The sequence below is a fragment of the Acidocella aluminiidurans genome, assembly GCF_055383125.1.
On record NZ_AP031589.1, the window covers coordinates 2,127,714 to 2,348,425 of the forward strand.

Genomic DNA, 220,712 nt, shown 5'->3' on the forward strand with positions numbered 1-220,712 from the left:
CCACCGACCATCAACTGGTGATACTGTGTACTGATTTCTGTAGCGGGCTTTATCAGCATCTCCGCAGGAGATTGTGGATTGACGAAGCGCTCCAGCCCACGTTCGCGCAGCGGGTTGAAGGTTATGATCTGTACGCCGCGCCGGCGCGCATCCTGGAGCTGATGCAGCATACGCGGGCTGTTCGAGCCTGTGTTCTGCCCGAAGAAAAAAATCAAGTCGGTATGATCATAATCTTCAAGCGTAACAGTACCGACGGGTACGCCAATAGACTTGGGCAGAGCCACAGATGTCGTTTCGTGACACATGTTCGAGCTGTCAGGCAAATTATTTGTGCCGTAAGCACGGGCAAACAGGCTGTATAGATATGAGGTCTCGAGTGAGGCGCGACCCGATGTGTAAAATACAACGGAATCCGCATTATAGCCTTTCAAAAGACGGCCGATTTCCGCGAACGCCGTCTCCCAGGAGACCGCTTCATAATGATTCTGCCCTTCCCGGATACGCATGGGATGGGTGAGACGGCCGTCTTGTTCCAACTCGAAATCGTTCCACTCCATCAATTCTGTTACTGAATATTTCTGGAAAAATTCGGGCTCAACACGGTTACGTGTGATCTCCCATGAAGTCGCCTTGGCTCCGTTCTCGCAGAACTCAAACAGATGAGGCTTCGCCGGCTTCGCCCAGGCGCAGCTAACGCAGGCAAAACCATCTGGCTTATTCTGGCGGCTGAGAACAGGCAGTGCTTTTAGGGGAACATGCTCGCGTAGCAAAATATTGCCAAGAGAATGAACCGAACCCCAGCCACCAGACGCATTCTTATAGGCTTTGATACGCGCGCGCCGTCTCATGGAAAACCTCCATTTGATGTCTGCTCAGTTTCGGTTTTTCCGCAGAAGTTCGAGATTTGAGCGTAGCGCTGGGAGCTCTGAATCAGCGAACCGCCTGAGCATATGGCTATGCCCTGCCGCAGCCTCTTTATAGAAAAGCGTGATGTCCTTCCGCTTTCCTTCCCGCGCTGCCGCGATGTAGGCGCGGTCAAACAGCGCTCCGCTCTTGCCTCGCAAGGCGTCCGTTGCTGGATGCTGGCCACTCAGCGGCACCGCGATGGCGCTTCCCACTTTCCTGCGCGCCAAGCCTCTTAAAGTGGTGTCGATTTTTCTATGCTCGGGTGCGATCTTGTCCGCCAGGAAACGGGATTTTTCACCTCCCGCTTTTTCCGCCCTATCAGCCAAAATGAATTTGATCGAGGCTGAGATTGTAAGCCGCCGTGATGAAATCCAAATCCTCCTGAGAAAAGGGAGGATTATCTTCGGATTCCCCCCAGGCGGGCAATGTGAACTTCGCCAACAAAGCCATCGACAGCAGCATTGGCAATCTGATCATGTTTTAGTCTGACCCTGGCGCTCATAATCCGTGCGGGGCGGCTTGTTTTTCATGGCATTGCGGTCCCCCGTCTCGGTATGCTGTTCTTCGGGGGCCCTGGCAGGCGATCTGACAGGTTTTGTCGGGTGCGTGCCACCAGGATCGATATCGCCTACCGGCTCATTGGCCGTCGTCCGGTTCTGGGCCATAACGCAGTTCCTTTCGACTACGGTAAGTGGCCGCCACCGGTGACACCATAAATTTCTCCCGTGACGAAGCTCGATTCCTGTGAAGCCAGCAATACGTAAATCGGCGCAAGTTCCGCCGGCTGACCCGGCCGCTTCATGGGCACTTCGGCGCCAAATGCCTCCACTTTTTCCTGTGGCTGGCCGCCGCTTGGCTGCAGCGGTGTCCAGATGGGGCCCGGCGCCACGGCATTTACCCGAATCCCTTTCTCCACCACCTGTTTGGCCAGACCGTGGGTAAACGCTGCAATCGCCGCTTTTGTCGAGGCATAGTCCAAAAGCCCCGGCGACGGCTTGTAGGCTTGGATCGAGGTTGTATTAATGATTGTGCTGCCAGGCGGCATGGCGGGAAGAGCGGCCTTGCAGAGCCAGAACATTGCATAGACATTGGTCCTGAAGGTCTTATCGAATTGCTCCGTGGTCAAATCCGAAATCTGCTCGACATAGACTTGCTTACCGGCAACATTGACCAGAATATCCAGCCCGCCCAATGCGTGGGTGGCATCTGCCACGAGGTTTACGCAAAAAGCCTCTTCCGATAAATCGCCTGGTAAAAGCGTGACATTCCGTCCCTCCTCGGTGAGGATACGGCTTACTTCCGCTGCGTCCTCATCCTCGGCAGAGAGGTAGTTGATCGCGATATCAGCGCCTTCGCGTGCAAAGGCAATTGCGATTGCCCGCCCGATGCCGCTATCGCCGCCGGTAATCAGCGCCCTTCGACCTCTCAGTCTCCCGAACCCCTTATAGCTGCGCTCGCCATGATCCGGCTTTGGCACCATATCGGCGGCGAGCCCAGGCGGAGATTGGGGCTGCCGCTCAAACTCGGGCTTCGGATATTGGGTGGTCGGGTCTTGCATGTCGTACTGATTCACGGCGCTTCCTTTCTCTTTTCAGAGTCCATGTAGGTTTACCCGCTTGCAGGACGGGACTCTCGGACCGAATCCACGGTTCTCACGCCGCCTTTTTGTTGACCTCGCGCTCGGCGACTTCGGTCAGCTTGTGATCGGCATGTTTTTCTTCCTGCAACGTGGCCTCCAGCAGGCCGACACATTCATCGCGGTTCAGGCGTTTCGCCATGGCGATCAATGTGCCATAGCGGCTAATCTCGTAATGCTCCACGGCCTGCGCCGCCGAGGCGATCGCCGCGTCGAGAACGTCGAGGTCGCCAACATCGCTCATAACCTGCTTGGCTTCGGCGATAATGCCTTCGATGGCTTCGCAGGTCACACCCTTCGCCTCGGTATTGAGATGCTGGAACACTGCCTCAAGCCGTTTGATCTGTTCCTGCGTTTCGGTGAAATGTGTCGATAGCGCAGTTTTCAACGCCTCGTTGCTGGATTTTTCGATCATCCTCGGCAATGCCTTGATGATTTGGAGCTCCGCATAATAGATATCGCGCAGTGTATGCAGATACAGATCATCGAGCGTTTTGATCGGGGTGGTGAAAAGGCCCATTGTCGTTCTCCTGGTGGCGATTAGGGATCGGGAGCGCGCGACACGCTCCCGATCGGTCCTGGGTCAGTGCGAGCCGCCCTTGCGGCCGGCTTCGGACGCACGCTCGCGGTCATTGGCGAAGTTGCCGCCGCTATGCTGACCACCTTTATGACCCGCCTCCGCGGCACGTTCCCGGTCATTGGCAAAATTGCCGCTACTATGCTGGCCGCCCTTGTGGCCGGCCTCCGCGGCGCGCTCAGGGTCGTTGGCGAAATTGCCGCTGCTGTGCTGGCCGCCTTTATGGCCTGCCTGCGCGGCTTTTTCACGGTCATTCGCGAAATTTCCAGGATTTGAATTATGTTTTTCAGCCATAGCGTTTCTCCGTGCTGTTGTCGTCAGAGGCAGCATGCCGCCTGACAAGCGGGAGGTTGGAGGTCTTCTAGGTGATTGCAACAGAGTTTTGAATTAACATACGGCTTTTAACCATTCCCAGAAAAACCTCCTCTATAAGCCTATGAAAAGTCCGGTCACGTTAGTCCAGCTCTCATGAAATCAATGATTCCGAGGCAGCTTTCAAGGCGGTGCTGGACGATGTGATGTTCATGTGATTCTGGACATTCCATTTTTACTCGTTAGGCGCGCAGTTTTTTCCTATGCTCGGCTTCGGCATCGCGAAGGAGGTTCGATCATGATAAAATCCATATTTGCTGCGTCTCTGGCGCTGCTAGCGGCGAGCTGCGGTCCGGCTATTGCGCAGCCCCTCACCTCGCCCAACCAGGACGCCACCAGCACCACAACGAAGGTGCCGCATCCTGGAACGACAAAAAAGCCGCATGAAATGCGGCAAGCTGGGAAGCCTCAGGATACAGCACCGCCCTCCGGCGGGGTGGATTCCGGCTCTTCAAATGGCATGACCGGAAATAATGGCGGCGACGGCACTGCCAGCAGCGGCCAAAAATAGCCTGCCTTAACCGTCGGGCGTGCCTCCATTGGTGGTGTAGGAGGTCGCTAACCTGAAGGTCATATGTTCAATTCGTACTCCCGAAACCAGAAACCCGTTCTTTAAATTAAAGATCTAGCGGGCTTCTTGAGTCCAAAAGGCACCCCCCAAACCATCTCCGGAATCATACAGGAATTACCTTTAAGAAAACCAAGGCCTGCTCAGGCATATCTGCAAACGCGGCGCATAGCCTGCGGCGGCTGGCCGAAATTTCGAACGAATGCCCGGCGCATTCGCTCGGGGTCGTGAAATCCCGTTGATACCGCGATCTGTTCGATCGGCTCGCGGGAGGACTCGACGCGCTCCCGGGCGACTTCAAGCCTTAACCGTTCCACGGCCCTGGCCGGGCTGATCCCCATCTCGCGCGTGAAGGCGCGGGCAAAGTTACGCGGGCTCATCGCCATATATGCCGCGAGCCGCTCCACGGTCAGGCGCTCGGAGAGATGGGCGCGCATGTAATCCAACAATGGCGCGAAGGGCGTGGCATCGCTGCCCAGTTCGGCCAGCGCGGAAAATTGTGATTGCCCGCCTGGCCTGCGGTAATAGACGACCATCTGTTGCGCTACACGTTTTGCGACCGCTTCCCCCAGATCCTCCGCGACCAGCGCGAGGGCCAGATCGATTCCAGCGCTGATGCCGGCGGACGTCCAGATCCTGCCGTCGCGGACATGGATGCGATCGGCTTCGACGCGTATTGAAGGAAACAAGCGCTGCAATTCTTCCGCCCGATGCCAGTGGGTCGTTGCCCGCTTGCCGTCAAGCAGCCCCGCCGCGGCCAGCAGAAAGGCACCTGAACAGACGCTGCAGAGACGCCGCGTATCCCGGGCGCGGCTGCGAAGATAGGCGGTGCTCTCATGATGGTGCATCGCCCGTCGGCTGCCATTGCCGCCGACCACGATCAGCGTGTCCATGGCCGGCACGCCATCAGCCCGGAGGCTGTCGAGGGCGAGGCCGGACGAACTGCGGATCGTGCCGCCCTGTATCGAAAGGACCTGGAGACGGTAGGAGCCGGGCGCGAGCCGCTCGGCGATCTCGAACACGGTGGTTGGGCCGGCGGCGTCGAGGATCTGGAAATCCTCGAAGAGGAAGAGCGCAACATTCTTCATCGCCGTCAGAAAATGAGGGATCATTGTCATTTGGTCAACCGGCCGGTTCGGGCATGGTTTTGTCAGCATCAGGAGCCTGTCATGAACAACGCGCCATTCCGCATCGTCTTCGCCATCTATCCCGGCATGACCCAGCTCGATTTCACTGGGCCGCATCAGTTTTTCGTGCGCTGGCCCGATAGCGAGGTGATCATCGCCAGCCCCGCCGGGGGCGACGTGCCGAGCGAGGGGCTGGTTTTTGCCGGAACCAGGCGGCTGGCGGAGATTGACGCCTGCGATCTGATTTGTGTGCCGGGCGGCCGCGCTACGACCGCCACGGCACTGGATATAGCCTTCATTGCCGAGATCCGGCGGTTGGGATTGGCGGCGCGCTATGTCACCTCGGTATGTACCGGCTCGCTGATCCTCGGCGCTGCCGGTCTGTTGGTTGGCCGGCGGGCCGCCTGTCACTGGGCCTGGCGGCATCTTCTGCCGCTGTTTGGCGCGATCGCCGATGACGGACGCGTCGTGCGCGATGGAAACATCATAACCGGTGGCGGGGTTACGGCGGGCATTGATTTCGCTCTGGCGGTGCTGGCCGAGATCGGGGGCGTGGAGCAGGCGCAGACCATTCAGCTCGGGCTTGAATATGCCCCCGCGCCGCCGTTCGACGCGGGGCGCCCGGAAGCCGCCCCGGCCGCGATCCTGGCGGCGTATCGGGAACAGATGGCGGATAGTCTGCCGCGCCGCGAGGCGGAAGCGCGTGAAGCCGCCAACCGCCTTGGTATCGGGCGGGCCTGAGAGAGCGTCGCTTACGCCGCACGCCTCAATAAACAGGAAAGCTTGCAAGTTTAACTGTTTTTATGTAAGAGTGAGGGCATGGATCGATCTTCCGGCATGCCCGCGCCTCTCGAAATGGCCGTTACCGAGCTTTCGCTGGCGATCGGCCAACTCTTGCGGCGCCTGCGTGCCGACACCAACCCGGACGGGCTGACATGGTCCCAGACCATGGTGCTGGCACGGCTCGATAAAGCCGGCCCGATGACGACAGCCGATCTCGCGCGGGCAGAGGGGGTTAAGCCGCAATCCATGGGTGCCACTCTCGCGGAATTGGAAGGTGAGGGGCTGGTCTCGCGCCAACCGCATCCAACCGATGGCCGGCAGATTCTGTTCGCTTTGACGGAGGCTGGCATTCAGGCGCGGCACCGGCGCAGTGCCGCGAAACAGAAATGGCTGCTCGAAGCCATGGCCAAACTCACCCCTTCAGAGCGAGAGACGCTCATGTCCGCGGTCGTGCTGATCAAACGTCTGGGTGAAGCGGAATAGGTCGCAGCACGGGCCCAGCCGCAGGTTGGCGCCCAGCCTTTATCTTCTGACAAGGAGCCCTTAATCATGAATTGGCTTCATGACGTGTCTTATCTGTTCGGCGGGGTTTTTCTCGCCAATGCCGTTCCGCATTTCGTCAGCGGCATGATGGGGCAGGCCTTTCAAAGCCCGTTCGCCAAGCCGCCGGGGCAGGGGCTTTCCTCTTCCACCGTCAATGTGCTTTGGGGATTTGCGAACCTTGTCTTGGCCTATCTGCTGCTTATTCGCGTCGGTAATTTCAATCTGCATGCCGCCGATCAGGTCATCGCCGCTGGCGCGGGCGTGCTGCTGATCGGCCTGTTTTCCGCCCGCACATTCGGGCGTTTCCACGGTGGCCATTCGCCGAAGCATTCATAACGCATGCCCCAAGGCCCGGCCCCGGAAGATGTCGCGAAGGATACGCAGCTCGATCCCGCGGTATGGAGAATTGCCGCCGTCGCCTTGTTTGGCGGTCTGCTGGCGCAACTCGATGCCACCATCGTCAATGTCTCCCTGTCGAGCCTGGCTGCGGATCTGCACGTAAGTTTCTCAATCATTCAGTGGGTCACCAGCGGCTATCTTCTGGCGTTGGCCCTGGCTCTGCCGTTGAACGGATGGCTGGTCGGCCGCATCGGCGCAAAATCGCTTTATCTTTGGTGTTTCGCGGGTTTCACCTTGTCCTCGGCGCTGTGCGGGCTGGCCTGGTCGGCGGATGGCTTGATCGCGTTCCGCGTTTTTCAGGGCATCAGCGGCGGGCTGCTCGCCCCCATGGCGCAGATGATGATCGCCAAGGCGGCCGGCAGGCACATGGCGCGCGTGGCTGGTTACATGGCGCTGCCGGTTCTGCTGGCGCCGGTCTTTGGTCCGATCATTGCCGGCGCCATCCTGCAATATGCGTCATGGCGCTGGCTTTTCCTGGTCAATTTGCCAGTCGGCGCGCTCGCCTTCCTGTTGGCCATTCGGTTCCTGCCGCGAGACCGGGAAGAGCTCACCCGCAAGAAGCTGGACTGGCTTGGCCTTGCATTGCTGTCGCCCGGATTGGCGTTGTGCCTCTACGGCGCGGACAAGATCGGGCGGATGACCGGTCGTGCGGCCCTCGCTGCCGGGATCATCATGATTGCCGGTTTTCTTTGGACGGCACGGCGCAAAGGCGATGCGGCGTTGGTTGATCTGCGGTTGTTCAAGATCCGGGTGTTTTCGGCTGCCGTTGTGACGCAGTCCCTCTCGAACGGCGTGCAGTTCGCGGGGCAGATGCTCATCCCCGCCTTTCTGATTCAGGCATGCGGCCGCGCGCCCGCCGAGATGGGCTGGATGCTGGCGCCACTCGGGCTGGGCATGATGGTGACCTATCCGCAGATGGGTGCGCTGACCGACAGGTTTGGCATCCGTGCCCTATCGGCGGGCGGTGCGCTGCTGGGTTGCATGGCCACGCTGGCGTTTCTTTATCTGGCGCTCCATGGGCTCAACCTGTTCTTCCTCATCCCCGCCCTGTTCCTGCGGGGCTTGGGCATGAGCGCCGTCGGCTTGCCATCCATGACCGCTGCATATGCCGCTATCCCCAAGCAAGATCTGCCCATGGCAACCACCTCGCTAAACATCGCTCAGCGTCTCGGCGGGCCGATCATGACAACGCTTTGCGCGACTTTCCTCGCCTGGCGGCTGGGGGCGCATGGTTCCGGCCCGGCGGTGGCGACCGCTTACGCCTGGGCCTTTCTGCTTCTTTGCATATTTCAGGTCGCGGTTTTCCTCGCCGCACGCCGGTTGCCGCGCCATTTGGACGATGTGAGGCGTGCTGAATGATCGAGCAGACGCTTACGAGCATTTCGCCTGCTACCACGGCTCAGCCTTAAATCTGCGAGACACCGCCATCCACGACCAGCTCCGCGCCGACGACGTAGCTGGACTCGTCGCGCGATCTTGACCTGACCCTGAACACATCGATGTGCCTCGCCCCCCACGGCCTGCTCCCGCAGTTGACGCGAGGATTTGATGCCAAACAGGCGGACTATCTGGTCGCGGATCGACAGCAGAGCCCGCAACCACGGGGCCGGGTGGCCGAGCGCGCCGCGGGCGAGAGCCTCGATGCCCCACACCTGACGCTGCCGCGTCAATCTAAACACCTATTGCGCTGGGGCTTTGCCGCAGCGGGGCAGGGTTTCGCATAAGCGGCATTGCCATGCGCGCCGCCCGGCTATAATCCCCACGCCGCAGCCATGGCCTACAGCGTTAAAGAGATCTTCTACACCTTGCAGGGCGAGGGCCGGAATGCCGGCCGCGCGGCGGTGTTCTGCCGTTTCGCCGGCTGCAATCTCTGGTCGGGCCGCGAGGAAGACCGCGCCACGGCGATCTGCCGCTTCTGCGACACCGACTTCATCGGCACGGACGGCACCGGCGGGGGCCGCTTCGCCGATGCCGCCGGTCTCAGCGCCGCCATCGCCGCCGCCTGGCCGCAGGGCCAGCCGGAGGACAGGCTGGTCGTGCTCACCGGCGGCGAGCCGCTGCTGCAGCTCGATAAATCTCTGGTCGATGCCCTGCATGCGGCGGGGTTCGAGATCGCGGTGGAAACCAACGGCACCATCGCCCCGCCGGCCGGGGTGGACTGGCTCTGCGTCAGCCCCAAAGCCGGCGCCGCGCTGGCGGTTACGGGCGGAGACGAGCTGAAGCTGGTTTTCCCGCAGCCGGACGCCCTCCCGGCGCGCTTCGAGGGGCTGGCCTTCCAGCATTTCCTGCTGCAACCGATGGACGGCCCCGACCAGGCCGCCAATACCGCCGCCGCCGTGGCGTATTGCATGGCGCATCCGCGCTGGCGCCTGTCCCTGCAGACGCATAAATTTTTGGGAATCCGCTGATGTACGAGCTCAGCAAGCAATTCATCTTCGATGCCGCGCACACGCTGGAGCGCAAGATCGAGACCGACCCGAGCCGGCGCATCCACGGCCATACCTATCTCGCCGAGGTCACTTTGCGCGGCAAGGCGGACCCGGCGAGCGGCATGGTGATGGATGTCGGCCTGCTGGCCCGGCTGCTGGAAGAGGTGCGCGACGGGCTGGACCATCGTTTCCTCGACGAGGTGCCCGATCTCGGCCCCGCCACCATGGAAAATCTCTGCGCCTGGATCTGGCGGCACCTCGCCGCCCCCTGCCCGGCCTTGTACCGTGTGACCATCTCGCGCGCCTCCAACCAGGATCGCTGCGCCTATTACGGCCCGGAGGCGGCATGATGGACCAGAACGCCGCCCTGGTGCTGTTCTCCGGCGGGCAGGATTCCGCCACCTGCCTGGCCTGGGCGCTGGCCCGCTATGGCCGGGTTGAGACGCTGGGCTTCGATTACGGCCAGCGCCACCGGGTGGAGCTGGATGTCCGTCTGCCGCTGCGCGAGGCGATGGCCAGGCTCGTCCCTGGCTGGGCGGCGCGGCTGGGCGAGGATCATCTGGTAGATTTCTCCGTGCTCGGCCAGATCAGCGACACCGCGCTGACCCAGGACTCGGCGATCACCATGCAGGAAAACGGCCTGCCCAGCACCTTCGTGCCGGGCCGCAACCTGATGTTCCTCACCTTCGCCGCCGCCATCGCTTATCGGCGCGGGATCAAGCATATCGTCACCGGCGTCTGCGAGACGGATTATTCCGGCTACCCGGATTGCCGGGACGATACGGTGAAGGCGCTGCAGGCCGCCATCAATCTCGGCATGGAAAGCCGCTTCGTGCTGCACACCCCGCTGATGTGGCTGGATAAGGCGCGGACCTGGCAGCTCACCCAGGAGCTGGGCGGGGACGGGCTGGTGGAGACCATCCGCACCGGCTCGCATAGCTGCTATAATGGCGACCGCTCGACTCTGCATCGCTGGGGCTATGGCTGCGGCAAATGCCCGGCCTGCGACCTGCGCGCCCAGGGCTGGGAAAAATTCTGGGCCGAGGCGGTCTAGAGCCTTCAGCTTTTAGCTGAATGCTCTAGCTTTCATTTTGACGAGCAATTTCATGTGTTTATTTTGACGCTGGCGCGTCAACCTAAACACATATTGCTCTAAGACTCCGCTCAGTCCTTCGCCGGGCGGGTGCGGCGTGGCTTGTGCGCCGGCGGCTCATCCGGCAGCGCCCGCGCCGCATCCAGCCGCAGCAACTGCAGCGCCCGAAACCGGTCCGCCAGCGCCCCCATGAAGCCGTAAACAACCAAAGCCCGCACCGGGACGATGATGGAAAATACCAGCGCCACCAGGCAGAGCGGCAGCATCAACGCAAACCAGCCCCAGCGATGCAGCCGGGCCGCGACATAAGGCGGAACCACGTAACATAGCCAGCGGCGCGGCGGCTCGCCTATCGCCAAGGTTCTGGCCCGCTGTTCGGCGGGCAGACGGCCGGACATATCCAGCCCGGCGGCGCGCAACGCCTCCTGCGGCGCGCCCAGCGAGGGGCCGATCTGCTCCGGGGTCGCCGCGGGATCAAACCAGGGCTCGCGCCGCAACGCCCGCGCCAGCAGCCAGAAGCAAATACCGAGCGGGAAGAAAAACCCCAGAAGCGCCCACAGGCACATCCGGTTGTCCGGCGCTTTCACCTGGAAATAAAGCACAAAGTCCCAGACCAGCGTGCAGATATAAGCCGCCATGGCCCCATAAGACATTACGCGCATAACCCGTATCGCCCAGACTTTGCCGTATCTGGCCGGGCCAAGCACCGCGCCGACAGCAAGCAGAATCCAGACGACAGCAGCCCCAAGTAGGCCATTTAGCCATGCCACAATGAAATGAGATGAGAATATGATCGCTGGGATCATCATCATGTACATGGCAGGCGCGAAAATCGCCAAAAAGCCAAACCCGACTAAGCCAGGCAACGCCGAAGGCGGTGCTCCAGCCGAACGTTTTATGGGAGCGTCCTGCATGTTTGCCTCCTAACGCGGCCGGATACGGGTGATGGCCAAGTGAATGGACAAATAAGATTGCATATCTGTCCAGGGATCGGCGCCCCGCGGTCTGAAGATCGTGCGCTGACCGACATGCTGTGCCACTATCTCATTCGCATCCGGCATCACCGGATAGGCCGGCGGCTGCGGAGTGAATCTGGCCCCAAGATCATGCCAACCCGCCTCAATCTCCCCCCAAGCCCAGCGCATCCCATGCACCGCCTGACGGGCATGGGTGACTACATCAAGGCCCGCGCCAATGACCGTGCCTGGCGCATTGATGATCCCAATCGCCTCGTCGATTTTTGATTTACGGAGCTTTGCCAGGGTATCATCAAGTTTCGACTTCAACTCCGTTTCGGCGCGCTTCGCGGCGTTGATCGCCCGCTGATAACGCTGTTCAGTAGCCTGCAATGCGGGTTTGGCACCGTCAGCGCCGCGCTTTTAGATATAGTTCGAAAGCCGCTGCTCCGCCTTATCCACAAGCTGCGCTCCTTTCTCTAGGTTCTCAACCGCTTCTTTTCCTTCACGTATACCCACCCCAACTTCTCTTATTGCTTTTGGCAGGTTAAAGGCCAAATCCGGTAGGCATAGCAACGGCGCGATCCACTCAATACCTTGATAAATATTCGATTTTTCCATGCCTTTTGCCATTCTTGCGCCAAATTCGGAATGGTCTTCTGCCGCCATCATCTCAAAGGCAAAATGTGCGCTATCGGCAGCTAGCAGGACAATAGCTGCTCCTGTCGCGATCATACCCAAGGTTCCAACTGCCGCTACACCTAAAAAGCCAATGGCAATCACACCACCGATTGCAGCCACAGCATCGAACCCAACGACAACGCCATCCGTCTTCAAAGGATGTCGCTCTATCCACTCATCCGCTGCCTTCACCTCTTCTTTTGTCTTACCCCAGGCCTCCGAGAGGAGCGACGCAGCCGCATCTTCAAAACGCAGCAATCCGCCCTTCGAGGCAGGTCTGGTGGCTCGGGGCTTTGCGGGGCCGTGGGCATGCGCGATCAGAACCGGCACATCCCCATCTCTATCCGCCACACCCGGGCGTAATATTTTGGCTCCCCCAAGAGAAACCCAGATGATCGCTGCATGGGGCTGGTCGATATGCTGCGCATACGCTGCCAAAGCCAACAGCGCCGGCCCTTCACCGCTGAAGGGCAACCAAGTACTCACCCGTCCTGTCTCGCGTTGCCCGGCTCCCATTGCGTCCCTTCCCTCGGCTCCTGCGGCCCGCTCCAGCCTACCCGGGTTGCCGCCAGGCGAATAGCCGCCTGCAAAACGAACCCACACCCGGCCACCCCCCGCGAATCTCCTCTTGCCCTTTCTCCCCCCGGGCGTACATAAGCGCCAACAAAACCCGCTGTTTCACAGGGTGGCCCTAACCGGCCGCCTTTTTTATTGGATTTTACGTGTCAGATAACCGCCCGACCCATACCGGCCTGGAAGGCCGCATTGCCGACATGATCGTCGAGCCGCTGGAAGCCCAGGGCTATGAGCTGGTGCGTGTGCAGGTGATGGGCACCGAGACCCCCACCGTGCAGATCATGGCCGACCGCGCCGACGGCACCGGCTTCACGGTCGAGGATTGCGAGAAAATCTCCCGCCTGCTCTCCGCCGTGCTGGACGTGGAAGACCCGATCGACAGCGCCTGGACGCTGGAGGTCTCCTCCGCCGGCATCGACCGGCCGCTGACCCGCACCAAGGATTTCAACGCCTATGCCGGGTTCGATGCGCGCATCGAGCTGAATTTCCCGGACGCGGCGAACCGCAAGCGCTATACCGGCAAGCTGGCCGGCGCGGATGCCGCCACCGCGAAACTCACCCTGGAAAATGGCGAGACCGTCGAGATCGCCCGTGATAATATCCGCAAGGCCAAGCTCGTCCTCACCGACGCGCTGATCGCCTTCACCACCCACCCCAAAGTGACAAACTAGAGGATCGCATGGACACCTCCGTCAACCGCCCGGAATTGCTGCTCGTCGCGGACGCCGTGGCACGGGAAAAGCAGATCGAACGCGAGGACGTTCTGGAAGCGATGGAGCAGGCCATCCAGAAGGCCGGCCGCGCCAAATACGGGCATGAGAAGGACATCCGCGCCGTCATCGACCGCAAGACCGGCGATGTCCGCCTCTCCCGCTGGACCGAGATCGTCGAGACGGTGGAGAATGAGGAAACCCAGATCCCCGTCGCCATCGCCAAGAAATTCGCGCCCGAGAAGGAAATCGGCGACTTTCTGATCGATCCGCTGCCGCCGATCGATTTCGGCCGCATCGCCGCCCAGACCGCCAAGCAGGTGATCGTGCAGCGTGTGCGCGAATATGAGCGCTCCAAGCAGTTCAACGAGTTCAAGGACCGTGTCGGCGAGATCATCAACGGCGTGGTCAAGCGCACCGAGTACGGCAATCTGATGGTCGATCTCGGCCGCGCCGAGGCGCTGCTGCGCCGCGACGAGTGCATCCCGCGCGAGAACCTGAAGAATGGCGACCGTGTGCGCGCTTATATCTATGACGTGCGCGAGGAGCCGCGCGGCCCGCAGATCTTCCTCTCGCGCACCCATCCCGGCTTCCTGGCGAAGCTGTTCGCGCAGGAAGTGCCGGAAATCTACGACGGCATCATCGAGATCAAGGCGGTCTCCCGCGACCCCGGTTCGCGCGCGAAAATGGCGGTGATCTCCCGCGACGCCTCGATCGACCCGGTCGGCGCCTGCGTGGGTATGCGCGGCTCGCGCGTGCAGGCGGTGGTGGCCGAACTGCAGGGCGAGAAGATCGACATCATCCCCTGGTCCCCCAACGTCGCCACCTTCGTGGTGAACGCGCTGGCCCCGGCCGAGGTCTCCAAGGTGGTGATGGATGAGGAAGCCGGCCGCGTGGAAGTGGTGGTGCCGGACAGCCAGCTCTCGCTGGCCATCGGCCGCCGCGGCCAGAATGTGCGCCTGGCCTCGCAGCTCACCCGCTGGGATATCGACATCCTGACGGAAGCCGAGGAATCCGAGCGCCGCCAGGAAGAGTTCCGCCGCAAGACCGGCCTGTTCGTGGCCGGGCTGGATGTGGATGACATGATCGCCGGCCTGCTGGTGCAGGAAGGTTTCGAGACGATCGAGGATCTGGTCACCACCCCGCTGGAGGAGGTCGCCACCATCGAGGGCTTTGACGAGAGCGTCGCCAGCGAGCTGGTGCGCCGCGCCACCACCCATCTGGAGCGCCAGGCCGCCGAGCTGGAAGAGAAGCGCGTTGAGCTCGGTGTCACCGACGACATCGCCGCCATCGAGATTTTCTCCGCCAAGGATCTGATCGCGCTGGGCGAGAAAGGCGTGAAGACGCTGGATGATCTGGCCGATCTGGCCGGCGACGAGCTGGTGGAGATCCTCGGCGAGGATGTCATGAGCGAGGAGCAGGCCAACGAGATCATCATGGCCGCCCGCGCCCATTGGTTCGAAGGGGAGGATGGCGACGCAGCCTGACCCCCAAACCGCGCCGGAAGAGATCTTGGCCGACGAGCCGGAGCGCGGGCCGCTCCGGCGTTGTCTGGTCACCCGCATCCAGGGGCCGCGCGAGGCGCTGCTGCGTTTCGTGGCAGCACCTGACGCAACCCTGGTGTTCGACCCCGGCGCAACCCTGCCCGGACGCGGACTCTGGTTGAGCGCGGACGCGGATGTGCTAGATCTGGCGGTCCGGCGTGGTGTATTCTCCCGCGCCGCACGCTGCGCGGTGAAAGCCCCGCCGGATTTGCGCGCCCAGGTGGAAGCCGCGCTGACACGGCGCCTCACCGATCTGCTGGGCCTGGCCCGGCGCAGCGGTGCCGCGATCTCCGGCTTTGAGAAGGCCCGCGAGTGGCTACAGACAGGCCGGGCCGGGATCATCGTCCAGGCCGCCGATGGCAGCGCCGAGGAGCGCGCCCGTTTCGCGGGCGGGCGCCCCATTCCCCAGCTGGCGGTTCTTTCCGCCGCCGCGCTGGGCCGGATCTTTGGCCGGGAGCACACGGTGCACGTCGTCGTCGCGCCGGGGCGCCTGGCGAAGATGATCGAAATCGAGGCGCAGCGCCTGCGAGGTGTTGCGAAGGAAAGCGTAAGCGGGCAGTAGAGCCCAACCAACAAGGCCGGGGTCAAATCCGGCCGCGATGTGAAGATTGGACCGGATTAGGCATGAGTGACGGCAACGACCAGAATGAAACCAAGGGCAGGCTCTCGCTGCGCCCCGCCGCGCGCGCGGATGCCGGGCATACGGTCGATGCCGGATCGGTGCGGCAGAGCTTTTCCCATGGCCGCACCAAGGTTGTGCAGGTAGAAGTTCGCAAGAAGCGCGGCGGCGCCCCGGCGCCCGCCGGTGCGCCGCCCGCCAGCACGGCACCGGCCGCGCCGCTCTCGCTGCGCCCGCAGAATAATGACCGCCCGGCCCCGTCCGGCAACGCGCCCTCGCGCCCCCGCCAAGGTGGCGGTGGCGGCACGCCTGGCCAGCGCGCGCTGACCGCGGCCGAGCTCGCCAACCGCCAGCGCGTTCTGGCCGCCGCCGCGAAGGCCGAGGCCGAGCGCCGCGAGCAGGAGAAGATCTCCATCCTCTCCGCCGCCGAGGAAGCTCGCCGCAAGGCCGAGGAAGACGCGAAGCGCGAGGCTGAGGAAGCCGCCGCCCGCGAGAAGGAAGCCGCCGAGGCCGCGATCCGCGCCAAGGAAGAGGCCGAGGCCGCCAAGGCCCAGGCCGCTGCCGCGCCCGCACCTGCCGCAGCCCCGGCGCAGCCGGCCGCGCGCCAGCCCGCCGCCACCCCGGCCCGCCCCGGCGCGCCGGCCCCGGCGCGTCCCGGCACCCCGGCCGCGCCGCGCACCACGCTGCAGCTCAAGCCCGGTGGCCGCGACGAGGAAGACGACGCCCCGCGTGGCCCGCGCCGCCCGGTCGTCACCGCGCCCAAGCGCGGCACTCCGGTCGCCCCAGCGAAGAAGATTGGCGACGGCAACCGCCGCTCTGGCCGTATCGATGTGCAGGCCGCAATCGCGGGCGAGGACGAGAAGACCCGTTCGCTCGCCTCCGTGCGCCGCCAGCGCGAGCGTGAGCGCCGCCAGGCGGAGCTTGAGAAGCTGCGCTCCGATGGCGTGAAGGTGGTGCGCGAGGTCGTGCTGCCCGAGACCATCACCGTGCAGGAGCTGGCCAACCGTATGGCCGCCCCCGGCCGCGACGTGGTCCGCGCCTTGATGAAGATGGGCGTGATGGCGACCATCACCCAGGTGATCGATGCCGACACCGCCGAGCTGGTGGTGCAGGAATTCGGCCATAAGGTCCGCCGTGTCTCCGATTCCGATGTCGAGCTGGGCCTGGCCGGCGAAGCCGATAGCGATGACGAGCTGCTGCCGCGTCCGCCGGTCGTCACCATCATGGGCCATGTCGATCACGGCAAGACCAGCCTCTTGGACGCGCTGCGCCATACCGATGTCGCGGCCCGCGAGGCCGGCGGCATCACCCAGCATATCGGCGCCTATCAGGTGACCCTGCCCTCCGGTCAGGCGATCACCTTCCTCGATACGCCGGGCCATGAAGCCTTCACCGCCATGCGCGCCCGTGGTGCCGCCTCCACCGACATCGTCGTGCTGGTCGTCGCCGCCGATGACGGCGTGATGCCGCAGACCATCGAGGCGATCAAACACGCCAAGGCGGCGAACGTGCCCATCATCGTGGCGATCAACAAGATCGACCGCCCGGGTGCCGATGCCAACCGCGTGCGCAACGAGCTGCTGCAATACGAGATCGTGACCGAAAGCATGGGTGGCGACACCATCGATGTTGAGGTCTCCGCGCTGAAAAAGACCAACCTGGACAAGCTGGAGGAAGCCATCCTCCTGCAGGCCGAGGTGCTGGAGCTGCGCGCCAACCCGCACCGCTCCGCCGAGGGGGCGATCATCGAGTCCCGCCTGGATAAGGGCCGGGGCCCGGTGGCCACCGTGCTGGTCCAGAAGGGCACGCTGCGCCAGGGCGAGATCGTCGTGGCCGGCGCCCAGTGGGGCCGCATCCGCGCGATGATCAACGACAAGGGCGCCCAGCTGAAGGAGGCTCTGCCCTCCCTGCCGGTCGAAATCCTCGGCCTCTCCGGCGCGCCCACCGCGGGCGAACCCTTCGTGGTCGTCGAGAACGAGCAGCGCGCCCGCGAGATCACCGAGTATCGCGCCGCCAAGCTGCGCGAACGCCAGGTGGCCGCCCAGACCGCGCTGCGCGGCACGATGGAAGAGATGCTCGCCCGCATTCAGGCCGGCGCGCAGAAGGAAGTCGCGGTCGTCATCAAGGCGGATGTGCAGGGTTCGGCGGAAGCCATCGGCGTGGTGCTGGGCAAGCTCGGCAACGAGGAGGTCCGCGTGCGCGTGATCTATTCGGGTGTCGGCCAGATCACCGAGAGCGATGTGCAGCTGGCGAAGGCCTCCGACGGCCTGATCATCGCCTTCAATGTCCGCGCCAATGTCCAGGCCCGCGAGCTCTCGCAGCGCGAAGCCGTGGATATCCGCTACTACTCGATCATCTACGAGGTGGCCGACGATGTGGAGAAGCTGGTCAAGGGCAAGCTCTCCCCGGTGCATCGCGAGAAGTTCCTGGGCTACGCGGAAATCCGCCAGGTGTTCAACATCACCAAGACCGGAAAGGTCGCGGGTTGTTACATCACCGAGGGCGTGGTCAAGCGCGGCTGCGGCGTGCGCCTGCTGCGCGACAACGTGGTCATCCATCAGGGCGAGCTCTCGCAGCTCAAACGCTTCAAGGACGATGTCAAGGAAGTGGCGCGCGGCTATGAGTGCGGCCTCTCCTTCGCCGGCTACCAGGATCTGCGTGAAGGCGACGTGGTGGAGTGCTATGAAACCGAAATCGTGGCGCCCTGATCGTCCCGGAGCGGTTTCATGAAGCGTAGCAACGACTCAAAAGCTGCCGCTGGCCCCAGCCAGCGTCAGCTGCGCGTGGGCGAGGAGATCCGGCATCTCCTCGCCGAAATTCTCATGCGCACGGAATTCCACGACCCGATCCTGGCGCGTGAGCATCTCACCGTCTCGGAAGTGCGGATGTCGCCGGACCTCAAGCATGCGCTGGTCTTCGCCACCGTGCTCGGCCAGAAGGATATCCGCCCGCTACTCCCGGCTTTGAAGCGTGTTGCCCCGTATCTGCGCGCCCAAATGGCCCCGCGCCTTGGCCTGCGCGTGGCGCCGGAGCTGAAATTCGTCGCCGATGAGGCGCTGGATGAGGCGACGCGGATCAACAAGCTCCTGCACAGCCCGGAAGTGACGCGCGATCTCGGGCCCGACAAAAAAGACTGACAAAAGTTTTTTGGCAAAAGTTTTTTGGTGCCGCTTTTTTTCAAAAAAGCGGCAAAGACGTCCGGGGTAGTGACGACGACGATACAACGCCCCAGACTTTCATGGGGACTTTTTGAAAAAAGTCCCCATACCCCGAAAAAACTTTTGATAATTTTCCGGCAGAGCCTTGGAACAGACCTCTCAGACAGACGACAAACCAACCAAAATTCTGCGCAGCCCCGCCTGCGCGGCAAAGCTGCTGCAAGCCGGCAAGCTGGTCGCCTTCGGTACCGAGACGGTCTATGGCCTCGGCGCGGACGCCACCAACGCCCAGGCCGTCGCCGGCATCTACAGCGCCAAGGGCCGCCCCAGCTTCAACCCGCTGATCTGCCATTACCCGGATGCCGAAGCCGCCTTCGCGCATGTCCAGCCCACCAGGCTTGCGGAGACAATCGCCGCCGCCTGCTGGCCCGGCCCGCTCACCATGGTGCTCAAGCGCCGGGCCGATTGCCCGGTTGCGCTGCTCGCCGGCGCCGGGCTGCCCACCCTGGCGGTGCGCATCCCCGCCCAGCCCCTGGCCCGCGAAATGCTGAAACAGGCCGGCCTGCCCATCGCCGGGCCGTCCGCCAACCGCTCCGGCCGCATCTCCCCCACCAGTGCCGCGCATGTTCTGGCGGACCTGAACGGGCGCATCGCCGGCATTCTGGATACCGGCCCCTGCCCGGTCGGGGTGGAATCCACCGTCATCGATCTCTCCGGCGATCGCCCGGTGCTGCTGCGCCCCGGCGGCGTCACCCGCGAAGCCCTGGAAGCCCTGGCCGGCCCGCTCGGCGCGGCGCCCACCCCCGGCGCGGCCCTGGCCTCGCCCGGCATGCTCGCCTCCCATTACGCCCCCGCTTTGCCCGTGCGCCTCAACGTCACCGCGCCGCTGGCCGATGAAGCCTATCTCGCCTTCGGCCCCGCCCCCGCTGACCGGCTCTGCTTCCAGCTCTCCGCCACGCGCGACCTCACCGAGGCCGCCGCCAATCTGTTCGAGGGGCTGCATTGGCTGGACGCCCACGCTGAAGGGTCGGCCGGCATCGCCGTCGCCCCGATTCCGGACACCGGGCTGGGGCTCGCGATCAATGACCGCCTCGCCCGCGCCGCCGCCCCGCGCGCTTAACCTCCCGCCCCTCTTGGCAAATTCGTTTCTTCGCAATATCGGATGAACGCGGCACCCTTCCGGCGCCGCGCCTCGCGCGACAACCACGGATAGGCGTTTCATTGCTTCCTCGTCTCAGGCCAGCCCGCCAGACGCCGCATTTGTGGCTATTTTGTCACAATCCGTCTGTTACCTTGTCCCGATTTCTGTCGCATTTAGAGCGCAAACCCTCGTCCGCTGCCCCGTCCGGGGCGTGGCATCTCATTAAAGACCGCAGTTCAGGAGGAATTTCCTTTGGTTAAACCGTTGCGCAAGGCCGTGCTCCCTGTCGCTGGCCTCGGCACACGCTTTCTGCCGGCCACCAAGGCCATGCCGAAGGAGATGCTCCCCGTCGTCGACAAACCGCTGATCCAGTACGCCGTCGATGAAGCCCGCGCCGCCGGCATCGACCAGTTCTGCATGGTCACCGGCCGCGGCAAAACCGCCCTCATCGACCATTTCGACATCGCCTTCGAGCTGGAAGCCACTTTGGCCGAGCGCGCCAAGCGCGAGGCGCTGGCGCTGCTGCGCGAGGAGGCGATGCCGCCCGGCGCCATCACCACCGTCCGCCAGCAAGTGCCGCTGGGCCTTGGCCACGCCATCTGGTGCGCGCGCACCTTCATCGGCGACGATCCGTTCGCCATCCTGCTGCCGGATGATCTGGTGCTGAGCCAGACTCCCTGCATCGGCCAGTTGGCGCAGGTCTATAACGAGACCGGCGGCAATGTCGTCGCCATCTCCGAAGTGCCCAAGGAGCACACCGCCCGCTACGGCATCCTGAAAACCGGCGCCATCGAGGGCGACCGCGTCGAGGTCACCGGCCTGGTCGAGAAACCCAAGCCGGAGAACGCCCCCTCCAACCTCTCCATCATCGGCCGCTACGTGCTGCTGCCGGAGGTGATCGGCTATCTCTCCCGCATGGAGGCCGGCGCCGGCAACGAGGTGCAGCTGACCGACGCGATGGCCAAGATGATCGGCGAAAAGCCCTTCCACGGGCTGAAATTCGAAGGCAAGCGCTTCGATTGCGGCGACAAGGTCGGCTTCCTGGAAGCCCAGATCGCCTTTTCCCTCGCCCGGCCGGACCTCGGGCCCGCCGTGCGCGAATTCCTGAAGACCTACGTCAACGCCTGAGACAAGAGGAAGCGATGAGCTTTTCCCATAAATTCCCCGCCAGCAGCCTGCGCGAGTACGATATTCGCGGCATCGTCGGCGAAACCCTCGGCGAGGCGGATGCCTTCGCCATCGGCCGTGTTTTCGGCTCCATCGTCGCCGAGGCCGGCGGCAAAAAGGTCGCGGTCGGGCGCGATGGCCGCCTCTCCTCGCCGAAACTCGCCGCCGCCCTCATCGAAGGGCTGGTCGCCTCCGGCATGGAGGTGATCGATATCGGCCAGGGCCCGACCCCGATGCTGTATTTCGCCTCCTTCACCCAGCCGGCGGACGGCGCGGTGATGGTCACCGGCAGCCACAACCCGCCGAACTATAACGGCTTCAAGATGATGCTGAAGAACAAGCCGTTCTTCGGCGCGCAGATCCAGGATCTCGGCGCCCGCGCCGCGGACGGCAAGGTCGTGGCAGAAGCCAAGGGCGGCGTTGTCGAGACGGACATTTCCGAGGCCTATATCGCCCGCCTGCTGCAGGATTGGGACGGCAAGAAGGCGCTCAAGATCGTCTGGGACAACGGCAATGGTGCTGCCGGCGACGTGCTGACCAAGCTGGTCGAGAAGCTTCCCGGCAAGCATATCGTGCTCAACGGCAAGGTGGACGGCAATTTCCCCGCCCATCACCCGGACCCGACCGTGCCGAAAAACCTGGAGCAGCTGATCGCCGCCGTGAAGAAGGAAGGTGCCGATGTCGGCGTCGCCTTCGACGGCGATGCGGACCGCATCGGCCTCGTCGACAATGAAGGCCACATCCTGTTCGGCGACCAGTTCCTGATCCTGATGGCCCGCGACGTGCTGAAAGCCCATCCTGGCGGCACCATCATCGCCGATGTGAAGGCGAGCCAGGTGCTGTTCGACGAGGTGGCGAAAGCCGGCGGCACCCCGCTGATGTGGAAAACCGGCCACTCGCTGATCAAGTCCAAAATGGCCGAGACCAAGGCGCCGCTCGCCGGCGAAATGTCCGGCCATATCTTCTATAATGACAAATGGTACGGGTTTGACGACGCGCTCTATGCCGGCGTGCGCGTGCTGGGCGTCATCGCCCGCATGGAGGAAACGCTGGGCGCCTTCCGCGCCTCGCTGCCGCAGGTGCTCAACACCCCCGAGCTGCGCTTCGACTGCCCGGAAGACCGCAAATTCCAGGTGGTGACGGAAGTCGCCGCGCGGCTGAAGGAAAACGGCGCGAAAGTGTCGGACACCGACGGCGTGCGCGTGAACACCGAGGATGGCTGGTGGCTGCTGCGCGCCTCCAACACCCAGGCGGTGCTGGTCGCCCGCGCGGAAGCCAGTTCCGAGGCCGGGCTGGTGCGGCTGAAATCCGCGCTGGCGGTGCAGCTTTCAGCGTCTGGGTTGACGCCGGATTTTGATGCGCCTTCGGCAGGGCACTAAGGAAGTCGTGGGGTGTTTTTGAAAAAACACCCCACACCCCCAAAAACTTTTGGGACTTTCGGTAAACGCCGCGTCTCCTTCGGAGCGCGGCGTTTCTGTTTCAGGCGTGTTGCGGGAAAGGCAAGCGTGGCAGCCGCGCTTTCAGCTTGCCAAAGCGCCCCACCCCCGCCAGGCGGCGATCCAGGAAGGCCAGCGTGTTTTCCGAGTCCATCGAACTGTCGCTGAGCCAGTACAGCAGCGTCGCCGAAAGCACCGCCGCCAGAATCGCCCGCTTGCTGTACCAGGACATGTCAGCGCTCTTATCCCCCGCCGCAAACCAGACCGCATCCGCCATCCGCGCGACGATCCTCGCCAGGCGCGGCGCATTCACCGGCAGCACCAGCCAGGCCATCGCCCGGCGCACCGCCTCCTTCTCGCCCGCCATCAGCTCCAGCCTGGCCGCCACCGCCGCCCGCACCCGGGCGGTCATCCCGCCTTCAGCCCCCTGGCCATGCCGGGCGCGGATCATCCGCTCATCGCCCAGCTCGAAATAGGCCGCGATCATCTCCGCGCGCCCGCCAGGGAAGGCCAGATCCGCCTCCGCCGCATCCCGCCCCAGCCCGCTCAGCGCCATGCGCAGGGATTTTCCCGTCCAGCCGTCAAACCCGGCATTCTGCGCCAGCGCGTCGATCAGCGCGGCCTTCTGTTCATCGATCTGCATCACAACAGCTCCTGAGGATATCGATCCAGCTCCTCATTATAGCCGAACCGGCTGAAATCCTCCATCCGCATCGGGTAGAGCACCCCGTCCAGATGGTCCGCCTCATGCTGCACCACCCGTGCGGCAAAGCCGGTCAGCGCCTCCTCGAAGACCTTGCCATCCTCATCCAGCCCACTCAGCCGGACCTCCCGCCAGCGCGGCACCGCCGCCCGCAGGCCGGGAATGGAAAGGCAGCCCTCCCAGCCCAGCTCCCGCCCCGCCGCCTCATTGGGCGTGATCACCGGGTTCACCACCGCCCGCAACGGAATCTCCAGCCCCTCTCCCCGGCTGGCTGGCACGCGGAACACGAACAGCCGCAGCCCCACATGCACCTGCGGTGCCGCCAGCCCGACTCCGCCGGCATCGAACATCGTCTCGGCCATGGCCGCGATCAGCGCCTGGATTTCCGGCGCCGAAACATCCTCAACCAAGCCCGCCTTGGCGAGCAAAACCGGGTGCCCCATGCGGGCGATCTTCAGAATCGACATATTTGCATGATTGCCCCAGCAGAAATGGTTTGGCGAGCGGATGTTTTGTGCTATAGGGCCGCCCAGCAGTTCTCGGACCGCGGCCCCCATTGGTCGCGCGCCGCGTTTGTCCGTTTAAATTTTTTGTTTGGAGCACACAGCCCAGTGCAAGTTCTCGTTCGTGACAACAATGTCGACCAAGCGCTGAAGGCGCTCAAGAAGAAGCTGCAGCGCGAGGGCGTGTTCCGCGAGATGAAGCTGCGCCGCCATTATGAGAAGCCCTCCGAGCGCCGCGCCCGCGAAGCCGCCGAGGCTGTTCGCCGCGCCCGCAAGATGGAGCGCAAGCGGATCGAGCGCGAAGGCTTCTAAAGCCTTCTCCCGCCTCCAGGCGGGTCGCTTAGCAGTGTCAGATCAGCCGCACGCGGTCACGCGTCGCGGCTTTTTTGATATTTACCCCTTCTGGATCACCAGCACATGGCTGCCATCCGCCTGTTCAAGCAGGTCCAGCGGCTCATGCCCCTGGTCGGCGGCGGCACGCGGCACGTTGCGCAGCGGGTCTTCGCCTTTCAACTTCACCAGCAATATCTGCCCGCTCTCCATGGCGTCCAGCGCCAGCCTGGTCCGCACGAAGGTCATCGGGCAGATTTCGGCGGTAATATCGATGGCTTTGTCGTGTTTCGGCAGGTCGGCAATCAGCATGGCGGTCTCCCTTAAGGCTGGACCGGATGACAAAGTTAGGCCACAAGGCTTACCGATGAATATAAGCATCGAGCGCCTGTGCATAGAGAACGGGCTGAAGATGACAGGTCCGCGCAGGGTGATTGCGCGGGTGTTGTCGGAGGCGACCGACCACCCGGATGTGGAAGAGCTGCATCGGCGGGCGAATCGTATCGATAATCATATTTCCCTGGCCACGGTCTACCGCACGGTGCGGCTGCTGGAGGCCAAGGGCATTCTCTCCCGCCGCGATCTGGGAAGCCGCCGCGCGCGTTACGAGGCCAGCGGCGATGGCAACCATTTCCATATGGTCGACAAGCTCAGCGGCAATGTCATCGAGTTCGAGGCGCCGGCGGTCGAGGCGGCGCTGCGCGAGATCGCCCTGAAACACGGGCTGGAGGTGGATTTGATCAAGATCGAGCTGTTCGGCAATCCGGTCGCGCCATGAACGAAACCAGCCTGCCGCATCTGCCGCGCTTTACCATCGGCAACGCCGCTCCCGGCTTCGCGGAGCTGCGCGCCGGCAATCTCGGCGTGCGCCTGGCCACCACCGCGGCCGAGCTGAGGGCCGCGCAATCGCTGCGTTACAAGATTTTTTACGAGCAGATGGGCGCCAGGGCGGATGCAGCCACCCTGGCCAGCCAGCTCGACCAGGACGAGTTCGACGCCATCGCCGACCATCTGCTGGTGGTGGATCACGATCTCGGCGAAGGCGCGGAAAGCGTGGTCGGCACCTATCGGCTGATCCGCCAGGAGGCGGCCGAGGCCTTCGGGCGCTATTACTCGGAAAGCGAATACGACATCTCTGCCCTGCGCGCCTTCCCTGGCCGCAAGCTGGAGCTGGGCCGCAGCTGCACCGCCGAGGCCTATCGCAGCCGCATGGTCATGCAGCTGCTCTGGCGCGGCATCGCGGCGTATGTCTTCCATTATGGCATCGATTTGATGTTCGGCTGCGCCTCGCTCTCCGGCACCGACCCGGATGCGTTGGCCGCCGAGCTGACCTATCTCAGCCTGCACCACCGCGCCCCGGAGGCGATCCGCCCGCGCGCCCTGCCGGACCTCTATGTCGAGATGGCAAGGCTGCCGGCCGAGGCGATCGACCCGAAAGGGGCATTGATGCGCCTGCCGCCGCTGATTAAAGGCTATCTGAGGCTCGGCGGCTTTGTCGGCGATGGCGCGGTGATCGACAGCCAGTTCAACACCACCGACATCGCCATCATCGTGCAGACCGATCTGGTGACTGAGAAATATTACCGCCATTATGAGCGGGATACGCGCTGATCCGGCCCCGGCCGCGATCCGCGCGCGAAGGGATTGACCTATGGCTGAAGACGATCTGAACACACCCGAATCCCTGCTGCCCTATGATGATTGGACGCAGGACGCGCTGCGCCAGGTGGTGGTCAGCGCGCTGCGCCATGCCGCCGCGCAAGGGCTGCCGGGAGAGCATCATTTCTACATCACTTTCAAAACCGGCTATCCCGGCGCGCTGGTGCCGGACCGGCTGAAGGCGCAATACCCGGATGAAATGACCATCGTGCTGCAGCACCAGTTTCACGGCCTCACCGTGGAGCCGGATGGCAGCGCTGTCTCCGTGGGCTTGAGCTTCTCCGGCATTCCCACCACCCTGGTCATCCCCATCGCCGCCATCACCAGCTTCGCCGACCCGGAAGTGCGCTTCGGCCTGCAATTCGAGGTCGAGCTGCCCGAAGCCGCACAGATCGCCGAACTGCCCGCCCCGCAGAGCGAGGAAACACCGGCCCCGCCCAACGACCAGCCCGCCGATGTGGTGAGCCTGGACGCATTCCGCCGCCGTCAGAAAGACTAAAAATCATGAACGCACCCCTGAAACGCAGCCCTGGTTTCGCCTTTTCGCCCATGTTCCCGCTCGGGCATGACGATACCCCCTATCGCAAGCTCGATATCGAGGGCGTCTCGACCATCGAGGTCGAGGGCAAGACCGTGCTGAAGATCAGCGAGGGGGCGCTCTCCGAACTGGCCTTCCAGGCTTATCACGATGTCTCGCACCTGCTGCGCCCGGCGCATCTGGCGCAGCTCGCCAACATCCTGAAAGACCCCGAGGCCAGCGAGAATGACCGCTACGTGGCCATGGAGTTCCTGAAAAACGCCGCCATCGCCGCCAAGGGCGTGCTGCCGATGTGCCAGGACACCGGCACGGCGCTGATCTTCGGCAAGAAGGGCCAGCGCGTCTGGGTCGAGGGCAATGAGGAGGAAGCGCTCTCCTGGGGTGTCGCCCGCACCTATACCGAGACCAATCTGCGCTATTCGCAGATGGCCCCGCTCTCGATGTTCGAGGAGAAGAACACCGGCACCAACCTGCCGGTGCAGTTCGATTTGATGGCCTCCCCCGGCGGCTATCACGACGATGAATTCAGCCTGCAATTCATCGCCAAGGGCGGCGGATCGGCGAACAAGACCTATCTGTACCAGGAGACCCGCGCGGTCCTGACCCCTGAGAAGATCTACGCCTTCATCGAGGCCAAGATCAAAACGCTGGGCACCTCCGCCTGCCCGCCTTACCATCTGGCCATCGTCATCGGCGGCACCTCGGCCGAGCTTTGCCTGAAAACCGTGAAGCTCGCCTCCACCAAATATTACGATAACCTCCCCACCACGGGCGATGCCACCGGCCATGCCTTCCGCGACCTGGAGATGGAGCAGAAGGTTCTGGAGATCAGCCGCAAGATCGGCATCGGCGCGCAGTTCGGTGGCAAATATTTCTGCCACGATGTCCGCGTCATCCGCCTGCCCCGCCACGGCGCCAGCTTGCCCATCGGCATCGGCGTCTCCTGCTCGGCGGATCGCCAGATCAAGGCCAAGATCACCAAGGAGGGCGTGTTCCTCGAACAGCTGGAGACCAACCCGGCCAAATATCTGCCGGAGATCGAGGGCGAGCATCTCGGCGGCGAGGTCGTAGCGATCGATCTGAACCGCCCGATGTCCGAAATCCTGGCCGAGCTCTCCAAGCACCCGGTGAAAACCCGCGTGGCGCTCACCGGCACCATCGTGGTAGCGCGCGACATCGCCCATGCCAAGCTGCAGGAGCGGCTGGACCGTGGCGAAGGCATGCCGGACTATATGAAGAACCACCCGGTCTATTATGCGGGCCCGGCGAAAACCCCGGACGGCATGCCCACCGGCAGCTTCGGCCCCACCACCGCCGGGCGTATGGATAGCTACGTGGATGCCTTCCAGGCCGCCGGCGGCTCCATGGTGATGCTCGCAAAGGGCAACCGCTCGAAGGCCGTCACCGAGGCCTGCGCCAAGCATGGCGGCTTCTATCTCGGCTCCATCGGCGGCCCGGCCGCGGTGCTAGCCCAGAACAACATCACCAAGGTGGAAGTTCTGGAATATCCCGAGCTCGGCATGGAAGCGGTGTGGAAGATCGAGGTGAAGGACTTCCCGGCCTTCATCGTGGTCGACGACAAGGGCAATGATTTCTTCGCGGACCTCGCGTAGACGGCCATGAAATTCACCGTTGACCGGGTCGATCACATCGTCATGGTCTGCCGTGATCTGAAGGTCACGGCGGGCTGGTATCAGCGCGTGCTCGGCATGGAGCGCGAGGAATATGGTGGTAAAAACCGCACGGCTTTGCGCTTTGGCGGCCAAAAAATCAATCTGCACGAGGTCGGGCATGAGGTGATCCCCCATGCCCTCACCGCGCAGCCCGGCACGCTGGACCTTTGCCTGGTCGTCGCGGTCGGGCCGGATGATGTGATGGCGCATCTGAAGGCCTGCGGGGTGGAGATCGAACGCGGCCCGGTGACGCGCATCGGCGCGCTGGGGGATATCATGTCCGTCTATTGCCGCGATCCGGATGGCAACCTCATCGAGCTCGCCTCCTATCTCGGCGCCTGATGCAGCTCTCTGATTTCGGCTATGATTTGCCCCCGGCGCGGATCGCCACCGCCCCGGCCCGGCCCCGCGATTCCGCCCGGCTGCTGCACGTCACGCAAGCTGCCCTGCACGACCACATCGTGCGCGACCTGCCCAGCCTGCTGCGTCCGGACGATCTGCTGGTGGTCAACGACACCAAGGTCATCCCCGCCCAGCTCTCCGCCAGACGCGGCGAGGCGAAAATCGGCATCACGCTGGACCGCAGGCTGGATGACGGCGCCTGGCGCGTGCTGCTGCGCAACGCCAAGCGGGTGAAGCAGGGCGACCTTTTGGAGATCGACCCGGACTTCTCCGCCCGGGTGGAGGCGATGCTGGAGGGCGGCGCCGCCCTGCTGCGCTTCACGGCGGATGATTTCTACGCCGCCCTGGCCCGCTCCGGCGCCCTGGCCTTGCCGCCTTACATCGCCAGGCCGGACGGCATCACCGAGCAGGACAAGGCGGATTACCAAACCCTGTTCGCCGCCCATGAAGGCGCCGTCGCCGCCCCCACCGCCGGGCTGCATTTCACCCCTGAGTTGCTCGCCGCCCTGGAAGCGCGCGGCATCGAAATGGCCAAGGTCACGCTGCATGTCGGCGCCGGCACCTTCCTGCCGGTGCGGGTCGAAGTGGTGGAAGAGCATAAAATGCACGCCGAGCGGGGTTTCATCACTGAAGCCACCGCCGCGCGCATCAACGAAGCCAAGGCGGCGGGACGGCGCATCATCCCCATCGGCACCACCGCCCTGCGCCTGCTGGAATCCGCCGCCACCGATGAGGGCGTGCTGACCCCCTTCGATTCCGAGACCGATATTTTCATCTATCCCGGCTATCGCTTCAAAATCGCGGATGCGCTGTTCACCAATTTCCACCTGCCGCATTCCACGCTGCTGATGCTGGTCTCCGCCTTCGCCGGGCTGGAGCGGATCAAGTCAGCCTATGACCACGCGATTGCCAACGAGTATCGTTTTTACTCCTACGGCGATGCCTGCCTGCTGGAGCGAGGCTGAGCTGCCGGCAAATTCCAGACATCCCTGATCGCCAGCACGCCGAGCGTGGTGGCGATCGTAATAAAGCAGGCAAACCATAGCGCCCCCTCACGGGTGAAGGCCGCTTGCATCGGCGCGGCGAGTACATAACCCACCGGCAGCAGGCAGACCGAGCCCACCGTATCGTAGGCCGTCACGCGCGAAAGCCGGTCTTCGGGGATCTGGGTCTGCATAATTGTCGACCACAATACCGAGAAGCCGGCAATGGAGATGCCGCTGAGCACAAACAGCGTGCCGGTAACCGGATAGGGCAAGCCCGCCGCGAGGCTGCCGGGCATCGCCGCAAAACCCAGCACCATCAGCATCGCGGCCCGTGCCGGGTAGCGCGGCCGCAGCCGCATCGTCAGAACCGCTCCAATGATCGTACCCAGGCTGAACAGGGATAATAGCCCGCCCCAGCCCAGCGCCCCGTTCGCCGCATGCGCAAAGCCGGCCGATCCCAATATGATCACCGGCGCGATCACCAGCAGATGCAACACCGAGAATTGCAACACGATGCTCCACAGCCAGGTCCGGCTGCGAAATTCCCGCCAGCCTTCATACAGCAGATGCAGCGGGTTGGCTCCGGCGGCTGGCTTGTCAGCCCCTCCAGAGAGGCTGAACAACAAAGCCGCGCAGATGCCATAGCTGAGACTATCCAGCGCAATCGCCAAACCACCCCCGGCAACGGCGACCAGCAGCCCGCCCAGAGCCGGCCCGGCAATACCACCTACAGACTGCGCCACGCCGACCAGCGCGTTGGCGGATTGCAACTGATCAGACGTGACCATTTCCGGAATCAACCCCTGCAACCCAGGCGAAAAAAAAGCGGTACCGGTGCCGATGCAGGCCATCAACCCCATCAGCCCCCATAACGGGTCGTGGTGCGTGATCAGCAGCAGCGCCAGCAAAGCCTGGCTGCACAAGCACAATAAATTCGCCGCCGCCATCACCCGGCGGCGCGGAAACCGGTCCGCGGCAACGCCGCCGAATAGCGTCAGCACAACCACGGGCACCATCTCCGCCGCCAAAATCTGCGAAACAGCGGACACACCGCGCCCTTGTTCGTATAAAGTGAAGCTCATCGCCACCGGGACCATGGCGCTACCAATGAGAGAGAGCGAGTAGCCCGCGATGAAACGCCGGAATTCGCTTTGATGCAGTGCAGCGGGAACAAATCGCTTCATAAAGGACAGGATTGGCGCTCTATTTTGGCGTGTCAATGCAAGGCTGCGGCCCTGCCCCTGGCGCGGGGCCGCCAATGAAGCTAATTCCCCCTCTCATGACGACCCCTGATTTCTCCTTCACCCTGGCGGCCCAGCATGGCCAGGCGCGTGCCGGCACGCTGACCACCGCCCATGGCGAGGTGCCCACCCCCACCTTCATGGCCGTCGGCACCGCCGGCACGGTGAAGGCGATGACGGCGGATGCGGTGCGCGCCACCGGCGCCAAAATCGTCCTTGGCAACACCTATCACCTGATGCTACGCCCCACCGCCGAGCGCGTGGCACGCCTCGGCGGCCTGCATAAAATGATGGACTGGCCCGGCCCCATCCTCACCGATAGTGGCGGCTTTCAGATCATGTCGCTCGCCAAGCTGCGCAAGCTGGAGGAAAAGGGCGTCACCTTCCGCTCGCATATCGACGGCACCGCCTATGAGCTCACCCCGGAGCGCTCCACCGAGATCCAGCATCTGCTGGATGCCACCATCACCATGCAGCTGGATGAATGCACCAAATTCCCCGCCACCCATAAGGAGGCGAAGGAGTCGATGGAGCTGTCCATCCGCTGGGCGAAACGCTCGCGCGAGGCCTTCATCAAGCGCACCGGCTATGGCCAGTTCGGCATCATGCAAGGCAATGTCTATGAGGATCTGCGCCGCATCTCTGCCGAAGCGCTGCAGGAAAATGATTTCGAAGGCTACGCCATTGGCGGCCTCGCTGTCGGCGAAGGCCAGGAGACGATGTTCTCCGTGCTGGATTACTGCACGGATTTCCTCCCCGCCACCAAGCCGCGCTATCTGATGGGTGTCGGCACGCCGGACGATCTGCTGGGGGCGGTCGCCCGCGGCGTGGATATGTTCGACTGCGTGATGCCCACCCGCGCCGGCCGCACCGCCCGCGCCTTCACTGGCTTCGGCATCTTCAACATGCGCAATGCCCGCTTCCAGGACGATACCCGCACGCTGGATGCAAACTGCGCCTGCCTCTGCTGCACCCGCCATACGCGGGCTTATCTGCACCATCTTTTCCGCTGCGAGGAAATGCTGGGGCCGATGCTGCTCACCATCCACAACCTCACCTATTATCAAACCGTGATGCAGGGGGCGCGCAAAGCCATTCTGGATCATGATTACGATTCCTACTGCGCGGATGTGCGCGGCCAATGGCAGAGAGGACCAGACGCATGAGTGATGATCGCTACGCCGGGCTGCAGCAGCTCGGCACCAAAACCGAACAGCCGCGCAGCCCCGAAGAGGCCGTGCTGGAGCGCGTGCCCGCCAAAACCGGCGGCAAACACGCCATGGTGCGCTTCGTCTGCCCGGAATTCACCTCGCTCTGCCCGATGACCGGCCAGCCGGATTTCGGCCATATCGTCATCGACTACATCCCCGATGAATGGCTGGTGGAAAGCAAGAGCCTAAAACTCTTCCTGCAATCCTTCCGCAACCATGGCGGCTTTCATGAAGCCTGCTCCTTGATGATCGCCGATCGGCTGGTGGAACTCCTATCCCCGAAATGGCTGCGCCTGGGCGCCTACTGGTATCCGCGCGGCGGCATCCCCATCGACGTGTTCTGGCAAACCGGCAAACCGCCCGAAGATGCCTGGATCCCCGACCAAGGCGTGCCCCCCTATCGTGGCCGCGGCTGAAAACGCCCCCTGGCGGCCGTCAGCCGGCGCATTTCTGCGCGCCGGTGCTCACGTACTGATGTACGCTGCGCGCCGGTGCTCGAAATCCACCGCCTGACGACAAACCATGGGACGTTTTCAAAACTCTGATTTAAAAACCCTCATCCGTGACAAGGCGGCCGCGTTGGGCTTCGCCGCCACCGGCTTCACCCGCGCATCCTTGCCGCCGGAGCGCTTGGCCTACCTGCAGGATTTCTTGGCCGCCGGCCGGCATGGCAGCATGGGCTGGATGGCCGCGCGCGTGGACCAGCGCGCCCAGCCGCAAACGCTCTGGCCAGAGGCGCTCAGCGTCATTTCTCTTGGCTTTTCCTACGCCCCGGAAGATGACGCCCTGGCCAACCTCGCCCGGCCGGAGATCGGCAATATCTCCGTCTATGCCCGCAACCGCGACTATCACGATGTCATCAAGGGCAAACTCAAACATCTCGCCCAGTTCATCGCCGCGCGCGGGGCGGAGGTGAAAGTGTTCGTGGACACCGCCCCGGTGATGGAAAAGCCGCTGGCCCAGCAAGCGGGTTTGGGCTGGCAGGGCAAACACACCAACCTGGTCTCGCGCGCCCATGGCTCCTGGCTGTTCCTGGGCGAAATCTATACAACGCTGGACATTGCACCGGATTCACCAGGGCGCGACCTCTGCGGCTCCTGCACCGCCTGCCAGGATGCCTGCCCCACCGCCGCCTTCCCCGCCCCCTACCAACTCGATGCCAGGCGCTGCATCTCCTACCTCACCATCGAACATGCCGGCCCGATCCCGGAAGAATTCCGCACCGCCATCGGCAACCGCATCTATGGCTGCGATGATTGCCTGGCCGTCTGCCCCTGGAACAAATTCGCGCAAGCCGGCCAGGAGCTGAAACTCGCCGCCCGTGAGGATTTAACCGCCCCGCATCTGGCGGCGCTCGCCCTGCTGGACGATGCCGGCTTCCGCGCCAAATTCACCGGCTCGCCGATCAAGCGCATCGGCCGCAACAGATTTCTGCGCAATGTCGCGATTGCGATCGGGAATAGTGGAGAGACCGGGCTGTTGCCCACGGCGAAACATCTGGCGGCGGATGACGACCCGGTGGTGGCTGAGGCCGGGGAGTGGGCGACGGGAAGGCTGCGCGGTTAGCCGCCGCCCTTGCAGAACCCCGCCCCAGGTTCAAAAAACGCTATACCGCCCTTATCATGCGTCGCGTATTTCTGTCGCAAAAGATCACATCAGGCGACAAAAAAGCACGACATGAGGGGCTGTGTTTTTTCTGAGCAAGGGCGGAGTCGCGTAAATTACAAGTTATGCGACAGCCGGTATCCGGGTTGGGGGGAAAGCTCACGGTCTGCTTTCGGACGAACCGGCCAGAAACCTGACATTTATCCCACTCTGATCGCGGCCAACGGCTTGGCCATCGACAGGCCGGCTAATCCACCGGTGATGCAATCCACCCGACTTCGTAAGAAACGCCATATCACCGGCTGCCATTTTGAAGCTCGGCCAGGACGGAATCATTTTCCGCGATAAGGTTGGGAAGGTTGGCCACATCGTTCGACGGCAGGAAGCCGCCCGAATCCTTTTGCACTTGCAGAATCAGGTCGGCGGCGTGAATCCCGGCCTTTGCCGCGAGCCAGAGATCGAGCTTCACCACTTCATCGTCTTCGAAATCGAAATATGATGTAATGATCTCAGCTCGTTTACCGGGAACAAAATCGAAGTTGTGCTGGCTGTTTACAACGTGAGCGTGCGCCGTTTGTTCGTTAATCATGGACTTCAGGTCCTTAATGAAGTCGGAATGTCCTTTGTAAGTTGTCTCCAACCATTTGTATGCTTTTCGGGACGCTTGCTGAGCATCACCAATGCGCTGGTTCTGATAATCAAAATAATTCTGAGTGTTGGTGTGGGCCAATGAAAAGGCTGCGTTTGCGGTGGACTCTAGGAAGTACCGGAGGTCCATCTTAGCTTGGACACGGTGCATCCTCACGGTCGAAATTACCGACAGTGAGTGATATTTCTTCATTTGTGAATAAAACCGGATGAACAGATCGCAGTCTATGACGGGCCACATCATCAGATTCGAGACAAGAATCGTCGTGTTGTAGGCGTTGATAAATGCGTTGCCATACTTCTGCTCCGCATCAAGTAGCTTCTGATGCTCTTCGGCGGAGAACTGCTCCAAACTCATTGCATACATATCCAGAGACTGGTTCGACAACCGACTTAAGGTGCGTGGAGCGTAACCTAAACCATAGCTTTGCGCCACGTTTTGGCCGGTCGCTGGATTCCGCAGGCGAATGGCGGCTCTCAGGATTGACCCCACGGCAGTCCAACGTCTGCAATGGGTCGTTTTTTGCCGGGACCAGGGTTGTCGCATAACTTAGGATTTACGCAACACGCTGAGCCCCTGGAATTAGCTCCGCTCCGCCTGCCCCCTTCCTCAGCGAACCGACGCCCCCAAAACCCAAAAACCTTCACCTTCAACCCCAAACACCCCGTTCTTCTCCAAATTCCCCACCCCGGTTCCACGTGGAACACAACAAGAACACGCACTCCACGCCCCACCCCCGCCCCCAAAAACTTCCCTTCCCCCCCCAAACCAGCTAAATCCCTGCCCCATGAGCTGGCTCACCGAATTCGTCCGCCCCAAAATCCGCACCCTGCTTGGCCGCAAGGAGGCGCCGGACAATCTCTGGCACCAATGCCCCTCCTGCCAGCAGATGATCTTCCATACCGAGCTGGAGGCCACCAAGAAGGTCTGCCCGCATTGCGGCTTCCATATGCGCGCCAGCGCGGCGGAGCGTCTGGCCTGGACCTTCGATGACGGCGCCTTCACCAAGATCGAGCTGCCGAAAGCCCTGCCGGACCCGCTGAAATTCCGCGACCAGAAGCGCTATACCGACCGTCTGAAGGATGCCCGCGACAAGACCAAGCAGGATGACGCCATCCTGGTCGCGCACGGCACCCTCGGCGGCAAGAACGCCGTCGTCGCGGCGATGTCGTTTGAATTCATGGGCGGCTCCATGGGGGCGGCCGTCGGCGAGGGGCTGGTCGCCGCCGCGCGCCTGGCGGTGCTGCAGAACGCCCCACTCATCGTCTACACCGCCTCCGGCGGGGCCCGCATGCAGGAGGGCGCCATCAGCCTGATGCAGCTGCCGCGCTCCATCATCGCCAGCCAGATGGTGAAGGAGGCCGGCCTGCCTTATATCGTGGTGCTGACTGACCCGACCACCGGCGGCGTCACCGCCGCCTTCGCCATGGTCGGCGACATCCATATCGCCGAGCCGGGGACGCTGATCGGCTTCGCCGGGGCGCGCGTGATCGAGCAGACCGTGCGCGAGAAACTGCCCGAGGGTTTCCAGCGCGCCGAATATCTGCATCAGCACGGCATTATCGACATGGTGGTGAAGCGCGAGGAGCTGACCGCGACCCTGGCCCGCATCATCTCCCTCGCCACGGCCAACAAAAAGGCCGCGTGAGCAACGAGCTGCAGAGCCCGGCCGGGGCCACCGGCGCCCGGCTCAAGGTCAGCGCGGCGCTGGAGCGGCTGCATAAGCTCTATCCGCGCATGATCGACCTCAAGATCGACCGGCTGCAAAGGCTGCTGGCCGATCTCGGCGATCCGCAAACCAAACTCCCGCCGGTGATTCACGTCGCCGGCACCAACGGCAAGGGCTCGGTCTGCGCCATCGCCCGCGCCGTGGCGGAAGCGGCGGGGCTGAAGGTGCATGTCTTCACCTCCCCGCATCTGGTGCGCTTCAATGAGCGCATCCGCCTGGCCGGAACGCTGGCCACCGATGAACAGCTGGCGGAGGCGCTGGATGCGATCGAGGCCGCCAACCAGGCCAAGCAGATCACCGTGTTCGAGGCGATCACCGCCGCCGCCTTCTGGCTCTTCGCCCGCACCAAGGCGGATCTCTGTATCGTCGAGGTGGGCTTGGGCGGGCGGATGGATGCCACCAACCTCGTCTCTCCCGCCGCCTGCGCCATCACCGCGATCTCGCTCGATCATCAGGATTTTCTGGGCAACACGCTGGAGCTGATCGCGGGTGAGAAGGCCGGCATCATCAAGCCGGGCGTACCGGTGGTCACTGGCTATCAGCCGGCCGAAGTGATGGCCCGCATCGCCGCCGAGGCCGCGCAGAAAGGTGCGAAGCAACTGCGCCGCGGGCTGGATTGGTCGGCCGAGCCCAGCGCCGCGGGCATGGTTTATGACGGTCTGGCCCTGCCCAAACCCGCCCTCGCCGGCCTGCACCAGATCGAAAATGCCGGCATCGCGCTCACCGCCTTGCGCGCCGCCGGGTTCAGGATGTCACCGGAGGCGATGGCCCAGGGCCTGCGCAACGCCAGCTGGCCGGCCCGCATGCAGCGCCTCACCGGCCGCCTGGCGCAGGCCCTGCCCGCCGGTTCCGCGCTCTGGCTGGACGGGGCGCATAACCCCGGCGGCGCCGAGATCATCGCCCAACAATTGCAGGACTGGAACGGCCCGACCACGCTGGTGCTCGGCATGAAGCAATCCAAGGATGTGGCGGAATTCATCCGCATCGTCGCCCCGCACGCGGCGCGGATTTTCGCCGTGGCGGAGGCCGGGCAGCATCTCGCCTTGCCGGTGGAGGCCATCATCGAAGCCTCGGGTGGCCAGGCGCTGCCCGGGCCGGACATCGCCGGCGCCTTCCGCCAGATCACCGCCCCCACGCGGGTGCTGATCTGCGGCAGCCTCTATCTCGCCGGCGAGGTGCTGAAGCAGGATGAAACGGTTCTGGCCTGACACGGAAATGTCGCATGCCGGTCACTGCGTGCTTTGCTAATAGACCGCCAAAGGAGCCGCCAATGACACTCACCCGCCGCCAATTCGCCACCACCAGCGCCATTCTGGGCGCCAGCGCCGCCTTGGCTCCCGCCGCCAACGCCGCCGAGGAAGCCCTGAACATCGTGCTGATCGGCGATTGGGGCCGCAAAGGCCATCACCACCAGCGCGCCGTCGCCGCGCAGATGGGCCGCACCGCGGAAGCCATCAATAGCCGCTTTGTCGTCTCGGTCGGCGATAATTTCTATGAAAACGGCGTCGACTCGCTGGAGGACCCGCAATGGCGGACATCCTATCTGGATGTCTACACCCAGCCGGCGCTGCAGACGCCCTGGAAAGTGCTCCTCGGCAATCATGATTATCGCGGCAATGTGCAGGCGCAGCTGGATTACGCCAAGCAGAATCCGCGCTGGCAGATGCCCGCGCGCTATTCGCTGGAAACCATCGCCCTGCCCGATGGCGCCCACGCCACCTTCTATTATCTGGACACCTCGCCCTTCATCAAAAAATATTACGGCACCAGGGTCGCGGTGGACGGGCAGGACCCGCAGGCCCAGCTCGCCTGGCTGGATGCCAAACTCGCCGCCTCGACCAGCGAATGGAACATCGTCATCGGCCATCACCCGATCTATGGCGCGCATGAATCGGACCCGGGCTATGAGGGGGCGGACATGCCGGACATGATCGCCGCCGTCGACCCGATCCTGCGCAAGCATCACGTGCCGATCTATATTTGCGGGCATGACCATATTTTGCAGGCGGTGAAGATGAATGGCATCTCCTATGTCTGCACCGGCGCCGGCTCCGAGACCTATAATCCCGGCCCGGCCATCCGCGGCGGTTTTGCCGCCGGCGCGCATGGCTTCATGGTGATGAAGCTGACCGGCAAGCAAATGGATTGGTCGTTCGTGGATGAGCACGGCAATGCGCTGTATGCGCAGAGCATTGTGCGGGTCTGAGTGCTGTTCGTGGGAACTTTTTAGAAAAACTTCCCACCCCTCCGGCGGCTTTCCACCGCCCAAAAACTTTTGCGCCTATAAATCAACGCCTGAATAAGAGGCGTTGACGGATTTATTGATCAGCGGGAAATCCGCCAGAATCGCCGTGGTCGCGGCATGTTCAAGCAGCGGCCAATGCGCGGCGCTGGCATCCGCCACGAAGGCCTCCTGGATCTGGCCATTATCCAGCTTCAGCCAATGCCAGACCGGGCCGCGAAAACTCTCCGCCACCCCCAGCCCCATGCCGCTCTCTGGCGGCGGCGCGAAGGCCAGCGGCCCCGCCGGCAGCGTCTCCAGCAGCACCCGCACCAGCCGCACGCTCTCCGGAATTTCCTGCAGCCGGATCTTGATCCGCGCCGCCACATCGCCTTCCTGGGCGCGCGGCACGCTCAGCCCCAGCTCCGCATAAGGCGGATAGCCCGGCTCCATCCGCGCATCCCGATGCTGGCCGGAGGCCCGGCCGACAAAGCCGCCGGCATTGTAAGCGGCGGCCAGCGCCGGCGGGATGATGCCCGTCCCCATCACCCGGTCCTGCAGGCTGGCATAATCCTCGAACACGCGGGTCAGGCTGGGCAGCTCATCCTCCAGCGCGTCCAGCATCTCCTCGATCATCCCGCCCGCCCCCTCGGCCAGATCCCCCGCAACGCCCCCCGGCACCACCACATCCATCATCAGCCGATGCCCGAAGGCGAGCTTGGCGACAGCGCAGAAGCGCTCCCGCGCCAGGGCGAAGCGGGACTCCAGAAAGGCGAAGCCGGCATCCGCCGCGATCGTGCCGATATCGCTGACATGATTGGCCAGCCGCTCGATCTCGGCCATCAGCGCGCGCAGATACACCGCCCGCTCCGGCGCCTGAATCCCCAACGCCGCCTCCGCCGCGCGGGCAAAGGCGATGGAATGCGCCACCGTGGCATCGCCCGAAATCCTTGCCGCATAACGCGCCGCCTGGCGGGGGGATTTGCCGCGCATCAGCCCCAGCGTGCCCTTATGCGCATAGCCAAAGCGGCCTTGCAGCCGCAGCACCTGCTCACCCAGCACCGAGAAGCGGAAATGCGCCGGCTCGATGATCCCGGCATGAATCGGCCCGACCGCGACCTGATGCACCCCCTCGATCTCCGGCATCGGAAACTCCGGCCAGGGGCCGCGCCCGTCCGGCTCGCGGAAATGCTCCACCGCCGTACGAGGATCGGTGAAACCGACGGCCTTATGCCCGTTCAGATCCCTGGCCAGACGCTGAAACCAGCCCGCTCCCGGATGCGGCAGCGCCGGATAGGCGCCCTCGACCAGCGCCACCGCCACCAGCTCGCCCGGCTCATACAATGCATAGGCATGGCCGGCATCGGTCCAGAGCGCGATGAAATGCCCTTGATGCGCCACCCAGGCTTCGGGCGAAAGCAGCCTCATTGCAGCGCCCCCGCCGCCTGCCCCAGCAGCCGCACCAAGGCCGGTGGGGTGAGAAAGGCCAGCCCGACCACCAGCAGCAGATGCAACGTCACCAGATGCGCCTCCCACCCGGCCTTGCGGTAAGTCTCACGCGGCGCCGGGGCGAACAGCAGCGGGCCGATCTGCCGCAATATCGCCACCGCGCAGAGCAGCATGCCCAGCCCCAAAGGCAGCGACATCCAGGGATTGATCTGGATGGTCTGGCTGACGATGATGAATTCGCTGGCGAACAGCCCGGAGGGCGGCAGCCCGGCCAGGGCGAAGATGCACAAAGCCAGCAGCCAGCCAGTATATTTATTCACATGCAACAGCCCGCGCAGATGCGAGAAGGCATAAAATCCCGGCGCCGCCGCCCCGCGCAGCTGGGCGGCGCGAATCAGCGCCAGAAACAGGCCGGGCTTCAACAGGCTGTGCAGCAACATATGCAGCAACCCGCCAAACAAGGCCGCCGGCCCGCCAATCCCGAAGGCAAACGCCACCAGCCCGGATTGCTCGATGGAGGAGAAGCCGAAAAACCGCCGCGCATCGCGCCGCCGCGAAAACGAGAACGCCGCCAGAAACAAGGAGGCCACACCCAGCGTCAACAGAAACGGCCCCGGATGCATGGCGCTGCCCCCGGCCGCCGCATTCGCCTGCATCAGATGCCGGAAGCGCAGGATCGCCAGCAGCGCGACATTGATCAGCAGGCCGGAAAGGGCGGTGGTCAGCGGCGCCGGGCCTTCCGCATAGGCATCCGGCAGCCAGCCATGCAGCGGCACCAGGGCCGCCTTGGTGCCATAGCCGAACAGGATGAACAGAAAGGCCAGGGTCAGCAGCGCCCCATCCATATGCGCCGCCTGCCCGGCGAGGGCGGCAAAGCTCATCGCCCGCAGCCCCGGCCCCAGAGCCGGCTGCGCCGCCAGATAGACCAGCATGGTGCCGAACAGAGCGAGCCCGATCCCCACCCCGCCCAGGATGAAATATTTCCAGGCCGCCTCCAGCCCGGTGGGGCTGCGATACAGGCTCACCCCCAGCGTCATCGCGATGGTGCCGCCCTCCATCGCCGCCCAGAGCAGGCCGATATTATCCGCATAGAGCCCGAGCAGGCTGGCGCCGAGCACGATCTGAAACAGCGCATGATAGAGCCGCCAGCGTCGCACCGGCATCCGCGCCGCATCGCCCATCACGTAGGAGATGTTCACCAGCGACGCGGTGAGGCCGACAAAGCCGCTGACCGTGCCGAACAGCCTGGCCAGCGCATCCGTCGCCACCAGCCCGTCCCCGCCATAAGCGAACAGCGCCAGCGACAAGGCGAACGATACCGCGCAGGCGACAGCATTGCCGATCGCCCCGGCGCGCGGCCCGCCCGCCAGCCCCAAAGCCAGCGCCGCCAGAAACGGCCAGGCGATGACGATCCAGGCGAAGCTCATCGGCCGCGCCTTTCAATATCCTCAAGCCCGGAGAGGTCCAGCGTGTCGAAATGCTCGCGGATGCGCAGCAGGAACACCCCCACCACCAGAAATGCCAGCAGCACCAGCAGCGCCACCGAGAACTCCGCGACGAACGGCATCCCCGGCATGCCGATCGCCGCCAGCACCAGCCCGTTTTCCATCGACAGGAACCCGATAATCTGCGCCAGCGCATTGCGCCGCACGATCATCAGCAGCAGCCCGAGCAGCACCACCGAAAGCGCGATCGCCAGATCCTCGCGGGTGAGGGAGAGCGAGGCCTCGGTGCTGGGCAGCACCACCAGCACCGCGATGCCGATCAAGGCCAGGCCGAGGATCATCGACACCGCCATCGGCAGCGCCGTCTCCACCGCGCGGATCATGCCGAAACGCTGCACGATCTCGCGCAGCCCCCAAGGCAGCAACACGCCCTTCAGCGCGAAGGTGATCAGCCCGGTGAGGTAGAGGGCCAGCTCATGCTGGGCGAAGCCCTGCCAGAGCGCGGCGGCGGACAGCACCAGCGCCTCGCTCTGATAGAGCGTGATCATCGCCGAAAGCCGGCGCTGGGAGAGCTGCAGGAAGCCGCAGAGCAGGATGATCCCGCCCATCAGATGCGCCAGTGAGAAGGTCAGGCTCATGCGCCGATCCTCGCCGCGACGAACAGGAACACGCTGGCCAGCATGCCGAGCAGCAGCGCCGCCCCCAGGAATTCCGGCACCCGGAACACCCGCATCTTCGCCCGCGAGACCTCGAACAGGCAGAGTGCCGCCCCCATCATCGCCAGCTTCACCGCCCACAGCGCCAACCCGCCGGGCCAGGAGAGAATATCCCCGGCGCGGGCCATGCCGAAGGGCAGGAAGATGGTGCCGATCAGGTTCATCCAGGCCAGCAGCCGCAGCGCCCCGGCATAATCCAGCAGCGCCAGCAGCCGGCCGGAATAATCCAGCGCCATCGCCTCATGCACCATCGCGAGTTCGAGATGGCCGGCGGGGTTATCGGTGGGGATGCGCCCGGCCTCGGTCAGCGCCACCGCCAACATCGCCGCCAGCGCGAAGCCGAGCGAGACCGAGATGCCCAGATGCGCGGCGCGGAAATCATTGGCGATGCCGTCGATATTGGTGGTTCCGGCCAGCAGCGCGAAGGCCAGCAGCAGCACCAGCAGCGCGCCCTCGGCGAAGATGCCGAACAGCGCCTCGCGCGCCGCCCCGGCCCCGCCGAATCCGGCCCCGGTCTCCAGCCCGCCCAGCATGGTCGCGGCCCGGGCCAGGGCGAACAGCCCGACAATGGTGATCGCATCCGCGGCCGGGCCGGTGAGCAGCCCGGTGGCGAAGCCAGGGATCAGCATGACGCTGACCGCCATGGCCAGCATCGCCCCCAGCGGCCAGAAGGTGAACAGATCGGTCGCGGTATCCGGCAGAACCGTGCTTTTGCGCAGCAGCTTGGCGAGGTGCCAATAGGGCAGCAGCAAAGGCGGCCCGCGCCGCCCGAGCAGCCAGGCGCGTAATTTGTTGGTATAGCCGATCAGCAAGGGTGCAACGGCAAAGCAGAGCGCCACATGCAGGCAGGTGGCGATGAGGGCGAGGGCGAAACCGAGCATCAGCCCCCCTGCCCCAGGCCCAGCGCCAGCAGGAACAGCACCAAAGCCGCGAACACAAAGGCCAGACGCTCCCGGATGGTGGCGCGGCGCACCCGCTCCGCCAGCCGCACCGCCCGGCGCTGGCCGCGCAGCACTGGGCCGAGCAGGAAGCGCTCCGCCGGATCCTGCCCCTGGTCCTGCCCCTGGGCGCCGAGCAGCCCGCGCCCGAGCACCCGCGCCACCGGCTCGGCAAAGCCGGCGCCGCTGGGCTGGGTGTGCGGGTCGCCAAAGGGCAGCCAGGCCGGCGGGCGGCCGAAGCCGCCATGCCAGGCCGGCACCTCACGCAGGCCGCGCACGCCAAAGCGCGTCTGGATGAAGCCGGCGGCCAGCGCCGCCAGCAGCGCCAGCAGCAACAGGCTCAGCGGCGCGTAGGTCAGCGGCGGCGCATCCGCCTCCGGGGCCAGCAGCCGGATCACCGGCGTCATCACCCCCAGCAGCAGCCCGGGCAGCAGCGCCACCGGCACGCACAACGCCCCCAGCAGCGCCATGGCGATGAAGGGGCCACGCCTTGCATCCTCCGCCGCCGCCGCATGCAGGCTGCGCGGCCGGCCGAGAAAGCCGATGCCGATGATCCGCACCGCAGCCGCCAGCGCCAGGGCCGCGCCCAGCCCCAGCACCGCGAGCAAGGCGGAAAACCCGATCCGCGCCAGAATCCCGCCGCCCGAGGCCGCCTGGATCACCGCATGCAGCAGCAGAAACTCCGGCGCGAAGCCCGGCCCCAGCGGCAGCGCCGCCATGCCCGCCGCCCCCAGCAGCATCAGCGCGCCCAGCCTTGGCATGCCGCGCATCAGCCCGCCCAGCCAGTTCAGCGACAGCGTGCCGGTGGCGTGCTTCACCTCCCCGGCGCCGATGAACAAAAGCGGCTTGAACAGCCCATGCGCCACCGCGCAGAGCAACGCCGCCTCCAGCCCCAGCCCGGTCAAGGCGCCATCGCCCAGCGCCTTCGCCCGCAGCGCGACGCCCAGCCCGACCGCGATCAGCCCGACATGCTCGACCGTCGAACAGGCCAGGGCGGTTTTCAGCTCCACCTCCAGCACCGCCCGCAGCGCGCCGATCAGCACCGAGGCCGCCCCCGCCACCATCAGCATTGTGCCCCACCAGGGCTCTTGCGCCGGCGCCAGCACCACGAAGCCGTAGCGGATCAGCACATAGAGCGCGATTTTCACCATGCCGCCGGACATCAGCGCCGAAACCCCGGCCGGCGGGGCGGGATGGGCGCGCGGCAGCCAGCTATGCAAGGGTGCGAGCCCGGCCTTCGCCCCGGCCCCCAGCGCCACCAGCACGAAAGCGAGCGAGGAGGCGGGCAAGAAGATCGCCGGGATCAGACAGGCGCCGGAAAAGATCGCCACCCCGGCATAAAATGTGGCCGGCTTCACATCGCCCTGCATCACCAGCAGCCAGGAGGCCGCACTCATCAGCTCGAAGCCGAAAATCAGGGTGAACCCGTCCCCCGCCGCCAGGGTCAGCGCCATGCCGAGCACGAATACCCAGAAGGCGACGGAGCCGCGCATCCCCGCCAGCGCCGCCGCCACCGTCTGGGGCAGCAGAATACAGGCGAACAGGATGGAGAGCGCATCGAGATGCAGCTGCATCCCATGCCCTGGCAGGCCGAACATCAGGCTGAAGGAGGATCCCACATCTCCCCCCTACCAAACCAAGCCCCGCGCCGCCAACGGGTCCGGCGCAAAGAAAAAGGCCCTCCCGTCGCCGGGAGAGCCCTTTTTCGAAATCAGACTTTCACGGCTTACTTCAGCAGGTCGGCCACCGCGGCCTGTTCTTCCAGCAGCTCATTCAGCGTGTGCTGGATGCGGCCCTTGGCGAACTCGTCCATGGCGATGCCCTTCACGCGGGTATATTTACCGCCCTCGCAGGTGCAGGGCACGCCGAACATCACATCCTCGGGCACGCCGTAATCACCGTCGGACGGGATGCCCATGGACACCCATTTGCCGTTGGTGCCCAGCACCCAGTCGCGCACATGGTCGATGGCGGCATTGGCGGCGGAGGCGGCGGAGGAGAGGCCACGCGCCTCGATGATCGCCGCACCGCGCTTGCCGACGGCGGAGAGATAGGTGTCCTTGTACCAGGCCTCGTCGTTCACGACCTCCGGCATCGGCTTACCGGCAGCGGTGGCGTTGCGGTAATCGGCGAACATGGTCGGCGAATGGTTGCCCCACACCGCCACCTTCTCAATGTCCTTCACCGGGGTGCCGGTCTTCTCGGCCAGCATGGAGACGGCGCGGTTATGGTCCAGGCGCAGCATCGCGGTGAAGTTTTCCTTCGGCAGATCCGGGGCGGACTTCATGGCGATGTAAGCATTGGTGTTGGCCGGGTTGCCGACCACCAGCACCTTCACGTCGCGCTTGGCGACATCGTTCAGCGCCTTGCCCTGCACCTTGAAGATCTCGGCATTGGCGGCCAGCAGGTCGCGGCGCTCCATGCCGGGGCCGCGCGGGCGCGAGCCGATCAGGATGGCGATGTCGGCGTCCTTGAAGGCCACGCGCGGGTCATCGGAAGGGGTGACGGAGTTGAGCAGCGGGAAGGCGCAGTCATTCAGCTCCATGATGACGCCGTTCAGCGCCTTCTGCGCCTGCGGCAGATCGAGAAGATTAAGGTCGACCGGCGTATCCTTGCCGAGCAGGTCGCCATTGGCGATACGGAACAGGATGGCATAACCGATCTGGCCAGCCGCGCCGGTGACGGCAACGCGCACGGGGGTCTTCATCTCTTGTGTCTCCTTGCTTAAGGCTGGTTTCCCATAGACCCTCGGCCCGCCCCGTCAAGCCCTTCCCGGCTCAACCCACAATCAGCGAAATCGGGGCTTGCGCGCTCACCACGCCGCGCGGGAGGGCGGGCAGCGTATCGCCATCCGCCTGGGTGGAAATGCGCCCATTTGGAGCAGAAAATTCCACATGGCTGCCGGCCAGCACGCGCACCCCCGGACAGCGCGGCAGCAGCCCCAGCGGCAGCGCCGCCCCGGAGAGCAAAGCCGGCAGCGTGCCCGGCTTCTCAAACAGCACCACCTGGAAGCCAGGCTGCCCCGGCTGCGCTTGCGGCGCCAGCAGGTACGGCCCGCCATAAAGCCGCCCCTTGCTGACCACGACGCTGGCGGCCTGGTGCGTCACCCCATCCACGCTGAGCTGCACCGGCGGAAAATCATAGGCCACGGATTCCCAGACCGACTGCCAGACATAGGCCCCCTTGCCGATGGCGCGCTTGAGCAGCGGCCGCACCCCCTTCACCACCGCGCCATCGAAGCCCAGCCCCAGCATCTGCACGAACACATGCCCCTGCCCCGGCAGCTGCGCCACACCCGGCCAGAGCGGTTTGCAGCGTTTATAGGCGAGCGTGTTGGCGATGCCGCGCGGATGGGTGGAGAGCCCGTATTCCTTGGCCAGCACATTGGCGGTGCCGAGCGGAATGATGCCCAGCGCCGTATCGGTGCCGATCAACCCGTTCGCCACCTCGGCGATGGTGCCATCCCCGCCGGCGGCGACGACCATGAACGCCCCCTCGCGCGCCGCCTGGCGGGCCAGATCCGTCGCATGGCCGGCATGCTGGGTCTCCGCGACCTCGATCTTCACCCCGTTCTCAACGAGCAGATCCAGCACCCGCCACAGCGCCGCGGCCCGCCTGCGGCCCGCTACCGGATTGAAAATAACCAACATCAGGCGCCGCTCCGGGATCGTTTCGCAAAATTCCGTGATAGCGGCGTTCGATGACGCCCCCATGTCAGGAGCATGACATGAAAATGACAGTGTGATTTCGAAAATCCTTTGATTCCGTCATGGAAACTTCACTGTCTCCGGCGCCGTGCAACAGACTATTGCAACCGCCATGAACGCATCCAGCCCGATCCGTCCGACGCAGACGGCCTATCGCAGCGTCTTCATCTCCGACGTGCATATGGGCACGCGCGGCTGCCGGGCGGAGTTCCTGGCGGATTTTCTCAAGCAGACGAGTTGCGAAAACCTGTTTCTGGTCGGTGACATCATCGATGGCTGGCGGCTCAAGCGCAGCTGGTTCTGGGACAAGCATCATGACGAGGTGCTGCGGCTGATCCTGAAAGCCGCGCGCTCGGGCACCAACGTGGTCTACGTGCCCGGCAATCACGATGAGATGCTGCGCAAATATATCAGCCTCAATATCGAGATCTGCGGCGTGAAGCTGCAGATGGAAGCCGAACACACCACCGCCGACGGCAAGAAGCTGCTGATCACCCATGGCGACAGTTTCGACAGCGTGGTCCGCCATGCCAAGCTGCTCGCCTTGCTGGGCGACTGGGCCTACACCACGGCGCTGGTGGTCAACCGCTATTTCAACATGGTCCGCACCCGCTTCGGCTATCCGTACTGGTCGCTCTCCGCTTGGCTGAAGCTGCAGGTGAAGGAAGCGGTGAAGGCGATCGACAGGTTCGAGACCGCGCTGGCGGACGACGCCAAATCCCGTGGCTTCGATGGCGTGGTGTGCGGCCATATCCACCATGCCGAGATGCGCCAGGTGAATGGCGTGATGTATCTGAACGATGGCGACTGGGTGGAAAGCTGCACCGCCCTGGTCGAGCATTTCGATGGACGGCTGGAGCTGGTGGACTGGGTGGCGCGCAACAAGCTCTCCATGCTCGCCCGCCCGGCCCCAAAACTCAGCGTTGCCCCGGCGGCGGCGCTGCAGGCGGTTGTCGCCGAATTCACCGCCCCGCAGAGCGAGACCCCGGCGACGCATGTTGTATCAGCCAGCACCTGAAGCCGGGCTCGCTTATCCGGGCCTGAACAAAATCATGATCATCTCCGACGCCTGGGAACCCCAGGTGAACGGGGTGGTCCGCACGCTGCGCACCATCACCGCCGAAATGCGGGCGATGGGAAAAACCGTGGACATCGTCGGGCCGGACCGTTTCCGCACCATGCCGATGCCCTCCTACCCCGAGATCAAGCTGGCCTTGTTCCCGGGCGGCAAGCTGGCGCGGATCATCGAGGCTTTTCAGCCGGATGCGCTGCATGTCGCCACCGAAGGCCCGCTGGGCATGGCGGCGCGGGCTTACGCGAAACGGCGCGGGCTGCATTTCACCACCGCCTTTCACACCCGCTTCGCCGAATATCTGGAAGCGCGCACCCGCATTCCCTCGGCGCTGACCTATCGCTGGCTGCGGCATTTCCACCAACCCGGCTCCGGCGTGATGATGGCGACACAGTCGCTGCGTGAGGAACTCGCTGGCCGCGGCTTCAAAAATCTCCGCCCCTGGTCGCGCGGCGTGGATCTGGAGGCGTTCCATCCGGCGCCGCGTGAGGCGTGGGATCTGCCGCGGCCGATCTTCGCCTATGTCGGCCGGGTGGCGGTGGAGAAAAACCTGAAAGCGTTTTTGTCGCTGGATCTGCCAGGCTCGAAGCTGATCGTGGGAGACGGCCCGCAGCGCAAGGCGCTGGAAGCGGAATTCCCCGATGTGCATTTCGCCGGGGCCCGCCACGGCGCGGCGTTGGCGCAGGCCTATGCCGGGGCGGATGTGTTCGTGTTTCCCTCCAAGACCGACACGTTCGGGCTGGTGGTGCTGGAAGCCCTGGCCTCCGGCCTTGCCGTTGCCGCCTATCCGGTGACAGGGCCAAAGGATATTCTCGGCGAGGCGCCCGTGCCCGTCGGCGCGCTTGATGAGGATTTGCGCAAGGCCTGCCTGAAGGCCTTGGAAATCGACCGAGCGAATTGCCGGCCTTATGCGGAGCGGTTTTCGTGGCGGGCTTGTGCTGAGCGATTCATGGATAATCTAGTGCCGATGCGCGAGACCGCGCGGTAAAGTCGTGGGGACTTTTTGAAAAAAGTCCCCACACCCCCAAAAACTTTTGCAAATAAAAAAGGCCCCTTGCGGGGCCTTTTCTTTTAGATCGCCAGCAGCAGGCGGCGGGGATCTTCGATGCTCTCCTTGACGCGCACCAGGAACGACACCGCCTCGCGGCCATCGACAATCCGGTGATCGTAGGACAGCGCCAGATACATCATCGGGCGGATCTCGATCTTGCCGTCGACCACAACCGGACGATCCTGGATCTTGTGCATGCCAAGAATGCCGGATTGCGGCGGGTTGATGATCGGGGTGCTCATCAGCGAGCCATACACGCCGCCATTGGTGATCGAGAAGGACCCGCCGGAAAGCTGGTCCAGCTTCAGCGTGCCTTCCTTCGCACTCTTGGCGAAACCGGCGATCTCCGCTTCGATCTCGGAGATGCTCTTGGTCTCCGCATCGCGGATCACCGGCACCACCAGCCCATTGGCGCCACCGACGGCGATGCCCATGTTGACGAAGTTCTTATAGACGATCTCGTCGCCGTCGATTTCGGCATTCACCGCCGGGAACTCGGCCAGCGCCGCGCACACCGCCTTCACGAAGAAGCCGTTAAAGCCCAGGCGGATGCCCTTATGCTTCTTCTCGAACACCTCACGGTAAGAGGAGCGCAGCGCCATCACCGCGCTCATATCCACCTCGTTGAAGGTGGTGAGCATGGCGGCGGTGTTCTGCGCTTCCTTCAGCCGGTTGGCGATGGTCTTGCGCAGGCGGGTCATCTTCACCCGCTCCTCGCGCACATCATTGGCGCGCGGCGCCTTCGGCGTGGCGGCCGCCGGCGCGGCGGCCGGCTTGTTCAGGAACTCCTGCACATCGCCCTTGGAAACGCGGCCGCCCTTGGCGGTGCCGGTCACGTCGGCGGTGTTCACGCCCTTCTCGGCGGCCAGCTTGGCGGCGGCGGGCAGCGCGCCCACGCCGGGGCGGGCCACCGGGCCAGGGGCTTCCTGCTGCGGGCTGACGCCGGTCTTGGGTGCGGCGGCCTCGGCCGGCTCCTTCTTCGGCGCCGGGGCGGCGGAGCCCTTGGCGTCGATCATGCCCAGCACGTCGCCCGGGGCAACCTCGGCCCCCTCCTCAGCGGCGATCTCGGCGATCACACCGGCTTCCGGGGCGTTCACCTCAACGGTAACCTTGTCCGTCTCCAGCTCAACAATGGGCTCGTCCGCGGCAACGGCCTCGCCAACCTTCTTGATCCAGCGGGCGATGGTGGCTGTGGCAACACTTTCGCCCAGCGTGGGAACCTTGATCTCGGCCGACATGGAAACTCCTGCTCTCTTTTGTCGTAAACGGGGATTGGATCATTCAGGCTGATCCAATTTTTATGGAACGAGCAAATTCATGCGCCTGCCCCGGCGGGTTACGCCAGGGCAGGCGCCTCTTGCTCTAAACGCTCAGCGCCTCATTGACCAGGGCGGCCTGCTCGGCGGCGAAGGCCTTGGCCAGACCAGCGGCCGGGGAGGCCATGGCGCGGCGGCCGACATAGCGCGGGCGCCGGGCGGCATTGCCCAGGCATTCCAGCACCGTCTCGATCCGGCGATCCACGAAGAACCAAGCGCCGTTATTCTCCGGCTCTTCCTGGCACCACACCACTTCGGCGTTCTTGTACCCCTCGATCGCCGCTTTCAGCGCCTTGGCCGGGAACGGATAGAACTGCTCCAGCCGGACGATGGCGACATCCTTGATCCCACGCTCGCGGCGCTCGGCCAGCAAATCGTAATAGACCTTGCCGGAGCACAGCACGACGCGCTTCACCTGCTCGGGCGCCACCAGCTCGTCGGTCTCCGGCAGCACGAACTTGAAGCCCGTGCCCTCGGCGAAATCCGCCAGCGGCGAGACGCAGAGCTTGTGGCGCAGCAGGGATTTCGGCGTCATCAGAATCAGCGGCTTGCGGTAGTTGCGCTTCATCTGGCGGCGCAGCGCATGGTAGTAGTTCGCCGGGGTCGAGATATTGCCGACGATGATGTTGTTCTCGGCGCAAAGCTGCAGATAGCGCTCCAGACGGGCGGAGGAATGCTCCGGCCCCTGGCCTTCCTGGCCGTGCGGGAGCAGCATCACCAGCCCGGACATGCGCAGCCACTTGGTCTCACCGGCGGCGATGAACTGGTCGATGATCACCTGCGCGCCATTGGCGAAATCGCCGAACTGCGCTTCCCAGAGCACCAGGGTCGAGGGGTCGGCGACGGTGTAGCCATATTCGAAGCCCAGCACGCCGACCTCGGAGAGCAGCGAGTTGAAGATCTCGATGCGCGCCTGGCCCTCGGCGATGTTGTTCAGCGGCACATATTCATTCTGGTTGACCTGATCGACCAGCACCGCATGGCGCTGGGAGAAGGTGCCGCGCTGCACATCCTCACCGGAGAGGCGCACACGGTGCCCATCCAGCTGCAGCGTGCCGAAGGCCAAAGCCTCGCCGGTCGCCCAGTCCAGCCCTTCGCCGCTCTCGAACATCTGCTTCTTGGCGTCGAGCTGACGCGCGATCTTCGGGTTCAGCTCGAAATTCTGCGGCGGGGTGTAGAGCGCCTTGCCCACCTGCTGCAGTTGCGCCAGCGGCGCGGCGGTCACGCCATCCTGCTGCTCGGCATCGTCACCGGCCTGTTTCAGCCCGGCCCAATGGCCCTCCAGCCAATCCGCCTTGTTGACCTTGTAATCCTTGGCCCCCTCGAAGGCGGCTTCCAGCTCCTGGCCATACTCATCCATGATCGCCTTGGCCTCGGCCTCGGAGACCGAGCCTTCCTTGGCCAGACGCTCGGCATACAGAGCGCGGGTGGTCTTCAGCGCCTTGATCGCCTTGTACATGATCGGCTGGGTGAAGGCCGGCTCGTCATTCTCGTTATGACCATGGCGGCGATAGCAGACCAGGTCGATCACCACGTCGGTGGCGAACTCGCAGCGGAACTCGGCGGCGATCTGCGCGGCATAGACCACGGCTTCCGGGTTGTCGCCATTCACATGCAGGATCGGCGCCTGCACGGATTTGGCGACGTCGGTGCAATACATGCCGGAGAAGGCATGCGCCGGGACGGTGGTGAAGCCGATCTGGTTATTGACCACCAGATGCACCGAGCCGCCGGTGCGGTAGCCGATCAGCTGGCTCATCGCCAGGGTCTCATACACCAGCCCCTGGCCGGCGAAGGCGGCATCGCCATGCATCTGGATCGCCATCGCGGATTTGCGGCTGGTGTCGCCCATCATGTCCATGCGCGCGCGGATCTTGCCGACCACCACCGGGTCCACCGCTTCCAGATGCGAGGGGTTCGGCTGCAGGGACAGATGCACCTGGTTGCCGTTGATCACCACGTCGGTCGAGGTGCCGAGATGGTATTTCACGTCGCCGGAGCCCTGCACATCGTCCGGCTTGAAGGAGTTGCCGCCGAACTCGGAGAACAACGCCACCAGCGGCTTCTTGACGATATTGACCAACGTGTTGAGGCGGCCGCGATGCGGCATGCCGATGGCGATCTCGCGCACCCCCTTGCCGGCGGCGGCCTCGATGATCGCGTGCAGCGCCGGGATGGTGCTCTCACCGCCCTCAAGCCCGAAGCGCTTGGTGCCGACGAAGCGCTTCTGGCAGAAGGTCTCGAAGGAATCGGCTTCCGTCAGCTGCTTCAGGATCTTCGCCTTGCCCTTCTTGTCATAGGCGGAGAGCCAGGGCGCGCCTTCGATCTTGCGCTGGATCCAGCTCTTCTGGGCCGGGTCCTGAATATGCATGAATTCCACGCCGATCTCGCCGCAATAGCTGGCGCGCAGCGCCGCCATCACCTCTTTCAGCGTCGCCGTCTCGAAGCCGAGCACGCCGTCGAGGAAGATCGGGCGCTCGAAATCGGCGGCTTCGGTGAAACCGTAAGAGGCGGGGTCGAGCTCGGAATGATAGGCTTTCGGCTTCAGCCCCAGCGGGTCGAGCTTGGATTCCAGATGCCCGCGCACGCGATAGGCGCGGATCAGCATCAGGGCGCGGATGGAATCCAGCGTCGCGGCGCGGGTCTCGGCCGGGTTGCCGGTGGGGGCCTTGTTGGTCTTCGGCGCGGCTTCCGCGCTCACCGTCTCGAACACGCAGGGGCGCGGCGCCCAGGAGGCGCCGGATGCGTCGGTGAGGATGGCTTTGGTGTCGTCGTCCAGCGCGGCGAACAAGGCCGCGAAATCGGGATCGACAGAATTGGGGGCTTCCACCCATTTCGCATAAAGCTGCGCGATGAACTGGGCATTGGCGCCATTCATCGCGGTCGCAATCACGTCCACACCGGCCATAAACCTATCCTCTCCTAATACGCATCCAGCCGCGGCCTGTTTCTCGCTTCACCGCCGGAGGCAATCTCTGCAGCACTATCCTCGCCGGGCGTATAAGGCACTGGCGTTATTGTGCCGTTACCCGGAACCATGGGGCTGGGTTGCCAAATCCGCATGGTTGCCGCGATGTTGCCCCCATCCCGGCACGGGGATGAAAAAAACCCCATGGCGTGACCGCCATGGGGCAATGAAATCAGGCCTTCAGGGCCTTCAGCATCGTGCTGCCCAGCGAGGCCGGGCTGTCCGCGACGAAGATACCCGCTTCCTTCATGGCAGCGATCTTCGCCTGGGCGGTGTCCTTGCCGCCGGAGATCACGGCACCGGCATGGCCCATGCGGCGGCCCGGAGGGGCGGTGGCGCCGGCGATGAAGCCGACAACCGGCTTCTTGATCTTGTGCTTGGCGAGGAATTCCGCGCCGTCGATCTCGGAGGGGCCGCCGATCTCGCCGATCATGATGATCGCCTGGGTCTCATCATCATGCAGGAACATGTCCAGCACCTCGATGAAATCGGTGCCCTTCACCGGGTCGCCGCCGATGCCGACACAGGTGGACTGGCCAAGCCCGGCCGCCGTGGTCTGCGCCACCGCCTCATAGGTCAGCGTGCCAGAGCGCGAGACGATGCCGATGGAGCCGCGCTTATGGATATGGCCGGGCATGATGCCGATCTTGCACTCATCCGGGGTGATCACGCCGGGGCAGTTCGGGCCGACCAGGCGGGACTTGGAACCGGACAGGGCGCGCTTGACCTTGACCATGTCCAGCACCGGGATGCCCTCGGTGATGCAGACGATCAGCTCAACCCCGGCATCGATCGCTTCCAGGATCGAGTCGGCCGCGAACGGCGGCGGCACATAGATGGCGGAGGCGTTGGCGCCGGTCTTGGCCACGGCCTCTTCCACGGTGTTGAACACCGGCAGGTCGAGATGGGTCTGGCCGCCCTTGCCGGGGGTCACGCCGCCGACAACCTTGGTGCCATAGGCCAAAGCCTGCTCGGAGTGGAAGGTGCCCTGGGCGCCGGTGAAGCCCTGGGTGATGACCTTGGTGTTTTTATTGACGAGAACGGCCATTACGCGGCTTCCTTCACGGCTTTGACGATTTTCTCGGCCGCATCGGCCAGATTGTCGGCGGGGATGATCGGCAGGCCGGACTTGGCCATGATGTCCTTGCCGAGCTGCACATTGGTGCCTTCCAGGCGCACCACCAGCGGCACGGAGAGCGAAACCTCGCGGGCGGCGGCAATCACGCCTTCGGCGATCACGTCGCAGCGCATGATGCCACCGAAGATGTTGACCAGGATGCCTTCCACGTTCGGGTCGGACAGGATGATCTTGAAGGCCGCGGTCACGCGCTCCTTGGTGGCACCACCGCCGACATCCAGGAAGTTCGCCGGCTCGGCGCCGTAGAGCTTGATGATGTCCATGGTCGCCATGGCCAGGCCCGCACCGTTCACCATGCAGCCGATGGAGCCATCGAGCGCCACATAAGAGAGCGAGTATTTGTTGGCTTCCAGCTCCTTCGGGTCTTCCTCACCCTCGTCGCGCAGCGCCTCGATCTCGGGATGGCGGTAGAGGGAGTTGTCGTCGAAGGTCACTTTCGCGTCGAGCGCGTAGATCTCGCCGGAACCGGTGACGACCAGCGGGTTGATCTCGATGATCGCGATGTCCAGCGCCACGAAGGCGTTGTACATGGCGGTGACGAATTTGGCGAAGGTGCCGACCTGCTTGCCCTCAAGGCCGAGGCCGAAAGCCAGCTTGCGGGCATGGAAGCCGGAAATGCCGGAGGCCGGGTCGATCGGCGCGCGCAGGATCTTCTCCGGGTGATGCTCGGCGACTTCCTCAATCTCCATGCCGCCCTCGGTGGAGGCCATGATCACCACTTCGGAGACCGAACGGTCGATCAGCAGGGAGAGATACAGCTCGCGCTTGATGTCGCAGCCGGATTCCACATAGACGCGGCGGACCAGACGGCCGGCCGGGCCGGTCTGCTTGGTGATCAGCGTGTTGCCGATCATCGCCGCGGCGGCCTCACGGACCTCATCCAGGCTCTTGGCCAGGCGGACACCGCCCTTGCCGTTCGGGTCGTCCTTGAACTTGCCGGCACCGCGGCCACCAGCATGGATCTGCGACTTCACGACGTAAATGGGGCCGGGGAGTTTCTTGGCGGCATCCACCGCTTCCTCGGGCGTCCAGGCCACATAGCCGTCCAGAACCGCGACGCCATAGGCCTTCAGCAGTTCCTTGCCCTGATATTCATGTATGTTCATGTGGAGTTCAGCCTACCTGTCTTAAAAGGTTACAAAGGGGGCGTCCGCGGGGGGGTGCTAGCCCACATCCCCCGCCCTGGCAAGCAGCATTGTGCATCGCGAAAGGCCTTCGGCAGAAATTTCATGCCGTTTTGATGCACATTCGTGCCGATGGCCTTGCGCAATGCCCAGCTCATGTCAGGTGCGGCAGAGCGAGATAGGTTTCGCTCTGCATCTCCTCGAGCCGCGAGGCGGTTCGCTCGAAGATCGAAGCGCCCTCGCCGGACCGGTAGAGATCGTCCGGATAGGCGGCCGCCGAAGCGTAGAGCTTGCAGCGATGCTCATAGAGCGCGTCGATGAGGGTAACGAAGCGCCTGGCCTCGTCGAAATTATCGGGCGAAAGCCGGGGAATCCCGTCGATCAGCACGGTATGGTAGTGGGTGGCGATGGCGAGGTAATCGCCCGCCCCCAGCGCCGCCTTGCACAGCGCCTCGAAATCGAACCGCGCCACGCCGTTCGCCGCCAGCGGCACCTCCAGGCGGCGGCTCTGGATCACCAGCGTCTCGGACCTGGCGGGCTGGCCCTCGGTGAGATGCGCGAACACCCGGTCGATCGCGGCATCGGCCCGGCTATCGGCCGGCACCACCCAGGCCTTCAGCCCATGCTCGCGCCCGCGCCGGTAATCCTGGGCGGAATCGAGCACCAGCACATCCAGGCGCTTCTTCAGCAGCTCGATGAAGGGCAGGAACGCGTCGCGCCCCGGTTTACCTTTATAGAGATCGTCCGGCAGCGTGTTGGAGGTGGCCACCACAACCACCTGACGGGCAAACAAAGCCTCGAACAGCCGGCCCAGGATCATCGCATCGACGATGTCATGCACCTGGAATTCGTCGAAACAGAGCAAGGCCGCCTCGCCGGCGATGAGATCCGCCAAAGCCGGCACCGGATCGTCCACCTCCGGGTGCTCGCGCTTGATCTTATGGAAGCTTTTATGCGCCTGCTGCATGAAGTCATGGAAATGGATGCGCTTCTTGCGCGGCACCTGTGCCGCCTCGAAGAACAGATCCATCAGCATGGATTTGCCCCGCCCGACCTCGCCGACAATATAAAGCCCGTTCGGATGGTCCTGCACCTCATCCACCGGCTTGCGCCGCAACATGCGGGAGAACCAGCCATTCGGCGGCTGTTTCGGGTTGGGGTCATAGCCGCGCAATTTGGCCCAGAGGCCCTGCAGCTGCTCCGCCGCCACCGCCTGCGCGGCATCATGCTTCAACAGCCCGGCGGCGATTCGGGCGCGATACGCCGCCATCACGCCCGGCTCGGCTTGTGTTAACTTGGACATACGGGAGCGCACATTGCGCCTGTTGATGCGGCGCAGCAACCCGCATGCGCGCATGGCGCCTTGCACGGGGGGCGGGAAGCGCCTACCTAAAAGCGCATTGCCCCACACGAAATGTTAATGGAAATAGCCATGGAAGTCGCGGATTTCAGCGCCTTGAGCGCGACCCCGGTCTCGGCGGACCCGTTCCCCCATATTCTGCTGGAACGCTTCATCAAGCCAGAGGCGCTGCCCGCCGTGGTCGCGGATCTGCCGACGATGAAGGCGCGCGGCAGCTTTCCCATCGGCGCGCTGAAGCTGGGCCCGGCGGCGAAGGCCGCCATCGCGGCGCTGGAAGGCCCGCAATTCCGCGCCATCGTGGCGGAGAAATTCGGGCTGGACTTGGCGGACGCGCCGCTGATGACGACCTTGCGCGGCAATTCCGGCGAGCAGGACGGGCGCATCCATACCGACAGCTCGGCCAAGCGCGTCACCATCCTGCTTTACCTCAACCCCGCCTCGGGCGAGGCCTGGGCCCGCCACCAAGGCTGTTTGCGGCTGCTGCGCGATGGCGAGAACCTGGAAAACTACGCCAAGGAAGTGCCGCCGGTGGAGGGCACGCTGCTGGTCTTCCCCAACGGCCCGACCACCTGGCACGGCCATAAGCAATTCATCGGCCAGCGCTATGTCGTGCAGATGAACTACATGACCACCAGCACCAAAGCCAAAGCTGAGATGCGCCGGCATCACCTCTCCGCCTTCATCAAGCGGCTGACCAAGGCCGCCTAGAGCCTTCAGCTTTTAGCTGAACGCTCTGGCATTCGTTTTGGCGAGCAATTTCATGTGTTTATTTTGACTCTGGCGCGTCAACCTAGACACATATTGCTCTAAACCCCCAGCAGCGCCGCCGCCTCCGGGCTCACCGGGGCGGCGAACAGTTCAACCGTCGGCCCGTGCTGGATGATCCGCCCGCCCGCCAGCAGCGCCAGCGCGTCCGCCTGCGCCGCGATGTCGTAATCATGCGTCGCCGCCAGCACCGGAATGCCCCAGGCAGCGGCGGTCTGCTTCAACCAGCCCAGCGTCTCATCGCGCGTCTGCCGGTCCAGCCCGGCGGAGGGCTCGTCCAGCAGCAGCAGATCCGGGCGGTGCGCCAAAGCCCGCGCCAGCGCCACCCGCTTGGCCTGGCCGCCGGAGAGCTGCGCCGGCCGGCGCTGGGCCAGCGCCTCCAGCCCCAGCGCCGCCAGCAGACGCCGCGCCTCCTCCAGCCGCCCGCGCCCTCTCAGCGCATAGGCGGTGTTTTCCAACACGCTCAGATGCGGGAACAACAGCGTCTCCTGCGGCAGATACCCCACCGGCCGGCGCTCCGGCGCCAGCCCGGCCCAGGGCGCGCCCTCAGACGGCAGCAGCCCGGCCAAGGCCCGCAGCAGCGAGCTCTTGCCCGCGCCGGAGCGCCCCAGCAGCGCGGTAAAGCCCTGCACCGGAAAGGCCGCATGCAGCGCCACCGGGGCGCGCAGCCGCAGATCGATCGCGATCACGCCCGCGCCCGCAGCGAGAGCCAGAGCGGTACCGGCAGGGTGGCCAGCAGGAACATCGCCACCAGCGGAAACACCGCCTGCAGCCCTAAATCCTGCACATCCGTCCAGAGCTGCACCGGCATCCCGGCCGGATAATAAGCGACGATCAGGATGATGCCGAATTCCCCCAATGCCCGCACCCAGGCCAAAGAGAGCGCCGCAGCCAGCCCCTTGCGCGCCATCGGCAAGGTCACCCGCAGCCGTGCCGTCCACAGCCCGTCCCCCAGCGTGCGCGCCAGCCCCTCATATTCATCCGGCACCTGGGCGATGGCACCGCGCGCCGCGATCACATAGGTCGGCAATGCGGCGTAGATGGTGGCGAGCAGGAAGGCGGCGGGGGTGTTGGTGAGGGTGATGCCGATGGCGGCGAAAGCCCGGCCCAGCGGAGCCGCCGGCCCGTAGGTGACAGCGAGCAATATGCCCAGCGCCAAGGTCGGCATCAGCATCGGCATCAGTACCGCCGCCTCGGCCAGCAGCGCCAGCCGGCCATGGGCGCGGGCCAGATAAAAGGCCAGCGGCGTGCCGGTCAGCACGATGATGCAAAGCGCCATTGCGCCGCCGAGCAGCGAGGTGGCGATGGAGGCCCAATCCTGGGCGCTGAGCGCGACATCCCGCCAGAACGCATCATGGCCGATGAGCGCGCTCAGCGGCGCCAGCAAAAACGCCAGGATGAAGAGCAGAAACCCGGCGCGTAGGCGTTTCAGATGGACGCTCCCTTGCCCGGGCCATAGCCATAGCGCTTGAAGATCGCCTGCCCATCCGGCCCGGCCAGGAATTTCACATAATCCGCCGCCGCCTTCGGGTTCGCCGCTTCCTTCAGCGCCATCGCATAGAACACCAACGGGCTGGGATGGATGGTCTTGCTCTGACCGCTCTTCTCCTTCAGCGTCAGGCGCGCCTTGTCATAGACGCTCTTGGCCAGCGCCGGGTTGGACAGGTTGATCGCGTCCGGCAGCTCGATGAAGGGCAGTTTCTGAGAGACCACGGCACTCTTATAGCCCAGAGTCGCGTCGATCTGACCAGCCTCAAGCCGCGCCAGCAGCGAGGGCTCGGCGAAAATCTGCGCCGGGTTGAGCATCGGCCCCGCGACTTTCTGCGCAAAGCCCGGCAGCTTGTAATAAGCCTCGGCCAGTTGCAGCGCGAACAGCACATACTGGCCCTGCGGGTCGGCTGTCGGGTCGGTGCGGCCGAGATGAAAATCCGGGTTCAGGAAAATCTTGGTCCAGCCATCGCCCTTGGCGGCGGCGAACTGGCCGGCGAATTTCGAAGCCGGGGAATAGGCCAGAACCATCGAGGTGCTGGCCACCGGCACCGCTGTCTCCGCCAGGCCGGCCTCACGCACAATCTTCGCCGGCCCGGCGGACACCGGCACGAACACGTCCGGCTTCATCGCCCCGCCGGTGATCAGATGCGCCAGCGCCACCGCGCCCTGGCCGATGCCATGCACATCCACGCCCGAGGCCGCGGTGAAGGCGGGGTTCAGCCCCTGATCCATCAGCTTGCCCATGGACCCGGCAAAGGCGACGGCGATGGCCTGCGCGGCAAAGGCGCGTTGGGCGGCGGCCAGGGCCAGAGGGGCGGCCAACAGCAGGCGGCGTGAAACGGACATGTGAGACTCCGAAGCGATATGTTCATTTGAACATATCGACTGGAATGCGCCCTGGTCAATTCCAGGGCCATTTCACTGGCGCGAAAACCCCGCTAGAGCGCTATCGGTTCAGCTTGATCGCTTCGCGATTCAAGTTGAACCGATCAGGCTCTGAAGCCTCGTTCACATTGGGCCCCGAACGAGGCTCCAGCTTTTTGTTTGAACGAGCAACTTTATCCGATCAAACGATTACGTTCGACCGAATGTTGCTCTAGGGTGCGCGACAATGCTGACCGATCTGCCCAATATGCTCACAATGTCGCGTATTTTCGCGATCCCGCTGCTGGTGCTGCTGGAGGCGATCGGCGCGCCTTGGGCGGATTTCTGCGCGGCCCTGCTCTTCACCCTCGCCGGGATCACCGATTATCTGGACGGCAAGCTGGCCCGCGAGCTGGCCCAGCTCTCGAATTTCGGCCGCATGCTGGACCCGATCGCCGATAAGCTGCTGATCGGCGCGACGCTGATGTGCCTGGTCGGCTTCAAGCATATGCCCGGCTTTGGCATCTATCCGGCCATCGTGATCATGCTGCGCGAGATCCTGGTCTCCGGGCTTCGTGAATATTTGGCGGAAATTCGCATCGGCCTGCCGGTGACCAAGCTGGCGAAATGGAAGACCGGCGTGCAGATGGTCGCCCTTGGCCTGCTGCTGCTGGGCGATAGCGGGGCGCATTTCATCGGGCTGGGCGCGCTGCCGATCAGCGCCCTCGGCTTCGTGCTGCTCTGGCTGGCGGCGGCGCTGACGCTGATCACCGGCTGGGACTATCTCACCGCCGGGCTGCGCCATGCCAGCGCCCCGCGCGCCTGACAGGGTTTGGACGTTCTCTGCGTCTCCGGCTGGTCCGGGTCCGGCAAAACCACGCTGATCGCGGGGCTGATCCCCTGCTTCACGGCCCAGGGGCTGAGCGTCTCCAGCGTCAAGCACGCCCACCATAATGTCACGCTGGACAAGCCGGGCAAGGATAGTTTCGTGCATGCGCAGGCCGGGGCGCGGGAGGTCATCCTCACCACCGAAGCCGGTTTCGCCCTGTTTTCGCGCACCCCGGCAACGTTGGAAGACCTGCTGGCACGGCTGAACCCGGTCGATCTGGTGCTGATCGAAGGCTTCAAGGCCGAGCCTCTGCCGCGCCTGGCGGTCTACCGCCCGGCTTTGGGCAAGCCCGCCCCCTGGCCGGATACGCATCTGCTGGCCGTCGCCAGCGATGCGGCCCTGCCGGATTGCCCGGTGCCGGTGCTGCCCCTGGACAAACCGGCGCTGATCGCGGATTTCCTGATCGGAGCGCTTGGTCTAAACCGGACAAGCCAACGCTGAAGGAGCATCGTCTTTGCGCACCCCCCTTGCCCTGATGGCGGCGTTTTGCCTCACCGGCTGCGCGGGCGGCGGCACCTTTCTGGAGCACGCCTCCTGGCCCTTCGGCAACCCGAACGCGCCGCCGGTGGTGAGCGAGACCGGCGCGCGCGCCGTCGGCAAACATCCCGCCATCACCCCGCTGGCCACCCAGGCCGGCGATGTCTGGCCAGGCCCGGTGAAGCAGATGCCCACACTCAGCGAGGTGGAAGCCAATTCCAACCGGCCGCTGGGCCAGGCTTTCATGCCCTCGCTGCCCTCGCCCTACCCGCCCGGCCAGGGGCCGCAGGTGAATGGCGCCGAAGGCGTCACCGCCGGCGGCCCGCTTTACGACCAGCAGGGCGGCCAGCCGATGATCCCCCCCGCCGCCCCTGGCGATGCGCGCTAGCGCCATGCGGGTGCTGTATTTCGCCTGGCTGCGCGAGCGCATCGGCAAAAGCGCCGAAGAGCTGGAGCTGCCCCAAGGCATCACCACCCCGGCCGGGCTGATCGCGTGGCTGCGCACACGCGGCCCCGGCTATGAAGCCGCCTTCATCGAGGAGGCGCGGATCCGCTGCGCCATCGACCAGGAATTCCAGCCCCTCGACGCGACGCTGGAGGGTGCCAGCGAAATCGCCTTCTTCCCGCCGATGACCGGCGGCTGAGCGGATGTTCCTCGTCAGCGTCCAGGAGGCGGATTTCAACAGCGGCGCCCTGCTGGCGCAACTGGGCGGCGACGCCATCGGCGGCATCGCCAGCTTCACCGGGCTGGTCCGCCAGAACGCCACCGGCGATCTCGCGGCGTTGCGGCTCGAACATTATCCCGGCATGACGCAAGCCGCGCTGACCCGCCTGCTGGACGAGGCCCGCGCGCGCTGGGATCTCGCCGGCGGCATCGTCATTCACCGCATCGGCCGGCTGGAAGTGGGCGAAAACATCGTCTTCGTCGCCACCGCCAGTGCGCATCGCGCGGCAGCGCTGGACTCCACCGCCTTTCTGATCGACTGCTTGAAAACCGGCGCCCCCTTCTGGAAGGCCGAGGAGCGGCTGAACGGCGAGACCGCCTGGGTGGAAGCCCGGGCGGCGGACGATGAAGCTGCCGCATCCTGGCATAATCGCGCCAAAAATTTGCCGCAGGGCAAGGGTCGTTTATAGGAACCCCATCATGGACCTCAAAGATCACATTCGCGGCATCCCGGATTTCCCCAAGCCGGGCATTCTCTTCTACGACATCTCGACGCTGCTGCGCGATGCCGATGCCTGGCAGGTGGCCATGGGCCGTCTCGCCAACCGCGTGCGCGCCTATCACCCGACCGTGCTGGCCGGGGTCGAGAGCCGCGGCTTTCTGCTCGCAGCACCGCTGGCGCTCAAGCTCGGCTGCGGCTTTGTGATGATCCGCAAGCCCGGCAAGCTGCCCGGCGCCACCGTCGGGCTGGATTACGCGCTCGAATACGGCACTGACCGCGTCGAGATTCAGGCGGATGCGGTTGAGCCGGGGGCGCGCGTCGTCGTCGTCGACGATCTGCTGGCCACCGGCGGCACTATGGCGGCCGGGATCGAGCTGCTGCGCAAGGTGGGCGCGGAGGTCGTCGCCGCCGCGGCGGTGATCGAGCTCTCCTTCCTGAATGGCCGCGCCAGGCTGGATGTGCCGGTGGAAACACTGGTCCAGTACGACGATTGACGAAATGAGCGGCGCGCGTAATCTCCCGGACTTCGAGGAAACCGGAGTCCAAACCAGATGAAACGCCGGCAACTGCTCGGTGCCCTGGCCGCTTCCGCGTTGCTGCCAGGTGCCGCCCGCGCCCAGGCGATGGCGCAGGCCGCGCTCGGCCCGATGAATCTGCTGGTGGCCGGCCCGAATGGCGGCGCCACCAGCCGCTGGGGCAGCGCCTTCGCGCTCGCCATCGCCGACCATTTCCCCGGCAGCCCGAACATCGTCGCCGAGCCGGTGGGCGGGCTGGATGGCGTGACCGGCGCCAACCGGCTGGATGCGCTGATGGTGCCCGATGGCCGCAGCGCCGCCATCCTGCCCGGCGCCGCTTTGATCGCCTTCCTCACCGGCGATTCGCGGGTGCATTTCAACCCGACGCAATGGACCCCGCTGCTCGCCGGCTTCAATTCCGGCGTGCTGATGCTGCGCGCCCCGAAAGGCAGCGTGCCGAGCCTGGAGACGCTGCGCCAACACAGCCCGCTGCGCCTCGGCGCCGCCCAGACGCAAAGCGATGATCTGGCCGCTTTGCTCGCGCTGGCCCGGCTGGGCGTGCCCACCGTTCCGGTCTTCGGCCTGCACACCAATGAAGAGAAAACCCGCGCCTTCATCGCCGGCACGGTGGATGCGGTGTTCATCTGCGGCGAAGGCGTGCCGGAGGATATCACCCCGCTCACCGCCTCCGGCGCGGTGCCGGCTTTTTGCATCGGCGCCCCCGGCCCGGGCGGCAGCGTGGGGCCGGACCCGCTCTTCCCCGGCCTCGCTTTGCCCGGCACGCTGGGCCCTGCGGTCAGCCCGCTGCTCGCCACCGCCTATGAGGCCGCCGCCGCCGCCGCGCGGCTGGATTTCCTGATGGTGCTGCCGCGTCTGACCGACCCAGGCGCGGTCTCCATCTGGCGTAGTGCGGCCATGGAGGCCGCCGGCAGCGAGGCGGTGGCCGCCGCCGCCCAGGCCAGCTCCATCTCCTTGCAGCCCGCCACCGTGCTGGCCAACGCGCTCACCGCGCTGGCCATCGTCCCGGCCGAGCAGCCGCAGCTTCTGGCCTTCCTGGCCAAGAATTACGGCTGGCAGCCCGGCTAGTATTTTGGCTAAAGCTGCAAAAACCTTCGCCTGCACCGCCTGCGGGGCGGTGTTTCCAAAATGGGCCGGGCGCTGCGAGGCCTGCGGCGAATGGAACACGCTGGAAGAGCAGGTCGCCCCCAAGGCACTGCCCGGCGGCATCAAGGACGGCGCCCGGCGCGCCGGCGCCAAAATCGAATTTGTCGGGCTGGAGGGCATCTCGCCGCCGCCGCCGCGCATCCCCACCACCATCGCCGAGTTCGACCGCGTGCTCGGCGGCGGCCTGGTCCCGGCCTCCGTGGTGCTGGTCGGCGGCGATCCTGGCATCGGCAAATCCACCCTGCTGCTGCAGGCGAGCGCCGCCCTGGGCCGGGCCGGGCAGGAGGTGCTCTATATCTCCGGCGAGGAATCGATCGACCAGATCCGCCTGCGCGCCTTGCGCCTGGGCCTCTCGGACGCGCCTTTGCGCCTCGCCGCCGCCACCCAGCTCGGCGACATTCTGGCCAGCCTCAGCCAATATCCCAACGCGGCTTTGGTGGTGATCGATTCCATCCAGACCATGTGGGCGGAAGGGATCGATTCCGCCCCCGGCTCCGTCACCCAGGTCCGCGCCTCCGCCTTCGAGCTGATCCGCGCCGCCAAAACCCAGGGCTTCTCGCTGCTGCTGGTCGGCCATGTGACCAAGGAAGGCGCCCTCGCCGGGCCGCGCGTGGTCGAGCATATGGTCGATGTCGTGCTGCATTTTGAAGGCGATCGCGGCCACCAGTTCCGCATTTTGCGCGGCATGAAAAACCGCTTCGGCGCCACTGACGAGATCGGCGTGTTCGAGATGACCGGCCGCGGCCTCTCCGAGGTCGCCAACCCCTCGGCTTTGTTCCTGGCGGAGCGGCGCGGCAATGTCGCGGGAAGTGCCGTGCTGGCCGGGCTTGAGGGCTCGCGCCCGGTGCTGGTGGAAATCCAGTGCCTGCTCTCCCCCAACCCTGGCGGCTCGCCCCGGCGCTCGGTCATCGGCTGGGATTCCGGCCGGCTCTCGATGCTGCTGGCGGTGCTGGAGACGCGCTGCGGGCTGAAGCTTTCGATGAATGATGTCTATCTCAACGTCGCCGGCGGCTTGCGGGTGAACGAACCCGCCGCCGATCTCGCGGTGGCCGCCGCCTTGATCTCAGCCGCCTCGGACGTGCCGACCGACCCGGAAATGGTGTTCTGCGGTGAAATCGGCCTCTCCGGCGAGTTGCGCCAGGTGGCGCAGACCGAGTTGCGGCTGAAGGAGGCGGCGAAGCTCGGCTTCGCCCGCGCCGCCGGGCCCAAGCGCGTGGCTGGCGGCACGGGCAAGCTCAGCGTGCCCAAAACACTTTCCCTGATTGAAATCGGGCATCTGACGGACCTAGTTGGCATCATCGCCACCGGCCAGAAGCCCGGCGCGAAACGCAAGGAGGCTGAATGACCTGGGTCGATGCGGTGGTGCTTGGGGTTGTGGCGCTGTCCGCCCTGTTCTCGATGGTCCGTGGCTTTGTGCGCGAGGTGCTTGGGGTCGGCGCCTGGATTGGCGCGCTGCTCGCCTGCCTGAAATTCTATGCCCCGGTGCAGCCTTACATCGCCTCGCTGCTGCCCAAAGGGCTGCAGCATTTCGCCATTTACGGCGCGATGGCGGCGGTGTTCCTGGTGGTGCTGATCGTGCTCAGCCTGGTCAGCGGGCTGATCGGCGGGCTGGTGCGCGAATCGCCGCTTTCCGGGCTGGATCATTCGCTCGGCATCGTCTTCGGCATCGCCCGCGGCGCCATCATCCTGTTCATCGCCTATATCGCGCTGGGCATGGCCGAGCCCTCGACTGAATGGCCAAAGCCGATCGTCGATGCCCGCTCTCTGCCCATCGCCTATCAGGGCGCCACCTGGCTGGTCGGCTTCCTGCCGCCGCAATATCAGCCGAAAGTGCAGAAACTCCCCAGCCCGCAAGCCCCCAGCGCGGATACGCTGATGCAGCAGCCGGTCGCCGGCAGCGCGCTGGGCAAATAGCGGGCGGGCCTCGGCCCCGACATCATCAGTAAGCCGTTCAAATTGAACGCATAAACCAAGCTAGACGGTCGGCTGCCCCTGCCACAAGGCCAGCAGCAAGGCCACAACCAGCGCGGAAATCGCGCATCGCAAGGCGAGATAACGCCCCGCGACGAGCCCGGCCCGCCATCCCAGCGCCTCGCCCAGCAAGGTGGCGAGGAACCCCAAGGCCAGCAGCAACAAGGCCGCGCGCGGCGCCTGCGCCAGCAGCAGCACCAGCAGGGCCAGCCAGCCGACCAGCGAGGGCAGCACGCCCAGCGTTAAAATCCGTCCCGCCCCCTTCGTCGCCTCAGGCTGCTTCCCCGCGCCGCCCACCAGCGCGCCCCAATGCACCGCCCCTAAAAAGGACAGGATCACGGCGCCATAGGCGATCACCGCCGCCGTGCCGGATGCCGCGAAGCGCGGAAACAGAAGTGCCAGCCCGGTTCCAGCCAGAAACGGCAGCCCACCCAGGGCAGTCAGCAGCACGGCGATGGCGAAGGGAGAGCGCGGCAAGGAGGGCAAGGGTTTTGGCCTTTTCCAGAGAGAGACGCAGGGGGCAACCGGGGCGGCCCGGCGGCTTGGGCAGTCTAGAGCGAGATCTCCGCCTCTGCCCAGAGGCCGCGCTGCAAGAGCGGTCCAAAGCCCATCCGGTGATGCGGCGTCGGCCCATGCGCGATGATCGCCTCGCGATGGATCGCCGCCGCATAGCCCGCATTCTTCGCCCAGCCATAATGCGGATAGCGCGCATCCAGCTGCCGCATCAGCCGGTCGCGGATCTCCTTGGCCACAATCGAGGCGGCGGCGATGGACAGCGAAATCCCATCCCCTCCCACCAGCAGCGTGCAGGGCAGCGCGATGCCCGGCGCCTTATTCCCATCCACCAAAAGATGCTCGGGTGCCGCCGGCAGCGCCGCCACCGCCCGGCGCATCGCCAGAAACGAGGCGTGCAGAATATTCAGCCGGGCGATCTCCTTCACCGAGGCCGCGCCCACGCCAATCTCCGCGCCAGAGGCCCGCAGCGCCAGCAACGCCGCCGCGCGCTTCTTCGGGCTCAGCTTCTTCGAATCATCCAAAAGCGCGTCCAGCCCCGGCGGCAGCACGGGGGGCAGCACCACGGCGGCGGCCAGCACCGGCCCCGCCAGCGGCCCGCGCCCCACCTCATCCAGCCCCGCCACCCGGCCACCAATGCGCGTCTCATGGCTCAGATCAGGCATCGCGCCTGGCCTGGAAAAAATCCGTCAACAGCGCCGCGCATTCCTGCTCGCGCACCCCGCCGATCACCTCCGGCTTATGGTGCGTCGTCGGCTGGGTGAAGAGACGCGGCCCATGCTCCACCGCCCCGGTCTTGGGGTCATAAGCCCCAAACACCAGCTTGCCGACGCGCAACGCCGCGATCGCCCCGGCGCAGAAGGCGCAGGGCTCCAACGTCACGTTCAAGGTGCAATCGGCCAGATATTTGCCCCCGCGCGCCGCGCGCGCCGCTGTCAGCGCCAGATATTCCGCATGGGCGAGCGGGTTCTGCCCGGCCTCCACCGCATTGCGCGCCACCGCCAGCACTTGCCCCTGCGCATCGGTCACCACCGCGCCCACCGGCACCTCGCCGGCCTCTTGCGCCTGCCGCGCCGCATCCAGCGCCAATTGCATCGGGGAGGTCATGGCTTGGGATTTGCCTCAACCCCGCCGGAAGGTCTAGCTAGCGCCATGAAGAAACGCCCCTTGATCGGCCTCACTCTGGATGCGGAACCCGCCGGCGGCTGGTCCAAATATCCCTGGTACGCGCTGCGCCAGAATTATACCCAGGCGCTGGCCGCCCATGGCGGGCTGGCGGTGGCGCTGCCGCACGATCCGGGCCTGGCGGAGGATTATCTGGACCGTCTGGACGGGCTGATCGTCACCGGCGGCGCCTTCGATGTCGATCCCGCCCTCTATGGCGACAGCGAAACCCACCCCACCGTCGAGCTGAAGGCCGACCGCACCACCGCCGAGCTGGCCTTCCTGCGCGGCGCCATGGCCCGCAACATGCCGGTGCTGGGCATTTGCGGCGGGCAGCAGCTGCTCGCCGTGGCGCTGGGCGGCACGCTGCACCAGCATATCCCGGATGCGATTCCCGGCGCGCTGGAGCATGAGCAGAAAACCAGCCATTACGAGCCCGGCCACAAGGTCGAGATCCTCGCCGGCACCAAACTCTTCGCCATCGCCGGGCCGGTGATGCAGGTCAATAGCTCCCACCACCAGGCGGTGAAATCCGCCGGGCGCGGGGTGGTGAACGCCATCGCCCCGGACGGGGTGATCGAAGGCATCGAGGATCCTTCCCGGAAATTCTGCATCGGTGTGCAATGGCACCCGGAATATCTCGTGGATGCGGGCGATGCCGCCCTCTATCGCGCTTTCATCGAGGCCTGCCAATGACCGAAGCGACCACGCCCCCCGAAGACGAAGCACGCGGCGAGCGCATCGCCAAATTTCTCTCCCGCGCCGGCGTGGCCAGTAGGCGGGATGCGGAGGCGATGATCGAAGCCGGCCGGGTGCGGATGAATAACGAGCCGGTCACCCAGCCCGCCACCTTCGTCAAACCCGGCGACATGGTGCTGGTGGATGGCAAGCCGGTGGGCGAGCCCGAGCGCACCCGCCTGTTCCGCTACCACAAGCCGGACGGTCTGGTGACCACCCATAAGGACCCCGAAGGCCGACCGACCGTGTTCGAGCGCCTGCCGCAAGGCCTGCCGCGGCTGATCTCCGTCGGCCGGCTGGATCTCACCTCCGAAGGCCTGCTGCTGCTCACCAATGATGGCGCCCTCTCCCGCCAGCTGGAGCTGCCCTCAACCGGCTGGCTGCGCCGCTACCGGGTGCGCGTGCATGGCGGTGTCTCGCCTGACAAGCTCAAGCGCCTGGCCGATGGCATGGTGGTGGAGCGGGTAAAATACGGCCCGATCGAAGCCGCCATCGACAGCCAGCAGCGCTCCAACACCTGGCTCTCGATGAGCCTGCGCGAAGGCAAGAACCGCGAAATCCGCCGGGTGATGCAGGCGCTGGAATTGCCGGTGACACGGCTGATCCGCGTCGCCTACGGCCCCTTCCAGCTCGGCCAGCTGCCGCGCGGGGCGGCGGAGGAGGTGCCGGGCAAGATCCTGCGCGAACAGGTGCCGGGCCTGGTGAAATGAGCGGCCCGCGCATCATCGCCGGGCGCTGGAAAGGCCGCGTGCTCGCCGCCCCGAGGGCCGCGAAACCCGCCCCACCAATATCCGCGCCCGCCAGGCGGTGTTCGACATCCTGGCCCACGCCCCCTGGTGCGAGCTGCAAGAGGCGAATGTGCTGGACGTCTTCGCCGGCACCGGCGCCTATGGTCTGGAAGCGCTCTCACGCGGCGCCGCCAGTGCCAGCTTCATCGAACAATCGCGCGAGGCCGGTGCGGCGCTGCGCGCCAACATCGCCGCCTTGAAGCCAGAGCGCGCAAAACTCTACGCCGCCGACGCGCTGCACCCGCCCGCCGGCACCCCGCATGACCTGGTCTTCCTCGACCCGCCTTATGGCGAGGCGCTGATCACCCCGGCCTTGGCGGCGCTGACGGCGAAAGGCTGGATCGCGCCAGGCGCGATCATCGTCGCGGAAATGGGACCGGGCGAGACGCTGGAAATTGCGGAGCCTTTGGCCGAGCGCGCGCATGGCAAGGCGCATCTGAAAATCTGGCGTGTTTAAGCGGGATTTCCGCAAGCGCCACGGATATCGCCAACACCCCCTCAGGCTCTAATAAAGATCGAAATACTCCGCCACCTCCGCCGCCGGAATTTCATCGCGCAGACGGTTGATCTCGGCGGTCTTCACAATGGTGTAAACCTTCACAAACTCCGCGCCGAGCATTTCCGTGAAGGCCGCATCCGCCCGCAACGCCGCCAGCGATTCATGAATCTCCGTCGGCAGCTTCGCAAAAGATCCATCCGCCTCCTTCAACCCCTTGCGCTCCGGTGCCAGCACCGCCTCGCCCTTCACCCCCAACAGCCCCGCCGCCAACGTCGCCGCCGCGGTCAGATACGGGTTGGACAAAGCCGACGGCACCCGAACCTCCAGATGCTGCCGCTTATCTTTGGATGCCTTGATCCGTACCGAGGCCGAGCGATCCTCCACCCCCAGGAAATATTCGAGGGCGCAAACGTCCCCGGCCGGATCCGCCGATAGCAATTGGGCGTCGGATTCCAGATCGCCTGCGCCGCCGGCGCATGGTCGAGAATCCCTTGCGTGAAGCTCTTCATCAGCCCGCTCATTCCATCGGGATCGTCCTTGTCCAGAAACAAACTCTCCCCGCTCTTCAAATCATACAGCGAGAGATGAAAATGCGAGCAGGAGCCTGAAAGATGCGCATAAGGCTTGGTCATGAAGGTGGCCAGCAGCCCTTGGCCGCGCAGATATTCCTTCACCGTATTCTTGAACACAAACGCCCTGTCCGCCGCCGCAACCCCATCCAGTGCGGCGAAATTCAGCTCCCACTGCCCCGGCCCGAATTCGCCATTGGCGGTGATCATATCCACACCGCTTTCCGCCAACACCCGCATCAACCCGTCCAGCGCCGGGTGGCGATGGGTGATCGCGGTCACGAAAATCGGATTGCCCGTATAAAGCGGCCGCCTGGTTTCCAGATCGACCACATAGAACTCGAACTCATGCCCCATCTTCACGCCGAACCCCATATCGGCGGCTTTCTGCAGCATCCTCTTCAACACGGTACGCGGCGCCGCATATTGCGGGGTGCCGTCATACCATTTGGTATCGCAGATCACCCGCGCGGTATTGGCGATCCAGGGCACATCGCTGACCGTGTCCGGGTCCGGCACCATCAGGCAATCGGCGAAATTGATATCCTCATTATAGCCCGTCCCGGCGATCGGGTTGGACGCGCTATCCAGCGTCACCGTGCCGCCATAGAGATTGAGCCCGTCCCGCGCATAGGATTCCACATGCGCGATCGGCACCGTCTTGCCCCGGGAAAGCCCGGCCAGGTCCGGCAGCTCGAAGCGCAGCTGCGTGATCTGGCGCTCCCGCAGGCTCTGCGCCAGAGCGGCGGCGGTCTGTTTCGTATGCTCGAAATACAGGGACATTCCGGCTCCTTTCGCGGCGTTGGTCGCGGTAACCGATGCAAAATCCGCGCCGCGCTTAGAGCGCTATGATTGAGAGCTTTGTTTTAGCGAGCAATTTCATGTGTTTATTTTGACGCTAGCGCGTCAACCTAAACACATATTGCTCTAAGGCGGATGGGCGCGGGTGAAGAAGGCCAGCCAGGGCGGGCGGCGGGTGCCGCTGCCGGGCTGCCAATCGGCGATGGCAAGGCCCGAGGCGGTGGCCAGCAGCCAGTAGCGGGTGGTGCCATCCGGCTGGCGCGTCTGCACCGCCACCTGACGGCCGCCGGCGAGAAACTGCCAGCTCTCGATCACCCCATGATGCGCCACAAAGCGCAGCACCGGCCGCCCCTGATGCCAGACCACTAGCGCCAGCGGGCAAGGTTGCGCCTGGCCGCAGCCATAGGAAGCCAGCCAGCCGATGCTGTGCCGGTCCGGCGCGATGCGGATCTGGCTGAACTCCAGCTGCTGCCCCTGCTCGTCGAGATCCAGCTGCACCCGCACGCTCTTGCCGCCGCGATAGCGGATCACCAGCGGGCCGGAGCCGCCGCCCCGCGCGAAGCGGCTCTGCGGCGGCACCGCGTAAGGATCATCCGGCCCGGCCATCGCCCCGGCGCTGGCGATGGCCGGCGCCGCACAGGCCGGGGCGGCCAGCCCCAGCAGCGCCACCAGCACGGCCCAGCTTGCGCGCCTCACCGCCGCGCCAGCGCCTGCGCGGCGATGTCCAGAAAATTGCCGAAAACGATCTGCGCCGCCGCATGCAGCTCAGGGAATTGCGCATCCACCTCGGCCACCATCGCCGCCAGCCCGCCAGGGCCGCGAACCCGTTCAAGCGCTGCCTTATATTCCGGCAGGCTGCCCCATTCCGCGGTGGTGCTATGGGTCAGCTCCAGATGGAATTGCAGCCCATAGGCGGCCTGCCCGTAACGCTGCGTCTGGATGGCGCAGCCCGGCGAGCCGGCCAGCGCCACCGCCCCCTCCGGCAGCCGCGTCACCTCCGCCCCGTGCCATTGCATGCAGGGCCAGAGCGGCGGCAGGCCGGCGAAAATCGGGTCCGGCCGGGTCTCAACACAGCTCATCCCCACCTCCGGCACCGCCATCCGCCCCACCGCGCCGCCCAGCGCCTCGGCCAGGAGCTGGTGCCCCAGACACATGCCAAGATAAGGCCGCCCGGCGCGCACCCAGTCGCGGATCACCGCCATCTCCTCGATCAGCCAGGGGAATTGATCGGTCTCCCAGACATCCTGCGGCCCGCCCATCACCAGCAGCGCGTCGAAGCCCGAAAGATCGGCGGGAATCGCCTCACCCTCATCCAGCTCCACCGCCTGCATCTCGCAGCCGCGCGCCGCCATCACATCGCGAAAACTGCCAGGATGCTCCGAGGCGACATGCTGGAAGACGAGGATTTTCATCGGCGGCTCCTTTCCGGGTCGAGGCATCATTATTACAGGGCGGGGTTTTTTCGTGAAGCCGCGCGGCGCCGGACTCGGGCATTCATGCTATCAGGCCCCATGCCCATCCGCCGCCTCGCCGAAACCACCATCAACCGCATCGCCGCCGGCGAGGTGATCGAACGCCCCGCCGCCGCGGTGAAGGAGCTGGTGGAAAACGCCCTGGATGCCGGCGCGACGCGCATCGAGGTCATCCTCGCCGGGGGCGGCATCGAGCGGATCGAGATCATCGACGATGGGTGCGGCATTCCGGCGGAGGAGCTGCCGCTCGCCATCGAACGCCACGCCACCTCCAAGCTGCAGGACGAGGCGCTGGTGCGGATCTCAACGCTGGGCTTTCGCGGCGAGGCCCTGCCCTCGATCGGCGCGGCGGCGAAGCTCACCTTGATCAGCCGCCCCGCCGGGCAGGATGGCGCCTGGCGGATCGACGTCGCCGGGGGGGCGATCACCGCCGCCCGCCCCGCCGCCGGCCTCAAGGGCACCCGCGCCATTGTCGAGGATCTGTTCTACGCCACCCCGGCGCGGCGCAAATTCCTGCGCTCGCCCCGGGCCGAGGCGGAGGCGGCGGAGCGCACCGTCTGGCGCCTCGCCCTCGGCGCCCCGCATGTCGCCTTCCGGCTGGTCTCGGATGAGCGGGTGCTGTTCGACCTGCCGGCCCAGGACGAAAAAGCCCGCGTCGCCGCTTTGTTCGGGCGCGAGGCGGCGGCGAACATGATGGCGCTGGAGGCGCAGCGTGACGAGGTCAGGCTCTCCGGCCTGATCGGCCCGGCCAGCCTCAACCGCGCCACCACGCAATTGCAGAGCTTCGTCGTCAATGGCCGCCCGGTGCAGGATTCGCTGCTGAAGCTGGCGCTGCGCCTGGCCTACCGGGACGTGATCCCGGCTGGGCGCCACGCCGTGGCGGCGCTGCGGCTGGAGCTGCCGGACGAGGCGCTGGATGTGAATGTGCATCCGGCCAAATCCGAGCTGCGATTTGCCGACCAGAATGGCGTGCGCAGCCTGGTGATCGGCGCCATCAACCGCGCCTTGGCACAGCCGGTCAGCCTCGGCACCGCGCCCAGCGCCACCTTGCCCAGCCTGGCGCTGCGCCCGCCGCCTTCCGCCGCGCCGCGCTACAGCCTGCCGCCGGCCCCCAGCCGCGCCGCGCGCGGCTTCGCCGAGGCGGAGCTGGCTCTCGCCGGCTTGCCCGCCGCCCGCCCGATTTTCGACCTGCCCGCCCCCGCCGCCCCGGCGCCCATGGCCGAGCACCCGCTCGGCGCGCCGCTGGCGCAGATTCTCGATACCTATGTGCTGGCCCAGGCGCCGGACGGCGCGCTGGTGATCGTCGACCAGCACGCCGCCCATGAACGCCTGACCGAGGAACGGTTGCGCGCCCAGTTCCAGGAAGGCCGCATCGCCACCCAGCCTTTGCTGGTGCCGGTGGTGGTGGACCTGCCCGCGATGGAGGCGGCGCGGCTGCTGGCGGAGGCCGAAACGCTGGCCAGGCTGGGGCTGGAGATCGAAGCGTTCGGCCCCGGCGCGATTCTGGTGCGCGCCGTGCCGGCGGCGCTGAAAGACCCGGACGCCGCCGGGCTGCTGCGCGATCTGGCGGAGGAATTCGCCGAGACCGGCGCGCCCTTGGCGCTGGAGGCGAAGCTGGATTCCGCCTTGGCGCGGCTGGCCTGCCACCGCTCCATCCGCGCCGGACGACGGCTGCAGCGCGAGGAGATCGACGCGCTCTTGCGCGAGATGGAGGCCACACCGCGCGCCGCCACCTGCTCGCATGGCCGCCCGACCTTCCTCAAACTCACCCGTGCCGATCTGGAAAAACTCTTCGGCCGCAGCGGCTGAGCGCCTTGCCAGCCGCACCGGCGCGCTTTCTTGTAGGCAAGCCAACAAGGAGTGCAGGATGCGAGACGAGACCGAGGCGCTGATCGAAGCCTATTACGCCGCTTTCAACAAGGCCGACTGGGAGGCGATGCTGGCGCTGCTGAGCGAGGATGTCCGCCACGACATCAACCAGTCCGAAACCCAGACCGGCAAGCCCGCCTTCCGCGCCTTCATGGCGCAGATGCAGCGCTGCTACGCTGAACGCCTGGAAAATATCCATATCCTGTCCGACAAATCGGCAACCCGCGCGGCCGCGGACTATGTCGTGCACGGGCGCTATATCGCCACCGCCGAAGGGCTGCCGGAGGCCAAGGGCCAAAGCTATGTGCTGCCCGGCGGCGCCTTTTTCGAGGTGGCGGGCGGCCGGATCACCCGTGTCACCAATTACTATAATCTGCAGGATTGGCTGGGCCAGGTTTCCGCCTGACACCACCGGCCATAACGCAAAAAGGCCGGCGCAAGCGCCGGCCTTTCCGTTTGGTCCGAAACGGTTCGGCTTAGAACAGCACACCGCCCTCGAGGGTGCCAACGAACTGGAACTTGTCCGTGCCGCTGGTGCCGTAGCCGTAGGAAACGCCCTGGTATTTGTTGTTCAGCAGGTAGAAGCCACCGGCGTTCACACGGGCATAGAGATCCTTGTACTGCCAGGTCGGGGCCAGCGCGAAGCCGACGCCCTCGGACTTCGGACCGACAAACCAGCTGCCCGCACCCTGGGAGTTCTCATACTCGACCCAGCCGCCCAGCGAGTAGGGGCTCTTGCCGAAGGTGTAGTTGCCAAACAAAGCCGCGCCCAGATTGGCGGTGGTCTTGTCGATGCCCAGCTGGTGGTTGGTGTGGGCGTACACATACTGCACTTCCGGCACCAGGTTCAGATTGCCGGCGGTGAAGCTGTAATAGGCGCCGAACATCTGCGAGTTCATGAAGTACGGGCCGTAGCTCGCAACGCTGGTGTTGCTGTAGGTCTTGGCGGTCAGACCCTGGCGGCCAACATTGCCGGCGTAATACACGTTCAGCACGTTATTGGGGTCGATCGTGTAGGTGCCCAGCGCCTGCACGAAGTTGAACACGCCGGTATCCCAGCCATCGCCATATTCGACGGTCGCGGAGAACGGCCCCTTGGTGTAGTTGGCCTCGACGCCGCGCGCGGAGGAGTTCTGCACGTAGAAGATCGAGGTGACCAGCTGCGACGGGTTGAACCAGGGCAGCGAGGCCTCATAGCCTTCCAGAGACCCCAGCTGGCCGGCGGAGATGGTGAAGGGCATGTCCTTCGGCGCCAAGGTCACGTAACCCTCGTAAAGCGGGCCGGTGACATAGTTGCTGACCGAGGTCTGGCCCGGGCGGGAGGTGACGGTGCCGGGCGCGATGCTGCCGCCGACGGAACCGATTTCGATATTGAACTGCAGCTCACCGGTGGTCTTCTGCAGCTGGATGATGGCGGAGCCGACATTGGTGCCGACATTGGTGGTGTTGCTGCCATTGCCGCCGGCGGGCATGCCGGACACGGCGAAGCCATAGGCATCGAAGCCGCCGCTCAGGCTCAGCGAACCGAGCGGGCCGCCATCGATATTGATCGCGGTGGGGCCATTCAGCGCGTGCGCCGCATTCATCGCCAGAAGAGAGGACCCGGCGACAAAGCCAAGACCCAGAAGTTGCCGACGCATCGTAATCATTATGCCTCCTGATTGCGCAATCATCCGCGCGTTGTGCCTAAACTTTAACCCGACAACATTCTTAGCGCAGAAACCGCCCCAACAAACGCCATCGTCGGTAATGAATTCGCAATCTACATGCCAACCCCCAAAAATTGCCAGACGAAACAAGCCGGCCTTCCGCTTTGCCCCGACCATGTTGCTGAAATGACACATTCCGCCATCTAGATGGTTGAGTTTGTGGATTTTCATGCCGCGCAGCGGCGCAGCATGGCGGCACCAGAAAAAACGCCCCGCACGAAGCGGGGCGTTTTTTCTGGTTTCCTGAGCGGGAAAGTTTAGCTGGAAGCTGCAAACGTCTCTGAGCGGATGCGTTTTCTGAAAGTCCCGCCGTGATTTGAAAGGCGGTGGTTCCATCCAGCCCCTTGACTGTGTTGATCAATCTGGCGCTGCCTTTGGCGCGCAATTTCACGTTTTTATCGTGACGCTGGCGCGGCAGTCCAAGCCCCTATCGCGCTAGAGCATCAAGCTTTTAGCTTGATGCTCTAGCTTTTATTTTAGCTAGCAATTTCATGTGTTTATTTTGACGCTGGCGCGTCAACCTAAACACATATTGCGCTAGCTGCGCACCGCCACATAAGACCCAGGGGCCGCCTCCAGCGCCTTGAAGCCGCGCACCTTGCCCGGCTCGCGCGCCGGGACTGTCTCAGCACTCTGGGCGGTGACCCAGCGCTGCCAATCCGGCCACCAGGACCCGGCGATCTCGGTGGCCTCCTTGAACCATTCATCCGGGCTCTCGGGCAGCGCCTCATTGATGAAATGGTTATATTTGCCGCCCTCCGGCGGATTGACCACCCCGGCAATATGGCCCGAGGCCGCCAGCACGAAGCGCACCGGACCGCCGAAATTGCGCGCCCCCTTATAGGTGCTGGTCCAGGGCGCGATGTGATCCTCCCGGCAGGAGAGGAAATAGCAGGGGATCTTCACCTGGGAGAGATCCACCCCCACCCCCTTCATCGAAATCCCGCCCGGCTGGCAGAGCAGGTTCTTCTGGTACATGTTGCGCAGATAGAAAGAGTGCATCGCCGCCGGCATGCGGGTGGAATCGGAGTTCCAATAGAGCAGATCGAACGGGAACGGCTCCTGCCCGAGCAGGTAGTTATTCACCACGAAGCTCCAGATCAGATCATTGGCGCGCAGCATGTTGAAGGTTGTGGCCATCTCGCTGCCTTCGAGATAGCCGCGCTTGGCCATCTTCTCCTCGATCTGGGTGAGCTGCTCCTCATCGATGAACACCCCCAGCTCCCCGGCATCGGCGAAATCCGTCAGCGTCACGAAGAAGGTGGCGGAGGCGATGCGCTCATCCCCCTTCGCCGCCATATAGCCCAATGTGGAGGCCAGCAGCGTGCCGCCCAGGCAATAGCCGATGGCGTTGACCTGCGGCTGCTTGGTGATCTTCTCGATCGCATCCAGCGCCGCCAGCACGCCTTCCTGCATGTAATCGTCGAAATTCTTCGCCGCCAGCGTCTCGTCCGGATTGACCCAGCTCACCATGAACACGGTATGGCCCTGCGAGACCAGCCAGCGCACCAGCGAGTTCTTCGGCCGCAGATCGAGAATATAGAATTTATTGATCCAGGGCGGCAGGATCAGCAGCGGCCGGGCCAGCACATTTTCGGTGCTGGGGCTGTACTGGATCAGCTGCATCAGCTCATTTTGGTACACCACCTGGCCAGGCGAGACGGCGATGTTCTCGCCGATCTTGAAGGCATCCGTATCAGTCATGCGAATGCGCAGATTGCCCCGCCCATGCTCCAGATCATTGAGCAGGTTGTTCAGGCCCCGCATCAGATTCTCGCCGCCGGTCTCGCGGGTTTTGCGCAGCACTTCCGGGTTGGTGAGGGCGAAATTGCTGGGGCTCAGCGCATTGATGAACTGGCGGGCGTAGAAATCCACCTTCTGCGCGGTCTTCGGCTCCAGCCCGTCGACCTGGGTGACGACATCGTTGATATAGCGCGCCGAAAGCAGATAGCTCTGCTTGATGAAATCGAACACCTCATTCTGCCGCCAGGCCGGGTCGGCGAAGCGCTTGTCGCGCGGGTCATGCGCGATCACCGGGTCCGGCTCCTCCCCCACCCAGATCCGCCGCGCGGTGTTCTGCCAGAGCGTCATGTAATCGCGCCACAGCCCCATCTGCGCCTCCATCAGCTGGGACGGGTTGGAGAGCAGCTTGGCGGTCATTTCCAGAAAGGCGCTGCCGACATTCAGCGGATCCAGCGCCATCCCCTCCGCCGCCTGGCGCTTTATCCACTCATTCACCAGCTTCTGGCTACGGGCCGCGATATCCGCCATCGAGCGGCCCAGCGCCTGGGCGTCGGGCAGCTTGATGTCATTCTCCTGGGGCGGCATGGGCGCGTTCATGGCGGGGGCATCCTTTCCGTGGCGTCTGTTCTCAGGCTAACAAGGGGCAGGTTCGGCACGGGCAGGGCCCGGGCACGGCAAGCAAAGAGGGGTTAGAAATGGTCGGGCGGCGTTTCGCGGCTTCATGGATGTTCTTGGCGGCGACCTCTCTTAGTGGTTGTTCTCAGGCGATTAATTTGTACCACAAGGAGGAAGGTGGCGCGATTGCGCAAAACCGGCAACCCCCGCCGGGGACGAGCCTGCCCTACCCCAACCTCGCGGATGTACCAGCCCCGCAAGCTCCCGCCGCCCCCGGCGCGCAGGCCGCCATCACCAGCCAGGCGCGCAACGGCGTCTCCGCCCCCGCGCCCGGCGCCCTGGCAGGGCTGAGCCTGCCGGAAGCGCCGCCCCCGTGCCCAGCGTGCCGGGCATGACCATCAACACCCCGAATGTGAACGCCCCGGCGCCCAAGCCAGCCACGACACCTCCCCCCGCCCCGGCGCCCAAGCCCCCCGGCCCGGCGGTTGGCGTCGCCTTCGCCCCCGGCTCGGCGCTGCTGCCGGCCGCACAGCAAAGCGTCATTCAAGGCGTCGCCGCAAACCGGCAGGATGCGAGCATCCGCGCCGTCGGCTTTGGCGATGGCTCGATGGCCCTCGCCCTCGCCCGCGCCCAGCGCATCGCCGATGCGCTGACCGCCGCCGGCGTGCCTGCCGACAAGATTAAGCTGGACGCCTTCGCCGCCGGTTCTGGCGGCTTCGTGCAATTGGTGTATTGAGCACCGCGTCACCCTCTATCAACCGAGTCAGAAAAATGTCCGAAGAATTTCACCGCATACGCCGCCTGCCCCCTTACGTCTTCGCGGAAGTGAACGCCGCCAAGGCCAAGGCACGCGCCGCCGCGGAGGACATTATCGATCTCGGCATGGGCAACCCGGACAGCCCCACCCCGCCCCATATCGTGGCGAAGCTGGTGGAAACCGTGCAGGACCCGCGCAGCCACCGCTATTCCACCTCCAAGGGCATCCCCGGCCTGCGCCGCGCCCAGGCGGCCTATTATGAGCGCCGCTTCGGGGTGAAGCTGGACCCGGAGACCGAAGTGATCGCAACACTCGGCTCCAAGGAGGGCCTGGCCAACCTCGCCGCCGCCATCACCTCCCCAGGCGACACAATTCTGGTGCCCAACCCGTCTTACCCGATCCATCAGTTCGGCTTCATCATCGCCGGCGCCTCGGTGCGCTCGATCCCGGCAACCCCGGATGATGATATGCTGCAGGCGATTGACCGCGCCGTGCGCCATTCCGTGCCCAAGCCGACCGCCTTGATCGTGAATTTCCCCTCGAACCCGACCGCCTATATGGCGACGCTGGATTTCTACAAGGCGCTGGTGAAGCTGGCCAAGCAGCACGAGATTTTCATCATCTCGGACATCGCCTATTCCGAGATCTATTTCGACGGCAACCCGCCGCCTTCCGTGCTGCAGGTCGAGGGGGCGAAGGACATCACCATCGAGTTCACCTCGATGTCCAAAACCTATTCCATGCCCGGCTGGCGCATGGGCTTTGGCGTCGGCAACCCGCATCTCATCAAGGCGCTGACCCGGATGAAATCCTATCTGGATTACGGCGCCTTCACCCCGATCCAGGTGGCGGCGACGGCAGCGCTGAACGGCCCGCAAGATTGCGTGGAAGAGATGCGCAACCTCTACCGCGAGCGCCGGGATATTCTCATCAAGGGCCTGCACGCCGCCGGCTGGGAGGTGCCCAGCCCCGAAGGCTCGATGTTCGCCTGGGCGCCGATCCCGCCGAAATATGCCCATCTCGGCAGCCTGGAATTCTCCAAGCTGCTGATGGCCAAGGCCAAGGTGGCGGTGGCGCCGGGCATCGGCTTTGGCGAATATGGCGATGGCCATGTCCGCATCGCTTTGGTGGAAAACCAGCACCGGCTGCGCCAGGCGCTGCGCAACATCAAGCATTTCCTGGCGACCGACAACGCGGCGCCGGCTGAATCAGAGGTCAAATCGTGAAACCGCTCAAAATCGGCATCGCCGGGCTCGGCACGGTGGGTGCTGGCGTCGTCAAGCTGCTCGCCGCCCAGAAGGAACTGATCGCGGCGCGCGCCGGTCGTCCGGTGATGGTCACCGCCGTCTCCGCGCGCGACAAAAACCGCGAGCGCGGGGTGAAGCTGGATGGGCTGACCTGGCATGACGATGCCATCGCCCTCGCCCATGATCCCGAGGTCGAGGTGGTGGTGGAGCTGATCGGCGGCTCCGACGGCAAGGCGAAAGCCCTGGCCGAGGCCGCGATTGCCGCCGGCAAGCATTTCGTCACCGCCAACAAGGCGCTGCTCGCCGTGCATGGCGTGGCTTTGGCCCGGGCGGCGGAAGCCAATAATGTCACCATCGCCTATGAGGCGGCGGTGGCGGGCGGCATTCCCGTCATCAAGGCGCTGCGCGAAGGGCTGGCCGCCAACAAGGTCAGCCGTGTCGCCGGTATCCTCAACGGCACCTGCAACTACATCCTCACCACCATGCGCGAGGCAGGCCGGGATTTCGCCGATGTGCTGGCCGACGCCCAGAAGCTGGGCTATGCCGAGGCCGATCCCAGCTTCGACATCGATGGCGTGGACGCCGCGCATAAGCTCGCCATCCTGGCTGGCCTCGCCTTCGGCGCGCGGATCGATTTCGCCAAGCTGCATATCGAGGGCATCCGCCGGATTTCGGCCATCGACATCGCCTTCGCCGAGGAGCTGGGCTACCGCATCAAGCTGCTGGGCATCGCCGAGCAGACGCAGGCCGGCATTTCCCTGCGCGTGCACCCGACCATGGTGCCGGTGGAAAAACCGATTGCCACCGTCGATGGCGTGTTCAACGCGGTGCTGCTGGAAGGCGATTTCTCCGGCCCGGTATTCCTGCGCGGGCGCGGCGCCGGCGAAGGCCCGACCGCGAGCGCGGTGGTGGCGGACCTGATCGATCTCGCCCGCAATATCCGCATCCCGCTCTGGGGCATGGAGGAAAGCGCGCTGGAGGATCTGCCGATCATGCCAACCGCCGCGCTGGCCAGCGCCTATTTCGTGCGGCTCTCGGTGGTGGACGAACCCGGCGTGCTCGCCGATGTCACCGCGATTCTGCGCGATCATGGCATCTCGCTCGAATCCATGATCCAGCATGGCCGCGCCCCTGGCGAGGCGGTGCCCATCGTGCTGGTGACGCACGACACCAAGGAAGCCGCGGTGAACGCCGCGCTGGCGGGGATTGCCGCCTTGCCGGCGGTGCTGGAGCCGCCGGCCTTGATCCGCATCGAACCGAAATAAGGGAGTTTGCCCATGACCGAACGCCGCCTTGAAGACGTCTCTGATCGCAACCTGGCGCTGGAGCTGGTGCGTGTGACCGAAGCGGCGGCGATCGCCGCCTCGCGCTGGATCGGCCGCGGCCAGAAGAACGACGCCGATGGCGCCGCCGTGGAAGCCATGCGGAAAGCCTTCGACACGGTGGCCATCGACGGCACCGTGGTCATCGGCGAGGGCGAGATGGATGAGGCGCCGATGCTTTATATCGGCGAGAAGGTCGGCTGCGGCGGCCCGGCGATGGACATCGCCGTCGACCCGCTGGAAGGCACCACCATCACCGCCAAGGGCGGCCCCAACGCCATCACCACCGTGGCCCTGGCCGAGCACGGCAATTTCCTCAACGCGCCGGACGTGTACATGGAGAAAATCGCCGTCGGCCCCGGGCTGCCGGAAGGGGTGATCTCGCTCGACGCGCCGGTGAAGGAAAATCTGAAAAACCTGGCGCGGGCCAAGGGCATCGAGATCTCCGAGCTGATGGTGTGCATGCTGGACCGCGACCGCCACCAGGAGTCGATCGCCAAGATCCGCGAAGCCGGCGCGCGCATTCTGCTGCTGGGCGATGGCGATGTGGCCGGCGTGATCGCCGCTTCGCTGCCGGGCGGCGGGGTGGATATGTATCTGGGCTCCGGCGGCGCCCCGGAAGGCGTGCTGGCCGCCGCCGCGCTGCGCTGCACCGGCGGCCAGATGCAGGGAAGGCTGATGTTCGAGGATGATTCGCAGATCGAGCGCGCCCGGGGCATGGGCATCACCGACCCGAGCCGCATCTATACCCTGACCGAAATGGCCAAGGGCGATGTGATGTTCGCCGCCTCCGGTGTCACCACCGGCGCGATGCTGAACGGGGTGCGGCGTGTGGGCCATGGCGCGGTGACGCATTCCATCGTCATGCGCTCCAAATCCGGCACGGTGCGCTATGTCGAAGGCCACCATAATTTCGCGAAAAAGGGCTTCTCGCTCTAATCACGCGCTTGTGTGTGGGGGGAACGCCCCCCACACACTCCCTTCACATCACGCTGACCTGCAGCGCCTCCTTCGCCCGCATCGAGGTGACGCCGGCCACCGGATGCGGCACATAAGGCGCCTCCAGCGCCGCGATTTCGTCCTCGCTCAGCCTCACCTCCAGCGCCGCCACCGCATCCGCCAGATGCGACGCCTTGGTCGCCCCGATGATCGGCGCGGTGATGCCTGGCTTCTGCAGCAGCCAGGCCATCGCCACCTGCGCCTTGCCCACACCCTTGGCCGCGGCGATGCGCGCCACCGCTTCCACCACCTCGCGATCCTGCGCCTCGGTCTTGGTGTAGATGGATTTGATCACCAGATCCGTCTCCGATCTCTTGGTGGTCTCGCCCCAGGGTCGGGTCAGCCGTCCCCGCGCCAACGGGCTCCAGGGGATCACCCCCACCCCCATATCCGCGCAGAGCGGCAGCATCTCGCGCTCCTCCTCCCGGTAGATCAGATTGACCTGATTCTGCATCGAGATGAATTTCGTCCAGCCATTCATCTGCGCGGTATATTGCGCCTTGGAAAACTGCCAGGCGGACATTGAGGAGGCGCCGATATACCGCACCCGCCCTGATTTCACGATGTCATGCAGCGCTTCCATCGTCTCCTCGATCGGCGTCACCTCGTCCCAGCGATGGATCTGGTAGAGATCGAGATACTCCATGCCAAGGCGCTTGAGGCTGTCATCCACCGCCTGGAACAAAGCCTTGCGCGACAGCCCGCCGGTATTCGGCGCCCCGCGCCAAGCGAAATAAGCTTTCGAGGCGACCACGACCTCATCGCGCGCGGCAAAATCCTTCAAGGCCCGGCCGACAAACTCCTCGGATGAGCCGTTGGAATACATGTTCGCGGTGTCGAAAAAATTGATGCCGGCCTCCAGCGCCTGGCGGATGAGCGGGCGGCTGGACTCCTCATCCAGCGTCCATTCATGGGTGCCGCGCTGCGCCTCGCCGAAGCTCATGCAGCCCAGGCACAGGCGCGAAACCAGCAGCCCGGTCGGGCCGAGTGTACGATATTCCATGGCGTTGCTCCTTTGCTCAGCGGAAACATAGGCAACCAAGCCGCGCAATCCCAGGGGCATTTGACGCGCCCCCACCCCGCATGTCAGGCTCCTGACATGCGAAAAATCGGTTTTGCCTTGCTCGTGCTGTGTCTTTTTGTCCTGGCGCACCAGGCCCGCGCGGCCGCCTTCTGCGCGCCCGGTCAGATCGACACCGCCGCCCGCCCGCTCCCCGCCGCTTTGGTGCCACAGGCGGTAAAAGCCTTCAAACTGCACGGCCCACCCCCGGCGATGGTGCAAAGGATGACGCTGATGCGCTGCATGAATGGCAAGCCCTATGGCTGCTTCATCGGCGCCAATTTGCCCTGCGGGCCGGCCAACAAGGCCACCATTTTGCCGGCGGCCAAGCCCTGGTGCGACAAAAACCCGAATGCGGATTTCGTGCCCGCCTATATCTCAGGGCATGACAGCCTGTATCGCTGGCGCTGCCGCAATGGCGATCCGGTCCATGTCGGCGCCCCCGCCGCGCTGGATGCGCAAGGGTTTTTCAAAGCCTATTGGCGGCGGCTTTAGCAGGCTGCTGTAAAACTCACCGGGCCGGCGCGCTCGGTCCACTGCCCTGGCGTGCACCCCCGCAATATCAAACCCTGGCTTGCGCGGTGCTGCTTCGATCAGGAGAGCTTCGCCAGGAACATTGCCCCGGCATCCTGGGGCAGCCCGTCATTGATGATGGTCACATCTGCTTCGATCTGCGCGCCTTCGCGGCGCAGCCGTTCGGCGATGTCCGACGCATCCTCGCGTCCACGCGCGGCGAGACGTTGTGCCAGCACCTCCGGCGGCGCGGTGATTTCCACCACCATGCACGGAAAGCGCGCCCGCGCCTCGGCGATCACCGCCCGCGAAACATTGATGATAACAATCCGCTGCGCGGCAAGATCCCGTTCTATATCAGCCGGAATGCCATAACGCAGACCATGCGCCTCCCATGCCAGGGCGAAACGCGCGGAGGCAAATTCCGCCTCGGTGACGCAGACATGATCCTCCCCCGGCCCTGGCGGGCGGGTGATGACGCGGCGGGGAAACACCACCGCCTCATAGCCCGCCAAATGCGCCTTGGCATAGGCGAGAACAGTATCCTTACCCGCGCCGGAAGGGCCGGCAACCAGCACCAGCATCGGCCCCTTCATGCGCCGAACGCCAGGCGCTGAAACAACTTGAAAGGTACACCCTGAGACTCTTCAATGAACACCGCCAGGCTGCGCGCCATGCGCGGTTGCGCCAAGGACGCCGCGAAATGGGCGCGGGCTGCCGGCAGGTAGGGATTATCTTGCATCTTCCCACTCAGTGTCATGTGAAACTCGAAATCCTCGAACACCAGCGGATAGCCCCATCGGGCGATATTTTCAGCCTGGCGTGACGTGCGTCCTTGCGCCCGCCTGGCCTGGGCTGCCGGACTTTCCGGGCGGCGATGCGCGTCGAAAGCCTCCACACAGCCATTCGCCAGCTGGTAAAGTGAAGCCGCCGGTTCGGCTGGGCATAATGCCAGGAAACCGTGCAACGGCACGACCTCAAGCCGCGGCATCGCAAATGGCTTTTGCCGCGCAGCGAAATCCTTTGCGGCCGAGAGAAAACTCTCAAATCCGTGCCTTGGCAGCATCGGCGCCTTCAACGTCGAATGAAAGCCGTAACGGCGCGGGTCTTCGGTATTTTCATGCAGGCCCGCGACCACCGGCTGCGCCAGCGCCGTCCCGCGTTCCGGATCCCGCCCCAGCCATTCACAACCGGCGCGCCAGAGCGGATCGTCCGCCTCCGGCGCGTAATAGACCGCGACGCGATACGGCTCAGGCAACGCGCGCGCCTCCCCGCCAGACGGAGCGGATCACCGGCAACCCGTCATAAAGCCGGATCTGCAGCAGATCCGCGCGCTGGCCAGCCTCGATACGGCCGCGATCCGCGAGCCCCGCCACATCCGCCGGGCCAGAGCTCACCAACGCAACCGCTTCGGGCAGCGCCAGCGTCTTTTGCGCGACGATACCAAACACCGCCTCCAGCATCGAGGGCGGCACATAATCCGAGGCCAGCGCATCCAGCAAATTCTGCCGCACCAGATCCATCACCGAAACATTGCCGGAATGCGAGCCGCCGCGCACAATGTTGGGCGCCCCGGCGATCACCTTCATCCCCCGCGCCTTCGCCGCCCGTGCCGCGACCAGCGAGACCGGAAATTCCGCGATGGAAATGCCATCCGCTTCGTTCTGGATCACATCCTCTTCGCTGTGGTCATCATGCGAGGCCAGCTTAATGCCGCGCGCAAGCGTCTGCTTCACAATCCGGCCGCGATTTTTCCTGTGGTTTTCATGATGCGCGGCTTTCAGCGCGGTGATCACGTGTTCGATCTCATCCGGGCTGAAGCCTTCGGCGGCGCGCATGCGGCGATAGCGGGCCTCATCCTTATACTGCCCGCCAATGCCGGGGCTGTGATCCATCACCGAGATCAGCTTCACCAGCGGATCATCGATCACCTCGTCCAGCATGTCCGGCATCTCGGCGGCGGGAAGTTCGCAACGCAAATGTAGAAGATGTTCAACCTTCAACGCCCCGGTCGGCCGCAGCGCGCAGAGATCCGCATAGCCATCGAGGAAGGTCCGGTTGCGCTCTTTCTCAAAGCCGATATCGCCAAGGCAAAGCGCATCGAACACCGTGGTGATGCCGGCGGCGGCACATTGCGCGTCATGGATCAGCAACGCCGAGCGCGAGGGCCAGCGCGCGGAAGAGCGCGGCTGCGCCTGGCGCTCCAGATTATCCGTATGCAAATCGATCATCCCCGGCATCAGGAGATCGCCTTCGCAATCATGTCCCTCTGCCGCGCCGATGGCGGCGATCAGCCCGTCCTCAACGCGCAAGCCGCCTTCCACCACCTCATGCGGCAGCACCAGCCGGGCATTCTTGAAATCCGTCATGCGTTTTCCCTCAGCGACTTAATGTGCAACTCCACATCCGCCGCCGCGCCGCGGAATTTCGCATCATTCATCAGCCCGATCATCGTATCACGGTTGGCGGGGTCGGGCGAGGCGGCCGGTTCATCCAGAGCGGCGCGGATCGATCACGGCGCGCGCCGCAAATCCACGTACGGGCATAAAAAAACCGGCCAGAAGGCCGGTTTTTTGGAACGCGCGCGGCTCAGCCCATCGCCCAGGTGAGGATGGCCTTCTGCGCGTGCAGCCGGTTCTCCGCCTCGTCGAACACCACGGAGGCCGGACCGTCGATCACCTCGGCGGTCACTTCCTCACCGCGATGGGCGGGCAGGCAGTGCTGGAAGATCGCGCCGGGCGCGGCCTTGCCCATCAGCGCGTTGGTCACCTGATAAGGCGCGAAGATTTTCGCCCGGGCGGCGGCCTCGTCCTCGGAGTCGGACATTGAGAGCCAGGTATCGGTGACCACGCAGGCGGCGTTTTCCACCGCCCAGGCCGGGTCCTGCCCCAGCGCCACATCCGCCCCCTCGGCCTTCGCCCAGGCCAGAACCTCCGGGCGCGGCAAATAACCCTCCGGACAGGCCAGGCGGAGCTTGAAATTGAAGCGGGCGGCCGCCTCGATGAAGGATGCGGCGACATTGTTGCCATCTCCCACCCAGGCGATGCTCTGCCCGGCCACCGGCCCCTTATGCTCCTCGAAGGTCAGCAGATCCGCCAGAATCTGGCAGGGATGCGAAAGCTCGGTGAGGCCGTTGATCACCGGCACGCTGGCATGGGCCGCCAGCTCATGCATCTTGGCGGCGCGGTCCGTGCGCAGCAGGATGCCATGCACGAAGCGCGAGAGCACATTGGCGGTGTCAGGAATGGTCTCGCCACGGCCGATCTGCATGTCCTTCGAGGACAGCACCACGGTATCGCCCCCCAGCTCCTTGGCCGCGACCTCGAAGGAGACGCGGGTGCGGGTGGAGGGTTTCTCGAAGATCATCGCCAGGGTTTTGCCGGCGAGCGGCTTGCGCGTGGGGGCGGCGCGGCTGCGCTTGAAGGCGGCGGCATCGTCCAACATGGCGCGCAGCTGGGCGGCGGAGAAATCCTTCAGGTCCAGGAAATGCCGGGGGCCGTTATCCTGGAGGGAAAGCACGGCGCTCATTTGCTCATCTCCTTCATGGAGCTGAGCAAATGGTTTTGCTCCGGCGCGCGGCCGCCCCACCATCCCCGCGCGCTCATTTGCTCCGGCGCGCGGCCGCCCCACCATCCCCGCGCGCTCATTTCGCCACCTGCGGGGCTAGGGCGGCGGCGGTTTTTTCCAGCATCGCCAAGGCTTCGTCGCAATCCGCGCGGGTGATGACCAAGGGCGGCAGCAGACGCAGCACATTGTCCCCGGCGGCGACCGTCAGCAGACCCTGGCGCAGCGCCTGTACCTGCGCCTCGCCATTCGGCACCGCGCATTTCAGCCCGATCAGCAGCCCCTGACCGCGCAGTTCGGTGAACACGTCGCCATGGCGCGCGATCAGCCGCTCCAGCCCGGCGCGCAGATAGGAGGCTGTCTCGTTCATCTGGTCGAGGAAGCCATCGGCCAGGATCACGTCCAGCACCGCATTGCCGACGGCGCAGGCCAGCGGGCTGCCGCCGAAGGTGGTGCCGTGGCTGCCCGGCTTCAGCGCCTTGGCCACATGCTCCTTCGCCAGCACCGCCGCCATCGGGAAGCCGCCGCCAATGCCCTTGGCCAGGCTCATGATATCCGGCTCGACATCGCCCCATTGATGCGCGAACAGCCTGCCGGTGCGCCCCATCCCGGTCTGCACCTCATCGAAACCCAGGATCAGCCCGAACTCGTCGCAGGCGGCGCGCAGGCCACGCAGGAAGCCAGGATCGGCGGCGCGGATGCCGCCTTCCCCCTGCAGCGGCTCCACCAGAATGCCCGCCGTCTCAGCGGTGATGGCGGCGCGCAACGCGTTGAGATTGTTGAAGGGCACATGGTCGAACCCCTCCACCGGCGTGCCGAACCCTTCCAGATATTTCGGGTTCCCGGTGGCCGAGATCGTGGCCAGGGTGCGGCCATGGAAGGCGCCCTCAAAACAGATGACGCGGGTGCGCTCCGGGTGCCCGGCATCGAACTGCGCCTTGCGCATCGCCTTGATCAGCCCCTCATTCGCCTCGGCGCCGGAATTGCAGAAGAACACGCTGTCAGCAAAGCACGCCTCCACGAAGCGCGCCGCCAGCTGCTCCGCCTGCGGCACACGGTAGAGGTTGGAGACGTGAATCACCTTCGCCGCCTGCTCGGCAATCGTCTTCACCAGATGCGGGTGGTTATGGCCCAGCGAATTGGTGGCGATGCCCGCCGCGAAATCCAGATAGCGTCGCCCCTGCGCGTCGAACAGCCAGCTGCCCTGGCCGTGCGCGAAGGCAACGTCGAGTCTGGAGAAATTCGGCATTAGCGCGGAGATCATGAATATGCTTTCAAGGCAACGGAAAGCCCGGACTAAAGCGCATATGTCGGAAAAAAATCAAGCCTTCAGCCGGTTAAGACTGGTGTTGATTGTCGCCTTCTGCACCTTGCCCTCGCTCGGCGAGGGGGCGGCGATCCTGTGGGGGCAGCTGCATGGCTTCCACGGCAAGGCCTTGCGCGACGGGCTGGATTTCTGGGCCGGCGGGTTTCTGTACCTGCACGGGCAGCTGGGAATGCTGTTCGACCATCAGGCCTATCAGAGCTTTTTGCAGGGCATGTATGGGAAATTGCCCTATCATCTGTGGAGCTATCCGCCGAGCTACGGGCTGATCGCGGCGGCCTTTGGCTGGCTGCCGCCCTGGCCGGCGGTGCTGGCCTTCGATGCGCTCTCACTGGCGCTGCTGGCGTTGGTGCTGCGGCTGGCGGGCAAGAGCCTCTGGTTCATCGCCGCCGTGCTGCTGGCCCCCGCCAGCCTGGAAAACGCCATGGAGCACCAGAACGCGGCGCTGCTGACGGCGCTGATCGGCGGCGGGCTGCTGCTGGCGCAGGCGCGGCCCCGGCTGGCGGGCGCGTTGACCGGGCTGGCCAGCTTCAAGCCGCAGCTTGGGCTGGTGCTGCCGCTTTATCTGCTGCGCCGGGCACCGCTGGCCTTCTTCTACGCGGCTTTGGCGGCGGTGGTGCTGGCGGCGGCCTCGCTGTGGGCGTTCGGCCCGGCGGCCTGGGTGGGGTTCCTGCATTATACCAGCCCGATGATGAGCAATGTGCTGCTCACCGGCCAGCCGAAGGAATTTGCCGGCGGGCTGATCAGCGCCTTCGCCACCGCCAAGCCGTTGGGGGTGATGCCAGCTCTGGCGGTGCAGGCGGGGGTGAGCGTGCTGTGCGTGCTGGCCGGGCTGTTCACCCGCTCGGTGCCGGCAATGCTGATCCTCTCCGCCCTCGCCAGCCCCTATCTGCATGTTTACGACCTGCTCGGCGTCAGCCTGGCGGTGGCGCTGCTGGTGGAGGCGCGGCTGGCGGCGGGGGGCTTCAAGCCCGGCGAGCCGATATTGTTCTTCCTGGCCTGGTTCGGGCCGGGGCTGCTGCCCTGGCACCCGGCTTTCGCGCATCTGGCGCCGGTGCTGCTGCTTCTGCTCTTGGCAAGCGCGTGGCGGCATGGTGGTGTCCGCCCATGTTGCGACTCCTCTCCGGCTCCGCCCGGCTCGCCGGTGTCTCCGGCTGGCCGGTCGCCCACTCACGCTCGCCGCGGATCCACGGCACCTGGCTGACCCGCCACGGGATCGACGGTGCCTATCTGCCGCTGCCGATCCGCCCGGAGGATTTTTTGACCGTGGTGCCGGCTTTGGCGAAGGCCGGGTTCGCCGGAATGAACGTGACCATCCCGCATAAGGAAGCCGCCTTTGCGGTGTGCGACCATGTGGATGAGTTCGCCCGCCGTGCCGGGGCGGTGAATACTCTGGTGTTCAGCGAACGCGGGATCGAGGGGCGCAATACTGACGGGTACGGCTTCATCGCCAATCTGCGCGCGCATGGGGTGGACCCGGCGGCGGGGCCGGTGCTGATTCTGGGTGCGGGCGGGGCGGCGCGCGGCATCGGCGCGGCGCTGCAGGATGAAGGCGCCAAGATCACCTTCGCCAACCGCACGCCCGAGCGCGCCGCCGCTTTGGCGATGGCGATGGCCGGCGCGGTGCTGCCCTGGGAGCGCCGGGCCGAGGCGCTGGGCGATTACGCGCTGCTGATCAACACCACCTCGCTCGGCATGGTGCACCAACCGCCCTTGGAGATGGACCTCTCCCGCGCCGATGCCAGGCTGGCGGTGTCCGACATCGTCTTCGCGCCGCTGGAGACCGCCTTGCTGCGCGATGCCCGCGCGCGCGGGCTGCGGCCGGTGGAAGGGCTGGGCATGTTGCTGCACCAAGCGGTGCCGGGCTTTGCCGCCTGGTTCGGGGTGACGCCGGCGGTGGATGAGGAGCTGTACCGGATCGTCGCCGCATGATGCGTCTGGGCCTCACCGGCGGCATCGGCATGGGCAAATCCACCGTGGCCGGGATGTTCGCGGCGCGCGGCGTGCCGGGCTTCAACGCCGATGAAGAAGTGCGCCGGCTGCAGGCCCCCGGCGGGGCGGCGATTCCGGCGATTGCGGCTTCCTTTCCCTCTACGGTCCAAGACGGGGTGCTCTCGCGGGATTTGCTACGCGCCTTGGTGCTCAGCGATGCCGCCGCGATGAAAAGGCTCGAGGGCATCATGCATCCGATGGTCCGCGCCGCGGAGGCAAGGTTTTTGGACAAGTCAGACCGCGAGGGACGCGAGGCGGTTTTGTTGGATATTCCGTTGCTCTTCGAAAGCAAGGACAGGACATCCTTCGACAAAGTGATCGTCGTGTCGTGTCCGAAGGCGCTGCAGCTCGAAAGGGTCATGAAGCGCGGCCTGCCATTGCCGGACATTGAGGCGATCATTGCGCGGCAACTGCCCGATGCGCAGAAGCGCGCCCTGGCGGATTTCGTGATTGATACAAGCGGCTCGATTATCGAGACTGCGGCCGAGGTGGACAAAATCATGCAGAAACTTGGTTTAAAGGTGCCCCCGTCATGAGCCGGTCGGTTTTGTTCGACACCGAGACCACCGGCTTCGAGCCGCTGACCGGGGACAGGGTGATCGAAATCGCCGCGATCGAGCTGGAGAACGACCTGCCCACCGGCAACACGTTTTACGCGCTGCTGGACCCGGAGCGGGATATTCCGGCGGACAGCACCCGCATCCACGCCATCACCAACGCGCATGTCGAGGGCAAGCCGAAATTCGCCGAGGTGGCGGATGAGATGCTGGCATTTTTCGCAGACTCGCCGCTGGTCGCGCATAATGCGCCGTTCGATTTCGGCTTCATCTCAGCGGAATTGCAGCGCATCGGCCGTCCGCCGCTGGACAAGGCGCGGATGATCGACACGCTGGTACTGGCCAAGCAGCGCTTCCCCGGCATGCCGAACAGCCTGGACGCGCTGTGCCGGCGCTTCGAGATCGACCTCTCTGCCCGCACCACCCATAACGCGCTGCTGGACTGCAAGCTGCTGGCGGAGGTGTATGTGGAGCTGACCGGCGGGCGCCAGCGCGGGCTGGTGCTGGACCAGGAGGCCGGGCTGTCCTTCGCGCAATACACGGCACCGGTGGCGCGCACGCCAAGGCGGATTGTGGTGAGCGAGGCGCAGAAGGAGGCGCATGCTGGATTTGTGGGGAAGATCAAAGACGCAATCTGGACCCGCCCCGACAAAACCGACTGAAAAATCTGCAAAAGTTTTTGGGGCGCGACCCTTTTTTCAAAAAGGATCGCAAAACTTTTGCAAATTAAGGAATCGGCGGTTCCAGCGGGCCCGGGGCGCGCAGCTCGGCCAGGGCCTTGCGCCGGGTCGCGTACCAGAAGCTCCAGAGCAAAAGCAGGCCGAAAATTCCGTACCCGATGAACGGGCTCAACAGCAGATAGCGGTCGATCTTCCAGATGCTGGCCAGCGTGCACATCACGCAGGTCTGCGCGATCAGCCCCAGCCCCCAGACCAAAGTCAGCACCCGAAAGCTGCGTCTGGTGCCGGGCTGCGTCCATATCGCCTCAAACCGCGCCGCGCCCTCCGGCGTGTTGCGGGCCGAGGTGGCGCGGGCCAGATAGAAGATCAGCGGCTTTTCCAGCGCCAGCGAGGCCAGGAACAGCCCCCCGACCGCGCCGGTGACCAGCGCGTCGCGGATCTGGATCAGCCGGGGCGAGCCGCCCATGGCGGTGGCGGCGAGGGTGAACAGAATGCTGGCCACCACCAGGAACGACACCGCATCCAGCCTCCTGGTCTTGGCCAGCTCATAGCCGCTCCACAGCAAAGGCGGCAGGGCGGAGGCGATCAGCGCATCGGTATCGCCAAGCCGCCCGTCCAGCGCCTCATAGACGAGATAGGGGGCGATGAAATTGGCGAAAATCTCCGGGCCGGCGCGGCGCAGCAGCTTCAGCGGATCAGCCCGGTCATCGGCGAGGAGGCGGAGGCGTAGGATTTGCGCGGAATCCGCCCGGCCTCGAACGCCAGCCGCCCGGCGATGACGCCGTGCTTCATGGCGACGGCCATCTTCACCGGATCATCCGCCATGGCGATGGCGGAATTCACCAGCACCGCGTCGCAGCCCAGCTCCATCGCATAGGCGGCATCCCAGGCGGTGCCGACCCCGGCATCCACCAGCACCGGCACCTTGGCGTTCTCGATGATGGTCTGGATCATCACCGGGTTCTGCACGCCAAGGCCGGAGCCGATCGGCGCGCCGAGCGGCATGATGGCGACACAGCCCATATCCTCCAGCCGCTTGGCGGCCACCGGGTCGTCGGCGCAATAGACCATGACCTCGAACCCGTCCTTGATCAGCGCCTCGGCGGCGAGCAGGGTGGCGGCCATGTCCGGGTACAGGGTGGGGGGCGGGCCGAGCACTTCCAGCTTCACCAGATTCCAGCCGCCGGCCTCGCGCGCCAGGCGCAGCGTGCGCACCGCCTCGTCGGCGGTGAAGCAGCCGGCGGTGTTGGGCAGATAGGTGTAGCGCTTCGGATCGACGAAATCCTGCAGCATCGGGGCCTTGCGGTCATGCACATTCACCCGGCGCAGCGCCACGGTGACCATTTCCGCGCCGGACTGGGCGATGGCTTCGGCCGTCGTCTCCAGATCCTTATATTTGCCGGTGCCGACCACGAGGCGGGACGAAAAATGCCGCCCCGCGACGGTCCAGCCCTCGGCCTTTTGAGTGATGCCGTCCATAGACCTAACCCCCTCCGACAAAATGCACGATTTCCAGCGCATCGCCGTGCTGCAGCACGGTGGCGCCATATTGAGAGCGGGGCACGATCTCCAGATTGCGTTCGACCGCCAGCTTGCGCGTATCCAGCTCCATCAGGGCCACCAGCCCGGTCAGGCTGGTGCCGGCCGGGACCTGCATCGATTCGCCGTTCACGCTGAGCGTGATCTGTTCAATGGTTTGGCTCATGGCGCTTATTATCGGGCGCGGGCGGGACGCAGGCAAGGCAAGCCTGCCCGCGATGCCGACATGGCCGCCTGCGCACTGCCGGGGAGCGGATTTAAGCCATTGATAAATATTGCGAGTTTTGTGGGGGCGGGGAAAGCATTGCGCAAAAATTTGGCGGCGCGGAGGCACTATGCTACCGCAAGCGGCACCATGGCAGCACCCCTCATTCTGGTCCTGAACGGACCGAACCTGAATCTCCTCGGCACCCGGGAGCCGGACATTTACGGTCACGGCACGCTGGACGATCTGGAAACACTCTGCGCCGAGGTGGCGGAAGGGGCCGGACTCGCCATCGATTTCCGGCAAAGCAACCATGAGGGTGAGCTGATCACCTGGGTGCAGGAGGCGCGCCACAGCGCCGCCGGGCTCATCATCAACCCCGCCGGCTATTCCCATACCTCGGTGGCGCTGATGGATGCGCTGAAGAGCCTCGATATCCCGATCATCGAGGTGCATCTCTCCAATATCCACCAGCGCGAAGCCTTCCGGCACCATTCCTATGTCTCCCACGCCGCCACCGGCGTGATTTGCGGGCTCGGCTTTGCCGGCTATAGGCTCGCTCTGTTGGCCCTCTCTGAAATTCTGGAAGAAGACGAACAATGAGCCTTTCTTTCGACCCCAAGGCGCTCGCCGAGCTGGCGGCGCTGCTGAAAGACACCGGTCTGACCGAGATCGAGCTGGAAGAGGGGGACCGCAAGGTTCGCCTGGCCGCCAAGCCGGCGCCGGTGACGATGACCGCCGCCGCCCCGATGGCGATGGCCCCTGCCCCCGCCGCCGCGCCGGTTGCGGCTGCCCCGGCTGCCGCCCCCGCCGCCGCCGAGCCGGCCAAGCATCCCGGCGCGGTGAAGAGCCCGATGGTGGGTGTCGCCTATCTCTCCGCCGAACCCGGTGCCGCGCCTTATGTCTCCGTCGGCCAGCAGGTTGAGGCCGGGGCCACGCTGCTGCTGATCGAGGCGATGAAGACCTTCAACCAGATCAAGGCGCCGCGCGCCGGTGTGGTGAAGCAGGTGCTGGTGACCAGCGGCGCGCCCGTCGAATATGACGAGCCGCTGCTGATCATCGAGTAACGGACCGCCAGATGTTCAAAAAGATCCTGATCGCCAACCGCGGCGAGATCGCGCTGCGGGTGCTGCGCGCCTGCCGCGAAATGGGCATTGCCTCCGTCGCGGTGCACTCCACCGCCGATACGGATGCCATGCATGTGCGCCTCGCCGATGAGAGCGTGTGCATCGGCCCGCCTCTGGGGCGCGATTCCTATCTCAACATGCCAGCGATCATTTCCGCCGCCCTGGTGACCGGGGCGGAGGCGATCCATCCGGGTTATGGCTTCCTCTCCGAGAACGCCAAATTCGCCGAGATGGTGGAGGCGCACGGGCTGGTCTTCATCGGCCCGACCGCCGAGCATATCCGCATGATGGGCGACAAGATCACCGCCAAGACCACCATGGCCGCGCTGGGCGTGCCGCTGGTGCCGGGCTCGCCGGGTGAGCTGGCCTCGCTGGAGGAAGCGCATGAGGTGGCGGACCGGATCATGTATCCGGTGCTGATCAAGGCCGCCGCCGGCGGTGGCGGGCGCGGCATGAAGGTGGCGAAATCCAAGGACGAGCTGGACGCCGCCTGGCGCGAGGCCCGCGCCGAGGCGCTGGCCGCCTTCGGCAATAACGCGGTTTATATGGAGAAATATCTCGATAAGCCGCGCCATATCGAGCTGCAGATCCTGGCCGATAATCATGGTGAAGTGGTGCATATCGGCGAACGCGATTGCTCGCTGCAGCGCCGCCACCAGAAGGTGCTGGAAGAGGCGGGCAGCCCGGTGATCACCGCGCAGGCGCGCGATGCGCTGGGCAAAACCGCCACGGATGCGCTGAAGAAATTCGGCTACCGCAATGCCGGCACGCTGGAATTCCTGTACCAGGACGGGCAGTTCGCCTTCATCGAGATGAATACCCGCCTGCAGGTGGAGCATCCCGTCTCTGAGGCGATCTCCGGCATCGATCTGGTGCGCGAGCAGATCCGAATCGCGGCGGGTGAACCTCTGGGCTACACCCAGGCGGATATTCGCTTCGAGGGCCATGCCATCGAATGCCGCATCACCGCCGAGGATCCCGAGACTTTCGCCCCCTCGCCGGGCAAGGTGGAGGTGTTCCACGCGCCGGGTGGGCTGGGGGTGCGTGTCGATAGCGCGCTCTATGCCGGCTACCGGGTGCCGCCGCATTATGACAGCCTGATCGCCAAGCTGATCACCTATGGCCGCACCCGCGACGAGGCGATCGCACGGATGCGCCGGGCGTTGACGGAATTCGTGATCACCGGGATCAAGACGACGATCCCGCTGCATCAGCGGATTCTGGAGAATGAGGAGTTCCAGTCTGGTGAATACACGATTCACTGGTTGGAAAAATTCGTAGCCGAAGGCTCTTAAATTTATAAAAGTTTTTTGGTGCCGCTTTTTTTCAAAAAAGCGGCAAAAGGCGCCGGGACATAGGCAACGGCGTTGCCAAAGCCCCAAACGTTTATGGGGACTTTTTGAAAAAAGTCCCCATCCCTCCGGCGCCTTTCCAACGCTGCTACGCAGCGTCGGAACCTTGGGCGCCTCCGCCCTCCAAAAACTTCCGCAACAGGCCGCCCTTTCAGGGCGGCCTTTGTGTTTTAAAGTCTGGCATGCGAGCGCCAGCTTTGCGTATCTGCGGCCATGACCGACCCGAAAACCTTGCTCGCTTTGGAAACCAGCCCGCCTTGCTTCAGCCTGGAGGCGGCGACGGGCTTTGCCCGTGATCTGTTCGGGATCGAAGGCAGCGCCAAACAGCTTTACGGCGAGCGGGACCAGAATTTCCGCATCACCCCCGCGCAAGGGCCGGGGATCATCCTGAAAATCCTGAGTCCGACCGAGCTTGAAAATGCTGTGGAATTCCAGATTGCCGCGCTGGAGCATATCCGCGCCATGGACCCGGCGCTTCCGGTGCCGCGCGTGTGCCGGACGGTATCCGGTGCGGCCTACGATTTCGTGCGGGATGGTGCAGGCGTGGCGCATATGGTGCGCGCGCTGGAATTTCAGCCCGGGCGGGTGATGGACGATGTGGAGCCGACGCCTGGCCTGCTGCGCGATGTAGGCGGGCAATTGGCGCGGCTGGACCGGGCGCTGGCGAATTTCTTTCACCCCGGCATGGGGCAGAAGATCGTCTGGGATCTGCGCGCCATCGAAATCCTGCGCCCCTCTGCGGCGTTGATCGAGCCGGCCGGGGATCGTGCCTTGGTTGAATCCGTGCTGGAACGCTTCCTGGCCTTCCGCCCGCTTCTGGACCGGCTGCGCCACCAGCCCGTGCATAACGACCTGCACCCCGGCAACATGCTGGTGGATGCGGATGCCACCCGCCTGACCGGCATGCTGGATTTCGGCGACATGATCCACGGGCCGCTGATCTTTGATATCGCCGTCACCGCCGCCGAAACCGTCGGCAGCAGCCTGGATCCGATCGCCTACGCCACCGAGATCGTCGCCGGCTATGATGCGATGAATCCATTGCAGCCGGAGGAGTTCGGGGCGCTGTTCGAGGCGATCATCGCCCGGCACGCGCTGGCCGCCACCATCATGGCCTGGCGCAAGCAGAACGATCCGGCGGGGGCGGAAAAGCTGGCGGCCTTGGCCGGCATCGGCATCGCCGCCATCCAGGCCTTTCTGGCGGCGGGCAAGCAGCGGGTGGTGGCGCGCTTCCGCGCCGCCTGCGCATCCCGCCCCGCCGCCAGCCTGCCGGCGCGGCGCTTCGCGGTGCTGGGCAAGGGGCTGGAGCTGTCCTACGAGGAGCCGGTGCATCTGGTATACGGCCAGGGCGCGCACCTCTTCGCCCCGGACGGCACGGATTATCTGGACGCCTATAACAACGTCCCTTCCGTCGGCCATGGCAACCAGCGCGTGGCGGATGCGATCTCACGCCAGATGCACTGGATGTGCACCAACACGCGCTACCTGCACGAGACGGTGGTTGAGTATGCAGAGCGCCTGACCGCGACCATGCCGGACGGGCTGAGCCAGGTGCTCTTCGTCAATTCCGGCTCCGAGGCGAATGACACCGCCTATCGCATCGCCAAGGCGGTGACGGGCAAGAGTGGGGCCATCGTCATCTCCGGCGCCTATCACGGCATCACCGAAATCTCCGCCGCGCTCTCGCCCTATCACGGCCCGCAGGCGCAACCGCTGGAGCCTTATATCGAGGTGCTGGAGGTGCCGGACCCGTTCCGCGGCCGCTTTACCGAGGCTGCTTCTTACGCGGCGGATGCGGACCGGGCGATCGCGGCGCTGCAAGCCAAGGGGCTGGGTGTGGCGATGCTGCTGGTGGACAGCGCCTTCACCGCCCACGGCATCACCGCCGCGCCGGAGGGGTATTTCGCCGCCATCGCCGCCAAGGTGCGCGCCGCCGGCGGGCTGGTGGTGGGCGATGAGGTGCAGTCCGGCTTCGGGCGGATGGGCGAGGCCTTCTGGGGCTTTGCCCGCCATGGCGTGGTGCCGGACATGGTCACGCTGGGCAAGCCGATGGCCAATGGCCACCCGACCGGGGCGGTGGTGACGCGGCCTGAGATTCTGGAGATTTTCCAACGCAAGATCGAGTTCTTCTCCACCTTCGGCGGCAATCCGGTCTCGGCGGCGGCGGCGCTGGCGACGCTGAACGTGCTGCAAGAGGAGGATTTGCAGGGCAACGCCCAGCACACCGGCATGGCACTGCGGGCCGGGATCGCCAGCCTGCAAGCCCGTTTCCCGCTGCTGGCGGATGTGCGCGGCGCCGGGCTGATGACCGGGGTCGAGATTTACGAAAACGGCCAGCCGTCCCGCGCTTTGGCCAAGCGCATCGCCAACGGCATGCGCCGGGCCCAGGTGCTGATCGGCACCGAGGGGCCGGATGGGAATGTGCTGAAAATCCGCCCGCCTTTGCCCTTCAACAACGCCGACGCAATGCGCTTCCTGGCGACGCTGGAGCGGGTTCTGGCCGCACTCTGATACGCTTTGTAAAAATTTTCAGGGCCGGGATTTCCGATATCCGGCCCTGAAATGCCGGTTCAGGGCATCGCGCTCGGATGCGCCCGGGCATAGGCCAGCTGGTCCGGCGTCATCTCAAACCCGACCAGCACCTGCACATCCGCACTCTGCTCATCCTGCGGCAGCACGATCTTGATCGGTTTGCTGGTCAGCGCCGTGGTGCTCATATTGCCGTCGAATTTGAGCGTAGCGGTGTAGTCCTGCTTCTGGATGATCTGATCGCCCTTGGTGATCGCCACGAACCAGGGCAGGCTCACCGGCTGGCCGTGATTGGCCGGGCCGTTATCGGTGAGGAAGCTGGCGGTGAATTTCACCTGCAGCAGCTTCTGCCGCTTCTTCGTCATGGTGGTGCAGGCCCCGGAGACGCCGGTGATCCGCCCGGTGGAGATCTGCCCCGCCACGTCGCTGCGGCCGGGCTCGAACAGGGTCACGGTCTGGGCCTGTTGCAGCACCGCCACTTGCGGGCAGAATTTGGTCGGGTCCGGGGCCGCGCCGTCGGCCGGGGTGGCGTCGGCCGAGGCGGTGTCGGGGTGCTTGTCGCCACCACCGCCGCACGCGGCGAGGGCCAGCAAGGAGAGCAGCGCCGCGGCGGGCGCGAGGACGGGCCGGAAATTCTTCATGGCCCCTCCCTTGCCAGAATTTTTGTCCCCGGTCATCTAGCTCCCCATGGCAGTTTACACGGAAGTCACCGACGAGGCGCTGAGCGCGTTTCTGACGCTTTATGACATCGGCACCCTCACCGCCTTCCGTGGCATCGCCGAAGGGGTGGAGAACAGCAATTACGCGCTGAAGACCAGCACCGGGGATTTCATCCTCACCCTGTACGAGAAGCGGGTGAACAAGGAGGATCTGCCCTATTTCCTCGGGCTGATGGAGCATCTGCGCGAACGCGGCCTCTCCTGCCCGCTGCCGGTGCGCGGGCGCGACGGGCGCAATCTGCAGGAGCTGGCCGGCAAGATGGCCGCCATCACCACCTTCCTGCCCGGCGTCTGGCCGCGCCAGATCCGCCTGGAGCATTGCGCCCCGCTGGGCGCGGCGCTGGCCCGGCTGCATCTGGCCGGCGAGGGCTTCGGCATGACCCGGCGCAACGGACTCGGCCCGGAGGCCTGGGGGCCGCTTCTGGAGAAAAGCCTGCCCCAGGCCGATAGCGTGCTGGGCGGGCTGGGGGCTGAGCTGCAAGGCTGGCTGGCGCGCATCCAGGCCGAATGGCCGCAGGGCCTGCCGACCGGGCAGATCCATGCCGATCTGTTCCCCGACAATGTCTTCTTCCTCAATGGCGAAATTTCCGGGCTGATCGATTTCTACTTCGCCTGCACGGACATCCTCGCTTACGACATCGCGATCTGCCTCAACGCCTGGTGCTTCGAGACGCCGGGCGAGCTGAACGTGACCCGCTCGCGGGCGCTGCTGCGGGGCTATCAATCGGTGCGGCCACTCTCCCAGGCGGAGATCGAGGCGCTGCCGGTGCTGGCACGCGGCGGGGCGATCCGTTTCCTGCTCACCCGGCTCTATGACTGGCTGAACCGCGCCCCGGCGGCCCTGGTGACACCGAAGGACCCGCTGGATTATTACCGGCGGCTGCGCTTCCATTTCGCGGTATCGGGGGCGGGCGCCTATGGGCTCTGAGGAGGAGGCACGGATTGTCGAAATCTGGACCGATGGCGGCTGCAAGCCCAATCCGGGCCCGGGCGGCTGGGCGGCGATCCTGAAATTCGGCGAGGTGGTGAAGGAGCTCTCCGGCGGGGATGCGGACACCACCAATAACCGCATGGAGCTGACCGCGGCGGCGCAGGCGCTGGCCGCGCTCAAGCGCCCCTGCACGGTGAAGCTGCATACCGATTCCGAATATCTGAAAAACGGCATCACACGCTGGCACCAGGGCTGGGTGCGCAAGAACTGGCGCTCCTCCACCGGCGATCCGGTGAAAAACATGGATCTCTGGAAGCTGATCCTGGAGGCGGCGAAGCCGCATCAGATCGAATGGCTCTGGGTGCGCGGCCATTCCGGCAATGAGATGAATGAGCGCGCCGATGTGCTGGCCACCCAGGCCCGCGAGGCCTTGAGCAAAAGCTAATTTGCGCGCCGCATCTTGACGGCGCGGCGTGCAATCCCCATTAGACGGGTAGACGAACACGTCTCTGCGCCGGTCCTCGGCCGCATGTAAATCTCATTTTGACCATAAAGCCGTGGCTTTCTGCCATGGCGCCTCCTGTCACTGGATCTCTGGTTCCCCATGCATCTCGCCGAATTGAAGGCAAAATCCCCGACCGACCTCCTGGCCCTGGCCGAGGAGCTGGAGGTGGAAAACGCCTCCTCCCTGCGCAAGCAGGACATCATGTTCGCCATCCTGAAAGCCCATGCCGAGAACGACCAGGCCATTCACGGTGACGGCACGCTGGAAATCCTGCCCGACGGGTTCGGCTTTCTGCGCAACCCGGAGGCCAACTTCCTCCCCGGCCCGGACGATATTTACGTCTCCCCGCAGCAGGTGCGCCGCTATGGCTTGCGCACCGGCGACACGGTGGATGGCGAGATCCGTGCGCCGAAGGAAGGCGAGCGTTATTTCTCCCTGGTGAATGTCGAAAAGATCAATTTCGAGTCGCCCGAGGCGGTGAAGCACCGCATCAATTTCGACAATCTCACCCCGCTCTACCCGACCTCGCGGCTGCGCATGGAAGTGGAAGCGCCGGAGCCGACGACCAAGGGCCAGCAGAAAGAGATCACCGGCCGGGTGATCGATCTGGTGGCGCCGATCGGCAAGGGCCAGCGCGCCCTGGTGGTGGCCCCGCCGCGCACGGGTAAGACCGTGATGCTGCAGAACATCGCCGCCTCGATCACCGCCAACCATCCGGAAGTGTTCCTGATCGTGCTGCTCATCGATGAGCGGCCGGAGGAAGTGACCGACATGGCGCGTTCGGTGCGCGGCGAAGTGGTGGCCTCCACCTTCGACGAGCCGGCCGCCCGCCATGTGCAGGTGACGGAGATGGTGCTGGAGAAGGCCAAGCGCCTGGTCGAGCATAAGCGCGACGTGGTGATTTTGCTGGATAGCATCACCCGTCTGGCGCGTGCCTACAACACCGTGGTGCCCTCATCCGGCAAGGTGCTGACCGGCGGTGTGGACGCCAACGCCCTGCAACGCCCGAAGCGCTTCTTCGGTGCGGCGCGTAACATCGAGGAAGGCGGCTCGCTGACCATCATCGCCACCGCCTTGATCGATACCGGCTCGCGCATGGACGAGGTGATTTTCGAGGAGTTCAAGGGCACCGGCAATGCCGAGCTGATCCTGGACCGCAAGCTCTCCGACAAGCGCACCTTCCCGGCGATCGACATCACCAAGTCCGGCACCCGTAAGGAAGAGCTGCTGGTGGAGAAGGCGGTACTGTCCAAGATGTGGGTACTGCGCCGCATTCTGAACCCGATGGGGACGACGGATGCGATGGAGTTCCTGCTCGACAAGCTGAAATACTCGAAGACCAACAACGATTTCTTCGAGGCGATGAATACCTGATGCGAAAAAAGGCCGGTTTCAACCGGCCTTTTTTATCGGCGGCCTGGCCGGCGCTGTGCAATAGAGCGCATCCGGGGCCAGCACTCCGCCATCCTCGAACGCATTCACCCCATGCACCCGCGACGCGATCAGCTCGACATGATCCTGCGTGCCGAGGAAGATCATCGGCTGCTGCGCGGCGACATAGGTTTCATAATCATACAGCCCCGAGAGGCCAGGCTGGGAAATGCTGCGGGCGATCAGCCGGTCCATCTCGGGGTCTGAATAGCCGCTGTCATTCTGCCCGGCGCCGGTCGCGAACAACGCCTCGCCGCTTGGATAGGGCGCGACATAGGTGCCGTGGATCGTCGCGTCCCAGCGGCCGGGCGGCCCTTGCGTGGTTTGCATCATCTGGTTGAAGGAGATGTTACGAAGCCGCATCAGGATGCCCACCGCCCGCAGCTGCGCCTGCACCTGAAGAACCATCTCGCTGGCATCGCCACTGGTCAGCACGGTGAAGGCGAGAGGGTGCCCGGCCTTGCGCATGATCCCGTCGGGCCCGGGATGGTAGCCGGCGGCGGCGAGCAAAGCACGGGCCTTGGCCGGGTTATAGCCCACGGGCCAATCGCCCCGGGCCAGAGCCGGAGCAAGGAAATTCGCATCCACCGGGGGGATCGCGGTGTAAACAGGCTGGCCGAAGCCGTGAAAGGCCAGCGCGATGATGCTTTGCTGGTTGATCGCATCCTGCATCGCCTGACGCACCCGCACATCGCGCAGGAAGGGCAGATTCGGGTTACGCAGATTGAGGTCCAGATAATACCAGAAGGACACCGGCGCGAGCCGCGCCAGCCGGACGCCGCGCAGATGCGCGCTGGCCGCGTAGAGATCCAGCGGCAGCGGGGCGAAATCCAGGTCCCCGGCCTGAACCTGCTGCAGCGCGCTGTCCTCGCTGTTGGGAAAGGTGAAGACCAGCCGGCTCACATGCAGCTTCGGCCCGTCAAAGCTCGGATTGGCGGTAAACACCGCATCCATGCCGAGATCCAGACGCTGGATGCGCATCGGCCCGTCCACCACGGTGAAGAAGCGCGGGTCGCTCTGGCGCTGGAAAAGCTGGGAAGGCGTCAGCCCCGCCCATTCGCGCGCGGGCAAGGGGGTGAGCTGGGACAGGCCGTTATCGATAAACCATTGCGGGTTGGCGGGCGCATCCAGCGTCACCTGCACATGGGTGGCATCCAAAGCGACGATGGATTTGATGCCTTGCGGCACGTCCCCCTCGCCAAAATCGACATAGCTCTGTCCGAGAGCCTGGATCAGCCGCCATCCATAGAGCACATCCGCCGCATCCACAATGCGGCCATTGGACCAATGCCAGGGGCGCAAACTGAGGGTGTAGGTTTTGTCGTCAGCGGACACCGCGATCGACCCGGCGATGCTGCGCGCGGGATTCACCTGGCCATGGCGATCCACCCAGACCAGCGGCTGGAACAGTAATTGCGCCGCCCGGGAATCGCCGAGATTATCGGCAAAAACCGGGTTGAAGGAGGTGATCGGGTTGTTGCCTTCGGTGATAAGGGTGCCGCAAGCCTGCGGCGCTGCGGCCAGCACAGGGAGCGGCCCCAAGGCAATGGCCAGACAGGCAATGGCCAGGCAGACAAAGGTGGCGCGGCGCTGGGGCGGAAGGGGCGGCACGTGGCAAAAGATGCCGCCTGTGTCCCGATTCTGAAATCCGTTGGATTTCAGAATCTTGGATTTCCGAATCATGGTGAACACTAGAAAAATCAATAATCTAGTGTGATTCAGCTTCTGAAATTCACGATATTTCATATCACGAATTTCAGAACCATCACACTAGTGCCGCGATGTTGCAACCGCGAACGCCGTATTATTGCGCCCGGCGGTACGGGTCCATCTTGTACGTCCCCAGAATTTTGAACTCGGTGCAGAAGAAGCCCAGCTCCTCGAACGCGTGTTTCAGCCCCGGCTGGTCCGGGTGGCCCTCCACCTCGGCCAGAAACTGGGTGGCGGTGAAACTGCCATTCACCATGTAGCTCTCCAGCCGCGTCATGTTCACCCCGTTGGTCGCGAACCCGCCCAGCGCCTTGTAGAGCGCCGCTGGCACGTTGCGGACATTGAACACGAACGTCGTCATCAGCCCCGGCGTTTCAGGTGCTACCGCCAGCGGCTCGCGCGCCATGATGTAGAAGCGCGTGGTGTTATGTGCCTCGTCCTCGACATTGCGGCGCAGGATTTCCAGCCCGTACATCTCCCCGGCCAGCGAGGAGGCAATGGCGGCATCCGCCTTGCTGTCCAGCTTGGCGATGATCTCCGCCGCCCCGGCTGTGTCATATTCCACCACCGCCGTCGCCCCCAGCTCGGCGATCAGCCGCTTCACCTGGCCCAGCGCCACCGGGTGGGAATGAATGCGCTTGATATCCGCAAGCTGCGTGCCCTTGGGCGCCAGCAGGCAATGCTCGACCCGCAAAAACGTCTCGCCGATGATCGAGAGACCGGAATCGGGCAGCAGCAAATGCATGTCCCCCACCCGGCCGACGATGGAGTTTTCCGGCGGCAGCATGGCGAGATCCGCCCGGCCCTCGCGCACCGCCGCCATCGCCGCCTGGAAGCTCTCGCAGGGCAGGGTGGCGGCACCCGGAAAGGCGGTGCGGCAGGCGAGGTCGGAATAGGCGCCAGGCATGCCCTGGAAAGCGATCAGGCTCATTTGGTCAGCGCCTCCCTGGCGCGCTCTAAATCTTCCGGGGTGTCGACGCCGAACGGCGCCTGCGCCACGCGCGCGGCGCCGATGCGCAGGCCGGCTTCCAGGGCGCGCAGCTGCTCAAGCTTCTCGCGGCGTTCCAGCGGCGAGGGCGGCAGCGTGACGAAGCGCTCAAGGGCGGCGCGGCGATAGGCGTAGATGCCGATATGGTGCCAATGCGGCCCCTCGCCGGAGGGGATCAGATGGCGGGAGAAATACAAAGCCGGGCTGATCTCGGCATCCTCCGGAAAGGCGCAGGCGCATTTGACCACGGAGGGGGCGTCACGCTCGGCCCCGGTGGTGATCGGCGCGACCAGGGTGCCGATATCGAACCCCTGGGCCAGCGGCTTGACCACTGTTGCAAGATAGGACGGGTCGATCGAGGGCAGATCGCCCTGCAGATTAACGATGACATCATGCGCGCCCGCGGGGTCGAGGCGGCGCAGCGCCGCCCAGATGCGGTCCGAGCCGGAGGGCAGATCCGGGTCCGTCATCACCGCGATGCCCCCGGCTTTCTCAACCGCTTCAGCCACTTGCGCCTCGCCGCAGGCCACCGCGACAGGGCCGAGCCCGGCGCGCAGCGCGCGGTCCAGCACATGCGCGATCATCGGTTTGCCGCCAATATCGGCCAGCACCTTGCCCGGCAGCCGGGTGGAGCCGAGACGCGCGGGGATCAAAACGATGGGATTCAAAAGCCTGGCCCTCTTGTCTGCTTGCCGCCCTGCCTAATTCCCTCTACGCCTAAGGGCAATACGCCACGGCAACGCGACAGGGAGCGCCGGGGCAACAACGTCCAGACTAGAAGTCCAAAACACGAACCTGGGGAAAACCATGCAGAATTCGGGCAAGGATGGTTTGTTTTTCAATAAAATCGCCGCCGGCGTGCTGACGGCCGGGCTGGTGCTGTGGGGGGCGAACCGGATCGCCCATATCCTCATCCCGGATGAGGCGCCGGAGCATGCGGCCCTCAAGCTGGCGGCCCTGCCCAGCGCCGCCCCGGCCACCGCGCCAGCGCCCAGCGGGCCGGAGAGCGTGCTGCCGCTGCTGGCCAGTGCGGATGTGGCCAAGGGCCAGGCTTTCGTCGCCCAGCAATGCGCCGCCTGCCATACGCTGACAGCGGGCGGGGCGAACGGGGTGGGACCGAATCTTTATGGCGTGCTCGGCGGGCCGATGTTCGCCCATGCCGGCTTCACCTATTCCGCCGCCGTCAAGAGCAAGGCCAAGGGCGACTGGGATTACGACAAGATGAACCAATGGCTGTACGCGCCGAATGATTTCGCGCCCGGCACCGGCATGTCCTATAGCGGCATCCACAGCACCCAGACGCGGGCGGACGTGATCGCTTATCTGCGCACCCTCGCCGCGCAGCCGGTGGCGCTGCCCAGCGCGGCTGAAATCAAGGCCGCCAGCGCCGCTGGGGCGCCTGCCGCCGCTCCCCCCGCCGCCGCCCCGGCCGCCCCGGCGGAGGATCTGAACAGCCTGCTGGCCAAGGCGGACCCGGCCAAGGGCAAGGCCCTCTTCGCCCAGCAATGCGCCGCCTGCCACGCCATCGCCAGCGGCGGCCCGAACGGGGTGGGGCCGGATCTGTATGGCATCGTCGGCGCCAAGGCGTTCTCCGCGCCCGGCTTTGCCTATTCCGACGCGGTGAAACCCCATGCCGGCAAGCCCTGGACCCCCGCCATGCTGGATGACTGGCTGAAAGCCCCGATGAGCTTTGCACCCGGCACGCATATGGCCTATCCCGGCATCAAGAACGACCAGATGCGAGCGGATATGATTGCCTATCTGAACCAGAACGCGGCCAGCCCGGCCAAACTGCCCTGATCCATGCAGGAGCTGATTGCGATTGCCAATGCGGCGCTCGATGCCAGCGGGGCGGCCATTCGCCCCTATTTCCGGACCGGCTTGAGCGCCGACGATAAATCCGACGAAAGCCCCGTCACCGCCGCCGACCGCAAGGCCGAGCAGGTGCTGCGCGCCGCCCTGGCGGAAGCGACGCCGGATTTCGGCATCATCGGCGAGGAGTTTCCCGCGCATAACCCGGACGCCAAATATGTGTGGGTGACCGACCCGATCGACGGCACCCGCGCCTTCATCACCGGGCGCACCAGCTTCACCACCTTGCTGGGGCTGCTGGAGGACGGGGTGCCGGTGCTGGGCTTCATCGATCAGCCGATCACCCGTGAGCGCTGGTGGGGCGGGCGCGGCATTCCGGCCGGGTTTTCCGGCGATCTCGGCGGCGTGCCGGGCACCCGCCAGGCGGTGAACCTGGCCCAGGCCGAACTCTCCGCCACCTCGCCGGAGATGATCGCCGGCGCCGGAGACAATGCGGTGCGCCGCTTCAACCAGCTGCGCCATGCCGCGAAGCGGATCTATTGGGGCGGGGACGCCTATTCCTACGGGCTGCTGGCGCTGGGGCAGATCGACGTGATCGCCGAGCATGATCTCAAGCCCTGGGATTGGGCGGCTTTGGGCCCGGTGATCGAAGCCGCCGGCGGGGTGGTGAGCGACTGGGCCGGCGCGCCGCTGAAGCTGGGCTGCGACGGCTCGGTGCTGGCCAGCGCCAATGCGGCGCTGCACGCGGAAGCACTGGCGCAACTCAACCGCTAAGAGGCTGTTTCAAAAGCCACTCTGGCGGCCGCCAAGCGGCGATTTGCTGCGCTCCGGTGCTCACGTACCTCAAGTACGCTGCGCGCCGGTGCTCACAAATCACCACTTGACGACTCACCATAGCGACTTTTGAAACAGCCTCTGAATCATCCAACCGGGCGGCCCTCAGGGCCGCCCGGCATGGGTCGCGGCGGGTTACGCCGCTTTCGCCTCGCGGCGGCGGCGGGTGAGGATGAACTCGGTATAGCCGTTGGGCTGGCTCAACCCCTCGAACACCAGATCCAGCGCCGCCTTGAAGGCCGGGCCGTCATAGCCGGGCGCCATCGGCTTATAGGCCGCATCGCCGGCATTCTGCTTGTCCACCACCAGCGCCATGCGCTTCAGCGTCTCCAGCACCTGGTCCTTGGAGACGATGCCGTGATGCAGCCAGTTGGCGATATGCTGGGAGGAAATCCGCAGCGTCGCACGATCTTCCATCAGCCCGACATCGTGAATATCCGGCACTTTGGAGCAGCCGACCCCCTGGTCGATCCAGCGCACCACATAGCCCAGCAGCCCTTGCGCATTATTATCCAGCTCCTGCTGGATCTCTTCCGGGCTCCAATTCACGCCCTGCGCCAGCGGCACCGTCAGCAAATCCGAGAGCTTCGCCGGCGGGCGGCTCTTCAGCTCGTTCTGCCGGGCCAGCACGTCCACATCATGGTAGTGCATGGCATGCAGCGTGGCTGCGGTGGGGCTGGGCACCCAGGCGGTATTGGCGCCGGCCTTCGGATGCGCGATCTTCTGCTCCAGCATCGCCGCCATCTGGTCCGGCGCGGCCCACATGCCCTTGCCGATCTGCGCCTTGCCCTGCAGCCCGCATTCCAGCCCGAAATCCACGTTGCGGTCCTCGTAGGATTTGATCCAGGGCTGCGCCTTGATGTCGTTCTTGCGCAGGAAGGGACCGGCCTCCATCGAGGTGTGGATCTCATCCCCAGTGCGGTCCAGGAAGCCGGTATTGATGAACACCACCCGATGCTTCGCCGCCGCGATACAGGCTTTCAGGTTGGCGCTGGTGCGGCGCTCCTCGTCCATGATGCCCATTTTCAGCGTGTTGGCGGGGATCTGCAGCAGCTCCTCCACCGCGCCGAACAGCGCATTGGCATTCGCCGCCTCTTCCGGCCCGTGCATTTTCGGCTTCACGATATAGACCGAACCCTGGCGGGAATTGCGGCGGGCGGTGAGGTCATGCTTAGCGATCAGCGAGGTGATGACGGCGTCGATCACCGTCTCCGGCACCTCCTGGCCATCGATGGTGATCATATCCGTCAGCATATGGTGGCCGACATTGCGCACCAGCAGCAGCGAGCGGCCATGCAAAGTCAGTGTCGCGCCATCCGGCGCGGTGTAGCTGCGGTCCGGGTTGAGCTTGCGCTCGAAAACCTTGCCGCCCTTCTCCACCGGGGCGCTCAGCGTGCCCTGCATCAGCCCCAGCCAGTTGCGATAGACCAGCACCTTGTCATCGGCATCCACCGCCGCCACCGAATCCTCGGCATCCATGATCGTGCTGATCGCGGATTCCAGGATGATGTCGGCGATATGGGCGGTGTCGTTCTTGCCGATCGGGTGGGTCGCGTCGATGACGATTTCGGCGTGCAGATGATGATTCTTCAGCAGCACCGCGCTGGGGGATGCGGCATCGCCGTTAGAACCGGCGAACTGGCCGGGATTTTTCAAGCCGACATCGCCGGAGGGCAGCAGCACCACCAGCCTGCCCGCCTCAACCTTGTAGCCCAACGCATCCGCGTGGCTGCCTTCCTCCAGCGGAAACGCCGCATCCAGGAAGGCGCGGGCACGGGCGATCACCGCATCCGCGCGCACCGGGTTGAAGCCCTTGCCGCGGGTGGCGCCATCCGTCTCCGGCAGCGCATCGGTGCCGTAGAGCGCATCATACAGGCTGCCCCAGCGGGCATTGGCGGCGTTGAGCGCGTAGCGGGCATTGGAGACCGGCACCACCAGCTGCGGCCCGGCGATCACCGCGATCTCGTCATCCACCTTCGAGGTTTCCACCGAAAACGCGGCGGGTTCGGGCAGCAGATAGCCGATCTCGCGCAGATAGGCCTCATAGGCCCCCTGGTCGTGCTTCTTGCCCTTCTGGGCGCGGTACCAGCCATCCAGCTTTTTCTGAATTTCGTCGCGCTTGCCCAGCAGCACCGCGTTGGTGGTGGCGAAATGCTTCAGCAGCTTGGCGAACCCGGCCCAGAAGGCCTCCTGCTCCAGCCCCGTGCCCGGCAGCGCCTCCCGGTTCACAAAATCATACAGAACCGTGGCGACTGACAGGCCCGAAATGGATGTTCTGGCGTCCGGCATTACCAACTCCTTGCTTTCATTGTTCTTTGCACCTTCCCGGCAAAACCTTGCCGCAAAGACCCGGCCGGGTGCAAGGCCATACCGGCCTGACCAATTTTGGCGCGTTCAGCGCGGCACCGGACCAAATCCCGGCACCTCGCCGCCGAGATAAACGCGGCTGGGATTGCCATGCTTGGCCACCAGCTCCTCCCAGCTGATCGTCGCCACCGGATAAGCCCGCCCGCCATCGGCCGGGGTGAGCATCGCGATCTCGCCGCCGCGCGGCGCCGGGGCGAAATTCTCCACCACCAGCCGGCCTTCGGCGATTTCGGCGGCGAACTCTTCGGCGAGGGCGTAATAAAGCCGCGCCTCAGGTTCGACGATGACAATTTTTCCCGTCTGCGCCAGCGCCTGCGCAACCTCGCCGAACTGCCGCGCCCCGACAAACAGCGTGACATCCTCCGCCGCGCGCCCCAGCTCTCCCGGCGGCGCCGCCAGCCACGCATCGACCGCCGATGCCAGCGCCTCCAGATCCACCCGCCAGGCGGAATGCGGCCCCGCCTGCTCCGCCACCTCGCCGACAAAATAGCCAAACCGGACCGGGCGCCCGCCGCACATGAATTGTTCCGTGGTCTGCACGAATTCGTTGGAACCGAGCACGAAGGCTTTCTCCAGATCGCGCTGGAAGGCCAGTTGAAACATGTTGCTGCCCGCCGGCCCGGCGATCATGCGCGCATTCGCGGCCAGGGCAATCTGCTGGCGCAGCGGCAATGTCTCCGGCGCGACCACGACAAAGCCGCGTGCCATGAACAGCTTGGCAACATCGTCCTCATTCAGCAGCCGGCGTGCCGGGTTGGTCTGGCGAGAGAGATAAATGCGCTCCGGCAGCGCCGGAATGCGGGCGGTTCCAGCCATGGCGTCGCGGATCGTCCGGTACGTCGCCAAGGCTGCATCGTTGACATAGCCCTGGATCTGAAAGGCCTTGCCGGGCAGGATCAGCTCGTCCAGCAACACCGGATGGTCGAAGGACACCAGCCGCTCCCGCGCTATGCCGGCCGCCTCCAGCAACTCCGCCAGCACCTTGTCGGCACGGTCATGGACCAGCACCGCGACATCCTCACGGCCAAGCGCCCGCAAGCTTTCATAGGCCCAGGCCATGCCCAGCACATCGCACAGCGTATGGCCGAAATGTCCACGATGCTGGCTATCGAGCAAAAGATAGCTGCCTGCCTGGCGAACCGCCGGCGGGTGCTCATGTGTCAGGCTGAACAAATCGCCTTCATGCTGGCGCAGATCGTGATGAAACTGATGCCCGTGCGGCGCATTGAAGGATGAGCGCAGCACCACGGAATAGGCTTGCAACGAAACTGGCGGCCGTTCCTGCGGCGTCGGCGCCGCGATGGCGACCTGTTTGGGTATGTACAGAACATAGGACAGGCGGCTGAGGGTGATATCGGGGGCGGTGCTGCGGGCGGGAAACTCGCCCCTGTGCTGATCCTGCGAAAAAGGCGGATAGGTCGGCCCGCAGAATTTCAGTGCGGCCGCGCCGGGGCCGTAACAATCAACCGCCGGCAGCGCGATGGTGGCGGCCGGAAGGGGCGTGTAGCTACTGCAGCGCCGGGCCAGAAAGCCCGCCGCATCGGTCGCCTCGCAAAGCGCCGCGGCGTCGCGCGCCTCCAGCCCCTCGCGCCGGAGAAGGGGCAACGGGCCGCTCAAAGCCCGCCTGATCTCGCCCGCCCGCGCCGCCAGCCGCTCATCGGGCACCTCGTTGCGGTCATACGCCTCGAACTCGCCCTCCGGGCGGGTGAGGTCGTGATAGCCGCGCGCCATCTTCTCGCGCCAATGGGCGCGGGAGCGGACGAAATAATGGTTGAGGCTACCGCCCCGATGGTCCGGCGTGGCCGCCAGCACCCCCGGCCCGCCGCCCCAGACGATCGACCGCCCGAGCAGATCCACATAATCGCCCCGCATCGCAAAGGCGTGCGGGTTGAGGCAGCTTTCCATCAGCGCCGGGCGGATGATGGATTTCACATGATGGTTGGGCCCGAATTGCGGCTCGGCCCGGCGGGTGAAGGTTTCCACCAACAGCCCGTCGGGAAACTCATCATGCCCGTTGGAGCCGAAAATCGCCCAGGGCAGCGCCACCGCCGCCTCCGGCCGCGCCGCCAGCAGCCCTTTCAGCGTCAGCCCGTCATCCAGCCGCAGAAACTCATCCGCGTCGAAAAACCCCAGCCATTCAAACTCTTCCGCCATCGCGCGGGCGATATGTTCATAGCCGCGCATCTGATAATCCGGCGCGGTGCTGGGCCAGCGCACCACCCGCACATCGCGCGCCGGCGCAAAATCCTGAGCGATGGCGATGGTGGCGTCCGTGGAGCCGTTATCGAGCAGGATGACAGTGTCAAACCCGACGATGAACTGCCAGGCCAGCCACTCCGCGATATGGCGCGCCTCGTTCTTCACGATCGCCACACAACCGATCTTCCCCACCTCGCCTCCCTTCGCCAGCCAGGGCAAGTCTGGCGGCAAAGCCCGGGGCCGACAACCCCGCTGGCAAACCCTACCCCCTTGCAGGGGCGGGTTTTTTGGGTCATCTACGATTACAGGATGCGTGCGGCGCGGCGTTTGGCCCTGACCGGTTGGCCGCCAGTGTCGCATCCAGAATAAAAATGCCGCAATCCGGTGCCCAGGCGCCGGCGAGTTTATGGAACCGATGACCGCTCTGACGACCGAGACCCTTTTTTCCTTCAAGGCTTTAGCCTGGTTCGGCGTTGCGTCCTCCGGTTTTTACACGTCCTCCCTTCATCCCTATTTCGCGCCCAGCGCGCAGGGCCGGCAGATCCATGCCGCCCCGCTCGGCGCACGCCGGAGTTTTATCCTTAATGTCAAAGAAAATGCTGATCGATGCCAGCCACGCGGAAGAAACCCGCGTGGTGGTTCTGGACGGTAACCGCCTCGAAGATTTCGACGTCGAGACCGTCAGCCGCAAGCAGATCAAAGGCAATATCTACCTCGCCAAGGTGATTCGCGTCGAGCCGAGCCTGCAGGCCGCCTTCGTCGAATATGGCGGCAACCGCCATGGCTTCCTGGCCTTCGGTGAAATCCACCCGGATTATTACCAGATCCCCGTCGCCGACCGGCAGAAGCTGCTGGACCTCCAGGCCGAAGCCGCCGCCGAGGCCGAGGACGAGCCCGAAGACGAGGCCCCGGTTGAAGCCCAGGCGCTTGAGATCAAGCCGATCGAGATCCACGCCGCCCCGCCCCCGGAAGACGGCGGCGCCCTGCCCCAAGACGCTCTGACCGGCGCCGATGAGACCGAGATCGCCCCGGACCCGGAAGCCCCGGCCGATGCCAGCGCCGAAGAGGCGATGCCGGCCGAAATCTCCGCCGAGGCCGGCGAGAGCGACAGCGTTGAGCAGATCGAGCCCGAGGGCCCGGCCCCCGAGCAGATCGGCGGTGACGGCGACGACGCGGCGGAAGCCCGCGAGCGCCGGCTGCGCCAGCGTTTCCTGCGCAATTACAAGATCCAGGACGTGATCCACCGCCGCCAGATCATGCTGGTGCAGGTGGTCAAGGAAGAGCGCGGCAATAAGGGCGCGGCGCTCACCACCTACCTGTCACTGGCCGGCCGCTTCTCGGTGCTGATGCCCAATTCGCCCACCGGCGGCGGTGTGTCGCGCAAGATCACCTCGCAGACCGACCGCCGCCGCCTGAAGGAGACGATGGCGGAGCTAGATATCCCGCCCGGCATGGGCATGATCGTGCGCACCGCCGGCGCCAACCGGCCGAAGCCCGAGATCAAGCGCGACTGCGAATATCTGCTGCGTCTGTGGGACGATATCCGCGACAAGACGATGGAATCCTCCGCCCCGGCGCTGATCTATGAGGAAGCCAGCCTGATCAAGCGGGCGATCCGCGATGTCTATACCAAGGATGTCGAGGATATTCTGGTGGACGGCGTGGAAGGCTTCAAGGCGGCGCGGGACTTCATGCGTATGCTGATGCCGGCCAATGCCCGCAAGGTGCAGCTCTGGCAGGAAGGCCAGCCGCTCTTTTCGCGCCATCAGGTGGAAGCCCAGCTGGATGCGATGCTCAACCCGGTCGTGCAGCTGCGCTCGGGCGGCTATATCGTCATCAACCAGACGGAAGCTTTGGTCGCCATCGACGTCAACTCCGGCCGCGCCACCCGCGAGCGCTCGATTGAGGACACCGCCCTGCGCACCAATATGGAGGCCGCGGAAGAGGTCGCCAAGCAGCTGCGCATGCGCGATCTGGCCGGGCTGATCGTGATCGATTTCATCGACATGGAAAGCCGGCGCAACAATGCCGCCGTCGAGCGCAAGCTCAAGGATGCGCTGAAGCATGACCGCGCGCGCATCCAGGTGGGCAGCATCAGCCATTTCGGGCTGATGGAAATGTCGCGCCAGCGTCTGCGCCCCTCCCTGACCGAGGCTTCGCTGATCACCTGCCCGCATTGCGCCGGCATGGGCCATGTGCGCAGCCCGGAAAGTGCCGCGTTGCATATCCTGCGCGCCATCGAGGATGAGGGGGCGAAGTTCAAATCCGCCGAAATCTGCATCTATCTGCCGCCGGAAATCGCCTTCTACCTGTTCAACCATAAGCGCGAGCGGCTCTCGGCGATCGAGGAGCGCTATTCGATGCGGGTGGTGTTCGAGGCGGACGCGCGGCTGACCGGCACCAATTTCCGGCTGGAGCGGACCAGGGCGCACACCGCGCCGCCGCCGGCCCCGGCGCCGATGAAGGCCGAGCGCGTGCTGGAAGCCGTGGCGGCGGAAGCCGATGAGGCGGATGCCGAGCTGGACGAGGCCGAGACCACCGAAACCGCCGAGGCCGCACCTTCCGAACGGGGCGAGCGCAAGCGTCGCCGCCGCCGCCGTGGCCGCCGCCGTGGCGAAAACGGCCAGGGCAATGGCGCGGACGCCGCCGCCGAAGCCGGGGGCGATACCGGCAGCGAGGGCGAGAGCGCCGAGGACGAGCCGCCGAGCGAGCTGGATCTGGCCCTGGAAGCCGCCTTCCGCGATGCCGAAGCGGTGAGCCCGGCCGAAGCCGAGCTGGCGGAAACCCCGGTTGAGGCGGCTCCGGAAGCGGCGGTGATCCTCGCCGCCGAAACCGGCGCCGATGCCGCGCCGGACGCCGCCCCGGCCAAGCCCAAGCGCGCCCCGCGCAAGCGCAAGCCCACCGCCAAGGCGGAGTCCGAAGCCGCCCCGGCGGAGGCGATCGAAGCCGCCCCTGTGGAGGTGGCCGCCGTGCCGGAGCTGGAAGCCGCCCCGGCCAAGCCCAAGCGCGCCCCGCGCAAGCGCAAGCCGGCCGCCAAGGCAGAGCCCGAGGCCCCGGCTGAGACCGCCGCACCGGTTGAGGCCATCGAGGCCGCGCCGGTGGAGGTGACGGCGGCGCCGGAGCTGGAAGCGCCCGCGCCGGAGACCGCGGAAGCGATGGCGGAGCCGGCGGTGAAGCCGATCCTGGTCGGCGCCACGCAAGCCCCGGCCGCCAAGAAAACCGGCTGGTGGCGGCGCTAAACCGCACCAACCCGCCAAAAACGGCCGGGTGATTTACAGTTCGTAGCGAAATGGGGGCGGTTTTCGCCCCCATTTTACTTGAAAACCCGGCCAATCCGGCGAATCATAAGAACGTGCCGCGTGAAGCGGTGCATTTCAGGAGTAAACAACCTCATGGCCTTCAACCCGAATCAATCCTACCGCACTGTGCAGGCTGGCTATGCCGGCTACGGCAGCGCCGCGCTGGATGCGGGACTGCGCGCCTATATGCTGCGCGTGTATAACTGGATGGCGTCCGGCCTGGTGCTGACCGGGCTGATCGCGTTCGCCATCGCCCATACCTCGCTGCTCAACCTGTTCTACCAGCCGGTGCAGACCGCCACCGGCATGGCGATCCACCCGACCATCCTCGCTTATGCCGCCATCTTCGCGCCCCTGGTGTTCGTGATGGTGCTCAGCTTCGGCGTGAACAAGCTTTCCACCACCGGCGCCCAGGCTCTGTTCTGGGTGTTCTGCGCCGCCATGGGCGCCTCGATGGTGAATATCTTCATGGTCTATACCCAGACCTCGATCGCGGAAGTGTTCTTCATCACCGCCTCGATGTTCGCCGCCACCAGCCTCTATGGCTACGTCACCGGGCGGGACCTCACCAGCCTGGGCAGCTTCATGTTCATGGGGCTGATCGGCATCATCGTCGCCTCGCTGGTGAATATCTTCCTGCATTCCCCGGCCATCGCCTTCGCGGTGTCGATCCTGGGCGTGTTCATCTTCCTCGGCCTCACCGCCTATGACACGCAGCGCATCAAGACCGATTATCTGCGCTTCGGCGGCGCCTATGGCGCGGAGATGGCGGGCAAGCGCTCCGTCTATGACGCCCTGCAGCTGTATCTGAACTTCATCAACCTGTTCATGTTCCTGCTGCAGCTCTTCGGCCAGCGCAACCAGCGCTGATCGATGGCCTCTCTGGTTGTCAGCCTGGCCGGTCCCGACCGGCCGGGTCTCGTCAATGCCCTCTCGGCGCGCATCGCGGCCGCGGGGGCAGCTGGCTGGATAGCCGGCTGGCGCATCTGGCCGGGCAGTTCGCCGGCATCGTGCTGGTGCGGCTGGCGGATGAGCAGGTGGCCGGGCTGGAAGCCAGCCTCGCCGGGCTTGCCGCCGAAGGGCTGAACGTGACGGTGCTGGCCGGCACCGAAACCGCCCCGCCGATCGAGCAGGTCACCTTCGCCCTCACCGGCAATGACCGCCCCGGCATCGTGCGCGACGTGACCGAGACCCTGCGGGGCTTGGGCGTCAATATCGAGGATTTCTCCTCCCATATCGAAAGCGCGCCCTTCACCGGCGCGGAGATGTTCCACGCCACCGCGCGCCTGGGCCTGCCCCAAGGCGTCACCGCCGAGACGGTGAGCGCGGCGCTGGAACGGCTGACCGCCGAATTCATGGTGGACATCAAAGCCCCCGAACTGGCCTGAGCCATGGCGGGCGCGCCTGAGGACATTGTCTGGCCCGCTTTGGTGCCGGAGCTTGAGGTTAGCGATCTCGCCGCCTCGCTGCGCACCTATCTCGGGCCACTCGGCTTTACCCTGCTTTATGGCCGCCCGGAGGAGGGCTTTGCCTATCTCATCCGCGACGGCGCGCATCTGATGCTCGGCGAGATCGGCGCCAGCCGGCGCTTTTCCGATGCGCCGATGGCACGGCCCTTCGGACGGGGAGTCAGTCTGCAGATCGAGATCCCGGATGTGGATCAGCTTTACCAAACCGTTCTTGCCGCTGGGCTGGAGATGCCCATTCCGCTCGAGGATAAATGGTACCGGCAGGACGAGCAGGAGGCCGGCAACCGGCAATTCGTGATTGCCGACCCTGACGGCTATCTTTTGCGCTTTTTCAGCGATCTAGGGCTGCGCCCGCACCGGGCCTAAGCCACTGCGTCTTACAACCGTCACCCGAATTTTCTTGACACGACGCGCCCCCGCATAGCCGAATAGCCTCATGCTCAGGAGGATTCTCAGGCTTTGCGCTTGACCTGCAAGCCCACCCCGCGTTTCTCCATCCGGACGAACCGGATGGATTTGAGCGCATGAGTACCCAACGCCCCCCTCGCAAGCTGCATGTCGTAACGCACGGCTGCCAGATGAATGTCTATGACAGCGCGCGGATGACCGACCTGCTGCGCCCGCTCGGCTATGAGAGCGTGGACGCGCCGGAAGGGGCGGACATGCTCATTCTCAACACCTGCCATATTCGGGAACGGGCGGAGGAGAAGGTGTTCTCCCAGCTCGGCCGCTGGCGGGTGATGAAGGAGGCCAAGGGCGGCGAGATGATGATCGCCGTCACTGGCTGCGTGGCGCAGGCGGAGGGCGAGGTGCTGGCCAAGCGCGCCCCGTTCGTGGATCTGGTGGTCGGCCCGCAAGCCTATCACCGGCTGCCGGAGCTGATCGCCCAGGCGCATCGCAAAACCGGCACGGTGATCGATACCGATTTCCCGGTCGAGCAGAAATTCGACTTCCTGCCGGACGACGCCGCCCCGCAAGGCGTGGTCTCCTTCCTCTCCATCCAGGAAGGCTGCGACAAATTCTGCTCCTTCTGCGTCGTCCCCTATACGCGCGGGGCGGAAGCCTCCCGCCCGGTCGCCAGCGTCATCGCCGAGGCGAAGCGCATGGTGGCCAAGGGGGCGAAGGAGCTGGCCTTGCTCGGGCAGAACGTGAATGCCTATCACGGCGAAGGGCCGGATGGGAAAATCTGGTCCCTCACCCGGCTGATGCAAACCCTCTCGGAGATCGAGGGGCTGGAGCGCATCCGCTACACCACCTCGCATCCCAACGACATGGCCGATGAGCTGATCCTGGCACACCGGGACAATGAAAAGCTGATGCCTTTCCTGCATCTGCCGGTGCAGTCCGGCTCGGACAAGATCCTCCGGGCGATGAACCGCAAGCACAAGGCCGATGAGTTCCGCCGCATCGTCGCAAAGCTGAAAGAGATCCGCCCGGATATGGCCTTCTCCTCGGATTTCATCGTCGGCCATCCCGGCGAAACCGATGCGGATTTCGAGGCGACGATGGCGCTGATCCGCGAGACCGGCTTCGCCTTGGCCTATTCCTTCACCTACTCGCCCCGCCCCGGCACCCCGGCGGCCGGGCTGCCGCAGGTGGAAACGGCGGTGAAGGATGCGCGGCTGCAGGAGCTGCAAGCCCTGCTGCGCCGCCAGCAGGATGAGTTCAACGCCGCGACGGTCGGGCTGGAGACGCCCGTGCTGTTTACCGGCAAGGGGCGCTATCCCGGGCAGATCGCCGGGCGCTCCCTCTGGCTGCAGCCGGTGGTGGTCGAGCATGGGCAAGACCTCACCGGGCAGGTGCGCATGGTGAAAATCCACCATGCCAACCCCAACTCTCTCTTAGGCACGCTTTTGGAACAGGAGACCATCGCCGCTTGAGCCAGATCATCACCAGCCAGCCCCGCCCTTCCCTGGTGCCGCCGCGCACCATCACCATGACCTTCGGCAATAACGTGCTTTTGTCGATGCTGCTCGGAGATCATGACCGCCATTTGGCCCGGATCGAACAGAAGCTGGGCGTGCGCCTGGCCTGCCGGGGCAACAGGATCTCGGTTTCGGGCACGGCGGAGCAGGTGGCGGCGGCGGAGGCGGCGCTGAGCACGCTCTACGGCAAGCTGGAAAAGGGTGAGACGATCGACGGCCCGCAGGTGGATGGGGTGTTGCGCATGACCGACCCGGCGAACGAGCCGCGCTTGCCGCTCTCGGACCTGCCGGCGATCCGCACCCGCAAGGGCCCGATCGGCCCGCGCAGCCAGGGCCAGGCGGAATATATCGACACGCTCGCCCGCCATGAGATGGTCTTCGGCCTCGGCCCGGCCGGCACCGGCAAGACCTATCTGGCGGTGGCGCAGGCGGTGGCGATGCTGACCTCCGGCAAGGTGGACCGCATCGTGCTCTCCCGCCCGGCGGTGGAGGCCGGCGAGCGTCTGGGCTTCCTGCCTGGCGACATGAAGGAGAAGGTGGACCCCTATCTGCGCCCGCTCTACGACGCGCTGAACGACCTGCTGCCCGGCGACCAGCTGACCCGGCGCATGGCCACCGGCGAAATCGAAATCGCCCCGCTGGCCTTCATGCGCGGCCGCACGCTGGCGCATTCCTTCGTGATCCTGGACGAGGCGCAGAATACCACGGCGGTGCAGATGAAGATGTTCCTCACCCGCATGGGCGAGGGCACGCGCATGGTGATCACCGGGGATCTCTCGCAGATCGATCTGCCGCCCAATACCCGCTCGGGCCTGGCGGATGCGCTGGAGACGCTGGAAGGCATCCAGGGCATCGGCGTCACCCGCTTCTCCAACGCCGATGTGGTCCGCCATCCGCTGGTGGCGCGCATCGTCGATGCCTATGACCAGCGCTACAAGGCGGTGAAGGAGTATTCGCGCGAGCGTCAGGGTTAACCATCCCGCGGTTGACCAATTGCGCCTCGTTTGCAACAGACATTAGGCAAATGGACGACCCTGGAAGTACCAGCCCCCTCGGGGGCGTTGAGATCGTGGTCACGGACCGGCGCTGGCGCGCCTTTGTGCCGGACGCCTTGCGCCGGGTTTCCCGTGCTCTGGCCGCCACTGGCTGCGCCGCCAGCGTGGCACTGACCGATGACCGCACGGTGAAAGCCTTGAACTACCGCGACCGCGGCAAGAACAAGCCCACCAATGTGCTCACTTATGAAGCGCCGCCGGAAATATTGCTGGCCTTCGGCGTGGTGGCGAAGGAGGCGCAAGCGCAGGGCAAAAGCATCGGCGCGCATCTGAGCCATCTGATCGTGCATGGGGCGCTGCATCTGCAGGGCTATGACCATCACCATCCCGGCGAGGCGCGGGAGATGGAGGCGGCGGAAACCCGCATCCTGGCCCGGCTCGGCGAGCCCAACCCCTGGAAAAACCGATGAGCAACGCGCTCAGCCGATTATTGGGCAAGCTGCGCAGCCCCGAGCAATCGGTGCGCGAATCGATCGCCGAGCTGATGCTCCAGCAGGAGACCAGCACGGAGGACAAGGAGGGGGAGAGCGAATCCCTCGACCTCAACGCCCAGGAACGCGCGCTGATCGGCAATGTGCTGCGGCTGCGCGACATCACCGCCGATGATGTGATGGTGCCGCGCCCGGATATCGTGGCGATGAAGGCGGATCTGTCGCTGGATGAGGCGCTGGCGCTGATCCGCAAGGAAGGCCATTCGCGTCTGCCGGTCTATCGCGACCATCTCGATGACGTTGCCGGCATGGTGCATATCAAGGATGTGTTCGGCTTCACCGGCGCGCCGGAAGAGTTCGCGCTGGAGAAAATCCTGCGCAAGCCGCTGATGGTGGCGCCGCAAGTGCCGGTGCTGGATCTGCTGCTGCAGATGCGCCTGACCCATATCCATCTGGCTTTGGTGGTGGATGAATATGGCGGCATCGACGGGCTGGTGACGATTGAGGATCTGGTCGAGACCATCGTCGGCGATATTTCGGACGAGCATGACGAGATCGAGGGGCCGATGCTGACCGAGCGCGCCGATGGCGCCTTCGACCTCAATGCAAGGCTGCCGGTGGAGGAGTTCGAGGAAAAGATCGGCCCGATCCTGTCGGAGGATGAGCGCGATGCGGATATCGAAACCGTCGGCGGGCTGGTGTTCAACCTGGCGGAACGGGTGCCGGCGCGGGGCGAGCTGATCACGCACCCGTCGGGGGTGGAGTTTCTGGTGCTGGATGCGGATGCCAGGCGCATCCGGCGGCTGCGGGCGAAGCGGCTGCACCCGGCGGAACCAGCCCCGGACGAAAGTTAAAAAGTTTTTTGGTGCCGCTTTTTTTCAAAAAAGCGGCAAAAACGCCGGGGCGTGTGCACCGGCGTTGCCAAAACCCCCAAATTTTTACAGCCCTTTTTGGAAAACTTTCAGGCCGCCGCGCGGTTTTGCGTATCGCCCCCCAACAGCGCCCCGTCACTCGCCCGCCGCACGCTGATCGCGCCGCTCACCCCGTCCGGCAGCGCCACCGAAAACCCGTAAATCCCCTTGCCGATCCCCGCCACCCGCAAATCCTGCCGGTAGCTGTTCGCCACCACCCGCGCCAGCACCGTGCCGCCCGCCAGCACCAGCAGCTCCACCGGCAGCTCCGGGGTTTGCGGGCACCAGGCCCAGCCGCGGCAAAGCGCCGGCCCGGCCTCGTCCAGCACACCCTGCATCGCCCCCTCCGCCATCCCGCCGGCCAGACCGGCGCGCCGGTTCACCCAATCCCGAACCGCCTCCAGCATCCAGCCATCATCATGGCGCGGCGCGCAGCTCTCGTAGGGCTCGTCCGGTGCGCACGGATAGAGTGCCGCATATTCCGCCGCATTCTGGAACCAGCTGCGCGGCGTGCCGTTGAGATAGCTCTCGCTCAGCGCCCCGTCCGCGCGCAGCAGATCATGCCGCTCCAGCTGGATATGCCGATATTCGACCTTCCCCTTGCAGGGCGTCTGCAACACGTTCACCCCGTTCACCAGCCGCCAGGCCGGCACCAGCACGCCGTGCAGGAAAATCCCGTGCCCGGGCGAGACCCGCATCGCGCAGCGCGGCATCCCCTCGCCCAGCGACCCCGGCAGAAAGGTCACCGGCAGCATCAGCGGATTCTGCGCCAGGAAGCGCCCCTCATACGCGCTCTTGCCGATCCATCTGATCCGCGCCGGGCCATTTGGCGTCCAGACCTCATCGCCGATGCGCAGCTTTTCCACCTTCCTGTCGCCAAGCGGGGTTTCGATCATCGTGCCGGGACAGAAACAGGCAATGTCGAAGCCCAGCACGCTCATCAGCGTGGTATCCAGCGCGGTGATGCTGGTCGCGTAACCGGGATAGGCATAGGCCCCGAAGGCATCATTGCGATATTGCGGCTGATCCGCCCAGTCGCTGTTGTCGCTGGTGGTGTCGAAGCTGGCGAGGCTGGTCTTGCCGCCATCCAGGGAAAAGAAGGTCGGCGCGTAAGGCGTGCTCTGCAGCGTGCCGGCCGAGGCATAGGCGTAGAGATCCATGAGGGCGTAATTCGCGCCATCGTTGAAATCGATCCGCCCCAGCGCATGTGTCAGCTCATGCTCGGCGGTGCCGATAAAGCTGACCTCCCCCGCCACCGCCGCCGTGCCGAAGCTCAGCACCCCGCCGCCCGTGCCAAAGGTGGCGCTGCCATCGATCCCGGCAAATTCGCTGGACAAGGCGGCATCGCCAAGGCCCAGCGCCTGGGCCTGCGCCATGGTCAGATAAAGCCCGGCGCCATGAGTCGGATCCGTGCTCGGCAAGGCATCGACAGCGGCAATCTGCGTCGCGGTCTGCGCATGGGCGCGCAACGCCGCCACCACGCTGGCATAGCTGTAGAGACCATTGGTGCTGAGATCGGGCGTCGCCTCCCCCAGCACCTGGCCGCTGCTGTCCCAGCCGATATCGATGCTGACGGTGATATTATTGCTAATCAGCGCATCCAGCTGATTGGCGGCATACTGCATCGCCGAGTCGAACCCGGACGGCGCCAGAGACGTACTGCCTTCGTAAATCAGCTGAATGTCCATGAAATCCTCCCGGGAGAGTTTCTTGGCCTCAGGTTAACATTCAGTAAGCAGAAACGCAGCTGGAAATGACCATTCAGAAACCTTAACTGCCGGCCGGCGTGGCGAGGGCGGCGCGCAGCATCTGCGCGTCGTCCGGCGCGAACAGGCCCTGGCGCAGCAGCAGGTCGGTCAGCACCAGCACGACGTTGAATTTGAAGGCATCGCTGGTCAGCAGCGTCTCACGCACCTGTTCCAGCGGCCAGAGCGCGAAGCTCTCCACCTCGCCATCCAGGGCGCGCGGGGTGAAATCCTCGGGTAGCTCCAGGTCGTAAGCGTAGAGAAAATCCCGCCGCAGCCCTTCCGGGCGCTCCATGTCATAGCGAAACCGGGCCACCTCCACCGCCCTTGCCGCCAGCGTCTCCTCCAGCCCGGCCTCTTCCTCGGCTTCCTTCAGCAGCGTCGCAAACGGCGAGAGCCCGGCCGGCACCCCGCCGGCGACCAGATGGTCCAGCTTGCCCGGGTCCAGCTTCTTGTTCGCCGCGCGTTTGGCGACCCAGAGATGCAGCCCGTCGGCGCGGCGCACCAGCCCGTTCAGATGCACCCCGACCCCGATCACCCCAAAGCTGGGCAGCGCCCCGCGGTCCAAAACACCGAGCACGTCCCCTTCCGGCGCCGCCCGCACATCGAAATCCTCGGCCCGGGTGGGAATGCCGATGGCGCGCGCCAGCTCGTTCAGCCGGGGCAGCAATGCCGGCGGCAGCACCACCGCGCCCGATGAAATTTCAATGGCGGGTTCGATGCCGCGCAGCTGCTCGGCCAGCGCCGGTTTCACAAAGCCGAAACGCCGCGCCCCGCTGCGCAGGACCAGCCGTTCCCCCGGCAGCATGGCTGAGTGGCAGGATCGGATATCAGCTAAAAGCTTTGCAATTTGCGAGTCAGATGCCATGTGCAGGCTCATGACCCGATCCCGCGCCCGTGCCAACCCCCATCTGGCACCCAATGCGACCGCCAAGACCGCCAAAGGCTCGCTGAAAACCATCCTCTCGCTCTTCCCCTATCTCTGGCCGCAGGGCGAGACCGGGTTGCGGGTGAAGCTCGTCTTCGCCGCCGCCTGCTTGCTGCTGGCGAAAATCGGCACGGTCTATGTGCCGGTGGTCTATGGCCATCTGGTCGACCGGCTGACCCATCTGGATAACGCCATCGCGGTGCCGCTGGCGATGATCGGCGGCTATGTCGCGGTGCGCATCGCCAGTGCCGCCTTTGGCGAGCTGCGCGATGCGCTCTTCGCCGGGGTGCAGATGCGCGCCTCGCGCGTCGTCGCCCGGCGCACCTTCGAGCATCTGCACGCGCTCTCGATGCGCTTTCACCTGGACCGGCAGACCGGCGGGCTCTCCAACATCATCCTGCGCGGCACGCTGGGCATCCAGTCCGTGCTGCGCCTGGCCGCGTTCAATCTGGTGCCGACGCTGATCGAGCTGCTGCTCACCACCTTCATGCTCTGGCATCTGTTCAATGCCTGGTATGCGCTGATCGCCTTCTTCGCCATCGGCCTCTACATCTTCTTCACCCTCTCCTTCACCACCTGGCGCACCAAATTCCGCCGCACGATGAACGAGACCGATAACGAGGCGCAGACCAAAGCGATCGACAGCCTGCTGAATTTCGAGACGGTGAAATATTTCGGCAATGAGGCGCATGAGGCGGCGCGGTTCGATGAAAGCCTGGCCCGGTTCGAAAAAGCCTCGGTGAAATCGCAGGTTTCGCTGAACATGCTGAATATCGGCCAGGCGGTGATCATCTCGCTGGCCCTGGGCGCGATGATGGTGATGGCCGCTTTCGGCGTGGCGCATCACACGATGAGCGTCGGCAGCTTCGTGCTGGTCAACACCTATCTGCTGCAGCTTTACGTGCCGCTGAATTTCCTCGGCTTCTCCTACCTCACCCTCAATCAGGGGCTGGTGGATATGGAGCAGATGTTCCGGCTTTTGAACGTCAACCAGGAGGTGCAGGACGCCCCCGACGCCGCCGCCATCCCCCACCAGGGCGCCCCGGCCGAAATCCGCTTCGAGGATGTGCAGTTCGCCTACAATCCGGACCGGCAGATCCTCAAAGGGGTCAGCTTCACCGCCGCGCCGGGGCAGAAGATCGCCATTGTCGGCCCCACCGGCTCGGGCAAATCCACCATCTCGCGCCTGCTCTTCCGGTTTTACGACGCCACTGGCGGCCGGGTGCTGGTGGATGGGCAGGATGTGCGTGACATCCGCCAGCATGATCTGCGCGCCGCCATCGGCGTGGTGCCGCAGGATACGGTGCTGTTCAATGACAGCATCTATTACAACATTGCCTATGGCCGCCCCGGCTGCTCGCGCGCCGAGGTGGAGGAGGCCGCGCGCCTCGCCCAGATCCATGATTTCATCACCTCGCTGCCGCAGGGCTACGAGACCAAGGTGGGCGAACGCGGGCTGAAGCTCTCCGGCGGCGAGAAGCAGCGTGTCGCCATCGCCCGCACCATCCTGAAAAACCCCCGCATCCTGATCCTGGACGAGGCGACCAGCGCGCTGGATACCGCGACCGAGCAGGGCATCTCCGCCGCCCTGCGCTCCGTGGCGCAGCACCGCACCACGCTGGTCATCGCGCATCGCCTCTCCACCGTCACCGACTCGGACGAGATTTTGGTGCTGCAGCAGGGCGTGGTGGCCGAGCGCGGAACCCATGCGGCGCTGCTCGCCGCCGGCGGGCTCTATGCCGCGATGTGGGCGGCACAGGCGGTGATGGACGACGAAAATGCCACGCCGGCGGAAAAAACCGCCCCGAGCCCCGCGGAATAAACCTTCCCTTGGTGGCGGCACCCGCCGCCACCAGATAAGAGAGCCGGAAATTTTTGAACGGATGACCATGACCGACGATCGACAAGCCCCGCCCGAACAAGAGCTCAGCCACGCCGGTTCCGTCGTGGACAAAGCGATTGAGTATATGGTCGGCAAGGATATCTCGGAGCTGGCCATCGCCTCCGCCCTGCTCGGCGGCGCCATGGGGTTGCTGACCCGCGTGCTGCCGGATGCGGTGGTGGTGCAGATCCTGGAAAACGCCATCGAGAGCGTCGAGTCCGGTGAGATGCGCGGCACCGCGGGCAAGGATCACGCCGGCGAGGCGTAAAGATTCAAGCCCCGCGCTGAATCAACGGCCAGCCTTGCGCGAACCCGCTTGACGATGCCCCCCGCTTGCGCCATAAGCCGCCCCGAATTTCCGGGCTGGCCCCTGCCAGCCCGCTTTGCGTTTTATTGAGGAAAAGTATCATGGCCCGCCGTTGCGACCTGACCGGAAAGACCGTGCAAGCTGGCAATAACGTCAGCCACGCGAACAATAAGAGCCGCCGCCGGTTCCTGCCCAACCTGCAGGTCACCACGTTGCTCTCCGACACGCTCGGTGCCGTTCGCCTGCGCCTGTCCACCCGCGCGATCCGCACGATCGAGCATAATGGCGGCCTGGACGCCTATCTGCTCGCCCATTCCGACGCGAAGCTGACCACCGAAGGCCTGGCGCTGAAGCGCCGCCTCGAGCGCGCCACGGCGAAGAAAGAAGCCAAGGCCGCCTGATTTCGCGCCGGGGCCGTTTATTGAGAGGCTCCGATGCTGATACCGGTTACAGATCACCTCCAGATCAGCGATACTGATCTGGAGGAATTTTTTACCCCGGCCTCCGGACCTGGCGGACAGAACGTCAACAAGGTCTCGACCGCGGTGCAGCTGCGCTTCAACCTCGTCGGCAACACCACCTTGCCCGGCCATGTCAAAGCCCGCCTTGCCCGCCTCGCCGGCAAGCGCCTGACGCTGAGCGGGCATATCCTGATCGATTCCGAAGAGCATCGCTCCCAGCTGCGCAACCGCGAGGAGGCGCGCGAGAAGCTGTTCGCCTTGATCCAGGAGGCCGCCATCATCCCGAAGGCACGGCGCGCCACCAAGCCCACCAAGGCCTCGAAAACCCGGCGGCTGGATGCGAAATCGCGCCGCGGGGACATCAAGCGGATGCGCCAGAGCAAGGATTACTGAGTAAAATTTTTCGGGTGGCGACACTGACATTGCCGCCGCCCCAAACATTTTCCGCCGTTTTTTGAAAAAAGCGGCACCAAAAACTTTTACGCCTCTTCCGCCAAAGCCAAGGCGTCCGCGATGCCAAACTCGCCCGGCAGCGCGCCTTTGGGAAAGAGCCGGTTGAAATGCGCCATCTTGCGGCCGGGACGGGCCTCCGTCTTGCCGTAATGATGTGGGATCAGCCCCGGGGTCGCCAGCACGCGCGGCCAGGTCGCCATGTCCTCCGGGCCGATCAGATTCTTCATCACCGCGTCCGAATGCCGCACCGCCGGCGGCAGAGGCAGCCCCGCCACGGCGCGGATGTGCATCTCGAACTGCCCGCAGGGGCAGGCATCCATCGTCCAATGGCCGGAATTATGCGGCCGGGGGGCGATCTCATTCACCAGCAGCGCGCCGGTGGCGGTGACGAACATCTCCACCCCCAGCAGCCCGACCAGTTCCAGCCTCTCGGCGATCAGCCGGGCAATGCTTTGCGCCTCCTCCAGAATCTCCGGCCCGAACGGCGCCGGGGCGATGGTGAGGTCGAGAATATGATGCTTGTGGCGGTTCTCCACCGCGTCGAAACAGACGATGGTCCCGTCCACCCCGCGCGCCACCATCACCGAAATCTCGGCGGCGAAATCCACGAACCCTTCCAGAACCAGCGGCTTCGGCGCCAGTCTCTCGAAGGCGGGCGCCAGATCCTCCGGCGCGCGCAGCATCGCCTGGCCTTTGCCGTCATAGCCCAGACGGGTGGTTTTCAGCACCGCAGGCAGGCCAAGCTCCGCCACCGCCGCCTCCAGCGCCGCCAGGCTCTCCACCTTGGCCCAGGGCGCGGTGGCGATGCCGGCATCGTTCAGGAACTGCTTTTCCAGCAGCCGGTCCTGGCTGATGGCGAGGATTTTCGCCCCCGGCCGCACCGGCTTCAGGCTTTCCAGCAGCGCCAGCGAGGCGGCGGGCAGGTTTTCAAATTCGAAGGTGACCACATCCACCGCCTCGGCGAAGGATCGTAGCGCTTCGAGATCATCATACGCTGCGATGATGTTGCGCGCCGCCACCTGCGCCGCCGGGCCATCGCGCTCCGGCGAGAACACATGCACGAGGAACCCCAGCCGCGCCGCCGCCTGGGCGGACATCCGCCCGAGCTGGCCGCCGCCGATCATGCCGATCACCGATCCGGGCGGCAGCATCAGACCGGGTCCTCCGGCACGCTGGCCGTCTGCGCGGATCGCAGCGCTGCGATCCGCGAAGCCAGCTCCGGGTCGGAGAGGGCGAGAATCGAGGCGGCGAGAATGCCGGCATTGATCGCGCCCGGCTTGCCGATGGCGAGCGTGCCGACGGGAATCCCGCCTGGCATCTGCACAATGGAGAGCAAGGCATCCTGCCCGTTCAGCGCGGTCACCGCCACCGGCACGCCCAGCACCGGCAGATTGGTCATCGAGGCCGCCATGCCCGGCAGATGCGCCGCCCCGCCAGCCCCGGCGATGATGATTTTAAGCCCCCGTGCCTGCGCGCCGCCGGCATATTCCACCAGACGATGCGGGGTGCGATGCGCGGAGACCACCTTGGCCTCATAAGGCACGCCAAGCTTTTCAAGCATTTGCGCGGCATGTTCCATCACCGGCCAGTCCGAACGGCTGCCCATGATAATCCCGACCAGAGGCTGGCTCATGCCGTGCGGTCCGGGATCAACCGGCTTTCCAGCCGGGAAATCTCATCTTTCAAACCGAGTTTCCGCTTCTTCAATCTTTGCAGATGCAGCTGATCCACCGGACCTAGGTCGGTAATCCGCGTGATGACGGTATCGAGGTCCCGGTGCTCGCTGCGCAACGCATGCAGCCGGCGCAGCAGATTGTCTTTGTCGGTCAGCATGGGCGAGCAATAGAGAAATTCCCGCGCCGCGCATACGGGAATTTTGCAGTCCCCGTGCGATTTCCGCGGGCCGGAGCCGGCCGCGCTTGTGCCGTTATTTCAGCACCTTCTGCAGGATCTGTCGGCGGCAGCGCTCGATCGGGCTGGGATTCTGCACCACCCGCGCGATCAGGATCGCGCCTTGCAGCGAGCTGTAGATGAAGCCGGCGGTATCCAGGCAATCCAGATCCGGCGCCAGCTCGCCAGAGGCGACACCCTCCTCCAGCGCCTGCGCCAGCGCATCCCGGATATCCTGGAAAATTTTCGCCAAACGCAGCCGCAGCACCTCGGACTGGTCCGCCACTTCGGCGCAGAAATTCCCGACCAGGCAGCCGCCACGCATGTTGCTGGCGGTGAGGTTTTCGATCACATGGTCGAAATAGGACGCCACACGCTCGCGCACCGGACGGGAGCGGTCATGGAAGGTCTTGCCGATCACCTCCTGCACGCGCTCATGATAGCGCTCCAGAATTTCCAGCCCGAACATCCCCTTTGAGGGGAAATGATTGGTGAAGGAGCCCAGCGGGACGCTGGCGGCACTGGCGATGTCGCGCACCGAGGCCCCGGAAAAGCCCCGCTCATGAACGACGCGCAGGCCTTCAGTGAGGATTTTTTCGCGGTTAGAGGGTCTAGCCATGGGTTTGATCGCATCTGTTGCAGGACATGATGCCCATTAAGTACGTTCGTACGTCTTAATACGCAAGAAAAAAGCGCCAAAACCAAAAGAAAGCCGCTCTCGATTGCGATCAACGCATGACTAAAAGATTTTCATGCAAAAAACGCATGTCTGAGTTTACGTACGTCCGTTCTAATTTTTCTTGCAAGCGTACGTACGTCCATCTAAATCAGGCTCATCGAAAGGGCGACCTGCCCAGCCGAAATCGAAAAGGAAAACTTCTCATGTCTCGTTTCACCGCTGTCGCCTCCGCCGCTCTGATCGCCGCCTCCCTGGCTCCGATCGCCGCCAACGCGCAGTCCTACCGTCCGGCCACCAGCGTTGCCTCTTATAATCAGCAGTCCAACCAGAATATCCCGGCCTTCCCGTCCGCCAGCAGCCACCGCATGCCGGTCGCCGATCGCCAGGTTGGCGCCCCGATCTCCGACAGCACGGCTGGCTAGAGCAATATGTGTTTAGGTTGGCGCGCCAGCGTCAAAATAAACACATGAAATTGCTCGTCAAAATGAAAGCTAGAGCGTTCAGCTAAAAGCTGAAGGCTCTAAGCCGGCCCGGCTCAATCCGCAGCAAAGCGGAACCCCTTTGGACATCTAACTCAATTCAGGAGTGTATCATGAACCGCATCTCTCAAATCGCTTCCGCCGCCCTGCTGGCCGCATCCCTGGCCCCTGTCGCCGCGATCGCCGCACCCAGCAATTTCCATGTGAACACCAGCGTCGCCCAGTATAACCCGCAGGCGAACCAGGCCGCCCAGAATGGCTTTGCTGGCAAGCAGACCCCGGTTGCCCTGCGCCATATCGGCGGCGCCGCGTCCGACAGCACCGGCGGCTAATCCGCCTTTGTGAGATCAACGGCCGCCTTGCGGATCAGACCGGCGAAAGCCGAACCGCCTGGATAGCGGCCTCTCTCGCCTCCCAGACGCAATGGCTCGACATACCGAAGCGGCGGCGCCCCGCCGCCCGCTCCGGGCCTTGCTCCGAGAATTTCATTTCAAAAAAAGAGTGTATCATGCCTCGTATGTCTCGTTTCGCGGCCGCCGCGTTTCTGGCCGTTTCCCTAACCCCCTTCGCCGCCCAGGCCCGCACCGGCGATATCCACCCCACCGCCCCGCGCCATCTGGTGCGTATTGCCCCGGCCCCGCAGATCAACCAGCTTCATGGTCGCAGCGCTGAGAACGGCCAGGTGCCGGTTCAGTTCGGCACCGCGCCGGGTGGTGTCGATTATGCCAATAATGCTGGCCAGAACGACATTTCCGGCTAACACGGCCGCCCACGGCCCGGCGGTGCCATAAACCAGCCCTTCCAGACCTCCCGCCTGGCCGCGCCCGCGGCGACGGGAAGGCTCTGCAACCCCAAGGAATTTTGTGATGTCGAGCGAACGTTTCGCGGCCCTGCTCTCCTGGGCGGGCATGGCGACCGTGCTTGTGCTCTGCCTTGGACTCTCCGTCCTCCCGGCCCGCGCTGCAACGCCTGGCCCCGTAGGAAGCTGGGTCACCGCCAGCCATGACGCGGTCATTCAAATCTCCCCCTGCGGCGACAAATTATGTGGCGCCATCGAGGGCATGGTGCTCAACCAGACCGAGCCCACCCCGACCGATTGGGCCGGCCAGAGCCAATGCGGGCTGGTCATTCTGCAGGCCGACGCCACCGCGCGCAGCCAGGATGATGGCAGCCGCGCCTGGTATGGCCATATCACCAATCCCCGCAACGGGTCGGTTTATCAGATCAAGCTGACGCTGGACCGGCGGGGCGATCTGCGGCTGCGCGGCTATGTCGGGTTGCCGCTTTTTGGTGCGACCCAGATCTGGAGCGCTTTTCAGGGCCAGCTTGCCGCCAAGGATTGCCGGTTGAGCGGCATCTCCAGCTAACTGAAGCCGGTCGAGTTATCGCACGATGAAAATGATAATTATTCTCATTGACTCGTACCGCCGATCTGCTAATCTGCCTTCGTGGCTCCATCTCGATCTGGACATCCGGATGGCGGCATGGCCGGGCGGCGCTCTTGGGCGCCTCTCCCGGGGATCGCGTTAAACTTGGCAAAGCCATTGGGGCGTTCACACGGTGGACGCCCCCTTTTTCATGCTCTGACCAGCATGCGCTGGGCGCGCAGCCAGTTTTCATACCAGGACGGCCATTCCATTGTCGGGGTGCCAGGGCGGCCCATGCCGAAGCCGTGGCCGCCGCTGGGGAGCTGGTGAAAATCCACCGGGACCCCGGCCTGTTTGCAGGCCCGCGCCATGATGATGGTGTTGGCGGGGTTGGAAATTGGGTCGTCCTTGGCCTGCACCAGAAAGAAAGACGGGGCGCCGGGGCGCAGATGCGTCTGCACCGACCATTCCGCCCGCGCCTGCGGGCTGGCATCCTGGCCGACCAGGATTTTCGCGGTGGAGGTGTGCTGGTAAGGCGGCTCCAGCGTGATGATCGGATAGGCCAAGGCCGCATTATCCGGCCGGGCGGAGAGGAAATCCGCCCCGTCCACCGGCGCGTAAGAGTGAAAATCCGACCAATCCGCCGCCAGCCCCAGCAAGTGCCCGCCGGCGGAGAAGCCCAGCACGCCGAGCCTTTGTGCATCCAGCCCATAGCGCTTGGCACGGGCGCGGATGAGGCGGATGGCGCGTTGCGCATCCTGAAGCGGCGCCTGCGGTCCGGCGGCCCAGCCCTCATCCGGCAGCCGATAGGCCAAGGTAAAAGCGGTGATGCCGCGCGCATTCAGCCAAAGCGCGGCCGGGTCGGCCTCCATGCCCATCTCGATATGCCGGTAGCCGCCGCCGCCCGCCACCAGCACCGCCGCGCCATTGGGCGCCTGCGGGCGGTAGAGGGTGAGATAAGGGGCGGGAATATCGCGCACGCTGCCCTTGGCGCTGACCCGTTCCGGCCCTTGCGGCCCACCCCCGCCCGGCGGCGTGCCCGGCCAGAGCGGGATGCGCTCCGGTGCGGGGCCGGCCAGGGCGGCTTGGGCGACCAGGGCGGCACCGGCGGCGGCGAGAAGGGGGCGGCGGCCGATCATCTGCGTCTCCATAGGCTGTTCATGACAGAGCTAATCCTGCCGATGATGCGCGTCCGCGGCAATTTGCAACGGAGCGTGACAGGCGGGCTTATTGATCCCGCACGGGGTTACCGGGTAGGTATCCGCGCCGGGTTCCCGGCCTGTTTCTGATCGCCGGGACCATATGAAAATCCTCTTCGCCTTTGAAAACCCCCTGCCCAGCGCCGAGGCGGATGCGGAAGTCTTCACCACCACCGCGCGCTATCTGGCCCCGCATCTGCAGGCGGCCTGGCTGCATGTGCCGATGGCGCCTGACAATCTGCCGGCGCTGACCACGCGGCTGGGCATGCCGCTGATCAGCGCCTTCGCGCCGCTGAAGCCGGCCGCCTGGCGGCATATTCTGTGCGGGCTGACGATCGGGCTGCGCAGCGCCTTCAGGGCCGCGGATCTGGTTTATACCCGCAATCTCTGGGTGGCGTGGATGGCGCTGCGCTGCGGGCAGCGCGTGGTGTTCGACCATTATCGCCCCTGGCCGGACCAGATTCCGCCGCTGCAATATTGGCTCTACCGGCTGTTCAGCCATAAAAACTTCCTCGGCTCGGTCTGCCATTCCGAATATACGCGCCAGAAATATATCGAGCTGGGCGTGCCGCCGGAGAAGCTGCGCTGCATCCATAACGGCTTCGAGCCGCAGCGTTTCGCCGCGCCGGTTCCTCTGGCCGAGGCGAAAGCGCGCATTGGCATCGATCCGGCGGCGAAAACCGTGATCTATACTGGGCGGGTGAATCATAAGAAGGGGCTGGAGCTGGTGATCGAGGCGGCGAAGCGTCTGCCGCAGCTCACCTTCCTGTTTGTCGGCTCCTATGGCGAAGGCTCGGTGGAGGCGCTGGCAAAGAGCGTGCCGAATGTGGTGATCGTGCCCTGGCAGACCGAGGCGACTCTGGGCAACTACATCCATGCCGCCGATGTGCTGCTGATCCCGCCCTCATTCCAGCCGCTGGCGAAGTTCGGCTCCACCGTGCTGCCGCTCAAACTGTTTTTCTATCTCGGCTCCGGGCGGCCGATTCTAGCGGGGAATACGCCGGATGTGGCCGAGGTGCTGAAGCATGACGAGAATGCGCTGCTGGTGCAGCCGGATGATCTGGAGGCGCTGGTGGCGGGGCTTTCGGCGCTGACCACCGACGACGCGCTGGCGGCCAGGCTGGCGGCCGGGGCGGCGACGGATAGTCTTGGCTATACCTGGGCGGCGCGGGCGGAGAAGATCATCGCGCAGGTGAAAGACTGGGCGGCGGAAACAACGCCACGCCCCGGGCTGTGGGGAGCAGCGCAGAGTGCGCGCTGGCGCCAGGGCTCGGCGCGCTGGCTGCTTCATTTCATCCGCACCCGGGCGCCGGTTTTGCCGCCGGACGCATGAGCGAAAGCGAGCATCAGCGCCATCTCGGGCGCGGCTTCAACTGGCTGGGCGGGGCCGCCATCGTCGCCAAGGTGACGGATTTCGCCACCATCGTCGCGGTGCTGGTGTTTTTGACCAAGACTCAGGTTGGCATCGGCTCGCTGGTGCTGGCGGTGGGCATGGTGGTGGAGGCGTTCGATGGGCTGGGCACCGGCGATGCGCTGGTGCAGGCGAAGGACGTGAGCCAGGCGGCGCTCTCCTCGCTGTTCTGGTTCATTCTGGTGCTGGCGGTGATTGTGGGCAGCGCGGCGGTGGCGCTCTCACCGGCCATTGGCTGGCTTTATGGCGTCTCCGGCGTGCCACTTTATTTTCTGGCGCTGGCGGCCAAGCAGCCGCTGGTGGGGGCGGCGGTGATTCCGCTGGCCTTGCTGAATCGCGCGCTGGCTTATGAGAAAATCGCGATGGTGAATGTCGGCGCGACCTTCGGCGCGGCGCTGGTGCGGTTGGGCATTGCGGTGGCGGGCGGCGGGGCCTGGGCGCTGGTGGGCGGGTATTTTGCCTCCGGCGTGTTCATTCTGGCGGGCGCGCTGATGGCGAACCGCTTTGTGCCGCGCTGGCATTTTGCCTTTGGCGAGATCAGGGCGCTGGTGGATTTCGGCTGGCGCTCGGCCAGCGCGAACATCTTCGAGCAGATTTTCAAGAATATCGATTTCCTGCTGGTCGGCTGGTTTTACGGGCCGGCGATGCTGGCGGTGTACCGGGTGGCGTTTGACGTGGCGATGGAGCCGGCAATGGCGGTGGGCACCATCGTCAACCGCGCCGCACAGCCGGTGTTCGCGAAAGTGGCGGCGGCGCCTGCGGAGTTGCGGGCGGCTTTGTTATGGTCGCTGCAGCGTCTGGCGAGTCTGGTGGCGCCGTGCATGGCGGGGCTGGGGCTGATGGCGGTGCCGCTGATGGGGCTGCTGCATGATTCTCAAGGCCACAGCTATGCGGATGCGGCGCGGCCCTTGCAGATTCTGGCGGCTGCGGCGGTGCTGCGCATCGCCTCGCAATTGATCACACCGCTGCTGCTAGGCACCGGGCAGCCGGGCAAGGCGGCGACGATTTCATTCGCAACCTTGGCTATGCTGGGCGGGTTTATTCTCACGGCGGGAATTTTCGTGCATGGCGAGGCAGGGCTGCTGGCGGTCTCGGCGGCGTGGCTGGCGGTGTATCCGTTTTTGCTGAGCTGGAGTGTGGGGTATTTGCGGCGGGAATGGGATATTTCCGCGCTGGCGCTGGCGAAACCGTTTTTACGGCCGGGGCTGGCGGTGGCGGGGATGGTGGGGCTGTGCCTGGCGGCGCGGGCGCTGCCGTTTGGGGAGTTGCCGGTGGTACGGATTGCGGTGGCGCTGGTGGCGACGGGGCTTGGGTATGGGGGGCTAATTTGGGGGCGGGAGAAAACTTGAAGTAAGCTTACAACGAGTTGCTGAGTCTATTTCTCAATAGATTTTCGATTTCCTGTAAATTTTGCATTCCGCTCGTCAGAAGTTCAAGTGACGCTGGCTCTTGAATTTTTGATTGCTCTGAGAAGTTCATCCATTTCTCGACACGCGCACGATGATAGAGGTCAATTTCTTGGGTTATACGTTTTCTCACCTCCTCATTAAGAAAAATCGATTCTTCCATAAGACAAATCCGCATCTCATAAATTGAGTTTTGGGCGGAGTTTATTTCTCTCCAATGCATTTGCTTTGAATACTCACTGTTTCGATTGGGGGAAGTCTTTATTGAGGCCTTGGCTCGGTCAGTTAAATCTTCCCTCGAAAGAAACGCTTCCAAATCCTCCTCGGACAAACTCTTCAAATCTGGAATTTGTCTAAAACCCACCAGACATTGGTTGATCTCGACAAACGCCGAAATTAGCTTTTTCCAAACAAGTATTGTTGCGTTAAATTCCTTTTCATTTGCCCTAATTCCACGATCTTTCAATCGATCGAGATCAGATTTTAGCTTATCTATCTGCATTTGATGGGTCGAATTAATCGCTGCAATTTTCTGTTGAAAGATGTGTTCAACGTATTTTTTCCCGAAGATTACCGGTAAAGACGTTACAAAAAAAACACCTGAACCAATAAAACCAAAACCGATGGATTCGACCGCTGCCCAAAACATTTAAAACCGCCATGTCATTTTTGTTATTATATCATAACATCAAAAGCGTTCAATAAATTCTAATGCGGCTATCTACCCGCCAAACCCCGCCGCCTCCATCAGCCTCTCCTTATCCGCCTCCAGCGGCAGCGCTGGCAGCGCGCGCCCCAGGGCCAAACGGCTTTGCGCCAGGGCGGCGGCCTGGAATTCCGGATCGCCAAGGCGGCGCAGGGCAAACAGGTTTTTCTGCAGGCGCAGCTGTACTTCGATCATCGTCGCGCCGTCGCGGGCGATGAGCATGAAGGCGTCCTCGAACAGATCCGCGCTGCGTAGCGGCGGGACATGGATGCGCGGGTGGGTGATTTCAGCGTCCGGTTTTTCCGCGCGGCCTTGTGCCCACAGGCTCATCAACCTTGCTTGGCGGCCGATAACATCGATGGCGGTGCCTGGATCATTCACCGCCGGGGACATGGCGCGCAGGGCAATTTCGGTGAGCACGGCGAGACCGAAACGCGGGTCCTGGTCGAAGCTGCGCAGATCCTCGATGCTGTAGGCGCGGCGGATTTGTGCGCAGGCCTCCTCATGCTGTTCGGGCGGCAGCGGGCCGAGGGCAGCGAGGATGTCGCCGATATGCACGAAGCTGCCCGGCAGCGCGGCGACGAAAATCTCCGTGTCGAACTCTTCAGCACAGCGCGAAAGGCCGGACATGTCGATGAACTGGATATAGCCGATCTCGCGTGCCTCCACCCTGGCACAGCCTTCCGGCAATCTGCCGGGAAAGCGCCGGCCGCCGAGAAACGGTTGCTTCAGCCGCGCGGTGAGCGCCTGCGCCGTGACCTCTTCGACGCGCCGCGTCGTCTCGGCGGTGCGGCCGAGCCGGGTGAGATAATCGATCCAGTGCAACAGCGCGATGACGATCAGCACGATGACGAAGATGGTGACCAGGAACAGCACCACCCGCCCATTCTTGCCGTAGGCGCCGGTATTGAGCACCACCAGCCCGACGATGCTGAACAGGAACGAGCCGATGAAGGTGGAGAGCACGTTTTGCGCCACCGTGTCCGAAATCAAAATTCGCGCGGCGCGAGGGGTGACGTTGCTGGAGGCGGAACCGTAGGCGGAGGTCATCGTGCTCAGCGAGAAGGTGGCGACCGTCAGCATCGAGGAGGCGATGATGGTGAGCAGATTGCCGATTGCATCCGCGCTGATGGCGCCAGGGAGTTTCCAGGGGATGAAAGCCTCCGCCCCGGCGGCGAGAATGGCGGCGAGCACGCCGAGGGCGCCGATGAGGCTGGCGCGCAGCCAGAGCCGGCGGGTCATTTGCCGCAAAATCCAGCGCCAGCGTGTCATTGTCTTGCCCCTCCCCCGATGCGCCGTGCGGCACGTTGATGGGTAATATATGGAGGCGGGCGGGGATTAAAAAGCGGGGACGTGCCGCCGCGCCGCCGCGGGCAGGCGCCACCAGCGCAGTTTGGTCACGTCGATCAGCGTTTCGCCGTGCAGGCTGCGCCAGCCCTGGCGCCCGCCCGGCGGTTGCGCGTAAAGCAGCTCCGTCGCCGGCCAGCTATGGAAGACGGACCAGGTCCAGACGCGGTGGCGCAGATAGATGCCGCGCAGGCGCCTTGCCAGGCGCATATCCGGCACGGCCAGGCGTTTCTCCGCAAACAGCGGCGCGGCGCCGAGGCGGCGGGCGAGCGGCCAGCTCAGCGGAGCAACGTAGTTTGAAAAGACGACGGTGAAGCCAAGCTCTTTCTGCAGCGTCTCGGCCACGCGAAAAAGCTGGATATGTTCCGGGTGGCCATATTCGCCCCAGGGATTATGGGTGAAGACCTCATCAACACCGGCCAGCAGCGGACGCAGACGCTCCAGCAGCGTGGCGAAATTCGCATCATAGCGGGCCTGGCCGGCGGCGTCGTTGATCGCCATGCCGGTCGGCGTCATCCGCACATCTTCCCATTCCACCTGCAGCCTTGTGCCGCTTTCGGGAATGGCGAGATTGACAAGGTTGGGCAGGCCCAGCGCGGCAACGGCGCGGGCGCGGGCAATGGCTTTCTCTGGCTTGCCGAAGGGCGCGCCGTAGCACAGCACGACCTTGTCGGCCTCGCGCAAAGCCGAACTCATCCAGAGGATTTCATCGTCAGGATGGGCAGCGACGACGACGCGGCGCATCAGGCCAGCAGCTCGTCATAGATATCTTCCAGCGCGGCGCTCTGGCGGCGGATGTCGAACTGGCGCTCGATGCGCCGGCGCGCCGCATCGCCCATGCGCAGCCGCAGCACCGGGTTGGCGAGCAGGGTCGCCATCGCCAGCGCCAGCGCCTCCGGGTCTTGCGGGGGACGAGAAAGCCAGTTTCGCCCTCGGCGATGCCCTCGGGGATACCGCCGACCCGGGAGCCGATACCCGGCACGCCGCAGGCGGCGGCTTCCAGCATCACCATGCCGAGCCCCTCCTCCCGGCCGGACTCGGTTTTGATGCTGGGCAGCACCAGCATGGCGGCGCGGCGCATCCAGCCCAGCACCTGCGCGTGCTTCATGCCGCCGAGAAAGTCGATCCGCTCGGCAAAGCCGGTTTCATGGGCGAGCTTTTCCAGGCTCTTGCGCAATTTGCCGTCGCCGATCAGTACCAGCCGCGCGGCAGGGTGCTGCGGGGCGATGCGGGCGAAGGCGCGGATGAGGAATTGCGTGCCCTTCACCTCTTCCAGCCGGGCGACATGCAGGATGACCGGCTCCTCCTGGGCGGCCAGACGCGGGGCGATGGCGGAGGGGTCGACGCCGATATAATGCACCCGCACCCGGTCCTCCGGGAACTCCATCGCCAAAAGTTTTTCGCGCAGAAACTGCGAGGCGGCGAGGAACAAGCTGCCCTGGCGGGCGAGCTTGCCCCGGCGCAGCGCGTAGCGCGCCCAGGCCGGGTTGGCGAGCAGGCCGAGCGGGTTCAGCGTCGCGTCAAACCCATGGAAGGTGGTGACCAGCGGCACCCGCAGCCGGGCGGCGAGCGGCAGGGCGTAGACGCCCTCGACGCCGAAATGGGCGTGGATGAGATCCGGCCGCTGGCCTTCCAGCCGGTAGAGATAAGGGTGCGGGCTGGCGGAGAGCAGATGCCAGGCGGCGGGCAGGAAGCGCAGCTTGGGCGCCAGATCCTCCAGCGCCATCGCCTCCGCCCCCGGGGGCGGCGCGCCATAGCGCAGCCGTCCCAGATAAAGCGGGCGGTAGCGGCGAAACCGCCCCGCCTGCTGGGTGATGAAAGGCTCAGAGAGGCGGAACAGATTATGCCGGAAGATCGCAACCTGGCGCATGCGGCCTCGCCTCGGGGATGGTTATTTGGCGCTGACCAGAGCCGGCGCGCCGAGCAGCCCCAGGCTTTGGCCGACTTGCGCGAACAGGGCGATGGCCTGGTCGATCTGGTCGGGGCTGTGCGCGGCACTGACGCTGGAGCGCAGCAAGGCGAGGCCCTTGGGCGTGGCCGGCGGCAGGCTGACATTGGTGTAGAGCCCGGCCTTGAGCAGCGCCGCCCAGAAGCCGAAGGCGGCCTCCGGCGAGGGCATGATGGCGGAGACCACCGGGCTCGGTTCCGGCCCCAGCTCAAAGCCCAAGCCCGCCAGGCCGCGATAGAGCCGCAGCGCGTTCTCGTTCAGGCGCTGGCGCAGCGCCGGACGGGTGCGCAGCTGGTGCAAAGCCGCTTCCGTGGCGGCGATGACGCCGGGGGGCAGCGAGGCGGTGAACATATAAGGCCGCGAGACCACGCGCAGAATCTCCGCGCCCGGCATGTCCGTCACCGCGAAGCCACCGACTCCGCCGAGGCTCTTGGAGAAGGTGCCGACGATGAAATCCACATCCGCCTCAACCCCGGCCTGTTCGGCGAGGCCGCGCCCGGTGGCACCCAGCACGCCCAGGGAATGCGCCTCGTCCACCACCAGGCAGCCGCCATATTCGCGCTTCACCGCGGCGAATTCGGCCAGAGGCGCGGTATCGCCCAGCATCGAATAGATGCCCTCGACGATGATCACCTTCTCGCCCGGCTCATCGGCCAGGCGGCGCAGCCGGTTGGCGAGGTCGTCCGGGCTGTTATGGCGAAAGCGTGTGACCTGGGCGTAGCCGAGGCGCGAGCCGTCATAGATGGAGGCGTGGGAATCAGCGTCCAGCAGCAGATGGTCGCCCTTGCCGGCCAGGGCGGAGATAATACCGAGATTGGCCTGATAGCCGGTGGAGAACACCATGCCGTGCTTGCGGCCATAGAAATCCGCGAGGGCGGCTTCCAGCTGCTGATGGCTGCCATAGCTGCCATTGGCGATGCGCGAGCCGGTGGTGCCGGTGCCGGCCGCCTGGGTGGCCGCGTTGGCCGCCGCGACCACCGCCGGGTCGTAGGTCAGGCCGAGATAATTATTGGTGCCGAGCAGCAGCGTCTCGCGCCCGCCGATGATGGCGGCGGTGGGGGAGAGCACGCGCTCGAAGGGCACGTTGAACGGGTTCGCACCGGCCGCCTCCAGCCCAGCATATTGCTGCGCCAGAGCGGCGTATTTATCCAGCACGGCCATGGTCGGTCAGGCGGCCTGTTTCAGGCGCTGCACGGTGGCGATGAGATCGCCCAGCGTCTCAACCTCGGCGATCTTGTCCAGCGGCACGGAAATGTCGAGCTTGTCCTCGATCTCCATGACGAAATCCATCACCGCGACGGAATCGAGCCCGAGATCCTCGATGATATGGGTGCTATCGGAAAGCGGGCGGTCCTGCGGCAGGGCGGCGCGCAATGTGTCGAAAATGATTTCGCGGATCTCGTTGGCCTGATCAGACATATCGCTGCGCGCAGCTCCTGTGCTATGGCCCGCACGGCAGGGCCGCACGGGCGGTCCATGACAAACGTGCAGGAAAAACTATACTTCTTACCAGCCCCTCTATTAAAGAGCGGGCACCGCCTTGTCACGGGCCTTTCGGGCGGCATCGCGCGCCGGGCCCCATGCTGCTTTGAGAGAGTTGGTCGAGCGCTTTGAAGACGGATCGCTATTTAACCGGTGAGATCATCCGCCCTTTTGCCGTGGTGCTGGGGATTCTGGCGCTGCTCTTCGCCGGCTACAGCCTGGCGAACATCCTCTCGGATGCGGTGAACGGGCTGCTGCCGGTGGGCGCCATCGCCGCGCTGACCGGGCTGAAACTGCTGATCTCGCTCGAAGTGCTGATCCCGATTTCGCTGTTCATCGCGGTTGTGGCCGGGTTCGGGCGGCTGCAATCGGATGGTGAGATCACCGCCATGCTGGCCCTGGGGCTGGGGCCGCGCCAGCTTTTGCGCCCGGTGATGCGCCTGGCGCTGGCGCTGGGGCTGGGCGTGGCCGGGCTGTCGCTCTTCGCCCGGCCCTGGGCCTATGCCACCTCGCATGAGATCACCCGGCGGGCCGCGGTGACGCTGAATGTGAATGCGATGGAGGCCGGCACCTTTTATGCCAGCCCCAAGGGCGACCAGGTGGTGTTTCTGGGCAACCGCGCCGGGCCGCACGCCGCCGCGCGGAACCTGTTCGTGGCGCGTGAGCAGAACGGGCATCTGGAGATCATCACCGCCGCCAACGCCGCCCCTGCCACCATGGGCGAGGACGGGCGGCGCAGCGTGCATCTCTCGGATGCGCATATCTATCAGCTCGACCCCGGCACCCCGGCGAATGACCAGGTGCTGGACGCGCAAGGGCTGAATATCGACCCGGACGGCACGCTGCCCGGCAAGCCCGGCTACAGCCCGGTGGCGGCGAGCAGTGCGAGGCTGTTCACCTCCTCCACCCCCGGCGACGTGGCGGAGCGGCAATGGCGGCTCTCCACCGGCATTTCCACCTTGCTGCTGGCGCTGCTGGGGGCGATTTTGAGCCGTGGCAAGCCGCGGCAGAACCGCTATGCCAAGTTCGGCCCGGCGATTCTGGCCTATTCCGCTTATTACCTGCTTTGCACCATCGCCCGCACCTGGGTGCAGCATGGCGATGTCGGCGCGTTTCCGGGGCTGTGGTGGGCGCCCTGCCTGCTCGCGCTGTTCATCGCGCTGATCTGGTACGGGCCGGCTCTGCGCCGGCGGCTGCACCGGCCGGCCGAGACGCCGCGCCACCCCCACCCCGCCAACACCAACTGGCACGCCGCCACCAGCCACGATGCAGCTTGACCGTTATGTCGGCTGGGTGGTCGGCCGCGCCTTTCTGCTGTTCATCGTCGGGCTGACGGCTCTGTTCAGCCTGCTCGGCTTCGTCGAACAGCTGGGGCTGGTCGGGCAGGGTCATTACACGCTGGGCGACGCGCTGAGCTACACGGCGCTCACCGCCCCGGACCGGCTGCTGCAGCTGGCCCCGGTTTCGATGCTGCTGGCCAGCCTGCTGGGGCTGGGCAGCCTGGCGAAATCCTCAGAACTCACGGCGTTTCGCAGCTTCGGCGTGTCGCAGGCCAGGATTGTCGGCGCCGTGGCCAAGCTCTGCGTGCCGATCATCCTGGCGCTGTTTCTGCTGGCGCAATTCGTCATCCCGCCGGCCCAGCAGGCGGCGCAGCGCAACCAGGCGGCGGCCTTGGGCGATGCCCTGCCCGGGCTGGTGAATGGCGGCTTCTGGGCGCAGAAGAACGGGGTGTTCCTGAACGTGCAGAGCTTCGCCGATGGGCACACGCTGCACGGCGTTTCCATCTACACGCTGGCGCCCGACGGCACGCTGCGGGATGTGGTGCAGGCCGACGACGCCACCCCGCAGCCCGATGGCAGCTGGGCGCTGAGCGGGGTGCATCATGAGGTGATCACCCATGGCCAGGTGGAGAGCGCACCGGCGCAAAGCCTGAGCTGGAAGCCCTTTCTTTCCACAAGGCAGCTGCAATTGCTGGCGATCCCGCCGGAGACGATGCCGCCTTTGGCGCTCTACGCCTATCTGCGGCAATTGCAGGCGCAGCATCAACAGGCGCTGCGCTATCAGCAGACCTTCTGGAGCATGGTGGCGGTGCCGCTCTCGCTGTTCGGCATGGCGCTGATCGCGGCGCCCTTCGTGTTCGGGCCGCAGCGGGCCGGTGGGGCGGGACGGCAGATCGTCATCGGGGCGCTGCTGGGCATGGTGTATCTGCTGGTGCAGCAGATTACCGGCTTTCTCGGGCTGTTGCTGGCGGTGCACCCGGCGATCGCGGCGCTGGCGCCATCTTTGGTATTGCTAGGGGTGGGCGGCTGGCTGCTGGAGCGCAGCCATAGCCGGCTGGGGCGGGGCGGCTGAGCGGCAAGGGCTTGGGCGGCCGCGCAATCCTGGCTTGCCTGATCCGTTTCGATACATCATTATGGTTGTATAACGAAAACAGGACGCCCCCATGCTCGACATCAGGCCGAACTGCGAATGCTGCGATATCGATCTGCCGCCGGAGAGTGCGAGCGCGCGCATCTGCAGCTTCGAATGCACATTCTGCGCGGCCTGCGCCGAGGATCTGGGCGGGCTCTGCCCGAATTGCAGCGGCAATCTGGTGGCGCGGCCGATCCGCCCGGCGCGGATGCTGGCGAAATACCCGGCCTCTTCCCGCCGGGTGGTCAAGCTCTCAGGCTGCGCCTGACCCGGTCCGCTGGCCGATCTGCTCCAGGAAGGCGTGGTACTGCACCTTCTGCGCCTCCAGCAGGACGATCAGGATGGCGCTGAAACCGATGATCTCAAAGACGAAATACAGCACCGGCAGCTTCACCAGCGCGGCGAGGAACAGGCCCAGCGTGCGGTAATTGGCGCAGAGCACGCCCCAGCGGCGGGTCACCGGCGCGAAGCGGGCGCGATAGGCCTCGCGCAAGGCGGCCTCCTGCCGGGGCTTTGAGGTCAGGATGGCGGCGAAAACGCGGTGAAATTCCGCCGCCCCGCCAGAGGCCCAGAGCTGCACCCGGGCATAGAGATGATGCAGATGCTGAGCGATGCCTTTCGGCTTCGCATCCAGAAGCGGCAGCGCCGCCGAGGCCCGGCCCCAGCCCCAGAAATTATAATCCTGTCGCTGCATCTCATACGCGGCCGACTGCACCGCATGCGCGACACCGGAGAAGGCTACCAGCGCCCAGGCCCAGCCGCCCATGAACCGGCTCATCGCCAGCGCCAGCCCGACATAGACGGCGGTGAAGGTGACATAGTCGCAGATGCCGTCGAGGATTTTGCCGAGTTCGGAATAACGCTTGGTCAGCCGCGCCAGTTGGCCATCGGCGCCATCCATCACATGCCAGGCCAGCATCAGCAGGAAGCCGAGCACGGCGCAGGCGGTGCTGGTGTAGAAATGGTAGGCGACCCCCGCCAGAATCCCGCAGCCCATGCCGAGCAGCGAGACCATGTTCGGCGAGATCCCCGATTTCGCGAAAAGCGGCACCAGGGCGGCGGAGATCGGATGGATCAGATAGAGGTTGGTCGGATCCTCGATCTCATAGGTGCGCCGGATCGGGTCCGCAGCGCCGGCACGGTTGGCATCGCTCACGATATTCGAACCTTCTTACAGCCGGCCTTCATCCAGCAGCGCCTCGGCCTTGCCGAAGGCGATGGGATCATCGACATCCACCCAGAGCCGGTCGCCGATATCCAGCACCCGCGCCTTGCCCCAACCGGCGAGCACGTTCATCGCCCCGGAAATACTGTCATCGCCGCGGGTCTGGGAGGCTTCCAGCGCGTCGAACATCACCGGGTTGCAGCGGAACACGCCGGTATCGAAACAGTTGAAGTCGCGGATCACCTTGCCGATATGCAACAGCCTGTCGCCCTCGCACTTCACACGGGTGACGTCTTCCGGGTCGTTCAGCGGGTTTTCGATGTTGAAATCCACGCCCAGAGTCACCGTATCCGGTTCCACCTTGGCCTCGATCAGCCGGCGCAGGATCTGCGGGTCAACCAGATGGTCGCACATCGTCAGCAGAAACGGCTCGTCCAGATATTGCTTGGCCGCGAGCACGGAGACGCCGTTGGCGCGGTCCCAGGCGCGGTTATGGATGCGGGTGATATGGATGCCGGAGCGGCGGGAGAACTCCCCCAGCCGCGCCTGCAATGCCTCGGAGCGATAGCCGGTGACGACGAGAAACTCCTCGATCCCGGCTTCGCGCCCGTTGCTGATGACGCGTTCGATCAGCGGCACGCCGCGAATCGGGATGAGCGGCTTCAGCTCACCCTTTTCGCGCAGCCGCGTGCCCTGGCCGGCGGCGACGATCAGCGCCTTCATTCGGCGGCGGTGACGGCCAGCAGCGGACGGCAGGTGCGGATGAATTCTTCGGTCATCTCATGCGCGATGTCGTCAGTGTACTGCACCGGCGGGTGCTTGCAGAAATAGGCCGATGGGCCGGCCAGCACGCCGCCGACACCGGCTTCCAGCGCCAGCTTGCAACAACGCACCATGTCGATGACGACACCGGCGGAGTTCGGGCTGTCCTGCACCGAGAGGCGCAGTTCCAGATCCATCGGCACGTCGCCGAACTGCAGCCCTTCCATGCGGATGAAGGCGATCTTGTTATCGTTCTGCCAGGGCACATAGTCGGACGGGCCGATATGGATATGCTCTTTCTGCATCCGCTCCTTGGCCACTGCCTGCACGGCTTCGGTCTTGGACTTCTTCTTGGAGACCAGGCGCTGCTGGTTCTTCATGTTCAGGAAGTCCGTGTTGCCGCCGGTGTTGAGCTGATAGGTGTTGATCAGCTTCACCCCGCGCTTGGCGAACAGATCCGTCAGCACGCGGTGGGTGATGGTGGCGCCGACCTGGGATTTGATATCGTCGCCGATGATCGGCAGGTTGGCGGCCTCGAATTTGTCCGCATAGGCCTTATCGCTGGCGATGAAGACCGGCATGTTGTTGACGAAGGCGCAGCCAGCTTCCAGGGCGCAATCCGCATAGAAGCGGGCCGCGGCTTCGGAGCCCACCGGCATGTAGTTCAGAAGCACGTCGGCCTTGCTGGCCTTCAGCTCCGCGACGATCTCGTCCTTGGTCAGCTCTTTCGCGTCGGAACGCACAAAGGTGCGGTCCTCGTCGTAATCGGCCATGTGGGCGGAGATGCCGTCCAGCACCTGGCCCATCTTCACGATGGTGCCGGTGGCGGGGATGTTCGGCTCGAACACCTTGGTGCAGTTCGGCTTGGCGAAGATCGCGGTGGCGACATCCTGGCCGACCTTGCGGGCATCGACATCGAACGCCGCGACCACGCGGATATCGTTGGGCTGGTAGCCGCCGATCTCGGTGTGCATGAGCCCGACCACGCCTTCGGCGCAACGCTCCGGCGTGTAGTAATAGATGCCCTGAATCAGGGAGCTGGCACAATTGCCGATGCCAGCGATCGCGATGCGGATGCCGCCGTTCTTCGCCATAATCAACCTCGTCTCTCGCTAAATTCCGCCGACGGGCAGGACGCCGCCAGCTTGACCAGACGCCAGGACGCACGCCGGCCGCGCCAGCAAGGCTGGCGGGGACTGTAAACAGAACCGGGTACGCGCTCGTCTCTCAACCTTGTAACCAAAGGCCTCCTGCCACTCGCAGCCCTGCCGGGGATTGGCACCGGGCCTCCCGCCTCTTGCGGAAAACCCTGGACGGACTGCAGGCACTTGCGGGATGAGTCCGAACTCTGCGCGGTAAGTAAGTCAGTCTCGTAGCTGTTTCCGTCATGTGTCGCAAGTATGACAAGCGCGTAAGACGCCTGGACGGGCTCAATCTTGTGGGGCGAGGGCGGGGAGAAGCCGGTCCGCCAGGGCGCTGAAAAGCTGGGTGGTGCGGTGGGCGCGGATATATTCCGGGCTGATTTCAGCGACATAGGGCTTGGTGCGAACCGAGCCATACCAATGCGCGACCCTGGTTTGCGGGCTGAGCACGCGCCCCAGCGCGGCCTGGGCGTGGCGGGTGGGGCGGAACCAATGTTCCGAGATTTCCGGCGTAAGGGGGTAGAAAACCGCCGGTTCATGAATGGTCAGGTCCGGCACCGGCGCGGCGGCCAGCAGGGATTGGTAGAGATCCGGCCCCAGCGCATAGGCGCCGGGGGCAGCCTCGCCGGGCAGGGCCGCCATCGCGCGCAGCACAAGGGCGAAGAAGGCCCCGCCGGGCATGGCGCCCATCACCGCATTATTCACCGCCGGGACGTACCAGCCTTCAACCAGCCGGAAGAGCCGCCAGCCGCCGGGCAGCAGGCGCAGGGTTTTGCGCAGCACATCCAGCCCCAGATGCTTGGCCCAGACGCGCGGCGCGCGCGAGGCGCGCACCCATTCCGGCCAGACGATCCGCTCCGCGCCGAGAAACTGGGGGACGTTCAGCAACGGCGTGAGCGGCGCCACGGTGAGAGTGTCGACATCCAGATAGACCCCGCCTTCCTCGAACAGGATGGCGGCGCGCAGCATATCCGCGCGCTGCACCGGGCTGGTCAGGCGGGCATAGAGCCGGGTCAGGCCGGGGGCGATGCCCAGGCCCGCCTCGACGCGGGCGAGGCGGGCTGGCGCATCCTCGCGCACCAGCTGGATGCCGGCCGCCCGCAGGGCCTGGAGCACCGGGCCGGGCGCCAGATCATCCGTGTGATGCAGGCACACCGCGTCCATCCCCCCGTGCGCGGCGGCGGAGAGCGGCGCCAGACCGTGCGCCCAGGCCAGATTCGGGCCGATCCAGCAGAATCGCGCAATCGCGGGGATGGACATGGAGATTTGGTAATCCAGCAAGCAAAATGAAGCGGTTAGCCAAGGCTGGCTAGGCGGCGGCGGGGCGCTCTGTCAACCGTGCCAGACGCCAAAGCCATTGCCATTCCCTTGTGAGTCTGTTAGCGCCAAGCGATGGCACCAACGGTAAATTCCAGGCAATATGACTGAGCCGACCCCGACTCACCATCCCGGGCAGCCCAAGCGTATCGCCGATTTCGGCACTTTGGCCGAGGCTCTGGACTATGCCGCTCTGGGCCCGACCGGGCTGAATTTCTATTCCGGCAAAGGGGGCCTCACCGAATCCCTGCCTTATGCCAGCTTGCGTATGCAGGCGCTGGAGCTGGCCCGCAAGCTTCTGGGCACCGGGTTGCGGCCCGGGGATCGCGTCGGGCTGCTGGCCGAGAGCGATGGGGATTTCGCCCGCGCCTTTTTTGCCTGCCAATATGCCGGGCTGGTGCCAGCACCGCTGCCCTTGCCTGCGGCTTTTGGTGGCAAGGAGGGTTATATTTCCTTCCTGCGCCGGATGATCCAGGCAGCCGACGCGCATGCCGTGTTCGGCCCCGCCGTGCTCTCGGACTGGCTGGCCGAGGCCGTTGACGGGCTGGGGCTGAAATGCGCCGGCCTGATCGCGGATCTGGCCGAGGCGCGGATGGTGCCGCAGGAGCGCCTGCCCGCCCCGGAAGCACTGGCCTATTTGCAATTCTCCTCCGGCTCCACCCGGTTTCCGCTCGGCGTGGCGGTGACGCAGGCGGCCTTCATGGCCAATGCGCATTACATGGCCAAATACGGGCTGCAGGTGAATGAGGATGATCGCTGCACCAGCTGGCTACCTTATTACCATGATATGGGGCTGGTCGGCTTCCTGCTGATGCCGATGGCCTGCCAGCTTTCGGTCGATATTCTGCCCACCCGTGAATTTGCCCGCCGGCCGCTGCTCTGGCTGCAGCTGATCACCCGCAACAAGGGCAGCATCTCCTTCAGCCCCTCTTTCGGCTATGAGCTCTGCGCCAGGCGCGCCCAGACCGCCTCGACCGCGGATCTCGACCTCTCCTCCTGGCGGCGCGCCGGGATTGGCGGAGACATGATCCGCCCGGCGGTGCTCACCCGTTTTGCGGCGCGCTTTGACGCGCATGGCTTCGCCCCCACCGCCTTCATCCCCTGCTACGGCATGGCCGAGGCGACGCTGGCGCTGAGCTTCAGCCCGGATGGACAGGGCGCGCGCGAGGATGCGGTGGACCAGCTGGTGCTGGAGCAGGAACATCGCGCGGTGCCGGCGAATGAGAACAGCGCCCGCACCCGGCATTTCGTGGTCTGCGGGCAGATGCTGCCCGAACATGAGGTCGAGGTGCGCGGCGAGGATGGCGGGCTGCTCGCCGAGCGTGAGGTCGGGCGCATCTATGTGCGCGGGCCGAGCCTGATGCTGGGCTATTTCGGCGCCCCGGAGGAGACCGCGCGCGTGCTCTCCGCCGAGGGCTGGCTGGATACCGGGGATCTTGGCTATCTCACCGGCGGGCAGATCGTCATCACCGGGCGGGCCAAGGATCTGGTCATCGTCAATGGCCGCAATGTCTGGCCGCAGGATCTGGAATGGGCCGCCGAGGCGGAGATCGCCTCTCTGCGCAGCGGCGATGTGGCGGTGTTCTCGGTGGATCATGGCGAGGATGAGGAGGTGATCGTCCTCGTGCAGTGCCGCGCCACGGAGGATGCGGCCCGCCAGGCGCTGGTGGAGGATCTCACCCGCTTCTTCCGTGGCCGCCAGGGGCTGGAAACCCGCGTGGTGCTGGTGCCGCCGCACAGCCTGCCACAGACCTCGTCCGGCAAGCTCAGCCGCTCCCGGGCGCGGGCGATGTATCTGGACGGCGCCTTTCAGCCCCGCGCCACCGCCACCGCGGCGGAGTAAGCGCGATGCGCTGGCTCGCTCTGCTGGCCTGGCTGCTGCCGGGCTTCGCCTGGGCGGGCGGGGCGGCGCCGTTTTACCACGAATATAAAAGCTGGATCATCGCCTGCGATAACGGGCTGGGCTGCGAGGCCAAGGGGCTCAACACCGACGATTCCGACCAGCAGGCGACCATCGATCTCACCCGCGCCGGTGGGGCGGACGGCAAGGCCGAGCTGGACATTGTCTATACCGCCGCGCTGGGGCTGGATGGGCTGAGCCTGGATGGCGGCCCGCTGAAGCTGGGGGCCGGCTGGACCAGCGCCACGCAGGACGGCATCACCACGTTGCGCACCACGGATCTGGCCGCCATCCGCGCCTTCGTGCAGGCCGTGCGCAATGGCCATGAGATCGAATTTCCCGGTCAGACGGCGGTGAAGCTCGATGGGTTTTCGGCGGCGATGCTGAAGATGGATGCCATCCAGGGGCGTGTCGGCACCGTGACCGCGCTGCTGAACCCCGGTGCGAAGCCGGCCAGCGAGATGCCGGCCCCGCCCGCCTTGCCGCTGCTGCCGGCACGCAGGATCACCGCCACGCTGACGCCCGGCGAGGCCGCCAAGCTGATCGCCCTGGCCAATGGCAAGGCGGCGGCGGCACTGCGGGCGGATGAGTGCGAGGCGGATGCCGCCCAGGCCATGCCACCCGAGGCTCACGCGCTCACCGCGGGCGAGGCACTGGTGCTGCTGCCCTGCATCATGGGTGCGTATCAGGGCAGCGCGCTGGGCTTCATCGTCGGGCGGGAGGATGGCAGCCTCACCGCCTTGCATCTACCCTTGCCCCTCCCCGATGACAGCGACGATACCGACCTGACCAGCCCGGATTTCGATCCGGCGACAGGCCGGCTGTCGATATTCGCGAAAGGCCGGGGCATCGGCGATTGCGGGGTGGCGGCGAGCTGGATCTGGGATGGGAGCCGCTTCGTGCTGGCCAGCCTGAGTTTCCAGGATACATGCGGCGGCGCCACGGCGGACTGGCCAGCGCTCTATCAGACCCGTGGCAACTGAGGCACCGCTTCTGGCGCTGACCGGCGGGACGGGGTTTCTGGGGCTGCATCTGGCCCCTGCCCTGGCAAGCGCCGGCTTCCGGCTGCGGCTTCTGAGCCGGCGGGAAGTCGCGCATCCGGCTCTGGACGGGCTGGACTTCGAGACCGTGCACGGCGCGCTGGAGGATGAGGCGGCGCTGGCAGCCCTGGTGCGCGGCGCGGATGTGGTGGTGCACGCGGCCGGGCTGATCAAGGCGCGCAGCCGGGCTGAATTCCTGCGCGGCAACCGGGATGGCACGGCGGCGCTGGCGCGGGCGGCGCGGTTTCACGCGCCGGGGGCGCGGTTTATTTTCATCTCCTCGCTGGCAGCGCGCGCGCCGGGGCTTTCACCCTATGCTTTCAGCAAGCGCGCCGCGGAAGAGGCGGCCAGGGCCGCCTATGCCGAGGCGCCGGAGCAGCTCGCCCTCATTCGCCCGCCGGCGGTCTATGGGCCGTGGGATCGTGAGAGCCTGGCGATGTTCAAGGCGGCGCAGGGATGGGTGGCGCCGGTGCTTGGCGATAGCAAGGTGGCGGTGATCCATGCCGATGACGCGGCCGGGGCGATCGCGGCGGTGGCCGGGGCTGGGTTTCGCCCGGGCTGCTTCGCGCTGGCGGATGCCCAGGCGCAAGGCTACACGCTGCGCTTTGTCGCGATGCAGGCCGGGGCGGCAATGGGCGGGGCGCCGCGTCTGGTGAAACTGCCGGCGGCTTTGGTGCTGGCGGCGGGGGCGCTATCTGGCGCTGCCGGGCGGCTGCGGGCGGCACCGCCGATCTTCACGCTGGGCAAGGCGCGGGAGATATTGCATCCGGATTGGTCGGTGCCGGTGCAGGAGCTGCTGCCGCGCGAGATCTACGCGCCGCGTATCGGGCTGGCTGAGGGCTTTGCACAGACAGCCGCCTGGTACCGGCAGGCCGGCTGGGTTTAAGGAAAATTTGCAAAAGTTTTTGGGGGCGGAGGCGGCCAAGGTTCCGCCGCCGCAACGCGGCGGTGGAATGCCGCCGGAGGGGTGGGGACTTTTTTCAAAAAGTCCCCACAAACGTTCGGGGTGGTGGCAACGCCATCGTCAACACCTCGAACCTCTCTTGGCCCTTTTTGAAAAAAGCGCCAAACCCCAAAAACTTTTATAAATTCAAGTCTCCAATGTCGGCGGCGGCGGGGTTGCCGGCGCGGTCAGCGCGCTGCCGGCGGAGGCCACCATGATGCACAGCATCGCCCCCCATTGCAGCCAGGTGAGGCGTTCGCCCAGCACCAGGAAGCCGGCGAAGGCGGCGATCGCCGGGGCGGCGCTGAGCAGGATGGAAAACACCCGGGCGGAGAGACGCTTCATCGCCTCCATTTCCAGCGAATAGGGCACCGCGCTGGAGAGCAGCCCAACCGCGAGCGCAGTGCCGAGCTGCCAGGGGCGCAGCTGGCCGAAATTCAGCACCGCGGCGCCGAGCGGGGCGATGAGAAGGGCGGCGACGATCATCCCCCAGGTGACCGCATTCGCCCCCAGGCTGGCGGCGACACGCTTGCCGGCGACAATATAAAGCGCCCAGGCCGAAGCCGCCGCGAGGGCAAAGGCGATGCCGAGCGGGTTCAGCCTGTCCTTCACATGCAAGGGCAGCAGCATGGCCAAACCAAGGGCCACCACCAGCAGCCAGAGAAAATCCCGTGGCCGGCGCGAGGACAGCAGCACAATGGCGAGCGGCCCCGTGACCTCGATGCCAACCGCGATGCCGATGGGGATGCGCTGAAAAGCCTGATAGATGGCGAGGTTCATCGCCGCCAGCATGGCGCCGTAGAGCAGCAGCGCCGGGCGGGTGGAGGGCGGCGGCACCCGGCGCCAGGGCGCGCGCAGCGCCACCAGCAGCAAGGCCGCGAAGGCGACGCGCAGGCAGGTGACACCGGCCGGGCTGATCACCAAAAACAGCGATTTGGCAAAGGCCGCGCCGAGATTGACGGAGCTTTGCGAGCCGAGCACGGCCAACAACCCGACCAGCCGCTGATCCTGCTGTGGCTTCACCGCGCGCTCCAGGTTCGAAATTTTGGCGCTTACAGCCCCGCCTCGAACACCCGGTAGGTCTTGTACGGCGCCGCCTTCAGCCCCTCGATCATCCGGCGCATCGGCAGATTATCCTCCAGGATCCAGGACAGCTCGATATGGGTGTAGCCGAGCTGCCGGCCTTCGCGGCGGACCATGTCGATCATCAGATAGGGCAGCAGGCTGCCCAGCATGTCCTTCGCCGCCGAGCGGCGCACGCCCATTAGCGGCACGCGCGCGGTCTTCACCCCCGCGACCTTCAGCCGCCAGAGCAGCTTGGCCCAGCCGAAGGGCAGGATCTTGCCGTTCAGCCCCTCAATCGCCTCGTTCAGATTGGGCAGCGCGATCATGAAGGCCACCGGCTCGCCGTCGCGCTCGACCAGGCTGGTCAGGCGCGGATGCAAAAGCGGCTTCAGCGATTTGGAGAGGTAATCCGTCTCCGCCTCGGTCAGCGGCACGAAGCCCCAGTTCTGCGACCAGGCATCGTTGAAGATGGAGGTGACGTTCTTGATCTCGGCGGCGAGGTTTTTCATGTCCATCCGCCGCACGGTGATGCCCGGCGGCAAGGGGCGGCCCAGCAAACGCCGCACCGATTCCGGCAGCTCCTCGCGGATATCGTAGAGATAGGCGATGACATCCTTGGCCTTGGCGAAGCCGAGCTTTTCCAGATTGCGCGCCACATAGGGCAGGTCGTGCGGCATCAGCAGCATCGGCTTGCTGGCGAAACCGTCGATCAGCGCGCCGGTTTCCTCATTGATGTTGAGGTTGAACGGCCCCTGCATCACCTTCATGCCACGCGCGCGCAGCCAGCCAGCCGCGGTTTCCAGCAGCGTCTGGAACAGGCCCAGATCATCCTCCGCCGCCAGCATCCCGAACAGGCCCGGCGCCTCCGGATTCAGGGACTGGGCCAGCGTGTCGATCTGCGCGGAGATGCGGCCGACATCGCGCCCATCCTTCACCGCCAGCCAGAACTGCACCTCGGCATGGCCGAAAAACGGGTTCTTCGGGCCCAGCGCTTCCTCGCGCTCCATATGCAGCGGGGCAATATAGGCGGGGTCGTTCCCGTGCAGCCGCTCGGGCAGCAGGATGAAGCGTTTGAGGAGCTTTTTGTCCGTCACCGGGACAATTTGAATATCCTGCATCAGGCGGGGCGCTTTCCTTGTTCGTCCGTGGCACCAGGGGGCGGTCGCGCGGGGGGCTGCCGGTCAGCTCCATCACCCAGGGGTAACGCTTCGCCTGCTCGAGATCATAGCCGAGATTGAACACGGTCGGGCTGCGGCCGCGCTCCTGGTAATAGGAGCCGAAGAGCTTGTCCGGCAGGAAGGAAACGATGCCATAATTGCCGTTTTCGTCCTGGAAATGATGCAGCAGATGGTCGCGCTTGAGCATCTGCACGAAACGGTTTTTCGGCTTGTAGTTCAAATGCTGGATGCAGTGGAAAAACTCATAGACGCAGGTGGTCACCAGCGCCGTGCAGATCCCCGTCGCCGCCCCGCTCCAGCCGCCCAGCACGAAGCCGATCGGCAGGGTGATGATCGCCATGGTCGGGATGGTGTTCAGCGGATCGCCGAACAGCACTTCCAGCTTATGCGGGTCCTGGTGATGGTCGAAATGGATGCGCTTCCAGAGCGCGGCACTCCAGCGCATCCGGTAGAGCCAGCGCCCATGCAGCACGAACCGGTGCAGCCCATACCAGACCAGAGGATAGACGATCAGCACGGCGATGATCGGCAGCGCGATCTGCGTCCAGTGCCGTGCGGTGAAACCGGCATAGAGCCCGGCGGCGAGCGCGATGGCCGCGTAGAGATTGATCGCCGGATAGGTGATGTAGGCGGCCCAGAGCTCGGGCAGTGTCATTTTGCCGAGATCATAGGAACGGCCATGCCAGGCCCGGCCCCAAACGAGTTTCTTTGCCATGCCTTGGTCCGATCATCTCCGGAAAGATTGCAAGGAACGGGCAAGCGCCCTGCCCCGTCAGGGCAAAGCGCTTACCATGCGGGGTTTGGCCCTGGCAAACCGGGGGGCAAACTGCACGGCTAGCGCGGCACCCAGAGCGAGAGCGTGCGGCCCTGCTGAAGCGGGCGATAATCCTGGTGCAGGGTATCCAGAAAGTCAGGGGTGAATTGCGGGCGATGGATGGGCCGGTCGGTGGCGCCGATCTGCACCGCGGCGAGGCTATGGCTGCTCAGCAGCGTGTCGATCTGCGCCGCCGAGAGCTTGCCGTCGCGGATGCGGCTGGCGACGAAATAGGGCGAGAAGGACGATTGATGCCCGGCGGCGGTGCAGAGCAGCAGGTTTTCGCAGACCACAGGGCCCTTGATGGCCTGCAGCGCGTCGCGCGCGGCGGCGAACTCCGCCTGCGCCTGGGGCAGGGCGCCCAGCTCGCGCCAGGCTTCGAGGCTGGCCATCGGCAGGAACAAAAGCGGCCAGAGCAGGGCGAAGCGCCGCCAGCCACCCTGCGCCGCCCCCGCCAGCACCGCCATCAGCGTGCACAGCCAGAGCGCTTCGAAAAACACGTTCAGCCCGACGCCATCGCCGCCGGAGAAGACGATGCCGAGGATCAGCGCCGCGATCAGCGCCAGCAGGCAGGCTTGGCGCGCCGGCTGGCGCCGCCCCTGCCAGCCCCAGCCGATGGCCAGCGCCAGTAGCGGCCAGAAACGGACGAGGAAACTGCCGGTCTGGGAGGCCATGTCCCGCCAGGAAAAGGCGCGCGGGGCGAGCAGATGCGCGAAGAAATAAGGGCCGTCGAACCGGAAGCTGAGCCAGAGCAGCACATCCGCCAGCGCTGCGCCGGCGGCCAGGAAGAGACCCAGCTCGGCCCAGCGCCGCTGCCAGAGCAGGCTCAGCCCCACCCCGATCGGCAGCGCCAGCAAGGAGTGTTTGGTGAATATCGCCAGCACGAACAGGCAGGCGACCAGCCAGAGCGGGCCGCGCCGCAGAAACAGCACAAACCCCGCCATCTCAGCCAGCATGCCGAGCAGTTGCGGGTCGTCCACCGCAACGCGCACCGGCATGAACAAGGCCAGGAAAAGGATGAAGCCCAGCCCGGCGCAGGCGGCTTGCCAGGCCTGGCCGCACAGCCGCGCCACCGCCACACCCGCCAGCGCGCCCAGCCCCAGCAGGGACAGCAGCGCCAGCGCCCGGCCGGTGAAAAGCGGGTCCAGCCCCAGCCCGCTGAGCGCGCCGATCAGATGGAAGGAAAGCGGCGGATAATTGGTGAAATCCAGCCCTGGCGGCCGCGCGTAGAGCTGCACATGCACCGCCGCGCGCAGCGCCCGCACGACATTCCAGCCTTCATCCGAATCGATCTCCACATAGGCCAGCCCGCGCCGCAGCAGCGGCGGCAGCAGCGCCAGCGCGCTGAGGCCGAGCAGGGTGAAATAGAGCGTCCAGAAATGCCGGATGATGCGGGACATGCGGGGCTCTTATGGGCTGCGACGGGCTTTGCCCAGCGCCGGGCGATAAAAAACGGCCCGGAAAGCCGGGCCGTTGGGAAGTTCAAAATCGTGCGATTCTCGCGCCGCACCTGAAAGGCCTGCCCGTCATCACACCGGGCAGGCCCAGGAAGGTGCGGTTCAGGCCGCGAACTGGTTCATCGTGTTATGCGCGCCGCCGGCCTTCAGCGCGGCCTCGCCGGCGAAATATTCCTTGTGGTCGTCGCCGAGATCGGAGCCGGCCATGTTCTGGTGCTTCACGCAGGCGATGCCTTGGCGGATCTCCTTGCGCTGCACGCCGGCAACATAGCCCAGCATACCCTGCTCGCCGAAATATTCCTTGGCCAGATTATCGGTGGAGAGGGCCGCGGTGTGGTAGGTCGGCAGGGTGATCAGATGATGGAAGATGCCGGCGCGCTTGGCCGCATCGCGCTGGAAGGTGCGGATCTTCTCATCGGCTTCCAGGCCCAACGGGGTCGCGTCATACTCCGCACTCATCAGCTTCGCACGATCATAGCCGGAGACATCCTGGCCGGCCGCCTTCATCGCATCGAAGACTTGCTGGCGGAAATTCAGCGTCCAGTTGAAGGACGGGGAATTATTGTAGGCCAGCTTGGCGTTCGGGATGACCTCGCGGATACGGTCAACCATCGAGGCGATCTGCTCGATATGCGGCTTCTCGGTCTCGATCCAGAGCAGGTCGGCGCCGTTCTGCAGGGCGTTGATGCAATCCAGCACGCAACGGTCAGCGCCGGTGCCGGCACGGAACTGGTACAGGTTGGAGGGCAGACGCTTCGGACGCAGCAGCTTGCCGTTGCGGGTGATCAGCACATCGCCATTGCCGATAGTGGCGGTGTCGACCTCTTCGCAATCCAGGAAGGCATTATACTGGTCGCCGATATCGCCGGGCTCCTTGGAGAAGGCGATCTGCTTGGTCAGGCCCGCCCCCAGGCTGTCCGTCCGGGCGACGATGACACCGTCCTCGACGCCCATTTCCATGAAGGCGTAACGCAGCGCGCGGATCTTGGCGACGAAATCCTCATGCGGCACCGTCACCTTGCCGTCCTGATGGCCGCACTGCTTTTCGTCGGAAACCTGGTTTTCGATCTGCAGCGCGCAGGCGCCGGCCTCGATCATCTTCTTCGCCAGCAGATAGGTGGCTTCCGCATTGCCGAAGCCCGCATCGATATCCGCGATGATGGGCACGACATGGGTCTCGAAATGATCGATCTTGCTCTGGATCTCTTTCTGCTTGGCGAGATCGCCGGCTTCGCGCGCCGCGTCCAGCTCGCGGAACAGGCCGCCCAGCTCACGCGCATCGGCCTGACGCAGGAAGGTGTAGATTTCCTCGATCAGCGCCGGGACGGAGGTTTTCTCGTGCATGGACTGGTCGGGCAGCGGCCCGAATTCGGAGCGCAGGGCGGCGATCATCCAGCCAGAGAGGTAGATGTAGCGGCGCTTGGTGGTGCCGAAATGCTTCTTGATGGAGATCATCTTCTGCTGCGCGATGAAGCCGTGCCAGCAGCCGAGCGACTGCGTGTAGTTCGCCGGGTCGGCGTCATACGCCGCCATGTCCTCGCGCATCACCTTGGCGGTGTAGCGGGCAATGTCCAGCCCGGTGCGGAAGCGGTTCTGCAGCCGCATGCGGGCCACGGCCTCTGGGGAAATACCATCCCAGGCGCCGCCCTTGGCGGCGATCAGTTCGCTGGTGGTACGGATGCTATCTTGGTACGACATTTGGGTCTCCGCTGAACGTCCGGAATGGATGGTTGCGGCAGCTCAAATACACCCGGTTTTGCGGCGCGTCAGAAGGTTTTGTGAAAAAACCAGGTAAATATGTGAAAACCTGCACTCGCTTCGCATATGCAGCGTAAATCTTTTACAGACCGTTAAAATTCAGCCGAAATCTGAGAGATCCTCAGGCCTGTTGAGGTTGGCAAAGGGGTCGGCTTGGGCTGTAAAATGCACCTGGCGGGCCTGACACAGCGCCAGCGCGTCGCGGACTTTGAATTTGCTGTCCTGGCGCAGGAAATTTTCCAAAGCGGGGCGGAAGGCGACCGGCCAGAGGGCGGCGAGATGGTGCTGGCGCCCGGCATAGACTGCGACGGAGGGGCCGGGGGCGAGGTCGGCGGCCAGGGTGGTGGGGAAAAAGGGCGTGTCCACCGGGATGGTGAGCAGGAAATCCGCGCCCTGCGCCGCGGCCCAGGCGAGCCCGGCCTGCACCCCGGCGAGCGGGCCGCAATGGGCAAAATCCGGCGCGTCGGGCAGCACCGGCACGCCAAAGGCCGCGAAGCGGGCAGGATCGCCATTGGCGGAGAGGGCGATGGGGGCGGCCTGCGGTGCCAGGCGCGCCAGCACATGCGCCAAAAGCGGGCGCCCATGCAGCGGGATCAACGCCTTATCAGCGCCCCCCATCCGCGTCGCCTTGCCCCCAGCCAGAATCAGCGCGGCAACGGTCATGAAACACCCGGGTGCAAAGGCGCAGAGATTTTTGAGGGCGGCTTTATGAGGGAAACCTGGGGCGAACGACGGGGATTGAACCCGCGACAACCGGTACCACAAACCGGCGCTCTACCAACTGAGCTACGTCCGCCATCCAGGGTGGGGCCAAGTAGCGCGGTCAAGCCAGCGCCGTCAATGGCCTTGTTGCGACCCAGCGCTCCAGGCGGCGCAAGGCCTCCTCCAGCACCGCCGGCTGCTTGCAGAAGGCGAAGCGCGCATAATGGCGCGGCGCCGCGCCGACATAGAAGGCGGAGACCGGAATCGCGGCCACCCCGGCCTCCTCGGTGATGGCGCGGCAGAAGGCGACATCGTCCCCCTCGAAGCCGAGCGGCGAGAAATCCGCGGTGATGAAATAGCTGCCTTGGGCCGGCAGGGTGCGAAAGCCCAGGCGGGTGAGCCCGGCATCCAGCAGATCGCGCTGCGCCTGCAGCCCACCGGCCAGGCTGTCGAAATACGCATCCGGTTTGCCCAGCCCGTAGGCGACGGCGCGCTGCAGATTGGGCGGGGTGGTGAAGGTGAGGTTCTGGTGGGCTTTCGCCACCACGCTCATCAGCGCATTGGGGCCGGAGATATAACCGACCTTCCAGCCGGTGAGGGAGAAGGTTTTGCCGGCGCTGCCGATGCGCAAGGTCCGTTCGGCCATGCCTGGCAGGGTGGCCAGCGGCACATGCTTGGTGCCGGCGAAGACCAGATGCTCATAGACCTCGTCACAGACCGCATAGGCATCGTGCCGGCGCAGCAAGGCGGCGATAAAAGCCAGCTCATCGGGGGTGAAAACCTTGCCGGTCGGGTTCATCGGCGAGTTCAGCAGCAGCGCCTTGGTCTTCGGCCCGAACGCGGCCTCCAGTTCGGCGCGCGGCAGCTCCCAGTTCGGCGGTTCCAGCCGCACCAGCTTCGGCACCGCGCCCAGCAATTTCACCACCGGCAAATAGGTATCGTAGAGCGGTTCGATCAGCACCACCTCGTCACCGGGGTTGAGCAGCGCCATCAGGCTGGCGGTGATCGCCTCGGTGGCGCCGGAGGTGACGACGACGCCCTGCGCCGGGTCGATCTCCAGCCCGTAAAAACGCTGATTGGCGGCGGCGACGGCGGCACGCAGCTCCGGCAGGCCGGTCAGCGGCGGATATTGGTTGCGCTGATCCAACAGCGCCTCGGCCGCCGCCCGCACGATATCCTCCGGGCCCTCGCTATCGGGAAAGCCCTGGCCGAGATTGATCGCCCGATGCTCGACCGCCAGCGCGGACATCACGGTGAAGATGGTGGTGCCGGTGGCGGCAAGCAGCGCATTCACAGGTTTCACGTCGCAAAAATCCTAACTCGGGCAGCAGGATTTAACCGCCCAAAGCGCGGGCGGCAAGATTGCCCAAAATTTAGGCCAAAATCGCCGCCGCTTGAGCAAAACCGCGTTTTCGCCTTTGATAGGATTGCCGCAATCGCGGCACCGCGCGGAAAATCGTTCTGGCATGGCTTGTGCAAAGCGTAATTTCGTCAGCCCGTTGGCTGGCGTGCGCTTGCCCACCTGATGCCGGGGCGGGGTTCCAAGCGTGCTGTCCGACGAAACCAGAGGAGGACGCAGGGGCCCCGGGCCCGGCGTAAACCAGATGAAGAAGATCGAAGCGATCATCAAGCCGTTCAAGCTGGATGAAGTGAAGGAAGCGCTGCACGAGGTTGGCCTGCAGGGCATCACTGTCGTCGAAGCCAAGGGATTTGGGCGTCAGAAGGGCCATACCGAGCTCTATCGCGGCGCCGAGTATGTTGTGGACTTCCTGCCGAAGGTGAAGATCGAAGTGGTGTGCGACGACGCGGTCGTCGAGCGCGCCGTCGAGGCGATCACCAACGCCGCCCGCACCGGGCGCATCGGCGATGGCAAGATCTTCATCTCCTCCATCGAAGAGGCCATCCGCATCCGGACCGGCGAAAAGGGCGAGGCAGCGGTCTAACCACCATTGCCAAGCAGCCCGGCATGTTTAACATGCCGGGCGCTACGCGTTTCAAGGGCGGTCCGCATGGTGCGCGCCGCTTGGCCTCAACGGGTAACAATTATTAACGGGGTAAAGTCTATGGCTAAGAAGGCCGAGGGCGGCGATGGCGTCGCCAAAGTTCTGAACATGATCAAGGAGAACGGGGTCGAGTATGTCGATCTGCGGTTCACCGATCCCAAGGGCAAGTGGCAGCACACCGCGCAGTACGTTTCCACCGTGGACGAGGACAGCCTGAAAGACGGCTTCATGTTCGACGGCTCCTCCATCGCCGGCTGGAAGGCGATCAACGAGTCTGACATGATCCTGAAGCCGGACCTGGACAGCGCCGTGCTGGACCCGTTCTCGGCCAAGCCGAGCCTGATCCTGTTCTGCGACATCGTCGAGCCCTCCACCGGCCAGGGCTATGCCCGCGACCCGCGCTCCACCGCGAAGAAGGCCGAGGCCTATCTGAAGTCCACCGGCATCGGCGATTCCGCCTTCATCGGCGCGGAAGCCGAGTTCTTCATCTTCGACAACGTGAAGTTCGGCACCGGCGGCAATTACGGCATCTACCAGCTCGACTCCATCGAGGGCCCCGGCTCCTCGCTGAAGGATTATCCCGAGGGCAATATGGGCCACCGCCCGGTCGTCAAGGGTGGCTATTTCCCGGTCCCGCCGGTGGATAGCGAATCCGACCTGCGCGCCGAGATGCTCTCCGCCATGGGCGAGATGGGCCTGCCGATCGAGAAGCACCACCATGAGGTGGCACAGTCTCAGCACGAGCTGGGCACCAAGTTCGCGTCCCTGACCACCATGGCCGACCAGATGCAGATCTATAAGTACTGCGTCCACAACGTCGCCCATTCCTATGGCAAGACCGCGACCTTCATGCCGAAGCCGATCTATGGCGATAACGGCTCGGGCATGCACACCCATCTGTCCATCTGGAAGGCCGGCAAGCCGCTCTTCGCGGGCAATGGCTATGCGGACCTGTCCGAGACCTGCCTGTACGCCATCGGCGGCATCATCAAGCACGCCAAGGCGATCAACGCGTTCTCCAACCCGTCGACCAACTCCTATAAGCGCCTGATCCCGGGCTTCGAGGCGCCGGTGCTGCTGGCCTATTCCGCCCGCAACCGCTCCGCCTCCTGCCGTATTCCGTACACGACCAGCCCGAAGGCGAAGCGCGTCGAAGTGCGGTTCCCGGATCCGACCTGCAACCCCTACCTCTCCTTCTCCGCCATCATGATGGCGGCGATCGACGGCATCAAGAACAAGATCCACCCGGGCGACCCGATGGACAAGGATCTGTACGACCTGCCGCCGGAAGAGCTGAAGGACATCCCGACCGTCTGCGGCTCTCTGCGCGAAGCCCTGGGCGCCCTGGAAGCCGACCACGAGTTCCTGCTCGCCGGCGACGTGTTCTCCAAGGAGCAGATCGAGAGCTATATCGAGCTGAAGTGGAAGGAAGTGTACAAGTTCGAACACACGCCGCACCCGGTCGAGTTCGAAATGTACTACTCCGCCTAATCAGCGGTTGGACGAAGGAAACGGCGCCGCGAGGCGCCGTTTTTTTGGACGAAACAAGGGGGGATTTTTTGAAAAAAATCCCCCTTACCCCCCTCAAAACTTTTGACACTTGGGGGCTGGGGCGCGGCAAGGCACAGGCAAATAAAAAGGCCCCGGAGTGGGGCCCTTTTTTATTTGCCGGCGAGTACGGCTTCGATTTGTTCGAAGGCTCTGGCCCTGTGGCTGATGCTCTCTTTTTCATCGCCCAGCTCGGCATAGGTCTGCTCATAGCCGTTGGGAATGAAGATCGCGTCATAGCCGAACCCGGCCTCGCCGCGCGCTTCCGGGGCGATGCGCCCCGGCGCCTCGCCGATATAGGTGGCGGTGCTGCCATCGGGCTGCGCCAGGCACAGCGCGCAGGTGAACCAGGCGTCCCAGACATCCTTGGACTTGGCGGCGGCGATGATCTTGGCGAAGGCGCCGGGATAATCATCCCCCGCATAGCGGGCGGAGAACACACCGGGCTGGCCGTTCAGCGCCAGCACCGAAAGCCCGGAATCATCCGCCAGCGCCGGCAGGCCGGAGGCCTTGGCGGCGGTCAGCGCCTTGATCCGCGCATTGCCGGCGAAATCCCGCGCCGTTTCCGAAGGGCTGGGCAGGCCCAACTCCCCCGACGAGGTCACGGTGAAGCCGAACGGCGCCAGCAGCGTGATGAATTCCTTCAGCTTACCGGGATTATGGGTGGCGATGACGATCTGTTTCATGCCTGGCCCGCATCGCCCGAAAGCATCCCGGGGTCAATCTTTAGCTTCGCCAGGCCGCGCTGCCATTTGCTCTGATAATTCGCATCGAACAAAATCGCGTCGTCCGCCGGCACGTTCAGCCAGCTATTCTGGCGGATCTCATCCTCCAGCTGCCCCGCCCCCCAACCGGAATAGCCCAGCAGCAGCCGGGCTTTTTCCGGACCTTCGCCACGGGCGATCGCCTGCAGCACATCCATGCTGGCGCTGAGCACATGCGCGCCATCCACATTCAAACTGCCCTCGCCGATCCAGTCCGCCGAATGCAGCACGAAGCCGCGATGATCCTCAACTGGCCCGCCCTGCCCCATCGGCAATTCGCGCTGAGGTGGATTCGGCTCGACATTCAATTGCTGCATCAAATCGCCGAATTTCGGCTTGCGCAGCTGGCGGTTGAGCATCAGCCCCATCGCGCCCTCTTCGTTATGCGCGCAGATAAAGATCACGCCTTGCGCAAAGCGTGGATCGCGCAGGGATGGCATCGCCAGCAGCACCTGCCCGGTCAGCCAGGAAGGCGGCGGTGAGGGGGAAATCTCTCGCTCCGTCATCATCTTACTATAGGCGGCCCGCCTCGCCTCGGCCAGCCCGGGCGGGATCGGCTTCACGCCAGCCATCAGTTGGCTTACAACGTGTTTATTCATTCACCGTAAACAGGCAGACAATGATCAATATCGGGGACAAGATTCCGGCCATGAAGCTCATGCTGGCCACGCCGGACGGGCCGCGCGAGACGGATACGGCGGAGCTGCTGGGCACCGGCAAGGTCGTGCTGTTCGCCGTTCCCGGCGCCTTCACCCCCACCTGCAGCGCCAAGCACGTGCCCGGCTTCGTCAAGCTGGCGCCGGAGCTGAAGGAGAAGGGCGTGGACCGGATCGTCTGCATGGCCGTCAACGACGCCTTCGTGCTCGGCGCCTGGGCCAAGGACCAGAAGGCCGGCGAGGCCGTGCAGTTCCTGGCCGACGGTTCCGCCGCCTTCACCAAGGCGCTGGGGCTGGAGCTGGATCTGGTCGCGCGCGGCATGGGCATCCGCAGCCAGCGTTTCGCGCTGGTGCTGGAGGATGGCGTCGTCACCAAGGTCGCGGTCGAGGAGCCGGGTGGCTTCGAGGTCAGCCGCGCCGAGGCCATTCTCGAATCCCTCTGATCCCGTGTCGCTCGCCCTCACGGTCGTCGTACCGTGCTATAATGAGCGTGCGAACGTAGCACCCATGGTGGCCGCCCTGGACCAGGCCCTGACCGGGCTGGACTGGGAGGTGGTGTTCGTCGACGATGACAGCCCCGATGGCACCAGCGCCGAGGCCAAGCGCCTGGCGCAGGGCGATACGCGGGTGCGCTGCATCCGGCGCATCGGCCGGCGCGGCCTGTCCTCGGCGGTGATCGAAGGCGCACTGTCTTCCTCCGCCGATTATGTCGCCGTCATCGATGGCGATATGCAGCATGACGAAACCCGCCTGCCTTTGATGCTGGAGGCGGTACGCGCCGGGGCGGATATGGCGGTGGGCAGCCGGCATGTGGAAGGCGGGGATTCCGCCGGCCTCTCCTCGCCGCTGCGGGTGAAGCTCTCGGAGACCGGCATCCGCATCGCCCAGGCGGTCACCCACACCTCGATCTCGGACCCGATGAGCGGGTTTTTCCTGCTGCGCCGGGAGCTGTTCGAGGCCCTGGCTTCGCGCCTGACCGGGCAGGGCTTCAAGATTTTGCTGGATCTGATCCTGGCCTCGCCGCGTGTGCTGAACATCGCCGAAATCCCATATAAATTCCGCCCGCGCCTGGCCGGCGAGAGCAAGCTGGACGTGCTGGTGCTGGCGCAATTCGCCGGGCTGCTGCTGGACAAGGCGCTGCGCGGCACGGTGCCGCTGCGCTTCATTTCCTTCGCGCTGGTCGGCATTGTCGGGGTGCTGGTCAATCTGGCGGTGGCGCAGATCGCCGCCGCCGCCGGGGCGGATTTCGGCACCGCGCAGACCATCGGCACCATCATCGCCATGGTGGCGAATTTCCAGCTCAACAACCAGCTCACCTACCGCGCGCAGCGGCTGAAGCGGGCGAAGGCCTGGCGCGGCCTGGCCTTGTTCATGCTCGTCTGCGGGCTGGGGGCGATCGCCAATATCGGCATCGCCAAGGCGCTCTATGCCGAAAACGGGCATATATTATTCTCCGGGGCGGCGGGGGCGGCGGTTGGCGTGGTGTGGAATTACGCGGTCTCCGCCACTTTGGTCTGGCGCGTGCGCTAGCATGGGGTTTGCCCTCGCGGCGCTGGCGGCGCTCACCGTCCTGCGCCTCGTCCTGGCCGCCTGGCTGCCGCTGACCCCTGACGAAGCCTATTATTTCAGCTGGGCGCGGCCGTTGCAGGCCGGCTATCTGGACCATCCGCCGATGGTGGCGCTGTGGATCCGTCTCGGCACCGCGCTCTTGGGCAATGATCCGCTCGGCATCCGGCTGCTCGGGCCGGTTTCGGCGGCGTTGGGGTCGCTGGCGCTCTATGATGCCGGCAACCGCATCCTGCCCGGCCAGCGCTGCGGGCTGCTGGCCGCTGGCTTCCTGAATGCGACGCTGATGCTGGGTGCCGGCAGCATTTTAATGACGCCGGACACGCCGCTGATCTTCTTCTGGACGCTCACCCTCTGGGCGCTGGCCCGGCTGGTGCAGAGCGGGGATGCGCGCTGGTGGCTGGCCGCGGGCGCCCTGGCCGGGGCGGCCTTGTTTTCCAAATATACCGCCGCCCTGCTGCTGGCCGGCACCGGGCTGTGGGCGCTCAGCGTCCCATCCATCCGCGCCACGCTGCGCACGGCCTGGCCGTGGCTGGGCATCGCCCTGGCGCTGCTGGTGTTCGCGCCGGATTTCGCCTGGAACGCCACCCATGGCTGGGCCAGCTATCTGAAGCAAGGTGGCCGGGTGGATGGGTTCGACCCCGCCCGCGCCGCGCAGTTTTTCGGCGAGTTGATCGGCGGGCAGGCGCTGTTTTTCACCCCGCTGATCGCCATTCTGGCGGTGCGCGGGCTCTGGCATTTGCGGGCCGATCCCTCCCCCGGGGCGCGGCTGCTGCTCTGGCTCAGCCTGCTGCCGGCGGCGGTGTTTCTGGAACATGTGCTGACCGACCGGGTGCAGGGCAACTGGGTCGCCATTCTCTACCCCTCCGCCTGCCTCGCCGCCGCCGCCGCGCCGCCGCGCTTCACGCGCAGCGCGCTGGCGCTGGGCTTCGGGCTGACCGGGCTGGTCTATGTGCAGGTGCTGCACCCGTTCCTGCCCGTGCCCGCCGCGCGCGACACCGCCGCCGTGCAGATGGCCGGCTGGCCCGGACTCGCGGCGCAGGCCAGCGCCACCCACCCCGCCTTCATCACCTCGGACGATTACGCCACCGCCTCCGAACTGGCGTTTTATGCCCCGAAAGCCATGCCGGTTCTGGGGATCGGCCCGCGCTGGGCGTATCTGGACTGGCGCAACGCGAAATTGCAGGGTGCCAACGGGGTGCTGATCACGCGGCGCGATAGCACGCCCTGCCCGGACCCGCTCGGCACGATCAGCCGCAAGCAGGGCCAGGCGGTGGTGATGAGCTATCGCGTCTGCCGGATCACGGCACCCGCCACGGCCAAGGAGTTTCCGCGCCCATGATGCTGCCGACCCCCCAGGATGTTCACGCCGCCGCCGCGCGGCTGCAGGGCCATATCGTGCGCACCCCGATGCTGCGCAGCGCCAGTCTCGATAAAACGCTGGGCGCGACCGTGCTGGTCAAGCCGGAGGTTCTGCAGCGCACCGGCACCTTCAAGCTGCGCGGCGCCACCAACGCCATGCTGCGCCTGCCGGCCGACATCCGGGCGCGCGGCGTCGTCGCCTATTCCTCCGGCAACCATGCCCAGGGTGTCGCCTGCGCCGCCGCCATGCTGGGCGTGCCCGCGACCATCGTGATGCCCGCCGACGCGCCGGCGATCAAACGCGAATCCACCGAATTCTGGGGGGCGCGGGTGGTCAGCTATGACCGCTTTACCGAGGACCGCGCCGCCATCGCGGCCAGCATCGCCGCCGAGACCGGCGCCAGCCTGATCCCGCCTTATGACCATCCGGACGTGATCGCCGGCCAGGGCACGGCGGCGCTGGAGCTGCTGGAGGATGCCAAGGCGGCCGGGCTGACGATGGATGATTACATCACCCCGGCCGGCGGCGGCGGGCTGGCGGCGGGGACGGCCCTGGCCTTCTCCGACCTCTCGCCGGCCACGCATCTGCACACCGCCGAACCGGAAGGCTGGGACGACACCGCCCGCTCCCTGGCGGCCGGCGCGCGGCTGAGTAACGACATGAAAAGCTCGCCGTTCTGCGACGCGCTGCTCTCCCCGGCGCCGGGCGAGCTGACCTTCGCCATCAATCAGCGCTTCTACGCCGCCGGCGTGGCGGTGAGCGATGACGAGGTCCGCGCCGCGCAGAAGCTGGCGGCACGGACGCTGAAGCTGGTGGTGGAGCCGGGCGGCGCGGTGGCGCTGGCGGCGCTGCTGGCGGGCAAGATCGACGCCAGGGGCAAGGTGGTCGGCGTGATGCTCTCAGGCGGCAACGCCGATCTGTGAGCCGCTAGAGCCTGATCGGTTCAGATTGAATCGCGAAGCGATCAAGCTGAAGCGTGAATCAGCCTCTTAATCAAAGTGTTAGAGCGCGTTCAGGGTGACGCAACCGCGTCAACCTGAACCAATAGCGCTCTAAAAATCAAAAGCTATTAGGGATGTGGGGTTCATTTCAAAACCCCCCCATGCTCCTTCTGCAACAAACCTTCATCAGCGCGCCAACGCGTTTTTTAAGATCGATAGGCTGGGCAGACGCTTTTGCGCAACCAACGCGGCCTTGAAGCGCGCGGACGACCCATAAGCGGCACTGAAGCGGCGAACCGCATCCCGCGCCAAGGCGACGAACACGGCCCCACCAATCGCCGGGCTGTCTGTTTCATAGGATTGGTAATAAGCAAACACTTGGTCCAGCGGATCGATCAAGCTGCAGCCGGCGGCACTGCGCCGCAGGAATACGCCTTGCGTATCTGCTTGCCACGGCGCGCCTGAGGATGGCTTCACCAGCCCGTCAAGCATGACATAATCCATGTTGCCGTTGCTGGTTTCGGCCAGCACCCAATAGCGATAAGAGGCATCCGCCCGCACCACCACACCGCAGGACTTGAGCTGGGCAGCGGGAAATTCCTCAAAGCCGTGGGTATAGATCGCAGCCGGGAGAGTCAGGTGAAACACCGGATCAACCATAGCGGGCAAGGCCCTCGCCAAGGCAGGGGTAAACCAGGCCCAAAAGCAAAAAAGGGCGATCAAACCTTTATTGCGCATGGCGATAAATCACATAAGCTGGCTTCTGTGCACGATAGGCCGGACCGGGCCAGATTTCACGCTGCACGAAATCCGAAACCCAATTTTTGCCGTCATAGCCCTCGATATGGCCGTAAGGCTTTTCGCCCTTGGGTGGTTGCATCACGATCACATCACCAAGCTGCGGCACGTACCCAACAGCGGAAACCGGCTTGAAGCCCAGAGCCAGCAAGGTGCCGCCCCAATCCTTCGCGGGAACCGGCCAAGTAATCGGCTTCAGCCCCCCAGCCGCCAGCGCCAACCGCACATGTTTCGCGCAAGCGCCTTCTCCAAACGGATTTGCCGAGACGTGCTGGACCAAGTAGGTTGCAAAGAGCTTGGCGTTGAAAATCGGCATCGGCGGTGCGGCTCTCCGAAAAATTATCCCGCAACCTAGCAATGAAACGCCGCAACAAAAAGCCTGTCCGGCGCGATATCATCACACCGAAATGTATGGCCTACAGCCCCGCCGTCTCCAGCATCGCGGCCGGCTTTCGCGCGCTGTGCCGGGTGAGGGGCTTGGTCAGGCGCGAGAGCAGGCGCGTCCAGATCTGGTCCACCCAGGCCAGCGGCACCGCGCAGATCAAGGTGAGCACGATCGAGCAGAACGCCGCCACCAGCGCCGCCCCGGCCACCCCCAGCTGGCCCACCCCGGCCATGAAGGCGATGGCGCCGGCGGAGAGCAAAATCGGCCCGTGCAGCAGATAGATCGGGAAGGAGAGCAGCCCCAGCCACACCGCCCAGCCGCCGGAGAACACCCGGCGCATCGTCGGGTTGCCGAGCAGCACGACGATGATCAGCGCCGCCCCGGCATCCCAGACATAATGGCTGCAGGCGCCGGGCAGGATCGCCTTCAGCGGCGCGTGCATCAACAGCGTCTGCTCATAGGTGAAGCTGAACAGATAGAGCCCGAGCAGCCCCAGCGCGCAGGCGGATTTATTGCCCAGCGCCGGTAGGCGGTTTTCCGCGAACAGCATCGCCAGCAGCGTGCCGCAGAGGAAATCGGTGAAAAAGGTGAACGGGTAGGAGGTCCCGGCGAGCCAGGCCGCCAGCGCCATCAGCCCCAGCCGCAACACCCAGCTACGCAGCGCGAACAGGACCGGCGCGAACAGGAAGATGGCAAAGGAGCCGAACAGCTCGATGCGCATGGTCCAAAGCGGCGAATCGAACTTCACCTCGCCCAGCATGAACACATTCACCAGCCCTTCGCGCAGCGCCTCGTACCAGGTGAGATGCGCCGGGCGGATCGGCGAATTGCCGTGCGTGGCCAGCCATTGCGCGCCGATCACATGCGCCGCCTGCTTATATTCCAGCCCCGACCAGCTGATCAGCAGAAAGGCGAACAGGCAGGCGATGACGGTAAGGCAGGCCAGGCGCGGCCAGCGCTTGAGCATCGCCACCGCGACGCGCACCGGCCGCCGGTCCCGCGCGAAGGGCAGGCTGAGAATGAAGCCGGAGAGCACGAAAAACACCGCCACCGCGGCGCCGCCATTGAGCATGCCGAGGATAAACTGGGTGAGCAAATCCAGCACCCCATGGCCATGCGGCACCGCCCCCACCCCGTGCGGCGTGTAGGCCAGCACCAGATGGTACAGCACGACGATGGCGGCGGCGATGCCGCGCAAGCCTTCGAGAGGGATCAGTTTTCGCCCAGCATCCGGCATGTGGCTTAAGTGGCGTAGTTGACTAAAAAGTCAGCTTTCCAGCCGATGGCGTTTTTTTTAGCCCTTTCGCCGCCGCATTGGCTGGTATGTGCCGGACCTGGAACCTCCCGCGTCTGTTCTGTTCCGGGACAGCGTTGCGCAGGCTGGCTTGATCGGGGCGAGACAATGCGTGACGACGCAGGCAGCCCCCGACACGCCATGGCCAAACCCATCCGATTGGGGTACGATTTGATGACAATAAAGCTTTGCGTAAAAGACAGTCGCATTACCACGAACGGCCCAACGAACGGTTCAAAACACTGCCATGCCCGAAACAACGCTTCCCTCTTTCCCGCCCGGCAAACGTGAAACCCAGACGGGCGCGTCGCACCCGGCGCCGGGCAACAGCCTGCTGTTTTTGCGTGAAGACGAGCTGCGCACGGCGCAGGACATGGTGTTTTTCGCCCTGCGCGACCTCAACGCCCCCCCGGATGCCATCCTCGCCGGCATGGATTTCGGCCGCGCCCATCATCGCTGCCTGCACTGGATCGGCCGCAAGCCGGGGCTGAAGGTGGGCGAGCTGCTCTCCATCCTCGGCATCACCAAGCAGAGCCTTACCCGGGTGCTGGGGCCGCTGATCCGGGACGGCTATGTCGACCAGGTGCCCGGTGCCAAGGACCGGCGCCAGCGCCTGCTCAGCCTCACCGAAAAGGGCGCGGCGCTGGAGCGCAAGCTCTTCGAAGCCCAGCGCGAGCGTCTGCTCAACGCCTATCGCGAGGCCGGCGGCCCGGCGGTGGAAGGCTTCAAGCGGGTGATGCGCGGGCTGATCAACGAGCAGGGCCGCGCCCATCTGGACGCGCTGGAGGCGCCGCGCCCCGCCAAGGCGCCGCGCAGCCCGTAGCCACGCATGAGCCACAGCGCCAGCCCCCCGCCCGAGGACGCGCCGCATATCCTGCTGGTGGATGACGATGCGCGGCTGGCGCAGCTGGCCGGGCGCTACCTCACCGAGAACGGGTTTCGCGTCACCCGCGCCGGCTCCGCCGCCGAGGCCCGTGAGCGGCTGCGGGCGATGGAATTCGACCTGATGGTGCTGGATGTGATGATGCCCGGCGAAACCGGGCTGGACCTCACCAACAGCCTGCGCGCCGAGCGGGCGCCTTCGATGCCGATCCTGCTGCTCACCGCCCGGGATACGCCCGAGGATGTCGTCGCCGGGTTCGAGGCCGGGGCGGATGATTATCTCGGCAAGCCGTTCGACCCGCGGGTGCTGGTGGCCCGGCTGCGCGCCATGCTGCGCCGCGCCCAGCCGCCGACGCTCACCTCCGGCCCGCTGCCTTTGGGCGAGGCCAGCTTCGATGCCGCGCGCGGCGAGCTGATCAGCCCGCAGGCGCGGGTGCGCCTCACCGGGGCGGAGCTGGCGCTGCTGACCACGCTGGCGGCCCGCCCGCACGAAACCTTCTCGCGCGAGGCGCTGGCCGCGGCGATGGGGCTGGACGATGTGAATGAGCGCGCCATCGATGTGCAGGTGACGCGGCTGCGCCGCAAGATCGAGCCGGACCCGCGCGAGCCGCGCTTTCTGCAGACGGTGCGCGGCAAGGGCTATGTGCTTAAGCCGGGGCCGTGAGCCGGGCATGAAGCTGCGGCTTGGCCCGCTGCAGCCGGACCGGCTGTTTCGCAAAATTCTGCCGCGCGGGCTGTTCGGGCGCTCGCTGCTGATCGTGCTGATCCCGATGGTGGTGCTGCAGGCGGTGGCGCTGCAGATTTTCTACGGCTCGCATCTGGATGAGCTCTCCCGGCGCCTGGCCGATGCGGTGGGCGGCGAGATCGGCTTCATGATCGACCAGATCGAGCGCGATCCCTCGCACCGCACGCTGGTGCTGCAGGAGGGACAAAAACATTTCAACTTCGATTCCGTTTTTCTGAGCGGCGAGACGCTGGAACATCTGCCGCCGCCCGACGCTCCCGGCCCGGTGGATAACGACCTCGCCAATGCGCTCGCCCAGGATGTGCACCGGCCCTTCAATGTCTCCTGGCACAAAACCCCCGGCATATTGCGGGTGAATATCCAGATGGCGGACGGGGTGATCCGCATCGACGTGCCGCGCAAACGGCTTTTCATCGGCACCTTCTACATCTTTCTGGTCTGGCTGATCGGCTCCGCGCTGCTGCTGGTGATTTTGGCGGCGCTGTTCCTGCGCACCCAGGTGCGCGGCATCCGCCGGCTGGCGGAGGCGGCGGAGAATTTCGGCATGGGCCGCGATAACGGGCCGATCCGCCCGGAAGGGGCGAGCGAGGTGCGCCGCGCCGGCGCCGCCTTCAACCGCATGCAGGAGCGGCTGCTGCGTTTCCTCACCCAGCGCACCACCATGCTGGCCGGGGTGAGCCACGATCTGCGCACGCCGCTGACCCGGCTGCGCCTGGCGCTGGCGATGCAGCCGGGCGTAACGGCTGAGGATATGCGGGACATGGAAGACGATATCGAGGAGATGGAGAAGCTGATCGGCATCTATCTCAGCTTCGCCCGCGGCGAAGGCGCGGAGCAGGCGCTGCCGTCCGATCTGCCGATTCTGCTCGCCGATCTCTGCACCGATGCCAGGCGCGCGGGGGCGGCGGTGAGCCTTTCCGTGCCTGAGGACTTGACCGTGACGCTGCGCCCGGAAGCGATGCGCCGCGCGCTGATGAATTTGATCGATAACGGCCAGCGCCATGCCAGCCAGATCTGGGTGAGCGCGGCGCGCAGCGGCACCAGCGTGCAGATCCTCATTGACGATAACGGCCCTGGCATTCCCGCGCCAAAACGCGAAACGCTGCTGCGCGCCTTCGAGAGCGACCAGCCGGGCGGAACCGGGCTGGGGCTGGCGATCGCGCATGACATCATCATCGCCCATGGCGGACGGATTCTGCTGCTGGACCGGCCGGGGGGCGGGTTAAGGGTGATGGTGGAGTTGCCGGGGTAGGCAGGCGGGTGCTTGGGTCGAGCCACGCGACATTGGGTGGACCGCACCTTAGGTCTGACTTGGGCCTGAGGCGGAATGGCGGGTTTCCGTCGAGCACCGTGCAAAAGCAGACATCAAGGTCGAATTGCACCACCATAGCCGAAATGGCGAGCAAGCCGCCTTCGGTACCGTCGTTGAAGTGTTTGTGTTGCCGCTACGCCAAATTACCTAAGGACGTAGCGACGCAATGTACGAAAGCTGTGCAACCCTATTTGCTAATGCGTTTCCGGCTGCCAATCCGGTAGGTCAGATATCGACTTTAAGATGGGCGCCCCGAGACCAAAGACAACGGAGCCAACCGGTACCAGCTTTGTCCCTTCGAGACGCCAAAACGCTATATTCCAATTTGTGTCCACGCGCCAACCAATTTCGCCATGGCCGATGCGTCCCAGCACAAGCGTACCATTCAAGCGCGCTGGAAAGATGACCGAATCAGGTCCAAACGCCGGACAGCCGATATAGCGCAACTGTTTGCCAAGAGTGGGCAAAATCATCGTATCGCCAAAGTTGGCAGCGGACTGCATTGCGTTGAATTGAACCAACTCTGATTGGTTTAATGGCATTGAAATCGATGCGGCAGTGTGAGCGCGACTGAATTTTCTAGCAATCTCATAGCCGAGCTTTGTCACGGCGCTACAAGTCTCAGACGGGCACGCTGAAACTACGGGTGTCGGATTCAGAGGATAAGAAAGATCGATAGTGAAAGCTGCTGTCTTACTCCAATCTGAACCGTCCCAAACCTGCAATGCGACCTCCACCCGTCCGATAGAAGCGCCAGAAATACTTGCCGCCGGGTCGCTTTCATAAATCGCAACGGCTCGGTCACCAAAAGCGCCGAGATACGCAAAATGCCCGTCAGTTGCGCAGAGATCCGTCGTGAATGTGCCGGGAAGAGGCGCAGAGGTTAAATGTTTACCGTCGGACGCGAAGACGATCCAACTGTAGCATGCTGCATTACCACCGGATTGAGCAGCGCCTCCTACCTTCGCCGAGGGCAACCATAGAAACGCAAATGGGTTGATGATGCCTCCCGCTTGCGTGAAGCGCTGCCAATCTTCCTGCACATCACCATTGGGCGACATGGGGAAGTTTGGCATCAAATCATTTACCGAATGGAATGGAAATTCGATTGGAGGTGTTAGCATTTTCCACTTTTTTATCGAATCTATGATCGTTCCGTTGCCATTAAGGAGAAGCGGTAATGCATTTTGTATCGAATTAGCTACTAGATGTGCGTCAGCATCATTCAACGCTTGCGCGGAGGACGCTTGTGGTCCCACAGTCTTCAGATAAGAAATTCTGTATGCATAGGTTCTCATTAGACACGTCACTGAGAAGTCACGGTTGTTTGCCGCCATGATGGGACAGAATTTGCCTACACCTTTTATCCAGTTACGCTCATCCATGCGTAAGAGTGCCCTGTCTCCCGCCGGGAGCCGTCCAAGTGCTTCTGTAAAGGCGGCTCCCAATTGGTAATCGGCCGCAGACAAGGCTGCATTGGAACAGATTAGCCTCTCTTTGGGTGTTGCGGCCTCAGAACAGTTAAAGCTAGCCGCTTGGGCAGCTCCGCAATAGAATGCAGAACAAAAAAGAAGACAAAGCGCGAGACGAAGCATTCTTCATCCTTGAAATGAGATGCATTGGCCTACGCAAGATACTGCTGTACTTTAAGACAAGCAAAGGTGGATTAGAGGTGTCGAGTGTTCGCGCTCTAAGACGTGCGCCACAAGTCATGGCTTCGTTCCCCCGCCCTCCCGCCTTCACCACCGCCCATCCTGGAGCGAAGTCCGCTTTCAAGATGTTGCACTGAGGCTTTGAAAGACTACTTAGGGCGCCCAGCGGACACGCGGCAGTTTCCGCGCTATCCCCCAGCCTACCCCACAACCTCCCTCACCCCCTCCCCATGCGCCTCCAGCAGCGCCAGCAGCCCCTGGATGATCTGCGTCGGGGTTGGCGCGCATCCGGCGATGACGAGGTCCACCGGCAGGAACGCATCCGCGCCGCCGGCCACGGCGGGGGAGCCCTTGAACACGCCGCCATCCACCGCGCAATCGCCAAGCGCGACCACAAAGGCCGGGTCCGGCATGGCGGCGCGGGCCTGCAGCACCGCCTCGCGCATATTCACCCCGGCGACGCCGGTGATCAGCAATATATCCGCATGGCGCGGGCTGGGGGTGAAGCTGAGCCCGTATTGGGTGAGGTCGTGGATCAGGTTCTGGGTGGCGCGCAGCTCCAGCTCGCAGCCATTGCAGCTGCCGGCCGGCACATGGCGGATGGCCAAAGCCCGGCCCAGCTTTTTCTGCCCCGCCGCTTCCAGCCGGGCGCGCAGGGTTTTGGCCAGCGCCGGATCCGCCGCCAAAGCGGGGGCGGCGCGGGAGATCACATGCCGGGCGAGGGTTTTCCAGACCATGCCGGCATCATACCCAAATCATCCCGCGCTGGGCAAAAATCCGACAATGCGCTCCGCCTCGGCGGCGATCGGCTGAGCGATGGCGGCGGCTTTCGCGGCCCCTTTCTGCAAAATCCGGTCCAGCTCCGCCTTGTCGGCCAAATACTCTTTGGCGCGGGCGCCGATGGGGGCGACATGCGCCACCAGCGCCTCGGCCAAGGCGTTCTTGAACGGGCCGAAGCCGCCGCCGGCGAAGCGCGCCAGGATAGCCTCCTGGCTTTCGCCGGACACCGCCGCGAAGATGCCGAGCAAATTGCGCGCCTCCGGCCGTTCCGCCAAGGCCGCCAGATTGTCCGGCAGCGCCTCCGTATCGGTCTTCGCCTTGCGGATCTTCTGGGCGATCGCATCCGCATCGTCGGTCATGTTGATGCGGGACTGATCGGACGGGTCGGATTTCGACATTTTCTTGGTGCCGTCGCGCAGGGACATGACCCGCGCGGTCTCCTTCACAATCAACGGCGCGATGCGCGGGAAGAAATCCACCCCGAAATCATGGTTGAATTTTTCCCCGATATCGTTGGCCAGCTCGATATGCTGGAGCTGGTCATCCCCCACCGGCACTTTCGTGGCGTGGTAGGCATGGATGTCGGCCGCCATCAGGTTCGGATACATGAACAGCCCGGTGGAGACCTCTTCCTGATTCTTGCCGGCCTTGTCCTTGAACTGGGTCATGCGCTTGAGCCAGCCCATGCGGGCGACGCAGTTGAAAATCCAGCCCAGCCGCGCATGGGCGGAGACGGCGGATTGGTGGAACAGGATGGAGCGCTCAGGATCGATGCCGCAGGCCAGCACCAGCGCCGCCATGCCATAGGTCTGTTCGCGCAGGGACGCCGGCTCCTGGAAGGTGGTGATGGCATGCAGATCCACCAGGCAATAGATGCACTCATCCTCGCCCTGCTGCAGCGCCACCCAGTTGCGCAGCGCCCCCAGATAATTGCCGAGCGTCGCGATGCCGGTAGGCTGGATGCCGGAAAATATGCGGGCCATAAGCGTCTCTACTCCTTGCTCGCTGCTGGGTTAACCGGCAAACGGGAACCAGACAATAGGGATTGAGTTCCCCACGCGCCGTTGCCACCTCACGTTCCTATCATCTGAATTAATTCCCCCATAAGTTTTTCGAGAGATCGTCTTTTCATGCTGGGTATCATTCCTCATACGGTGGACGGATATATCCGCGCCAACCATTCACCGCAGACCCGCGCTTCATTGCTGGAAAAAATCGGGCTGCCGGCAACGCAGAGCTTCCGGCTGGATACCGAATATGATGATGAAACCTGCTGCCGGCTGATCCAAGCGCTGGCAGAGGAAGCCGGCATGGACAATGAGGCGGTTTTCGACGCGCTGGCGGTGTTTTTTCTGGACTGGGCGGAAACCACATTCCCCGGCTTTTTCGCCGCCGCGCCGGATACGCGCGGCTTCCTGCTCATCCAGCCGGAAATCCATGCCAGCCTCGCCTGTGGCCTGCGGGCCGGGGCGCAGCAGAAGGTCAATGATAAATTCCGCGTGGTGCCGCTGCCCGATGGGGTCAGGGTGCATTATCGCTCGCATAACCGGCTGGGCGTGTTCTATTGCGCCCTGGCCCGCCGGCTGGCGCAGCGGCGCGGCGAGGTGGCCAGTTTCAATATCGTCGAGGGCGATCTCGGCGCCAGCGAAACCGTGATCGACGTTCGCCTGCAGCCGGCCTGACATGGCGGACCATCAATTTCCCACCGAGATGGCGGATCAGGGGATCGAACGCAGCGCCATCGAAGCGCTGTGCCAGTCCATGTGCGGCGTCATTGGCGGCAATTTCAGCGTCCGACTAAGTACCGGCAGCGACGATCTGACGGTGCAGAAAACCGCGCTGCTGACCAATTTCATGCTGGAATCGGCGCAGCGTGCCGTGGCCCGCAGCCGCTCGTACGCCGATGCGCTCAGCAATGTGCAACGCATCATGAAGCTTTCCGCCTGGCGGATCAGCCATCCGGACGGGCTGGTGCAGCATATCGAGGCGGATGCGGCCGTCGCGCGCGCGCCGGCGCAGCGCGGGCTGGGCTGGTTTCTCGAACAGATCGCCCCGGATTACCGCAACAGCGTAGAGGCGCTGTTCGTGCAGGAGGGCGGCGCGGTGGAGTGGCCCAATCCTGACCAGAGCGCCTGGTTCCGCACCGAGGTTCTGCCGGAGCACGAGGCCGGGCTGGTGGCCGGGTTCCTGGTCATCACCCAGGATATTTCCGAAAACCGCCGCGCCGCCGAGCGCATCCATTATCTCGCCAACCACGACCCGCTGACCGGGCTGGCTAATCGCCGCCGCCTGCAGGAGCAGTTGACCGCTTCCCTGGCGCTGAGCCGGCGCTATGGCTCCCAATTCGCCGTGCATGTGCTCGATCTCGACCGCTTCAAGACCGTCAACGATCTTTACGGCCACGCCGCCGGGGACCGGCTGCTGATCGACCTCGCCGCCTGCCTGACCGGTGAGGTGCGCGATTGCGACATGGTGGCGCGCATGGGCGGGGATGAATTCGTGATCCTGCAAACCGATATCGCCAGCGCCGCCGATGCCAGCAGCCTTGCCGAGCGGCTGACCGGCAAGGTGCGCAATCTGCTGGAACATACCGATTACGACACGCTGATGCCCACGGTCTCGATTGGCATCGCCCTCGCCCCAGCCGATGGCGACACCGCCGAGGCGCTGATTTCCCATGCCGACATGGCGCTCTATCAGGTGAAATCCGCCAGCCGCAACGGCTTCGCCTTTTTCAACACCACGATCAACAACACCCAGCTGGCGCGCGACCGGATGACCGCTGATCTACGTCGGGCGCGCGAGCGCGGGGAGTTCGAGGTGGTCTACCAGCCGTTGCTCGATGTCGCGCGCAACGAGGTGCTCGGCTTCGAGGCGCTGCTGCGCTGGCACCGGGCCGGGGGCGATGTGCCGCCCGACATCTTCATCCCGCTCGCCGAGGAGTCCGGCCATATATTGGACATTGGCACTTATGTGCTGAGAGAAGCCTGCCGCGCCGCGGTGAGCTGGGCGGTGCCGCTGCATGTCGCGGTGAACATCTCGACGGTGCAGGTGCAAAAGGGCCGGCTGCCGGAGCTGGTGGCGCAGATTCTGGCGGAGACCGGGCTGGCGGCGCAGCGGCTGGAGCTGGAGGTGACGGAGAGCATGCTGCTGGCGGATGTCGACGCGGCCATCGATGTTCTGAACCAGCTCCGCGCGCTTGGCGTGCGTGTGTCCCTGGATGATTTCGGCACCGGCTACTCCTCGCTGGCGACCCTGCGCAGCTTCCCGTTCGACAAGCTCAAGCTCGACCGCCGCTTCGTTCAGGATCTTGGCGCGGATGCACGCACCGAGGCGGTGATCGCTGCGGTGTTGGATCTGGGACGGGCGCTGGGGCTGAATGTCGTCGCCGAGGGGGTGGAGACCGAGATCCAGGCCGCCTCCTTGCGCGAAGCGGGCTGCCAGGTGCTGCAGGGCTATCTCATCGGCAGGCCACGGCCGATCGCGCATTACGGCAACCTCACCAGCGGCATCCGCCCGGATTGAGGCCGGGTTGCCCCGGTATGACCTAGGGGCCGGGTTGCCCCGGCTTGGGGCTCCGGTTAGCCTCGCCGGCTCAGGAGGCAGCGCATGAGCGAGCAGGCGAAACGAATTTTGTGCTTCGGCGATTCCCTCACCTGGGGCTGGATGCCGCGAGCGGAAGCGCCCCCCTCGCCGCGCTACCCATTTGCCCAGCGCTGGCCCGGGGTGATGGCGGCGGCGCTGGGAGCGGGATATGAGATCATCGAGGAAGGGCTGAACGGGCGCACCACCTGCATCGCCGACCCGCTGGACCCGAAGCTGGACGGCTCCGCCTATCTGCCCGCCGCGCTGGCCAGCCATATGCCGCTCGATCTGGTCATCATCATGCTTGGCACCAATGACTGCAAACGGCTTTATAACCGCAGCGCCTTCGAGATCGCGGTTGGCATGCAGAAGCTGGTGCTGCAGGTGCGCGCCAGCGGGGTGGGCTCGGCCTATCCGGCACCGCGGACGCTGGTGGTGGCACCGCCCCCCTCGCCGCCTCCGCCGTGCCCTGGTTCGCGCAGATGATGGAGGGCGGGCAGGCGAAATCCTTGGCGCTGGCGGCGTTGTACAAGGACATGGCGGATTTCATGAAGGTTGCGTTCTTCGATGCCGGCGGCGTCACCGCAACTGGCGGGGTGGATGGCATCCATCTCACCGCCGAGAATAATGCAGCCCTTGGCCAGGCTCTGGCCGGCGAGGTGCGGCGGCTGAACCTTATCTAACCCTTCCTGGCGCCAAACCCTTGCCGCTGCGCAGCGGCGGAGCATTCAGCCGCGCTTGCGCCGGCGCAGCAGCCCGAGAAAGGCCGCCAGGTCGAATGCCTTCAGCGCCAGACCCGGGCCGAAATAGAACAATGCCCCCACCAGCACCAGCAACAGGAAATACGGCAGGCTGGCGATGCTCTGCGGCAGCAGGCGCTGCACCCCCACAGGGCGGCGGCCATCACCACGCCCGCGAGCAGAATGCGCGGAATCCGCCGGCGGGAAAGCGCATCGAAGCTGAAATGCCCGCGCTGGCGCAGCAGCCAGAACAGCAGCAACGCGTTGCAGGCGGAAGAAAGCGAGGTCGCCAAAGCCGGCCCCACCGCCTTCAGCGGGTGCATGAACAGCAGATTGAGCCCGAGATTCAGCAGCACCGCGAAAATGCCGATTTTCAGCGGCGTCACCGTATCGCCGCGCGCGTAAAAGCCGGGGGTGAAAATCTTGATCAGCGCGAAGACCGGCAGGCCGAGCGCGAAGGCGGCCAGAGAGCGCCCGGCCAGAACCGCGTCATGCGCCGAGAAGGCGCCGCGCACGAAGGCCACATCCATCACCGCTTTCGCCGCCACCGAAAGCCCGATCGCCGCCGGCAAGGTCAGCATCAGCACGGATTCGAAGGCGCGGTTGAGCGCGGTATTCGCCTCCCCTTCCTCGCCCAGCGCGATATTGCGCGTCACCGCCGGCAGCAGAGCGGTGCCGGCGGCGGTGGCGATGACGCCCAGCGGCAGCTGGTTCACCCGGTCCGCGTAATAGAGGATGGAAACCGAGCCCGCCGGCAGCAGTGTGCCGATGATGATGTCGATGGAAACGTTCAGCTGCGTCACCCCCGCCCCCACTAAAGCCGGGGCCATGCGCCGGAACATCTGGCGGATATGCGGGGAGAAACGCAGCTTCGGCCGGGTGAAGCGCATCCCCGCCCGGCGGATGGCCCATAGCACCAGCACCAGCTGCGCGACGCCCGATACCGTCACACCCCAAGCCAGCGCGTAGCCGGGATTGCGCATGTAGGGGGCGAGCCAGAGCATCGCCGCGATCATGAACAGGTTGAACAGCACCGGGGCGGCGGCGGCGGCGGCGAAGCGGCTCATCGCGTTCAGCACGCCGGAGAACAGCGCGGTGAGGCAGATGAAGAACAGATAGGGGAACATCACCCGCGACATCCCCACCGCCAGATCGAACCGCCCGCCACGCCCGGCAAAGCCAGGTGCCAGCACATAGAGCAGCCAGGGCATGAAAATTTCACCGATGATGGTGACGCCGCCGAGCCAGAAGGCCATCACCGCCGTCGCTTCCTCGGCGAAGTCCGTGGCGGCGCGCAGCCCCTGTTTGTGCAGGATGGTGGAGATGGCGGGCACGAAGGCGGCGTTGAAGGCGCCCTCGCCGAACAGCCGGCGGAAGAGGTTGGGCAATCGAAGTGCCACGAAAAACGCATCCGCCACCGGGCCGGTGCCGAGCACGGCGGCGATAAGGATGTCGCGGACAAAGCCGAGCACGCGGCTCGCCATCGTCCAGGCTCCGACGGTGAAAGCGCCGCGTATCATGGCCGCCTCTTAGCTAGTTCGGCAGGATGAAGCCATAGGCGGGATAGCGGGTGATGCCCAAGGCATGCGCCGGCTCGTACCAGACCCGCACCTGGGTCCAGTTATTTTCCGGCGAGACATCCACCACCGACTGGTCATGCTCGATGCGCCCCGGCAGCCAGTTGGACTGGGTCACGAGAATTTCACGGCGCGATTCCAGCCCGGTGACCACCGCCAGATGGCCGACATCCATGGCGCCATGAGGTTTGAGCACCAGCACCGCGCCCAGGCGCGGTTCATGCGCGCGCGGATAGCGCCCTTGCGCCTCGCCCCACCATTCATAGGCGTCGCCGCTGAGCTGAATGCCAGAGACATCGCGGGCATAAGGCACACAGGAGAGATGCGTGGCGGTGCCAAAATGCGAGGCGGATTCCAGCCTTGGCCCGCCCGCGCAGGCCGCCAGCGCCAAAGCGAAGCCAAGTGCGGCGAGGCGCGAAACGGGACGCAGGAGGGAGCGCATCTTCACGCTGGGTAATCTGCCGGATCCCGCCCCCGCGCCGCAACCCCGCTTGAAACCCGGATGCGCTGCGTCTAGCCTCCGCCCATGGCTTCGCTTTCCCTGCACACCCCGGTGGGTGACCTGACCTTGTTTGAGGAGGATGGCGCCATCGTCGCCCTTGAATGGGGCTGGGGCAGCCTGCAGGAGCCCTCACCCCTGCTGGCCCGCGCCAAGGCGGCTTTGGATGCGTATTTCGACGGCGAGGCGCCGCTGCCGGCGGATCTGCCGCTCAACCCGATGGGCAGCGCCTATCGCCAGCGGGTCTGGGCGGCGCTGCGGGCGATTCCGCATGGGCAGACCCGCTCTTATACCGAAATCGCCCAGGCGGCGGGCGGCTCGGCGCGCTCCGTCGGCGGGGCGAACGCCGCCAACCCGATCCCTATTCTCATTCCCTGCCACCGTGTGCTCGCAAGCGCCGGCCTTGGCGGCTATTCCGGCGGCGAGGGGCTGGAGACCAAGCGCCTGCTGCTCGCACTCGAAACCCGCACCAAGGCGCTGTCCGCATGAGCAAGGCCATCCGCATCCATGCCCATGGCGGGCCTGAGGTTCTGAAATGGGAGCAGGTGCCCACCCCGCAGCCCGGCCCGAACGAGGTGCTGGTGAAGCATGAGGCGGTCGGGCTGAATTTCATCGACGTGTATTTCCGCACCGGCCTGTACAAGGCGGCACTGCCGACCACGCTGGGCATGGAAGGCGCCGGCGTGGTGCGGGCGGTGGGGGAGAAGGTAAAGGGCTTCGCCCCCGGCGAGCGCGTGGCCTATGCCGGCGGGGCGCTGGGCGCCTATGCCACGGAACGCGTGATCAATGCCGAGAAGCTGGTGAAGTTGCCGGATCATATCGATTCGAAGACCGCCGCGGCGATGATGCTGCAGGGTCTCACCGCCTATTTCCTCCTGCACCGCACCTATAAGCTGCAGCCGGGCCAGACCATTCTGGTCCACGCCGCCGCCGGCGGGGTGGGGCTGATTTTGTGCCAATGGGCGAAGGCGCTGGGGGCGGAGGTGATCGGTGTGGTCTCCTCCGAAGCCAAGGCCGAGATCGCCCGCGCCCATGGCGCCACCCACACCATTATCGGCTATGCCAACCTGCCCGCCGAGGTGAAGGCGATCACCGGCGGGGCGATGGTGCCTGTGGTGTATGACAGTGTCGGCAAGGACAGCTTCAATGCCAGCCTGGACTGCCTGGCCCCGTTGGGGCTGATGGCCTGTTTCGGCAACGCCTCCGGCCCGGTGCCGCCGGTGGAGCTCTCCACTCTGGCGGCCAAGGGCAGCCTGTTCCTCACACGGCCGAGCTTTGCCAGCTATATGTCGGCGCAGGCGGATATTCTCACCGGCGCCGCGGCTCTGTTCGATGTGGTCGGCTCCGGCGCGGTGAAGATCAGCGTCAACCAGACCTTCCCGCTGGAGCAGGCCGCCGCCGCCCATACCGCGCTGGAAGCCCGCCAGACCACCGGCAGCACCGTGCTGATCCCCTGAGGCAAAGAGCGTCCCCGTCTGTGCTCTGGGGTGCGGCGGCGGGGGGCGTCGCGGCTTTGGCGGTCATCTGCATATTCACATTGGACCAAAGCGTGGCTCAGTTCTGGGCGCAGCATAAAGCGGCCCGGCCGCTGTTCCAGGCGATGGCGGCCCCCTCCCTGCTCAGCCTGCCGATGGCCGGGCTGGTGCTGCTGGCGGCATTATGGCGGCGGCTGCGCGGCCAGGCAGGCCCTTCGCGGCTCTGGCTGGCGATGGCGCTGGCCACCCTGGCCGCCACCGCCGCCAAGGATGAGCTGAAATGGATGTTCGGCCGCGCCTGGCCCGGCACTTTCCTGAAATTCGGCGATGCCGGCTTTCATCCCTTCGCGCAAAGCGTCTGGTATGGCGCCTTCCCCTCCGGCCACACCTCTTATGCCGCCGCCCCTCTGGCGGTGCTGTGGGCGCTGCGGCCAGGATGGCGGCCGCTCTACGCCGCACTCCTGCTGGCGGTGATGGCCGGGCTGGTCTGTGCCGATTATCATTTCGTCTCGGACGTGCTGGCCGGGCTGCTCACCGGGGCGTTCTGCGCCTGGGGCGCCTTGGTGCTGACAGCGCCGCGCCAGGGCCCGGCGCCCCGCCATGAATAAGCGCGCCGGCTTCTGGCCGATCTTCATCACCCAGGCGCTGGGCGCGCTGAACGATAATCTGTTCAAGACCGCTCTGGTCGTGCTCGCCCTCTATAAGCTGCCGGCCGGGATGGCGGGCGCGCTCTCCGCCCTCTCCGGCGGGGTGTTTCTGCTGCCTTACATCCTCGTCTCCGCCCCGGCCGGGCAACTGGCCGATGCGCATGACAAGGCGCGGCTGATGCTGCTCACCAAATATTGGGAGCTGGGGCTGATGCTCCTGGCGCTGGCCGGGTTTCTCACCGGCAGCTTCGCGCTGCTGTTGGCCGTGCTGCTTGGGCTGGGGCTGCAGGCTTCGTTCTTCTCGCCGCTGAAATACGGCATCCTGCCCGAGCGCTTCACCGGCGATGCGCTGGTGCGGGCGAATGGCGGCATCGAGGCCGGAACCTTTGCCGGCATCGTGCTCGGCACGCTGGGCGGCGGCGCCTTGATCACCGCGCCGCACGGCGTCTGGCTCGCCCCTGGCGTGGCGATCGCGCTGGCGCTGGCCGGCATTGCCAGCGCGCGCGCCATCCCGCGCGGGCGTGCCAGCGCGCCGGGGCTGCGCACGCAGTGGCGGCTCTGGCGCGCCGGCTCGGCCCTGCTGCGCGAGGCCGCGCGCATCCGCCCGGTCTGGTTTGCCTGCTGGGGCATTTCCTGGTTCTGGGCGCTGGGGGCGAGCGTGCTGGCGGCCTTCCCGGTGCTGGCCCGCACCCGGCTGCTGGCCGATGCGCATGTGGTGACGCTGCTGCTGGGCATTTTCGCCATCGGGGTGGGGGTGGGCGCACTGCTGGCGGCGCGCTTCGTGCACACAACGCGGCCGCTGCGGCTGGTGCTGCCGGCAGGGCTGGGGTTGAGCCTGTTCATCGCGGATTTCGCCAATAGCAGCTTGCATATCGTCGCACCGGACATCGCCGCCCTGCTGGGGCAGTTGGCCGGCTGGCATCTGCTGGCGGATCTGGCCGCCCTTTCCCTCTGTGGCGGGCTATTTTCCGTGCCCTTCTACGTGCTGCTGCAAACCGCCAGCCCAGCGGCGGCGCGCGCACGGATGGTCAGCGCCAATAATATGCTGAACGCGGCGGCAACGTTGCTGGCGGGCGGGGCGGAGGCGCTGGCTTATGCGAAGGGGGTGGGGTCGGGCACAATTCTGCTCGTGACCGCTATTCTCAACCTGCTGGTCATGGTCTGGATTTGGCGGAAAAACGCAGGAACTTTTTGAAAAAAGTTCCTGCACCTCAAAAACTTTTGAAACTTTAGGCTAACGCAACGGCGAAGTTCGCTTCGGTTTTGCTCTTGATCTCTTCGACCGTGACATCCGGTGCATGCTCGACCAGCACCAGGCCGGGCGTCTCGCCCTTCTTCACCTCGAACACGCCGAGATCGGTGATGATCTTGGACACCACCCCCTTGCCGGTCAAAGGCAGAGAACATTCCTTGAGAATCTTCGCCTCGCCCTTGGCGGTGTGCTCCATCAGCACCACCACGCGCGGCACGCCGGCGACGAGATCCATCGCCCCGCCCATGCCCTTCACCATCTTGCCCGGCACCATCCAGTTGGCGAGATCGCCAGTCTCCGCCACCTGCAAGGCGCCGAGAATCGAAATATCGATGTGCCCGCCACGGATCATGCCGAAGCTCTGGGCGGAATCGAAAAAGCTGGTGGTCGGCAGCGCGGTCACGGTCTGCTTGCCGGCATTGATCAGGTCCGCATCCTCCTCGCCCTCATAAGGGAACGGCCCCATGCCCAGCATGCCGTTCTCGGATTGCAGCTGGATGGTCATGCCCTCCGGAATATGGTTGGCGACCAGCGTGGGAATGCCGATGCCGAGATTCACATAGAACCCGTCTTCAAGTTCGGCGGCGGCCTTGGCGGCCATTTCGTCGCGGCTCCAGGGCATGGATCAACCCTCCTTCTTGCGCACGGTGCGCTGTTCGATACGTTTCTCGATGGTCGCGGGCTTGACGATCTTCTTCACGAAAATGCCCGGCGTGATGATGTGATCCGGGTCGATCTGCCCCGACTCGACGATCTCCTCCACCTCAGCCACGGTGAATTTCGACGCCGTGGCCATGATTGGATTAAAATTGCGGGCGGTCTTGCGATAGACGAGATTGCCCTCGGTATCGGCCTTCCAGGCGTGCACGATGGAGAGATCCGCGAACAGCCCGGTTTCCATCACATAATGGCGGCCGTTGAATTCGCGGGTTTCCTTGCCTTCCGCGATCTGCGTGCCATAGCCGGTGGCGGTGAAGAAGGCCGGAATGCCCGCGCCGCCGGCACGGATGCGCTCCGCCAGCGTGCCTTGCGGATTGAACTCGATCTCCAGTTCGCCAGCGAGGAACTGCTTGGCGAAGGTGGCGTTCTCACCCACGTAAGAGGAGATCATCTTCTTGATCTGCCGCGTCTCCAACAGAATGCCGAGCCCCGCGCCATCGATGCCGGCATTGTTGGAAATCACGGTTAGATCCTTCACCCCAGACTCCCGGATCGCCTCGATCAGGCTCTGCGGTATCCCGCATAGGCCGAACCCGCCGGACATGATCGTCATGCCATCGAACAATTTGCCCTTCAGGGCCTCCACGGCATTGGGAGAGATTTTGCTGACCGCCATGTTTCCTCGCTTCGCTTACGTGCCACGCAGAAGGTAAGGTGGCACAAGACATTAAAAAACCCCAGGCCTTCGCCTGGGGTTTGATATTTTCGAAGAGCCTAGCGCTCCACGCACATGGCGACACCCATGCCGCCGCCAATGCACAGCGTCGCCAGACCCTTCTTGGCGTCGCGGCGCTTCATCTCATGCAGCAGGGTGGTGAGGATGCGCGCGCCGGACGCGCCGATCGGATGGCCGATGGCAATCGCCCCGCCATTCACATTCACTTTCGCCGGGTCCAGACCCAGCTCCTTATTCACCGCCGCCGCCTGCGCCGCGAAAGCCTCGTTGGCTTCGATCAGATCGAGATCGCCGACCTTCCAACCGGCGCGCTCCAGCGCTTTCTTGGAAGAGGGGATCGGCCCGGAGCCCATCAGCGCGGGGTCGACGCCGGCAGTGGCGAAGCTGGCGATGCGCGCCAGCGGGGTGAGGCCGCGCGCCGCGGCGTCCTTGGCACTCATCACCACCAGGGCGGCGGCGCCGTCATTGATGCCGGAGGCATTGCCGGCGGTGACCGTACCGTCCTTGGTGAAGGCGGGGCGCAGCTTGGCCATGGTCTCGGCGGAGGCATCGTGACGGATATATTCGTCATTCTCGACCACGACCTCGCCCTTGCGCGAGGTCAGCGTCACCGGGGCGATCTCGTCCTTGAACTTGCCGGCCTTCTGCGCCGCGGCGGCCTTCTGCTGCGAGCCCAAAGCCAGCGCATCCTGCTCGTCGCGGGTGATCTGCCAATGCTTGGCGACATTCTCGGCGGTGATGCCCATGTGATAGCCGTTGAAGGCGTCCCAGAGCCCGTCCTTGATCATCGTGTCGATGAAGCTCATATCGCCCATTTTCTGCCCGGCGCGCAGATAGGCGGCATGGGTGGAGAGGCTCATGCTCTCCTGGCCGCCGGCGATGACGATCTTGCTCTCGCCGGAGGCGATCTGCTGGGCGGCCAGCGCGACGGCGCGCAGCCCCGAGCCGCAGACCTGGTTGATGCCGAAGGCGGTCTTGCTGTCCGGAATGCCGGCGGCGCGGGCGGCCTGGCGGGCGGGGTTCTGGCCCTGTGCCGCGGTCAGCACCTGACCCAGGATCGCCTCATCGATATCTTCAGGCGAGAGACCGGCCTGGGCGATGGCGGCTTTCAGCGCGACGGTACCCAGCACATGCGCCGGGGTGGTGGCGAAGGCGCCGTTGAAGCTGCCGACCGGGGTACGGGCCGCGGAGACGATGACGATATCTTCCATGTCCTGGTTTCCTTTTGTCTCACTCGTAGTCGTTGCACTCACGATAGACCGAGCACCCAATCCGCGAAAGGCCGCCAAAGTGACGTTTGCGCATGGGTGCCCGCGACCATGCCGATATGCCCGGCCTGCGGCTCGATGACCGTGACATGGCGCAAAAGCGCCGCCAAAGCCCGGGCTGAGCCGGCCGGCACCAGCCGGTCGCGCGCTGGGATGGCGCAGAAGGCGGGCATCTCCAGCCGGGCCGGGTCCACCGCCAGCCCGGCCACGCGCCATTGCCCGCGCGCCGTACTATTGGCGCCGTACCAGCCGGAGAGCGCCTCGCGCGCCACCGGGGCGGCCAGCGGCACGCCATCGGCCAGCCAATCCTCCATCGCCACGAAGCGCCGTGCGCGCGCGCTGGCTTTGTCCTGCCCGGCAAAATCCCGGTATTTCTCGCCGACCCCGAACGGATCGACCATGGCGAACATCGTGTTCAGCGCGTCGATCGGCAAGGTGCCGGAAAACTGCATCGTCGCTTCCATGAACGGCACCATCTCGGCGACACGCCGCGCCGTATCCGCATCCTCGGCATGGAAATCCCAGGGTGTGGCGAGCAGCGCCAGCGCCTTCACCCTGGCCGGGGCGCGCAAGGCGGCCGCCAGCGCCAGCAGCCCGCCCATGCAATAGCCGGCCAGCACCACCGGGCCCTCCAGCGCCGCCAGCGCCCGCTCCAGCCGGCCGGCGATATAATCGGTGAGCGAGAAGCGCCGCTCCACCTCGCCGGGCCAGCCCCAATCCAGCAGATAAGGGTGCAGCCTTTGCCCGCTCAGCCAGCGCAGCATCGAGGCGCTTTCCATCAGATCGAGAATATAGGCGCGGTTGATCAGGCTGGGGACGAACAGCACCTTGGTGCCATCGCCGCCATAATCCAGCACCCGGCTCTCGCCTTCTTCCCAGATCGCGGGCGGATCGCGCATCTCGCGCACATAGCCATCGCGGCGATAGGCGGCGATGCCGGCGATCAGCGCCTTGTCCTGGCGCAGCATCTCCTTGAACAAGGCCTCCGCGGCCTGCGGGTCAGGCGGGGTCTCGCCGGTCGAGAAGCTGGGCCAGACGCTGTTCAAGTTCAGCGACGCGGCGGCTGAGCCGCTCGACCTCATCCAGGCCAGGCCCAGATGCAGCAGCAGCGGGCGCGGGCCGCGCCGGCTGAGCGGGGCGGGGGCTTCCGGGCGCAGGCTCATGCGGCATCAGCGCCGCGGCGGCGTTGGCCGCCTGCGCCCAGAGGGCGAGTGTGGCAACCCAGCACTCGCGCAGCTCGCGGTCGGCCGCCATCGCGGTCAGCTCGCTCTGCCAGACGGCCACGAAATCCTTGGCCAGCTTTTCGTCCATGCGCCATGCGGTCCCTGCGGTCTTGCGCCCTACCCTAACCCGCCCCCGCAGTTTCGCCAGGAATGCCATGCAAGGCCAGCCTGTGCAGCGCACAAATTTCGTGTTTTTATGGTCTGGTACATTGTCTCATCACGAATCGGGATGGAAGAACAACCATGAATGAAACGGTCCAGTCCACGCCGCAGCCCGTCATCGTCAAGAAATACGCCAACCGCCGGCTCTACAACACCGAGAGCTCCAGCTACATCACGCTGGAAAACCTTGCCGAAATGGTGCGCAACAACCGCGATTTCGTGGTCTATGACGCGAAATCCGGGGACGACATCACCCGCTCGGTGCTGACCCAGATCATCGTCGAGGAGGAGGGCAAGGGCAACGCGCTGCTGCCCACCACCTTCCTGCGCCAGCTGATCGGCGTGTACGGCACCGAGATGCCGGGGCTGATGCCGAAATATTTGGAACAGGCGATGGCCAATTTCATGCGCCAGCAGGAAAGCGTGCGCGAAACCGTGAGCAAGACCTTCGGCCCGTTCATGCCGCCGGGGGTGGAGGATATGGGCCGGCGCAACATGGCGATGATGGAACGGGCGATGACCCTGTTCTCACCCTTCTACGGCAACGAGCCCAAGACAGAGACGCCGCAGGACAGCCAGGAAGAGATTGCCAGCCTGCGCGCCGAGGTGGAGCGGCTGCAGGCGGAGCTGGCGGCGCTGAAGGGCAAGCAGAAGTAACCAAGCGCGGTTTGCATGCGCATGGACGCCATCCTGCGCATGCAGTACAGAGCATGGCCATGAGAAACGTTCATTCCCTTGCCCTGGGCGTCGCCCTTTGTGCTTTTGCCGCGCCCGCCTTTGCGCAGATGGCCGGTGGCATGGGCTCTGGCTTGGGCATGGGCGGGGTGGCCGGCTCACCGGCGCCAAAAATGCAGCCGCGCCAGCCGAATATCGCCCCCTCCGGCCTGCCGGGGGTGGGCAATATGGCCCCGCCCTCCACCGGGCCGCAGCTGAAGGCGCCCATCGGCGGCGACCCGACGCAGGAGCTGTTCACCGCCATCAGCAAAAACGATTACGGCTCGGCGCAGGACGCGATCAGCCGGGGTGCGCAGCTCTCCGCCAAGAACCAGTTTGGGGAGACGCCGATCGACATGTCGATCGCGCTGAACCGCAACGCCATCACCTTCCTGCTGCTGGGCAGCCGCAACGAGATCGCGGCACAAGGCGGCGGCGGCACGATGGGCCAGCCCTGGACGCTGAACAACACCCCAGCGGCCCCGGCAAAGAGCAGCAAGCAGGCCAAATCTCACAAGCAAGCCCCGCCACCGGCGATGCAGCCGGCCAAGGCCAGTCCCGCGCCGCATTACGGCAATGCCGGCACCGGCACGCCTGACCCGCAGGCCGGGTTCCTGGGCTTCGGGCCGAAGGGCTGACCGCACAAAAAGCGGCTTTAGAGCAATATGTGTTTAGGTTGACGCGCCAGCGTCAAAATAAACACATGAAATTGCTCGCTAAAACAAAATTTAGAGCATCAAGCTAAAAGCTTGATGCTCTAGGGCAGCTGTTTTCTTGCGGCGGCGCGGTTTTTGCAAAAGCACCCTGGTGTTTCGCCGCTTTTTTGAAAAAAAGCGGCACCAAAAAACTTTTGCGAATTTTAGCGCAATATGCGTTTGATTTGATGCTTTAACGCTTCTGGTTCCAGAGATGCTGGATGTTCTCCAGCTGCTGTTTCAGTCCGGTGGCGAAGACCGAACGATGGCTGCCATCCTTGGCGGCGATGAAATAGAGCGCGTCGCTCTGCGCCGGATGCAGCACCGCCCGCAGCGCCGCCTCCCCCGGATTGCAAATCGGCCCTGGCGGCAGACCCTGGACGATATAGGTATTGTAAGGCGAGGCCAGCGCCAGATCCGCCTTGGTGATGCCGGTGCCACCTGATTGCTTGCCGTCGGTGGCGGCGTAGATCACGGTGGGGTCCGCCTGCAGCTTCATCCCCGCCTTCAGCCGGTTTTCATACACCGCCGCGATCATCGGCATGTCGCTCTCCAGCGGCGTCTCCTGCTGGACGATGGAGGCCAGGATCACCGCCTGGGCCGGGCTGTCCAGCGGCACGCCAGGGTCGCGCCCCACCCACAGGCTGGCGAGCTTGCTCTGCATCGCCGCCTCGGCCCGGGCCAGAATGGCGCGGCGGGCGGTGTCATAGACATAATCATAGGTCTGCGGCAGCACCGCCCCTTCGGCCGGCGGCGCCACATGGCCCGTGGCCACCGGCAGAGTATTGAGAATATCGGCGATCTGGCTGCCGGTCAGCCCTTCCGGGATGGTAACCTGGTGCTGCACCTCGGCGCCATGGCGCAGAATATCCAGAATCTGGTGCAGGCTGGCATGCTGGGGGAAGAGATATTCGCCCGTCCGCAATGGCCCTTGGCCGCGGGTAAACCAGGCGGCGGCGCGGAAGATCAGCTTATATTCGATCACCCCGGCTTTCGCCAGGGTGGAGGCGACCTGCTGGGTGCCGCCGGGCGGCACCACCAGGATCAGGTCCGAACGCCCGGCACCAGGGCCGTCATAGCTTTCATGAACCGCCATCCGCCCCGCATTGATCACGGTGAGCAGGACGAGCAGGACGAGAAAGAGACGACCCCGCCAGCGCAAGATGAATCAGCTGGCCCGCTTGAACAGGATGGAGGCGTTGGTGCCGCCAAAGCCGAAGCTGTTGGACAAAGCCACGTCGATCTTGCGCTCCTGCGCGGTCAGCGGCACGCGGTTGACCACGGACTCACGGCTCGGATTATGCAGATTCAGCGTCGGCGGGGCGACATTGTCGCGGATCGCCAGGATCGAGAAGATCGTCTCCACCGCCCCGGCGGCGCCGAGCAGATGCCCGATCGCGGATTTGGTGGAGGACATGGCGACCTTCTTGCCATGCTCGCCGAACATGTTCTCGACCGCTTCCAGCTCCAGATCGTCGCCCATCGGGGTCGAGGTGCCGTGCGCGTTGATATAGTCGACATCTTCCGGAGACAGGCCGCCATTCTTGAAGGCCGCCTTCATCGCGCGGAAAGCGCCGTCATGATGCTCGGCCGGGGCGGTGATGTGATGCGCATCGCCGGACATGCCATAGCCGCCGATCTCAGCGTAAATTTTCGCGCCGCGCGCCTTGGCGTGCTCGTACTCTTCGAGCACCACCACACCCGCACCCTCGCCCATCACGAAGCCGTCGCGCTCCTTGTCCCAGGGGCGGGAGCCTTCGGTCGGGCGATCGTTGAAGCCGGTGGACAGCGCGCGCGAGGCGCAGAACCCGGCGATGCCGAGCGGGTTCACCGCGGCTTCGGCGCCGCCGGCCACCATCACATCCGCATCGCCGTAAGCGATCAGACGCGAGGCATCGCCGATGGCATGCACGCCGGTGGCGCAGGCCGTCACCGCCGAATGGTTCGGGCCCTTGAGCCCGTAGCGGATGGAGACCTGGCCGGAGATCAAATTGATCAAAGCGGCCGGGATGAAGAAGGGGGAAACGCGCTTGGCGCGGCCTTCATGCACCATCACCGAGGTCTCATAGATGGTCTGCAGACCACCGATACCGGAGCCGATCATCACGCCGGCGCGGTATTTCTGCTCCTCGGTCTCCGGCACATAGCCGGAATCGGCCATCGCCTGGGCAGCCGCCACCATGCCATGGTGGATGAAGCGGTCCATCTTCTTCACTTCCTTGGCCGGAATCCATTCCGCCAAATCGAGACCGCCCTCGGCGCTCGGCCCCGCCGGGACCTGCCCGGCGATTTTCGCCGTCAGCTCCGTGGTGTCGAAGGATTGGATGGCTGAAATGCCGGATTCCCCGTTAATCAACCTCTTCCAGACATGTTCGACCCCCACCCCAAGCGGGCAGACGATCCCCATACCTGTTACGACAACACGGCGCATGCGAACTCCTTGGACGGCTTTAGGGAAGCGAAAAGGGCCTTATTCGGCCTTCTGCTTCTCGATATAGTCGATCGCGTCCTTGACGGTGGTGATCTTCTCGGCGGCATCCTCGGGGATTTCCACGCCGAAGGCTTCCTCGAACGCCATCACCAGCTCGACCGTGTCCAGCGAGTCAGCGCCCAGATCGTCGATGAAGGAAGCTTCCGGGGTCACCTTGGCTTCGTCCACGCCGAGATGCTCGACAACAATCTTCTTAACCTTGTCGGCGATTTCGCTCATCGAAATATCACTTTCCTGCTGGTTTGGCTTTGCCCCGGAACGGATTGAAGGCCGCCACCGGGTCAGATTTGTTAAAAACGTCAGACAAGGCGGCGCTTAGCATGGTTTTTCACGCGCCGCCAAGCCAGGGGATCAGGACATTGCCATGCCGCCATTCACATGCAGCGTGGTGCCGGTCACCCAACCTGCCTCTTCGGAGGCCAGATAGAGCACGGCAGCGGCAATATCCTTGGGCGCGCCGAGCCGGCCGAGCGGGATTTTGCCAGAAAGATCAGCGCGCTGGGCCTCGTTCAGCGCGTCGGTCATCGGGGTTTCGATGAAGCCGGGGGCGACGAGGTTCACGGTGATGCCGCGCGAGGCCACTTCCTGCGCCAGGGACTTGGTCAGCCCGATCAGACCGGCCTTGGCGGAGCAGTAATTCGCCTGGCCGGGATTGCCGGTGGTGCCGACGATCGAGCCGATATTGATGACGCGCCCGGCCTTGCGGCGGAGCATGAATTTCAGCGCGGCGCGGGAGAGGCGGAAGGGGGCGGCGAGATCGACATTGATCACCTTCTCCCAATCCGCGTCGGACATGCGCAGCACCAGCCCATCCTTGGTCAGCCCGGCATTGTTCACCAGAATATCGACCTTGCCCATCGCGGCTTCCGCGTCGGCGATCAGCCGGGCGGCTTCCTCGGCAACGGAGAGATCCGCCGGGAGCACATGCACGCGCTCGGCCAGCTCGGCGGCCAGCGTGTCCAGCGCCTCGCGGCGGGTGCCGGAGAGGCCGACAACAGCGCCCCGCGCATGCAGCGCCCGGGCGATTTCCGCGCCGATGCCGCCGGAGGCGCCGGTGACAAGGGCGGTTTTACCAGTCAGATCAAACATTTACAGAACCTTCAACACGGCTTCGATATCGGCGGGGCTGCCCACCGGGGTGGCGCTGGCCTCCGGGGCGATGCGCTTCACCAGCCCGGAGAGCACCTTGCCGGCGCCGATTTCGTAGAAATTGGTGACGCCGAGCTTCACCATCTCCTCCACGCTTTCGCGCCAGCGCACGGTGGCGGTGACCTGCTCGACCAGCAGATCGCGGATCTGGCCGGGGTCGGTCGCCTTGGCAGCGGTGACGTTGGCGATGATCGGCAGCACCGGCGCATGCGGCGGGGCGTTGGCGAAGGCTTCGGCCATCGCGTCCGCGGCCGGGGCCATCAGCGCGCAATGGAAGGGGGCGGAGACCGGCAGCAGCATGGCGCGCTTCACGCCCTTGCCTTTGGCGATCTCGATGGCGCGTTCCACCGCCGCCTTATGGCCGGAAATCACCACCTGGCCGCCGCCATTATCATTCGCGCAGGCAACGGTTTCGCGGCCATTCGGGCCGGCTTCGGCCTCGGCGCAGATCTCGCGGGCGAGCTCCATCTCCACCCCCAGCAGCGCCGCCATCGCGCCCAGCCCGGGGCCGACCGCCTTCTGCATCGCCTGACCGCGCAGCTTGAGCAAGCGCGCCGCCTCGGCAACCGAGAACGCGTCCACCGCCGCCAGGGCGCTGTATTCACCCAGGCTGTGGCCGGCGGTGACGATGACCTTGTCGTTGAGCTTCAGCCCACCTTCCTGCTGCAGCACCCGCAGCACCGCGAGCGAGACCGCCATCAAGGCCGGCTGCGCATTCTCGGTCAGGGTCAGCTCATCGGCGGGGCCTTCGAACATCAGCTTGGAGAGCTTCTGCTTCAGCACCTCGTCCACTTCCTCGAACACATGCCGGGCGGGGGCGAAGGATGCGGCCAGGTCCCGGCCCATGCCGACAGCCTGGCTCCCCTGGCCGGGGAAGATAAAGGCGTTTACCGCCATTCGTCAGACTCCTTTGGTTCCCGCCGCACCTAGCATGGGTGCGGCGAGACGCAAAATTTCGCCGTCACCTGCGCGCCCCCAGGGCGGCGTTTTTGTCTACAGCAGCGCCAGGGCGGCCAACGCCCGGCGCATCGAATCCGGCATCTCCTCCGCCCCCTTGCCCATGGCGCCGAGATCGGCCGGGGCGTCCTTGGGGTCGAGATAGCGCCAGCCTTGGAAGGCGCGCATCGCCCGGCCTTCGACGCGGATCAGTTCAGGGTCCAGCACCAGGGCGGCGCAGGCGCTGCCATCGGGCTCCTTGTCCGGGCGGATATCCAGCACGCGCTGGCGCACCATGATGACGCCGTTGACCACCCAATAGAGCGAGCCGCCATCCAGAATTTCGTCGCGCCGCTTGGGCGCGTGGCGCGTCAAATGACGCAAGGGCGGCATCTCTGCCGCCCTTTTTTCCTGCCAGGCGGCCAGGTGCGAAACATCCTTCGCCCCCACCGCCAGCTTGATCAGATGAACCGTGATTAGTTCTTCGCCTTATCGACCAGCGCGCCCTTGGAGATCCAGGGCATCATGCCGCGCAGCTTCGCACCCACTTCCTCGATCGGGTGGGCGGCGTTGCGGGCGCGCACGGCCTTGAAGCTGGCCTGGTGCACCTTGTTCTCCAGCATCCAGTCGCGGGTGAAGCGGCCGGTCTGGATGTCTTCCAGCACCTTCTTCATCTCAGCCTTGGTCTCGGCGGTGATGATGCGCGGACCGGTGACATATTCACCATACTCGGCGGTGTTGGAGATCGAGTAGTTCATGTTGGCGATGCCGCCCTCATAGATCAGGTCGACGATCAGCTTCACCTCGTGCAGGCACTCGAAATAGGCCATCTCGGGGGCATAGCCGGCCTCGACCAGCGTCTCGAACCCGGCGCGGATCAGCTCGACCAGGCCACCGCAAAGCACGGCCTGCTCGCCGAACAGGTCGGTCTCGCACTCTTCCTTGAAGGTGGTCTCGATGATGCCGCCCTTGCCGCCGCCATTCGCAGAGGCATAGGACAAAGCGATCTCGAAGGCGTTGCCGGACGGGTTCTGCGCCACCGCCACCAGGGTCGGCACGCCGCCGCCCTTCAGATATTCACCGCGCACGGTATGGCCGGGGCCCTTCGGGGCGACCATGAACACGTCGATATCCTTGCGCGGGTCGATCAGGTTGAAATGCACGTTCAGGCCGTGGGCGAAGGCAATGGCGGCACCCTCGCGCAGGTTCGGGGCCAGATCCTTGTAATACAGGTCGGCCTGGCCCTCATCCGGGGTCAGCACCATCACCACATCGGCCCATTTCGCGCACTCGGCCGGGCTCATCACCTTCAGCCCCGCACCTTCCGCCTTGGCAATGCCGGCGGACCCGGCGCGCAGACCGATGGCGAGTTCCTTGACGCCGGAATCCTTCAGGTTCAGCGCATGGGCATGGCCCTGGCTGCCATAGCCGATGATGGCGACCTTCTTGCTCTTGATCAGATTAACGTCGGCATCCCGGTCGTAATAAACGCGCATGTCTAGGGTTCCTGGTTGGTCTTGGAAAATACTGGCGGCTCACCTAGCGCGTTATGGCGGCCCTGTCACCCGCCCCCCGGCTGATTTCCGGCATGCCAGCCTCCCGCTGCGCGCAATGTTATTTCCACAAAAGGCCATATTGTGGAATTTTCGGATCAATGCGGGCTGCGCTACCCGCTATTGCGCAACGCCGCCGCGGCCCCATTGATGGAGATATGCACGCCCCTGCGGATGCGCTCGGAGGCTTCGCCATCCTCGCTCTGCTCGCGATAGCGGCGCATCATCTCCACCTGCACATGGTTCAGCGGGTCCAGATAAGGGAAGCGGTTGAGCACCGAGCGGCGCATCACCGGGTTGCGGTCGAGCAGTTCGGCCTGGCCGGTGATCTCCAGCAGATAGGCGCGGGTGCGCTCATATTCGGCGATGATGCGCGGGAAGATGCGCGCCCGCAGCTCTTCATCCTGCACCAGGGCCGCATAGCGCGCGGCAATGCCCATATCCGCCTTCGCCAGCACCATGTCCATGTTGGAGAGCAGCGTGGAAAACACCGGCCAGTCACGGAACATGGCCTGCAGCAGCGCCATCCCGGCCTCGCGCCCGCGCGCCGCCAGCAGCCGCTCCACCGCGCTGCCGAACCCGTACCAGCCGGGCAGCATGATGCGGCATTGCGCCCAGGAAAACACCCAGGGAATCGCCCGCAGATCCTCGATCGAGCGGCTCTTGCTGCGGCTCGCCGGACGGCTGCCGAGATTGAGCGCGGCGATTTCCGAAATCACCGTCGATTGCCAGAAATAATCCTCAAAGCCTTCGGTCTCGTAGACCAGGTTGCGGTAGGCGGCGAAGGCATTGTCGGAAAGATCGCCGAGTGCGCCGACGAAATCCTCCTCGGGCGGCGCCGCCACGGCCTGGTCGGCGGTGGCCACCAGCGTCGCCGCCACGATCACCTCCAGATTTCGCCGGCCAACTTCCGCGTTGCCGTATTTGGCGGCGATCACCTCGCCCTGCTCGGTCAGGCGGATCTGCCCCTGCACCGCGCCGGAAGGCTGCGCCAGAATCGCCTGGTAGGACGGCCCGCCGCCGCGCCCGACAGAGCCGCCGCGGCCATGAAACAGCCTGATCCGCACACCATGTTTGGCAAACACCTCAACCAGCCCGACCTCGGCGCGATAGAGCTCCCAGCCGGAGGTGACAAAGCCGCCATCCTTGTTGCTGTCCGAATAGCCGAGCATCACCTCCTGCACATCGCCGCGCCCGGCCAGCAATTTCCGATAGGCCGGGGCGGCGAACAGCGTCTCCATGATCGCCGGGGCGGCGCGCAGATCCTCGATGGTTTCAAACAGCGGCACCAGATTCACATCCAGCGCGCCTTCCGCCGGGCGCAGCAGCCCCGCCTCCTTCAGCAGCACCGCCAGCTCCAGCATGTCCGACAGACCATCGGTCTTGGAGATGATCATGGTGCGGATGCAGCGCTTGCCATAACGCAGATGCGCGGCCCGCGCCTCGTCGAAAATCGCCAGCTCCTTGGCGGTGAGCGCGCTGTAGGCGACATGGCGGGAGACCAGCGGCCGGGCGGTTTCCAGCTCCTTCAGCAAAATCTCGATCCGGCCCTGCTCATCCAGCGCCAGATAATCGGTGCCGGGCTGGGCGATGGCCAGCAGCTCCGCCACCACTTTCTCATGCACATCGGAATTCTGCCGCAGATCCACCGGCGCCAGCGTCCAGCCAAAGGCCTTCGCCGCGCGCAGCAACGCGCCGAGCCGGCCTTGCGTCGCCAGCACCCCGGCGCCATGGCGCTCCAGCGAGCGCGCCACCACCAGCAGATCGGCGATGAAATCCTCCACCTGCGGGTAGGGCTGCGCCTGCACCCCGCGCACGGAGGCGGAGATGGAGCCGGTATGCTCGCGGCCCAGCAGCGTTTCATAAGTAGCGGCCAGCCGCGCCTGCACATTCGCCAGCGCCAGCCGGTAGGGCTCATCGGCACGATGCTCGGATTTATCCGGGGAGTTGTCCGCCAGCGCGCGCAGCTCCGGGGTCACGTCGACCAGCAGCATGGCGAAGGAGAGTTCCTGGCGCAAACTCCGCGCCTCGGCGATGTAATGGGTCAGCGCCTTGTCCGCCTGGGTGGCCAAAGTCTGGCGCAGCACCTGCGCATCCACGAACGGGTTGCCATCGCGGTCGCCGCCGATCCAGGTGCCGACTTCCAGGAAGGCCGGCAGCTCCGCCAGCCCAGCGCCGGTGGCGCGCTCCACCGCCGCATAGAGCTTCGGCACCTCGGCGAAGAAGGTGGCATCGAAGAAAGTCAGCGCGTTGGCGACCTCGTCCAGCACCGAGAGCTTGGACATGCGCAGCATCCGCGTCTGCCAGAGTGTCAGCACCCGGGCGCGCAAGGCGGCCTCGATCTCGGCGCGCTCGCCCAGCGTATCGGCCAGCCGGTCGCGCCGGGTCAGCAGCCCGGCAATGGCGTCCAGACAATCCAGGATGGAGCGGCGCTGCACTTCCGTCGGGTGCGCGGTGAGCACCGGAACGATATAGGCGTTGCCGAAGAACTCCTTCAGCCGCGCTTCGTCATAGCCATGCGCGCGAGCCTGGTTGAGGCTGCCGGCCAGTGAATCCTCACGCGGGCCGGCCCCGGCGATCAGATGCGCGCGCCAGCGGCGGGTATGGTGATGATCCTCGGCGATATTGGCGAGGATGGAGAAATAGCCGAAGGCGCGGGTGACGCGGTTGATTTCCGCATCGGACAGCCCGGCCAGAATCTGCTCCAGCTCCGCCTGGGCGGATTTGTCCTCGTCGCGATGATAGCGCACGGCAAGCTGGCGGATGGTCTCGATCAGCCCGTAGCTCGCCGGGCCGTCAATGGCGCGGATGGTATCGCCGAGAATGCGCCCCAGCAGGCGAATATCCTCACGCAGGGCCTCATCGAGTGACTCAGAACGGTGCTTTTGCACTTCAGACGTATCCATGCGCGTATCAAACGCGCTTATCGCGATCGCGCAAGCGTTTTTTGCAGCGCAACAAAAAAGCCGCTCCCAAGGGGAGCGGCCTCTTTCATGCCGAACCATATGTATACTGATTAAAACATCCGTATACCGGTCAGGCGGCACTCTTCTGCGCGCGGTTTTCCACCAAATCCGCGACCACGCCGGGGTCGGCGAGGGTCGAGGTGTCGCCCAGGCTCTCAGTCTCGTCGGCGGCGATCTTGCGCAGGATACGGCGCATGATCTTGCCCGAGCGGGTCTTCGGCAGGCCCGGCGCCCACTGGATCACATCCGGCGCGGCGATCGGGCCGATCTCCTTGCGCACCCAGGCGATGAGATCCTTGCGCAGCGTCTCGGTCGGCTCCACATCCGCCACCAGCGTGACATAAGCGTAAATGCCCTGACCCTTGATGTCGTGCGGGTAGCCGACCACGGCGGCCTCGGCCACCGCCTCATGCGCCACCAGCGCGGATTCAACCTCCGCCGTGCCCATGCGGTGCCCGGAGACGTTGATCACGTCATCGACGCGCCCGGTGATCCAGTAATAGCCGTCCGCATCGCGCCGGGCGCCGTCGCCGGTGAAATACAGGCCTTTGAAGGTGGAGAAATAGGTCTGCACGAAGCGCTCATGATCGCCATAGACGCTGCGCATCTGCCCCGGCCAGCTATCGGCGATGCAGAGATTGCCCTCGGTGGCCCCCTCCAAAGCCTTGCCCTCGCCATCGACGATCAGCGGCTTCACCCCGGGCAGCGGCCGGGCGGCGGAGCCGGGCTTCAGGGCGATCGCCCCTTCCAGCGGCGTCATCAGCACGCCGCCGGTCTCGGTCTGCCACCAGGTATCGACGATCGGGCAGCGATCCTCGCCGACCACGTGATAATACCAGCGCCAGGCCTCCGGGTTGATCGGCTCGCCGACCGAGCCCAGCAGACGCAGCGATTTGCGGGAGGATTTCTTCACCGGCTCATCGCCGTCGCGCATCAGCGCGCGGATGGCGGTGGGGGCGGTGTAGAAGATGTTGACCTGGTGCTTGTCGATCACCTCCCAGAAGCGCGAAACGCTCGGGTAATTCGGCACGCCCTCGAACATCAGCGTGGTCGCGCCATTCGCCAGCGGGCCATAGACGATATAGGTGTGGCCGGTGACCCAGCCGACATCGGCGGTGCACCAGAACACTTCGCCGGGGCGGTAATCGAACACATATTGGTGGGTGTAGCTGGCCCAGACCATATAGCCGCCGGTGGTGTGCAACACGCCTTTCGGCTTGCCGGTGGAGCCGGAGGTATAGAGGATGAAAAGCGGGTCTTCCGCGTTCATCTCCACCGCCTGATGGGTGGGCGAAGCCTTGGCGGTTTCCTCCTCATAGGAGACATCGCGGCCCGGCTGCATCGCCACCTCGGCCCCGGTGATCTTCACCACCACGACGCTCTTCACGCTCGGGCAGCTCTTCAGCGCCTCGTCCGCATTCACCTTCAGCGCCACCTTGCGGCCCCCGCGCCGGCCCTCATCGGCGGTGATCAGCGCCACCGAGCCGCAATCCTGGATGCGGCTGGCCAGGCTGTCCGGCGAGAAGCCGCCAAACACCACGGAATGGATGGCGCCGATGCGCGCGCAGGCGAGCAGCGCCACCGCCGCCTCCACCACCATCGGCAGGTAAATCGTAACGACATCGCCCTTCTTGATGCCCTGGGCGGTGAGCACATTGGCCAGCCGGCAGACCTGCTCATGCAGCTCGCGGTACGTGACCTTCTTGGACTGGGACGGGTCGTCGCCCTCCCAGATGATCGCCACCGCATCGCCGCGCTCGGCCAGATGCCGGTCCAGGCAGTTGGCGCTGGCGTTCAGCGTGCCGTCCTCGAACCATTTGATCGAGACATTGCCTTCAAAGCTGGTGTTCTTGATCTTGCTCGGCGGCTTCATCCAGGAGATGCGCTTGCATTCCTCGGCCCAGAACGCATCCGGGTTGCTGGCGGCCGCATGGGTCATCTGCTCGAAACGAGCGGCATTGATAAGGGTTTTGGCTTCGACTTCCGGCTTGACCGGAATGATATCGGCATCGGACATGTCGGCGGTCCTCCTCTTTGTTTTTGTATGCGCGTCTTATCACAAAATTCCGGAGACCGCGCCATCCATGATCCGTTCTGGCGCATTCCGTTACAACCAGGCGTCGCGGCGCCCCATGGTTTACGCAACGCTGCCCCGCAAGATCGTTGACAAAACTTCATGTTTCTGTGCCTGCTTGGCGCGGCAATCGACTTTGGACTTGACTTCGGCTCCCGCGCTCCCGCTGCTGGACGCAGACAAGGCAGACCACGGTTGTCCCGGCCAGTTTGGCCGGGCTGGTGAAACGTTTGAGGAGCGACGAAGACTATGCCGATCGGTACCGTGAAATGGTTCAATACGACCAAGGGTTTTGGGTTCATCGTGCCGCAGGATGGCGGCAAGGACGTGTTCGTGCACATCACCGCCGTGCAGTCCGCCGGCCTGCGTGGCCTGAATGAAGGCCAGAAGGTCAGCTTTGACATCACCAAGGAGCGCGGCAAGGATGCCGCCGTGAACATCAAGGCGGTCTAAGCCAGCCTGGTTCGCGTCAACGCCGCCCCTCCGGGCGGCGTTTTTGTATCAATTTCCCGTGTTCGGCCGGTAGGCGGTGGCGAACTGGTCCTGTGCGTCCTGGATCTCCTGATCCGAGAGCAGCACCGGCCCGCCCGCCTGCAGGGACAGCAGATATTGCTGCGCCAGCACCTCCAGCTCGCTCGCCGCCGCCAGCGCCGCATCCACATCCTGGCCCACCGCCAGCGCGCCGTGATTGGCCATCAGGCAGGCCCGCCGTCCCTCCAGCGCGCGCAGCACCGCCGCCGACAATGCCGCCGTGCCGAACAGCGCGTAATCCGCGCAGCGCACATCGCCGCCGCCAAAGCGGGTGACCATGTAATGGCAGGGCGGAATCGCGCGCCGCGCCATGGAAAGCGCGGTGCAATAGGGCGCGTGATGATGCACCACCCCGCCCACCTCCGGGCGGGAGAGATAGATGTCCAGATGAAAGCGCCATTCGGATGAGGGGCGGAAGCGGCCTTCAAAACTGCCATCCGGGCGCAGCAGCGGGATCATCTCCGGGGTCAGCGCCTCATAAGGCACCGCCGAGGGGGTGATGAGAATGCCGCCCTGCGTGCGCAGCGAGACATTGCCGGAGGTCCCCGCCGCCAGCCCGCGCGCCGCCATCTCCCGCGCCGCACGGATCAGCGCCTGCGCCTGCGCGCTCACGAGGCGGGAGCGAGATGCAGGTTGGGCGAGATTTTCAGCGCCGTGCCGGTCCAGCGCAGCGCCAGCGTGGTCTTGCTGACCGGCGCGGTGGCGAACTGCCCGGCGGCACAAGCACGCTTGGCATCCTTGGCACTGACATAGCTCAGCGTGGCGCTGGCGCCGTCTTCGGCCGGGGTGAGGCCGTCGATCCCCAGCGCCACCGCCTCGCCGTCCTCAAGCCCCTGGCAATTGGCGTTGGGGGTCATGGTGCCGCGCAGATCGCGCGCCGCCAGCACCGCCGGCTTCTCGCCGCCCGGCGGCGGCAGGGAGAGCAGAGAAAGCCGGCTATCCGCCTCGCCCTGCGCCTCGTCGCTATAGAGACAGACGAATTTCGCCCGCCCGGTCGGGACCAGCGAGACGCAATGCTCCGCCTGCCCGCCCGGATACCAGCCTTTCAGTTGCCAATGATCCGCCGCGCGGACGAACAGAATGCCGCCACCGAAATTATTCACATGCGGCTCGAAGCTGCCGGCATAGGTCACATAGGCCTCGTCCGCCGTGGCGCTGGTGAGATGGCCGATGACCACGCTCTTCAGCGTGATGCCCAGCCCCAGCCCGGCGCCGCCATAATCCTGGGTGGGATAGCCCCGCAGGCTGGCGCATTGATGCGCATAGCCGCCCCCGGCCCCGCTGGCGCCGCCGCAGACCAAGGGCAGGAACGCCGCCTGCTCGGCAGCGCTCATGGCGCGCGGATCGTGATTTTCCGCTGCCGCCGGGGTGGGCGGTGCCTGGGTGGAGCCGCCCTGCCCGGCGCTGCCACCGGGCTGGTTTTGGTGCGGCAGGAACAGGAACAGCCCTGCCGCAATGATCACGACCAGGGAAAACAGAGCGGCGAGGCGCTTCATCAAAAACTCCGGATTCGGTCCAATCACCGCTTTGCCGGGTTTCCCGGCTTCGGTAAACAGGAGGCAATTTAAGCTTTTGGAAAGGAAGCCAGATGGTGCTTCGGCGTGGCCTGCTTGCTGCGTTCCCCGCCCTGCTCTCCGGCTGTGCCAGCTGGCAGGCGCCGGGCTTTCATCTGCCCCCGCTCCCCCCGCCCCGCCGGGCCCCTATCGGCTTGGCCCCGGCGATGCGCTGAATCTGCGTGTGTTCGACCAGGAGCAGATGTCCGGCAGCTATCATGTCGATGATGGCGGCAATATCGACTTGCCTTTGCTGGGTCTGGTGCAGGCGGGAGGCTTGAGCACCGACGCGCTGGCCAAGGCCATCGCCAGCCAGCTGCAGGCCCGCCAGCTTATACTGCACCCCTCCGTGGCGGTGGAGATTGCCACCTACCGGCCCTTCTACACGCTGGGCGAGGTCACCACCCCCGGCCCCTACCCATACCGCCCGGGCATGACAGTCCTGACCGCGATTTCCATTGCCGGCGGGTTCACTTACCGGGCTGAGACAGCCTATGTGGGAGTGACGCGTACGATCGGCAGCAAGGCTGCCCAATATCGGGCGCCGACCACAGCAATGGTTCTGCCGGGTGATGTCATCACAGTCTTTGAGCGCCGCTTCTGAGCCGACCAGCGGGAACATTCCCCGCACCACCGCGCTCGCTTTGGTCGTCGCCGGCTATGTGACCTTCGTGAATATGTGGTGCACCCAGGCAATCCTGCCGGTGCTGGCGCAAAGCCTGCACGTTTCGCCGGCGCTGACCGGCTATACCGTCACCGCGCCGCTGATCGCCACCGCCGCGATGGCGCCGCTGATCGGCATGCTCTCGGACCGGTTCGGCCGGCGCGTCTTCATTCGCGGCGCGGCGCTGCTGCTGATCATCCCCACTTTGCTCGCCGCCATGGCCAGCTCGCTGCCGATGCTGATCGCCTGCCGGTTCCTGCAAGGGCTGCTGCTGCCCTTCATCTTCACCGTCACCATCGCCTATATCAGCGACGAGATGAGCCCGGCCAACGCGATGAAGATGGTGGGCATCTATACCTCCGGCACCATCACCGGCGGGTTTTCCGGGCGGCTGATCGTCGGCTTCGTCACCGCGCTGACGCATAATTGGCGGATCGGGTTTCTGGTGATCGGGCTGATCACGCTGGCGGCGGCGCTGATCATCACCTTCATGCTGCCACGCGAGGCGCGCTTCAAACCCACCACGGGCGTCGCCGGGGCGCTGGCCTCCTTTCCCAACCATCTCTCCAACAAGCGGCTGCTCGGCACCTATGCGGTGGGGTTCGGGGTGCTGTTCTCGCTGGTCAGCGTCTTCACCTTCATCAATTTCCGCCTGGCCGAGGCGCCCTATAATATGGGCCCGGCGGCGCTGGGGGCGATTTTCGTGGTCTATCTCGGCGGCGTGGCGGCAAGCCCGGTGGCCGGACGGCTGGGCGCGAAAATGAACCGGCAATGGCTGATGGCGGGCTGCACCGGGCTGATCCTGCTCGGTCTGGCGCTGACCCTGGCCAGCCCGCTCTGGATGATCGCGCTCGGGCTGCTGCTGATCTGCTTCGGGGTATTCCCGCAGCAGACGCTGGCGACCGGCTTCATCGGCATCGCCGCGCGCGGGGCGAAATCCACCGCCGTCGGGCTGTATGTCACCGCCTATTATATCGGCGGCAGCTTCGGCGGCATCATCCCCGCCGCCGCCTGGCACAGCGCCGGCTGGATCGGCTGTGCCGCGATCACCGCTTTGGTGCAGCTGCTGATGCTGGGCTTCGCCTGGAAGAGCTGGAAAACCGCCTGATCAGCCCGGGGCCTCCGGCATGGGGCGCTCCTCTCGCCGGACGGAATCTCTGGGGGTGTTTTTGGAAAAACACCCCCAGACCCCCCAAAAACTTTTATGACCTGAAGCGCACGGCCTGGCCCTGCGGTTCGCCGGTCACCTGGCCTTCATACATCACCACCTGGCCACGGATGATCGTGGCCATCGGCCAGCCGGTGCAGGCCACGCCGTCGAACGGCGTCCAGCCGCATGGGCTGGCGATCCAGCTATTCTCGATGGTGCGCCTGGCCTTGAGATCGACCACCGAGAAATCCGCGTCATTCCCGGTCACGATCCGGCCCTTGCCGATGGCGCCATAGATCCGCGCCGGACCCTCGGACATCAGCTGGGCGAGGCGCAGCAGCGAAAGCCGGCCCTCATTCACCTGGGAGAGCATCAGCGGCAGGCTGGTCTGCACGCCGGTCAGCCCGGCGGCGGTGGCGGGCCAGGGCTTTTCCTTGGCCGCGCGCGGATGCGGCGCGTGGTCGGAGCCGATATTATCCACCGTGCCATCGGCGACAGCGGCCCAGGCGGCATCCATATGGCGCTTGTCGCGCAAAGGCGGGTTCATCACCGCATAGGGGCCAAGGCGCTCATACACATCCGGCGCGCATTGCAGCAGATGGTTCACCAGCACCTCGCAGCCCACCAGATCCTTATGCGCCTTCAGGAAGGCGAACTCCTCGGCGGTGGAGACGTGCAGAATATGCGCCGGGCGGCCGGTGCGCGCGGCAATCGCGGTGATGCGGCGCGTGCCCTTGAAGGCGCATTCCTCATCGCGCCAGACGAAATGGTCGCTATACGGGCCGCCACCCTCGAACTGCGCCTTGCGCGCCTGCAGCCGCTCCTCATCCTCGGAGTGGAAAGACACACGGCGGCGCCCCGAGCGCATCAGCCGCTCGATGCTCGCATCGTCGGCAACCAGCAGATTGCCGGTGGAGGAGCCAGCGAAGACCTTCATCGCGCAGACGCCCGGCAGGCTCTCCAGCGTGCCGGTCTCGTCCAGATTATCCATGGTGGCGCCGGCGAACAGGCCTATATCGCACCAGGCATGGCCGGCGATATAGTCATGCTTGGCGGTCAGGCTCGCAACATCCACGCCCGCCGGGTTGGTGTTGGGCATGTCGAAACAGGCGGTCACCCCGCCCAGCACCGCGCCGAGCGAGCCCGAGCGCATATCCTCCACCCCCTCGACCCCGCCTTTGCCGCCATCGCGGAAATGCACATGCGGGTCGATGATGCCGGGCAGCACATGCAGCCCGGACGCGTTGAAGCGCTCAGCCGACGCCCCAAGATTTTTGCCGATGGCGGCGATCTTGCCGTCTTTCACGGCGACATCGGCCACCGCCTCGCCCCAGGGGAGGACCAACGTGCCGTTTTCCAGGATCAGATCATAGCTCATGGCAATTCCTATAGGCCCAGAAGCGTGAATGCGGCAGAGGCGACAGCCTCAACACTGAGCCCCGCCATCGGCGCCTCGCCCTCCGGGCCGGGGGCGATGGCGGTGGCGGTGCGCGGCCCGGCCGGGGCATATTCGCTGGCGCGTGAGCGGCCGAACAGCCCCAGCGTGGGGGTGCCGGCGGCGGCGGAGAGATGCATCAGCCCTGAATCATTGCCGACAAACAGACAGGCCCGGCGCAGACAGGCGGCGGCCTCCGGCAGCGAGAGCGTGCCGACCAGATCGATCGCCCCAGGCAGCGCCGCCAGCACCGGGGCGGCCAGCGCCGCCTCGGAAGCCCCCGGCCCGCCGAACACGGCGGCGCGCAACCCGGGCATGCGGGCGGATAATCCATAAAACAAATCTATGAATCGCTGCGCCGGCCAGATCTTGCCCTCCCAGTTCGCCGTCGGCGCCAGGGCGAGGATCGGGCCCTCGCCGAGCAGCCGCAGCGCCTTGGCATCGTCCTCCGGCGCGGTCCAGGCGACGGGCAGCGGCGGCGGGGTGAAGCCCAGCGCGGTGCCCAGCTGCATATAGCGCCGCCCCGGCCGGCGGCCGCCCTTGAGCATGTGGCGCTTGCGCACGGCCAGCGCCAGGGTGATGGCGGAGCCGCGCACATCCACCGCGATATCCCAGACATGCGGGGCCAGCTTGGTCCAGAGCCGCAGCCAATGCCGGTCGAAGCGCTCTTTTTCAAAAACGATCAACCGTTCCAGCGCCGGAAACCGGGTGAACACCCCCTCCGCCACCGTGCCGCAGGCGATGGTGAAACGCGCCTGCGGATATTTCAGCCGCAGCGCTTCCAGAATGCCGCAGGAGATCACGGCGTCGCCGATCCGCGACGAGGTTATGAACAGGATATTCATGTAACAGCGCCTGTAGCCTGCCCTGGCGGCGGCGGCAAACCGCTCTTGCCGTTCGCGCCGGGCGCGCCCATTTTGCCGGCATGAGCAGCATCGCGCATCTGCCGCATCGCGGCGTTCTGGCACTCACCGGCCCCGAGCGTGTGCCCTTCCTCAACGGGCTGGTCAGCAACGATGTCGCCCGGGCCGGGCCGGGGCAGGCCGTGTGGGCGGCGCTGCTCACCCCGCAAGGCAAATATCTTGTCGATTTCTTCATTCTCTCGGATGGCGAGCAGCTGCTGCTGGACATGCCGCGCGCCGAAATCCCGGCTCTGGCGCAGAAGCTGCGGCGGATGAAGCTGCGCAGCGCGGTGGAGATCGAGGATGTCTCCGCGGATCTGCATGTCTATGCCGTCTGGGGCGGCAGGCCGCCGCAAATCCCGCTGACCGCGGCCGATCCGCGCCTGCCCGAGGCGGGCTATCGCTGCCTGTCCGAGGAGATGATCGCCGCCAACGCCACGCCGGAGGACTATGCCGCGCACCGGATCGGGCTCGGCCTGCCGGACGGCCCGCCGGATCTGGAGCCGGAGAAGAGCCTGCTGCTGGAAGCCGGGTTCGAGGAGCTGGGCGGGGTGGATTTCGAAAAAGGCTGCTATATGGGCCAGGAGCTGACAGCGCGCACGAAATATCGCGGGCTGATCAAGCGCCGGCTGCTGCCGGTGCGCCTTGCCACGCCCGGCCTGCCGCCTGGCACGCCGATCCTGGCGGAGGGCCAGGAGGTCGGCACGCTGCGCTCCAGCGCCGGCGATCTGGCTTTGGCGACATTGCGGCTGGATGCGTTGAACAAGGCGCTGGAGGCTGACGGTGCCCGGGTGACGCCGTTGCCGATGAGCTGGATCAGGCTGCCCAGCTCGTCCTGAACGGGCGCATCAGGCGCGCTCGGCCATGCGGGCGGGCAACCGCACCACGGCGGCGCTGGGGCCATCACGCAGCACCGACCAGCCTTTATGCGGCAGACGCCCCTCGAGAAATCCAGAATGATGGAAATGCGACGTTGCCGAGGCGATAGCCCCGTTGGCGATCGCCTCGGCGACGTCGGGATATTCTGCCAGATACCATGCCTCATCGACAAGCACCGGGCGCGGCAAACGGTTTTCGAAGTAACCGGCAGCGATATAATGCGCTCTTCCGGAGGCAAGCCTTCCAGCGGTAACGGCCTCCGCCACATCCGCATTGGCCGCGAGATACCAAGCTTCATCCACCTCGACCATTTCCAGCACGGCACGGATGAGGCCAAATAATTTTTCCTCGCGCAGCTCGACATAATGCCCAATCTCGGAACCGCTATCAGCCATCAAATAGCTGTAGGACCGCATCGATACCACCTGGGATTGCATTGCGCTCATGTAACGAATGAACCATGCCTTACAACGTGATTCAAGTTATAATTCCGCAACGCAGCATACAATTTCGTTACATGCTGCGCATTCGAAGGAATTTCGTGTAATTTCCGATATGTGCTCTTGAGTGTCGCGGGCCGATGGTCAAAAACTGAGCCCGAATACCGGGCCTGATGACGGCGCCGGCATGGTCCGACGAACGGAGATTTGATGGCGATCAGGGGACATGTGGACACGATGGAAGGCAGCTACCTGACCGGTTGGGCCACCTCCGTGCCCGATACCGGCAACTGCGCCATCAGCGTCACGGATCAGGAGGGCAAGCTGCTGGCCAAGGGCCGCGCCTCCCGCCACCGGCCGGATCTGGCCACGCTGGGCCTCGGCCGCACCACCTTCGGCTATCGCATCGCCGTGCCGTTGAGCGAGGAGCCGCGCCTGCTGCGCGTCCTCGGCAATGGTGAGGAGCTGGTCGGCTCGCCAGTGGCCGTCGGGCCCGGCCTGTTCGATGGATTGTTCAGTCTCGAGGGGGACCAGCTGGTCGGCTGGGTGAGCGAACGCGCCCCGGCGAAGCAAGCCCCCTTCATCACCGTGCGCAACCAGGCCGGGCAGGAAGTGGCGCGCGGCCAAAGCGTGTTCGAGGCCCAGCCCGCCGACCCGCTCTTCGCCCCGGCGCGATTCAGGCTGACGCTGGATGCGGATTGCTTCGGCGCTGGCGAGATGCTGCTGGAGGTGGCGGCGAACGGCCAAACGATCGGGCGGACCAGCTGCAATCTCAGCCTGCGCGCCTTTCTGGAGGCGATCACGCCCACCCGCATGGTCGGCTGGGTGCTCTCGCCGGATGTGCCCAAGCGCATCTTCGCGCTCGATGTGTATCGCAACGGCATCCTCGAAGAGACCGACCATTGCGACCTGGAGCGGACGGATGTGCAGGCGCATTTCCCCGACTGCCCGACACCGGGATTCGATATCTCCCTCGATCCGCTGCAACAGGCGGCTGATCAGCCGGTCTCGCTGACGCTGCGCTTCGCCGGCGGCAAGCGGGATCTGTTCGACGGACCCTATCTGCTCGCCGGGCGCCCGGCGGCGGTGGCTGCCCTGCAGCGCGCCGCGCATCTGGCGCATGCCGGGCTGCCGGGGATCGGCGCCGGGGAACGCGCGCTGCTGACCGCCGCACTGCAGGAATTTCTGGCCAAGATGCGCGCCCAGGACGGGCTGGTGCTCGACCGCCAGCCGTCACCTTTGCCCGCCCCGGTGGCGGCAAGCGGGTCGCCATCGTCATGCCGATCTATCGCGGGGTGGAGGTCACCCAGGCCTGTATCGAGTCCGTGCTGGCGCACCGCCAGGCCGCGACCGATCTGCTGGTGCTGATCAACGATGCCTCGCCGGATGCGGCAATGGCGCCGATGCTGGCCGGCTATGCCGGTTTGCCGAATGTGGTGCTGCTGGAAAATGGCGACAATCTCGGCTTCGTCGGCAGCGTCAATCGCGGCCTGGCGCTGGTCAAGGGCAGCGATGTGCTGCTGCTGAATTCCGATACGGTGATGTTCGCCGGCGGGCTGGATGAGATGCTGCGCGTCGCCGCGGCGGATGCCGCGATCGGCACCGTCACCGCCATGTCCAGCAACGCCACGATCTTCTCCTACCCGTCGGCGGAGCTGCGCGAGCCGGCGCTGGCCGATATCAGCTGGCCGGAGCTGGCGGCTCTGGCCCTGGCCGAGAATGCCGGGCTGTGCGTGGATGTGCCGACCGGCCATGGCTTCTGCATGCTGATCAAGGCCGAGGTGATGGCGCGGATCGGCGCGCTGGATGAGGCATTCGGGCGCGGCTATGGCGAGGAGAATGATTTCTGCGCCCGCGCCGCTGCTCTGGGCTATCGCAATGTCGCCGCCGGCGGCGTCATCGTCGAGCATAAGGAGAGCATCTCCTTCGGCAATGAGCGGGCCAGCCTGGTGGCGCAGAACCAGCCGCGGCTGAATGCGCTCTACCCCGAATATACCCCGCTGATCATGGCCTTCGAGGACCGCGACGGGCTGCGCCAGCTGCGCTGGGCGCTGGACCGCGCCCGCCTGGCCCGGGCCCGCGCGCAAGGGGCGCGCTTCGCACTCGTCACCTCCAACGCGCTGGAAGGCGGCACGCCGAAGGCGATCCGCGATATCGAACGCGAGGTCGGCTATGGCGGCGCCACACGGCTCTCGCTCAGCGTCACCGAAAGCGGGTTGGTCGAGCTCTCCTGCGCCACGCCGCTGCTATGCGCGCATTTCAACAAGGATGAGGCGGCGGAGTTGTTCGCGCTGCTGGATGTCGCCGACCCGGGGCTGGTGCTGGCGCATCAGCTGCTGGGCTTTCCGGCCAGCGTCATCGCCGGGCTGCGGGACTGGCTGGGGACGCGCCACAGCCTGTACTGGGCGCATGATTTCTACGCGCTCTGCCCGCGCGTGACGATGATCGACGCGATCGGCCGCTTCTGCGGCGGGGCGGATGCCACCACCTGCGGGCGCTGCGTGGAGATGGGCGGAGCGCATGAAACCTCGGTGCTGAACGAGCTGAGCCCGGCCGAACACCGGGCGCTGTTCGACAGCCTGCTGGCGAAATTCACCCATGTCATCGCGCCGTCGGAGAATGCCGTCTTCTATCTCCGCAAGGTGTTCGCGCAGATCAAATTCAACGTGCTGCCGCATCCGGAAAGCCCGGCCGGCGCCGCCCCTGCCGCGCGGGCGGGCAATGATACCGAGATCGTGATGCTGGGCGCCATCGGCCCGCATAAGGGCTCGGACAAGCTGCTGGAAATCGCCAGGCGGGCGCGGCTGACGCATCCGCGGCTCAGCTTCCGCGTCATCGGCTACACCAATATCGACCAGGCGCTGCGGGCGGTGGGCAATGTCACCATCACCGGCAAATATACGCCCGAGGAGCTGCCTGAGCTGCTGGCGCAGACCAAGGGAAGGCTGGCTTTGTTCCTGCCGGCCTGGCCGGAGACCTATAGCTACACGCTCTCCGAGCTGGTGAAGCACGGCTTCATCCCGCTGGCGCCGGATATCGGCGCGCCGGCTGACCGGATCCGCAAGGCGGGGTTCGGCGTGGTCTTCCCTTTCCCCGCCGATGCCGCCGCGGTGCTGGCGCTGATCGACGAGATCGCCGCCGGCACGGTCAGCCCGGTGCGCGAGGGCGCGCTGCCGGAGGCCTTCTTCTCCAAGCCCGAGGATCTGGAGCGGCTGGACCGGATTGTGCTGAACCAGCCCCGGGAGAGCGTGAAGACCGCGGCGAAGCCGGCGAAGACGAAAACCCCAAGCCCGGCCTGAGAACAGCCGGGCCGGGGCTCAGCCCGGTTCGGCGGCGGCGTCGATCCGGCGGCGGTTGCGCATGTCGAAATTTTTGTAGGCGGCGAAGCAGCCGGCCGCGACATGCCGGCCCAGAACCCGGCGCTCCAGCAGCAGGATGCCCGGCGGCAGGCCACCCGCTTCCGCCGCGCGCAGCCCCAGCGTGCGGGTGAGCAAGGCCGGGCCGGAGAGCAGCCAGGGGATTTCATTGTCGCCGCGATTGATCGCGTTCACCAGAGCATGCAGGGCGTTGCGCAGCAACGGATGGCCCGGCACGGCGGCAATGAAATGGTTGGCCGCACAGCCAAACTCCTCCTGCGCCAGCACCAGCTCCGCACCGGCGGGCAGGATGCGGCTGAGCGGCGCCAGCGCCCGGTCATCCGCATCCACGTAGATGCCGCCTTCCTCGACCAGCAGCGCCAGCCTGAAGATATCGGCTTTCTGCGGCTTCTCCTTGGCGCGCAGATAGGCCTGCAGCACCGGCTGCGGGAATTTGCCGGCGAGATAGTCGCGCGCCTGAACATCGTCGAACCGGCGCCAGGCAAAGCCGGGATTGCGCGCCCGCCAGCCCTGCATCATCACCTCCAGATCCGCCGGGAGAGTGGTTTCGTGCCAGAACGCGTTGATCACCTGCGGGATCGCGGTGGCCCCGCGTACCGGGGAAAACTCAAGCCGCTCCGCTTGGCGCAGCGCCAGCAGCAAGGTGGCGGCCGGGGCGGTGCTCTCCGGCGCCTCGCGCACCAAAGCCGCGCAGGGCTCCAGCCGCTCCGGCAGTGGCAGGGCGTTGAGAGCGGCGAGCCTGCCCGCAAGTTCCGCGTCCAGCGCATATTCCTCGATCATCTGACCGAGCAAAGATTGCGAGATGTTCAACGATTCCCCGCGCAGCCGGCGTTCGGCGGCGATCAGCGCATAGTGGCGGCGCAGATGCGCGCGCGCCCCCTCCAGGTCAAAGCGCATCAGCTTCACCCGGCAGAGCGCCTCCTGCAGCGACGCGTCATTCGGGCTCAGCTCCGCCGCCGCCTCGTAATGCGCCAGTGCGGCCTCCATCTGCCAGAGCGATTCCGCCAGCGCCCCGACACAGCGTCGGCGCACCCCGCGCTCGGCCCGCGAGCTGGCGGGAATGCCCAGCAGCGCCTTCTGCAGCATCGCATCGCTGCCGGCCAGCAGCTCGGTCTGGAAACGTTCGACCCAGAGCCAGAATTGCTTCGGCGCCGCCAGGCTCGCGGCGCGGGCGACGCTGAGCGCCTCATCCATCCGCCCGGTGCGGCGCAGCAGCGTGATCCGCCAGGATTGCAGCTGCGGGCTCAGCCCGTGCTCCTGCTCAAGCGCCTGCAGCCCCTCCAGCGCCGCATCCAGCTTGCCTTGCCAGGCCAGCGTGTCGAGCATGCCGAACCGGAACGCGATCTCGCCGGGCTTGGCGAGGGCGGCCTCCTCATAGATCTGATAGGCCTGGGCGGCATCGCCCACGGTCAAGGCCTGGCCGGCGAGCTGGCTCACCGCATCGGTATGGGTCGGCGCCAGCGCCAGCGCCCGGCGCAGATGCGCGTTGCTCTCCGCCTGGCGGCCGAGCAGATAATCCTGCCGGGCCAGTTCGGCCAGCAGGGTCGGGTTTTCCGGCTCCAGCGCCAGCGCCTCGGTGAACCAATGCGCCGCCTGCTGCGCCTCGCCCGCCTGGCGTTCGGTATAAGCCAGCCCCACCAGCACCGGCACCCGGCCGGGATGGGAAGAGAGCAGCGCGGTGCCGGCGGCACGTGCCTCTTCCAGCGCCCCGGCATCGCGCAGCGCGTCGATCAAGGCCAGGCGCGGCGCCAGCTCATCGGGGGCCAGCCGCACCGCCTCCTGGAAATGCTTGCGGGCGAGATCGTGCTCGCCCTGGGCGCGCGCGCCATGGCCGCGCCCCAGCGCCACCGCCCAATGGCCGGGATCGATCTCGGCGGCGCGGTCCAGCATCTCCATGGACGGGCCGATGCGCCCCAGCGCCCGCAGCGCCTCGGCGATATCCAGCCAGCGCGAGATTTCATTCGGCGCCATCCGCGCCGCCTGTTCCAGCCAGGCCAGCGCCGCTTCATGGTCGCCACGGTCGCGGGCAATATGGCCCAGCGCCACATGCGCGTGCCAAAAGCTCGGCTGCGCCGATAACAGGCCCTGCAGCCGCTCGGCGGCCTCATTGGCATGGCCGGCACCGCGCAGCGTTTCGGCCAGATTCATCACATACCAGGGTTCGGCCGGGGCCAGCCGGGCCGCCATGCGCATCGCATGCAGCCTGCCCTCGCCGTCGCGCGCGGCGGCGGCCTCCATCAGCCGTCCGGCCAGCGCCGCCGCATCCAGCCGCAGCTCATGGCCCAGCGCCGCGCCGGAGGCCAGATCCCGGGCGGTGATCACCACCTCCTCGACCGCTTGCGGCAGCATTGGCACATCGAGCTGCCAGGCGAAGCCATAGCAGCCATCGCCAAGCCCGGCCTCGGCGACATCGCCGCGCAGCAGATCCGCCCGCGTCCGCCCGGCGACGATGCCATTCACCGCGACTTCGATCTCAAGCCGCTGCGCCGGGTCCTCCGGGTTCCAGGCCCAGCCCAGCACCTCGAAACCCTCGCCGAGCCGGTCCAGATAGCCGGATATCTTATTGGTCTGCGCTTCGGCCTGTTCCATCATCCCTGCCCCGGCATGAGACATGCCGTCTTCCCTGTTTCATGTCGCCCCGCGCCATGTTCCCTGTCGCCATGTTCCCTGTATTGCTGGGGTTTTTCAACCGGGCGCGGGAAGATGACCCGCCCCGAAGGACGTGCATTGGTAAAAGCAGCTTCCGCATATTAGGTAAATGCGGAAATGACAGGATCTTCATCGATGGATTTCGACCTCTTCGTGATCGGCGGCGGCTCTGGCGGGGTGCGCGCCGCGCGGATTTCCGCGGGACACGGCGCACGGGTGGGTGTGGCGGAGGCGCGCTTCTGGGGCGGCACCTGCGTGAATGTCGGCTGCGTGCCGAAGAAATTCATGGTGATGGCCGCCGAATATGGCGGGGCCGCCGAGGATGCGCGCGGCTTCGGCTGGGACATCGCCAAGGGCGGGCATGACTGGGCCGCGCTGATCGCCGCCAAGGACAAGGAAATTTCCCGTCTCAACGGCATTTATCGCCGGCTGCTGGAGAATGCCGGGGCGAAAATCTTCGACGCCCGCGCCACCTTCATCGACGCCCATACGCTCGATGTCGGCGGGCAACGCATCACCGCCGAGCGGATCCTGATCGCGACCGGCGGCCACCCGACCGGGCTGGAGATTCCCGGCGCCGAACATGCCGTGGTCTCGGATGATATTTTCGCGCTGCCAGCGATGCCCAAGCGCGTCGCGGTGGTCGGCAGCGGCTATATCGCGGTGGAATTCGCCGGTGTGTTCGCGGGGCTGGGGGCGCAAACCCATCTGATCTATCGCCAGCCTCTGCCTTTGCGCGGCTTCGATGAAGATCTGCGCGCCGGCCTGGCCGAGGCGCTGACGCAGAACGGCGTCATTCAGCACCCCAGCACCTTGCCCACCGCGATTACCGCCGAAAACGGTGCCAAGCAGGTGACCCTCTCGGATGGCAGCGCCATTGAGGTCGATCTGGTCTTCTTCGCCACCGGCCGCGCCGCCAATACCAGGGGGCTCAATCTCGGTGCCGCCGGGGTGCAAACCGGGCCGAAGGGGGAAATCCCGATCGGCGGGGATTTCGCCACCAATATCGGCCATATCTACGCGCTCGGCGATGTCACCGACCAGGTGAACCTCACCCCCGTCGCCACCGCCCAGGGCCATGCGCTGGCGGACAGTTTGTTCGGTAACAAGCCGCGCGGCGTCAGCCTGCAGAACGTGCCGAGTGCGGTGTTCTCGATCCCGCCGATCGCCAGTGTCGGCCTTACCGAGGACCAGGCCCCGGCGGGGGCAAAGATCTTCGTCTCGAAATTCACCCCGATGCGCCACACACTCTCCGGGCGGGCCCGCAAGACGCTGATGAAGCTGATCGTGGATGCGGACACGGACAAGGTGCTTGGCGCGCATATGCTGGGCGAGGATGCGCCGGAGATCCTGCAAGGTCTGGCGGTGGCGATCATCGCCGGGGCGACCAAGGCGGATTTCGACCGCACCATCGGCATCCACCCGACAGCCGCCGAGGAATTCGTGACGATGCGCACACAGACCAGGGTTGCCGGGGCCTTGGCGGCGGCCGAGTAGCGTTTCTTTTCAAATCGCGCTTTATAGGGCGGATAAGGAACGCCCGTCTGGAGACATTATGGATACGATCACCCCAGCCACCCTGTCCGGCTGGACCCCGCAAAGCTGGCGCAACTGCCCGATCCGGCAGGTGCCGAGCTATCCGGATCCGGCCAAGCTCGCCGCGATGGAAGCCCGCCTGGCGAAGTTTCCGCCGCTGGTGTTTGCCGGCGAGGCGCGGAACCTGAAAGCGCATCTGGCCGCCGCCGCCAAGGGCGAGGCCTTCGTGCTGCAAGGGGGCGATTGCGCCGAGAGTTTCGGCGATTTCACCGCCAACGTGATCCGCGACACCTTCCGCGTGCTGCTGCAGATGGCGGTGGTGCTGACCTTCGGCGGCGCCATGCCGGTGGTGAAGCTCGGCCGCATGGCCGGGCAGTTCGCCAAGCCGCGCTCCTCGGACAATGAGACGATCGGCGATGTCACCCTGCCCTCTTATCGCGGGGACATCATCAACGCGCCGGACTTCACCGCAGAGGCCCGCATCCCGGACCCGACGCGCATGGAGTTCGGCTATTTCCAGTCCGCCGGCACGCTGAACCTGCTGCGCGCCTTCGCCTCCGGCGGTTACGCGGACCTGCATGAGGTGCATCGCTGGAATCTGGATTTTGTCGAAAAATCCCCGCTGGCGGCAAAATATCAGGATCTTTCCACGCGCATCGACGAGACGCTGCGCTTCATGGCCGCCTGCGGCCTCTCGAGTGCCGCCACCCCGCAGATCCGCGAGACGGATTTCTACACCAGCCACGAGGCGCTGCTGCTCCCCTACGAGGAAGCGCTGACCCGGGTGGATTCCACCAGCGGCGATCATTACGCCTGCTCGGCGCATTTCCTCTGGATCGGCGATCGCACCCGCCAGCTCGATGGCGCGCATGTGGAATTCATGCGCGGCATCAAGAACCCGATCGGCATGAAGGTCGGCCCGAGCATGGAGGTCGATGACCTGCTGCGGATCATGGATGTGCTGGACCCGGAGAACGAGCCGGGCCGGCTGACCCTGATCACCCGCATGGGGGCGGGCAAGGTGGCCGAGAAGCTGCCGCCCTTGCTGCGCGCGGTGAAAAAGGCCGGGCGCAGCCCGGTCTGGCTGTGCGATGCGATGCACGGCAACGGCATCACCACCGCCGCCAAGATCAAGACCCGCCGCTTCGACGATATCGTCGCCGAGTTGCGCGGCTTCTTCGACGCGCATGAGGCCGAGGGCACCGTGGCCGGCGGCGCGCATCTGGAAATGACCGGGCAGGACGTGACCGAGTGCGTGGGCGGCGCCCGCGGCCTGTCCGAGGACGGGCTGGGTGAGCGTTACGAGACCTTCTGCGACCCGCGCCTGAACGCCGAGCAATCGCTCGAAGTGGCGTTCTACCTGGCCGATGAGCTGAAATCCCGCCGCGCCTCGAAAGCCAAGGCGTGACCCCGGCGCCTTTGTCCGACAGCGACATCGCCGCGCGGACAGACGCCTATTTCAACCGCACCCGGGAGATCGTCGCCAAATTCGGCGATGCCCGGGTGACCTACGCGATCTTCCTGCGCCGCCCGGTGGTCTCTGCGCCCTCGATCATGGTCGAGTGGCTGCAGAGTGTCGCCCGTGCCCGGGGGCAGGATTTCCAGATCGAGCTGCCGCACAAGGAAGGCGCCTGGGTGGGCGCCGGCGAGCCGCTGGCTTATGTCACCGGCTCTTTCGTCGCGCTCTCGGACCTCGAAACCCTGGCGCTGCAGAAGATCGGCCCGGCCTGTGTCGCCGCGCATAACGCCTATCAGATGGCGATGGCGCTGCCCAACGCCGCCTTCCTGGCGATGGAAGCCCGCCATTGCGCCGGAGCGGAGATGCAGGAGATCATGGCCTATGGCTGCGCCGTCGGCTCCCGCGCCGCGCAGGCGGAAGGGGCGAAAGGCTTCATCGGCAACGCCAATGACTGGACGGCGCATTATTTCGGCGCCCCGCGCGGCTATGGCACCATGCCGCATGCGCTGATCGGCTACGCCAATTCCACGCTGCGCGCCGCCGAGATGTTCCACGAGACCTTCCCGGACGAGCCGCTGACCGTGCTGGTCGATTATTTCGGCCGGGAAGTGACGGATGCGCTGGAAGTCTGCCACCGCTTCCCCGACCTCGCCGCCGCCGGGCGGATTTCCGTGCGGCTGGACACACATGGCGGGCGCTATCTGGAAGGGCTCGGGCCGCAGGAGAGCTATGCCGTGCTGGAGCGCAACGCGCCAGGGGCGATGCGCCGCTATCGCAGCCAGCGCGAGCTGAATTACCTGATCGGCACCGGCGTCTCCGCCGCCGCCATCTGGAAGATGCGCGAGGCGCTGAACGAGGCTGGGTTCGGGGCGGTGAAAATCGTCGCCTCCTCCGGCTTCGGGGTGGAAAAATGCTCGGTGATGGCCGATGCCAAGGCGCCGATCGACGTGGTCGGCACCGGCAGCTTCATCCCCGAGAGCTGGAGCGAAACCTACGCCACCGCCGATATCGTCGCCTATGACGGGGTGCCGCGGGTGAAGATCGGGCGCGAGTTCCTGCTCCGCCCGGCCAAGGGGTGAACGGAGCCTGTGGCTGACGAGATGAGTGACACGCTGAACATCGCCATCGCGCAGATCAATCTGCATCTGGGCGCGATCGACAAGAACCTCGCCAAGCTGCGCGCCGCCCGCGCCGAGGGGCGAGGCTGGGGGCGGATCTGGTGGTGACACCGGAGCTCTCCATCGCCGGCTATCCGCCGGAGGATCTGGTGCTCAAACCCGCCTTCGTCGCCGCCTGCGAGGCGGCGGCGGAAGAGCTGGCGGCGGAGACCGCCGATGGCGGGCCGGGCCTCATTGTCGGGCTGCCCTGGCGCAATGGCGAGAAGCTGCATAATGCCGCCTTTCTGCTGGAAGGCGGGCGCATCGCCGCGCGCCGCGCCAAGGTGGAGCTGCCCAATTACGGCGTGTTCGACGAAAAGCGTGTGTTTGATGCCGGCAGCCCGTCCGGCCCGGTGCCCTTCCGGGGCTTCCGGCTGGGGCTGATGATCTGCGAGGATTGGTGGCTGCCCGCCGTCTCCGAAACATTGGCCGAAACCGGCGCGGAGATGCTGCTCTCGATCAACGGCTCGCCCTTCGAGGATGGCAAACAGACCCGGCGCGTCACGCTGGCGGTGGAGCGGGTGGTGGAAACCGGCCTGCCTTACGTCTTCGCCGCCCAGGTTTGCGGCCAGGATGAGGTGGTGTTCGACGGCGCCTCCTTCGTGCTGAACGCCGACCGCTCGCTGGCAGTGCAGATGCCGCATTTCCAGGAAGCGATCACCCTCACCACCTGGACCCGCACCGAAACCGGCCTGCTCTGCACCCCGCAGACATTGGCGCCGGAGCCGGAGCGCTACGCGCTGATCTATCAGGCGATGATGTGGGGCCTGCGCGATTATGTGAACAAGAACGGCTTCCCCGGCGTGGTGCTGGGGCTCTCGGGCGGCATCGATTCCGCCATTTCCGCCGCCGTTGCCGCCGATGCGCTGGGGCCGGAGCGCGTGCGCGCGGTGATGCTGCCCAGCCGCTATACCTCCGCCCACAGCCTGGAAGATGCCGCCGCATGCGCGCGGATGCTGGGAATCCCTTATGAGACCATCCCCATCTCCGGCGCCACCGAGGCGTTCGAGGCCGCCCTTGCCCCGGCCTTTGCCGGCAAGGCGGCGGACATCACGGAAGAGAACATCCAGTCCCGCTCGCGCGGGCTGATTCTGATGGCGATTTCCAACAAATTCGGCCCGATGCTGCTGACCACCGGCAACAAGTCTGAAATGTCAGTTGGTTACGCCACGCTCTACGGCGATATGTGCGGCGGCTATTCGGTGCTGAAGGACATCTACAAAACCACCGTCTTCGCGCTGTCCCGCTGGCGCA

222 protein-coding genes, 1 tRNA gene and 4 pseudogenes (2 of these 227 cut by a window edge) are annotated in these 220,712 nt (G+C 65.2%); 120 read left to right on the top strand and 107 right to left on the bottom strand.

Annotated features, from left to right (window positions below; all coding sequences use genetic code 11):
* The 7 genes from ACZ46S_RS10550 to ACZ46S_RS10580 form a co-directional block, all read right to left on the bottom strand.
* Positions 1–848: the start of an FdhF/YdeP family oxidoreductase gene (locus ACZ46S_RS10550; protein WP_464061691.1), read on the bottom strand. It extends 1,444 nt beyond the left edge of the window; 848 of the gene's 2,292 nt are visible here — the first part of the coding sequence; its start codon is at positions 846–848; its stop codon lies beyond the left edge, outside the window.
* Between the two features lie 24 nt (positions 849–872).
* A complete protein-coding gene (locus ACZ46S_RS10555) occupies positions 873–1,232 on the bottom strand; it encodes a DUF4142 domain-containing protein (protein WP_464061692.1) in 360 nt (119 codons plus the stop codon).
* Complete coding sequence (locus tag ACZ46S_RS10560) at positions 1,225–1,368, bottom strand: hypothetical protein (RefSeq protein ID WP_464061693.1); 144 nt, start codon at positions 1,366–1,368, stop codon at positions 1,225–1,227. Before ACZ46S_RS10560 ends, ACZ46S_RS10555 begins: the two co-directional genes overlap by 8 nt.
* A gap of 220 nt (positions 1,369–1,588) precedes the next feature.
* Entirely contained in the window at positions 1,589–2,479 is an 891-nt protein-coding gene (locus ACZ46S_RS10565) for an SDR family oxidoreductase (RefSeq protein WP_464061694.1), read from the bottom strand.
* A gap of 79 nt (positions 2,480–2,558) precedes the next feature.
* Positions 2,559–3,062, bottom strand: coding sequence for a YciE/YciF ferroxidase family protein (locus ACZ46S_RS10570; protein ID WP_464061695.1), 504 nt, complete (start codon positions 3,060–3,062; stop codon positions 2,559–2,561).
* Positions 3,063–3,125: 63 nt separating this feature from the next.
* Positions 3,126–3,449 carry a con-10 family general stress protein gene (locus tag ACZ46S_RS10575; protein ID WP_464061696.1) on the bottom strand — a complete coding sequence of 108 codons (324 nt, stop codon included), beginning with the start codon at positions 3,447–3,449 and terminating at the stop codon, positions 3,126–3,128.
* A 753-nt stretch (positions 3,450–4,202) separates the two neighbouring features.
* Positions 4,203–5,147 carry a GlxA family transcriptional regulator gene (locus ACZ46S_RS10580; RefSeq protein ID WP_464064281.1) on the bottom strand — a complete coding sequence of 315 codons (945 nt, stop codon included), beginning with the start codon at positions 5,145–5,147 and terminating at the stop codon, positions 4,203–4,205.
* Positions 5,148–5,228: 81 nt separating this feature from the next.
* Here ACZ46S_RS10580 and ACZ46S_RS10585 point away from each other — a divergent pair, with 81 nt between their 5' ends.
* The 7 genes from ACZ46S_RS10585 to queC all read left to right on the top strand — a co-directional run bounded on the left by ACZ46S_RS10585 (position 5,229) and on the right by queC (position 10,394).
* A complete protein-coding gene (locus ACZ46S_RS10585; RefSeq protein WP_464061697.1) occupies positions 5,229–5,927 on the top strand; it encodes a DJ-1/PfpI family protein in 699 nt (232 codons plus the stop codon).
* A gap of 78 nt (positions 5,928–6,005) precedes the next feature.
* Entirely contained in the window at positions 6,006–6,452 is a 447-nt protein-coding gene (locus ACZ46S_RS10590) for a MarR family winged helix-turn-helix transcriptional regulator (protein WP_464061698.1), read from the top strand.
* A 66-nt stretch (positions 6,453–6,518) separates the two neighbouring features.
* Positions 6,519–6,848 carry a hypothetical protein gene (locus ACZ46S_RS10595; RefSeq protein WP_295744661.1) on the top strand — a complete coding sequence of 110 codons (330 nt, stop codon included), beginning with the start codon at positions 6,519–6,521 and terminating at the stop codon, positions 6,846–6,848.
* Positions 6,849–6,851: 3 nt separating this feature from the next.
* Complete coding sequence (locus tag ACZ46S_RS10600) at positions 6,852–8,270, top strand: DHA2 family efflux MFS transporter permease subunit (RefSeq protein WP_464061699.1); 1,419 nt, start codon at positions 6,852–6,854, stop codon at positions 8,268–8,270.
* 413 nt (positions 8,271–8,683) lie between these two features.
* The gene (gene queE / locus ACZ46S_RS10605; protein WP_464061700.1) at positions 8,684–9,319 is read left to right on the top strand and encodes a 7-carboxy-7-deazaguanine synthase; all 636 of its coding nucleotides are present in this window, start codon (positions 8,684–8,686) and stop codon (positions 9,317–9,319) included.
* Positions 9,319–9,690, top strand: coding sequence for a 6-pyruvoyl trahydropterin synthase family protein (locus ACZ46S_RS10610; RefSeq protein ID WP_295744670.1), 372 nt, complete (start codon positions 9,319–9,321; stop codon positions 9,688–9,690). The genes queE and ACZ46S_RS10610 overlap by 1 nt, the downstream gene beginning before the upstream one ends.
* Positions 9,690–10,394, top strand: coding sequence for a 7-cyano-7-deazaguanine synthase QueC (gene queC / locus ACZ46S_RS10615; RefSeq protein WP_464064282.1), 705 nt, complete (start codon positions 9,690–9,692; stop codon positions 10,392–10,394). The genes ACZ46S_RS10610 and queC overlap by 1 nt, the downstream gene beginning before the upstream one ends.
* 110 nt (positions 10,395–10,504) lie before the next feature.
* Here the strand turns inward: queC and ACZ46S_RS10620 are convergent, their stop codons facing one another.
* Positions 10,505–11,086: a hypothetical protein gene (locus ACZ46S_RS10620; RefSeq protein WP_464061701.1), complete on the bottom strand. Its 582-nt coding sequence runs from the start codon at positions 11,084–11,086 to the stop codon at positions 10,505–10,507.
* A 136-nt stretch (positions 11,087–11,222) separates the two neighbouring features.
* On the opposite strand from ACZ46S_RS10620, the gene ACZ46S_RS10625 reads away from it, so the two are divergent.
* Positions 11,223–11,360 carry a hypothetical protein gene (locus ACZ46S_RS10625; RefSeq protein ID WP_464061702.1) on the top strand — a complete coding sequence of 46 codons (138 nt, stop codon included), beginning with the start codon at positions 11,223–11,225 and terminating at the stop codon, positions 11,358–11,360.
* Here the strand turns inward: ACZ46S_RS10625 and ACZ46S_RS10630 are convergent.
* Both ACZ46S_RS10630 and ACZ46S_RS10635 read right to left on the bottom strand, forming a co-directional pair.
* Entirely contained in the window at positions 11,357–11,782 is a 426-nt protein-coding gene (locus ACZ46S_RS10630; protein ID WP_464061703.1) for a hypothetical protein, read from the bottom strand. The two genes, ACZ46S_RS10625 and ACZ46S_RS10630, sit on opposite strands and share 4 nt — an antisense overlap.
* A 30-nt stretch (positions 11,783–11,812) precedes the next feature.
* On the bottom strand, positions 11,813–12,544 hold the full coding sequence (locus ACZ46S_RS10635) for a hypothetical protein (protein ID WP_464061704.1): 732 nt from the start codon (positions 12,542–12,544) through the stop codon (positions 11,813–11,815).
* Positions 12,545–12,792: 248 nt separating this feature from the next.
* Here ACZ46S_RS10635 and rimP point away from each other — a divergent pair, with 248 nt between their 5' ends.
* The 8 genes from rimP (at position 12,793) to pgmG (ending at position 22,364) form a co-directional block, all read left to right on the top strand.
* Entirely contained in the window at positions 12,793–13,317 is a 525-nt protein-coding gene (gene rimP, locus ACZ46S_RS10640) for a ribosome maturation factor RimP (RefSeq protein ID WP_464061705.1), read from the top strand.
* Positions 13,318–13,325: 8 nt separating this feature from the next.
* Positions 13,326–14,843 (top strand): transcription termination factor NusA, encoded by a 1,518-nt coding sequence (gene nusA / locus ACZ46S_RS10645; protein ID WP_295744677.1) that lies wholly within the window; start codon positions 13,326–13,328, stop codon positions 14,841–14,843.
* Complete coding sequence (locus ACZ46S_RS10650; protein ID WP_295744680.1) at positions 14,827–15,462, top strand: RNA-binding protein; 636 nt, start codon at positions 14,827–14,829, stop codon at positions 15,460–15,462. Before nusA ends, ACZ46S_RS10650 begins: the two co-directional genes overlap by 17 nt.
* 62 nt (positions 15,463–15,524) lie before the next feature.
* On the top strand, positions 15,525–18,227 hold the full coding sequence (gene infB, locus ACZ46S_RS10655) for a translation initiation factor IF-2 (protein WP_464061706.1): 2,703 nt from the start codon (positions 15,525–15,527) through the stop codon (positions 18,225–18,227).
* 18 nt (positions 18,228–18,245) lie between these two features.
* Positions 18,246–18,656: a 30S ribosome-binding factor RbfA gene (gene rbfA / locus ACZ46S_RS10660; protein WP_464061707.1), complete on the top strand. Its 411-nt coding sequence runs from the start codon at positions 18,246–18,248 to the stop codon at positions 18,654–18,656.
* Positions 18,657–18,822: 166 nt separating this feature from the next.
* Positions 18,823–19,797: an L-threonylcarbamoyladenylate synthase gene (locus tag ACZ46S_RS10665; RefSeq protein ID WP_464061708.1), complete on the top strand. Its 975-nt coding sequence runs from the start codon at positions 18,823–18,825 to the stop codon at positions 19,795–19,797.
* A 273-nt stretch (positions 19,798–20,070) separates the two neighbouring features.
* Positions 20,071–20,946 (top strand): UTP--glucose-1-phosphate uridylyltransferase GalU, encoded by an 876-nt coding sequence (gene galU, locus ACZ46S_RS10670; protein ID WP_295744691.1) that lies wholly within the window; start codon positions 20,071–20,073, stop codon positions 20,944–20,946.
* 14 nt (positions 20,947–20,960) lie between these two features.
* Complete coding sequence (gene pgmG, locus ACZ46S_RS10675) at positions 20,961–22,364, top strand: phosphoglucomutase/phosphomannomutase PgmG (protein ID WP_464061709.1); 1,404 nt, start codon at positions 20,961–20,963, stop codon at positions 22,362–22,364.
* A gap of 100 nt (positions 22,365–22,464) precedes the next feature.
* On the opposite strand, the gene ACZ46S_RS10680 is transcribed toward pgmG, so the two are convergent.
* Positions 22,465–23,064, bottom strand: a complete 600-nt coding sequence (locus ACZ46S_RS10680; protein ID WP_464061710.1) for a COQ9 family protein — start codon at positions 23,062–23,064, stop codon at positions 22,465–22,467.
* Complete coding sequence (def, locus tag ACZ46S_RS10685; RefSeq protein WP_464061711.1) at positions 23,064–23,591, bottom strand: peptide deformylase; 528 nt, start codon at positions 23,589–23,591, stop codon at positions 23,064–23,066. Before def ends, ACZ46S_RS10680 begins: the two co-directional genes overlap by 1 nt.
* 144 nt (positions 23,592–23,735) lie before the next feature.
* Between def and rpsU the strand changes: the two genes are divergently transcribed.
* The gene (gene rpsU / locus ACZ46S_RS10690; RefSeq protein ID WP_007421557.1) at positions 23,736–23,939 is read left to right on the top strand and encodes a 30S ribosomal protein S21; all 204 of its coding nucleotides are present in this window, start codon (positions 23,736–23,738) and stop codon (positions 23,937–23,939) included.
* Between the two features lie 81 nt (positions 23,940–24,020).
* On the opposite strand, the gene ACZ46S_RS10695 is transcribed toward rpsU, so the two are convergent.
* The gene (locus ACZ46S_RS10695; protein ID WP_464061712.1) at positions 24,021–24,269 is read right to left on the bottom strand and encodes a sulfurtransferase TusA family protein; all 249 of its coding nucleotides are present in this window, start codon (positions 24,267–24,269) and stop codon (positions 24,021–24,023) included.
* A gap of 55 nt (positions 24,270–24,324) precedes the next feature.
* Between ACZ46S_RS10695 and ACZ46S_RS10700 the strand changes: the two genes are divergently transcribed.
* The 6 genes from ACZ46S_RS10700 to queA are packed head-to-tail and all read left to right on the top strand — an operon-like array spanning position 24,325 to position 29,194.
* Positions 24,325–24,735 carry a Fur family transcriptional regulator gene (locus ACZ46S_RS10700; protein WP_008495163.1) on the top strand — a complete coding sequence of 137 codons (411 nt, stop codon included), beginning with the start codon at positions 24,325–24,327 and terminating at the stop codon, positions 24,733–24,735.
* Positions 24,732–25,568, top strand: a complete 837-nt coding sequence (locus tag ACZ46S_RS10705; RefSeq protein ID WP_295745624.1) for a GNAT family N-acetyltransferase — start codon at positions 24,732–24,734, stop codon at positions 25,566–25,568. The genes ACZ46S_RS10700 and ACZ46S_RS10705 overlap by 4 nt, the downstream gene beginning before the upstream one ends.
* A gap of 40 nt (positions 25,569–25,608) precedes the next feature.
* A complete protein-coding gene (locus ACZ46S_RS10710; RefSeq protein WP_464061713.1) occupies positions 25,609–26,115 on the top strand; it encodes an SspB family protein in 507 nt (168 codons plus the stop codon).
* A gap of 5 nt (positions 26,116–26,120) precedes the next feature.
* On the top strand, positions 26,121–27,767 hold the full coding sequence (locus ACZ46S_RS10715; protein ID WP_464061714.1) for a fumarate hydratase: 1,647 nt from the start codon (positions 26,121–26,123) through the stop codon (positions 27,765–27,767).
* Positions 27,768–27,773: 6 nt separating this feature from the next.
* Positions 27,774–28,169, top strand: a complete 396-nt coding sequence (locus ACZ46S_RS10720) for a VOC family protein (RefSeq protein ID WP_295745633.1) — start codon at positions 27,774–27,776, stop codon at positions 28,167–28,169.
* Positions 28,169–29,194, top strand: coding sequence for a tRNA preQ1(34) S-adenosylmethionine ribosyltransferase-isomerase QueA (queA, locus tag ACZ46S_RS10725; protein WP_464061715.1), 1,026 nt, complete (start codon positions 28,169–28,171; stop codon positions 29,192–29,194). Before ACZ46S_RS10720 ends, queA begins: the two co-directional genes overlap by 1 nt.
* On the opposite strand, the gene ACZ46S_RS10730 is transcribed toward queA, so the two are convergent.
* Positions 29,161–30,399 (bottom strand): MFS transporter, encoded by a 1,239-nt coding sequence (locus tag ACZ46S_RS10730; RefSeq protein WP_464061716.1) that lies wholly within the window; start codon positions 30,397–30,399, stop codon positions 29,161–29,163. The two genes, queA and ACZ46S_RS10730, sit on opposite strands and share 34 nt — an antisense overlap.
* Before the next feature lie 95 nt (positions 30,400–30,494).
* On the opposite strand from ACZ46S_RS10730, the gene tgt reads away from it, so the two are divergent.
* The 3 genes from tgt (at position 30,495) to queG (ending at position 33,233) form a co-directional block, all read left to right on the top strand.
* Positions 30,495–31,622: a tRNA guanosine(34) transglycosylase Tgt gene (gene tgt, locus ACZ46S_RS10735; RefSeq protein WP_464061717.1), complete on the top strand. Its 1,128-nt coding sequence runs from the start codon at positions 30,495–30,497 to the stop codon at positions 31,620–31,622.
* Complete coding sequence (gene queF / locus ACZ46S_RS10740) at positions 31,619–32,083, top strand: preQ(1) synthase (protein WP_464061718.1); 465 nt, start codon at positions 31,619–31,621, stop codon at positions 32,081–32,083. The genes tgt and queF overlap by 4 nt, the downstream gene beginning before the upstream one ends.
* Positions 32,084–32,189: 106 nt before the next feature.
* Complete coding sequence (gene queG / locus ACZ46S_RS10745; protein WP_464061719.1) at positions 32,190–33,233, top strand: tRNA epoxyqueuosine(34) reductase QueG; 1,044 nt, start codon at positions 32,190–32,192, stop codon at positions 33,231–33,233.
* Between the two features lie 334 nt (positions 33,234–33,567).
* Here queG and ACZ46S_RS10750 read toward each other — a convergent pair whose 3' ends face one another.
* Positions 33,568–34,467: a hypothetical protein gene (locus ACZ46S_RS10750; RefSeq protein ID WP_464061720.1), complete on the bottom strand. Its 900-nt coding sequence runs from the start codon at positions 34,465–34,467 to the stop codon at positions 33,568–33,570.
* 241 nt (positions 34,468–34,708) lie between these two features.
* On the opposite strand from ACZ46S_RS10750, the gene accD reads away from it, so the two are divergent.
* The 3 genes from accD (at position 34,709) to ACZ46S_RS10765 (ending at position 37,856) form a co-directional block, all read left to right on the top strand.
* The gene (gene accD / locus ACZ46S_RS10755) at positions 34,709–35,569 is read left to right on the top strand and encodes an acetyl-CoA carboxylase, carboxyltransferase subunit beta (RefSeq protein ID WP_464061721.1); all 861 of its coding nucleotides are present in this window, start codon (positions 34,709–34,711) and stop codon (positions 35,567–35,569) included.
* A complete protein-coding gene (locus tag ACZ46S_RS10760; RefSeq protein WP_464061722.1) occupies positions 35,566–36,858 on the top strand; it encodes a bifunctional folylpolyglutamate synthase/dihydrofolate synthase in 1,293 nt (430 codons plus the stop codon). Before accD ends, ACZ46S_RS10760 begins: the two co-directional genes overlap by 4 nt.
* A 62-nt stretch (positions 36,859–36,920) precedes the next feature.
* Positions 36,921–37,856, top strand: a complete 936-nt coding sequence (locus ACZ46S_RS10765; protein ID WP_464061723.1) for a metallophosphoesterase — start codon at positions 36,921–36,923, stop codon at positions 37,854–37,856.
* 75 nt (positions 37,857–37,931) lie between these two features.
* Here the strand turns inward: ACZ46S_RS10765 and ACZ46S_RS10770 are convergent, their stop codons facing one another.
* From ACZ46S_RS10770 to ACZ46S_RS10800, 7 genes are all read right to left on the bottom strand, one after another.
* A complete protein-coding gene (locus tag ACZ46S_RS10770; protein WP_464061724.1) occupies positions 37,932–39,299 on the bottom strand; it encodes a hydrogenase large subunit in 1,368 nt (455 codons plus the stop codon).
* A complete protein-coding gene (locus tag ACZ46S_RS10775; protein ID WP_464061725.1) occupies positions 39,296–40,747 on the bottom strand; it encodes a proton-conducting transporter transmembrane domain-containing protein in 1,452 nt (483 codons plus the stop codon). Before ACZ46S_RS10775 ends, ACZ46S_RS10770 begins: the two co-directional genes overlap by 4 nt.
* A complete protein-coding gene (locus tag ACZ46S_RS10780; RefSeq protein ID WP_464061726.1) occupies positions 40,744–41,403 on the bottom strand; it encodes a hydrogenase-4 component E in 660 nt (219 codons plus the stop codon). Before ACZ46S_RS10780 ends, ACZ46S_RS10775 begins: the two co-directional genes overlap by 4 nt.
* A complete protein-coding gene (locus ACZ46S_RS10785; RefSeq protein WP_295743330.1) occupies positions 41,400–42,362 on the bottom strand; it encodes a respiratory chain complex I subunit 1 family protein in 963 nt (320 codons plus the stop codon). Before ACZ46S_RS10785 ends, ACZ46S_RS10780 begins: the two co-directional genes overlap by 4 nt.
* Entirely contained in the window at positions 42,362–44,038 is a 1,677-nt protein-coding gene (locus ACZ46S_RS10790; protein ID WP_464061727.1) for a proton-conducting transporter transmembrane domain-containing protein, read from the bottom strand. Before ACZ46S_RS10790 ends, ACZ46S_RS10785 begins: the two co-directional genes overlap by 1 nt.
* Positions 44,039–44,145: 107 nt before the next feature.
* Complete coding sequence (locus ACZ46S_RS10795) at positions 44,146–45,126, bottom strand: malate dehydrogenase (RefSeq protein WP_464061728.1); 981 nt, start codon at positions 45,124–45,126, stop codon at positions 44,146–44,148.
* A 70-nt stretch (positions 45,127–45,196) separates the two neighbouring features.
* The gene (locus tag ACZ46S_RS10800) at positions 45,197–46,069 is read right to left on the bottom strand and encodes a diacylglycerol/lipid kinase family protein (RefSeq protein ID WP_464061729.1); all 873 of its coding nucleotides are present in this window, start codon (positions 46,067–46,069) and stop codon (positions 45,197–45,199) included.
* A 169-nt stretch (positions 46,070–46,238) separates the two neighbouring features.
* Between ACZ46S_RS10800 and ACZ46S_RS10805 the strand changes: the two genes are divergently transcribed.
* A complete protein-coding gene (locus ACZ46S_RS10805; RefSeq protein WP_295743317.1) occupies positions 46,239–47,144 on the top strand; it encodes a UDP-2,3-diacylglucosamine diphosphatase in 906 nt (301 codons plus the stop codon).
* Between the two features lie 34 nt (positions 47,145–47,178).
* A complete protein-coding gene (locus ACZ46S_RS10810) occupies positions 47,179–48,186 on the top strand; it encodes a glycosyltransferase family 4 protein (protein WP_464061730.1) in 1,008 nt (335 codons plus the stop codon).
* 83 nt (positions 48,187–48,269) lie between these two features.
* On the opposite strand, the gene odhB is transcribed toward ACZ46S_RS10810, so the two are convergent.
* The 5 genes from odhB to zapE form a co-directional block, all read right to left on the bottom strand.
* Positions 48,270–49,487, bottom strand: a complete 1,218-nt coding sequence (odhB, locus tag ACZ46S_RS10815) for a 2-oxoglutarate dehydrogenase complex dihydrolipoyllysine-residue succinyltransferase (protein ID WP_464061731.1) — start codon at positions 49,485–49,487, stop codon at positions 48,270–48,272.
* A gap of 124 nt (positions 49,488–49,611) precedes the next feature.
* Complete coding sequence (locus tag ACZ46S_RS10820; protein WP_464061732.1) at positions 49,612–52,473, bottom strand: 2-oxoglutarate dehydrogenase E1 component; 2,862 nt, start codon at positions 52,471–52,473, stop codon at positions 49,612–49,614.
* Positions 52,474–52,705: 232 nt separating this feature from the next.
* Entirely contained in the window at positions 52,706–53,581 is an 876-nt protein-coding gene (gene sucD / locus ACZ46S_RS10825; RefSeq protein ID WP_008495134.1) for a succinate--CoA ligase subunit alpha, read from the bottom strand.
* Positions 53,581–54,777, bottom strand: a complete 1,197-nt coding sequence (sucC, locus tag ACZ46S_RS10830) for an ADP-forming succinate--CoA ligase subunit beta (protein ID WP_234731279.1) — start codon at positions 54,775–54,777, stop codon at positions 53,581–53,583. The genes sucD and sucC overlap by 1 nt, the downstream gene beginning before the upstream one ends.
* A 172-nt stretch (positions 54,778–54,949) precedes the next feature.
* Complete coding sequence (zapE, locus tag ACZ46S_RS10835; RefSeq protein ID WP_464061733.1) at positions 54,950–56,098, bottom strand: cell division protein ZapE; 1,149 nt, start codon at positions 56,096–56,098, stop codon at positions 54,950–54,952.
* 129 nt (positions 56,099–56,227) lie between these two features.
* Here zapE and ACZ46S_RS10840 point away from each other — a divergent pair, with 129 nt between their 5' ends.
* Complete coding sequence (locus tag ACZ46S_RS10840) at positions 56,228–56,863, top strand: 2OG-Fe(II) oxygenase (protein ID WP_464061734.1); 636 nt, start codon at positions 56,228–56,230, stop codon at positions 56,861–56,863.
* A 98-nt stretch (positions 56,864–56,961) separates the two neighbouring features.
* Here ACZ46S_RS10840 and ACZ46S_RS10845 read toward each other — a convergent pair whose 3' ends face one another.
* The 3 genes from ACZ46S_RS10845 to ACZ46S_RS10855 are packed head-to-tail and all read right to left on the bottom strand — an operon-like array spanning position 56,962 to position 59,257.
* Positions 56,962–57,609: an ATP-binding cassette domain-containing protein gene (locus tag ACZ46S_RS10845; RefSeq protein ID WP_464061735.1), complete on the bottom strand. Its 648-nt coding sequence runs from the start codon at positions 57,607–57,609 to the stop codon at positions 56,962–56,964.
* Positions 57,606–58,307: a molybdate ABC transporter permease subunit gene (locus ACZ46S_RS10850; protein WP_464061736.1), complete on the bottom strand. Its 702-nt coding sequence runs from the start codon at positions 58,305–58,307 to the stop codon at positions 57,606–57,608. Before ACZ46S_RS10850 ends, ACZ46S_RS10845 begins: the two co-directional genes overlap by 4 nt.
* A gap of 41 nt (positions 58,308–58,348) precedes the next feature.
* Positions 58,349–59,257, bottom strand: a complete 909-nt coding sequence (locus ACZ46S_RS10855) for an extracellular solute-binding protein (RefSeq protein WP_464061737.1) — start codon at positions 59,255–59,257, stop codon at positions 58,349–58,351.
* 265 nt (positions 59,258–59,522) lie between these two features.
* Here ACZ46S_RS10855 and pgsA point away from each other — a divergent pair, with 265 nt between their 5' ends.
* From pgsA to ACZ46S_RS10900, 9 genes are read left to right on the top strand one after another with little or no spacing between them, the layout of a single operon-like run.
* Positions 59,523–60,101: a CDP-diacylglycerol--glycerol-3-phosphate 3-phosphatidyltransferase gene (gene pgsA / locus ACZ46S_RS10860; RefSeq protein WP_464061738.1), complete on the top strand. Its 579-nt coding sequence runs from the start codon at positions 59,523–59,525 to the stop codon at positions 60,099–60,101.
* Between the two features lie 6 nt (positions 60,102–60,107).
* Positions 60,108–60,605 (top strand): molybdopterin-guanine dinucleotide biosynthesis protein B, encoded by a 498-nt coding sequence (gene mobB, locus ACZ46S_RS10865; protein WP_464061739.1) that lies wholly within the window; start codon positions 60,108–60,110, stop codon positions 60,603–60,605.
* 13 nt (positions 60,606–60,618) lie between these two features.
* Entirely contained in the window at positions 60,619–61,029 is a 411-nt protein-coding gene (locus ACZ46S_RS10870) for a hypothetical protein (RefSeq protein ID WP_464061740.1), read from the top strand.
* Positions 61,019–61,285 (top strand): molybdopterin converting factor subunit 1, encoded by a 267-nt coding sequence (moaD, locus tag ACZ46S_RS10875; RefSeq protein WP_464061741.1) that lies wholly within the window; start codon positions 61,019–61,021, stop codon positions 61,283–61,285. Before ACZ46S_RS10870 ends, moaD begins: the two co-directional genes overlap by 11 nt.
* Before the next feature lie 4 nt (positions 61,286–61,289).
* Positions 61,290–61,775: a molybdenum cofactor biosynthesis protein MoaE gene (locus ACZ46S_RS10880; protein ID WP_464061742.1), complete on the top strand. Its 486-nt coding sequence runs from the start codon at positions 61,290–61,292 to the stop codon at positions 61,773–61,775.
* A gap of 10 nt (positions 61,776–61,785) precedes the next feature.
* Entirely contained in the window at positions 61,786–62,301 is a 516-nt protein-coding gene (locus tag ACZ46S_RS10885) for an adenine phosphoribosyltransferase (RefSeq protein WP_295745955.1), read from the top strand.
* Positions 62,302–62,358: 57 nt separating this feature from the next.
* Positions 62,359–63,408 carry a hypothetical protein gene (locus tag ACZ46S_RS10890; protein ID WP_464061743.1) on the top strand — a complete coding sequence of 350 codons (1,050 nt, stop codon included), beginning with the start codon at positions 62,359–62,361 and terminating at the stop codon, positions 63,406–63,408.
* A 4-nt stretch (positions 63,409–63,412) separates the two neighbouring features.
* Entirely contained in the window at positions 63,413–64,831 is a 1,419-nt protein-coding gene (radA, locus tag ACZ46S_RS10895) for a DNA repair protein RadA (protein WP_295745949.1), read from the top strand.
* Positions 64,828–65,400, top strand: coding sequence for a CvpA family protein (locus ACZ46S_RS10900; RefSeq protein ID WP_295745946.1), 573 nt, complete (start codon positions 64,828–64,830; stop codon positions 65,398–65,400). The genes radA and ACZ46S_RS10900 overlap by 4 nt, the downstream gene beginning before the upstream one ends.
* A gap of 60 nt (positions 65,401–65,460) precedes the next feature.
* Here the strand turns inward: ACZ46S_RS10900 and ACZ46S_RS10905 are convergent, their stop codons facing one another.
* The 3 genes from ACZ46S_RS10905 to ACZ46S_RS10915 all read right to left on the bottom strand — a co-directional run bounded on the left by ACZ46S_RS10905 (position 65,461) and on the right by ACZ46S_RS10915 (position 67,077).
* Positions 65,461–65,934 carry a DUF3429 domain-containing protein gene (locus ACZ46S_RS10905; RefSeq protein WP_464061744.1) on the bottom strand — a complete coding sequence of 158 codons (474 nt, stop codon included), beginning with the start codon at positions 65,932–65,934 and terminating at the stop codon, positions 65,461–65,463.
* Positions 65,935–66,008: 74 nt separating this feature from the next.
* Positions 66,009–66,635: a ribonuclease HII gene (locus tag ACZ46S_RS10910; RefSeq protein ID WP_464061745.1), complete on the bottom strand. Its 627-nt coding sequence runs from the start codon at positions 66,633–66,635 to the stop codon at positions 66,009–66,011.
* Positions 66,628–67,077: a nucleoside deaminase gene (locus ACZ46S_RS10915; RefSeq protein WP_295740920.1), complete on the bottom strand. Its 450-nt coding sequence runs from the start codon at positions 67,075–67,077 to the stop codon at positions 66,628–66,630. The genes ACZ46S_RS10910 and ACZ46S_RS10915 overlap by 8 nt, the downstream gene beginning before the upstream one ends.
* Before the next feature lie 45 nt (positions 67,078–67,122).
* Here ACZ46S_RS10915 and ACZ46S_RS10920 point away from each other — a divergent pair, with 45 nt between their 5' ends.
* The 3 genes and pseudogenes from ACZ46S_RS10920 to rsmD all read left to right on the top strand — a co-directional run bounded on the left by ACZ46S_RS10920 (position 67,123) and on the right by rsmD (position 69,117).
* Entirely contained in the window at positions 67,123–67,830 is a 708-nt protein-coding gene (locus ACZ46S_RS10920) for a gamma-glutamyl-gamma-aminobutyrate hydrolase family protein (protein WP_464061746.1), read from the top strand.
* Complete coding sequence (locus ACZ46S_RS10925; protein ID WP_295740916.1) at positions 67,827–68,582, top strand: pseudouridine synthase; 756 nt, start codon at positions 67,827–67,829, stop codon at positions 68,580–68,582. The genes ACZ46S_RS10920 and ACZ46S_RS10925 overlap by 4 nt, the downstream gene beginning before the upstream one ends.
* A pseudogene (gene rsmD, locus ACZ46S_RS10930) lies at positions 68,579–69,117 on the top strand (16S rRNA (guanine(966)-N(2))-methyltransferase RsmD). Before ACZ46S_RS10925 ends, rsmD begins: the two are co-directional and overlap by 4 nt.
* A gap of 48 nt (positions 69,118–69,165) precedes the next feature.
* On the opposite strand, the pseudogene ACZ46S_RS10935 reads toward rsmD, so the two are convergent.
* From ACZ46S_RS10935 to ACZ46S_RS10945, 3 genes and pseudogenes are all read right to left on the bottom strand, one after another.
* A pseudogene (locus ACZ46S_RS10935) lies at positions 69,166–70,511 on the bottom strand (glutamine synthetase family protein).
* Between the two features lie 144 nt (positions 70,512–70,655).
* Positions 70,656–71,225 carry a hypothetical protein gene (locus tag ACZ46S_RS10940; RefSeq protein WP_464061747.1) on the bottom strand — a complete coding sequence of 190 codons (570 nt, stop codon included), beginning with the start codon at positions 71,223–71,225 and terminating at the stop codon, positions 70,656–70,658.
* Positions 71,222–71,941: a type 1 glutamine amidotransferase gene (locus tag ACZ46S_RS10945; RefSeq protein WP_464061748.1), complete on the bottom strand. Its 720-nt coding sequence runs from the start codon at positions 71,939–71,941 to the stop codon at positions 71,222–71,224. The genes ACZ46S_RS10940 and ACZ46S_RS10945 overlap by 4 nt, the downstream gene beginning before the upstream one ends.
* A gap of 99 nt (positions 71,942–72,040) precedes the next feature.
* Between ACZ46S_RS10945 and mutL the strand changes: the two genes are divergently transcribed.
* Entirely contained in the window at positions 72,041–73,810 is a 1,770-nt protein-coding gene (gene mutL / locus ACZ46S_RS10950) for a DNA mismatch repair endonuclease MutL (protein ID WP_464061749.1), read from the top strand.
* Positions 73,811–73,868: 58 nt separating this feature from the next.
* Positions 73,869–74,276, top strand: a complete 408-nt coding sequence (locus ACZ46S_RS10955; protein ID WP_464061750.1) for a ketosteroid isomerase-related protein — start codon at positions 73,869–73,871, stop codon at positions 74,274–74,276.
* A 70-nt stretch (positions 74,277–74,346) separates the two neighbouring features.
* Here the strand turns inward: ACZ46S_RS10955 and ACZ46S_RS10960 are convergent, their stop codons facing one another.
* Both ACZ46S_RS10960 and ACZ46S_RS10965 read right to left on the bottom strand, forming a co-directional pair.
* Positions 74,347–75,519 (bottom strand): porin family protein, encoded by a 1,173-nt coding sequence (locus ACZ46S_RS10960; RefSeq protein WP_464061751.1) that lies wholly within the window; start codon positions 75,517–75,519, stop codon positions 74,347–74,349.
* A 597-nt stretch (positions 75,520–76,116) separates the two neighbouring features.
* The gene (locus ACZ46S_RS10965; RefSeq protein ID WP_464061752.1) at positions 76,117–77,919 is read right to left on the bottom strand and encodes a PHA/PHB synthase family protein; all 1,803 of its coding nucleotides are present in this window, start codon (positions 77,917–77,919) and stop codon (positions 76,117–76,119) included.
* 176 nt (positions 77,920–78,095) lie between these two features.
* Between ACZ46S_RS10965 and ACZ46S_RS10970 the strand changes: the two genes are divergently transcribed.
* From ACZ46S_RS10970 to glpX, 5 genes are read left to right on the top strand one after another with little or no spacing between them, the layout of a single operon-like run.
* Positions 78,096–78,332, top strand: coding sequence for a hypothetical protein (locus ACZ46S_RS10970; RefSeq protein ID WP_464061753.1), 237 nt, complete (start codon positions 78,096–78,098; stop codon positions 78,330–78,332).
* Positions 78,329–78,673, top strand: a complete 345-nt coding sequence (locus ACZ46S_RS10975; RefSeq protein ID WP_464061754.1) for an OmpA family protein — start codon at positions 78,329–78,331, stop codon at positions 78,671–78,673. Before ACZ46S_RS10970 ends, ACZ46S_RS10975 begins: the two co-directional genes overlap by 4 nt.
* A gap of 35 nt (positions 78,674–78,708) precedes the next feature.
* Positions 78,709–79,920 (top strand): LL-diaminopimelate aminotransferase, encoded by a 1,212-nt coding sequence (locus tag ACZ46S_RS10980; RefSeq protein WP_464061755.1) that lies wholly within the window; start codon positions 78,709–78,711, stop codon positions 79,918–79,920.
* Positions 79,917–81,206, top strand: a complete 1,290-nt coding sequence (locus ACZ46S_RS10985) for a homoserine dehydrogenase (RefSeq protein WP_464061756.1) — start codon at positions 79,917–79,919, stop codon at positions 81,204–81,206. The genes ACZ46S_RS10980 and ACZ46S_RS10985 overlap by 4 nt, the downstream gene beginning before the upstream one ends.
* A gap of 12 nt (positions 81,207–81,218) precedes the next feature.
* Entirely contained in the window at positions 81,219–82,202 is a 984-nt protein-coding gene (glpX, locus tag ACZ46S_RS10990; protein ID WP_464061757.1) for a class II fructose-bisphosphatase, read from the top strand.
* A gap of 43 nt (positions 82,203–82,245) precedes the next feature.
* On the opposite strand, the gene ACZ46S_RS10995 is transcribed toward glpX, so the two are convergent.
* Positions 82,246–83,265: an aldo/keto reductase gene (locus ACZ46S_RS10995; RefSeq protein WP_464061758.1), complete on the bottom strand. Its 1,020-nt coding sequence runs from the start codon at positions 83,263–83,265 to the stop codon at positions 82,246–82,248.
* 96 nt (positions 83,266–83,361) lie between these two features.
* Between ACZ46S_RS10995 and ACZ46S_RS11000 the strand changes: the two genes are divergently transcribed.
* Positions 83,362–83,817 carry a hypothetical protein gene (locus ACZ46S_RS11000; RefSeq protein WP_464061759.1) on the top strand — a complete coding sequence of 152 codons (456 nt, stop codon included), beginning with the start codon at positions 83,362–83,364 and terminating at the stop codon, positions 83,815–83,817.
* A 98-nt stretch (positions 83,818–83,915) separates the two neighbouring features.
* On the opposite strand, the gene phnN is transcribed toward ACZ46S_RS11000, so the two are convergent.
* The 5 genes from phnN to ACZ46S_RS11025 form a co-directional block, all read right to left on the bottom strand.
* On the bottom strand, positions 83,916–84,431 hold the full coding sequence (gene phnN, locus ACZ46S_RS11005; RefSeq protein ID WP_464061760.1) for a phosphonate metabolism protein/1,5-bisphosphokinase (PRPP-forming) PhnN: 516 nt from the start codon (positions 84,429–84,431) through the stop codon (positions 83,916–83,918).
* Positions 84,428–85,093 (bottom strand): DUF1045 domain-containing protein, encoded by a 666-nt coding sequence (locus ACZ46S_RS11010; RefSeq protein ID WP_464061761.1) that lies wholly within the window; start codon positions 85,091–85,093, stop codon positions 84,428–84,430. Before ACZ46S_RS11010 ends, phnN begins: the two co-directional genes overlap by 4 nt.
* On the bottom strand, positions 85,086–86,204 hold the full coding sequence (locus ACZ46S_RS11015) for an alpha-D-ribose 1-methylphosphonate 5-triphosphate diphosphatase (RefSeq protein WP_464061762.1): 1,119 nt from the start codon (positions 86,202–86,204) through the stop codon (positions 85,086–85,088). The genes ACZ46S_RS11010 and ACZ46S_RS11015 overlap by 8 nt, the downstream gene beginning before the upstream one ends.
* 220 nt (positions 86,205–86,424) lie before the next feature.
* Positions 86,425–87,363, bottom strand: coding sequence for an ornithine carbamoyltransferase (argF, locus tag ACZ46S_RS11020; RefSeq protein ID WP_464061763.1), 939 nt, complete (start codon positions 87,361–87,363; stop codon positions 86,425–86,427).
* Positions 87,364–87,478: 115 nt separating this feature from the next.
* On the bottom strand, positions 87,479–88,663 hold the full coding sequence (locus tag ACZ46S_RS11025) for an acetylornithine transaminase (RefSeq protein WP_464061764.1): 1,185 nt from the start codon (positions 88,661–88,663) through the stop codon (positions 87,479–87,481).
* A 43-nt stretch (positions 88,664–88,706) separates the two neighbouring features.
* On the opposite strand from ACZ46S_RS11025, the gene ACZ46S_RS11030 reads away from it, so the two are divergent.
* Genes ACZ46S_RS11030 through dnaQ form a run of 4 tightly spaced genes read left to right on the top strand, consistent with a single transcriptional unit; the run spans position 88,707 to position 91,934 of the window.
* Positions 88,707–89,927: a glycosyltransferase family 87 protein gene (locus tag ACZ46S_RS11030; RefSeq protein ID WP_464061765.1), complete on the top strand. Its 1,221-nt coding sequence runs from the start codon at positions 88,707–88,709 to the stop codon at positions 89,925–89,927.
* Positions 89,831–90,655: a shikimate dehydrogenase gene (locus tag ACZ46S_RS11035; protein WP_464061766.1), complete on the top strand. Its 825-nt coding sequence runs from the start codon at positions 89,831–89,833 to the stop codon at positions 90,653–90,655. Before ACZ46S_RS11030 ends, ACZ46S_RS11035 begins: the two co-directional genes overlap by 97 nt.
* Positions 90,652–91,251, top strand: coding sequence for a dephospho-CoA kinase (gene coaE, locus ACZ46S_RS11040; RefSeq protein WP_464061767.1), 600 nt, complete (start codon positions 90,652–90,654; stop codon positions 91,249–91,251). The genes ACZ46S_RS11035 and coaE overlap by 4 nt, the downstream gene beginning before the upstream one ends.
* Entirely contained in the window at positions 91,248–91,934 is a 687-nt protein-coding gene (gene dnaQ, locus ACZ46S_RS11045) for a DNA polymerase III subunit epsilon (RefSeq protein ID WP_295740872.1), read from the top strand. The genes coaE and dnaQ overlap by 4 nt, the downstream gene beginning before the upstream one ends.
* Before the next feature lie 64 nt (positions 91,935–91,998).
* Here the strand turns inward: dnaQ and ACZ46S_RS11050 are convergent, their stop codons facing one another.
* The 3 genes from ACZ46S_RS11050 to thiS are packed head-to-tail and all read right to left on the bottom strand — an operon-like array spanning position 91,999 to position 93,657.
* Positions 91,999–92,685 (bottom strand): VC0807 family protein, encoded by a 687-nt coding sequence (locus tag ACZ46S_RS11050; RefSeq protein WP_464064283.1) that lies wholly within the window; start codon positions 92,683–92,685, stop codon positions 91,999–92,001.
* Positions 92,640–93,431, bottom strand: coding sequence for a thiazole synthase (locus ACZ46S_RS11055; RefSeq protein WP_464061768.1), 792 nt, complete (start codon positions 93,429–93,431; stop codon positions 92,640–92,642). The genes ACZ46S_RS11050 and ACZ46S_RS11055 overlap by 46 nt, the downstream gene beginning before the upstream one ends.
* A 4-nt stretch (positions 93,432–93,435) precedes the next feature.
* Positions 93,436–93,657, bottom strand: a complete 222-nt coding sequence (gene thiS, locus ACZ46S_RS11060; RefSeq protein ID WP_008495082.1) for a sulfur carrier protein ThiS — start codon at positions 93,655–93,657, stop codon at positions 93,436–93,438.
* A gap of 189 nt (positions 93,658–93,846) precedes the next feature.
* Here thiS and aroQ point away from each other — a divergent pair, with 189 nt between their 5' ends.
* The 4 genes from aroQ to ACZ46S_RS11080 all read left to right on the top strand — a co-directional run bounded on the left by aroQ (position 93,847) and on the right by ACZ46S_RS11080 (position 98,686).
* The gene (gene aroQ / locus ACZ46S_RS11065) at positions 93,847–94,299 is read left to right on the top strand and encodes a type II 3-dehydroquinate dehydratase (RefSeq protein ID WP_008495081.1); all 453 of its coding nucleotides are present in this window, start codon (positions 93,847–93,849) and stop codon (positions 94,297–94,299) included.
* A complete protein-coding gene (gene accB, locus ACZ46S_RS11070; RefSeq protein ID WP_295740865.1) occupies positions 94,296–94,763 on the top strand; it encodes an acetyl-CoA carboxylase biotin carboxyl carrier protein in 468 nt (155 codons plus the stop codon). Before aroQ ends, accB begins: the two co-directional genes overlap by 4 nt.
* A gap of 11 nt (positions 94,764–94,774) precedes the next feature.
* Positions 94,775–96,118, top strand: coding sequence for an acetyl-CoA carboxylase biotin carboxylase subunit (gene accC, locus ACZ46S_RS11075; RefSeq protein ID WP_464061769.1), 1,344 nt, complete (start codon positions 94,775–94,777; stop codon positions 96,116–96,118).
* 270 nt (positions 96,119–96,388) lie between these two features.
* Positions 96,389–98,686, top strand: a complete 2,298-nt coding sequence (locus ACZ46S_RS11080; RefSeq protein WP_464061770.1) for an aminotransferase class III-fold pyridoxal phosphate-dependent enzyme — start codon at positions 96,389–96,391, stop codon at positions 98,684–98,686.
* A 59-nt stretch (positions 98,687–98,745) separates the two neighbouring features.
* Here ACZ46S_RS11080 and ACZ46S_RS11085 read toward each other — a convergent pair whose 3' ends face one another.
* Positions 98,746–99,345 carry a hypothetical protein gene (locus ACZ46S_RS11085; RefSeq protein ID WP_464061771.1) on the bottom strand — a complete coding sequence of 200 codons (600 nt, stop codon included), beginning with the start codon at positions 99,343–99,345 and terminating at the stop codon, positions 98,746–98,748.
* Positions 99,346–99,391: 46 nt separating this feature from the next.
* On the opposite strand from ACZ46S_RS11085, the gene ACZ46S_RS11090 reads away from it, so the two are divergent.
* The 3 genes from ACZ46S_RS11090 (at position 99,392) to rho (ending at position 102,233) form a co-directional block, all read left to right on the top strand.
* Positions 99,392–100,351: a homoserine kinase gene (locus ACZ46S_RS11090; protein WP_464061772.1), complete on the top strand. Its 960-nt coding sequence runs from the start codon at positions 99,392–99,394 to the stop codon at positions 100,349–100,351.
* Positions 100,341–100,799, top strand: a complete 459-nt coding sequence (gene rnhA / locus ACZ46S_RS11095) for a ribonuclease HI (RefSeq protein WP_464061773.1) — start codon at positions 100,341–100,343, stop codon at positions 100,797–100,799. The genes ACZ46S_RS11090 and rnhA overlap by 11 nt, the downstream gene beginning before the upstream one ends.
* A gap of 159 nt (positions 100,800–100,958) precedes the next feature.
* Complete coding sequence (rho, locus tag ACZ46S_RS11100) at positions 100,959–102,233, top strand: transcription termination factor Rho (protein WP_295740853.1); 1,275 nt, start codon at positions 100,959–100,961, stop codon at positions 102,231–102,233.
* A gap of 18 nt (positions 102,234–102,251) precedes the next feature.
* On the opposite strand, the gene ACZ46S_RS11105 is transcribed toward rho, so the two are convergent.
* From ACZ46S_RS11105 to ACZ46S_RS11115, 3 genes are all read right to left on the bottom strand, one after another.
* A complete protein-coding gene (locus ACZ46S_RS11105; protein ID WP_464061774.1) occupies positions 102,252–103,901 on the bottom strand; it encodes a peptide ABC transporter substrate-binding protein in 1,650 nt (549 codons plus the stop codon).
* Between the two features lie 193 nt (positions 103,902–104,094).
* On the bottom strand, positions 104,095–104,931 hold the full coding sequence (locus tag ACZ46S_RS11110; RefSeq protein WP_464061775.1) for a prephenate dehydratase: 837 nt from the start codon (positions 104,929–104,931) through the stop codon (positions 104,095–104,097).
* The gene (locus ACZ46S_RS11115; protein WP_464061776.1) at positions 104,928–105,656 is read right to left on the bottom strand and encodes a 3-deoxy-manno-octulosonate cytidylyltransferase; all 729 of its coding nucleotides are present in this window, start codon (positions 105,654–105,656) and stop codon (positions 104,928–104,930) included. The genes ACZ46S_RS11110 and ACZ46S_RS11115 overlap by 4 nt, the downstream gene beginning before the upstream one ends.
* 139 nt (positions 105,657–105,795) lie before the next feature.
* Here ACZ46S_RS11115 and ACZ46S_RS11120 point away from each other — a divergent pair, with 139 nt between their 5' ends.
* Positions 105,796–106,788 carry a c-type cytochrome gene (locus ACZ46S_RS11120; protein ID WP_295740847.1) on the top strand — a complete coding sequence of 331 codons (993 nt, stop codon included), beginning with the start codon at positions 105,796–105,798 and terminating at the stop codon, positions 106,786–106,788.
* Between the two features lie 3 nt (positions 106,789–106,791).
* Positions 106,792–107,574, top strand: a complete 783-nt coding sequence (locus ACZ46S_RS11125) for an inositol monophosphatase family protein (RefSeq protein WP_464061777.1) — start codon at positions 106,792–106,794, stop codon at positions 107,572–107,574.
* Positions 107,575–107,769: 195 nt separating this feature from the next.
* Here ACZ46S_RS11125 and ACZ46S_RS11130 read toward each other — a convergent pair whose 3' ends face one another.
* Together ACZ46S_RS11130 and ACZ46S_RS11135 are read right to left on the bottom strand one after the other, a co-directional pair.
* Positions 107,770–109,923 carry a malate synthase G gene (locus ACZ46S_RS11130; RefSeq protein ID WP_464061778.1) on the bottom strand — a complete coding sequence of 718 codons (2,154 nt, stop codon included), beginning with the start codon at positions 109,921–109,923 and terminating at the stop codon, positions 107,770–107,772.
* A gap of 105 nt (positions 109,924–110,028) precedes the next feature.
* Positions 110,029–112,392: a glycosyltransferase 61 family protein gene (locus tag ACZ46S_RS11135; protein ID WP_464061779.1), complete on the bottom strand. Its 2,364-nt coding sequence runs from the start codon at positions 112,390–112,392 to the stop codon at positions 110,029–110,031.
* 392 nt (positions 112,393–112,784) lie between these two features.
* On the opposite strand from ACZ46S_RS11135, the gene ACZ46S_RS11140 reads away from it, so the two are divergent.
* The 8 genes from ACZ46S_RS11140 to ACZ46S_RS11175 all read left to right on the top strand — a co-directional run bounded on the left by ACZ46S_RS11140 (position 112,785) and on the right by ACZ46S_RS11175 (position 121,233).
* Entirely contained in the window at positions 112,785–115,439 is a 2,655-nt protein-coding gene (locus ACZ46S_RS11140) for an Rne/Rng family ribonuclease (RefSeq protein WP_464061780.1), read from the top strand.
* Positions 115,440–115,592: 153 nt separating this feature from the next.
* Complete coding sequence (locus tag ACZ46S_RS11145; RefSeq protein WP_008495063.1) at positions 115,593–116,369, top strand: Bax inhibitor-1/YccA family protein; 777 nt, start codon at positions 115,593–115,595, stop codon at positions 116,367–116,369.
* A gap of 140 nt (positions 116,370–116,509) precedes the next feature.
* Positions 116,510–116,887, top strand: coding sequence for a glycine cleavage system transcriptional repressor (locus ACZ46S_RS11150; RefSeq protein WP_464061781.1), 378 nt, complete (start codon positions 116,510–116,512; stop codon positions 116,885–116,887).
* Between the two features lie 3 nt (positions 116,888–116,890).
* The gene (locus ACZ46S_RS11155) at positions 116,891–117,334 is read left to right on the top strand and encodes a bleomycin resistance protein (protein ID WP_464061782.1); all 444 of its coding nucleotides are present in this window, start codon (positions 116,891–116,893) and stop codon (positions 117,332–117,334) included.
* 158 nt (positions 117,335–117,492) lie between these two features.
* Positions 117,493–118,848 carry a tRNA (N6-isopentenyl adenosine(37)-C2)-methylthiotransferase MiaB gene (gene miaB / locus ACZ46S_RS11160; RefSeq protein ID WP_464061783.1) on the top strand — a complete coding sequence of 452 codons (1,356 nt, stop codon included), beginning with the start codon at positions 117,493–117,495 and terminating at the stop codon, positions 118,846–118,848.
* Complete coding sequence (locus tag ACZ46S_RS11165; RefSeq protein ID WP_295740831.1) at positions 118,845–119,867, top strand: PhoH family protein; 1,023 nt, start codon at positions 118,845–118,847, stop codon at positions 119,865–119,867. The genes miaB and ACZ46S_RS11165 overlap by 4 nt, the downstream gene beginning before the upstream one ends.
* Positions 119,868–119,917: 50 nt before the next feature.
* A complete protein-coding gene (gene ybeY, locus ACZ46S_RS11170; RefSeq protein WP_464061784.1) occupies positions 119,918–120,358 on the top strand; it encodes an rRNA maturation RNase YbeY in 441 nt (146 codons plus the stop codon).
* Positions 120,355–121,233 carry a hemolysin family protein gene (locus ACZ46S_RS11175; RefSeq protein WP_464061785.1) on the top strand — a complete coding sequence of 293 codons (879 nt, stop codon included), beginning with the start codon at positions 120,355–120,357 and terminating at the stop codon, positions 121,231–121,233. Before ybeY ends, ACZ46S_RS11175 begins: the two co-directional genes overlap by 4 nt.
* Before the next feature lie 107 nt (positions 121,234–121,340).
* Here the strand turns inward: ACZ46S_RS11175 and ACZ46S_RS11180 are convergent, their stop codons facing one another.
* Both ACZ46S_RS11180 and ACZ46S_RS11185 read right to left on the bottom strand, forming a co-directional pair.
* A complete protein-coding gene (locus ACZ46S_RS11180; RefSeq protein WP_464061786.1) occupies positions 121,341–122,978 on the bottom strand; it encodes an NF038122 family metalloprotease in 1,638 nt (545 codons plus the stop codon).
* An 82-nt stretch (positions 122,979–123,060) separates the two neighbouring features.
* Entirely contained in the window at positions 123,061–123,843 is a 783-nt protein-coding gene (locus tag ACZ46S_RS11185; protein WP_295740823.1) for an NUDIX hydrolase, read from the bottom strand.
* Between the two features lie 70 nt (positions 123,844–123,913).
* On the opposite strand from ACZ46S_RS11185, the gene ACZ46S_RS11190 reads away from it, so the two are divergent.
* The 4 genes from ACZ46S_RS11190 to arfB all read left to right on the top strand — a co-directional run bounded on the left by ACZ46S_RS11190 (position 123,914) and on the right by arfB (position 127,006).
* Positions 123,914–125,785 carry an ABCB family ABC transporter ATP-binding protein/permease gene (locus tag ACZ46S_RS11190; protein WP_464061787.1) on the top strand — a complete coding sequence of 624 codons (1,872 nt, stop codon included), beginning with the start codon at positions 123,914–123,916 and terminating at the stop codon, positions 125,783–125,785.
* Positions 125,786–125,852: 67 nt separating this feature from the next.
* Positions 125,853–126,113, top strand: a complete 261-nt coding sequence (locus ACZ46S_RS11195; protein WP_035179192.1) for a hypothetical protein — start codon at positions 125,853–125,855, stop codon at positions 126,111–126,113.
* Between the two features lie 140 nt (positions 126,114–126,253).
* Positions 126,254–126,553: a 50S ribosomal protein L28 gene (rpmB, locus tag ACZ46S_RS11200; RefSeq protein ID WP_234730796.1), complete on the top strand. Its 300-nt coding sequence runs from the start codon at positions 126,254–126,256 to the stop codon at positions 126,551–126,553.
* 33 nt (positions 126,554–126,586) lie between these two features.
* Complete coding sequence (gene arfB, locus ACZ46S_RS11205; protein WP_464061788.1) at positions 126,587–127,006, top strand: alternative ribosome rescue aminoacyl-tRNA hydrolase ArfB; 420 nt, start codon at positions 126,587–126,589, stop codon at positions 127,004–127,006.
* Positions 127,007–127,092: 86 nt separating this feature from the next.
* Here arfB and ACZ46S_RS11210 read toward each other — a convergent pair whose 3' ends face one another.
* From ACZ46S_RS11210 to ACZ46S_RS11225, 4 genes are all read right to left on the bottom strand, one after another.
* Complete coding sequence (locus ACZ46S_RS11210; RefSeq protein WP_464061789.1) at positions 127,093–128,217, bottom strand: 5-(carboxyamino)imidazole ribonucleotide synthase; 1,125 nt, start codon at positions 128,215–128,217, stop codon at positions 127,093–127,095.
* Complete coding sequence (gene purE / locus ACZ46S_RS11215; RefSeq protein WP_464061790.1) at positions 128,217–128,699, bottom strand: 5-(carboxyamino)imidazole ribonucleotide mutase; 483 nt, start codon at positions 128,697–128,699, stop codon at positions 128,217–128,219. The genes ACZ46S_RS11210 and purE overlap by 1 nt, the downstream gene beginning before the upstream one ends.
* Positions 128,696–128,899 (bottom strand): YdcH family protein, encoded by a 204-nt coding sequence (locus tag ACZ46S_RS11220; protein WP_008495045.1) that lies wholly within the window; start codon positions 128,897–128,899, stop codon positions 128,696–128,698. Before ACZ46S_RS11220 ends, purE begins: the two co-directional genes overlap by 4 nt.
* A gap of 94 nt (positions 128,900–128,993) precedes the next feature.
* Positions 128,994–129,575: a TetR/AcrR family transcriptional regulator gene (locus tag ACZ46S_RS11225; protein ID WP_464061791.1), complete on the bottom strand. Its 582-nt coding sequence runs from the start codon at positions 129,573–129,575 to the stop codon at positions 128,994–128,996.
* A gap of 263 nt (positions 129,576–129,838) precedes the next feature.
* On the opposite strand from ACZ46S_RS11225, the gene ACZ46S_RS11230 reads away from it, so the two are divergent.
* The 4 genes from ACZ46S_RS11230 (at position 129,839) to ACZ46S_RS11245 (ending at position 131,481) form a co-directional block, all read left to right on the top strand.
* The gene (locus ACZ46S_RS11230; protein ID WP_464061792.1) at positions 129,839–130,057 is read left to right on the top strand and encodes a hypothetical protein; all 219 of its coding nucleotides are present in this window, start codon (positions 129,839–129,841) and stop codon (positions 130,055–130,057) included.
* A gap of 170 nt (positions 130,058–130,227) precedes the next feature.
* A complete protein-coding gene (locus ACZ46S_RS11235) occupies positions 130,228–130,446 on the top strand; it encodes a hypothetical protein (RefSeq protein WP_295746067.1) in 219 nt (72 codons plus the stop codon).
* A gap of 176 nt (positions 130,447–130,622) precedes the next feature.
* On the top strand, positions 130,623–130,874 hold the full coding sequence (locus tag ACZ46S_RS11240) for a hypothetical protein (RefSeq protein WP_464061793.1): 252 nt from the start codon (positions 130,623–130,625) through the stop codon (positions 130,872–130,874).
* Positions 130,875–130,980: 106 nt separating this feature from the next.
* Entirely contained in the window at positions 130,981–131,481 is a 501-nt protein-coding gene (locus ACZ46S_RS11245; protein WP_464061794.1) for a DUF2147 domain-containing protein, read from the top strand.
* Between the two features lie 209 nt (positions 131,482–131,690).
* Here the strand turns inward: ACZ46S_RS11245 and ACZ46S_RS11250 are convergent, their stop codons facing one another.
* On the bottom strand, positions 131,691–132,620 hold the full coding sequence (locus ACZ46S_RS11250) for an alpha/beta hydrolase (protein WP_464061795.1): 930 nt from the start codon (positions 132,618–132,620) through the stop codon (positions 131,691–131,693).
* Positions 132,621–132,783: 163 nt separating this feature from the next.
* On the opposite strand from ACZ46S_RS11250, the gene ACZ46S_RS11255 reads away from it, so the two are divergent.
* Together ACZ46S_RS11255 and ACZ46S_RS11260 are read left to right on the top strand one after the other, a co-directional pair.
* Positions 132,784–134,013 carry a glycosyltransferase gene (locus ACZ46S_RS11255; protein ID WP_464061796.1) on the top strand — a complete coding sequence of 410 codons (1,230 nt, stop codon included), beginning with the start codon at positions 132,784–132,786 and terminating at the stop codon, positions 134,011–134,013.
* Complete coding sequence (locus tag ACZ46S_RS11260; protein ID WP_464061797.1) at positions 134,010–135,440, top strand: oligosaccharide flippase family protein; 1,431 nt, start codon at positions 134,010–134,012, stop codon at positions 135,438–135,440. The genes ACZ46S_RS11255 and ACZ46S_RS11260 overlap by 4 nt, the downstream gene beginning before the upstream one ends.
* A gap of 7 nt (positions 135,441–135,447) precedes the next feature.
* Here ACZ46S_RS11260 and ACZ46S_RS11265 read toward each other — a convergent pair whose 3' ends face one another.
* From ACZ46S_RS11265 to ACZ46S_RS11290, 6 genes are all read right to left on the bottom strand, one after another.
* A complete protein-coding gene (locus ACZ46S_RS11265; protein WP_464061798.1) occupies positions 135,448–136,146 on the bottom strand; it encodes a hypothetical protein in 699 nt (232 codons plus the stop codon).
* Positions 136,147–136,218: 72 nt separating this feature from the next.
* Positions 136,219–137,475 carry a DUF2254 domain-containing protein gene (locus ACZ46S_RS11270; protein ID WP_464061799.1) on the bottom strand — a complete coding sequence of 419 codons (1,257 nt, stop codon included), beginning with the start codon at positions 137,473–137,475 and terminating at the stop codon, positions 136,219–136,221.
* Between the two features lie 66 nt (positions 137,476–137,541).
* Positions 137,542–138,294 (bottom strand): PIG-L family deacetylase, encoded by a 753-nt coding sequence (locus ACZ46S_RS11275; RefSeq protein ID WP_464061800.1) that lies wholly within the window; start codon positions 138,292–138,294, stop codon positions 137,542–137,544.
* On the bottom strand, positions 138,263–139,420 hold the full coding sequence (locus ACZ46S_RS11280) for a glycosyltransferase (RefSeq protein WP_464061801.1): 1,158 nt from the start codon (positions 139,418–139,420) through the stop codon (positions 138,263–138,265). Before ACZ46S_RS11280 ends, ACZ46S_RS11275 begins: the two co-directional genes overlap by 32 nt.
* A gap of 21 nt (positions 139,421–139,441) precedes the next feature.
* Positions 139,442–140,659 (bottom strand): serine palmitoyltransferase, encoded by a 1,218-nt coding sequence (spt, locus tag ACZ46S_RS11285; protein ID WP_464061802.1) that lies wholly within the window; start codon positions 140,657–140,659, stop codon positions 139,442–139,444.
* A 6-nt stretch (positions 140,660–140,665) separates the two neighbouring features.
* The gene (locus tag ACZ46S_RS11290) at positions 140,666–140,917 is read right to left on the bottom strand and encodes an acyl carrier protein (RefSeq protein WP_295738497.1); all 252 of its coding nucleotides are present in this window, start codon (positions 140,915–140,917) and stop codon (positions 140,666–140,668) included.
* A 191-nt stretch (positions 140,918–141,108) separates the two neighbouring features.
* On the opposite strand from ACZ46S_RS11290, the gene lptF reads away from it, so the two are divergent.
* From lptF to ACZ46S_RS11305, 3 genes are all read left to right on the top strand, one after another.
* Positions 141,109–142,257: an LPS export ABC transporter permease LptF gene (gene lptF, locus ACZ46S_RS11295; RefSeq protein WP_464061803.1), complete on the top strand. Its 1,149-nt coding sequence runs from the start codon at positions 141,109–141,111 to the stop codon at positions 142,255–142,257.
* A complete protein-coding gene (gene lptG / locus ACZ46S_RS11300; RefSeq protein ID WP_295738502.1) occupies positions 142,247–143,332 on the top strand; it encodes an LPS export ABC transporter permease LptG in 1,086 nt (361 codons plus the stop codon). Before lptF ends, lptG begins: the two co-directional genes overlap by 11 nt.
* A 91-nt stretch (positions 143,333–143,423) precedes the next feature.
* A complete protein-coding gene (locus ACZ46S_RS11305) occupies positions 143,424–143,660 on the top strand; it encodes a DUF1272 domain-containing protein (protein ID WP_295738505.1) in 237 nt (78 codons plus the stop codon).
* Here ACZ46S_RS11305 and ACZ46S_RS11310 read toward each other — a convergent pair.
* The 4 genes from ACZ46S_RS11310 to ACZ46S_RS11325 all read right to left on the bottom strand — a co-directional run bounded on the left by ACZ46S_RS11310 (position 143,646) and on the right by ACZ46S_RS11325 (position 147,721).
* Entirely contained in the window at positions 143,646–144,548 is a 903-nt protein-coding gene (locus tag ACZ46S_RS11310; RefSeq protein WP_464061804.1) for a CDP-alcohol phosphatidyltransferase family protein, read from the bottom strand. The genes ACZ46S_RS11305 and ACZ46S_RS11310 overlap by 15 nt on opposite strands.
* Positions 144,549–144,563: 15 nt before the next feature.
* Positions 144,564–145,280 carry a phosphocholine cytidylyltransferase family protein gene (locus ACZ46S_RS11315; RefSeq protein WP_295738510.1) on the bottom strand — a complete coding sequence of 239 codons (717 nt, stop codon included), beginning with the start codon at positions 145,278–145,280 and terminating at the stop codon, positions 144,564–144,566.
* Complete coding sequence (locus tag ACZ46S_RS11320; RefSeq protein ID WP_464061805.1) at positions 145,277–146,413, bottom strand: inositol-3-phosphate synthase; 1,137 nt, start codon at positions 146,411–146,413, stop codon at positions 145,277–145,279. The genes ACZ46S_RS11315 and ACZ46S_RS11320 overlap by 4 nt, the downstream gene beginning before the upstream one ends.
* 336 nt (positions 146,414–146,749) lie before the next feature.
* On the bottom strand, positions 146,750–147,721 hold the full coding sequence (locus ACZ46S_RS11325) for a glycosyltransferase (protein WP_464061806.1): 972 nt from the start codon (positions 147,719–147,721) through the stop codon (positions 146,750–146,752).
* A gap of 160 nt (positions 147,722–147,881) precedes the next feature.
* On the opposite strand from ACZ46S_RS11325, the gene ACZ46S_RS11330 reads away from it, so the two are divergent.
* Genes ACZ46S_RS11330 through ACZ46S_RS11340 form a run of 3 tightly spaced genes read left to right on the top strand, consistent with a single transcriptional unit; the run spans position 147,882 to position 151,604 of the window.
* The gene (locus ACZ46S_RS11330; RefSeq protein ID WP_464061807.1) at positions 147,882–149,621 is read left to right on the top strand and encodes a fatty acyl-AMP ligase; all 1,740 of its coding nucleotides are present in this window, start codon (positions 147,882–147,884) and stop codon (positions 149,619–149,621) included.
* A gap of 5 nt (positions 149,622–149,626) precedes the next feature.
* A complete protein-coding gene (locus tag ACZ46S_RS11335) occupies positions 149,627–150,661 on the top strand; it encodes a DUF1176 domain-containing protein (RefSeq protein WP_464061808.1) in 1,035 nt (344 codons plus the stop codon).
* The gene (locus tag ACZ46S_RS11340) at positions 150,651–151,604 is read left to right on the top strand and encodes an NAD-dependent epimerase/dehydratase family protein (RefSeq protein WP_464061809.1); all 954 of its coding nucleotides are present in this window, start codon (positions 150,651–150,653) and stop codon (positions 151,602–151,604) included. The genes ACZ46S_RS11335 and ACZ46S_RS11340 overlap by 11 nt, the downstream gene beginning before the upstream one ends.
* A gap of 204 nt (positions 151,605–151,808) precedes the next feature.
* Here ACZ46S_RS11340 and ACZ46S_RS11345 read toward each other — a convergent pair whose 3' ends face one another.
* The 8 genes and pseudogenes from ACZ46S_RS11345 to ACZ46S_RS11380 all read right to left on the bottom strand — a co-directional run bounded on the left by ACZ46S_RS11345 (position 151,809) and on the right by ACZ46S_RS11380 (position 159,938).
* Positions 151,809–152,684 (bottom strand): EamA family transporter, encoded by an 876-nt coding sequence (locus ACZ46S_RS11345; RefSeq protein WP_464061810.1) that lies wholly within the window; start codon positions 152,682–152,684, stop codon positions 151,809–151,811.
* Between the two features lie 29 nt (positions 152,685–152,713).
* Positions 152,714–153,820, bottom strand: a complete 1,107-nt coding sequence (locus tag ACZ46S_RS11350; RefSeq protein ID WP_464061811.1) for a dATP pyrophosphohydrolase — start codon at positions 153,818–153,820, stop codon at positions 152,714–152,716.
* Positions 153,821–153,851: 31 nt separating this feature from the next.
* A pseudogene (locus ACZ46S_RS11355) lies at positions 153,852–154,619 on the bottom strand (sterol desaturase family protein); the annotation flags it as partial.
* A 119-nt stretch (positions 154,620–154,738) separates the two neighbouring features.
* Positions 154,739–156,118, bottom strand: a complete 1,380-nt coding sequence (locus ACZ46S_RS11360) for a glycosyltransferase 87 family protein (RefSeq protein WP_464061812.1) — start codon at positions 156,116–156,118, stop codon at positions 154,739–154,741.
* Positions 156,119–156,277: 159 nt separating this feature from the next.
* The gene (locus ACZ46S_RS11365; protein ID WP_464061813.1) at positions 156,278–157,873 is read right to left on the bottom strand and encodes an isocitrate lyase; all 1,596 of its coding nucleotides are present in this window, start codon (positions 157,871–157,873) and stop codon (positions 156,278–156,280) included.
* Positions 157,874–158,032: 159 nt separating this feature from the next.
* A complete protein-coding gene (gene mobA / locus ACZ46S_RS11370) occupies positions 158,033–158,596 on the bottom strand; it encodes a molybdenum cofactor guanylyltransferase MobA (protein WP_464061814.1) in 564 nt (187 codons plus the stop codon).
* 57 nt (positions 158,597–158,653) lie between these two features.
* Positions 158,654–158,729 (bottom strand) — tRNA-His (locus tag ACZ46S_RS11375).
* A 27-nt stretch (positions 158,730–158,756) separates the two neighbouring features.
* Positions 158,757–159,938 (bottom strand): aminotransferase, encoded by a 1,182-nt coding sequence (locus tag ACZ46S_RS11380; protein WP_464061815.1) that lies wholly within the window; start codon positions 159,936–159,938, stop codon positions 158,757–158,759.
* A gap of 301 nt (positions 159,939–160,239) precedes the next feature.
* Here ACZ46S_RS11380 and ACZ46S_RS11385 point away from each other — a divergent pair, with 301 nt between their 5' ends.
* Both ACZ46S_RS11385 and glnA read left to right on the top strand, forming a co-directional pair.
* Positions 160,240–160,578: a P-II family nitrogen regulator gene (locus ACZ46S_RS11385; RefSeq protein ID WP_008495010.1), complete on the top strand. Its 339-nt coding sequence runs from the start codon at positions 160,240–160,242 to the stop codon at positions 160,576–160,578.
* A 120-nt stretch (positions 160,579–160,698) separates the two neighbouring features.
* Positions 160,699–162,129, top strand: coding sequence for a type I glutamate--ammonia ligase (gene glnA, locus ACZ46S_RS11390; RefSeq protein ID WP_295738551.1), 1,431 nt, complete (start codon positions 160,699–160,701; stop codon positions 162,127–162,129).
* 170 nt (positions 162,130–162,299) lie between these two features.
* Here the strand turns inward: glnA and rdgB are convergent, their stop codons facing one another.
* Together rdgB and ACZ46S_RS11400 are read right to left on the bottom strand one after the other, a co-directional pair.
* A complete protein-coding gene (rdgB, locus tag ACZ46S_RS11395; protein ID WP_464061816.1) occupies positions 162,300–162,872 on the bottom strand; it encodes an RdgB/HAM1 family non-canonical purine NTP pyrophosphatase in 573 nt (190 codons plus the stop codon).
* Positions 162,869–163,522: a YqgE/AlgH family protein gene (locus tag ACZ46S_RS11400; RefSeq protein WP_295738557.1), complete on the bottom strand. Its 654-nt coding sequence runs from the start codon at positions 163,520–163,522 to the stop codon at positions 162,869–162,871. Before ACZ46S_RS11400 ends, rdgB begins: the two co-directional genes overlap by 4 nt.
* Before the next feature lie 47 nt (positions 163,523–163,569).
* On the opposite strand from ACZ46S_RS11400, the gene ACZ46S_RS11405 reads away from it, so the two are divergent.
* Genes ACZ46S_RS11405 through ACZ46S_RS11420 form a run of 4 tightly spaced genes read left to right on the top strand, consistent with a single transcriptional unit; the run spans position 163,570 to position 167,458 of the window.
* Entirely contained in the window at positions 163,570–164,049 is a 480-nt protein-coding gene (locus tag ACZ46S_RS11405; RefSeq protein ID WP_295738560.1) for a peroxiredoxin, read from the top strand.
* A complete protein-coding gene (locus ACZ46S_RS11410; RefSeq protein WP_464061817.1) occupies positions 163,967–165,136 on the top strand; it encodes a glycosyltransferase in 1,170 nt (389 codons plus the stop codon). Before ACZ46S_RS11405 ends, ACZ46S_RS11410 begins: the two co-directional genes overlap by 83 nt.
* 1 nt (position 165,137) lies before the next feature.
* Positions 165,138–166,514, top strand: a complete 1,377-nt coding sequence (locus ACZ46S_RS11415) for a glycosyltransferase family 39 protein (RefSeq protein WP_464061818.1) — start codon at positions 165,138–165,140, stop codon at positions 166,512–166,514.
* Positions 166,511–167,458, top strand: a complete 948-nt coding sequence (locus ACZ46S_RS11420; RefSeq protein ID WP_464061819.1) for a threonine ammonia-lyase — start codon at positions 166,511–166,513, stop codon at positions 167,456–167,458. The genes ACZ46S_RS11415 and ACZ46S_RS11420 overlap by 4 nt, the downstream gene beginning before the upstream one ends.
* A gap of 204 nt (positions 167,459–167,662) precedes the next feature.
* Here the strand turns inward: ACZ46S_RS11420 and ACZ46S_RS11425 are convergent, their stop codons facing one another.
* The 3 genes from ACZ46S_RS11425 to ACZ46S_RS11435 form a co-directional block, all read right to left on the bottom strand.
* Positions 167,663–168,214, bottom strand: a complete 552-nt coding sequence (locus ACZ46S_RS11425; protein WP_464061820.1) for a hypothetical protein — start codon at positions 168,212–168,214, stop codon at positions 167,663–167,665.
* Complete coding sequence (locus ACZ46S_RS11430; protein ID WP_035179033.1) at positions 168,204–168,590, bottom strand: hypothetical protein; 387 nt, start codon at positions 168,588–168,590, stop codon at positions 168,204–168,206. The genes ACZ46S_RS11425 and ACZ46S_RS11430 overlap by 11 nt, the downstream gene beginning before the upstream one ends.
* Positions 168,591–168,690: 100 nt before the next feature.
* Positions 168,691–169,896, bottom strand: a complete 1,206-nt coding sequence (locus ACZ46S_RS11435; protein ID WP_464061821.1) for an acyltransferase family protein — start codon at positions 169,894–169,896, stop codon at positions 168,691–168,693.
* Positions 169,897–170,200: 304 nt separating this feature from the next.
* Between ACZ46S_RS11435 and ACZ46S_RS11440 the strand changes: the two genes are divergently transcribed.
* Genes ACZ46S_RS11440 through ACZ46S_RS11450 form a run of 3 tightly spaced genes read left to right on the top strand, consistent with a single transcriptional unit; the run spans position 170,201 to position 172,832 of the window.
* The gene (locus tag ACZ46S_RS11440; RefSeq protein WP_295738574.1) at positions 170,201–170,776 is read left to right on the top strand and encodes a MarR family winged helix-turn-helix transcriptional regulator; all 576 of its coding nucleotides are present in this window, start codon (positions 170,201–170,203) and stop codon (positions 170,774–170,776) included.
* 6 nt (positions 170,777–170,782) lie between these two features.
* Positions 170,783–171,499 carry a response regulator transcription factor gene (locus tag ACZ46S_RS11445; RefSeq protein ID WP_464061822.1) on the top strand — a complete coding sequence of 239 codons (717 nt, stop codon included), beginning with the start codon at positions 170,783–170,785 and terminating at the stop codon, positions 171,497–171,499.
* A 7-nt stretch (positions 171,500–171,506) separates the two neighbouring features.
* On the top strand, positions 171,507–172,832 hold the full coding sequence (locus tag ACZ46S_RS11450) for an ATP-binding protein (RefSeq protein WP_464061823.1): 1,326 nt from the start codon (positions 171,507–171,509) through the stop codon (positions 172,830–172,832).
* Positions 172,833–173,086: 254 nt separating this feature from the next.
* Here ACZ46S_RS11450 and ACZ46S_RS11455 read toward each other — a convergent pair whose 3' ends face one another.
* From ACZ46S_RS11455 to trpS, 3 genes are all read right to left on the bottom strand, one after another.
* Positions 173,087–174,487 carry a lysozyme inhibitor LprI family protein gene (locus tag ACZ46S_RS11455; protein ID WP_464061824.1) on the bottom strand — a complete coding sequence of 467 codons (1,401 nt, stop codon included), beginning with the start codon at positions 174,485–174,487 and terminating at the stop codon, positions 173,087–173,089.
* Positions 174,488–174,744: 257 nt separating this feature from the next.
* Complete coding sequence (locus ACZ46S_RS11460; protein ID WP_464061825.1) at positions 174,745–175,281, bottom strand: NADH-quinone oxidoreductase subunit B family protein; 537 nt, start codon at positions 175,279–175,281, stop codon at positions 174,745–174,747.
* 18 nt (positions 175,282–175,299) lie between these two features.
* Complete coding sequence (gene trpS, locus ACZ46S_RS11465; protein WP_295738587.1) at positions 175,300–176,307, bottom strand: tryptophan--tRNA ligase; 1,008 nt, start codon at positions 176,305–176,307, stop codon at positions 175,300–175,302.
* Between the two features lie 147 nt (positions 176,308–176,454).
* On the opposite strand from trpS, the gene ACZ46S_RS11470 reads away from it, so the two are divergent.
* From ACZ46S_RS11470 to ACZ46S_RS11485, 4 genes are all read left to right on the top strand, one after another.
* Entirely contained in the window at positions 176,455–177,006 is a 552-nt protein-coding gene (locus ACZ46S_RS11470) for a heme NO-binding domain-containing protein (protein ID WP_464061826.1), read from the top strand.
* A 1-nt stretch (position 177,007) separates the two neighbouring features.
* Complete coding sequence (locus ACZ46S_RS11475) at positions 177,008–178,849, top strand: putative bifunctional diguanylate cyclase/phosphodiesterase (RefSeq protein ID WP_464061827.1); 1,842 nt, start codon at positions 177,008–177,010, stop codon at positions 178,847–178,849.
* 84 nt (positions 178,850–178,933) lie between these two features.
* Positions 178,934–179,395: a GDSL-type esterase/lipase family protein gene (locus ACZ46S_RS11480; RefSeq protein ID WP_464061828.1), complete on the top strand. Its 462-nt coding sequence runs from the start codon at positions 178,934–178,936 to the stop codon at positions 179,393–179,395.
* The gene (locus tag ACZ46S_RS11485) at positions 179,374–179,592 is read left to right on the top strand and encodes a hypothetical protein (protein WP_464061829.1); all 219 of its coding nucleotides are present in this window, start codon (positions 179,374–179,376) and stop codon (positions 179,590–179,592) included. Before ACZ46S_RS11480 ends, ACZ46S_RS11485 begins: the two co-directional genes overlap by 22 nt.
* A 45-nt stretch (positions 179,593–179,637) precedes the next feature.
* Here the strand turns inward: ACZ46S_RS11485 and murJ are convergent.
* A pseudogene (murJ, locus tag ACZ46S_RS11490) lies at positions 179,638–181,169 on the bottom strand (murein biosynthesis integral membrane protein MurJ).
* Positions 181,170–181,182: 13 nt separating this feature from the next.
* A complete protein-coding gene (locus ACZ46S_RS11495; RefSeq protein ID WP_464064284.1) occupies positions 181,183–181,668 on the bottom strand; it encodes a CHAP domain-containing protein in 486 nt (161 codons plus the stop codon).
* 84 nt (positions 181,669–181,752) lie between these two features.
* Between ACZ46S_RS11495 and ACZ46S_RS11500 the strand changes: the two genes are divergently transcribed.
* The 4 genes from ACZ46S_RS11500 (at position 181,753) to ACZ46S_RS11515 (ending at position 185,042) form a co-directional block, all read left to right on the top strand.
* A complete protein-coding gene (locus ACZ46S_RS11500) occupies positions 181,753–182,214 on the top strand; it encodes a methylated-DNA--[protein]-cysteine S-methyltransferase (protein ID WP_464061830.1) in 462 nt (153 codons plus the stop codon).
* Positions 182,211–183,182 carry a quinone oxidoreductase family protein gene (locus ACZ46S_RS11505; RefSeq protein WP_295738603.1) on the top strand — a complete coding sequence of 324 codons (972 nt, stop codon included), beginning with the start codon at positions 182,211–182,213 and terminating at the stop codon, positions 183,180–183,182. The genes ACZ46S_RS11500 and ACZ46S_RS11505 overlap by 4 nt, the downstream gene beginning before the upstream one ends.
* A gap of 92 nt (positions 183,183–183,274) precedes the next feature.
* Positions 183,275–183,808 (top strand): phosphatase PAP2 family protein, encoded by a 534-nt coding sequence (locus tag ACZ46S_RS11510; protein WP_295738606.1) that lies wholly within the window; start codon positions 183,275–183,277, stop codon positions 183,806–183,808.
* Positions 183,801–185,042 (top strand): MFS transporter, encoded by a 1,242-nt coding sequence (locus ACZ46S_RS11515; protein ID WP_464061831.1) that lies wholly within the window; start codon positions 183,801–183,803, stop codon positions 185,040–185,042. Before ACZ46S_RS11510 ends, ACZ46S_RS11515 begins: the two co-directional genes overlap by 8 nt.
* 34 nt (positions 185,043–185,076) lie before the next feature.
* On the opposite strand, the gene ACZ46S_RS11520 is transcribed toward ACZ46S_RS11515, so the two are convergent.
* The 4 genes from ACZ46S_RS11520 to ACZ46S_RS11535 all read right to left on the bottom strand — a co-directional run bounded on the left by ACZ46S_RS11520 (position 185,077) and on the right by ACZ46S_RS11535 (position 188,926).
* Complete coding sequence (locus ACZ46S_RS11520; protein WP_295738611.1) at positions 185,077–185,721, bottom strand: CoA transferase subunit B; 645 nt, start codon at positions 185,719–185,721, stop codon at positions 185,077–185,079.
* 3 nt (positions 185,722–185,724) lie between these two features.
* Positions 185,725–186,435: a CoA transferase subunit A gene (locus ACZ46S_RS11525; RefSeq protein WP_464061832.1), complete on the bottom strand. Its 711-nt coding sequence runs from the start codon at positions 186,433–186,435 to the stop codon at positions 185,725–185,727.
* A gap of 98 nt (positions 186,436–186,533) precedes the next feature.
* Positions 186,534–187,706 carry an acetyl-CoA C-acetyltransferase gene (locus ACZ46S_RS11530; protein ID WP_295738616.1) on the bottom strand — a complete coding sequence of 391 codons (1,173 nt, stop codon included), beginning with the start codon at positions 187,704–187,706 and terminating at the stop codon, positions 186,534–186,536.
* A 38-nt stretch (positions 187,707–187,744) separates the two neighbouring features.
* The gene (locus tag ACZ46S_RS11535) at positions 187,745–188,926 is read right to left on the bottom strand and encodes an alpha/beta fold hydrolase (protein WP_464061833.1); all 1,182 of its coding nucleotides are present in this window, start codon (positions 188,924–188,926) and stop codon (positions 187,745–187,747) included.
* Between the two features lie 303 nt (positions 188,927–189,229).
* On the opposite strand from ACZ46S_RS11535, the gene phaR reads away from it, so the two are divergent.
* A complete protein-coding gene (gene phaR, locus ACZ46S_RS11540; RefSeq protein WP_295738622.1) occupies positions 189,230–189,805 on the top strand; it encodes a polyhydroxyalkanoate synthesis repressor PhaR in 576 nt (191 codons plus the stop codon).
* A 140-nt stretch (positions 189,806–189,945) separates the two neighbouring features.
* Positions 189,946–190,500 (top strand): ankyrin repeat domain-containing protein, encoded by a 555-nt coding sequence (locus ACZ46S_RS11545; protein WP_464061834.1) that lies wholly within the window; start codon positions 189,946–189,948, stop codon positions 190,498–190,500.
* A 250-nt stretch (positions 190,501–190,750) separates the two neighbouring features.
* Here ACZ46S_RS11545 and mltG read toward each other — a convergent pair whose 3' ends face one another.
* From mltG to acs, 9 genes are all read right to left on the bottom strand, one after another.
* The gene (mltG, locus tag ACZ46S_RS11550) at positions 190,751–191,719 is read right to left on the bottom strand and encodes an endolytic transglycosylase MltG (protein ID WP_464061835.1); all 969 of its coding nucleotides are present in this window, start codon (positions 191,717–191,719) and stop codon (positions 190,751–190,753) included.
* 6 nt (positions 191,720–191,725) lie between these two features.
* Entirely contained in the window at positions 191,726–192,988 is a 1,263-nt protein-coding gene (fabF, locus tag ACZ46S_RS11555) for a beta-ketoacyl-ACP synthase II (RefSeq protein WP_295738631.1), read from the bottom strand.
* Between the two features lie 39 nt (positions 192,989–193,027).
* A complete protein-coding gene (locus ACZ46S_RS11560) occupies positions 193,028–193,267 on the bottom strand; it encodes an acyl carrier protein (protein ID WP_008494968.1) in 240 nt (79 codons plus the stop codon).
* A 132-nt stretch (positions 193,268–193,399) separates the two neighbouring features.
* Positions 193,400–194,137: a 3-oxoacyl-[acyl-carrier-protein] reductase gene (gene fabG, locus ACZ46S_RS11565; RefSeq protein WP_464061836.1), complete on the bottom strand. Its 738-nt coding sequence runs from the start codon at positions 194,135–194,137 to the stop codon at positions 193,400–193,402.
* On the bottom strand, positions 194,138–195,094 hold the full coding sequence (gene fabD / locus ACZ46S_RS11570) for an ACP S-malonyltransferase (RefSeq protein WP_464061837.1): 957 nt from the start codon (positions 195,092–195,094) through the stop codon (positions 194,138–194,140).
* A gap of 96 nt (positions 195,095–195,190) precedes the next feature.
* Complete coding sequence (locus ACZ46S_RS11575; RefSeq protein ID WP_464064285.1) at positions 195,191–195,610, bottom strand: DUF1489 family protein; 420 nt, start codon at positions 195,608–195,610, stop codon at positions 195,191–195,193.
* A complete protein-coding gene (gene ilvC, locus ACZ46S_RS11580; protein ID WP_464061838.1) occupies positions 195,610–196,629 on the bottom strand; it encodes a ketol-acid reductoisomerase in 1,020 nt (339 codons plus the stop codon). The genes ACZ46S_RS11575 and ilvC overlap by 1 nt, the downstream gene beginning before the upstream one ends.
* Positions 196,630–196,799: 170 nt before the next feature.
* Positions 196,800–199,592 (bottom strand): phosphoenolpyruvate carboxylase, encoded by a 2,793-nt coding sequence (ppc, locus tag ACZ46S_RS11585; RefSeq protein WP_464061839.1) that lies wholly within the window; start codon positions 199,590–199,592, stop codon positions 196,800–196,802.
* A 130-nt stretch (positions 199,593–199,722) separates the two neighbouring features.
* Positions 199,723–201,669 (bottom strand): acetate--CoA ligase, encoded by a 1,947-nt coding sequence (gene acs, locus ACZ46S_RS11590; RefSeq protein ID WP_295738654.1) that lies wholly within the window; start codon positions 201,667–201,669, stop codon positions 199,723–199,725.
* Positions 201,670–201,975: 306 nt separating this feature from the next.
* Here acs and ACZ46S_RS11595 point away from each other — a divergent pair, with 306 nt between their 5' ends.
* Entirely contained in the window at positions 201,976–202,179 is a 204-nt protein-coding gene (locus ACZ46S_RS11595) for a cold-shock protein (RefSeq protein WP_008494955.1), read from the top strand.
* A 48-nt stretch (positions 202,180–202,227) separates the two neighbouring features.
* On the opposite strand, the gene ACZ46S_RS11600 is transcribed toward ACZ46S_RS11595, so the two are convergent.
* Together ACZ46S_RS11600 and ACZ46S_RS11605 are read right to left on the bottom strand one after the other, a co-directional pair.
* Entirely contained in the window at positions 202,228–202,869 is a 642-nt protein-coding gene (locus ACZ46S_RS11600) for a class II aldolase/adducin family protein (RefSeq protein ID WP_464061840.1), read from the bottom strand.
* Entirely contained in the window at positions 202,866–203,753 is an 888-nt protein-coding gene (locus tag ACZ46S_RS11605) for a hypothetical protein (RefSeq protein ID WP_464061841.1), read from the bottom strand. The genes ACZ46S_RS11600 and ACZ46S_RS11605 overlap by 4 nt, the downstream gene beginning before the upstream one ends.
* A gap of 92 nt (positions 203,754–203,845) precedes the next feature.
* On the opposite strand from ACZ46S_RS11605, the gene ACZ46S_RS11610 reads away from it, so the two are divergent.
* The 3 genes from ACZ46S_RS11610 to ACZ46S_RS11620 are packed head-to-tail and all read left to right on the top strand — an operon-like array spanning position 203,846 to position 205,582.
* A complete protein-coding gene (locus ACZ46S_RS11610) occupies positions 203,846–203,986 on the top strand; it encodes a hypothetical protein (RefSeq protein ID WP_464061842.1) in 141 nt (46 codons plus the stop codon).
* An 8-nt stretch (positions 203,987–203,994) separates the two neighbouring features.
* Positions 203,995–204,414, top strand: coding sequence for a polysaccharide biosynthesis/export family protein (locus ACZ46S_RS11615; RefSeq protein ID WP_464061843.1), 420 nt, complete (start codon positions 203,995–203,997; stop codon positions 204,412–204,414).
* Entirely contained in the window at positions 204,398–205,582 is a 1,185-nt protein-coding gene (locus tag ACZ46S_RS11620; protein ID WP_464061844.1) for an MFS transporter, read from the top strand. The genes ACZ46S_RS11615 and ACZ46S_RS11620 overlap by 17 nt, the downstream gene beginning before the upstream one ends.
* 94 nt (positions 205,583–205,676) lie before the next feature.
* Here ACZ46S_RS11620 and ACZ46S_RS11625 read toward each other — a convergent pair whose 3' ends face one another.
* Positions 205,677–207,002, bottom strand: a complete 1,326-nt coding sequence (locus ACZ46S_RS11625; protein ID WP_464061845.1) for a dihydroorotase — start codon at positions 207,000–207,002, stop codon at positions 205,677–205,679.
* An 8-nt stretch (positions 207,003–207,010) separates the two neighbouring features.
* A complete protein-coding gene (locus tag ACZ46S_RS11630) occupies positions 207,011–207,904 on the bottom strand; it encodes a glycosyltransferase family 9 protein (RefSeq protein ID WP_464061846.1) in 894 nt (297 codons plus the stop codon).
* Positions 207,905–207,984: 80 nt separating this feature from the next.
* Between ACZ46S_RS11630 and ygfZ the strand changes: the two genes are divergently transcribed.
* Positions 207,985–208,800 carry a CAF17-like 4Fe-4S cluster assembly/insertion protein YgfZ gene (ygfZ, locus tag ACZ46S_RS11635; RefSeq protein ID WP_464061847.1) on the top strand — a complete coding sequence of 272 codons (816 nt, stop codon included), beginning with the start codon at positions 207,985–207,987 and terminating at the stop codon, positions 208,798–208,800.
* Positions 208,801–208,809: 9 nt separating this feature from the next.
* On the opposite strand, the gene ACZ46S_RS11640 is transcribed toward ygfZ, so the two are convergent.
* Complete coding sequence (locus ACZ46S_RS11640; RefSeq protein ID WP_464061848.1) at positions 208,810–209,277, bottom strand: hypothetical protein; 468 nt, start codon at positions 209,275–209,277, stop codon at positions 208,810–208,812.
* 213 nt (positions 209,278–209,490) lie between these two features.
* On the opposite strand from ACZ46S_RS11640, the gene ACZ46S_RS11645 reads away from it, so the two are divergent.
* Together ACZ46S_RS11645 and ACZ46S_RS11650 are read left to right on the top strand one after the other, a co-directional pair.
* Positions 209,491–210,648, top strand: a complete 1,158-nt coding sequence (locus ACZ46S_RS11645; protein WP_464061849.1) for a hypothetical protein — start codon at positions 209,491–209,493, stop codon at positions 210,646–210,648.
* On the top strand, positions 210,558–212,579 hold the full coding sequence (locus ACZ46S_RS11650; protein WP_464061850.1) for a glycosyltransferase: 2,022 nt from the start codon (positions 210,558–210,560) through the stop codon (positions 212,577–212,579). Before ACZ46S_RS11645 ends, ACZ46S_RS11650 begins: the two co-directional genes overlap by 91 nt.
* Before the next feature lie 18 nt (positions 212,580–212,597).
* Here ACZ46S_RS11650 and ACZ46S_RS11655 read toward each other — a convergent pair whose 3' ends face one another.
* Positions 212,598–215,270, bottom strand: coding sequence for a tetratricopeptide repeat protein (locus ACZ46S_RS11655; RefSeq protein WP_464061851.1), 2,673 nt, complete (start codon positions 215,268–215,270; stop codon positions 212,598–212,600).
* Between the two features lie 171 nt (positions 215,271–215,441).
* On the opposite strand from ACZ46S_RS11655, the gene gorA reads away from it, so the two are divergent.
* The 5 genes in view from gorA to ACZ46S_RS11680 are tightly spaced (at most 58 nt apart) and all read left to right on the top strand, a layout consistent with a single transcriptional unit that may run on beyond the window.
* Complete coding sequence (gene gorA, locus ACZ46S_RS11660) at positions 215,442–216,803, top strand: glutathione-disulfide reductase (protein WP_464061852.1); 1,362 nt, start codon at positions 215,442–215,444, stop codon at positions 216,801–216,803.
* A gap of 58 nt (positions 216,804–216,861) precedes the next feature.
* Positions 216,862–218,250 carry a class II 3-deoxy-7-phosphoheptulonate synthase gene (locus tag ACZ46S_RS11665; protein ID WP_464061853.1) on the top strand — a complete coding sequence of 463 codons (1,389 nt, stop codon included), beginning with the start codon at positions 216,862–216,864 and terminating at the stop codon, positions 218,248–218,250.
* Positions 218,247–219,380, top strand: a complete 1,134-nt coding sequence (locus ACZ46S_RS11670) for a beta/alpha barrel domain-containing protein (RefSeq protein WP_464061854.1) — start codon at positions 218,247–218,249, stop codon at positions 219,378–219,380. Before ACZ46S_RS11665 ends, ACZ46S_RS11670 begins: the two co-directional genes overlap by 4 nt.
* 9 nt (positions 219,381–219,389) lie before the next feature.
* Positions 219,390–219,527: a hypothetical protein gene (locus ACZ46S_RS11675; RefSeq protein WP_464061855.1), complete on the top strand. Its 138-nt coding sequence runs from the start codon at positions 219,390–219,392 to the stop codon at positions 219,525–219,527.
* Positions 219,521–220,712, top strand: the 5' portion of a protein-coding gene (locus tag ACZ46S_RS11680) for an NAD+ synthase (protein ID WP_464061856.1). It continues 353 nt past the right edge of the window; the window shows 1,192 of its 1,545 coding nt (coding positions 1–1,192); the start codon lies at positions 219,521–219,523; the stop codon falls past the right edge of the window. The genes ACZ46S_RS11675 and ACZ46S_RS11680 overlap by 7 nt, the downstream gene beginning before the upstream one ends.

What these genes read in the sequence shown, in the direction of transcription:
- ACZ46S_RS10560 (WP_464061693.1), bottom strand. Translation starts at nt 1,368, where the DNA reads ATGCTGCTGTCGATGGCTTTGTTGGCGAAGTTCACATTGCCCGCCTGG.
- ACZ46S_RS10570 (WP_464061695.1), bottom strand. Translation starts at nt 3,062, where the DNA reads ATGGGCCTTTTCACCACCCCGATCAAAACGCTCGATGATCTGTATCTG.
- ACZ46S_RS10575 (WP_464061696.1), bottom strand. Translation starts at nt 3,449, where the DNA reads ATGCTGCCTCTGACGACAACAGCACGGAGAAACGCTATGGCTGAAAAA.
- ACZ46S_RS10580 (WP_464064281.1), bottom strand. Translation starts at nt 5,147, where the DNA reads ATGAAGAATGTTGCGCTCTTCCTCTTCGAGGATTTCCAGATCCTCGAC.
- ACZ46S_RS10585 (WP_464061697.1), top strand. Translation starts at nt 5,229, where the DNA reads ATGAACAACGCGCCATTCCGCATCGTCTTCGCCATCTATCCCGGCATG.
- ACZ46S_RS10590 (WP_464061698.1), top strand. Translation starts at nt 6,006, where the DNA reads ATGGATCGATCTTCCGGCATGCCCGCGCCTCTCGAAATGGCCGTTACC.
- ACZ46S_RS10595 (WP_295744661.1), top strand. Translation starts at nt 6,519, where the DNA reads ATGAATTGGCTTCATGACGTGTCTTATCTGTTCGGCGGGGTTTTTCTC.
- ACZ46S_RS10600 (WP_464061699.1), top strand. Translation starts at nt 6,852, where the DNA reads ATGCCCCAAGGCCCGGCCCCGGAAGATGTCGCGAAGGATACGCAGCTC.
- queE (WP_464061700.1), top strand. Translation starts at nt 8,684, where the DNA reads ATGGCCTACAGCGTTAAAGAGATCTTCTACACCTTGCAGGGCGAGGGC.
- ACZ46S_RS10610 (WP_295744670.1), top strand. Translation starts at nt 9,319, where the DNA reads ATGTACGAGCTCAGCAAGCAATTCATCTTCGATGCCGCGCACACGCTG.
- queC (WP_464064282.1), top strand. Translation starts at nt 9,690, where the DNA reads ATGGACCAGAACGCCGCCCTGGTGCTGTTCTCCGGCGGGCAGGATTCC.
- ACZ46S_RS10620 (WP_464061701.1), bottom strand. Translation starts at nt 11,086, where the DNA reads ATGTCTTATGGGGCCATGGCGGCTTATATCTGCACGCTGGTCTGGGAC.
- ACZ46S_RS10625 (WP_464061702.1), top strand. Translation starts at nt 11,223, where the DNA reads ATGATCGCTGGGATCATCATCATGTACATGGCAGGCGCGAAAATCGCC.
- nusA (WP_295744677.1), top strand. Translation starts at nt 13,326, where the DNA reads ATGGACACCTCCGTCAACCGCCCGGAATTGCTGCTCGTCGCGGACGCC.
- ACZ46S_RS10650 (WP_295744680.1), top strand. Translation starts at nt 14,827, where the DNA reads ATGGCGACGCAGCCTGACCCCCAAACCGCGCCGGAAGAGATCTTGGCC.
- infB (WP_464061706.1), top strand. Translation starts at nt 15,525, where the DNA reads ATGAGTGACGGCAACGACCAGAATGAAACCAAGGGCAGGCTCTCGCTG.
- rbfA (WP_464061707.1), top strand. Translation starts at nt 18,246, where the DNA reads ATGAAGCGTAGCAACGACTCAAAAGCTGCCGCTGGCCCCAGCCAGCGT.
- pgmG (WP_464061709.1), top strand. Translation starts at nt 20,961, where the DNA reads ATGAGCTTTTCCCATAAATTCCCCGCCAGCAGCCTGCGCGAGTACGAT.
- ACZ46S_RS10680 (WP_464061710.1), bottom strand. Translation starts at nt 23,064, where the DNA reads ATGCAGATCGATGAACAGAAGGCCGCGCTGATCGACGCGCTGGCGCAG.
- def (WP_464061711.1), bottom strand. Translation starts at nt 23,591, where the DNA reads ATGTCGATTCTGAAGATCGCCCGCATGGGGCACCCGGTTTTGCTCGCC.
- ACZ46S_RS10695 (WP_464061712.1), bottom strand. Translation starts at nt 24,269, where the DNA reads ATGCTGATTGCCGACCTGCCGAAACACGACAAAGCCATCGATATTACC.
- ACZ46S_RS10700 (WP_008495163.1), top strand. Translation starts at nt 24,325, where the DNA reads ATGAATATAAGCATCGAGCGCCTGTGCATAGAGAACGGGCTGAAGATG.
- ACZ46S_RS10705 (WP_295745624.1), top strand. Translation starts at nt 24,732, where the DNA reads ATGAACGAAACCAGCCTGCCGCATCTGCCGCGCTTTACCATCGGCAAC.
- ACZ46S_RS10710 (WP_464061713.1), top strand. Translation starts at nt 25,609, where the DNA reads ATGGCTGAAGACGATCTGAACACACCCGAATCCCTGCTGCCCTATGAT.
- ACZ46S_RS10715 (WP_464061714.1), top strand. Translation starts at nt 26,121, where the DNA reads ATGAACGCACCCCTGAAACGCAGCCCTGGTTTCGCCTTTTCGCCCATG.
- ACZ46S_RS10720 (WP_295745633.1), top strand. Translation starts at nt 27,774, where the DNA reads ATGAAATTCACCGTTGACCGGGTCGATCACATCGTCATGGTCTGCCGT.
- queA (WP_464061715.1), top strand. Translation starts at nt 28,169, where the DNA reads ATGCAGCTCTCTGATTTCGGCTATGATTTGCCCCCGGCGCGGATCGCC.
- ACZ46S_RS10730 (WP_464061716.1), bottom strand. Translation starts at nt 30,399, where the DNA reads ATGAAGCGATTTGTTCCCGCTGCACTGCATCAAAGCGAATTCCGGCGT.
- tgt (WP_464061717.1), top strand. Translation starts at nt 30,495, where the DNA reads ATGACGACCCCTGATTTCTCCTTCACCCTGGCGGCCCAGCATGGCCAG.
- queF (WP_464061718.1), top strand. Translation starts at nt 31,619, where the DNA reads ATGAGTGATGATCGCTACGCCGGGCTGCAGCAGCTCGGCACCAAAACC.
- queG (WP_464061719.1), top strand. Translation starts at nt 32,190, where the DNA reads ATGGGACGTTTTCAAAACTCTGATTTAAAAACCCTCATCCGTGACAAG.
- ACZ46S_RS10750 (WP_464061720.1), bottom strand. Translation starts at nt 34,467, where the DNA reads ATGCGACAACCCTGGTCCCGGCAAAAAACGACCCATTGCAGACGTTGG.
- accD (WP_464061721.1), top strand. Translation starts at nt 34,709, where the DNA reads ATGAGCTGGCTCACCGAATTCGTCCGCCCCAAAATCCGCACCCTGCTT.
- ACZ46S_RS10765 (WP_464061723.1), top strand. Translation starts at nt 36,921, where the DNA reads ATGACACTCACCCGCCGCCAATTCGCCACCACCAGCGCCATTCTGGGC.
- ACZ46S_RS10770 (WP_464061724.1), bottom strand. Translation starts at nt 39,299, where the DNA reads ATGAGGCTGCTTTCGCCCGAAGCCTGGGTGGCGCATCAAGGGCATTTC.
- ACZ46S_RS10775 (WP_464061725.1), bottom strand. Translation starts at nt 40,747, where the DNA reads ATGAGCTTCGCCTGGATCGTCATCGCCTGGCCGTTTCTGGCGGCGCTG.
- ACZ46S_RS10780 (WP_464061726.1), bottom strand. Translation starts at nt 41,403, where the DNA reads ATGAGCCTGACCTTCTCACTGGCGCATCTGATGGGCGGGATCATCCTG.
- ACZ46S_RS10785 (WP_295743330.1), bottom strand. Translation starts at nt 42,362, where the DNA reads ATGCTCGGTTTCGCCCTCGCCCTCATCGCCACCTGCCTGCATGTGGCG.
- ACZ46S_RS10795 (WP_464061728.1), bottom strand. Translation starts at nt 45,126, where the DNA reads ATGAAGACCCCCGTGCGCGTTGCCGTCACCGGCGCGGCTGGCCAGATC.
- ACZ46S_RS10800 (WP_464061729.1), bottom strand. Translation starts at nt 46,069, where the DNA reads ATGTTGGTTATTTTCAATCCGGTAGCGGGCCGCAGGCGGGCCGCGGCG.
- ACZ46S_RS10805 (WP_295743317.1), top strand. Translation starts at nt 46,239, where the DNA reads ATGAACGCATCCAGCCCGATCCGTCCGACGCAGACGGCCTATCGCAGC.
- ACZ46S_RS10810 (WP_464061730.1), top strand. Translation starts at nt 47,179, where the DNA reads ATGATCATCTCCGACGCCTGGGAACCCCAGGTGAACGGGGTGGTCCGC.
- odhB (WP_464061731.1), bottom strand. Translation starts at nt 49,487, where the DNA reads ATGTCGGCCGAGATCAAGGTTCCCACGCTGGGCGAAAGTGTTGCCACA.
- ACZ46S_RS10820 (WP_464061732.1), bottom strand. Translation starts at nt 52,473, where the DNA reads ATGGCCGGTGTGGACGTGATTGCGACCGCGATGAATGGCGCCAATGCC.
- sucD (WP_008495134.1), bottom strand. Translation starts at nt 53,581, where the DNA reads ATGGCCGTTCTCGTCAATAAAAACACCAAGGTCATCACCCAGGGCTTC.
- sucC (WP_234731279.1), bottom strand. Translation starts at nt 54,777, where the DNA reads ATGAACATACATGAATATCAGGGCAAGGAACTGCTGAAGGCCTATGGC.
- zapE (WP_464061733.1), bottom strand. Translation starts at nt 56,098, where the DNA reads ATGTCCAAGTTAACACAAGCCGAGCCGGGCGTGATGGCGGCGTATCGC.
- ACZ46S_RS10840 (WP_464061734.1), top strand. Translation starts at nt 56,228, where the DNA reads ATGGAAGTCGCGGATTTCAGCGCCTTGAGCGCGACCCCGGTCTCGGCG.
- ACZ46S_RS10855 (WP_464061737.1), bottom strand. Translation starts at nt 59,257, where the DNA reads ATGTCCGTTTCACGCCGCCTGCTGTTGGCCGCCCCTCTGGCCCTGGCC.
- pgsA (WP_464061738.1), top strand. Translation starts at nt 59,523, where the DNA reads ATGCTGACCGATCTGCCCAATATGCTCACAATGTCGCGTATTTTCGCG.
- moaD (WP_464061741.1), top strand. Translation starts at nt 61,019, where the DNA reads ATGCGCGCTAGCGCCATGCGGGTGCTGTATTTCGCCTGGCTGCGCGAG.
- ACZ46S_RS10880 (WP_464061742.1), top strand. Translation starts at nt 61,290, where the DNA reads ATGTTCCTCGTCAGCGTCCAGGAGGCGGATTTCAACAGCGGCGCCCTG.
- ACZ46S_RS10885 (WP_295745955.1), top strand. Translation starts at nt 61,786, where the DNA reads ATGGACCTCAAAGATCACATTCGCGGCATCCCGGATTTCCCCAAGCCG.
- ACZ46S_RS10890 (WP_464061743.1), top strand. Translation starts at nt 62,359, where the DNA reads ATGAAACGCCGGCAACTGCTCGGTGCCCTGGCCGCTTCCGCGTTGCTG.
- ACZ46S_RS10900 (WP_295745946.1), top strand. Translation starts at nt 64,828, where the DNA reads ATGACCTGGGTCGATGCGGTGGTGCTTGGGGTTGTGGCGCTGTCCGCC.
- ACZ46S_RS10910 (WP_464061745.1), bottom strand. Translation starts at nt 66,635, where the DNA reads ATGCCTGATCTGAGCCATGAGACGCGCATTGGTGGCCGGGTGGCGGGG.
- ACZ46S_RS10915 (WP_295740920.1), bottom strand. Translation starts at nt 67,077, where the DNA reads ATGACCTCCCCGATGCAATTGGCGCTGGATGCGGCGCGGCAGGCGCAA.
- ACZ46S_RS10920 (WP_464061746.1), top strand. Translation starts at nt 67,123, where the DNA reads ATGAAGAAACGCCCCTTGATCGGCCTCACTCTGGATGCGGAACCCGCC.
- ACZ46S_RS10925 (WP_295740916.1), top strand. Translation starts at nt 67,827, where the DNA reads ATGACCGAAGCGACCACGCCCCCCGAAGACGAAGCACGCGGCGAGCGC.
- ACZ46S_RS10945 (WP_464061748.1), bottom strand. Translation starts at nt 71,941, where the DNA reads ATGAAAATCCTCGTCTTCCAGCATGTCGCCTCGGAGCATCCTGGCAGT.
- mutL (WP_464061749.1), top strand. Translation starts at nt 72,041, where the DNA reads ATGCCCATCCGCCGCCTCGCCGAAACCACCATCAACCGCATCGCCGCC.
- ACZ46S_RS10955 (WP_464061750.1), top strand. Translation starts at nt 73,869, where the DNA reads ATGCGAGACGAGACCGAGGCGCTGATCGAAGCCTATTACGCCGCTTTC.
- ACZ46S_RS10960 (WP_464061751.1), bottom strand. Translation starts at nt 75,519, where the DNA reads ATGATTACGATGCGTCGGCAACTTCTGGGTCTTGGCTTTGTCGCCGGG.
- ACZ46S_RS10965 (WP_464061752.1), bottom strand. Translation starts at nt 77,919, where the DNA reads ATGAACGCGCCCATGCCGCCCCAGGAGAATGACATCAAGCTGCCCGAC.
- ACZ46S_RS10975 (WP_464061754.1), top strand. Translation starts at nt 78,329, where the DNA reads ATGACCATCAACACCCCGAATGTGAACGCCCCGGCGCCCAAGCCAGCC.
- ACZ46S_RS10980 (WP_464061755.1), top strand. Translation starts at nt 78,709, where the DNA reads ATGTCCGAAGAATTTCACCGCATACGCCGCCTGCCCCCTTACGTCTTC.
- glpX (WP_464061757.1), top strand. Translation starts at nt 81,219, where the DNA reads ATGACCGAACGCCGCCTTGAAGACGTCTCTGATCGCAACCTGGCGCTG.
- ACZ46S_RS10995 (WP_464061758.1), bottom strand. Translation starts at nt 83,265, where the DNA reads ATGGAATATCGTACACTCGGCCCGACCGGGCTGCTGGTTTCGCGCCTG.
- ACZ46S_RS11000 (WP_464061759.1), top strand. Translation starts at nt 83,362, where the DNA reads ATGCGAAAAATCGGTTTTGCCTTGCTCGTGCTGTGTCTTTTTGTCCTG.
- phnN (WP_464061760.1), bottom strand. Translation starts at nt 84,431, where the DNA reads ATGAAGGGGCCGATGCTGGTGCTGGTTGCCGGCCCTTCCGGCGCGGGT.
- ACZ46S_RS11015 (WP_464061762.1), bottom strand. Translation starts at nt 86,204, where the DNA reads ATGACGGATTTCAAGAATGCCCGGCTGGTGCTGCCGCATGAGGTGGTG.
- argF (WP_464061763.1), bottom strand. Translation starts at nt 87,363, where the DNA reads ATGAGCGCCGTGCTTTCCCTCCAGGATAACGGCCCCCGGCATTTCCTG.
- ACZ46S_RS11025 (WP_464061764.1), bottom strand. Translation starts at nt 88,663, where the DNA reads ATGATCTCCGCGCTAATGCCGAATTTCTCCAGACTCGACGTTGCCTTC.
- ACZ46S_RS11030 (WP_464061765.1), top strand. Translation starts at nt 88,707, where the DNA reads ATGTCGGAAAAAAATCAAGCCTTCAGCCGGTTAAGACTGGTGTTGATT.
- ACZ46S_RS11035 (WP_464061766.1), top strand. Translation starts at nt 89,831, where the DNA reads ATGTTGCGACTCCTCTCCGGCTCCGCCCGGCTCGCCGGTGTCTCCGGC.
- coaE (WP_464061767.1), top strand. Translation starts at nt 90,652, where the DNA reads ATGATGCGTCTGGGCCTCACCGGCGGCATCGGCATGGGCAAATCCACC.
- dnaQ (WP_295740872.1), top strand. Translation starts at nt 91,248, where the DNA reads ATGAGCCGGTCGGTTTTGTTCGACACCGAGACCACCGGCTTCGAGCCG.
- ACZ46S_RS11055 (WP_464061768.1), bottom strand. Translation starts at nt 93,431, where the DNA reads ATGGACGGCATCACTCAAAAGGCCGAGGGCTGGACCGTCGCGGGGCGG.
- thiS (WP_008495082.1), bottom strand. Translation starts at nt 93,657, where the DNA reads ATGAGCCAAACCATTGAACAGATCACGCTCAGCGTGAACGGCGAATCG.
- aroQ (WP_008495081.1), top strand. Translation starts at nt 93,847, where the DNA reads ATGGCAGCACCCCTCATTCTGGTCCTGAACGGACCGAACCTGAATCTC.
- accB (WP_295740865.1), top strand. Translation starts at nt 94,296, where the DNA reads ATGAGCCTTTCTTTCGACCCCAAGGCGCTCGCCGAGCTGGCGGCGCTG.
- accC (WP_464061769.1), top strand. Translation starts at nt 94,775, where the DNA reads ATGTTCAAAAAGATCCTGATCGCCAACCGCGGCGAGATCGCGCTGCGG.
- ACZ46S_RS11080 (WP_464061770.1), top strand. Translation starts at nt 96,389, where the DNA reads ATGACCGACCCGAAAACCTTGCTCGCTTTGGAAACCAGCCCGCCTTGC.
- ACZ46S_RS11085 (WP_464061771.1), bottom strand. Translation starts at nt 99,345, where the DNA reads ATGAAGAATTTCCGGCCCGTCCTCGCGCCCGCCGCGGCGCTGCTCTCC.
- ACZ46S_RS11090 (WP_464061772.1), top strand. Translation starts at nt 99,392, where the DNA reads ATGGCAGTTTACACGGAAGTCACCGACGAGGCGCTGAGCGCGTTTCTG.
- rnhA (WP_464061773.1), top strand. Translation starts at nt 100,341, where the DNA reads ATGGGCTCTGAGGAGGAGGCACGGATTGTCGAAATCTGGACCGATGGC.
- rho (WP_295740853.1), top strand. Translation starts at nt 100,959, where the DNA reads ATGCATCTCGCCGAATTGAAGGCAAAATCCCCGACCGACCTCCTGGCC.
- ACZ46S_RS11110 (WP_464061775.1), bottom strand. Translation starts at nt 104,931, where the DNA reads ATGAGCCTGATCGCTTTCCAGGGCATGCCTGGCGCCTATTCCGACCTC.
- ACZ46S_RS11120 (WP_295740847.1), top strand. Translation starts at nt 105,796, where the DNA reads ATGCAGAATTCGGGCAAGGATGGTTTGTTTTTCAATAAAATCGCCGCC.
- ACZ46S_RS11125 (WP_464061777.1), top strand. Translation starts at nt 106,792, where the DNA reads ATGCAGGAGCTGATTGCGATTGCCAATGCGGCGCTCGATGCCAGCGGG.
- ACZ46S_RS11130 (WP_464061778.1), bottom strand. Translation starts at nt 109,923, where the DNA reads ATGCCGGACGCCAGAACATCCATTTCGGGCCTGTCAGTCGCCACGGTT.
- ACZ46S_RS11140 (WP_464061780.1), top strand. Translation starts at nt 112,785, where the DNA reads ATGTCAAAGAAAATGCTGATCGATGCCAGCCACGCGGAAGAAACCCGC.
- ACZ46S_RS11145 (WP_008495063.1), top strand. Translation starts at nt 115,593, where the DNA reads ATGGCCTTCAACCCGAATCAATCCTACCGCACTGTGCAGGCTGGCTAT.
- ACZ46S_RS11155 (WP_464061782.1), top strand. Translation starts at nt 116,891, where the DNA reads ATGGCGGGCGCGCCTGAGGACATTGTCTGGCCCGCTTTGGTGCCGGAG.
- miaB (WP_464061783.1), top strand. Translation starts at nt 117,493, where the DNA reads ATGAGTACCCAACGCCCCCCTCGCAAGCTGCATGTCGTAACGCACGGC.
- ybeY (WP_464061784.1), top strand. Translation starts at nt 119,918, where the DNA reads ATGGACGACCCTGGAAGTACCAGCCCCCTCGGGGGCGTTGAGATCGTG.
- ACZ46S_RS11175 (WP_464061785.1), top strand. Translation starts at nt 120,355, where the DNA reads ATGAGCAACGCGCTCAGCCGATTATTGGGCAAGCTGCGCAGCCCCGAG.
- ACZ46S_RS11180 (WP_464061786.1), bottom strand. Translation starts at nt 122,978, where the DNA reads ATGGACATTCAGCTGATTTACGAAGGCAGTACGTCTCTGGCGCCGTCC.
- ACZ46S_RS11185 (WP_295740823.1), bottom strand. Translation starts at nt 123,843, where the DNA reads ATGCTGCCGGGGGAACGGCTGGTCCTGCGCAGCGGGGCGCGGCGTTTC.
- ACZ46S_RS11190 (WP_464061787.1), top strand. Translation starts at nt 123,914, where the DNA reads ATGACCCGATCCCGCGCCCGTGCCAACCCCCATCTGGCACCCAATGCG.
- ACZ46S_RS11195 (WP_035179192.1), top strand. Translation starts at nt 125,853, where the DNA reads ATGACCGACGATCGACAAGCCCCGCCCGAACAAGAGCTCAGCCACGCC.
- rpmB (WP_234730796.1), top strand. Translation starts at nt 126,254, where the DNA reads ATGGCCCGCCGTTGCGACCTGACCGGAAAGACCGTGCAAGCTGGCAAT.
- arfB (WP_464061788.1), top strand. Translation starts at nt 126,587, where the DNA reads ATGCTGATACCGGTTACAGATCACCTCCAGATCAGCGATACTGATCTG.
- ACZ46S_RS11210 (WP_464061789.1), bottom strand. Translation starts at nt 128,217, where the DNA reads ATGCTGCCGCCCGGATCGGTGATCGGCATGATCGGCGGCGGCCAGCTC.
- purE (WP_464061790.1), bottom strand. Translation starts at nt 128,699, where the DNA reads ATGAGCCAGCCTCTGGTCGGGATTATCATGGGCAGCCGTTCGGACTGG.
- ACZ46S_RS11220 (WP_008495045.1), bottom strand. Translation starts at nt 128,899, where the DNA reads ATGCTGACCGACAAAGACAATCTGCTGCGCCGGCTGCATGCGTTGCGC.
- ACZ46S_RS11225 (WP_464061791.1), bottom strand. Translation starts at nt 129,575, where the DNA reads ATGGCTAGACCCTCTAACCGCGAAAAAATCCTCACTGAAGGCCTGCGC.
- ACZ46S_RS11230 (WP_464061792.1), top strand. Translation starts at nt 129,839, where the DNA reads ATGTCTCGTTTCACCGCTGTCGCCTCCGCCGCTCTGATCGCCGCCTCC.
- ACZ46S_RS11235 (WP_295746067.1), top strand. Translation starts at nt 130,228, where the DNA reads ATGAACCGCATCTCTCAAATCGCTTCCGCCGCCCTGCTGGCCGCATCC.
- ACZ46S_RS11240 (WP_464061793.1), top strand. Translation starts at nt 130,623, where the DNA reads ATGCCTCGTATGTCTCGTTTCGCGGCCGCCGCGTTTCTGGCCGTTTCC.
- ACZ46S_RS11245 (WP_464061794.1), top strand. Translation starts at nt 130,981, where the DNA reads ATGTCGAGCGAACGTTTCGCGGCCCTGCTCTCCTGGGCGGGCATGGCG.
- ACZ46S_RS11250 (WP_464061795.1), bottom strand. Translation starts at nt 132,620, where the DNA reads ATGATCGGCCGCCGCCCCCTTCTCGCCGCCGCCGGTGCCGCCCTGGTC.
- ACZ46S_RS11255 (WP_464061796.1), top strand. Translation starts at nt 132,784, where the DNA reads ATGAAAATCCTCTTCGCCTTTGAAAACCCCCTGCCCAGCGCCGAGGCG.
- ACZ46S_RS11260 (WP_464061797.1), top strand. Translation starts at nt 134,010, where the DNA reads ATGAGCGAAAGCGAGCATCAGCGCCATCTCGGGCGCGGCTTCAACTGG.
- ACZ46S_RS11265 (WP_464061798.1), bottom strand. Translation starts at nt 136,146, where the DNA reads ATGTTTTGGGCAGCGGTCGAATCCATCGGTTTTGGTTTTATTGGTTCA.
- ACZ46S_RS11270 (WP_464061799.1), bottom strand. Translation starts at nt 137,475, where the DNA reads ATGACACGCTGGCGCTGGATTTTGCGGCAAATGACCCGCCGGCTCTGG.
- ACZ46S_RS11275 (WP_464061800.1), bottom strand. Translation starts at nt 138,294, where the DNA reads ATGCGCCGCGTCGTCGTCGCTGCCCATCCTGACGATGAAATCCTCTGG.
- ACZ46S_RS11280 (WP_464061801.1), bottom strand. Translation starts at nt 139,420, where the DNA reads ATGCGCCAGGTTGCGATCTTCCGGCATAATCTGTTCCGCCTCTCTGAG.
- spt (WP_464061802.1), bottom strand. Translation starts at nt 140,659, where the DNA reads ATGGCCGTGCTGGATAAATACGCCGCTCTGGCGCAGCAATATGCTGGG.
- ACZ46S_RS11290 (WP_295738497.1), bottom strand. Translation starts at nt 140,917, where the DNA reads ATGTCTGATCAGGCCAACGAGATCCGCGAAATCATTTTCGACACATTG.
- lptG (WP_295738502.1), top strand. Translation starts at nt 142,247, where the DNA reads ATGCAGCTTGACCGTTATGTCGGCTGGGTGGTCGGCCGCGCCTTTCTG.
- ACZ46S_RS11305 (WP_295738505.1), top strand. Translation starts at nt 143,424, where the DNA reads ATGCTCGACATCAGGCCGAACTGCGAATGCTGCGATATCGATCTGCCG.
- ACZ46S_RS11315 (WP_295738510.1), bottom strand. Translation starts at nt 145,280, where the DNA reads ATGAAGGCGCTGATCGTCGCCGCCGGCCAGGGCACGCGGCTGCGCGAA.
- ACZ46S_RS11320 (WP_464061805.1), bottom strand. Translation starts at nt 146,413, where the DNA reads ATGGCGAAGAACGGCGGCATCCGCATCGCGATCGCTGGCATCGGCAAT.
- ACZ46S_RS11325 (WP_464061806.1), bottom strand. Translation starts at nt 147,721, where the DNA reads ATGTCCATCCCCGCGATTGCGCGATTCTGCTGGATCGGCCCGAATCTG.
- ACZ46S_RS11330 (WP_464061807.1), top strand. Translation starts at nt 147,882, where the DNA reads ATGACTGAGCCGACCCCGACTCACCATCCCGGGCAGCCCAAGCGTATC.
- ACZ46S_RS11335 (WP_464061808.1), top strand. Translation starts at nt 149,627, where the DNA reads ATGCGCTGGCTCGCTCTGCTGGCCTGGCTGCTGCCGGGCTTCGCCTGG.
- ACZ46S_RS11360 (WP_464061812.1), bottom strand. Translation starts at nt 156,118, where the DNA reads ATGTCCCGCATCATCCGGCATTTCTGGACGCTCTATTTCACCCTGCTC.
- ACZ46S_RS11365 (WP_464061813.1), bottom strand. Translation starts at nt 157,873, where the DNA reads ATGTCGTACCAAGATAGCATCCGTACCACCAGCGAACTGATCGCCGCC.
- mobA (WP_464061814.1), bottom strand. Translation starts at nt 158,596, where the DNA reads ATGACCGTTGCCGCGCTGATTCTGGCTGGGGGCAAGGCGACGCGGATG.
- ACZ46S_RS11385 (WP_008495010.1), top strand. Translation starts at nt 160,240, where the DNA reads ATGAAGAAGATCGAAGCGATCATCAAGCCGTTCAAGCTGGATGAAGTG.
- glnA (WP_295738551.1), top strand. Translation starts at nt 160,699, where the DNA reads ATGGCTAAGAAGGCCGAGGGCGGCGATGGCGTCGCCAAAGTTCTGAAC.
- rdgB (WP_464061816.1), bottom strand. Translation starts at nt 162,872, where the DNA reads ATGAAACAGATCGTCATCGCCACCCATAATCCCGGTAAGCTGAAGGAA.
- ACZ46S_RS11400 (WP_295738557.1), bottom strand. Translation starts at nt 163,522, where the DNA reads ATGGCTGGCGTGAAGCCGATCCCGCCCGGGCTGGCCGAGGCGAGGCGG.
- ACZ46S_RS11405 (WP_295738560.1), top strand. Translation starts at nt 163,570, where the DNA reads ATGATCAATATCGGGGACAAGATTCCGGCCATGAAGCTCATGCTGGCC.
- ACZ46S_RS11410 (WP_464061817.1), top strand. Translation starts at nt 163,967, where the DNA reads ATGGCGTCGTCACCAAGGTCGCGGTCGAGGAGCCGGGTGGCTTCGAGG.
- ACZ46S_RS11415 (WP_464061818.1), top strand. Translation starts at nt 165,138, where the DNA reads ATGGGGTTTGCCCTCGCGGCGCTGGCGGCGCTCACCGTCCTGCGCCTC.
- ACZ46S_RS11420 (WP_464061819.1), top strand. Translation starts at nt 166,511, where the DNA reads ATGATGCTGCCGACCCCCCAGGATGTTCACGCCGCCGCCGCGCGGCTG.
- ACZ46S_RS11425 (WP_464061820.1), bottom strand. Translation starts at nt 168,214, where the DNA reads ATGCGCAATAAAGGTTTGATCGCCCTTTTTTGCTTTTGGGCCTGGTTT.
- ACZ46S_RS11430 (WP_035179033.1), bottom strand. Translation starts at nt 168,590, where the DNA reads ATGCCGATTTTCAACGCCAAGCTCTTTGCAACCTACTTGGTCCAGCAC.
- ACZ46S_RS11435 (WP_464061821.1), bottom strand. Translation starts at nt 169,896, where the DNA reads ATGCCGGATGCTGGGCGAAAACTGATCCCTCTCGAAGGCTTGCGCGGC.
- ACZ46S_RS11440 (WP_295738574.1), top strand. Translation starts at nt 170,201, where the DNA reads ATGCCCGAAACAACGCTTCCCTCTTTCCCGCCCGGCAAACGTGAAACC.
- ACZ46S_RS11445 (WP_464061822.1), top strand. Translation starts at nt 170,783, where the DNA reads ATGAGCCACAGCGCCAGCCCCCCGCCCGAGGACGCGCCGCATATCCTG.
- ACZ46S_RS11450 (WP_464061823.1), top strand. Translation starts at nt 171,507, where the DNA reads ATGAAGCTGCGGCTTGGCCCGCTGCAGCCGGACCGGCTGTTTCGCAAA.
- ACZ46S_RS11455 (WP_464061824.1), bottom strand. Translation starts at nt 174,487, where the DNA reads ATGCTTCGTCTCGCGCTTTGTCTTCTTTTTTGTTCTGCATTCTATTGC.
- ACZ46S_RS11460 (WP_464061825.1), bottom strand. Translation starts at nt 175,281, where the DNA reads ATGGTCTGGAAAACCCTCGCCCGGCATGTGATCTCCCGCGCCGCCCCC.
- trpS (WP_295738587.1), bottom strand. Translation starts at nt 176,307, where the DNA reads ATGGCCCGCATATTTTCCGGCATCCAGCCTACCGGCATCGCGACGCTC.
- ACZ46S_RS11470 (WP_464061826.1), top strand. Translation starts at nt 176,455, where the DNA reads ATGCTGGGTATCATTCCTCATACGGTGGACGGATATATCCGCGCCAAC.
- ACZ46S_RS11475 (WP_464061827.1), top strand. Translation starts at nt 177,008, where the DNA reads ATGGCGGACCATCAATTTCCCACCGAGATGGCGGATCAGGGGATCGAA.
- ACZ46S_RS11480 (WP_464061828.1), top strand. Translation starts at nt 178,934, where the DNA reads ATGAGCGAGCAGGCGAAACGAATTTTGTGCTTCGGCGATTCCCTCACC.
- ACZ46S_RS11495 (WP_464064284.1), bottom strand. Translation starts at nt 181,668, where the DNA reads ATGCGCTCCCTCCTGCGTCCCGTTTCGCGCCTCGCCGCACTTGGCTTC.
- ACZ46S_RS11500 (WP_464061830.1), top strand. Translation starts at nt 181,753, where the DNA reads ATGGCTTCGCTTTCCCTGCACACCCCGGTGGGTGACCTGACCTTGTTT.
- ACZ46S_RS11505 (WP_295738603.1), top strand. Translation starts at nt 182,211, where the DNA reads ATGAGCAAGGCCATCCGCATCCATGCCCATGGCGGGCCTGAGGTTCTG.
- ACZ46S_RS11515 (WP_464061831.1), top strand. Translation starts at nt 183,801, where the DNA reads ATGAATAAGCGCGCCGGCTTCTGGCCGATCTTCATCACCCAGGCGCTG.
- ACZ46S_RS11520 (WP_295738611.1), bottom strand. Translation starts at nt 185,721, where the DNA reads ATGCCCTGGAGCCGCGACGAAATGGCCGCCAAGGCCGCCGCCGAACTT.
- ACZ46S_RS11525 (WP_464061832.1), bottom strand. Translation starts at nt 186,435, where the DNA reads ATGGCGGTCAGCAAAATCTCTCCCAATGCCGTGGAGGCCCTGAAGGGC.
- ACZ46S_RS11530 (WP_295738616.1), bottom strand. Translation starts at nt 187,706, where the DNA reads ATGGAAGATATCGTCATCGTCTCCGCGGCCCGTACCCCGGTCGGCAGC.
- ACZ46S_RS11535 (WP_464061833.1), bottom strand. Translation starts at nt 188,926, where the DNA reads ATGAGCCTGCGCCCGGAAGCCCCCGCCCCGCTCAGCCGGCGCGGCCCG.
- phaR (WP_295738622.1), top strand. Translation starts at nt 189,230, where the DNA reads ATGAATGAAACGGTCCAGTCCACGCCGCAGCCCGTCATCGTCAAGAAA.
- ACZ46S_RS11545 (WP_464061834.1), top strand. Translation starts at nt 189,946, where the DNA reads ATGGGCTCTGGCTTGGGCATGGGCGGGGTGGCCGGCTCACCGGCGCCA.
- fabF (WP_295738631.1), bottom strand. Translation starts at nt 192,988, where the DNA reads ATGCGCCGTGTTGTCGTAACAGGTATGGGGATCGTCTGCCCGCTTGGG.
- ACZ46S_RS11560 (WP_008494968.1), bottom strand. Translation starts at nt 193,267, where the DNA reads ATGAGCGAAATCGCCGACAAGGTTAAGAAGATTGTTGTCGAGCATCTC.
- fabG (WP_464061836.1), bottom strand. Translation starts at nt 194,137, where the DNA reads ATGTTTGATCTGACTGGTAAAACCGCCCTTGTCACCGGCGCCTCCGGC.
- fabD (WP_464061837.1), bottom strand. Translation starts at nt 195,094, where the DNA reads ATGGCGGTAAACGCCTTTATCTTCCCCGGCCAGGGGAGCCAGGCTGTC.
- ilvC (WP_464061838.1), bottom strand. Translation starts at nt 196,629, where the DNA reads ATGCGCGTTTATTACGACCGGGATGCCGACGTTAATCTGATCAAGAGC.
- ppc (WP_464061839.1), bottom strand. Translation starts at nt 199,592, where the DNA reads ATGGATACGTCTGAAGTGCAAAAGCACCGTTCTGAGTCACTCGATGAG.
- acs (WP_295738654.1), bottom strand. Translation starts at nt 201,669, where the DNA reads ATGTCCGATGCCGATATCATTCCGGTCAAGCCGGAAGTCGAAGCCAAA.
- ACZ46S_RS11595 (WP_008494955.1), top strand. Translation starts at nt 201,976, where the DNA reads ATGCCGATCGGTACCGTGAAATGGTTCAATACGACCAAGGGTTTTGGG.
- ACZ46S_RS11605 (WP_464061841.1), bottom strand. Translation starts at nt 203,753, where the DNA reads ATGAAGCGCCTCGCCGCTCTGTTTTCCCTGGTCGTGATCATTGCGGCA.
- ACZ46S_RS11610 (WP_464061842.1), top strand. Translation starts at nt 203,846, where the DNA reads ATGGTGCTTCGGCGTGGCCTGCTTGCTGCGTTCCCCGCCCTGCTCTCC.
- ACZ46S_RS11625 (WP_464061845.1), bottom strand. Translation starts at nt 207,002, where the DNA reads ATGAGCTATGATCTGATCCTGGAAAACGGCACGTTGGTCCTCCCCTGG.
- ACZ46S_RS11630 (WP_464061846.1), bottom strand. Translation starts at nt 207,904, where the DNA reads ATGAATATCCTGTTCATAACCTCGTCGCGGATCGGCGACGCCGTGATC.
- ygfZ (WP_464061847.1), top strand. Translation starts at nt 207,985, where the DNA reads ATGAGCAGCATCGCGCATCTGCCGCATCGCGGCGTTCTGGCACTCACC.
- ACZ46S_RS11640 (WP_464061848.1), bottom strand. Translation starts at nt 209,277, where the DNA reads ATGCAATCCCAGGTGGTATCGATGCGGTCCTACAGCTATTTGATGGCT.
- ACZ46S_RS11645 (WP_464061849.1), top strand. Translation starts at nt 209,491, where the DNA reads ATGGCGATCAGGGGACATGTGGACACGATGGAAGGCAGCTACCTGACC.
- ACZ46S_RS11650 (WP_464061850.1), top strand. Translation starts at nt 210,558, where the DNA reads ATGCCGATCTATCGCGGGGTGGAGGTCACCCAGGCCTGTATCGAGTCC.
- ACZ46S_RS11655 (WP_464061851.1), bottom strand. Translation starts at nt 215,270, where the DNA reads ATGTCTCATGCCGGGGCAGGGATGATGGAACAGGCCGAAGCGCAGACC.
- gorA (WP_464061852.1), top strand. Translation starts at nt 215,442, where the DNA reads ATGGATTTCGACCTCTTCGTGATCGGCGGCGGCTCTGGCGGGGTGCGC.
- ACZ46S_RS11665 (WP_464061853.1), top strand. Translation starts at nt 216,862, where the DNA reads ATGGATACGATCACCCCAGCCACCCTGTCCGGCTGGACCCCGCAAAGC.